Raw genomic sequence first — 204,604 nt, 5'->3', positions numbered from 1 at the left:
GTGCAGCAATGGGACTGCAGACGGAAGAGGCCGAAGACTGAGCCGGTCTGGCCGCCGCGATAGCTGCCGACCCGATCCGGCGTTTGCAAGAGGCCATTGGATCGGGCCGGCATGTCCCACGAGAGGACAAGGGCCTACTTGCGGCACGGCCCATGCTGCATCGTGATGCGAACTAATTGACCGGCAGTTACCTGAAACCCGGCCCAAGACGGCTTGGCCTTCGAGGTACGCAGGCCGCCGACCCGATCTGTTGAACGGGGGGCCATTCGACCGGGCCGGCGTGTCCCTCGGGAGGACCGCCACAGGGTAGGCCGATGCGCGACGACGGTGAAGGGGATGCCCCTTACAGATCGTCCTGACGTGCGACTGCCCAATAGGCGAGGGCGCCGACTGCGAACACGGCCAGGGGAACCGAAAGCTGTAGCCAGTGGAAGCCGTCAGAGGCCACAGTCGTTCATGGCGTCGCGCCGATCCTGCCAAGCCGTGATCCAGTAGACCAAGGCGCCGGCTGCGACGAACGACCCCGGCCCGAGAAGTAGGGCCATGAAAAGCCCGATCTCTGCCCCGCAGTTCGTCACGAGCGGGTGCCGCTCTCACGCCGGTTGAGCCACAAGGCCCATAACGCCAACGCGCCGCCGCCGAACGGGACGGCGAGGAGCAAGGCAAGCTGTTCCGTCGTCACGGTGCTATGCCGCCCGGCGCGCCCAAAGCGCGACGCCCCAGCCGAAGGCAACCGCCATCACGGGGGCGACGATGAAAGCGACAATCTGAACGTCCGTCATGGCTTGAGCCCTTTCAGGACCGTGCGGGCCGCGAGGTGTAGGGAACCGCTCGCCGCTAGAAAGATCGCGATGCCCAGCACGAGAGTCAACGCCGACAGGTGCGGGCCGGTGCCAAGGCCGAACACAGCCGCCACGAGAGGCGCGACGACACCAGCCGTAAAGAGACCGCCGGCCGCCGTGTTCAGATAGGTTGCCGTCAGCTTCGTTCGCTCATTCGTGACGAGCCTGCGAGCCGTGTCGTCGGCGTCGCTCACCCTTCGGCCTTCCAGATCGCAGAACCGAACCGTGGGCGGATCACGTCGCACCCGTCCGTAGCGGGCTCGACGGTGTAAGGGGCTACCGCCGGCCGAACCGCCCGCGCCATGTCGGCAGCCTCTTGCGACCGTGCCGCGTTCCCCGGCCTCGGCAGGTATAGGTCAACCCGCTTTCGTCCCCTCACGACAACCCCCGTTCCGACAGCCTCTTGAGATGATTGGTGAGGCGTGGCGGGGTAGCGCTTGAGCGGAGGCACGATCACGTCCGGGGTATCGACCGGGTGCCGATATCGGCCTTCAATCAGATCGATCCCATTTTCCGTGACGACGTAGGCGCCGCTTTCGATCTGCCGCACGAGCCCCTTGTCTACCAGCCTACGCATGGTGTCCCGCCTGCCGGCATAGCCATAGGGGCCCAGGCACCGCTTCAGTTCCTCGAACGCATACAGGCTGATCCTGCCCCTCGCCCAAGGCGGCAGAGGCTCCGGGGTCGGGGAAGTCTTCGTGCTCCAAGCCATGGCTTTCCCCTTGCGCGTGCGCCACCGACCGAAGGGAGGCGATGGTGATAGTGAGGGGATCTACCTAGTAGTTGATCCCGAGTTGAAATCGAGTTGATCTAGATTGGATATTGAGTTGATGTTGCAAAGCGCTGAGACGATTGCGCTTTTTCGGCCAATTCCTCGAATTTTCGGGCTTCCTCAGCCCATTGGGAGCGGCGCTCGCCCCACTCGGCATTGGCCGCTGTATCGGCCTGATATCGGAGGCGTAGCAGCCCTACCATCACCGCGTTGCCCTGGTGGGGAAGGAGCGGGAACAGGTGCTCATAGGAGCCGTCCGCCAGCTTCTCTTGCCAGTCGGTAATCATGGCAAGCCCTGCTGTATGGGCCGCGTCTCCGAGCGCCCGTTCCTCGCGAACCGCCATGGCGCCGCCGACCGGGAACAGCACGGCCGCTTCATCGGTGTCCGCCTCGATGAGATGCGGGGTGTAGGCGACGAGACCCAGGCGGATGAGGAACGCCAAGGCATCGAAGAAGCGTTGCGCCGGCTGCTCGCTGGATTGATCCAGGAAGGGCTTCACGAGCGGGCAGTTCGGCCACGCCTCCGACCTCGCGCGGGAGAAGCCCCAGACAGTGTGCGCTCCATAAGTGCCGATGGCCTCCTTCGTGTAGTTCAGTCGAACGGTGCGCCAGTGGACGCCACTTGCCCGTGGCAGGCTCTGAGCGTGGTAGAGATCCACGAACAGGCGCAAGGCCGTCTGATCCTGCGCTTGCCGCAGCAACTCCACAGGTGGCCTCTCATCGGCCGCGCCGGTCACGATGGAGGCGGGGAGCCAGATCCAGTCCGGTTCCTCGGACATCGGCTGAGGAGCGAGCGCAAGGCCGAAGAATTGGCGTCCGTCGTTCGTCAGGTGCCCTTTGCGCACAAGGCCGCACGCAAGCTCGTATGGCGTCGTCACGGGCCAGTCGCTGTCCATCTTCGCGGTCTTAGGCACGAAGGTTGACCGTCCCGCATCCTCGATGATCCGCACCAGTTCGGCCTCTGTCGCTGTGATCCGTGCAGGGGTAGGGCCTGGAAGGTCATGCGCGGCGACGAGATAGTAGAGCGGCTTCGTCCCTCCCCGTGTCTGTCGGACTAGCCCTTCCGCGACGAGCCGCCTGATCGCGGCTTGGGCCAGATGCCGAGGCACGCCAGTATGCGTCTCAATGGTCTTCACCGACCATGCGGTGGTGCGCATGTCGCTCAGAGTGCCCCGCGCCAGGACGAGGTAGGCGACGGCCGCGTTCATGCTGCCGAGACCGCACAGCGCAGCCCATGCCCGCCGGTCCACCGCGAAGAAGTTCCCGCGAGCGGTCATGCGAGGGGGCTACCCTTCGGCCCGTAGGCGAACGCCGGGGCGCCCGTGGTTCAGGAACTCGACGCCGGCAGCCTCTAGCGCGGACTGAACCGAGCGCACCGTGTCGAGACCGCTGGTAAGCATATTGGCGCCCTTCGCTTCCATTGAGCGGATTGTGTTGGCGCTGACTTTTGACCGCTCCGCGAGCGTGACTTGATCCATAGCCACGAGCCCCCGCGCCGCACGGAGTTGGTTGCCGGTCGATAACATCACAGCCTCGGTTGGTTTTATACCATGTTTCCTATTGACTAAAACAAGGCATGGGTATTATAACAAGTCCATAGGCGGTAGCAACCGCCGCGAGATGGACTAACCCCGATGTCCCACTTCAGCCGCCGCTCTTTCTCCTGGTCCGCCGCCCTGCGGGACATCAAGTCCGACCGCGCTCCCGTCATCACCGGCCTGCTCGCCGCTCGTGGCTTCGCTTCGGCCTATGCCCGCTCGCGCAACCTCCCCCTCAACATCACCACCCGCTCCGGCCGCGGCGAGACGTTCGCCGTCTCTCACAAGTTCGACCGCGCCGCGATTATGACCGTCGCGACCCTCGCCGCCCGCGATCATCAGAAGCGCCACGGCGGCACCTGGGGCGCTGCCATGGCCGTCTGCCTCAAGGCCGCGTGGCAGACCGAGACCGCCGCCCCTTCGCTCCGCGACCGCGCCGCCGATCTGTCCGCCCGCCTTGCCGGCACGAGCCGCAGGCCAGAGCCTGCCGCAACCGCCGAGGGCACCTTCGCACCCGCTCCGGCCGCTCTTGCCGACGCCTGCCGCTGGGCGGTTCAGCATCGCGCGTGGGTCGATTTCGCCTTGAAGGTCACGGACTGGTCCGAAGAGAAGTTTGACACCGAGACCGGCAAGACGAGCGCCGTCATCACCCGCGCGATCAACGAGCCATCCACGCATCTGGCCGAGATCGTCGCCAAGGCCGCGCTCGCGTTAGACGACTTCGAGCGGTTCCGCATCACGCCACATCACGACATCGATGACGGGACGCGCATCGTGCACACGGTCCTGCGCGAGGTCGCGGCTTTTCAGGTCGAGGCAGACGCTGCCCCGGTCGCCGGTATCGACTTCGGGCCCGACGCACACATTGCCGAATTAGCCGCCGAGTTCTGCGAAGCCTACGCCGCCAACATGAAGGCCGACCGCGAAAACATGGCTGAACGCATGTCGGAGGCGGAATGGCTGCCGTTCTACCGCCGCGCCACGGATCTGATGGCGCGGCTTGAGGCGACCGAGCCCAAGACGATGCTCGGCATGGCCCTCAAGTGTCTCGGTCCCATCGGCGCTGCCGGCTACAACGCTCCGGCGGATCGTGACGAGCATCAAGAAGACGCTTGGGACCGAGTAGGGACGCAGCTTGCTGACGCCATGCTGGGCGGCACCCTAACGCCATTGCTGGCCAGCAGGCAGCCCGACCGTGACCTGTGCCGGGAGGCGTTCACCTACGCTCACGGCTTGGACCTGTCGGCCGTCCCCTCGGACTGCCTGCTTCGACTGATCGACGTGTTCCACCGCGAGGCCGAGGTTCTGAGCGACGTGTCGCAGGAAGTCCGGTTCTATGCCGACGCCAATATCCGCCTTCAAAACGACGGCGGGGAGATCATCGAGGCCGAAAGTAATCGTCTCGGCTGTCTCCGTGATGCGTGCGTTCAGGAAGTAGCTCGCCGCACTCCCAAGACCGAGGCCGACCGCGACGCCATCCTCGTGTCCCGCGTCCATCACGAAATGCTCTGCGAAATGAAGATCCGCAACAAGGCGCTGATTGCAGAGATCCGCTAGGCATGGGGCGGGGAATAGCCCTGCCCCGCCATCAAACCGCCCCTCAACGTTTCACCCTTGCAGAGTGCCCCCATGCCCAACGTCGTCGCTTTCATGCCCCGCCCCCGCCCGTCTGAACCGGCGGCCCCGGCGCCGCTCGCCGGCCTCGCCCTTCGCGCCCACCTTGAGCAAGCGGCACAGACGGCCCTTGATGCAGCAGACAAGATCATCGCCGCCCTGGACCGGATCAAGGACGACGCCGAGACCGCCACGGAGCCCGTTTTCAAGGCCATTGTGGCGCACGCGGGGCAGGTGATCCACCTGCACGAGCCCGCCCAGCCCATGCCGGCCCCGGAGCCTGCCCCCGAGGCGCCGCAGGACGAGACCCAGGACGAGCCCGCCCCCGTTGCGACGGCAGATGTCCGCCAACTGTTCCCGCCGCTGCCGTGGGGTGGCGCTGGCAATGTCGTGGCCGCCGCCGGCTGCGCGGTCCTGGCCCTCGTCGGGATGCGCGCGTGATGCCGACCACACTCCCCGCTGTCTAGCCTGTCGCCCACCCTTCCGCCACTTGTCGCCGCGCTAGACCGTCCGGTCCTTCTACCTGCTCGCCTTGTCGTGCTGGCTGCTCCGGCGGCTAAATGTGGTCCATGTCCGCCTAGCCCGTGAACAGACCGACGCGGGGAGCCTCGCCTTGTTCGAGGCGGCCCACTGCTGGCTCGTTTGTCACGAGGAAATTGGTCATCTGCTCGACCTCCCGAATGAGTAGATCGACTTCGACCAACCCTTGGACCGCCAACGCCTCCAGGCTAGCCACCAATGGACCGAAGCGCGCGTGTGTCGCGAGAGATGGACGGCGCAAGCCTTCGATCACCGCCAGAAGCTCGTCACGCCGTCGCCATAACTCTAACAATGCGGCGCCGAGGTTGGGTGATGGCAGCTCTTCCAGTTCAGAGATCGCAGTCAACTGAGGTTGCTGAGCCTTCAAGAAAATTATGGTTGCAGTCATGTCCCTGCATTTCGGCTTGCCGACACTCGATTGCGGTGAGGATCTACTCGGCGACGGTCACTTCTCGCCGCATCTCAGGGACGCGGGCCCAGGGTTCGATGCCCCGCACGAACGCGGCCGACGCGCCCCCGCTCCTGGCCGAGTGAACGGCGAGAACCTCGTCCCAAGCCGATACGAAGGCCTCGACACATGCCGGGTCGAAGTGCTTGCCCCTCTCCGCTTCAAGGCAAAGGATGGCCTCCTCGAAGCCCATCGCCCCCTTGTAGGGACGCACCGTCGTCAACGCGTCGAACACGTCCGCCACCGCGACGATCCGTGCCGCCAGGGGAATGTCCAGGCCCGCAAGCCCGTGCGGATAGCCGCTACCATCCCAGCGCTCGTGATGCGCCTCTGCGATCTCCGCCGCGAGGCGGATCAGCTCCGACGTGCTCCCATCGAGGATACGCTTGCCGACCAACGGGTGCATGCGGATCACCGCGAACTCCGCCTCGTCCAGCGGGCCCTTCTTCAGCAGGATCCCGTCTGGTACGGCGACTTTGCCGACATCGTGAAGCGGAGCCGCGAGCTTGAGGCGCCAGCAGTACTCCGGTTCGAGGCCTAGCGCTTTCGCGATGATCTGACTGTAGCGTGCGACCCGCCACGTGTGGTCGCCGGTGTCGTTGTCGCGGTACTCTACAGCCAGGGCGAGGCGGAAGATGACCTCGGCCTCCCTCTCGACCAAATGGCGCGTCGCCCGCTCGATCTCACCCGCCATCGACGACGCCGCCTCGTCGAGGTGGCGCACAGCGTTGGCCAAGCGCACCAGGTTGCGCAGGCGCGCGCTCATTTCGATCCCCTTGATGCGCTTGTCGAGGAAGTCGGTTGCCCCGGCCTCCAGCGCCGCCATACGTACCTCCTCAGTCGTGTCGGCGGTGATCATCGCGATTGGCACTTGGGCATAGTGCGCGATTGTCCGCAGCTCCCGAATGAGAGTGATCCCGTCCATCTCGGGCATGTTCTGGTCGACGAGTACGAGATCGAAGGCTCGCGTGCGGCCCTCAACCAAGGCGGCGAGCGGGTCGTCGTGAGCGACGACCTCGGCGCCATGCTCGCTCTCCAGCAACCGCTGCAGGCGCATCAGCACCGTCGTGCTGTCGTCGACGAGGAGAACGTCCATGGCGGCAATCTCCAATCGAAGGAATGTCACGTATTTGAGGAGATAGTAGATCGGTCCGATGACGCTTCAGCGCGTGGCGTCAACGAGCTTCATCGCCTCATGCTGCGCGCACGGTGGCGAGGAAGCGGGCGACCTCGGCCGCGAGATGCTCCGACTGGCGCGACAGCTCCGAAGCTGCCCCCAGAACTTGCGTCGCCGCGGCGCCAGTCTCCTCCGCCGCCCCCGCTACGCCGGCGATGTTTCCCGTCACCTCCCCCGTACCAGCCGCCGCTTGGGCGACGTTGCGCACGATCTCCTGGGTCGCCGCGCCCTGCTGCTCCACCGCGATCGCGATCGAGGTCGCCACCGTGTTGATCTCACGGATGCGCCCGGTGATGCCGCCGATCGACGCCACGGCCTGCCCCGTGGAAGCCTGGATCTGCGCGATCTGACTCGAGATCTCCTGCGTGGCCCGTGCCGTTTGACCGGCCAGCTCCTTCACCTCCGCCGCAACCACGGCGAAGCCCTTGCCGGCTTCACCCGCGCGCGCCGCCTCGATCGTCGCGTTGAGGGCCAGCAGGTTGGTCTGCCCGGCGATCGACGAGATCAACCCGACTACGTCGTCGATCCGCGAGACGGTGGTGCTGAGGTGCTGGACTAGAGCACCGGCCTGATCGGCCTCGTGCACGGCGAGCCGCGCCAGTTCGGCCGAGCCATCGACCTGCCGGCCGATCTCCTGAACCGACGAGCCCAGCTGCTCCGCAGCGGCGGCTACGGTGTTGACGTTCGAAGCCGCCTCCTCGGCCGCGGCGGCCACGGCGGAGGACTGCGCTGCGGTCTCGGCCGCCGTGCCGCTCATCGTCCCGGCGGTGGCCTGTAACTCGGTCGCCGAGGACGAGACCATGCCGATGACGCCGCCGACCGCAGCTTCGAAGCCGTCCGCCATCTGGCGCATGCCGGCCTTGCGCTGCTCCTCGGCGGCAAGACGTGCTTGGACGGTTTCCTCCTCCAAAGCTCGAGAGCGGATGAGGTTGTCCTTGAACACCTGTACAGTCGCCGCCATCGCGCCAATCTCATCCTGCCGTGAGCGGAAGGGTATTTCGGATGCAGCATCACCCCCAGCCAGGATCTGCATCGCGGCCGTCATCCGAGTGATCGGGCGAGATACACGGAGAAAACCGAAGGCCGCAGCGGCGAGCGCGGTGATCAGCGCCAGAAAGGCTGCGATGTAGGCCAGCGACGTAGCGCTACCGACATCGCCCATCGCCGTCTCGGCGTCCCGACGTGCGCTGACCTCGTTCAGCTTAACGTCACGCTGCAGCATCGCCCGTGCTTCATCGTAGAACCGGACAGCCTCGGGACCGCTCAGAAGGGCGACCGCTTCCGCCCTCTGGCCCGCCTCCATGAGACGGCGAGTCTCAGTATCGGCGTGAGCGAAGCTCGCCCAAGCGGCGCCGAAGGCATCGTAGAGCGCCCTTTCCTCGACCGAGAAGATCAGCGGTTCGTAGGTCCGACGCGCAGCCGCGAGCGCCTCGTGTGTCGCAGCGAGTGCCGCCTCGTTCTCGGCGAGCCGAGCGGCGGTATCCGACAGAGCGAGCAGGCGTAGCTGCTTGATGCGCACCTCAGAACTGGCGGCCCTGATCTCGTTCACGGCGATGACGGAGGGCAGCCAATTGGTAGCCACTTCGGTGACACCGCGCTTGATGCCTCCAAGTTTAAGGACAGAGACACCACCCTGGCCGACGCAGATCAAAGCGAGGAGCCCGAAGGCACCGGCGAGGGATGTCTTGAGAGACAAGTGAAGGCGCATAGTTCGACCGCTCAGGTAGGCGAGCCCATAGGTCTACCGATCCACAATCCCAAAGGATTGACGGTCAGACTTAGCCGCATGGGCAAGTGGAACGCGATGCGAGCAAAGCGAGGACAATCGCTGCGTCCCGCTCTACCAGTATCTCCATCATCATCTTAACTGATGAATCAGATATTAATTTGAGCGCAAGTTATATATGAAGGAATAGTAATGCATGTTAGGTTGAACGATGCATTGATTGGATATCATTCACAGCACGTCTTTTTCTATGACCTCTTCGAACACACGCATTGTCCGCAAAGCGGCGGTCACGGGAGTGTTACTTATGTTGGTGGGAGTGTAGCGACCTGCCTGACCGACGGAAGGTCGTCCGACACGGCGCATCACCTCACGCTGGAACGCGATGAACGCGAATATTTGGCCGTCGGGCCCGCGGCACGGTCGGCAGTCGATCTCGACCCGGTACTTCGTGCCGTCAGGACGGTAATTCGTAAGGAAGCCGTGGAAGCGCCCACCATACTTAAGGGTATGATGAAATGCGTCGAGACTGGTCCGGCGGGTGTCCTTGCCCTGCATAAAGCGAGGGCTCGTCCCGACAAGGGATGTATGATCCCGGCCGGTCAAGAAACCAAATGCAGCGTTGACGTACAGGATCGTCGGACCTGGGCGATTAAGCTCGGCATCGGTGACGACGACCGCGATTGCAGCCTCATCAAGAAAGGCACCCACAAACTCGACGAAGGTCATCCTTCATTAGTACGGGAAGTACCGAAGCGTTCCAGAACGGCGTAACTCGTCACGGCATGATGGGATGCGCCGCCATGATCGCGGCCGCGACCTTCGTCCGGAAGGTCTTCTCCTGCAGCACAGTCCGCGACGTAAGGGTCTCTCCCGGCATCTCGGTTGCCAGGATCCCCGCGACGTCGAGCGTATGCCCGCTGGCGAAGCGATAGGGCGGCCCAGCGGGATCGCGCACGAAGTGATCGATCGCCGACACAATCTCTGTGCTGGTGACGATCCCAGCGTTGCGGAGGTCAGCGAGGGTCGAGGGCTTGGCCTGCATGGTCGAGTGGATCATTCCTCAACGTTGACTTAACCACCGCCCGCAGCCGACATGGGCGGTCACGGCCTCGCTCGCCTTCGCGAGTCGTGAGCCGGATCAGGAGACCATCGCCGCGAGATAGACCCTGAAAAGCCAACAGCCCCTTCCCGGCAAGGAAGAGGCTGCTGAAAACCTGAGGCGCTGTGAGGCGCGAGTGACTTCCCCTCACAAGCCATGATCTCCCCTCGGGAGTCAAGCTGAAACGTCAGTTTCGGCAACAGGAAAGGCTTGCCTGGACCCTGGATCGCGGCCCGTGAGGGACCGTGGATGAACACCTATGCCGATGCGATCCGCCGACAGGCGGAGGACGCGCCGCGCGCCGCGCTGCCCGTGGTGACGGGCGCGATGTGGCGCGCCTATGCCGAGGGACAGATCACCGAGGCCGAGGCCGAGACGCTGGCCGCCTTGATCGAGGCGCGGCGATTGTCGAGCGCCGCACACAGCGGTGGACAGAGCCCGAACCCAACGGGAACCCCTGCCGCTCGCGTGGCAGACGCCCCGCAGGATCGTCAGAACAGCCCCAGGACGGGCGCAGGCTCCCGGCCGCGCACGGATGCCAGCCTTGAGCGCCGCCGCCGCTGGGCGGCCTCTGGACGGCTTCCTCCAGCCCTTGCGGCCCGGTTCACCCTGGCCGAGCAAGCCGCCCTTGCCTTGATCGCCGCCGAGACCGCCCGCCGGGGCGATTGCCGGTTGTCCGTCCCGCACCTCGCCGCTCTGGTAGGGGTCGCCGAGACGACGGTGCGCAACGCGATCCGCGAGGCCCGCAAGCTCGGCCTGCTCACCGTCGAGGAACGGCGGCTAACCGGCTATCGCAACGACACGAATGTGGTGCGGATCGTTTCGCCGGAATGGGTCGCGTGGCTACGGCTGGCCAGGAAGGCGAAACCATCACGGTACTCCCATGGTGGCGGCACCTCACGCATGGGGGGTGGGTGCAAATCCCCGAACCGCATGTCTACTAAGATCTTTAAACCCAGAAAAACGGGGACAGCCAGACCCCAGCGAGAATGGATCGCAGCCCATGGCAGGGCATCGTGAGCACGGTCGCGGATGGCAGGCGCGTGGCCCCGTCGCTGCGCTGTGGAAGGCCACGCGCCGGGGCCACACTCAGGGATAGAAGAAGGGCTGCCAAGGACAGAGGCTACCCTCGACTATGACTACTTGCCGCCGCCGCTTCCCGTCGAACCCATTCGGGAGGGCTGCCCTTCATTGCCAGAAGCGGCCGAGTCGTTCGAAATGCCGTCCGCAGCACGTCCGGTCGGCGAGTAGCTGGCAGAGCCCTCTTCACCCGTCGAGCCCGGCCGACGGGTGACGACACCTGGCGCACCACGGGGGACAATAACGGTTGTAGTGGTCGGGCTTTCTAAAACCTGGGCGAAGGCAGGAGTAGTGAGCGCTGCGACAAACGCCGCAACGAGAATACGCTTATTCATAGAAGTCTTTCGCTGAGAGACTGAAGAACGGTCGATCGTGCGCAATGTGTCCCAGCGTCAGTGTCACAGGTGCGGGCATACCTTGGGTGACCAGCATACGGCCTGATTGAGGTGCTTAGCGAGCGCTCTGGGGACAGGTCCAAGCGTGCCTGATAAAGTGAAGCCTTCCCTGCACGCGTGCCCGAGGCGTTCGCGACACCGCACGGCCCGCAGCAGGCGAGCACGCGACGACAGGCGGATGCGAGCCAGTTCCTCCCATCCCGCCCGTGATGCCTTGGCCGGGCGGTTGCGTGAGGGTCGGCGTGGCGGGGGAACTGGACACCGCAAGCGCCGGCTCACGGCCCTTTCTCAGCATCGAGCGGGCCAGCCGCTTTCGACCCATGTCGGTCGTCCGGACCACCGTAGGCGCTTCCCGGAAGCGGACACTCGTCGGCCGCCCGGCAATTTCGGCTTGGGGTGGGGAGCGGACCCTGATCCTGCTTCCTGAAGCGGACGTTCTGGCCACGTCCCTCAGCGGACACGAAAGAGGGTTCTGCTGGCCCCTCCTCGCATCTACCTCCCCGGGACGGGGGGCGGATCAGTAGCCAACGGTGAACCGTTCGCGGGAGTGGGCGGGCCGCTCCAGCTCGTCCACTAGAGCGATGGCATAGTCCTCGAACGAAATGCTACTGCCTTGGTCGTTGGCGAGCAGCTCATCCTTGCCGAGGCGGAACGTGCCGGTACGCTCGCCCGGGATGAACAGCGCGGACGGCGACAGAAACGTCCAGTCTAGCTCCCGTTCGCCCCGCAGGATGTCGAGGTACACGCCGCCGGCCGCCGCTTCGGCCTTATACTGAGGAGGGAAGTTGGGGGTGTCGATGACCTTGACGCCCGGCGCGACCTCCAGACTTCCTGCACCACCAACGACAAGGTAGCGCGCGACCCCCGAGGCCTTGACCGCTGCGAGCAGCTTGTGCGGGTCGCTCGCCGTAAAGTGCACCGAACTGATGACCACGTCATGGCCCTTGATCAGGGCGGCTAGACCGTCCTGGTCGTACACATCGCCGGCCTTGGCGCTGACCCTCGGCAGGGATGGGACTTTTGCGGGGTTGCGGACGATAGCAGTGACGCTGTGCCCACGTTGGGACAGTTCGCCGAGGATGCGAGCGCCTGCGTTGCCGGTGGCGCCGATGAGAGCAACGTTCATAGTGGTCTGTCCGTTAGGTTCCTGATAGGTACCAGGTGAATGAGAATTACACAGGTGTAAAGAAGGCACCTACAACTCACTTGGTCACCTGGAGGAAACCACCATGCCTACCTCGAACCCCTATGCCGCCACTTGTCCAACCCGGCTGGTGCTGGATCGCGTTGCCGACAAATGGGCGGTGCTGGTGCTCGGCTTGCTGGGCGAAGGCCCCGTCCGGTTTAATCAGCTGCGGCGCACGATCGAGGGCTTGTCGCAAAAGATGCTCTCGCAGACCTTGAAGAACCTGGAGCGAGATGGGTTGGTCCACCGCAAGGCCATCCCGACCGTGCCGGTGACGGTCGAGTACAGCATCACGCCGCTTGGGCAGACGCTATCTGCAACTGTTGATGCTCTGCGCGTATGGGCGGAGAGCCACATTGAGGACGTGTTGGCCGCACAGGCGCGCTACGACGCGGGCTCATCCACAGTTGCCAACTAGGTCGGCTGTCCACCCACACCAGTCGCTTGGACCGCCTCACCGACAAGCCTGAAAGCAGACGTATATTCCGCCCTTACTCTGGCAGTCATGCGCCATTCGCTTTTGTCGATAGGGCTGAAGGTAACGTCCTCGGCCGCGTCGCGCGTCATGACGTCCATGGACCGAGCGAAGATGCTGTGCGCCACGGCCAGGACCAGCATCGCGAGTATCCCGTCGCGTTGTAGGTAGGGCTGCTCGCAACCCGCGGTAAGGAGCTCTGGTAGGTCGAGCGCGCGATGGAAGTGGGAACGCCAGATGCGCTTGGTGTCGCCCAAAGACCGCCCACTTATCGGCACAACAGACGAATGCATTAGATGAAGTGGGGATTAGAAGCAATTCTGATACGTGTGTAGCGATCAAGGCTATCTGCGGCAAGTTATCGAGGATTGGGAACTAGCCGATTGTACACGCGTCATCGCTCGACCGTGGAGAGCGAGCTTGTCAATGACTGAGCAGTCGGTTGTCATTCTGGACGGTACCCGGTGCCACCTCGGCGAAGGGCCGAGCTACGATCCCGCGACCGATACCGTGTGGTGGGTCGATATCCTCGAATCCCGGCTGTTCGAACGATCCCTTGATCCGGCAACGACGCGGGCAAAGATCCATGCGCTGCCGGTCATGGCGAGCGACGTCGCCGCCATTGATGCAGACCGTCATCTCCTCTCCGCCGACGATGGACTGTACGTTCGGACAATCTCGACCGGCGATCTGGGCTTGCTTTGCCCCCTTGAAGGAGACATTCCCGGCAACCGCTCCAATGACGGCCGGGTACATCCGAGCGGTGCCCTTTGGATCGGCACCATGGGGCGGAAGGCTGAGCCAGGACGTGGATCGATCTACCACGTAGCCGGATCGCAGATCACGCGCCTCTATCGCGGGTTGACCACACCCAACGGCATCGCCTTCTCCCCCGACGGGGCCACGGGTTACTTCGTCGATACCGCCGAAGGCGTGCTTCGGCGCGTGGCCCTGGATCCAGCCACCGGCCTGCCGCGGGGCGAGCCCGAGACGCACTACGATCACAGCGACGGAGACGGTGGCATCGACGGAGCAGCCACCGACGTGGAAGGTCTGATCTGGACGGCGCGTTTCGGGGCGAGTTGCCTCGACGCTTACAGCCCGTCCGGCGAGCGCGTCCGCACGATCCCCGTCCCCGTGCGGCAACCGACCTGCCCCACCTTCGCCGGACGCGCCCTCGACCGGTTGCTGGTGACCGCCGGCTACGAAGGCATGGACGAGGCAGCGCGAACTGCCGATCCCCATCACGGCCGGACACTGCTGGTCGATGTCGGTGTCCGAGGACTGCTCGAACCGGCGTTTCGCCTCGCCGTCTGACCTCCGGCGATCCCTCTCATTCCCAAACCGAACGAGCGCCGCGAGAGCGCCGCCGAGGAGCCGCCATGCCTGTGCCCGAAGACCGTGCCTATCAACCGATCGAAGCCTACGCGCTGCTCGGCAATTGCGAAGGCTGTGCCCTGGTGGCCCGGGATGGATCCCTGGATTGGGCTTGCCTGGAGCGGTTCGATTCCGACCCGACCTTCTCGCGGCTGCTCGACCGCCGGCGGGGCGGGTACTTCGTCGTTCGCCCCGAGGGTGACTACGAGACGGCGCGGCAATACCTCAGCCGCACCAACATCCTGCAAACGACCTTCACCACGGCGGACGGCTTCGTCCACCTCTACGACTTCATGGTCGGTCCGGAGGGCGGCCAGGGGCGCCCGCGGCTTGTGCGCCTCATCGTGGGACTATCGGGATCTGTCCCCATGATCGCGGCCTACCGCCCCCTGGCCGGCTTCGCGGAGACCTTCGCGCCGCTGACGGTGCGTGACGGCCGCATCACCGCCGAGGGATGCCCCAGCCTCTCCACCGACGCCCGGTTCGAGACCGAGGACGGGGTGGGGGTCGCGCGCTTCACCCTGTCGGGTGGCGAGAGCCGGTCCTTCGCCCTGTATCTCGGCGAGCCGCCCGCGACGCCGCCGGACGCCTACGCCTTGATGGAGGACGTGCGCCGGACCTGGGCCCTGTGGACGCGGGACTCCGCCTATGTCGGCCCGCTGGCCGACGAGTTGATGCGGTCGGCCCTCGTGCTCAAGACCCTGACGTACGGGCCCACCGGGGCGATCGTGGCGGCGGCCACGACGTCCCTCCCGGAGGAGGTCGGCGGGATCCGCAACTGGGATTACCGCTTCTGCTGGATCCGGGACGCCTGCCTGTCCTTCTACGTCCTCAAGAAGTTCGGCATGTCCCGCGAGGCGGAAAGGTTCTTCGAGTTCGTCTGCGCCCTGTGCGACCGGGAGGAGGGACAGCTTAAGCCGCTCTACAGCATCTCCGGGGAGGCCGACCTGGAAGAGACCGTGGTCGAGCACTTCGAGGGCTGGCGCGGATCGGGGCCCGTCCACCACGGCAACGGCGCGGCCGACCAGCATCAGGCCGACGCCTACGGCCAAGTGCTCGACCTGTTTTATCTCTACGAGCGCCTCGGCGGCACCCTGCCCGAGGGCCTGCATGGGCATGGGGCGCGGCTGGCGGACATCTCCGCCGCCCACTGGCATGAGCCCGATGCGGGGCTGTGGGAGCCGAGGAAGCCGGAGCAGCGCTACCTGCACGCGGCGATCATGAACTGGGTGGCCCTGGATCGGGCGATCCGCCTGTTCGGCCCCCGGGAGAGCTGGTGCGCCGAGCGGGATCGCATCGTCGCCTTCGTCAACGGCGAGGCGGTGCATGCGGACGGCTACTACCCGCAATATGCCGGGGGCGGGGATGTCGACGCGGCCCTGCTCATCGCACCGATGGTGGGCTTCCCCGTCGACGAGGCCGTCTTCGCCCGCACGGTCGATGTCATCATCGAGCGCCTGGGCCATGGCCAGCTCGTCTACCGGTACAAGAACGACGACGGCCTTCCCGGCAAGGAGGGGACCTTCGTCCTCTGCGCCTTCTGGCTGGTGGATGCGCTCCTGTGGCTCGGCCGGGAGGTCGAGGCCCGGACCCGCTTCGCCGCCCTGCGGGTGCTTCAGAACGATGTCGGGCTGATCGCGGAGCAGACCGGGGAGGACGGCGCATTCCTCGGCAACTTCCCGCAGGCGTTCAGCCATCTCGGGTTGATCCACTCCGCGCTGATGCTCGACCTCTACGAGCACGGGGGACGTGCCGCCGTGCAGGGCACCTACGCCGACCGGACCCTGCGGGAAACCGACACCCGGCGCGCGCCGACGATCGCAGCGTGAACGGTATCAAGGGAACAAGAGGGCAAACACTGTGACACGGATCGGCTATCACGTCTCGCACGAGCAGCATGCGCCCTCGGCGCTCTTGGGCTACGTCCAGGCCGCGGAGGCGGCGGGCTTTGCCTGCGCCATGTCCTCGGAGCACTTCCGCCCCTGGAGCCTCAAGCAGGGTCATTCGGGCCACGCGTGGTCGTGGCTCGGCGCGGCGCTGGCGACGACCCGCTTGCCGTTCGGGATCATCACGGCCCCCGGCTACCGCCACCATCCGGCGGTCCTGGCGCAGTCGGCCGCGACGCTGTCCGAGATGTTCCCGCAGAGGCTGTGGCTCGCGCTGGGCTCGGGCCAGCGCCTCAACGAGGACGTCACCGGGCTGCCCTGGCCGGAGAAGGCGGAGCGGACCGCCCGGCTGGCCGAGTGCGCCGCCGTCATCCGTGCCCTCTTCGCCGGAGAGACCGTGACCCATCGCGGGCGGGTGACCGTGGTCGATGCCAAGCTGTATTCCCGGCCCGAGCGCGCGCCGCTGCTGATCGCCGGCGCGGTGACCCCAGAGACCGCCCGACAGGTCGCACGCTGGGCCGACGGCCTCGCGACGGTGGGGATCGACCCGGCCAAGCTGCGCAAGGTCTTCGACGCGTTCCGCGAGGGAGGAGGCGCGGGCAAGCCGATCTTCCTGCAGACGAAGGTCTGCTGGGATCCCGATCCGTCCCGGGCCCTAGCCCTGGCCCATGACCAATGGGCGAGCAACATGCTGGAGGGCGACGTGAACTGGGACCTGCGCCTGCCGGAGGATTTCGACACCGCCTCGCGCTTTGTGCGGGCGGAGGATGTACCGGGCTACGTGCGCATCTCCGAGGATCTCGGCCGCCAGACGGCGTGGCTCGCCGAACTCGCCGAGCTAGGCCCCGCCGAGATCATTGTGCATCAGGTCGCGGGCGATCAGGCTGCGTTCATCGAGGCCTTCGGACGGAAGGTTGTACCGGCCTTTGCTCATTGATTGAGAGGCCGTTCTGCTGATGCGTGCCTCAGGTAGTATCGAGCAGCTAACGATAGTCCGCTTCGCGGCTGTGTGGTGCTCAAAGCGGCAAGACTGCTTTCCACCCCAAGCAGGCATTCGGCTTGCGACCCAACTCGGCCGCTCAAACCTCTGGCGGCGCTTCTCCAAAGCAGCCATTCGCTATCCGGCAATATCACATGAGCAGGGGCGTACTTCGGCCCCATGATCTTAATCGGACGCTGAATGCGATAGCGATTAGCTCCATTTGAATGCACCGTACGCAGGCCATACTGTATATCTGTCTATGCGTATTGGTAAATTCAATGAGTGACCGCGATTAGTGAAATGTTAATTATAATAGAGTAGTCTTCGGCATCATTTGGGGGGCTGGTCTCGCCGTGAACTTCCGTGTCAAACATACCATCATTGGTCTCGTCGTAGGCCTCGCGCTTGCAATTCTAGGGCAGGGTGCGCTCGGGCTGTGGCAACTCGCCTCGGCAAATGAAAGAGCACTCGAACTTTCCAGCAATTGGCTTCCAAGCGTCCGCGAGCTGGGCGAGCTCAAGTACAGGGTTGTCCGCTTGCGGATCGTCGACTCCCGCTACATGATCGGCGTCGACACGATCGCCGATCTGGAGCGCCAAACCGCGAGCCGTCTCGCCGACGTCGAGGCGACGGCGAGACGGTACGAAGGCATGATTTCTAGCGTGCAAGAGCGTGCGCTTTGGGACGCTTATCGTGAGGCTTGGGCCAAGTATCTCGATATTCGTGGGACGTTCACAGCTGCAGTGAAGGCTGGCGATCTGGTTCATCGCAATGAACTCTTTATCGCGAGCCGCGATGCATATGATGCCGGGCTCAAGATCCTCGATCAGGATACGGCCCTCAATACGCAGGGTGGCGATGACGCGACGGCGGCGGCGGCCAGCACCTATCGTCAAGCACGGTGGCTGACAGGACTACTCTGCGGTCTCGCCATGGCCGTCGGCTTGAGCGGTCTTGCCTACGTGCTCGCCGGTCTGACGCACCCACTTGATCGACTGGTACAGCGGATGCGCGTGCTATCCGCAGGCGATGCGTCAGCCGAGGTTCCCTATCTCGCCCGCACGAACGAAATTGGAGCCATCGCCACCGCCGTCGAGGCGTCTCGACAAAACTTGATCCGAACCCGTAACCTCGAAGAGGCTACCGCCCTGGCGCGAGCTTCAGCCGAGGAGCAGCGCAAGGCCGGCATGCGACACATGGCTGACGGCTTCGAAGCCGCTGTGGGCGGCATCATCAGTATGGTGTCATCCTCCGCAACTGAATTGCAGGCCACCGCGCAGACGATGACGGCGACTGCAACTGAGACGGCCAGCCAGTCGACGACCGTGGCTGCGGCAGCCGAGGAAGCGGCGTCGAACGTCAACACGGTGGCAGCCGCCGCTGAAGAACTCGGCTCGTCGGTTCAGGAGATTGGGCGTCAGGTTGCTGGCTCGGCTGAACTGGCACAACGTACGGTCGACGAGGCCGATCAAACCGGTACCTTGGTGCAGGAACTCAGCGCGGCCGTTTCTCGGATTGGCGATGTCGTCGGCTTGATCTCGAACATCGCGGGGCAAACGAACCTCCTTGCGCTCAACGCAACTATTGAGGCAGCGCGCGCGGGAGCGGCGGGCAAAGGCTTCGCGGTCGTGGCCGCAGAGGTTAAGGCTTTGGCCGAGCAAACTGCCAAGGCGACGAACGAAATTTCCTCACAGATCGCGCGTATTCAGGCTTCCACGAGCCAAGCCGTGACCTCCATAGACGGCATCACGGGACGGATCCGCGAGATTAGCGGCGTGGCCACCTCGATCGCGGCGGCGGTGGAGGAACAAGGAGCGGCGACGCAGGAGATCGTAAGGAACGTCAGCCAGGCTGCAATGGGGACGAGTGAGGTAACCAGCAACATCGCGGGAGTGGCGAGCGCTGCGGAAGAGACTGGTGCGGCGGCGAGCCAAGTCCTTGGGGCAGCCTCGGAGCTGTCGCGTCAGTCCGAGCAGTTGGCTGCCGAGGTCGGGCGGTTCCTCGCCACGGTTCGCGCAGCGTAGCCATACGGCCGCAGTTTGCGCAATGAAGCGTCCGCTTCTCGGTCTGTTGGGCCTTGAAGCGGACAGGCAAAAAACCACCCACAGCGGTCCTACCGCATCAGACCCAACTCAGCCACCTAAGCCGTTACAGGAACACCCCAAAAGCAGTCACGCATTAATCGTTCGGCAAAGTGCGCCATAGAGTCGGTCGGATCAAACCTTCCGATCCTCGTGCTTTTCAAGGCCCAAGAAATCGTCCGTTTCTGTGAAAGGCGACGCATGCGGCGTCGAATGTTAACAGCTTGGCAAGATTTTTTCGCCTTCTCTAAATGTGGGAAAATTTCTCACATATATAAGATCGCGTGGTCTAAAGGTGGCCCCGGACGTGTACCGCTTCCGACCTGATCTGGGCATCCATCGCGATCGAAGTGGCGTCACAGCCATCGAGTTCGGCTTGCTTGCGCCTGTTTTCCTGTTGATCCTATGTGCGTGGATCGAAGTCGGGCTCTGCTTGATGATGGAGAGCACACTCGACAACGCCGTGCGCGATGCCAGCCGCCTGATCCGAACCGGCTCGGCAACTGAAGCGACTTTCAAAGCTGCAATCTGCGCCAAAATGCCGGTCATTCCGTGCGCTAGCATCACCTACAACGTCCAATCGGGGTCAAGCTTCTCTGCTCTCAGCGTCATCGCCGTATCGAGCACTAGCACGTTAGCTAGCACCGGCTTCAACACTGGTAGTTCCGGTTCGGACATGCTGGTGCAAGTCGCCTACAGTAAACCCGCCTTTTTCTCCTCGCTTCTTAAAGCAGCAGGTTTTGGCGGAAATATTCTGATCATGACGACGCTTGCCTTCCAAAACGAGAGCTACTGATGCGTGCGTTACTCAGCCGTTTTACGGCCGACCGCCGCGGGTTGGGCGCGGTTGAGTTTGCCCTGGTCCTGCCGTTCATGCTCACGGCCTGCTTCGGCAGCGTGCAATGCTATCTGCTGGCGCGTGCCAAGATGCTCACCGTCGCCGCGGCCCGCAATCTCGCCGACCTTGTCTCTCAGCAGGACAGCGTCAGCGCCAGTGTCATGGCTGATTTCTGTACAGCGGGGAAGCTATCGATACAGCCGCTCCCCAGCACAACACTCAAAATTTCGGTGGCTAGCGTCAACTACTCCAGCACAACTTCCGCGCCGGCGATCGCCTGGACCGATACAACCTGTGGAAGCGTCGCGGCCATAACTACCGCGGCAACGCTCGCCAAGAGTGTAGTCACCGCTAGCGGCGACAGCGCCATCGTGGTTTGTGCCACCTACACCCTGAGCCTCCCGATCTCCTTCCCGGTGGGTTCGAGTTTCGCTTTGACCGGTACCGCGTTGGCGCGCCCGCGCAACGGCGTGGCCGTCACATACAGCACCTGAACCCCCTCAAAGTTTGGATCAACTGTATGCGCTTCCCGCAGCTCGACCTTATCTTGACCTTTCGGCGTGACCGCCGTGGCATCTTTGCTCTCTGGCTAGCCGTCGCCTTGATTCCCCTGACGCTGTTTGCAGGCGCCGGCCTCGATATGATGCGGGCGGTGGATCTACGCGCTCAGCTCCAGGCTGCCGTGGACTTTGCAGCTCTGGCGGGGGCGAGTGCTTACACATCGTCGTCGTCGAGTTCGACCGCAACGACAGTGGCGCAGAACTATATGGCAGGTGCCGTCGCCAAACTCACTGCGAATAGCGGGGTGACTTACACGGCGACGCCGGGCACGACAACGAGTGGCAACGCGACACTCTACACCATGACGGTGGCTGCTACGTCGGCCATGCCGACCACCTTGATGAAATTGGTGACCAGCTCGACAACGGTCAAGGTGACGGCCACGGCGCAGAACGCAACTTACACGATTTCCTCGACGCTTTCGGGCTTCGCCAGCAGTGCGGCAGATGCGAATTACATCTATTGGTATGTTGTGCCAAGCGATGGAAGCGTGCCAACTAGCTCAGCTCTCACGTTGCTTTATTCAAACGTCAGCTCGAATAACACCAAAACCGTGACGACTACCATCACCGCCGGTCAGAAAATGGGCTTTGCGCTCAAAAACGTAACGGGTGGCATTTCCAGTTATGGCCGCAACGGCTACAGCGCCGCCCAGGGCACAACACATTGGTTTTACTCGCATTTGATGCCGCCTAGTTCACAGGCATACTCGTCGGTGACCAAGGATTGTAGTCTTCAAGTCCTCGTCTCTGGCTCGTCCAGTTCCCTAAAAAGCGGGGCCTGCCTGACGGCGCTGCCGACTTATGCTGCCGTCAACTGCAGCGAAGCGGCCGGGAAGACACTGACCTTCTATTGGAATGACATGGGCGGTAGTTCGGACGATTATGACTATAACGATGCCGTTTATAAAGTTGTATGCTCGTCTAATTCGGCTACGACACAGACTGGAGTTATATTAAAGAAATAAGCCATTTTGCGCCGGATCGGCATGGTGGGATACGCAATGACTGGAAGCGTGACGGATTAGCAAGCCATTCAAGCCGGCACGGGGCTTGCGGACTGATCCGTATGCCTTGAACTTTCAAGAGCGCGTCGTTGAGGATGTTGGATGCAAATGCGCCGCCTGGGGGCGATCACTGTCCTGGCTGCTGTCGCCTGGCTGAGCTTTGAAATGAAGTTCCAAAATGGTCAGCTTACCGTGCCGACTCCTGCTATGGCCCAAGGCTCTCTGACACCACCTGCAGGTCAACCGCGTGTGACTGCACCCGGTGGATTACGTAAACGAGGCATCCGCTCACACCGAAAGTTCCGCATACATCATAAGCGTTCCCACGGCCATCACTGAGATCGAATAAAGGCGTTGCAAATTTCAATGTCGATAACGCTCCGCGAGCATCATTAACTTTTGAGCGAGCTCGGTTATGTTGGCCGAAGCGGTCTCGACCTGACGCGTCCCCGCCGCCGTCTGCTGGCTCGCCTCACGAATGTTGTGCAGTGCCCCCATCACCTGCTCGATCCCGAGCTGCTGCTGGTTCGTCGAGGCGATGACCTGCTGGAATGCCTGCGCGCCTTCCTCGACTCTGCCAGCAATTTCCTCAATGGCGCGTTGGGTCGTATCCGAGCGCGTCTTGCCCGCCGCTGAGCGCTTCACCGCCTCCTCGGTGAGCATCACCGACGTGTTGATGCCCCGCTGGATCTCCCCGAGGATCGCCCGCACCTGGCCCGTGGCCGCCTTCGCCTGGTCGGCCAGCAGCTTCATCTCCGAGGCCACCACCGCGAAGCTGCGCCCGCTCTCGCCCGCCGCCGCCGCCTCGATGGCCGCGTTCAGCGCCAGGAGATGCGTGCGCTCCGAGATGTCGTTGACGCTCTCGATGATCTCGCCGATCGCCTGGGTCTTCTCCGAGACCCCGACGATGTTGCCGGCCACGGCCTCGGCCTGCTCGCGGATCGCATCCATCGCCTGGGCGGTGTCGGAGACCGCGCGCAGGCCCTGCCGCGAGGTCCTGGCCGTGGCCTGCGCGGTGGCGATGACCTCGCTGGCGCGCTTCGAGATCTGCGCGCCGGAATGGGTGATCTCGTCCACCGTGGCGGCGGTCTCCTGCACGGCGGCGAACTGCTCCTCGACGGAGGCCGCCTGCTCCTGTGCCGAGGCGCGGATCTCGGCCGCCGCCGCGTTGAGGTCGGCGGTCGCCGCCCGGTTCGTGCGGGCGAAATCCGACAGGCCCGTCACCGTCGCGTGCAGCGTGGCGGCGAGCCGGCCGACCTCCCCGTCCGCCTGACCCTCGATCCGCCCGGTCAGGTCGCCCTCCCCGACCCGCTCGACATAGGCCATCACCCGCAGCAGCGGACGCACCACGAGGCGGTTGATGGCGATGCCGAGGCCGATGCAGATCAGCAGGGTGAGCAGCGTGCCGCCCCAGACCGCGAAATCCTCGTCGCGCTGGGTTTGCGCCACCCGCCGGGAGAGGTCGGCGCGGGCCGCCTCCTCCAGGCCCTCGATGGCGGCGAGCTCCGCGCGCAGGCGGTCGAAGAGCTGCTTGCCGCGCCCGTCCGCCTCCAGGCCGATCGCCTCCGCCCGCTGGGCCGGGTCGGCGCCCTTGCGGAGGGCCGCCTCCGCGATGTCGGCCTGCCAGCCGCGCGCCGCCGTCACCGCATCCGCGAGCATCCGGGTGCGGTCGCCGTCGCCGCCGACGAGGCTCCGCAGGCGGCCGACCGCGTCGTCCAGGCTCCGGCGTCCGGCCTGATACGGCTCCAGGCTGCTCGGGCGCCCGGTGATCAGGTAGCCGCGCAGCCCGGTCTCCTGGTTGAGCATCGCCGCGCGGAAGGCATCGAGCCCCCGGATCACCTGATCCGAATGCTCGCGGGCGTCCGTCGCCGTCTGCAGCCGGCTGCGCGTGATCAGGACCGCGCTGCTGCTCAGGATCGACACCAGCGCGATGACGCCGATCGCGCCTCCCAGCAGGCCATTGAGACCCAACGACGTCCGCATCACGGTTTGCCCTGCCCGATCCCGGGCGGTGCCCGACGGGAACGTGATAGCCCGCAACCTCGGCGGTTGCGAGATCGGTCCTCGTCTTGCATCGCATTCCGCCGAGGTGTGCGCCCACACAGAGGACGCCCCCTCATCCGGTTCAGGTCGAACCCACCGCGAGGCGGCGCTTTGTGGTGCGAACGTCGTGGCGGGACCGCACATGGAGAGAACCCTCGCCCCCCTCCTGCTCTGCCTCGGCGGCTGGGCCGCCTTCGGCTCCTGGGCGGAGGCGCATCGCGCCGCCCTGCAGAGCGACCCGCCGGCCCTGCGCGCCGGGATCGAGGCCGACATGGCCTCGCGCCACTGCCCCGACCTGCGGGTCGACACCGAAGGCTTCCGCGCCTTCTCCCATGCCAACCACCTGAACCACGCCGACTTCTTCACCCTGAAGCGCTCGGTCGGCCTGCAGCGGGTCCTCGACGCCGAGACGCGGGCGTTCCGCGACCGGCCTTCGGAGACCTGCGCACAGCTGTGGGACCGCTACGGCGGCGACGGTGCCGAGGAGCACCTCCTCGCGAGACGGTGAGCGCCGCCTGAGGAACCGAAGGGTCCGGCCCGGCTTGGCTGCCCGGATGCCGAGGGGCTTCTGTCGTGAATCGTTTCTGGACCGCGATGCTGCGCTTCACCATCGTGCGGTCGGGGACCGTCACGTGGATGAGCGCGGGTTTCGCCGCCCTGATCCTGATGACCGCCTTCGCCGTCGCCGGCTTCCTGTACCAGCAGCACGGCAGCGACGCGGTGCGCCACACGATCGAGGTGGACGGGCGCCTCGCCCGCGCCCTGTCGGCGCTCCAGGACGCCGAGACCGGGCAGCGCGGCTACGTGATCAGCGGGGACGAGGCGTTCCTCGCGCCGTTCCTGGCGGGCCGCGCCGCCTTCCACCGCGACCTCGACCGCCTGCGCGACCTCGTCCGGGACAATCCCGAACAACTCGCCCAGCTCGACCGCCTGCGGGACCTCGCGGCCCGGTTCGACGGGGATCTCGACGCGAGCGTCGCCCTGCGCCGGAGCGGCGACGCGGCGGGCAGCGCCCGTCTCGTGCGCGAGGGCCAGGGCAAGCGCACCATGGATGCGATCCGCGCCCTGATCCGCGAGATGGAGGCCCACGAGGCCGCCCTGCTCGATGCCCGGCAGGCGCTGGTCTCCCGGATCGCCCTCGCCATCTGGATCACCGTGGCGGCCCTCGTCGTGCTCCTCGTGGTGCTGGCGGCCTCCGCGATCCGCGAGGCCGGGCGCCGGGCCAACCTCGCCCGCTTCCTGCCGGAGGAACTGTCCGACCGCCTCGCCGACGAGGACGACAGCCTGCGCGCCGGGCGGCGGCAGAACGCCGCCGTGGCCTTCGTGGACATGCGCGGCTCCACCGCCCTCGCCGAGACCCTGGATCCGCACGCCCTCTCGCAGTTCCTGACGGCGTTCCGGCGCCGGGTGATGCGCGTCGCCCGCCTGCGCGGCGGGGTGGTCGACAAGTTCATCGGGGACGGCGCCCTGATCGTGTTCGGCCTGCCCGAGCCGCGTCCGGACGACGCAGCCCGGGCGCTCGCCTTCGCCCGGGACCTCGTCGCGGTGATCGAGCGCTGGAACGCCCGGAGCGAGGACCGGGCGCCGATCCGGATCGGCGTCGGCATCCATTACGGCGACCTGTTCTGCGGCATCATCGGCGAGGACATGCGCCTGGAATTCACCGTGCTCGGCGACACGGTGAACGTCGCCGCCCGCCTGGAGCAGGCGACGAAGACGCATGGCGTCCCGATCCTCGTCTCGGAGGCCGTCCTCGCGGCCGCCGGCGACGGCGAGGGCGTCGGGCCTTGGCGGGAGGTGAGCCGGGCGCCCCTGCGGGGGCGGACGGAGGCCATGGCCTATCTCACCCCGGCCGAGGCTGGGGAGCCGGCGCGAGCGACAAGCTTGTCAATTGAACCGGGCGGCGGCAGGCTCTACCCCGTGGGGACTTAGGCCGGCAGGCCGCACACGGGACGACGACGACCATGATCCTGGATTGGCGGAGGGGCAGCGCCCCCGCACGCGGCGGCGCCGCATCGCACGGGCGGCTCGACCGCCGGTCGTTCCTGGCCGGCTCGGCCATGGGCCTCGGCACCCTGGCGCTCGGCGGCTGCAAGACCTCCGACTCGACGAGCCTCGCCGAGGCGGCGAGCCTCTACGGGCCGCTGCCGCAGGAGAAGTTCCCGATCCCGGCGGTCGACATCGCCAAGGTCGATCCGAAATACTACCGCAAGACGGTCGCCTACGAGACGAAGGAGGCGCCCGGCACGATCATCGTCGATCCGAAGAACTACTACGTCTACCGGGTCGAGGACGGCGGCGCGGCGACCCGCTACGGCGCCAATGTCGGGCGCGACGGCTTCCTGTGGAGCGGCGACGCCTATGTCGGCCGCAAGTCCGAATGGGCGGTCTGGACGCCGCCGAAGGAGATGATCAAGCGTCAGCCGGAGGCCGCGAAATACGCCCGCGGCATGCCGGGCGGCCTCGACAATCCACTGGGCGCCCGCACCTTGCACCTCTACCAGAACGGCGCCTACACGCTCTATACGATCTACGCCACGAGCGACCCGGAGACGATCGGCAGCGGCATCACCAGCGGCTGCGTCGGCCTGCTCAGCCAGGACATGATCCACCTCTACGCCCGCACCCCGGTGAAGACGAAAGTGGTGGTCCTGCCGGCCTGAACATGGGCGCGTGACGCTTCCTTAACCGCATCGAGGGCGCGTCTGAACTCGCTCACAAGTTGTATGTTGACCGGCACGACGTCGTTTGCCGGTGACAGACATGCCGCACTCGATCTTCATCCAGGAACGGAAGGGCGACATCCGGCGCCCTCCGGAATTGATCGCCTACGACATCGACAGCGTGGCCCTGGCCAATCGCCTGGTCAGGTCCATCGCCAAGTCCGGCCGCATCAACGGATTCGACCGGATGACGGGCCAGCGCTGGTTCCGGTGGCGGGATACGGTCTTCGAGGTCTACCGCCTGGAGACCGGCCCGTCCTGAGGCCGCCGACGCCCCAGAAACATCCCGGACACCGAACTGTGACAAGTCTGCGATTGCATGCAGAATACTTGCAGTTCGCGGGGCGGACGGATCAACGGGCGGAAACCGGCGGATGCTGAGTGAAGACGGGCATGAGCGCGACGCCCCTCGACCGGACGCGGCGACGGCGCATCGGGGCGACGGCGACGCGCGCGCTCCGGCGACGGGCCCCGCACCGAAACGATCCCGTGCGGGCTGGCTGATCCTGCTCCTGCTCGTCGGGGCGGGCGGCGGCGCCTACGGCTACACCCGCTGGTCCCAGCCCCCGGCGAAGGCCAAGACGAACGTCGCGCTGCCCGTGCCCGTCACCCTCGGGATGGTCGAGCGGGGGCCCTTCGCCCTGGTGACGAACGGGCTGGGCACCGTGCAGGCCTACAACACCGTCCAGGTGCGCACCCGCGTCGACGGCGAGATCCAGCAGGTCGCCTTCCGCGAGGGCCAGACGGTCCACAAGGGCGACCTCCTGGTGCAGGTCGATCCGCGCCCCTATCAGGCGGCGCTGGATCAGGCGAAGGCCAAGAAGGACCAGGACACGGCCAATCTCGGCAACGCCAAGGCCGACCAGACGCGCTATGCCGGCCTCGGCGCCTACGCCTCCCGGCAGCAATTGGAGACGCAGACCGCCCTGGTCGCCCAATTGACCGCGCAGGTGGCCTCCGATCAGGCCGCCATCGACAACGCCACGACGCAGGTTGGCTACGCCTCGATCCGCGCGCCCATCGACGGCGTCACGGGCTTCCGGCAGGTCGATATCGGCAACATCGTCACGGCGGCGGGGCAGACCCCGATCGTGACGATCACACAGGTGGAGCCGATCTTCGTCGTCTTCACGGCGCCGGAGGACCAGTTGCCCGCGATCACGGCGGCCCTGAAGGCCGGCGACGTGCCGGTGGAGGCATGGTCGTCGGACGGGCTCACCAAGCTCGCGGACGGCAAGCTCGCCCTGTTCAACAATCAGGTCGACACCGCGACCGGCACGATCCGCCTCAAGGCCGTGTACGAGAACAAGACCCACGCCCTGTGGCCGGGCCTGTCGGTCTCGACCAAGATGCGCGTCGGCACGGTGGCTCAGGCCACGACCGTCCCCGACAACGCGATCCAGCACGGGCCGGACGGCCTGTTCGCCTTCGTCGTGGACGACGCGAGCCGGGCGCACCCGCGTCCGCTGAAGGCGGGGCGCTCGGATTCGGGCCGGACCCGGATCCTCAGCGGGGATTTCCAGCCCGGCGAGCAGGTGATCGTCGCCGGCCAGTACAAGGTGCAGGAGGGCAGCCTCGTGGCCGATCCGCACGGCGCCGCCCACACCGCGCAGGCGCTGACGCCGACGGAGACGATCCGGTGACGAAGGGCGGGATCTCGGCGCCGTTCATCCGGTTCCCGGTCGCGACCACGCTCATCATGGTCGGCAACCTGTTCCTCGGGGTGGTGGCCTATCCGCTGCTCGGCGTCGCGCCCCTGCCGCAGGTGGATTTCCCGACCATCCAGGTGACGGCCCAGCTCCCCGGCGCGAGCCCGGAGACGATGGCCTCGTCCGTCGCGCAGCCCCTGGAGCGGCAGTTCTCGCAGATCCCCGGCGTCTCGCAGATGACCTCGACGAGTTCGCTCGGCATCTCGACGGTCACGGTGCAGTTCGACCTGAACCGCAACATCGACGGCGCGGCGAGCGACATCCAGGCGGCGATCAACGCCGCCAGCGGCCAGCTCCCGAAGAACCTGCCGACCCCGCCGACCTACCGCAAGGTGAACCCGGCCGATTCGCCGATCCTGCTGCTGTCGGCGACCTCCGACACCATGCCGCTGATCGACGTGGACGACGCGGTGGACGTGCAACTCGCCCAGCGCATCAGCCAGATCTCCGGCGTCGCGCAGGTGTTCATCGGCGGCCAGCAGAAGCCGGCCGTGCGCATCCAGATCGACCCCGCCAAGCTCGTCGCCAAGGGATTGTCCCTGGAGGACGTGCGCGCGCAGCTGACGCTCACCACCGTCAACAACCCGAAGGGCAGCATCGACGGCGGCAGCCACAGTTACACGATCTACGCCAACGACCAGCTCACCGCCGCGCAGAACTGGAACGACGTTATCATCGCCTATCGCGACGGCGCCCCCCTGCGCGTGCGCGACATCGGCCAGTCGGTCGCCGGCCCGGAGGACACGAAGCAGGCGGGCTGGACCAACGGCAAGCGCGGCATCTTCCTCGTGGTGTTCAAGCAGCCCGGCGCCAACGTCATCGACACGGTGGACAGCATCAAGGAGCAGCTGCCGCGCCTGACCGCCACCCTGCCGACGGCCATCACGATCGGCGTCCTCAGCGACCGGACCCAGACGATCCGCGCCTCGGTGGAGGACGTGCAGTTCACCCTGATCCTGACCATCGCGCTGGTCGTCGGCGTGATCTTCGTCTTCCTGCGCAGCTTCTGGGCGACGGTGATCCCGAGCGTGACCGTGCCGCTGGCCCTGCTCGGCGCCTGCGCGCTGATGTGGATGGCGGGCTACACCCTCGACAACCTCTCCCTGATGGCCCTGACCATCTCGGTCGGCTTCGTGGTGGACGACGCCATCGTCGTCTTGGAAAACATCAGCCGCTACATCGAGGAGGGGATGCGGCCCATGGAGGCCGCGTTCAAGGGCGCGGGCGAGATCGGCTTCACCATCGTCTCGATCTCGGTCTCGCTGATCGCGGTGCTGATCCCCCTCCTCCTGATGGGCGGGATCATCGGCCGCCTGTTCCGGGAATTCGCCGTCGTCCTGTCGATGACCATCGCGGTCTCGGCCTTCGTCTCGCTGACGCTCACGCCGATGATGGCCTCGCGGCTCCTCAAGCCGCATTCGGCCGAGCGCCACGGCCGCCTCTACCGGATGAGCGAAGCCGCGTTCGACGGGCTGCTCGCGGCCTATGCCGACGCGCTGGACGTCGCCCTGCGCTTCCGCCGCGTCACGCTCCTCGTCTTCTTCGCCACGCTGGGGCTGACCGGCTACCTGTTCGTGGCGATCCCGAAGGGCTTCTTCCCGCAGCAGGACACCGGCTTCATGATCGGCGTCACCGAGGCGGGGCAGGACATCTCGTTCTCGGCGATGAAGGCGCTGCAGGAGAAGGTCGGCGCCATCGTCCAGGCCGATCCGGCGGTGGCCGGGCTCGGCATGTCGCTCGGCGGCAACGGGCAGGCGCTCAATTCCGGGCGCATGTACATCGCCCTCAAGCCCCGCGACGAGCGCGACGCCAACGCGTTCCAGGTGATCAGCCGGCTGCGGCCGCAGCTGGAGCGGGTGGAGGGCATCCGCACCTTCATCCAGGCGACCCAGGACGTGCGCACCGGCGGCCGGACCTCGCGGACGCAGTTCGAATACACGCTGCAGGACCCGGACCTCGCCGAGCTGAACACTTGGGCACCGCGCATCCTCGACGCGATGAAGACCCTGCCCGAACTGCGCGACGTCGCCACCGACCAGCAGACACGCGGCACGACGCTCACGCTGTCGATCGACCGCGACGCCGCCTCGCGCTACGGCATCACGCCCCAGCTCATCGACGACACGCTCTACGACGCGTTCGGCCAGCGCCAGATCGCGCAGTACTTCACCCAGCTGAACAGCTACCACGTGGTGATGGAGGTGCTGCCGGCCCTGCAGGGCAGCGTCGAGAGCCTCGACAAGATCTACATCAAGGCGCCGGTCGGCGGCGGGCAGGTGCCGCTGGCGGCCTTCGCCCGCTGGACGACCGATCCAGTGGCGCCGCTCGCCGTGAACCACCAGGGCCAGTTCCCGGCGGTGACGATTAGCTTCAACCTCGCCCCCGACGTGGCGCTGGGACAGGCCACGGAGGCGATCGGCCGGGCGATGCGGGACCTGCAGGTGCCGGCCACCGTGACGAGCGGCTTCCAGGGCACCGCGCAGGCGTTCCAGCAATCGCTCTCGACGGTGCCGCTGCTGATCCTGGCGGCGCTGTTCGTGGTCTACCTGATCCTCGGCATCCTCTACGAGAGCTTCATCCACCCGATCACCATCCTCTCGACCCTGCCCTCCGCGGGCGTCGGCGCCCTGGCAGTGCTGATGGCGGCGGGGTTCGACTTCAGCCTGATCGCCTTGATCGGCATCATCCTCCTCATCGGCATCGTGAAGAAGAACGGCATCATGCTGGTCGACTTCGCCATCGTGGCCGAGCGCGAGGAGGGCCTGACCCCGGAGGTGGCCATCCGGCAGGCGGCGTTGATGCGCTTCCGCCCCATCCTGATGACCACGATGGCGGCCCTGCTCGGCGGCATCCCGCTGATGTTCGCCACCGGCACCGGCTCGGAGATCCGGCAGCCGCTCGGCTACGCCATGGTCGGCGGCCTCGCGGTGAGCCAGATCCTGACGCTCTTCACGACCCCGGTGATCTACATCTACCTCGACCGGCTGGCGCACCGCCTGTCCTTCCGGGACAAGCCGGACGATGTCGACGCGGCCCTCGACGATCCGACGCCGGCGGACCCGCAGGCGCCCCCCGCCCTGCGCGCGGCGGAGTGACCGGCCCTCCCGGCCGTGAACAAAACCCGTCCATCCTCGTTAAGCGGGAAACGCGGAACAGGAGGACCCGGCATGACCAGCAAGTGGATGACCCTCGCGGAGGTGGCGATGTCACGGCAGCTCACGCTCGCCGAGGCGCAGAGGCTCGTCGATGGCAGCAACTGCCCCAAGGCCTTCAAGGCCGCCGGCACCGTCTATCTGATCTGACGCACGCGGCCTGAGCCCAGGCCCGTATCCTCGCAGCCCGCCCGGCCCCCGCCGCGGCGGGCTTTGTCGTTTCCGCGGCCCGCGCGCCAGTATTGGTGCCGCGATTCCATCTCAGGACTCGCCAAAGCTCGGCCATTCGTGTGTTGCGCCGCGATCGTCCGTTAAACTTACCTGTGACTCATCATCGTTAACGACGCTTAAGGGTTGCGACTGATTTCACTTCGGAAGATTAGTGTCATCATGACATTTTATCTGAGTTTTTGTCATGAACTACGTAGGTACGTGCTTTTTCAATGAAGTTGGGCTGTGCCTGTGCAGTCCCGTGACTGCCGGAAGCGGCAATCCTTCATCGAGCCTGTCGGTCGATCATGCCGTCGGCGCCGACCCGCGTCTGTTCCTCTCCGGTTCGCCCCTCGCCGTCACGCGTGCCCTTGCCGCCCCGGCGTCCGGCGGTTTTCAGGATGGGGCTGCGGTGAACCGGACGCCGAGCCGGTCCTTCGGGGCGGTCCTGCTCGAAGTGAGTTCCGGCGGCGGCGGCGGGGCGAGCCTCGGCGGAGGCGGCTCCGGCGGAGCCCCCTCGCCCGAGGTGAATGCCGGCCTCGCCCTGCTCTTGGTCGGGGCGACCGTCGCGATCCTGCGGCGGCGGCGTGATCGCGCAACCCCGCGTGTGGCGTGAGGGTCGCGGCCCTGCGCGGCGGGAGCGCCGCCGCACGGCTCGGAGCGGGCGGCAGCGCCCTGCTGGTCTTCGCCTGCGGCACCGTCCTGTCCGCCGTCGCGCAACGGCACCTGCTCGAAGCCGCGCAGACCGCACAGCGTCTCGTCGAATTCAACATCGGTGAAGCGTTCGGGCTGGCGGCCTGCGTGTCGCTGGTCCTCGCCGGCCCCCGCGCCGTCCTCGGCCGCGGCGACCTCGTGGTCCTGCTTGTGGCCGCGCTGGCGTGGTTCGTGCCGGAGCATCACGGCGTCTACCTGGCCACGACCCTCGCCGGGATGTGGTTCCTCCTCGCGAGACGGTCCGACCGGCTCCTGCGCGACCTCAGCCACATGTGGCTCGCGCTGTCGGTCTACGAACTGTGGGGCAAGTTGCTCTTCAAGCTCGCCTACCAGCTGATCGAGGTGTTCGAGGTCGCCGTCATCCAGCGGTTCGGACGCCTGCTCTTCGACGGCATCGCCGTCGACGGCGCCCGGATCTCCGTGCGCGGCGATTGGTCGGTCGTCCTCCTGGAAGGGTGCTCCTCGTTCCACAACCTGTCGCTGACGGTGCTGATCTGGCTCTCGATCCTGAAGATCGCCCGGCACCCGGCGGATGCGGCGGCCGCCCGCGCCCTCGGCGTGAGCGCCTGCCTCGTGGTCGCCGTCAACGTCACGCGCATCCTGGCGATGCTGCCCTCGCGGGAGGCCTACCTGTTCTGGCACGACGGATCGGGCGCGACCGTGGTGGCGCTGGGCTCCGTCGCGGCCGCCATCGTTCCCATCCTGCTCTGCGTGGAGAGAGGCGCATGCCGGCCCATGCCGCACCGCTGACCCCCTGGGCGCGGGGCGGCCTCGCGCTGCTCTGCGCCCTCGTCGTCGCGTCGGTGGTGGTCCGGGTCGAGGTCTCCCGGCGCCAGGCGCCGCCCGCCCATCGGGACGGCTGGGAAGCCTCCGGCGGCCCCGTCGACCTCGGCATGGGAGGGCTGTGGCCGCGCGCTGCCGCCGGACCCCTCACGATGCGCGTCGCGGAGTGCGCCGCGCCGATCGCGGTCGATTTCGTTGAGGCCAGTCCCTACCAGCCGGATCCGTCCCTCGTCGGCCGTCCCGGGCCGACGGACCATGTCGCCTACGTCTATCGGGGCCGCGTCCTCGACAGCCGGTTCATCACGATCCGCCTCAACGCGATCTATCTCGCGCGGCTGGCCTCGGCGCGGCTGACGGGGGACCGGATGCCGGCCATCGATGAATTGGCCGTGAAGGTCATCGTGCCGGCCGGCTGCCCAATCTCACCGGAGGCGGTGATGGCGATTCTGAGGGCTTCGGCGCCGCCGGGCTCACTTATGCCCTGAGCGTGGACGGATGGTGGAGACGACAGGGATCGAACCTGTGACCTTTCCCATGTCAAGGGAATGCACTACCGCTGTGCTACGTCTCCATCTCGACCGTTCGGATACGAGGAATCCAAACGCTTCGAAACAGTCCAGCCGGATCGAAAGCGTCTCGAAGATTGGCCCGACCCTGTCAAGGGTCTGCCCTTCCACCGAGCGACGAGTCCGGGCCGGCAACCGTTGGGTGCCGGTGGGCGGGGGCTATAGCCGCTGGCGGCGGGGGGCGCAAGCCGGTTTTCCCGATTGCCCGCTGGGGGCGTCTCGTATTGTGGAGACCCGCCCGCTCCTGTAATCCGTCGCCGAGCACCGGCCGAGGCCCGGACCCGGTTCCGGTGGGCTGAGTTTCGGAGCATGCGCTTCCACATCGATTGCGATACGGGCAACCTGATCCAGGGCTGGATCGTGCCGGACAATCCCCTCGCCGTCAGCCGGGTCGCCGTCTCGGCCGGGGGGCGGCGCATCGCGGACGTGCCCGCCGCCCTGGTGGACGAGAACTTCAAGCAGTTCGGCTGGCACTCCACCGGCCAGTGTACCTTCCGCCTCACCGAGGAGGAGGTGCCCGGCATCACGGGGATGGCCGACCTCGAACTCTACGATTCCGACACCAACGTCCGGGTCTACCGCCGCCTGCCCGACGAGGGGATGGTGCAGCAGCGCTTCCTGCTCATCAACACCGGGATCGAGCCCGAGACCACGTTCCAGACGGCCCTGTTCCCGTTCTTCCGGCACAGCCATTTCGGCCTGCACCGGCTGACCGACGAGGTGCTGACCAGCATTCTCGGCAGCCAGATCATGCCCTCGCTGTTCCTGTCCGGGGCGCTGATCGTACCCCGCTACGAGCATTTCATGATGCCGGACATGATGCTCACCAGCATCCTGGTCCAGGATCCCTATGTCGAGATGGCGATGCGGATGCTGTGGCTGCGCAGCCGGGCGGCCGAGGGGGCGGACCCGTCCCGGCGCTGGCGCCTTGGCCCCCTCGCGGAGGCCGCGCTGTTCTCGGCGGATTACGACCTGACCGACCTGCGCAGCCTGAAGCGCTACTTCCGCATGCTGCCCGAGCCGGCCTACCGGCTGCTCTACAACCCGCTGATCCGCCAGCTCGCCACCCGCATGCCGGAGGACCGGCTGTTCCCCGGCCACTCGATCGCCGCCATCGAGGTGATCGCTCGCGTGGGCATCGTCGGCCACCGGGAGCGGTTCGAGGCCTTCGCCTCGACCCTCATCGACCGGCTGGGCCTGGACATCCCCGTCCCCGCCGCCACCCCCCTGCCGGCCGAGACCGTCGCCCTCGCGGAACGGCTCCGCTCGGTGAAGGCGGTGCACGAGATGCTGGTCTATGACGTCGCCCTCACCGATGCGGTGAAGGACACGGTCGACAAGATCTGGAAGGCGTGAGGATGGCCCTCGCCGAGGGGCCGGACGGCCTGCGCCTGCCGGTCGCGTCCCTGCGTGGCCGCTGGGTCGACCTGCGCTTCGCGGACGATCCGGCCGCCGAGGCGGTGGGCTTCGCCCTGGCCTTCATCGGCCCGCACGGGCGTCCCGGCACGCTGCTGCACGAGGAATCCCTCGGCGGCGGCGCCTACCTCTGGACCGGGCGGGTGCCGCCGGAGGCGGTGGAACTGAGGATCAGCACCCGTCTCGGCCGGATGCCCGCCTCCCTGCGGGATGCGCGCCTGCGCCGCCTCGCCCGGCCGTTCCTGATGCTGCGCGCCCTCCGGCGGGCCCCCGGCCTCTCGCTCACGGCGCTGAAATGGCGCCTCCTCGGCAAGAAGGTCCGCGCCCGGGGCCTGATGGAGCGCGCCCTGAACGGCCGCCGGGAGACCGGCTATCCCCGCTGGATCGCGGCCCATCGGCGGCGCGGGCCGGAATGGGCCGCCCTCGCCGCCGAGATCGCCACATGGCGCGAGCCGCCCCTCGTGTCGGTGCTGATGCCGGTCCACAACCCCGCCCCCAAGGTGCTGCGGGCCGCCCTCGCCTCCCTGCGCGCGCAGATCTACCCCCATTGGGAGCTCTGCGCCGTCGACGACGCCTCGACCGATCCGGCGGTCGCGCGCCTCCTCGCCCGCGCCGCCGCCGCCGATCCGCGCATCCGCGTCCATCGGCGGGGGGAGAACGGCCACATCGCGCGGGCCACCAACGACGCGCTGGCCATGGCCGGCGGCGCGTGGTGCGCCTTCATGGACCACGACGACGTCCTCGCCGCCGACGCCCTCTACGAAGTCGTCCGCGCGGCCCGCGAGGATCCCGGCCTCGTCCTCGTCTACAGCGACGAAGACAAGATCGACGGGCGGGGGCGCCGGTTCGAGCCGCATTTCAAGGCGGATTTCGACCGGGAACTGCTCTACGGCCAGAACTACATCAACCACCTCACGGCGATGCGCACCGACGCCCTGCGGGCGACGGGGGGCCTGCGCCCCGGCTTCGAGGGCAGCCAGGACCACGACTTGCTCCTGCGCCTGACGGCGGGGCTCGACCCGGCGCGCATCCGCCACGTGCCGCGGGTGCTCTACCATTGGCGCGCGGCGGGGGGCTCCGGCACCTTCTCCGACCGGGCGCTGGCCAGAAGCGAGGCGGCGCGGCTGCGCGCCCTGGAGGAGGCGGCCGCCCCCCTCGGCGCCCGCGCCGAGCGCGGGCCGGAGGGGTTCAACCGCCTCGTCCACCCCCTGCCCTCGCCCCCGCCGAAGGTCTCGGTGATCATCCCGACCCGCGACCGGGCGGACCTGCTGGCGGTGACCCTCGACGGGCTGCTCGGCGCCACCGACTACCCGGACATCGAGGTGGTGATCGTCGACAACGACAGCTGCGAACCCGCCACGGCGGCCCTGTTCGCGGGCCTCTCGGCCGAGCCCCGGGTGCGGGTGGTGCCCGTGCCCGGCCCGTTCAACTTCTCCGACCTGTCGAACCGGGGCGCGGCGGCGGCGACCGGCCCGGTCCTGCTGTTCCTTAACAACGACATCGAGGTGATCGAGCCGGGCTGGCTCACCGAGATGGTGCGGCAGGCGGCGCGGCCGAAGATCGGGGCGGTGGGCGCCAAGCTGCTCTACCCCGACCGGACGATCCAGCACGGGGGCATCGTACTCGGCATCGACGGCGTCGCCGGCCACAGCCATCTCGCCATGCCGGATGCCGATCCCGGCTATTTCGCGCGCATGGTGCTGGCCCACGAGGTCTCGGCGGTGACGGGCGCCTGCCTCGCGCTGCGCGCCACGGTGTTTGCGGAGGTCGGGGGGTTCGACGCGCAGGCGCTCAAGGTCGCCTTCAACGACGTCGATCTCTGCCTGCGGATCCGCGAGGCCGGCTACCGGATCGTCTGGACGCCCTTCGCCAAGCTGATCCACCACGAATCGAAGAGCCGCGGCCCCGAGGACACCCCCGAGAAGAAGGCGCGGTTTGAGGCCGAGACACGGGTGATGCTCGGCCGCTGGGGCGCGCAGCTGCGCGCCGATCCCTATTACAACGTCAACCTGTCCCGGAACTCGGCCCATTACCGGGTGTGATGCCGCGACCCCAACCGAAGAGCGCAGGATGGTCACGAGGCCGCTGAAGCGATGGCTGCGCAGGCTGCTCGGGACCGCCAAGCCCCCGCCGGGCGTGGTCGGCCATGTCGACATCGCCTGCGAGACCTTCGTGAAGGGCTGGGCCCTCGACACCGCCGACCGTGACCGGGCCATCGGGATCGAGATCCTCCATCACGGCGCCGTGGTGGCGCGCGGTGCCACAGACATCGCCCGCGACGACGTCGCCAAGGCGGGGCACGGCAAGCTCCTCACCGGCTTCCGCCTCGACCTGCCGGCCGGGATCGCCTTCGCGGCCGGGGACACGGTGGAGATCCGCGACGCGGCGACGGGCCGGCCGATCCTCGGAAGCCCCGTGCGGATCGACGTCAACCCGAACTTCGTCCGCTTCCGCGACCGCCTGAGATCCGTGCCGGCGGCGACGGCGGCGCGGTTCATGCGCCGCCACGGCCGGGCCGACGCCCCCGCCATCAGCGTGATCATGCCGGTCTACAACACGCCGACCACGTGGCTCGAACAGGCCATCGCCAGCGTCACCGCCCAGTGGTACGGGCGCTGGGAACTGGTCTGCGTCGACGATTGCTCCACGGCGCCGGACACGGCCGCGATCCTCGCCCGCCACGCGGCGGCCGATCCCCGCATCACGATCGTCAGGACCGCCACGAACGGTGGGATCGCCAAGGCCACGAATGCCGGCGTCGCGGCGGCCTCGCATGACATCGTCGCCTTCATGGACCACGACGACGTGCTGGAGCCCTCGGCCCTCCATGCGATGGCGATGGCCTTCCTGCGGGAGGAGGTCGATCTCGCCTACAGCGACGAGGTCGTGACCGACGAGAACATCGACCATTTCCTCGAATTCTCAGGCCGCCCCGCCCTCTCCTTCGATTATTACCTCTGCCACCCCTACTTCGTGCACTTCGTGGCTTGCCGGAAGGCCCTCGTCCACGCGGCCGGCGGCTTCGACGAGAGCCTGCCGGTCTCGCAGGACGTGGATTTCGTCCTGCGCGCGCTGGAGCGGGCCCGGGCGGTCGCGCATATGCCGCTGTTCCTCTACCGCTGGCGGACGCACCGCACGAGCACCGGCCACGGCAAGGCGGACCAGGTCACGGCCAACACCTGCCAAGCGCTGGCGCGATCCCTCGCGCGGGTCCATCCCGGCTGCGCGGTGGTGCCGGGCCACACCTTCAACACCTACCGGGTGATCTGGCCCGACGTGCCGGGCCGGACGCTCATCGTCGTCCCGACCAAGAATGCCCTGGCCTTCCTCAAGACGACCGTCGAGTCGATCGAGCGGCACACCCCGAGGGCCGAGTACGACCTCGTGATCGTCGATCACGAGTCGGACGATCCGGCGACGCGGCGCTATCTCGCGCGGCTGGAGGCCGAGGGGCGGGCGCGCCTCCACCCCTACCGGGGCCGGTTCAACTTCTCGCGCATGAACAACGAGGCCGTGCGGGCCCATGGGGCGCAGGCCCCCTTCGTGCTGTTCCTCAACAACGACGTCGAGATCGTCTCTGACGGCTGGCTCGGGCGGCTGCGGTCCCTTGCCGGGCGGCGGGATGTCGGCGCCGTCGGGCCGATGCTCGTCTACGGCAACGACCTCGTGCAGCATGCCGGCGTCATCGTCGGCTTCAGCGGGCCGGCCGAGCATGCCCTAAAGCTGGTCCCGGCCTATCTCGACCGGGTGCGCAACGCGGGCCCCAACGCCGCCCTCACCTCCACCCGCGACGTCTCCGCCGTCACGGGGGCCTGCCTGATGACGCGGCGCGAGGTCTTCGCGGAGGTGGGCGGCTTCGACGAGACCCTCGACATCGGCTTCAACGACACCGACCTGTGCCTGCGGATCGGCGCGCGCGGATACCGGGTGCTCTACGACGGCGACGTGGTGATCCGGCACTACGAATCCGCCACGCGCAACGCCGCCGAGGCGCTGCTGAAGCACCCCGAGAACACCGCCGCGTTCAAGGCGCGCTGGAAGGAGGCCATCGCCGCGGGCGATCCCTTCTACAACCCGCACTTCGCATCGGAGGGGGCGGACCACGTGCTGCGCCGCAACAGGGCGGACCCGCGGCAGGTTGCACTGCGGGTGACACGGACGGAAGCACCGAACAGAAACGCGACTGCCGACAAAAGCTTGGCCGGATCCGGCGGGCCCGTGCCGGGCTGAGCACATTGTCGCGCGCGAGGCAGCCTCCCCAGGGGGTGAGGTCCAAGCGGAGCCGCTATGCTTGCAATGAAGGTTGCAGTGCGGGCGGACATGCAGCAAGACGCAAGCCCGGTCGGAATCGCAACGGGCGACGGGGGCGGACAGCCGGCGAATGAGCGCGAACACATCCATCTCTTCGACTTCGAGCAGCGGTCTCGAGCGCGACGCACAGCGCGCCATGGGCGACCACCGGGTCGCGCCCAGCGAAATCGCCATGGGCGTCGTCATCGGGCGCGCCTCCGAGTATTTCGACTTCTTCGTGTTCGGCATCGCCTGCGTGCTGGTGTTCCCGAAGGTGTTCTTCCCCTTCGTGAACGCCCATACCGGCACGCTCTACGCCTTCGGCATCTTCGCCCTGGCCTTCGTCGCCCGCCCCTTCGGCACCGCCCTGTTCATGGCGATCGACCGGCGGCACGGACGCGGCGTGAAGCTCACCACCGCCCTCTTCCTCCTCGGCGGCTCCACCGCCGCGATCAGCTTCCTGCCCCGCTACGACTCGATCGGCATTTCCTCGGTCTACCTGCTGGCGGCCCTGCGGGTGATGCAGGGTCTCGCGCTCGGCGGCGCCTGGGACGGCCTCGCCTCGCTGCTGGCCCTCAACGCCCCTAAGGAGCGGCGCGGCTGGTACGCCATGATCCCCCAGCTCGGCGCGCCGATCGGCTTCATGGTGGCCAGCGCCCTGTTCTCGTTCTTCCTGGTGAACCTCTCGGCGGAGGACTTCATCGACTGGGGCTGGCGCTTCCCGTTCTACTGCGCCTTCACCATCAACGTCGTGGCGCTGTTCGCCCGCCTGCGCCTCGTGGCGACGGACGAGTTCGCCCGCATGATGGACAGTGACCGGCTGCAGCCGGTGCCGGTGCTGGACCTGTTCCGCCACCACCTGAAGGACGTGCTGCTCGGCGCCTTCGTGCCGCTGGCCGCCTTCGCCCTGTTCCACCTCGTGACGATCTTCCCGATCGCGTGGCTCACCCTCAACAACACCGACCGGTCGCCGGGCGAGTTCCTGATGGTGCAGTTCTCCGGGGCGATCATCTGCGCGGGCGCCGTCGCTGCCTCCGGGCTGATCGCCGACCAGATCGGCCGTCGCTCCGCCCTCATCATGAGCGCCGGGCTGATCGCCCTGTTCGCCTTCGGCTCGATCCTCGCGCCGCTGCTGTTCGGCGAGAGCGCCATCGGCCAGACCATCTATGTGACCACCGGCTTCATGCTGCTGGGCCTCGCCTACGGGCAATCCTCCGGCGCGGTCACCGCCCGCCTCGGCAAGCGCTACCGCTACACCGGCGCGGCGCTGACTTCGGATTTCGCGTGGCTGTTCGGCGCGGGCTTCGCCCCGCTGGTCGCCCTCTACCTGTCGGAGCAGTTCGGCCTCGCCGTCGTCGGCGTGTACCTGCTCTCCGGCGCGGTCTGCTCCCTGGCCGCGCTGTTCATCGACCGGTCCGAGTTGCGCCAAATGTGAGACCCGGCCGCGCCTTCCGGGTGCGGCCGTGCCGCCAAATTGTGTGAGGGGCCGGGTCCGCCGGCCGGCGATGCCGCGCCTGCGGCACGGGATGACGAGACGAGAGCAGTGAGTTCTTCGACCCTTCGACCGGACCGGACGACCCTGGCCGACACCCGGCGGCGCAGCCTCCTGCGCCGCTGCGTGCCCCTGATCGCGCTGCCGCCGCTGATGACCCTGCTCGGCGGCTGCAACCTCGTGGTGATGCAGCCGGCGGGCTTCATCGCCGAGCAGCAGCGCAACCTCGTCCTGGCCTCCACCGGCCTGATGCTGCTCATCATCGTGCCGGTGATCGCCTGCACCCTGTTCTTCGCGTGGCACTTCCGGGCGACGAACGAGGACGCGGTCTACGATCCTGAGTGGCACCACTCGACCCAGCTCGAGGTGTTGATCTGGACGGCGCCGCTCCTCATCATCATCGCGCTGGGCGCCCTGACCTGGATCGGCACCCACACCCTCGATCCGTTCCGGCCCCTGACCCGCCTGGACGCCAAGCGCGAGCTGCCGGCCAATGTCGAGCCGCTGCAGGTCGAGGCGATCGCCATGGATTGGAAGTGGCTGTTCCTCTACCCGCAATACGGGATCGCCACGGTCAACGAGCTGGCTATCCCGGTGGACCGGCCGGTGACCTTCAAGATCACCGCGACCGACGTGATGAACACGTTCTACGTGCCGACGCTGGCCGGCATGATCTACGCCATGCCCGGCATGGAGACGAAGCTCCACGCGGTGGTCAACAAGGCCGTCGATTCGGAGGGCCGCTCGGCGCATTACAGCGGCGCCGGCTTCTCCAACATGTTCTTCAAGTTCCGCGGCGTGGCGGACAAGGACTTCGACGCCTGGGTCGCCAAGACCAAGGCCGAGGGGTCCGACCTCAACCAGGACGCCTATCTGAAGCTCTCCGAGCCGACGGAGTCCGAGCCGGCCCGCTACTACAAGTCCTATGCCGAGGGCCTCTACGGCAAGATCGTCGGCCTGTGCACGCGGCCCGGCCAGATGTGCATGTCGGAGATGATGGCCATCGACGCCCGGGGCGGCCAGTCCGGCCCGGAGGGCGAGGAGAACTACAAGCGGCTGCAATACGACAACCATTTCGCCCGGGAAGGCCACGAGGCGCCGGGCGCGACGGGGCCGGCCTCCGGGACCGGGCCGCATGGACAGACACAGCCGGAGGGCATGAAGCCGCGCCCCGACATGGGCAACCCCGACTCGCGTGCCCCCGAGCCTGATAAAGCAAAGCCTGAGACCGGAAGCGGTTCGCCCGACGGCGGGCAGATCGCTCCCAAGCAAATCAGTCAGTGACGCCACTCAGCCAGTGACGAAGTGAACCAGTGAGGCGGGCCGGCGCGAAGGATATCTTAGATCCAACGCGACGGTCGCCTTCGAACCTTCTGAACGGTCGGATTCAATGTTCGATAACGTCAATCTCCAGCAGCTAATCTTCGGTCGGTTTACGCTCGACCAGATTCCGTATCACGAGCCGATCCTCATCGGCACCTTCGCCGGCGTGGCGGTGGTGGGCTTGGCCGTGCTCGCCACGATCACCTATTTCCGCTTCTGGGGACCCCTGTGGCGGGATTGGGTGACGTCGATCGACCACAAGAAGATCGGCATCATGTACTGCATCTTCGCGCTGATCATGCTGCTGCGTGGCTTCGCCGACGCGCTCATGATGCGCGCGCAGCAATCCATCGCCTTCGGCGACCAGCAGGGCTTCCTGCCGCCCCACCACTACGATCAGATCTTCACCGCCCACGGGATGATCATGATCTTCTTCGTGGCGATGCCGTTCGTCACGGGGCTCATGAACTTCGCCGTGCCGCTGCAGATCGGCGCCCGCGACGTGGCCTTCCCGTTCCTGAACAACTTCAGCTTCTGGATGACCGTGTCCGGCGGCATGCTGGTGATGGTCTCGCTCTTCATCGGCGAGTTCTCCCGTGCCACCTGGCTCGCCTACCCGCCCCTGTCGGGGGCGGCGATGAGCCCCGGTGTCGGCGTCGACTACTACATCTGGGCGTTGCAGATCGCCGGTGTGGGCACGACGCTCTCGGGCATCAACCTGATCGCGACCATCGTGAAGATGCGCGCGCCGGGCCTGACCATGATGAAGCTGCCGATCTTCGTGTGGTCGTCGCTCTGCACGAACATCCTGATCGTGGCCGCCTTCCCGATCCTCACCGCCGTTCTCGTGCTCCTGTCCCTCGACCGCTACCTGGGGTTCCACTTCTTCACGAACGACCTCGGCGGCAACTCGATGCTGTACTTCAACCTCATCTGGATTTGGGGTCACCCGGAAGTCTACATCCTGATCCTGCCGGCCTTCGGCGTGTTCTCGGAGATCACCTCGACCTTCTGCGGCAAGCGGCTGTTCGGCTACACCTCGATGGTCTACGCGCTGGTGGTCATCACCATCCTCGCCTACCTCGTGTGGCTGCACCACTTCTTCACCATGGGCTCGGGCGCCGACGTGAACTCGTTCTTCGGGATCACGACGATGATCATCTCGATCCCGACGGGCGCGAAGATCTTCAACTGGATGTTCACGATGTACCGTGGCCGCATCCGGTTCGAGGTGCCGATGATGTGGGTGGTGGCGTTCATCGTCACCTTCGTCATCGGCGGCATGACGGGCGTGCTGCTCGCCGTGCCCCCGGCCGACTTCGTGCTCCACAACTCGCTGTTCCTGATCGCCCACTTCCACAACGTGATCATCGGCGGCGTGCTGTTCGGCATGTTCGCGGGCGTCACCTTCTGGTTCCCGAAGGCGTTCGGCTTCAAGCTGGACGAGTTCTGGGGGAAGATGTCCCTGGGCTTCTGGGTCACCGGCTTCTACGTCGCCTTCATGCCGCTCTACGTGCTCGGCCTGATGGGCGTGACCCGCCGGATGCAGCATTTCGACGACCCGTCGCTGCAGCCCTGGTTCATGGTCGCGGCCTTCGGCGCGGTGCTCATCGCCTGCGGCATCGGCAGCCAGATCATGATGTTCGTGGTCTCGATCCGCCGCCGCGAGGAGCTGCGCGATCTGACGGGCGACCCGTGGGGTGGCCGGACGCTCGAATGGTCGACCTCGTCGCCGCCGCCGGACTACAACTTCGCCTTCACGCCGGTGGTGCACGATTCCGACGCGTGGTGGGACATGAAGGCCCGCGGCTTCAGCCGGCCGACCGGCGGCTACCAGCCGATCCACATGCCCAAGAACACGGCGACGGGGGCGATCCTGGCGGCGCTGAGCTTCATCTGCGGCTTCGCCATGGTCTGGTACATCTGGTGGCTCGCCGCCCTGTCCTTCGTGGCCCTGATCGTCACGGCCATCGTCCACACCTTCAACTACGACCGCGAGTACTACATCCCCGCCGAGACGGTCTCGCGGGAAGAGGCCAAGCGGATGCGCGAACTGGAGCTGGCGTAATCCGATGATGCACACCGACACCGCACCGCCCGGTACGGCTGCGCCGGTCTTCTACGTCACCGACGAGGAAGGCCACCACAGCGAAGGCTCGACGATGCTCGGGTTCTGGCTGTACCTGATGAGCGACTGCCTGATCTTCGCGACCCTGTTCGCGACGTATGGCGTGCTCGGGCGCAACTACGCGGCGGGGCCTTCGCAGAAGGACCTGTTCGACCTTACGGGCATCGCGGTGAACACCGCGATGCTGCTGTTCTCCTCCATCACCTATGGCTTCGCCATGCTGGAGATGGACAAGGACAACCAGCGCCGGACGCAGCTGTGGCTGGCCGTCACCGGCCTGTTCGGCGTCGCCTTCGTGGCGCTGGAAATCCGTGAGTTCGTCCACCTGTTCCACGAGGGCGCGCCCCCGTGGCGCAGTGCCTTCCTCTCCTCGTTCTACACCCTGGTCTCGACCCACGGGCTGCACGTCTCGTTCGGCATCCTCTGGCTCGTCACCCTGATGATCCAGGTCCAGAAGTACGGGCTGGTGGCGGCCAACAAGCGCCGCCTGATGTGCCTGTCGATGTTCTGGCACTTCCTCGACCTGATCTGGATCGGGGTGTTCACCGTCGTCTACCTGATAGGAGTGCTCGAATGAGCGCGGATGCCACCCACGCTCACGGGTCCCACGAGCACGACCACGTCCACACCGAGGGCGGCCACGGCAGCGTGAAGGCCTACGTGACGGGCTTCGTCCTGTCCGTGATCCTGACGGTGATCCCGTTCTGGCTGGTGATGGGCAACACCCTCGACAACAGCCTCGTCACGACGCTGGTGGTGCTGGTCCTCGGCGGCGTGCAGATGGTCGTGCACCTCGTCTACTTCCTGCACATGAACACGAAGTCCGAGGGCGGCTGGACCTTCATGGCGATGATTTTCACCGTCACGCTGGTCGCCATCATGCTCTCCGGCTCGGTGTGGGTCATGTACCACATGAACCGGAACATGATGCCGGCGGCCCACCACGAGCTGCTGCAAAAGATGCGGTGACGGGCTCCGTGCCACGTCCCGGGGGCGGCCGTGCCGCTCCCACGCCGCTCCGCCGGGTCGTCTTCGGCCTCGGGGCGGCGTTCGTGTTCCTGACCCTCCTCGGCCTCGGGACGTGGCAGGTCCAGCGCCGCGCCTGGAAGCTCGACCTGATCGCCCGGACGGAGGCGCGGGTCCACGCGCCCGCCGTACCGGCGCCCTCCCCCGCCGCGTGGGCCCAGGTCGGCCCCGACGACGCCTACCGGCACGTCACCCTCTCCGGCCAGCTCCTCAACGACCGGGAAACCCTGGTCCAGGCGGTGACCGAGTACGGCGCCGGCTTCTGGGTGCTCACGCCCCTGCGGCGGGAGGACGGGAGCCTCGTCCTCGTGAACCGCGGCTTCGTGCCGGGGGATCGGAAGGATCCGGCGAGCCGGCCCGACGGGCAGGTCGCGGGGCCGGTGACGGTCACGGGCCTCCTGCGCCTCACCGAACCCGGCGGCGCCTTCCTCCGCGCGAACGATCCGGCGGCGAATCGCTGGTACTCGCGGGACGTCGCCGCCATCGCCGCCGCCCGGGGGCTCTCCGATGTCGCCCCCTATTTCGTGGATGCCGACGCCGCGCCGAATCCCGGCGGGCTTCCCATCGGCGGCCTGACCGTGGTGTCCTTCCCGAACAACCACCTCGTCTATGCGGTCACATGGTACGGGCTGGCGCTGATGCTCGGCGGGTTCTTTGTCTATCGCCGTGTCACGCGGCGCCAGAGCCCGTCTTTCGGGGAGTAGCCCGCGCCGAAGGCGGGGCTATAATGGCCTGACAAGAACGGACACGAGTCACGCCATGACCTCCCGCATCCCGGATTTCGCCACGTTGCCCTTGTCCGGCGATCCGCTGGCCGTCGCGGCTCCCCCCATGGGCGAGCCGTGGATGACGCCCGAGGGCATCCCGGTGAAGGGCCATTACGGGCCGCAGGACCGGGAGGGCATCGAGTTCCTAAACACCTGGCCGGGCCTCGCGCCGTTCCTGCGCGGCCCCTACCCGGCCATGTTCGTGACCCAGCCCTGGACGATCCGGCAATATGCCGGCTTCTCCACGGCCGAGGATTCGAACGCCTTCTACCGGCGCAACCTTGCGGCGGGGCAGAAGGGCCTGTCCGTCGCCTTCGACCTCGCGACCCACCGGGGCTACGATTCCGACCATCCTCGCGTCTCCGGCGATGTCGGCATGGCGGGCGTGGCGATCGATTCGATCTACGACATGCGCACGCTCTTCTCGGGCATCCCGCTCGACGAGATGACCGTGTCGATGACGATGAACGGCGCGGTGCTGCCGATCCTCGCCCTCTACATCGTCGCCGCCGAGGAGCAGGGCGTGCCGCCGAGCAAGCTCGCGGGCACGATCCAGAACGACATCCTCAAGGAGTTCATGGTCCGCAACACCTACATCTATCCCCCCAAGGGATCGATGCGGATCATTTCGGACATCTTCGCCTACACGTCGAAGAACATGCCCAAGTTCAATTCGATCTCGATTTCCGGCTACCACATGCAGGAAGCCGGGGCGACGAACGACCTCGAACTCGCCTACACGCTGGCGGACGGCGTCGAGTACATCAAGGCGGGCCTCGCGGCCGGGCTGACCATCGACCAGTTCGCCCCGCGCCTGTCGTTCTTCTGGGCGATCTCGACCAACTTCTTCATGGAGGTCGCCAAGATGCGGGCGGCCCGGCTGATCTGGGCGAAGCTCGTCAAGGAATTCGATCCGAAGTCGGACAAGTCCCTGGCGCTTCGCACCCATTCGCAGACGTCGGGCTGGTCGCTCACCGCGCAGGACGTGTTCACCAACGTCACCCGCACCAACATCGAGGCGATGGCGGCGACGCAGGGCGGCACCCAGTCGCTGCACACCAACGCGCTGGACGAGGCGCTGGCCCTGCCGACCGACTTCTCGGCCCGCATCGCCCGCAACACCCAGCTGTTCCTGCAGCAGGAGAGCGGCACCACCCGGATCGTCGATCCGTGGGGCGGCTCCTACTACGTCGAGAAGCTCACCGCCGACATGGTGGCCCGCGCCTGGGAGCATATCCGCGAGGTCGATTCGCTGGGCGGCATGGCCAAGGCGATCGAGGCCGGCATCCCCAAGCTGCGCATCGAGGAGGCCGCCGCCCGCGCCCAGGCGCGGATCGATTCCGGCCGCCAGACCATCGTCGGCGTGAACAAGTTCCGGGCCGACGACGAGATGGCGATCGAGCTGCTGCGGGTCGACAACGGCAATGTCCGCCGGCTGCAGATTGACAAGCTGAAGCGCCTGCGCTCCGAGCGCGACGAGGCCGAGGTCTCGGCCCGCCTCGACGCCCTGACGAAGGCCGCCGAGGGCAGCGGCAACCTGCTCGAACTTGCCGTGGACGCGGCCCGCGCCAAGGCGACGGTGGGCGAGATTTCCGAGGCTTTGGAGAAGGCCTGGGGCCGCCACCGGGCGGAAATCCGCTCGATCTCCGGGGTCTACAAGCGCGAGGTGGGACACATGTCGCCGGTGGTCGAGGAAGTGCGCACCCTGGTCGAGGCCTTCGAGGAATCGGATGGGCGCCGCCCCCGCATCCTCGTCGCCAAGATGGGCCAGGACGGGCATGATCGCGGCCAGAAGGTGATCGCCTCGGCCTTCGCCGATCTGGGCTTCGACGTGGATATCGGGCCGCTCTTCGCCACCCCGGCCGAGGCCGCGCGGCAGGCGGTGGAGAACGACGTGCACATCGTCGGCGTCTCGTCGCTGGCGGCGGGCCACCTCACCCTGGTGCCGGAGCTGAAGGCGGCGCTGGCCGAGCAGGGCCGGGACGACGTGATGATCGCGGTGGGCGGCGTCATCCCGCCGGGGGATTACGATGCGCTGCGCGCGGCCGGCGCCTCCGCGATCTTCCCGCCGGGCACGGTCATCGCCGAGGCGGCGGTGCACCTGATCCGCGAGCTGAACGCGCGGCTTGGCTACGAGACGCGGGAAGCGGCGGAGTGAGGGACGCGCCCCGCCCGCCGAAGCGGGCGGGGCGTGGCCGGCTCAGTTCAGCGCCTGCGGGTCGCTCTCGGTGAGGAAGGCGGCGATCTCGCGGAGAAACTGCATGCGGTTCTTCTCCATCATCACCGTGTGCGTGCCCTCGCCGAGTTCCACGAACCGCTTGTAGGGGGCGTGGGTCAGCTTCGCGAAGTATTCCTGCGCCTGATAGCTCGGTAGGTCCGCGTCCCACTCGGCGTGGATGATCAGCACCGGGACCGTGATCGCGCCCGGATCGTACAGGGCCTTGCCCGCCGCCCAGTAATCCTCCTTGTCGGCCACCGTGCCGTTCGGCGCGCGCAGCACCGGCGGCGATTGCTTGGCCCCGACCGCGTCGGTGGCGAAGGTGGCGTCCGCCCATTGCTCGAACCAGCCCGGCGGGATCAGGTCGGCCTTCTTGTCCTCGGGCACGCCGGTCAGCCAGCGGGTCTTGGCGCTGTCGCGGCTGACGCTGCGATAGGCGGGGATCTTGCCATCGCCCGCCGCCATCAGGGAGGGCGTGCGCGCCAGCCATTGCGGGGCGTAGAGCACGAGGCGATTCACCTTGTCGTTGTGGGTGCTCGTGTAGAGGCCCATGGTCGAGGTGCCCCAGGACCAGCCCATCAGGTCGATCTTGTCGACGCCGCGCCGCTTGCGGATGAAATCCACCACCTGCCCGACCACGGCCGCCGCGTCCGGGGTGCGCATGAAGGCCGGGTTGTCGGCGGCCGGGGCGCTCATCTGCTTGGGCCGCCCGGATTGGCCGTAGCCGGGCAGGTCGACGAGATAGACGTCGAAGCCCTGCGCGGCGAGGTAATCCATGGCCGACATCCCCGCCAGCGGCAGGTCGAAGGCCGTGGAGGCGGGGTAGGTCGAGCCGTGGACGAAGAGCAGGATGCGCTCGCCGGGGAAGGTGTTCTGCCCCGCCGGGTGCTTGTTGCGCACGTAGATGTCGACGCCCGCCTCGCCCGCCCATGGCAGGCGGAACTCCTCCCGGTCGAGGCGCCCGGCCGGCGCCGCGCCCGCGGCCGGGGCGATCGTCGCGGCGAGGCCGGCGGCCGCCAGGGTTCCGAACAGGCGGCGGCGCGGCATCGCCGGCCCCTGGCCGTCATGTGATCGATCCATCGAATCCTCCCATCCGCCTCTGCGGGCGGATACGGGGATCGAAGCCCTTTGGCGCCGGTAGCGCAAGAAGAAGCCGGGGCGATACTTCGGCAGGAATGACCGCCTGTCACCGCCGGAATCGGGTGACAGCCGCCCCTCCGGGCTGGCACAAGCGCCATACTTGAGCAGGCAGAACGACCCGGAGGCCCGCAGCGATGACGCCGACGACGATTGAGACGATGCCGTACGCGGACCAGAAGCCCGGCACGTCCGGCCTGCGCAAGAAGGTGCCGGTCTTCCGGCAGCGGCACTACGTCGAGAACTTCGTCCAGGCGATCTTCGACTCGATCCCCGACAAGGCCGGCCAGACCCTGGTGCTGGGCGGCGACGGGCGCTTCCTCAACCGCGAGGTGGTGCAGACCATCCTGAAGCTCGCCGCCGGCAACGGGTTCGGGCGGGTGCTGGTCGGGCGCGGCGGCCTGCTCTCGACGCCCGCCGCCTCCTGCGTCATCCGCAAGCACAAGGCGATCGGCGGCATCATCCTCTCGGCGAGCCACAATCCCGGCGGGCCGGAGGGCGATTTCGGCATCAAGTTCAACGCCGCGAACGGCGGCCCCGCCCCGGAATCCCTGACCGACGCGATCTTCGCGCGGGCCAAGGCGATCACCCGCTTCACCCTGGTCGAGGCCCCCGACCTCGACCTCGACACGCTCGGCGAGACACGTCTCGGCGCCATGGCGGTGGAGGTGATCGACCCGGTCGCCGACTATGCCGAACTGATGCGCGAGCTGATCGACTTCGAGGCGGTCTCCCGGATGTTCGCCTCGGGCTTCCGCATGCGCTTCGACGCGATGAGCGCGGTGACCGGCCCCTACGCGACGGCGATCCTCGAAGGGATGCTCGGCGCGCCGAAGGGCACCGTCGTCAACGCGGAGCCGAAGGAGGATTTCGGCGGCCACCACCCGGACCCGAACCCGGTCCATTGCCACGACCTCTACGACCTGATGCAGGGGCCGGACGCTCCCGATTTCGGCGCCGCCTCGGACGGCGACGGTGATCGCAACATGATCGTGGCCCCCGGCCTGTTCGTGACCCCGAGCGACAGCCTCGCCCTGCTCACCGCCCATGCCCACCGGGCGCCGGGCTATGCGGAGGGCCTCAAGGGCGTCGCCCGCTCGATGCCGACGAGCCGCGCCGCCGACCGGGTCGCCGCGTCCCTCGGCATCCCCGCCTACGAGACGCCCACCGGCTGGAAGTTCTTCGGCAACCTCCTCGATGCCGGGCTCATCACCCTGTGCGGCGAGGAGAGCGCGGGCACCGGCTCGAACCATGTCCGCGAGAAGGACGGGCTCTGGGCCGTGCTGCTCTGGCTCAACATCCTCGCCGCCACGGGCGAACGGGCCGACGCCCTGGTGCGCGCCCACTGGCAGGCCTTCGGCCGCGACTACTACGCCCGCCACGATTACGAGGAGGTCGATGCGGACGCCGCCAACGGCCTGATGCAGGCGCTGCGCGACAAACTCGCGAGCCTGCCCGGCACGCGGATCGGCGACCTCACGGTCTCCACGGCCGACGAGTTCGCCTATCGCGATCCGGTCGACGGTTCGCTGACCGAGCGCCAGGGCCTCCGCATCGCCTTCTCCGAGGACGCGCGGGTGGTGTTCCGCCTCTCCGGCACCGGCACCGCCGGGGCGACGCTGCGGGTCTATCTGGAGCGTTACGAGAACGACCCCGCCCGCCTCGACCGCCCCGTCGCGGAGGTGCTGGCCCCCGTCGTCGCCGCCGCGCGGGCCCTCGCCGCGATCGAACCGCGCACCGGCCGGGCCGAGCCGAGCGTCGTGACCTGAGGCGCCTGCGTCCTTTTAATCCCATCGCTGACAGGAAATTTAATGTCGCCGTCTAGGTTGAGTCCTACATGACGAAACCATGACACCCGCGCCCGATGCGGGTGTCGGGCACGGGGTGCAGGCGAGCGATGAACGTCCATGTCCGGCCGATCGAGGGGCGCGAGGCGGAGCTCCTGCGGACGCGGCGTCTGTGCAAGATCGCCGCGTCGCCCCTCTCCTACGTGAGGGGATCGACCGCCCGCTTCTACGAATGGCTCGCGGATTTCCCGCCCGACGCCCTCCCCGAGGGCCCGCCGGTCTGGATCTGCGGCGACTGCCACCTCGGCAATATCGGCGCCCTGGCCGACACCGAGGGCAAGGTGCGGATGCAGATTCGCGACCTCGACCAGACCGTCGTCAGCAACCCCGCCTACGACCTCGTGCGGCTCACCCTCTCGCTGGTGACCGCCGGCCTCACCGCGCCGCTCTCCGGCATCGCCGTCGCGCGGATGATCGAGGCGATCGCCATGGGCTACAGCGCGGGCCTCGAGGATCCCGAGGGGGAGGACGAGGGGGACGAGGATTCCGCCATCGTCGAGACGACCCGGAACCGGGCCCTCGGCCGGCGCTGGCGCCACCTCTCGGACGAGCGCCTGCGGGGTAAGTCCGCGCGCCTGCCCCGGGGCAAGCGGTTCCTCGACCTGTCGCCCGACGAGGAGGCGGCCTTCGAGGCCCTCCTGAGCGAGCCCGGCTTCCGCACGCGGGTCCTCGGCCTGGAGCGCGGCGGCGACGAGGCCGTGTCGCTCATCGACGCCGCCTACTGGATCAAGGGCTGCTCGTCGCTGGGCAAGATGCGGCTCGCGGGCCTCGTGCGGATCGCCGGGGCGAAGGGCCGCTCCAAGGTGGCGCTGATCGACGTGAAGGAGGGCGTGCCCTTCCTCGCCCCGGCCGCCCCCGGCGTGACGATCCCCGAGGACCACGCCCGGCGCGTCGTCGAGGGCGCGCGCGCCCTGTCGCCGGCTCTGGGCGAGCGGATGATCGCCGCCCGGATCGGCGAGACCCCGGTGATCGTGCGCGAGTTGCTGCCGCAGGATCTCAAGATCGTCGCCGAGCAATTCTCGAAGGACGAGGGCGTGCGCGTGGCCCGCAGCCTCGCGGCGGTGGTCGGGCGGGCGCATGGGCGGCAATTGTCCCCGGAGGCGCGGCGGGCGTGGCGCGGCCGCGTCGAGGCCGATGGCTGGCACGAGCGCGCGCCGCACTGGCTCTGGACCTCCGTGACCGAGCTGATGGGGCTGCACCAGAGCGGCTACCTCGCCCATTGCCGGGACGTCGCCCGCGACAAGAGCCTCGCCGCCTACCTCTGAGCGCCCCGCGCGGCGGCGGGCGGTTGACCGCGCCCGCCGTCTCCCGTATGGAACCGACCGTCGACGGGGCTCCTCAACGGGGCCCCGCGGCGTTTTACGCGCACCCGTGGGCCGGCTCCGGCCGCCCTGTCGTCCCGAACCTTCGGTGTCGGGAAGAGGAGGGCGCGTTCCTCAATTCTCATTACGAGAGGACGCGAAGTCATGTCGAAGCGGATTCAGGCGAAGCATAAGCTCGACCGCCGCATGGGCCAGAACATCTGGGGCCGCCCGAAGAGCCCCGTGAACCGCCGCGAATACGGCCCCGGCCAACACGGCCAGCGCCGTAAGGGCAAGATGAGCGATTTCGGCACGCAGCTGCGCGCCAAGCAGAAGCTCAAGGGCTATTACGGCAACATTACCGAGAAGCAGTTCCGCCGTTACTACGCCGAGGCGATCCGCCAGCGCGGCGATTCCGGCGAGAACCTGATCGGCCTGCTCGAGCGTCGCCTGGACGCGGTGGTGTACCGCTCGAAGTTCGTCGCCACCCCCTTCGCCGCCCGCCAGTTCGTGAACCACGGGCACATCAAGGTGAACGGCGTGCGCGTGAACATCCCGAGCTACCAGGTGAAGGCCGGCGACCTGATCGAGGTCAAGGAAGCCTCCCGCCAGCTCGAGATCGTCATCGTGGCGAGCCAGCTCGCCGAGCGCGACGTGCCGGACTACATCGAGGTGGACCACGCCAAGATGACCGCCCGCGTCACCCGCGTGCCGGGCCTCTCCGAGGTGCCCTACCCGGTGCAGATGGAGCCGAACCTCGTGATCGAGTTCTACTCGCGCTGAGGTCCACCCGGATCGGACGGAACAGGGGGCTGCCTTCGGGCGGCCCCTTTTTCGTTGGGACCGGCCCCCTCAGCATCCGTGGCAGATGGAACCCATCGTCCGGTGCATCTTGGTGTCCCAGGCCTTGGAGCGGGTTTCGGCGGCCTTCTGGGCCTTCAGCATCTCGGCCTCGCTCGCGGTGGGCTTGGCGGCGGCCTCCGTCGGGGCGTTGCGCGGCCTCGGCATGGTGCGGCCCGTCGCGGAGACGGAGCGGCCGGGCGCCGGGACGGCGGCGCTCATGTCCGGCTTGGCGGCTTGGGCCTGCGCCAGGACCGGGCCGGCGGCGAGGAGCGCGGCGAGGGCGAGGCTGGACGAGACGAACGTGCGCATGAGACCGTACCCTTGGCGGATCACCGTCTGTGATCGAGCCTGCGTCCGATGTTATCTGATCGCGCTGTGAAGGTCATGGCATGACGTGGACAAACCCACCCCCGGCGGAGGGGCCCCCGAACCGGCGCTCGGCCGTGGCGGGCGCCCTCCTCCGCCTCGCCCCGCGCTTGCCGTCCTTCGAATCCGGCGTCGTGATCGACCGGGCGCTGGCGAGCCCCGGCCTGCGTGGGGCCGCGCCGGAGACGGCCGCCCGCCTCGCCCTGATCGCCTATGCCCGCCACGTCTTCACCGAGTACGATGACCTCCTCGCGGAGGGCTACGACCGCGACAGCGCCCGGCACTTCGTGCTCGACGACCTCAACGCGGCGCTGACCGGCTGGGGCGCGGCGCCCGTGCCGGAGGATGCGGAGGACGCAGCCGAGGGCGACCCATGAGCCGGTCGCCACCCGGCCCGCGATGGGGTAGGAGCCCGCAGCGCCACGCGGCGCGCCCGCAGGAGAATTCGACTTCATGAAGATCAGCGCACGCAACGTCCTCAAGGGCACCGTCGTCTCGATCGACAAGGGGGCCACCACCGCGCATGTGAAGATCGAGATCAGCCCCGGTCAGGTCGTCACGGCCTCGATCACCAACGAGTCCGTCGAGAGCCTGAAGCTCGTGACCGGCGGCCCGGCTTATGCCGTCGTCAAGGCGTCCGACGTCATGGTCGCCGTCGACTGAGCCGCATGACGGCGCAACCGATCCCGAACCCGTCGGGGGCGGTTCGCCCCCGACGGGTTCGGGATCGCAGGGAGTCCGCTACGTGAAGACCGTACTCGGCATCGAGACCACCTGCGACGAGACCGCCGCCGCCGTGGTCTCGCTCGATCCCGATGGGGCGCCGGTGATCCGCGCCAACGAGGTGCTGAGCCAGATCGCCGAGCACGCGGCCTATGGCGGCGTCGTGCCGGAGATCGCCGCCCGCGCCCATGTGGAGGTGCTGGACCGGCTGATCGCCCGCGCCCTCGAACGGGCCGGGACGCGCCTTTCCGACCTCGACGGCATCGCCGTCGCGGCGGGGCCGGGGCTGATCGGCGGCGTGCTGGTCGGCCTCGTCACCGCCAAGACCCTGGCGCTGGTGGCGAACAAGCCGCTGCTCGCGGTCAACCATCTCGAAGCCCACGCCCTCACCGCCCGGCTGACGGACGGGCTCGACTTCCCCTACCTGCTGCTGCTCGCCTCCGGCGGGCACACGCAGCTCGTGGCCGTGCGCGGCGTCGGCGATTACGTGCGCCTCGGCGGCACCATCGACGACGCCATCGGCGAGGCCTTCGACAAGGCCGCCAAGCTCCTCGGCCTCGGCTATCCCGGCGGGCCGGAGGTGGAGCGCATGGCCGAGGCCGGCGATCCCGAACGCTTCGCCCTCCCTCGGCCGATGCTCGGGCGGCGGGAGGCCGACTTCTCCCTCTCCGGCCTCAAGACCGCCCTGCGGATCGAGGCCGAGCGCACCGCGCCGCTGGCCGAGCGCGACGTGGCCGACCTCTGCGCCGGCTTCCAGGCGGCGGTGGTCGATGTGGTGATCGACCGCACCCGCGTGGCCCTGCGCGGCTTCTCCGACCGGGCCGGGCGGCCGACCGCCCTGGTCGCGGCGGGGGGCGTCGCCGCCAACGGCGCGATTCGGCGGGCGCTGGCTGCGCTGGCGGGGGAAGCCGGACTCGCCTTCGTCGCCCCGCCCCTGCACCTGTGCGGCGACAACGGCGCGATGATCGCCTGGGCCGGGCTGGAGCGCCTGCGGCTCGGCCTCGTGGACGACATCACCGCCCCGGCCCGCCCGCGCTGGCCGCTGGCGGCCGAGCCCTCGCCGGTCACGGCGGCATGAATGCCCCCGACCGGCGCGCCGCGTGGCGCGACCTCGTGGAGCGCCGCCTGCCGGAGGCGGCGCTGATTCACCCGGATTGGCCGGTGCGCCTCGACCATTGCTTCGCCCGCATCCTCCTCGACCATGCCTGCGGCGGCCCCTGGCGCGAGAGCGTGAAGCCGCCGGCCTACGCGAACATGGCCGCCGACCGGCTGGAAGCGGCGATCGCGCTGGGCGAAACGGTGCTCGCAGGCGAGGCCGACCTCCACGCCCTCAACCGGCGCTCGCTGGCGTGGCGGGGCAAGCTGAGGCAGACCGCATGAGCGCATCCGTGAACGTCGTCGGCGGCGGAGCCTGGGGCACGGCGCTCGCCAACGCCGCCGCCGCCGCCGGCCATCCGGTGACCCTCTGGCTGCGCGATCCGCAGGCCGCCGCGCGGCTCGAGGCCGAGCGCGAGAACCCGCGCTACCTGCCCGGCGTCCCCCTGCATCCGGCGGTGCGCGCCACGGCCGAGGCGGACGCGCTCGCGGGGGCGCGGGCGACCCTCCTCGTGGTGCCGGCGCAGACGGTGCGCGGGGTGCTCGGGCAACTCGCCGCGCCGCTGGCGGCGGCGGGGCCGGTGATCCTCTGCGCGAAGGGCATCGAGCGGGGCAGCGACAGCTTCATGAGCGCGGTCGCGGCCGAGGTGCTTCCCGCCGGGACGCCCGTCGCCGTGCTCTCCGGCCCGAGCTTCGCGGCGGATGTGGCCCGCGGCCTGCCGACCGCCGTGACGCTGGCCAGCGCCGATGCCGGCCTCGCGGCCTCGCTCTCGGCGCTGATCTCGGGGCCGACCTTCCGGCTCTACCACACCGACGACGTGCGCGGCGTCGAGGTCGGCGGGGCGGGCAAGAACGTGCTGGCCATCGCCTGCGGGATCGTCGCGGGACGAGGGCTCGGCGAGAGTGCCCGCGCCGCCCTCATCGCCCGCGCCTTCGCGGAGCTGATGCGCTTCGCGCGTGCCTTCGGCGGGCGGCCGGAGACGCTGATGGGGCTGTCGGGCCTCGGCGACCTCGTGCTCACGGCAGGCTCGCCGCAATCGCGCAACTTCGCCTTCGGCCAGCGCCTCGGCGCCGGGGCGAGCCCGGAGGCGGCGGCGGGCGGCAAGCTCGCGGAGGGCGCCTTCACCGCCGCCGCGCTGACCGGCCTCGCCCGGGCGCGGGGCATCGAGATGCCGGTGGCCGAGGCGGTCGCCGCGCTGGTGGCGGGTGAGACCGAGGTGGATACGGTCGCCGCCAAGCTTCTCTCCCGGCCCCTGCGGGGCGAGATGGATTGAGGCGTCAGGAATCCCGACGAGACGACGATGGCGTATTGGTTGTTCAAGTCCGAGCCCGCGACCTGGTCGTGGGCGCAACAGGTCGCGGCCGGCGCGGAGGGCACGTTCTGGAACGGCGTGCGCAACCACCTCGCCAAGCAGCAGCTGATGGCGATGCGGGTGGGCGAGCGCGGGTTCTTCTACCACTCGAACGAGGGCAAGGCCGTGGTCGGCGTGGTGGAGGTGATCCGCCCCTATTATCCCGACCACACCGACGAGACCGGCCGCTTCGGCATGGTCGACGTCCGCGCCGTCGAGCCGATGCGCGTGCCCGTCACCCTCGAGGCGATCAAGGCCGAGGCGGCCCTGAAGGACATGGTCCTCGTCAACAACTCCCGGCTGTCGGTACAGCCGGTCAGCGACGCGGAATGGGCGCTGGTGCGGGCGATGGGCGGATTGCCCTAGGGCGCGACCAGTTCCGGGTGCTATGGAAGGCACGAACGGGAGCCCCTGTCATGCCCCATGCCGTCCACGCCGCGACCGTCGCCAGCATCTCCGATCTGAAGAAGAACCCGATGGGCACCGTCGCCGCCGGCGAGGGGTTTCCCGTCGCGATCCTCAACCGCAACGAGCCGGCGTTCTACTGCATCCCCGCCAGGGCTTACGAGGAGCTTCTGGAGCGTCTTGAGGATCTCGAACTGAACGCCCTCGCCGACGCGCGGGAGGGGCAGGCGATCCACCGCGTCTCCCTCGATGAGCTATGAGCTCGCCTTCCTCGACGCGGCGCTGAAGGAGTGGCGCAAGCTCGATGCGAGCGTGCGGGATCACTTCAAGGCCAAGCTGGTGGAGCGGCTTCAGGCGCCGAAGGTCCTGTCCGCACGGCTGCATGGCGCCAAGGAGCGCTACAAGATCAAGCTGCGGAGTGCCGGCTACCGGCTGGTCTACGAGGTGCGTGACCGCGAACTAATGGTGCTGGTCGTCGCGGTCGGCAAGCGCGAGCGCGACGAGGTCTACAAGAACGCGGCACGGCGGACGGGCGATTGAGCCCGTCCGGCACGTCCCTTACCCGCGACGCTGGGCCTTGGCCTTGCGGGCGAGGTAGCGGGCGTCGCGCTGGGCCTTCAGCTCGGCCTGCCGGGCGATGGCGCGCTCCTCGGCGGCGAGGCGCTCGGCTTCGACGCGCTCGGCTTCCGCCAGACGGGCGGCTTCCGCTGCGGCGGCGGCGCGGGCGACCTCGACCAGGCGCTCGGCTTCACGGGCGGCGGCGCGGGTCTCGCGGGCGTCGATGATGGCGCGGCGGGCCGAATGGCGCGCCAGCACGGCCGGATCGTCGGCCGGCGGCCGCGCCCGGAAGCGGGCCAGGGTCTCCGAACGCGCCTTCGAGGAGGCGGCGAGGCGGTCGGTCAGGGCTTGGCTGTTCTGGAAGCTCACGCAATCTCCGGATCGGGCGGCACGCACACGCGCGGCCCCTTAGGGGTCGACATAAGGAAGCCGCCCCGGTGGGGGCGGCTCGGTCGTGAATCCTGGATAGGATCAGGCGGCGCGGAGCTGGCCGGCGGCCTTCTTGCCGCTGCGACGGTCGGTCTCCAGCTCGTAGGAAACGCGCTGACCTTCGTTTAGCGTGCCGAGGCCGGCGCGCTCGACGGCGGAGATGTGCACGAACACGTCCTGGCCCCCGTCCTCAGGCTGGATGAAGCCGAAGCCCTTGGTCGCGTTGAACCACTTCACGGTACCGGTAGACATGGATACGTCTCGATCTTCGCAGGGTCAGGAATAAACAACGCCCGTGTTGGGACACGGAACATCGGGTCGAACGATAACGATAGGAGTGAGAGAACCGCCCTGCGAAGGAAATACGGCCCAAAACATCCAAGAACGTACCGACAAATCGAGCCTATGCCCGTGAGCTAGCTTTTGCAAGGCCAAAGAAATTCTGAATAAACACTCTGAAAATTCAGTCGCTTCGACCTGTCTCAGGCTGCGCGGCTCACCGGCCGCGACGATTTCGCCTTGGGCTTCGGTTCCGGCTCGGGTTCCGGCTCGTCGAACGATTCGGCGGCGAGGGTGTCCATCACCCGCGCGGCGGGAAGCGTCACGATCACCTCGGTACCCTGCCGGGGGCGCGATTCCAATTGGAACTGGCCACCGTGCAGTTCCACGAGGCCCTTCACGATGGGCAGGCCAAGACCGGAGCCCTGCTCGGCGGTCTTGATCGCCAGGGCGCCCCGGCCGAACGAGGACATGACCGTACCGAGTTCGTCCTCGGGGATGCCCGGGCCGCTGTCGCGCACGGAGAGGTACTGCCCGCCCCGCGCCGTCCAGCCGACCTTGAGCCAGATCTCCCCGCCCGGCGGCGTGAACTTCACGGCGTTGGACAGGAGGTTCAGCACGATCTGGCGCAGCGCCCGCTCGTCGGCCCAGAGGCGCGGCAGGGTCATGTCGACCATGTCGTGCACGGTCTGGCCCTTCGCCTTGGCCCGGAGCGCCATCATGTGGCGGCACTCCTCCACGATGCTGGAGAGCAACACCGGCTCCTCGTTCAACTCGTAGCGCCCGGCCTCAATGCGCGAGAGGTCGAGGATTTCGTTGATGAGGTTGAGCAGGTGCATCCCGCTGTCGTGGATGTCGTTCGAATATTCGCGGTAGGCCGGCGCCGCGTGCTGGCCGAACACCTCGTTCTTCATCACCTCCGAGAAGCCGAGGATGGCGTTGAGCGGCGTGCGCAGCTCGTGGCTCATCGTGGCGAGGAAGCGCGACTTGGCGAGGTTCGCCTCCTCGGCCCGGCGGCGGGCCTCGTCGGAATTAGCCTTGGCCTGTTCCAGTTCGCCGAACACCGCGTCCTTCTCGGCCCGGGAATGCAGGGCGCCCACCGTCGAGGCGTAGAGGCGCCGCGACAGGCCGAGGAAGAAGATCTGCGTGCCCCCGGCCATGGCCACCAGCGCCAGCGCATCCATGCCGCTGGAGAAGGCCGTGAGCGAGACGGTGGCGATCGAGAGCGGCAGCAGGGCCGCCACCGCCGCCACCGGCACGGTCGCCGCGAGCATGGTCGTGACCGCCGAGGCGATGACGAGGGCGAACAGGGCGAAGGTCCAGCCCCCCGTGCCGCCGAGCGCCACCATCCCCGACCAGCACAGGCTCTGCAGCACCTCGCCGATCACGAAGCGGCGGCGCCAGCGGCCGAGGTCGATGTGCTCCGGCTCCGTCGCGAGGAAGGCGCGACTTATCATGGAGTTGAGCGTGATCATCATGAACACGCACAGCGCCCAGGCGGCGGCGATCACCAGGGGCACCCAGAAGGTCGCCGCGCCCGCCAGGGCGACGGCGAACAAGCCGAGCGCGATGCCGGATCCGGCCCGGTACTGGGCGTAGTGGCGCAGCAATTCCTGGTCGAAGGCGCGCTCCAGCCCGGTGCGCGAGGTCAGCCGCTCCCGCGCCGAGCGGATATCGCGGGCGACACCGAGGCGCCGGGCGGCCTCCTCCGTCGAGGGACCACGCCCGCGCTGGACCATCTCGACGGTGAGATCGGACATGCGCTGCAGGTTAACCGGGCTATTCGGGATTTATTGACGAGAGACAGCCAGGATGTCGCCAAACTCTTAAGAAGGGACTGCCGAGAACCGTCCAATCGATTGCATTCGGGGGGCTGTCCCATTTACCGGGGGTTTGTGTGCGCTGGCGCACAGCCCGAGGGGCGTTCCCGCGCGCTATGCTGGCGTCTCGGGCCGGATTCGGTCCCCCCGCATTCCGAAGTCCGTCATGCCCCAGATCACGATCAACGGCGTGCCGCATGCGGTCGATGCCGATCCGGACACGCCGCTCCTGTGGGTGCTGCGCGACCACCTGACGATGACCGGCACCAAGTACGGATGCGGCATCGGCCAGTGTGGCGCCTGCACCGTGCATCTCGACGGGCAGCCCGTCCGCGCCTGCCAGACCCGCCTCGGCGATGTCGGCGCGGGGCAGCAGGTCGCCACGATCGAGGGCGTTTCGGGCCGCGTCGCGCAGGCCGTGCAGACCGCGTGGCGCAAGCTCGACGTGGTCCAGTGCGGCTATTGCCAGTCCGGACAGATCATGTCCGCCATCGGGCTCCTGTCGAGCAACGCCCGCCCGACCGACGCCGACATCGACGGCGCCATGGACGGCAACATCTGCCGCTGCGGCACCTACCAGCGCATCCGCGCGGCGATCCACGAGGCCGCGCGCTCCCTCGCCTGACCGCTCCGCCGCCCTGCGAAGCCGCCTCCTTTCACGGTCCTGACCGGAGCATCGCCGCCATGCTGAACGTCCGTCGGCCGATTCAGACACCGCCCTCCCCCCGTCCGAACCGGCGGGGCTTCCTCGTCGGGGCGGGGGCCATCGTCGTGGCCTTCCGGCTCGATGCCGGCCCGGCCCGCGCCGCCGGGCTCGACCCCGCCGGCATCAAGGCCGACCCGAACGCCTTCGTGCGCATCGGCGCCGACGACACCGTGACCGTGGTGATCAAGCACCTCGACATGGGCCAGGGGAACACGACCGGGCTCGCCACCATCCTGGCGGACGAGCTCGGCGCCGACTGGTCGCGGGTGCGCACCGAATTCGCCCCGGCCGACGCCTCGCGCTACGCCAACCTGCTGATGGGCCCGATCCAGGGCACCGGCGGCTCGACGGCGGTGGCCAATTCCTGGGTGCAATTGCGCAAGGCCGGCGCCGCCGCCCGCGAGATGCTGGTGGCCGCCGCCTCCTTCCAGTGGCGGGTGCCGGTGGCCGAGATCACCGTGGCGGACGGCATCGTGCGCCACGCCGCCTCGAACCGGCAGGCGCGGTTCGGCGAGCTGGCGGCCTCCGCCGCCACCCTCCCCGTCCCGGCCGAGCCCCGGCTCAAGGATCCGAGCGAGTGGACACTCATCGGGAAGCCGCTGGCGCGCCTTGATTCCAAGGCCAAGACCGACGGCTCGGCCGTCTACGCCCTCGACATCCGCCGGCCGGGCCAGGTGACGGCGGTGATCGCCCGCGCGCCCTGCTTCGGCGGCACCGTGGAGAGCTTCGACGCCGCCGACGCCCGCAAGGTGCCGGGCGTGATCGACGTGGTGCAGGTCCCCTCCGGCGTCGCGGTGATCGCGAAGGACACGTGGTCCGCGATGCAGGGCCGCAAGGCGCTGAAGGTGACGTGGGACGAGTCCGCCGCCGAGACGCGCTCCTCGGAGGCGATTCTCGCCGAGTACCGGGAGAAGGCCGGCAAGCCCGGTCTCACCGCCTCGAAGCGCGGCGAGCCGGAGGCGGCGCTGAAGGGCGCGGCCAAGGTGATCGAGGCCGAGTTCACCTTCCCCTATCTCGCCCACGCGGCGATGGAGCCCCTGAACGCCACGATCGAGAAGGCGGGTGACGGCGGCTACGACGTCTATGCCGGCTTCCAGTTCCAGACCGTGGAACAGGCGACCATGGCCGCCCTGCTCGGCGTGACGCCGGACAAGGTCCGCCTGCACACGACCTGGGCCGGCGGCTCGTTCGGGCGCCGGGCGACCCCCACGGCGGATTACGCCGCCGAGACCGCCGCCGTGTTCAAGGCGAGCGGCGAGACGGCGCCGGTCCACCTCGTCTGGACCCGCGAGGACGACATGACCGGCGGCTATTACCGCCCGAGCGTGTTCCACAAGGTCCGCGCCGGCCTCGACGCCAAGGGCGCCATCGTCGGGTGGGACCATGTGATGGTCGGCAAGTCGATCATGATCGGCTCGCCCTTCGAGGCGATGATCGTCAAGGACGGCATCGACGCCACCACCGTCGAGGGCGCCTCGGACACGCCCTACGCGCTCGCCGCCTACCGCTTCGGCGTCCATAACGGCCGCGAGGGCGTGCCGGTCCTGTGGTGGCGCTCGGTCGGCCACAGCCACACCGCCCATGTGATGGAGGTGATGATCGACGACCTCGCCCATGCGGCGGGCGCCGATCCCGTCGCCTACCGGCTGGGGCTGCTCGCTGGCGCGCCGCGCCTCGCCGGCGTCCTGCGGCTCGCCGCCGACAAGGCCGGCTGGGGCGCCGCGCAGCCGAAGGGCAGCGGGCTCGGCGTCGCCGTGCACGAATCCTTCGGCTCCTACGTCGCCATGGTGGCGCAGGTGAGCGCCGCCGAGGGCCACGTGAAGGTCGAGCGCATCGTCGCCGCCGTCGATGTCGGCGTCGCCGTCAACCCGGACGTGATCCGCGCGCAGGTCGAGGGCGCCGTGGGCTTCGCCCTGTCCTCGGTGCTGCGCAACCGCATCACCCTGAAGGACGGACAGGTGCAGGAGGCGAATTTCGACGCCTACGAGCCGACCCGGATCAGCGAGATGCCCAAGGTCGAGGTTCACATCGTCTCGAGCGCCGTGGCGCCGACCGGCATCGGCGAGCCTGGCGTTCCGGTCCTCGCGCCGGCCATCGCCAACGCCGTCTTCGCGGCGACAGGGCAGCGGCTGCGCTCGCTGCCGCTCGACTTGTCCGGCACGAAGGGCGCGTGAGGAAACGCACAATATTTCCGCGTGGGGGAGCGTAGACCGGAGAGGCCTTCCCCCAAGGCACGAGACTCCACTCAAACGGCGCGGCGCGACCCGCGCCGTTTCTTTATGAGCGGTCGCCGGGGGCCCTATATCCGCCGGATGCCGCCCTTCGAAGACACCGCCGCGCGGTTGCGCGCCTGCCGCCTCTGTCGAGACAGCCCCCTCTATGGGCCGCCCCTGCCGCAGGAACCTCGGCCGATCATCCAGGGCTCGACCGGCGCGCGCCTCGGCGTGGCGAGTCAGGCGCCGGGCACGCGGGCTCACCGCACCGGCATGCCGTTCATGGACCCGTCGGGCGTGCGGCTGCGCTCCTGGCTCGGTTTGGACGAGGCGCAGTTCTACAACCCGGAAAAAATCGCCATCGTGCCGATGGGCTCGTGCTTTCCCGGCCTCGACGCCAAGGGTGGCGACAAGCCGCCCCGCCGGGAATGCGCCGAGCGCTGGCGGGAGGAGCTGTTCACCGGCCTGCCGAACCTCGACCTGATCCTCGTGATCGGCTCCTACGCGCAGGCGTGGCATCTCGGGAAGCTGGAGGGCGGCCTCACCGGCACCGTCCGCCGCTGGCGCGCGATCCTCGACGAGCCCCGCCGCCCCCGCGTCCTGCCCCTGCCCCACCCGTCCTGGCGCAACAACGGCTGGCTCAAGCGCGAGCCGTGGTTCGAGGCCGAATTGCTGCCGGTCCTGCGGGACGAGGTGGCGCGGGTGCTGGCCGTGTGAGCACGGCGCGTCATCTATCCCGCGCGAACCCGGAGACGCCCATGCTGCTCTACGAGCACCCGCTCTCGTCCTATGCGCAGAAGGTCAAGATCGCGCTGCGCGAGAAGGGCGTGGCCTTCACCGCCGAACTGCCGGAAAGCTTCGGCACCGGGAGCCAGGACGGCCCCTTCGCCGCAGCCAACCCACGCACCGAGGTGCCGGTGCTGATCGACGGCGACGTGACGCTCTTCGAATCGACCGTCATCCTCGAATACGTCGAGGACCGCTTTCCCGATCCGCCCCTCCTGCCCCGCGAGCCGGCCGGGCGTGCCTTCGCCCGGATCACCGAGGAGGTCTGCGACACGCAGTACGAGGCCGTGAACTGGGGGTTCGGCGAGATCCTGTGGTTCCGCCGGGCGGACGGCGAGCTCGCCGCGCATCTGCGCGCCCAGGCCGCCGCGCAGACCCGGGTGCTCCAGGACTGGCTCACCGGGCGCCTCGGGACGGCCGAATGGTTCGGCGGACGGGACTTCGGCTGGGCGGACACGGCCGTGGCGCCGATGGTCAACCGCTCGGTCCATTACGGCCTCGGCCCGGAGGCCGGCAGCCCGCTCGCCCTGTGGCACGCGCGGGTGCGGGACCGCCCCTCGGTCGCGAAAACCTTCGCGGAGTTCGACGCGGCCGCCGCGAAGATGGCCGCCGCCTCCGACCTCTACACGACCGGCGGGCGCCGCCGGGAATACCGCGACCACCGGCTCGAATGGATGGTGAAGTCCGGCGGGGTCGAGGTGGTGCTGGCGGGGCTGCGGAACGGGAACATCCGTTTCCCCTGGCCCGGCGGCGCGCATTGACAGCCCGCCCGCCCCCGTGATCGGTGCCCGCATGACCGTGACCCCGAAGACCGTGACCGACCCGCGAGACCGCCTCATCGTCGCCCTGGACGTGCCGGGCGTGCCCGACGCCGAGGCGCTGATCGACCGCCTGGGCGACGCGGCGACCTTCTACAAGATCGGCTACCGGCTGGCCTATGCCGGCGGGCTGGCGCTGGCCGAGCGCCTCGTCGCGCGGGGCAACAAGGTCTTCCTCGACCTCAAGCTGCACGACATCGGCAACACCATCGAGGAGGGGGTGCGCGCGGTCTCCGGCCTCGGCGCGACCTTCCTGACGGTCCACGCCTACCCGCAGACCATGCGGGCGGCGGTGAAGGGCCGGGGTGAGAGCCTGAAGATCCTCGCCGTCACGGTGCTCACCTCCTACGACGATGCGGACGCGGCGGAGGCGGGCTACGCCCTGCCCGTGGCGGAACTCGTCGCCCAGCGCGCCGCCCAGGCCGCCGCGATCGGCATCGACGGGCTCGTCTGCTCGGCGGCGGAGGCGGCCGGCGTGCGCGCCATCGTCGGGCCGGACCGCCTGATCGTCACCCCCGGCATCCGCCCGGCGGGCGCCGCGGCGGGCGACCAGAAGCGGGTGATGACGCCGGGCGACGCGCGCCGGGCGGGAATCGACCATGTGGTCGTCGGGCGGCCGATCACCGGCGCCGCCGACCCCAGGGCGGTGGCTCAGGCCATCGTCGCCGAGATGGCATGAGAGGATCAGGGATGACCAAGGGCTATTGGATCGCGCGGGTCGATGTCCGCGATGCCGAGGCGTACAAGGCGTACGTGGCGGCCAACGGCGCGGCCTTCGCCAAGTTCGGCGGGCGCTTCCTGATCCGGGGCGGTCGCTACGAGGCGGTGATGGGGCAGGCCCGCAGCCGCAACGTCGTCATCGAGTTCCCGACCTACGAGGACGCCCTCGCCTGCTGGAACTCGGACCTCTACCAGGAGGCCAAGGCCAAGCAGCGCGGCGGCGTCGAGGCCGAGATCCTCGTGATCGAGGGCTACGAGGGCGCGCAGCCCTCGGCCTCGGAGCCGGCCCCGCCCTCGACACCCGCCTCGGAATAGGCGCGGGCCGGCGCCAGCCCCCGCAGGAGGAAGCCGATCATCGCGTCGAGCGGCGGCACCGGCGGCAGGATCGGCTGGCAGACGAGGAGGGGGTGGGTGTAGCGCGCAATGGCGACGTGGATGCACCCGGCCGCGATGGCAGGGTCGGGGGTCTCGAACTCCCCGGTCCGCACCCCCTCGCGGATGATGCGCTCCAAGACGCCGGTGACGCCGGCCAGGTGGTGCCGGCAGACCTCCCAGCTCTCGCCCATCGCCGCCTCCACCATCTCGTGGATGCGGGGATAGCGCTCGTAGCGATCCATGCTGTAGCGGTGCAGGGCTTCGATGGCGGTAACGAGCCGCGTCGTGGGCGAGAGGCCGGGCCGGTTCGCGATGCCCGCGAGCAGGGCCTCGACCTCGCCGATCAGTCGCTCCAGCACCGCCTCGTTGATCGCCTTCTTCGAATCGAAGAACCGATAGACGTTCGCCGGGCTCATCTTCAGGGCCCGCGCGATGTCCGCGACGGTGGTCTTCTGGTAGCCGATCTCGTGGAAGAACGTGCTGGCGGTCGCCATGATGCGGCAGCGCGTGGTCGGCGCGCTGTCCTCCGCCACGATCTGCAGGGGCTCGTCGGGTTGCATGACCCCTAGTAGGGCGGGCCGGGGAGACCGTCAAAGCCGGTCATCGCATCCCCGCGCCGCGCCCTCGGTTTGCCTCAGGAGCCGAACTGCGAGCCCAGCCGCTCCAGGTACTCGGCGAGGTCCACGCCGCCGATCCGCTTGCCGTAATCGAAGCGCATGCCCTGGCGGATGTCGACGCTGGCGTTCGGCGTGGTGAGGGTGAACGGCCTCACGCACACCCAGGCGCCGTCGCGGCGGTGCTCGAAGAAACCCAGGATATCGTGCTTGGCCATGATCCCCTCCCCTCGCCCCTCCGGAGCGCTCTCGGGCGCGGCGGAGGTTACGATTCCGTTGTCTCACAAAAACAACTGTCTCGCTTTTAATTGGTTCTCCACATGCGACGCATTGTTGCGGATGTTTGTCGGAGTCAGGCGTCGGGGCGGGCGGCGTTCACCATTTCCGGCGGCTCGACCGCCGGCAGGTCCGTCGCCTGCGACGGCTCGGGCCGCCGGCTGCGGGTCATCGGGTCGAGGCTCTGCGTCCGGCCGGTGGCCAGCGCCCGCTCCACGGCTTCGAGCACCCGCAGGTCGCACAGGCCCTCCTCGCCGTCCGGCTCGGGCGCCCGGTCGTTCAGGATGCAATCCGAGAAGTAGTGGGTCTGCCCGCCGAACTGGTCGACGCTCGGATAGGTCAGGCGTTCCGTCTCCCCGCCCCGCGTCAGGGTGGCTTCGAGGCCGGTGCCGAACAGGAAGCCCGGCTGCATGTGGAGGTCACCCTCCGTGCCGGTGATCCGGTAGGCATCGACGCCCTCGGTCTCGTAGGAGACGGTGAACTGCGCGAGCCGTCCGCTGGGAAAGCGCAGGGTGACGGCGACGGTGCCGTCGAAGGCGTAGGGGCTGTCCGGCCGGCGGCTGCCGAGGGCCGAGACCTCCACCGGCTCCTCGCCGAACAGGTTGCGCGCGGCGTTGATCGGGTAGGTGCCCATGTCGGGCACCGGCCCGGCCCAGAAGCCCTGCTTCGCCCGGTGGTTGCCGGCGCTGACCGTCTGGCCGAAGGTCGCGGTGAACATGGTTGGCTCGCCGATGGCGCCGGCCCGCACGCGGGCGATGGCATCCAGCGTCCCCGGCTCGAAATGCAGGCGGTAGGCGAGCATCAGCTTGGCGCCCGAGGCCTGCGCCGCCGCGTTGATCGCCTCGCATTCCGCGACGCTCACCGCCATCGGCTTTTCAAGGAGCACGTGGCACCCGGCCTCCAGCGCCGGCACGGCGTACTCGCGGTGCATCCCGTTGGGCAGGGCGAGGTAGACCGCGTCGAACAGGTCGGAGGCCAGGGCGTCCGGGTACTGATCGTAGGTGAAGGCGGTGAGGCCGTAGCTTTTCGCCAGGGCGTCCGCCTTCTGCGGATCGCCCGTGACGATGGCCGTCATCTCGGAATTGCCGGTCTGCGCCACCCCCGGCATGAAGGCGGCCTGCGAGATCCAGCCGCCGCCCACCACCGCGTAGCGCACCTTGCGCCCGACCACCCGCTTCGCCTGCATACCCGTCTCCGCTGCGTTGCGAAGGCGGAACGCGGAACGGGGGCGGTTGATCCTGAAAGTTCCGCCCTGCCACCGCCGCTATCGGTCGCGTCCCCGACCGCAGGTGCGAGCCTATGTGTGCGGCGCAACGGACGATCTGTCCGACCGCCCCTCGCACGAAAGCACGTCATGGCTCTGTTTCACTGGATCGGTCGCGTCATCGCCGGCGCATGGCGTCTCGCCATGGCGGCGTTCATCGGGGTCGTGACCCTGTTCGGCGCGACCCTCGACTTCGCCCTCGGCCTCGTCAGCCGCCTGTACGACAGGTTCGACGCAGGCTTCTCCGACCTCGCGGCGGAATCGCGCCAGCGCAGGGCGGCCAAGGCTCGGGTGGCCGCCCCCGCCGAGTAACGGACGCGCCTACTTCAGCGCGCCGATCCGTTCGTGGAAGTCCGGCCCGTTGGTCGTCTTCGCCACGTGGCCGGCGCGGATCAGGTAATCGCCGAAATGCTCCCCGGCCTGCTTGGCCGTGGCGTATTCGGCGAAGAGCGGATCCAGCGTCGAGACCACCTCGGACGGCGAGGCGTCCTCGCGGTAGAGCTTGCTCAGCCGCGAGCCGTCGAAGGCCGCGCCGAGATAGAGGTGGTAGCGCTCGGGGCCGCGACCCACGAGGCCGATCTCGGCGATGAAGGGCCGGGCGCAGCCGTTGGGGCAGCCGGTCGAGCGGATGGTGATCTCCTCGTCCTGCAGCCCGTGCTTGGCGAGGCTCGCCTCCAGGTCGTCCATCAGGCTCGGCAGGAAGCGCTCGCTCTCGGCCAGCGCCAGCCCGCAGGTCGGCATGGCGACGCAGGCGATGGAGTTGCGCCGGAGCGCCCCCGCGCCCTTCGTCAGCCCGTACTCGTCGACCAGCGCCTCGATGGCCGCGCGCTGGGCCTCCGGCACGTTGGCGATGATGACGTTCTGGTTGGCCGTCAGGCGGAAGTCGCCCTTGTGCACCTCGGCGATGCGGCGCAGGCCGGAGAGGAACTGCGCCCCGTTCTCGATGTCCTTGATCCGGCCGGAGGGGACGTAGAGCGTCAGGTGGTGGCGCCCGTCGTCGCCCTCGGTCCAGCCGAAGCGGTCGCCGTTGCTTGTGAAGGTGAACGGCTTGGCGGCCTCGAGCGGCTTGCCCGCCCGCGCCTCGACCTCGGCCCGGAAGGCGTCGAGGCCGTAGCGCTCGATCGTGTACTTCAGGCGGGCGTTCTTGCGGTTCTTGCGGTTGCCCCAGTCCCGCTGGACGGTCATCACCGCCTCGGCGTAGCGCAGGGCGTCCTGCGCCTTGCAGAAGCCCATCACGTCGGCGGTGCGGGGGAAGGTGTCCGGCTCGCCATGGGTCATGCCCATGCCGCCGCCCACCGTGATGTTCCAGCCGGTGACGGCGTTCTTCTTGTCGAGGATCGCGATGAAGCCGAGATCGTGGGCGAAGACGTCGACCTCGTTCGAGGGCGGCACGGCGATCACGGTCTTGAACTTCCGGGGCAGGTAGGTCTTGCCGTAGATCGGCTCGACCTCCTGCACCTCGTCCTCGCCGCCGACCACGCGCTCGCCGTCGAGCCAGATCTCCCGCCACGCCCGGGTGCGCGGCAGCAGGGAGTTCGAGATGTCCTTGGCGAGCTGGTAGGCGGCGGCATGCGCCTTCGCCTGGGCCGGGTTGGTCGAGGCCATGACGTTGCGGTTCACGTCGCCGCAGGCGGCGATCGTGTCGAGCAGGGCCGCATCGATGGCGGCCATGGTCCGCTTCAGGTTCGACTTGATGATGCCGTGGAACTGGAAGGTCTGCCGCGTCGTCGCGCGCATCGCGTCGCCGCCATAGGTGCGGGCGATGTCGTCGAGCACCAGCCATTGCTGGGGCGTCACCACGCCGCCCGAGATGCGCAGGCGGATCATGAAGCCGTAGGCCTTCTCGAGCTTCTTCTTGGTCCGCTCGGGGCGCAGGTCGCGGTCGTCCTGCAGGTACATCCCGTGGAACTTCACGAGCTGCCCGTCATCCTCGGAGATGGCCCCCGTGGCGTGCGCCAGGAGCCCGTCCGCGAGGGTGCCGCGCAGGTAGCCGCTGGCGATCTTGATGTGCTCGTTGGCGGCGAGCTTCGCCTCCCGCGCGGCCTCGGCCTCCGTGATCGGACGCGAGGTCGGCGGGGTCTCGTAGACGCGCTTGGCGGCGGGGGACGGGGCGTCGGTCATGGTGGTCTCGGTTGCTTTGTCGGACGACGGTCGCGGGGGGACGGTCGGTCCTGCTCAGTAAACGTCCTGCTGGTACTTCCTGGCCCGCTCCAGCCCGGCGACATGCGCCTCGGCATCGGCGGTGGACAGGCCCTTCACGGTCTCGAAGGCCCGCACCACCGCGGCGCGGACATCCTTGGCCATCTGCTTGGCATCGCCGCAGACGTAGAAGTGGGCGCCCCCGTCCAGCCATTCCACCAGTTCGGCGGCGTGCTGGTCGATCCGGTTCTGGACGTAGATCTTCTCCGGCTGGTCCCGCGAGAAGGCCACGTCGATCTTGGTGAGCGACTTGTCCTCCAGGGCCTCCTGCCATTCGAGCTGGTAGAGGAAGTCGTGGGTGAAGTGCCGGTCGCCGAAGAACAGCCAGGAGCGGCCGGGGGCCTCGGTGGCGCGGCGCTCCTGCACGAAGGCGCGGAACGGGGCGACGCCGGTGCCGGGGCCGACCATGATGATGTCGGTGGCCGGGTCGGCGGGCAGGCGGAAATGCTTGTTCGGCTTCAGCCGCACCCGCAGCTTGGCGCCGTCGCGGATCCGGTCGGCGACATGGACCGAGGCCACGCCGGAGCGCTTGCGGCCGAAGGTCTGGTAGCGCACGGCGGCGATGGCGAGGTGGACCTCGTCGCCGACCTCCTTGCGGGAGGAGGCGATGGAATAGGCCCGCGGCGGCAGCGGCCGGGTGATGCTGCCGAGATGCTCGGCGGTGAGCTTGGCCGGGAAGCGCTCGATCAGGTCGATGAGGTTGCGGCCCTCGAGCCAGGCGCGGACCTCGCCGCTCTCCACGAACGCCTTGGCGTCCTCCGAGCCCGTCGCCTTGGCGAAGCGCTCGATCGTCGCGGCGGACAGCGTGGTGATGTCGCGCTCGGCGAGCAGCGCCTTGCGCAGGGCCTCGTCCCCCGAGAGGCCCGTGGCGGCCAGGATCTCGTCCACCAGCTGCGGGTCGTTCTCCGGGTAGATCTCCAGGGAATCGCCCGGCTCGTAGGCCGGCGCCCCGTCCTCGAAGGCGAGCGCGAGGTGGATCGTCTCCTTGTCGGAGCGCGAGGAGTTGAGGTTCACGTGCTCGACCACCTCGACCACGGCGGGGTCGCGGCTCGGCTCGGACTCCTCATCCCCGTCCCCGCCCGCGCGGGCGAAATCCACCGCGACGACGTTGTCGGGGACGGCGGCCGGGGCCAGCGCCTTGAGGGTGCCCTTGATCCAGTCGGCGGCCGGCGTCTCGAAATCGAGGTCGAGGTCGGCCCGCTCGGCGGCGCGCTTGCCGCCCAGGGCCTCGAACCGCGCGTCGAGCGCCTTCCCGATGGCGCAGAACTCCGCGTAGGAGGTGTCGCCCAGGGAGAGCACGGCAAACTCGACGCCATCCAGGCGCGGGGCGCCCTCCCCCATCAGTTCGCCATAGGCCCGCACCGCGCGGGCCGGGGGCTCACCCTCGCCCCAGGTGGCGGCGATGGCCACCAGCTTGCCGGCCTTCGGCAGGGTCGCGAGGTCGAGGTCGGCGAAATCCACCACCTTCGGCTTGAAGCCCTGCTTGCGGGCGAGCTTGGCCACGTCGCCCGCGAGCTTTTCGGAATTGCCCGACTCGCTCGCGTAGATGACCGTCAGCGGCTCGCTGGCCTTGGGGGCCTGGGCGGGCGCCGCCTGGGCCTGACCCCCGGCGGCGTCGAGCCCGGCGAGGAAGCCCGCCAGCCATGCGCGTTGGACCGGACTCGCGTTGACGAGGACGGCATCGAGGCTGGCGCGCTCGCCGTCCCCAAAGGGAGCGGTGCGCGGGAGGAGAGCAGAGCGAGACATTACCGGACCATGTCGTAGGGCGCGGGGCCCATGTCAACCAGAAACGTTCTTTTTGCAGAACGGCACGAAAGGAGGAGATCGCCGTCGTCGTGCGCGTCAGGAGGAGAAGATCATTCTCCCACCGCCGCGAGGGCCGGTGCCAGCTCCGGCAGATGCCGGCTCGCCTTGGGCGGTGCCGGCAACGGCAGGGCCGTGGTGGACTTCACCTTCTCCATGGCGAAACGCGACGTGACGTTCTTCAGCGGAAGCACCGAGATCAGGCGCTTATAGAACGCATCGTAGGCCTGCATGTCTGCGACCACGACGCGCAGCATGTAGTCCACGTCCCCGGCCATCCGGTAGAATTCCAGCACTTCCGGCATCGCGGAGACGGTGTCGGCGAAGCGCTGCAGCCAATCCTGCGAGTGGTCGGCGGTCTCGATCGAGACGAAGACCGTCAGGCCGAGCCCGAGCTTCACGGGGTCGAGCACCGCCACGCGGCGGTCGATCACCCCGTCCGCCTCCAGGCGCTGAATGCGCTTCCAGCACGGCGTCTGCGACAGGCCGACCTTCTCGCCGATGGCGGCGATGGAGAGGGTGGCGTCCCGCTGCAGCAGGGCCAGGATCTTCAGGTCGATGGCGTCCAACAGGGACCTCCGCCGTTTCGGCACCCCTTCGCAGGAAGAAGGAACTTCCCGTCCTATAGGGGCTCTATCAGGTTTTTGAGAATAATTTTTTACAAACGGCGGGCTGCTCCCCTCGTTCCATGTGCGTTGACACACGCGAGGGCAGCCTTATCCGGGGTGCGAATCGGCCCCGTCGCCTTGACTTCGTTCGGTATAGCGAACATTTCGACCCCTCGACAACCGGCGCGGCCCGACACGTCCACAGGGCCGGCGCAGGAGCAGACCATCATGTCCCTTACGGATTCCAGGGAGGCCGAGGTGCGGGCCGGCGCACTCGCCACCCGCCTCGCCGCCCTCGATCTTCCCGCCCGCCTCGACCTGATCGCCCGCGAGGTGCCCGGTCGGCTGGTCTTCACCACGAGCCTCGGCATCGAGGATCAGGTTCTGACCCACGCCATCGCCATGGCGAAGCTCGCGGGCACGCGGATCGAGATCGCGACCCTCGATACCGGCCGGCTGTTTCCCGAGACCTACGAGACCTGGGTCGAGACCGAGGCCGCCTACGGAATCCGCATCCTCGCCTACGTGCCCGAGCGAGTGGCCGAGGAGGCCTTCGTGCGCGACGAGGGCATCAATGGCTTCCGCCGCTCGGTCGCCGCACGGCAGGCCTGCTGCGGCTTCCGGAAGGTCGAGCCGCTGGGCCGGGCGCTCGACGGCGCCGCCGGCTGGCTGACCGGCCTGCGCGCCGGGCAATCGGCCAACCGCGCCGCGACGCCGCTCGCCGCCTGGGACGCCGAGCGCGGCCTCATGAAGCTGAACCCACTGGCCGACTGGACGCGGGAGCGGATCGACCTGTTCGTGCGCGAGAACTTCGTTCCCTACAACACCCTGCACGACCGGGGCTTCCCCTCGATCGGCTGCGCCCCCTGCACCCGCGCCGTGAAGGTCGGCGAGCCGGAGCGTGCCGGCCGCTGGTGGTGGGAACAGGAAGACAAGAAGGAATGCGGGCTGCATGTCGGCCGCCCCGGCGCCTCGGTGCAGCCGGGTCAGGAGCCTGCCGCATTCGAGCCCAACCCCGAAACCCGTGAGCCGGAGTTCGCCCGATGAGCGCCGCAACGGCCGCCCTGCGGCCTGAAACCGCCCCCTCCCCCGCCCGCCTGAGCCACCTCAAGCGCCTGGAGGCCGAGGCCATCCACATCTTCCGGGAGACGGTCGCCGAGACCGAGAACCCGGTGATGCTCTATTCCATCGGCAAGGACTCGTCCGTCCTGCTGCATCTGGCGCTGAAGGCCTTCGCGCCGGGCAAGCTGCCCTTCCCCCTGCTCCATGTCGACACGACGTGGAAGTTTCGGGAGATGATCGCCTTCCGCGATGCCCGGGCGAAGGAGCTCGGCCTCGACCTGCTGGTTCACACCAACCAGGACGGGCTGGCGCGCGGCGTCGGGCCGGTGAGCCACGGCTCCGAGGTCCATACCGACGTGATGAAGACGCAGGCCCTGCGTCAGGCCCTCGACCTGCACAAGTTCGATGCGGCCTTCGGCGGCGCCCGCCGCGACGAGGAGGCGAGCCGCGCCAAGGAGCGCATCGTCTCCCTGCGCACGGCCCAGCACCGCTGGGATCCGAAGCGCCAGCGGGCCGAGCCCTGGCACCTGTACAATCTCCGCAAGAAGCGCGGCGAGTCGCTGCGGGTCTTCCCGCTGTCCAATTGGACCGAACTCGATATCTGGCTCTACATCGAGCAGGAGAACATCCCGATCGTGCCGCTCTACTTCGCGGCGCCGCGCCCCGTCGTGGAGCGCGAGGGCCAGCTCATCATGGTCGATGACGAGCGCCTGCCCCTCAACCCCGGCGAGACCCCGCAGGAGCGGATCGTCCGCTTCCGCACGCTCGGTTGCTACCCGCTGACCGGGGCGGTCGAGAGCGAGGCCGCGAGCCTGCCCGAGATCATCGCCGAGACGCTCGCCGCCCGCACCTCGGAGCGGCAGGGCCGCGTGATCGACAAGGACGGCGCCGGCGCCATGGAACGCAAGAAGCAGGAGGGCTACTTCTGATGACCATCCACCCGCCCAAGACTGCGTTCCAGGCGTCCTCGGTCGCGCAGGATTACGCCGCCTTCCTCGAGACGCACCGCGACAAGGAAGTGCTGCGCTTCATCGCCTGCGGCTCGGTGGACGACGGCAAGTCGACCCTGATCGGCCGCTTGCTGCACGACACCAAGCAGATCTTCGACGACCAGATCACCGCGCTTCGCCGGGATTCCCGCAAGCACGGCACGCAAGGCCAGGAGATGGACCTCGCGCTGCTGGTCGATGGCCTGCAGGCCGAGCGCGAGCAGGGCATCACCATCGACGTCGCCTACCGCTTCTTCTCCACGGACAAGCGCTCGTTCATCGTGGCCGACACCCCCGGCCACGAGCAGTACACCCGCAACATGGCGACCGGCGCCTCCACCGCCGACGTGGCGGTGATCCTGGTCGATGCCCGCCAGGGCCTCACCCGCCAGACCCGCCGCCACGCCCTGCTGGTGTCGAACCTCGGCATCCGCCGCGTGGTCCTGGCCGTCAACAAGATGGACATGATCGGCTGGGCCCAGGACCGCTTCGCCGAGATCGTGAAGGGGTTTTCGGACTTCGCCGCGGGCCTGAACTTCGCTGAGATCCGGGCGATCCCCCTCTCGGCCAAGAACGGCGACAACGTCGTGGACCCGGGCGTGAACGCCCCCTGGTACAATGGCGGCACGCTGCTCACCTTCCTGGAAACCGTGCCCGTGCGCGAGGAGGCCCTGAACGCCCCGTTCCGCATGGCCGTCCAGTGGGTGAACCGGCCGAACTCGGAGTTCCGGGGCTATAGCGGGCGCATCGCCAGCGGCACCGTGCGGCCGGGCGACCGGGTGAGCGTGCAGCCGGGCGGCCGCACCGCCACCGTCGAGCGCATCTACACCGCCGACGGGGACCTCCCCGAGGCGGGGGCCGACCTCTCGGTGACCCTCGTGCTCGCCGAGCAGATCGACGCCTCGCGCGGTCAGGTGATCGCCGCCGAGGGCGCGCCGCTCCTGGCCCTCGACACCCTCGACGCCCGCCTGTTCTGGGCCGCCGAGACCGACCTCGCCCCGGGCGCGAGCCTTTTCGCCAAGGTCGGCACCGCCACGGTGACGGCGACGGTGCAGGCCATCGTCTCGCGCATCGATCCCGAGACCGGCAAGCCCGGCCCGGCCGAGCGCCTGTCCGCCAACGACATCGCCGACGTGCGCCTCACCCTCGACCGGCCGGTCGCGGTGGATGCCTATGCCGACAACCGCGAGACCGGAAGCTTCATCCTGATCGACCGCGAGACCACGGACACGGCCGCCCTCGGCCTCATCCTGGCCCCGCGCAAGGCGGCGGTCTCCGCGCCCCCGCGGCAGGACGCCGAAGCCTCCTCGGGCGGCATCCTCGGCAGCCTGAAGCGCCTGTTCGGCCGCTGACTCGTTCTCGGCCGCCTGCAACGGTCCGGCCGACACTCCGCCGAAGGGCGTTACGCCCTTCGGAATCCCCGGATCAGGCCGCCAGCAGGCGATACGAGTCGTGCCTCGCCGTCTGGTCGGGGATGGCCGTGACGATCATCAGCTCGTCGGCCTGGACCGACTCCGCCAGCGCCGTGAGGTGCGGGCGCAGGGTGGCCGGCGAGCCGACATGCAGCCGGTCGCGGCCCCGCTCGATCCTCGCCTGCTCCGAGGGGGAGTAGGGATACTCCAGCGCCTCCGCGAGGCTCGGCAGGGGCCGGTACTCGCCCCGCTCCCGTCGCAGGGTCGAGAGGCGGGCGCTCGAGGCCAGCCGCTCGGCCTCCGCGTCCGTCTCCGCGCAGATCGCCGCCACCGCGAGGATCGCATGGGGCTCGGCCCCGAGCCGCGACGGCTTGAACATCTGCCGGTAGGCGCGCATCGGCCCCTCGGCGGGAATACCGGAAAAATGCTGCGCGAAGGCGAAGCCGGCGCCGATCTGCGCGGCGAGCTGCGCGCTGTAATCCGACGAGCCGAGCAGGAAGAGCGGCGGCAGCGCCACGCCCGCCGGGGTCGCCTGGATCTGGCCGAACGGGTGTCCCTCGGGAAAGCCGCCGTCCCAGAACAGCAATTCCTGCAGCCGGTCGAGGAAGTCGTCGCCGCCGTTGCCCGAGGGCGCCTCCCGCCGCCGCAGGGCGCGGGCGGTGACGCCGTCGGTGCCGGGCGCCCGGCCGATGCCGAGGTCGATCCGGTCGGGGAACAGGGCCTCCAGCACCCGGAAGCGCTCGGCGACCATCAGCGGCGCGTGGTTCGGCAGCATGATCCCGCCCGATCCGACCCGGAGGGTCCGGGTCGCGGCGGCGATCTGGCCGATCATAATCTCCGGCGCCGGGCTCGCGACGTTCGGCAGGGCGTGGTGCTCGGCGAGCCAGTAGCGCCGGTAGCCGAGGGTATCGACATGCCGGGCCAGCGCCAGCGTGTCGTGCAGCGCCTGCGCCGGGGTCGAATCGGACGAGACGAAGGAGAGGTCGAGGACGGAGAGTGGGATCATGCCCTTAGAGATGGGGGTTCGGGCGGTGATGTGGGAGGGCGGGGCTTCAGTGCTGCTTCGCGAGGGCGATCCTTTGTTCGCCAGCGAGGTAGAACGCTTCGATGTCGCGTCCACCATAGAAGATGTTCGTAATCCTCACGCAGTCGGGTTCGACCCGATAGGCGATCACGGCGCTACCCTCGAACGGAACCGTTCTCAGATTGGGGATCAGATCGTCTCGCAGTCGACCGCCGAAGGGAGCGTCGCCGATACGTCGGCACCGCGCGATGATCCGGCGGGTGAACCGCTCTGCGGTGATATCGTCCCGGCTCGCCCGCAAGACGACATCGAAGATATCGGCGAGATCGGCTCTGGCCTCGCGCCGGAATCTGACGGGAAGCCTACGCACGACGTGCTGCACGCGCCTGCGCGAACAGCACCTCCATATCCGCTTCGACCTCTTCGATGGTCAGCTCCGGCCGGGGATCGTCCAACGAGCGCTGGATCCGCGCGCGGAGCGATTCGAGATGGTCCGCCTTCTCCCGGCGCTGGCGCTGGAGGGCGCGCACCGCCTCGTCCAGGGCTGCATCGACCGATTCGTATTCCCCCGCTTCGACGCTCTCGCGCACGGCGCGCAAGGTCTCCGGCGCCATGGTCACGCTGATCGTCTCGCCGCTGCGCATGTCCGTCTCCCGATCACCCGGCCATCTTATCAAGAATCCCGTGAGTCGCACGATGCTTGCCGGCTCACGGCCGCGGGACTAGGGTCCGCGCCGTTTTCCACCGGAGCACGCGACCCCATGGCCTTCCTCGCCGACGTCCTTTCGCGGGTGAAGCCCTCCGCGACCATCCTGATGACGCAGAAGGCCCGCGAGCTGAAGGCGTCGGGCGTCGACGTCATCTCCCTCTCGGTCGGCGAGCCGGATTTCGACACGCCCGCCCACATCAAGCAGGCCGGCATCGACGCGATCAACCGCAACGAGACCCGCTACCCGCCGGTCTCCGGCATCGTGCCCCTGCGCGAGGCCATCGCGAAGAAGTTCAAGCGCGAGAACGGGCTCGACTACAAGCCGTCGCAGACCATCGTCGCCACGGGCGGCAAGCACATCCTCTACAACGCGCTGCTCGCCACCCTGAACCCCGGCGACGAGGTGGTGATCCCCCGCCCCTACTGGGTCTCCTACCCGGAGATGGTCGGCCTGTGCGGCGGCACGGCGGTGTTCGCCGAGACGCGGATGGAGGACGGGTTCAAGCTCCAGGCGGCCGAGCTGGAGCGCGTGCTCACCCCCAAGACCAAGTGGATCATCCTCAACTCGCCCTCGAACCCCTCCGGCGCCGCCTATTCGCGCACCGAGATGAAGGCGCTCACCGACGTGCTGCTCCGCTATCCGGACGTGCACGTCCTGACCGACGACATCTACGAGCACCTGACCTACGGCGATTTCGAGTTCGTCACGCCGGCCCAGGTCGAGCCCGCCCTCTACGAGCGGACGCTGACCATGAACGGCGTCTCGAAGGGCTACGCCATGACCGGATGGCGCATCGGCTACGCCGCCGGCCCCGAGAAGCTTATCAAGGCCATGGACTTCGTGCAGGGCCAGCAGACCTCCGGCGCCACCACCATCGCCCAATGGGCGGCGGTGGCCGCGCTCGAGGGGCCGCAGGACCACCTCGGCACCTTCCGGGCCGCCTTCCAGAAGCGCCGGGACCTCGTGGTCTCGATGCTGAACCAGACCCGGGGCCTGACCTGCCCGACGCCGGAGGGCGCCTTCTACGTCTACCCGTCCTGCGCGGAGACGATCGGGAAGCGCACCGAGGGCGGCAAGGTGATCGAGACGGACGAGGACTTCGTCACCGAGCTGCTGATGGCCGAGGGCGTGGCGGCGGTGCACGGCTCGGCCTTCGGGCTCGGCCCGAACCTGCGCATCTCCTACGCCACCTCGGACGCGGTGCTGGAAGAGGCCTGCCGCCGCATCCAGCGCTTCTGCGGCTCGCTCCGCTGAGGTCGAAGTCCCGGCGCCCCATGCGGCGCCGGGTCACCGCCCGGCTTCGGTTGCCGGCTCGCTTGCGACCCCTTACACGGGCCTTCCCCGTGGCCGATGCGCCTGACGGTTTCGCGAGCCCTCTCGGGCCTGCATGGTAGCGGGGTCGGCAGTGACGGGGCGGTCCGGACCAGTTCTCTGGGCCGCGCCTGTGAGGCTTAGTGGGCCGAGCGGCTGCAGGGGTGTCGGAGGCGCGGGGAACAGGAACCGCGGATCAGGCGCAAGGCCCACTCACTTTCTCTCCCCGGTCGAGACGCCCGTGTCCCGAAGCGGAGCAGGGGGCACCCCTCCGTCTTCCCGCTTTCTTCACGCTCCGGTGCGAAGGTCGCGATGGGCCGGGATCCGGTCCATCGTTCGGGCGTTCATTCGGGTTTCGATTGCATGCGTTCCCTGCTCACAAGCGGGATCAAGGCCATCCTGGCCGTTGCCGCCCTCTCCACCGGGATCCACTGGGCCCTGCGCCTGCAGCGGGATTCGGACGGGCTGACCACCCCCGCCATCGCCAGCATCGCCGATCCCGAGACGACGGGCTCGATCTCGCCCCGCGCCAGCGCACCGCCGCCGGCCGTCGAGATGCGGCAGGCCGTGGCGCCGGCCCCCGCCGCGCCGCGCCCGGCCGTGGCCCGCGCGCCGCAGCCCTCCGAACTCGACCAGTCGCACCTCGCCGCCCTGATGGCGAACGCCAGCGCGCCGGCTCCGAAGAAGGCCGCGAAGCGCTGACGCGCCGAAGCGTTAACGAACGGTAAGCGGCGCCTGCGCGTCCCGCGACCTCGCCGCATGGTTCGGTTGCGCCGCCGCGCCTACCTGTGCCGTGGCACGCATGGCATCGTGCCGCCAGCGTCGCGGTTTCCCGCGCCCCTCGCGATTCGCATCCATGGCCAGTTCCGCCTCCACCGTCCCGGCCCCGGCCGGGATCGCCACCGCCAGTGAGGCCGAGGCCGCCCGGCGTCGCCGGATGGTGGGCATCGCGCTCATGTGCGGCGCGGTCGCCTTCTTCGCGAGCCTGGATGCCTGCGGCAAGACCCTGGCGCGGGCGGGGGTCGATCCCCTGGTCACCACCTTCATGCGCTACGCGGCCAGCGTCGCGATGATCTCGCTCTTCGTGAACCCGGTGCGCACGCCGAGCGTGGTGCGCAGCCGCCGGCTCGGCCTGCAGGTGGTGCGCTCCCTGCTGCTCTTCGCCTCCACGGCCCTGAACTTCATGGCCCTGCGCTACCTGCAGATGGCCGAGACGATCTCGATCCAGTTCGCCGCGCCGCTCACCGTCGCCCTGCTCGCGGGGCCGCTGCTGGGGGAATGGTCGTCCCGCGCCCGGCTCACCGCCATCGGCATCGGCTTCCTCGGCGTGCTGGTGATCGTGCGCCCCGGCGTCGGCACCATGCATCCGGCCGCCCTGCTCAGCGTGGCGAACGTGCTGGTCTACGCCCTCTACGCCATCGTGACGCGCAAGCTCGCGTCCTACGATTCCACCGCCACGACCATGTTCTACACCGGGCTCGCGGGCGTCGCCCTGATGGCGCCGCTGCTGCCCTGGATCTGGTCGAACCCCACGCAGTGGAGCCATTGGGCGCTGCTGCTGGCGGTGGCCCTGTTCGGTACGATCGGCCACTGGCTGCTCGTGCTGGCCCATGCCCGGGCGCCGGCCAACGTCCTCGCGCCGTTCATCTACACGCAGCTGCTCTGGTCGGTGACCCTCGGCTTCCTGCTATTCGGGGACCTGCCGGGGCGCTGGACCATCGTCGGCGCGATGATCGTCATCGGCTCGGGGCTGTATCTCCTGGCGCAGGACACCCTTCGCCGGACGGCGTGAGCGGCCGGGGCGCCCTGCCCCGGCCCTCCCCGCTCTCAGCGGTGATGACGGCGGTGATGGGCGCGGCGGTAGGCCCGGCGCGAGCGCATGTCGGTGCGGTAGGCGCGCCGGCCCGGATCGATGCCGAGCGCCCCGTTCACGGTGCCGACCGCGCCGCCCACGGCGCCACCGACCACGCCGCCGATGGGTCCGCCGACGCGATCACCCTCGGCCGCGCCGCGCTGCACGCCACCGACCAGACCCTGGGCCTGCGCCGGCATCGCGGCGGTGAGGGAGCCGGCGGCGAGCGCGGCCGCGACGAGGGCGGTTCTGAGGGAGAGTCTCACGGGCATTCCTCCTGAAGCGTGGCCGGACATCGGCACTCCCTCCGAACGGCCGGAGCCGCGAATCGTTGCAGGGCCGCTCCGCCCTCCCGCTGGCATCCGCCGGGGCCGGCTGCTAGAGAGGCGGGATGGTCCCTCCCCGCGCATCGCGCCCCGCTCCCGGCGGACGGCGAATTACGAGCCCGGCCGCCGCCTGAGGGCCCGCGCGCGTGGTGCGGCAGGGCTTTCGCGGACGGCCGGGATCCGCCGCCTGTCCCCAGCGCCCCCTTATGGCCGCCCGATCGGCCCGACCTTGCGAGACCCGATGACCACCCCCGACACGAACGCGCCCGCCGCGCCGGCCCGCGACTATTCCAAGACCCTGTTTCTGCCGAGCACCGAGTTCCCGATGCGCGCCGGGCTGCCGACCCGCGAGCCGCTGCTGCTGGAGCGCTGGGCGCGGATCAGCCTCTACGAGAAGATCCGGCAGGCGGCGGCGGGGCGGCCGAAATTCGTGCTGCACGACGGCCCCCCCTACGCCAACGGCAACATCCACATCGGCACGGCGCTGAACAAGATCCTGAAGGACGTGATCGTCCGCAGCCAGGGGACGCTGGGCAAGGACGCCAACTACGTCCCCGGCTGGGACTGCCACGGCCTGCCGATCGAGTGGAAGATCGAGGAGCAATACCGCGCCAAGGGCCGCAACAAGGACGACGTGCCGGTGATCGAGTTCCGGCAGGAATGCCGGACCTTTGCCGCGCATTGGCTCGACGTGCAGCGCGAGGAGTTCAAGCGGCTCGGCGTCACCGGCGACTGGGACCATCCCTACGCGACCATGGCCTTCCCGGCCGAGGCCGCCATCGCCGACGAGCTGATGAAGTTCGCCGTCACCGGCCAGCTCTATCGCGGATCGAAGCCGGTGATGTGGTCGGTGGTTGAGAAGACCGCGCTCGCCGAGGCCGAGGTCGAGTACGAGGAACACGTCTCCGATACGATCTTCGCGGCCTTCCCGATCACCCAGGGCGGCGAAGCCTTTTCCGAGGCGCGGGTCGTGATCTGGACGACGACCCCCTGGACGATGCCGGGCAACCGCGCCGTCGCCTATTCGAAGAAGATCGCCTACGGGCTCTACAAGGTCACGGCGGCGCCGGAGGAGAACTGGGCCAAGCCCGGCGAGACCTACGTGCTCGCGGATTCCCTGGCGGCGACGGTGTTCAAGGCCGCCCGCGTCGAGGCGTTCGAGCGGGTCTCGGACGTCCCCGCCGACGCGCTTGCGGGCCTCACCCTCGCCCATCCCCTGGCGGGCCTCGGCTACGGCTTCGACGTGCCGCTCCTCGACGGCGACCACGTCACCGACGAATCCGGCACGGGCTTCGTCCACACCGCGCCGAGCCATGGCCGCGAGGATTTCGAGATCTGGATGGCCTCCGGCCGCCGCCTCGCCGAGCGGGGCATCGACACCACGATCCCCTACACGGTCGATGCCGACGGCACGCTCACCAAGGCGGCGCCGGGCTTCGAGGGCCGTCGCGTCTACACCGAGAAGGGCGAGAAGGGCGACGCCAACAAGGCGGTGATCGCGGCGCTGACCGAGGCCGGTGCGCTGGTCGCGCGCGGGGTGCTGCGCCACCAGTATCCGCATTCCTGGCGCTCGAAGAAGCCGGTCATCTTCCGCAACACGCCGCAATGGTTCATCGCCATGGACCGGCCGGTCGATGCCCTCGGCAACCGGACGCTGCGCGAGGTCGCCGTGCAGGCGATCAACGACACGCAGTGGGTGCCGCCGCAGGGTAAGAACCGCATCGACGGCATGGTCGGCAACCGGCCGGATTGGGTGGTCTCGCGCCAGCGTGCCTGGGGCGTGCCGATCACCGTCTTCGTCCACAAGGAGAGCGGTGAGGTTCTAAAGGACGAGGCCGTCAACGCCCGCATCCACGCGGCCTTCGCTGCTGAGGGCGCCGACGCGTGGTTCGCCCCCGGCGCCGCCGCCCGCTTCCTCGCCCCCGAGCACGATCCGGCCGCCTACGAGCAGGTGATGGACGTGCTCGACGTGTGGTTCGATTCCGGCTCGACCCACGCCTTCGTGCTGGACGATCCCGAGGCCTTCCCCGGCCTCTCCGGCGTCACGCGGATCCGCGACGGCGGGCAGGACAAGGTGATGTACCTCGAAGGGTCGGACCAGCATCGCGGCTGGTTCCAGTCCTCGCTGCTCGAATCCTCCGGCACCCGCGGCCGGGCGCCCTACGACGTGGTGCTGACCCACGGCTTCGTCCTCGACGGCAAGGGCCTGAAGATGTCGAAGTCGAAGGGCAACGTCGTCGCGCCGCAGAGCGTCATCAAGGATTCGGGCGCCGACATCCTGCGCCTGTGGGTGGCGGCCTCCGACTACACCGACGACCTGCGCATCGGCCCGGAGATCATCAAGACCTTCGCGGAAACCTACCGCAAGCTGCGCAACTCGCTCCGCTGGATGCTGGGCTCGCTGGCGCACCGCGTCCCCGGCGACGACGTTCCGTTCGAGCAAATGCCCGAATTGGAGCGGCTGATCCTGCACCGGCTCGCCGAACTCGATGGCGAGATCCGCGAGGCCTACGCCACCTACGACACCAAGCGGATCGTGGCCCTGCTCAACGGGTTCATGACCGGCGACCTGTCGTCCTTCTACTTCGACGTGCGCAAGGATGCGCTCTACTGCGATCCGATCTCCTCGCCGACGCGGCGGGCGGCGTTGCAGGTGATCGACGAAACCTTCAAGCGGGTCGTGGTGTGGCTCGCGCCCGTCCTGGCCTTCACCGCGGAGGAGGCGTGGCTCGACCGCACCCCGTCCGAGGAGGGTTCGGTCCACCTCCAGACCCTGCCGGAGACGCCCGCCTCCTGGCGGGACGACACCCTGGCGGCCAAGTGGCAGAAGATTCGCCGGGTGCGCCGGGTGGTGACGGGGGCCCTTGAGATCGAGCGGGCGGCCAAGCGCATCGGCGCGAGCCTGGAGGCCGCGCCCAAGGTCTTCATCGCGGATGCGGACCTGCGCGCGGCGGTGGAATCCCTGGGCCTGACCGCCTTCGCGGACACCTGCATCACCTCCGCCATCGCGGTGGAGGCGGGCGAGGGTCCGGCCGAGGCCTTCCGCCTCGACGAGGTGAAGGGCGTCGCCGTGGTCCCGGCCCCGGCGCAGGGCCGCAAATGCGCCCGCTCCTGGCGGGTCAGCCCCGAAGTCGGCACCGACGCGGAGTTCCCCGAGGTGACGCCGCGCGATGCCCAGGCCCTGCGGGAATGGGATGCGGCGCATCCGGAGGCCAGCGCGGCGTGAGGCTTACCCCTCCCCGCGCGGGCCTCCTGGCCCTCGTCCTCACACTCGTCGCCGACCAGGCGACGAAGCTCGGGCTGTATTTCGGCACGGACCTCGTGCTCACCCAGCCCTGGCGCTACGGGCCCTATACGGACCTCGTGGTGGTGTGGAACAGGGGCGTCTCCTACGGGATGTTCCAGCAGGACGGCGCCTTCGGCCGCTGGCTGCTGGTGGCGCTCTCCCTGGTCGCCGCCCTGGGGCTCGGCCTCTGGATGATGCGGGCCGGCTCCCGGCTGCTGGCCGTGGCGCTCGGCCTCATCGTCGGCGGGGCGCTGGGCAACGCCGTCGACCGGGCCGTCTACGGGGCGGTGTTCGATTTCGTCCACCTCCATGCGGGCGGGTGGTCGTGGTACGTGTTCAACGTCGCCGACGCGGCCATCGTGGCGGGCGTGATCGGGCTGATCCTCGACAGCCTCATCCCGGCCACCGCCGGGCGGGCGCGCGACAACGCCGCGCCGCGGCCGTGATACGCAGAACACACAGGGCCTCCCAGTACGTCTGGACTGGTCGGGCGTGGTCAAGGCGCCATACGATCGCCGGAAACCGGTTTCACCCCGGTCTTCGTCGGATCAGGCCGCGCGGCGGCCGTCCCCGCGCCGAATCCTCGGCCGGCACCCGTGAGGTAGCATGAGCGCGCAACGCAGGCTTCGACTCCTCCTCTCCGTGGCGGCCCTCGTTCCGGTCGTCGCGGCGGGCTCGGCCCAGGCGCAGCAGAGCGGCGAGCTGATGCGCGACGCCCTCTCCGGCATCGGCCTCCTCGAAAAGCCGCAGGCGCCGATCGACTATCACGAGCGCGCGCCGCTGGTGATGCCGCCGAAGCTCGACGGCAACGCCCTGCCCGCGCCCCGCGCCCGCGCCAAGAACGCGGCCTGGCCGAAGGATCCCGAGATCGTCGCCCGCGAGCGCGAGGTCGAGGAGCGGCGGGTGCCCAAGGGCAACCAGACCGCCGGCCGCTACAACGACAACAACGCGACCATGTCGGTCGATGAGATGCGCGCCGGCCGCCGCGCCGGGGCGAACCTCACCACCGAGGCCGAGGACAAGCCCGGCGACAACGCCCGCCGCGCCTCGTGGCTCGACCCGCTCGAACTGTTCAAGGGCAAGAGCGAGGACAAGCAGGCCTCGGATGTCGAGCCGACCCGCGAGACGCTGGTCGAGCCGCCGAAGGGCTACCGGCAGGCGCCGAAGAAGCTCGTGCGCACCGAGGGCGAGCCGGTGAAGAACGCCAGCGCCGAGCGCGAGGAGGCCGATCCGGGCGCCTACCTCCGGTCGCAGCAGCGGCGCTGACGCCGGCCGCGTCCGTGCGGGATACCGTGGCGCAGTTGCGACATGGGCCGACGACGGCAACATAGGGACTTTCCCGGTACGGCTCTTGCCGCCGGGAATCGCAAAGGCTCCGCGTTCCGGCCCGCCTGTCAGGGAGGGGTCGCCGAGGGCGGAGCCGGGTAAGGACAAGCTTGATGCACCTCTTCAGGACGGGCACGCCGACCCTCTTCCCCTCGATGCGGGGCTCCCGCTTCGCGGCCACCGCCGGGCGGGGGGAGGCCGCCGCCTTCGGGGGCTCCGAGGCCGGCGGGCCGGAGGTTTCGTCCTTCACCCTCGACAACAACCTCGACGTGGTGGTGGTGCCCGATCACCGGGCGCCCGTGGCGACCCACATGATCTGGTACCGCAACGGGTCGGCGGACGATCCGCTCGGCCAGTCCGGCATCGCCCACTTCCTCGAGCACCTGATGTTCAAGGGCACCGAGAAGCACCCCGTGGGCGCCTTCTCGAAGGCCGTCTCTGGCCTCGGCGGCCAGGAGAACGCCTTCACCAGCTACGATTACACCGCCTATTTCCAGCGGGTCGCCCGTGACCATCTCGGCACGATGATGGCCTTCGAGGCGGACCGGATGCACGGCCTCGTCCTCGACGACGCGGTGGTGGCGCCCGAGCGCGACGTGGTGCTTGAGGAGCGCCGGATGCGGGTCGAGACCGACCCCTCCGCCCAGCTCTCCGAGGCGATGGCGGCCTCGCTCTTCGTGCACCACCCCTACGGCATCCCGATCATCGGCTGGATGCACGAGATCGAGGGGCTGAACCGCGAGCACGCCCTCGACTATTACAACCGCTTCTACACGCCCGAGAACGCGATCCTGATCGTGGCCGGCGACGTGACCCCGGACGAGGTGCGACGGCTGGCCGACGACACCTATGGCCGCGTCGCCCCGCGCGGCGCCCGGCCGGAGCGCCGCCGCCCCCGCGAGCCGGAGCCCCGCGCCCTGCGCCGGGTCTCGGTGGCGGATCCGAAGGTCGAGCAGCCGACGCTGCAGCGGCTCTATCTGGCCCCGTCCTGCATCACCGCCACCGATGGCGGCTGTCACGACCTCGAATTGCTGGCCGAGGTGCTGGGCGGCGGCTCGACCTCCTACCTCTACCGCAAGCTGGTGCTGGAGCAGGGCATCGCGGTGAATGCCGGCGCCTGGTACATGGGCTCGGCCATCGACGACACCCGCTTCTCCGTCTACGCCGTGCCCGCCGAGGGCGTGAGCCTGGAGCAGTTGGAAGCCGCCCTCGACCGGGTGCTGGCCCGCGCCCCGGCGGATGCCCTCGCCCCCGACGCGATCGAGCGGGCCAAGACCCGCCTCGTGGCGGAGACCGTCTACTCGTCGGACAGCCAATCCTCCCTCGCCCGCATCTACGGCTCGGCGCTGGCCATCGGCGAATCCATCGAGGACGTCCGCCGCTGGCCGACGGACATCGAGGCGGTGTCGCGGGAGCGCCTTCAGGCGGCCTGCGAGCGCTGGCTCTCCCCCGCCCGTTCCGTGACCGGCTACCTCACCAAGGCCCGGGACCCCGACGCCCCGGTTGCGCTGGCCGCCGAGTAGGTTCGTCCGAACCGCCTCCCGCCCGCGACCGCAACGAGAACATACGAGGCTGCCATGAACCTGGCCGACACAGACACGCAGAACGCCACGAGCCCCACGACGGCCTTGCCGGTCGTGGCCGTTCCCGGCGTCGAGGCGTGGCACGTCGAGTCCAACGTCGTGCCGATGATCGCCCTGTCCTTCACCTTCGAGGGCGGCGCCGCCCAGGACCCCGAGGGCAAGGCCGGCTGCGCGCAGATGCTTGCCCGTCTCCTCGATGAGGGCGCGGGCGACCTGACCTCCGACGCCTTCCAGGAGCGGCTGGCCGCGCGGGCCATCGAGCTCTCCTTCCATGCCGGCCCCGACGCGCTCGGCGGCTCGCTGAAGATGCTGCTCAAGCACGCGGACGAGGCCATCGACCTCCTCGCCCTGGCGCTGGCCAAGCCCCGCCTCGACCCGGACGCCATCGAGCGTGTGCGGGCGCAGGTGATGGCGGGTCTGCGCTACCAGCAGAACGATCCGGGCGTGATGGCCTCCCGCCGGTTCTTCAAGGAGGCCTTCGACGGGCATCCCTATGCCCGGCCCTCGTCGGGCACGATCGAGAGCGTCGCGGCGATCACCCGCGAGGACATCCTCGCCATGCATGCGCGGCTGATCGGGCGCGGGCGGATCAAGGTCGCGGCGGTGGGCGCCATCGGGGCCGAGGCCCTGGCGGAAGCTCTCACCCGCGCCTTCGGCACCCTGCCCGAGGCCGGCGCCCTGACCGCCGTGCCACGCACGCAGATCAAGGAGCTCGACCGCAAGATCGTGGTCGATCTCGACGTGCCGCAATCGGTCATCCGCTTCGGCATGGCCGGCATCCCGTGGCGCGACCCGGACTTCATCCCGGCCTACGTGCTGAACCACGTGCTCGGCGGCGGGGCCTTCACCTCGCGCCTGTTCCAAGAGGTGCGCGAGAAGCGCGGCCTCGCCTATTCGGTCGGCACGTCGCTGGTCAGCCACCGTTCGGCGGCGATGATCTGGGGCTACACCGCCACCAAGAACGAGCGCGTCGGCGAGGCCCTGTCGGTGATCGGCGACGAGATCGGCCGGCTCATCACGGAAGGCCCCTCCGACGAGGAGCTGCAGAAGGCCAAGGACTACCTCACCGGGTCCTACGCGCTGGGCTTCGACACCTCGACCAAGATCGCGCACCAGCTGGTGCAGATCGCCTTCGAGGATCTGGGCATGGACTACATCGCCCGCCGCAACGCGATGGTGGAGGCCGTGACCCAGGCCGACATCCGCCGCGCCGCCGCCCGCACCTTCGCCGACGGCAAGATGCTCGTCGTTGCCGCCGGCCGCCCCGTGGGGCTCTAAGGCCGGGTCAGGCCAGCCGGCGCACCGCCGCCACCGCCTCGTCGTCGACCCGGTCGACGTCGGGGGCGTCGATGTGGCGGTAGCGGGCCTGGATGAGGCCGAAGGCGCCGAAGGCCATATGGCCGGCGGCGACCAGGGCGAGGAGCACCGTGCCGTAGGGCTGGCGCCGCAGCAGCACGAAGGCGTCGCCGAGGCCCTTCGCCTCGGCCGAACTCTGGTACCACGCGGCGGCGGCGACGAAGCCGCCGATGATCAGGAACGCCACCCCCCGCGCCGCGTAGCCGAAGCGGCCGGTCGGCTCGGCCCAGCGCCGCCGCGCCTCCCCGTCGAGGGCGAGGCGGGCCGTCGTGTCGCCCTTCCAGGCGCGGGCGAGGTAGCCGACCGCCGTCCCCGCCACGGCGAGGCCGACCAGCGCCACCAGCCACCGGCCCATCGGCTTGGCCAGCAGCCACGCCGTGCCGTCATGCACGCCGTCGCCCCCGCCGAAGCCGAGCCCCAGGCAGAGCGAGGCCGACGTGCCGGCCAACCCGAGATAGAGCAGCGCGCTCACGAGGTGGGCGCCGCGCGTCACGAGGCCCTTCAGGGAGGTGCCGCGCCGGTCGGCATCCGTCACCCCCTCCACCGCGCGCCACAGGGCGAAGGCGAGGAGCCCCAGCGCGATCAGCCCGACGAGCACGGCGCCGAACGGCCCGACGAGGACGGTGCGCAGGGCGTCGTGGCTGTCCCCCGGCCGCCCGCCGCCGAAGGCCGCCAGGAGGGCGAGGCCACCCACGAGGACGTAGACGGTGCCCCGCGCGCCGTAGCCGTAGCGGGCGAGGCGTTCGAGGGCGTTGCGCCCGCCGGGGATGGTCTTCGCAGACGGGACGCTGGGCATGGGACCGGGGCTGTGTGGACCCCGCTCAACGCGCGAGCGGCGCCATCCGTTCAGGCTCCCGCCTTCTCGGCCCGGCCGGTGAGGGCGACGTAGAAGCCGAGCCCGTCCTGGGCCGGCAAGGTCTGCAGGCGCTCCACGAGGCCCCGGCGCTTGGCGTCGAGGAGAAGCCGTCCGGCCGGCTGGAACAGGGTCTCGCCGCCGCCCTCCGGCGGGGGATCGAGCCGCACGGCGACGGTCTTGCCCTTCGCGAAGCGGCTGCGCTCGATCATCTCCCGCAGGGACGCCTCGGCCGTCGCCTTGTTGGCCCCGCGCAGGTCGAGCACCGATTCGGCGTCCGTGACGCCCAGCGAGCCGCGCAGCTTGGCGGCGTAGAAGTCATCGAAGTGGGGCAAGGGCACTGCGCTCGCGCGTTGGAGAATCCGCTATCCCGCCAGATGTCGCGCAAAGGCGTGCCGCCGTCGAGTTCTCCGTGGCCGGAGGGGCGATCAGCCGCCGCCCAGGCGCAGGCCGTCGAGGGAGCGGCCGGCTTCCAGGAAGCGCTGCGGATCCACCGGCTCGCCGTCGATCCGGGTCTCGTAATGCAGGTGCGCGCCCGTGGAGCGGCCGGTGGAGCCAACATAGCCGATCACGTCGCCCGCCGCGACGCGCTGGCCCGGCCGCACCACGATGCGGGCGAGGTGGCCGAAGCGCGTGGCGAGGCCGTGGCCATGGGTGAGCTCGACCATGTTGCCGTAGCCGCCGGCCCATTCGGCCTCGGTGACGACGCCCGGCGCCGTGGCCCGCGCCGGCTCGCCGTACTCGGCCTTGAAGTCGAGGCCGGTATGCAGGGCGAGGCCCCTCGTGAACGGGTCGAGCCGGGGTCCGAACGGGCTCGACAGGCTGGATTCGCCGGAGAGCGGCTTGCGCAGGGGCAGGTCCCCGACGGCCTGCCGCAGGCGCTGGCCGTTGCCGATCAGCCGGCCGACGAGGCTCAGGCCGCCGTCGAAGCCCTGCTGCTCGATGGCCGTCGCGTCGAGGGGCACGAGGGGGCCGCCGACCCGCTCGCCCGGCGCGGGCGGCAGCAGGCGCGACGGATCGATCCCGGCGCGGGCGACGACGGCACGCAGGCGCGCGATGCCGGTCTCGGCGCCCCGCGCGAGGCGCCCGAGATGGGCCCCCTGCGCCTCCTCCAGCCCGCCGAGGCGGGCTTCGAGGCGGATCAGACCATCCTCGGTCTCCAGGGCGCTGCGGCGGTCGGGCGAAGGGGCGGACCAGGATGCTGGAGTAGCCTCGGCGGGGGAGTCCTGCCGCAACTCGAACCCGGTCAGGGGGGCGGCGTAGGCCCTTGCCGAGGCGGGAAGAGAGCCGGTGGCGGCGGTGTCGATCAGGCCCGAGAGGGCGGCCTGCCGGCGCTCCAGCTCGGCCTGCCGGTCCAGGGCGCCCTGCACCCGCGCGGCGAGGCTCGCCCGGGCCTCGGCACCCTCCTGCCGGGCACCGTCGACGCGCTCCTGCAGCCCGGCGATCCGCGCCTCGTAGGCGTTGCGCATCGCCACCTGCCCGGCCACGATCCGGCCGAGCGCCTCGTCCCGGAACAGGACGAGGTAGGTCGCGGTGCCCGACCAGAGCAGGCTCACCGCGAGTCCCGCGCCGAGCCACGGCCTGAGGCGCCGGGGCGCCCCATCCTGTATGTGGGCGGAAGTCGTTCGAATCATTCGGGAGGCTCGAAGGCGTTCCCCGTATTCAGACCCGATCAGGGTTAAGGATCCGTGCGGACCCTATTCCTCTACGGCAGGGCGCGGGCGGCCTCGAGCACCTCCTCCGCATGGCCCGGCACCTTCACCTTCGGCCAGATGCGGGCGACCGTGCCCTCCCGGTCGATCAGGACCGTGGTCCGCTCCACGCCCATGTACTTGCGGCCGTACATGCTCTTCTCGACCCAGACGCCATAGGCGCCGAGCACCGCCTTGTCCTCGTCCGAGGCGAGGGGGAAGGCGAGCCCGTACTTGCCGCAGAACCTGTCGTGGCTCTTCACCGGATCGGGCGACATTCCAATGATTCGCGCTCCAGCCGTCTCGAAAGCCGGCAGAAGGGCGTTGAATCCCTGCGCTTCCAGAGTACAACCGCTCGTGTCGTCCTTTGGATAGAAGTACAACACGATCTTGTGTCCCTTGAGCGCAGCCAGTGCGATGCGCCCTCCTCCCGAGGCGGGCAGGTCGAAATCCGGGGCGGCAGCCCCCTCGCTCAAGGCCATCGTGCCTTCCTTTCGGCCGATTGATGGTGTGGGTGAACGCCAGTTCCGGCGCCCCGCCCGGACAGCCAAGCCCGGCGCGCCGCCGCTGTAAAGGCCGCATGCGCACCGATTCACCGCAAGCGGGAATCCCGTCCCGCCCTGCGATCACCGAACGAGAACACCCGGACCAAGGGGCTCGATGGCGGATCTGAAGATCACGAGTCGCCCGACGAGGCAGGGACAACGGCATTGGGGCTGGCGTTGCCTTCTGGGCATGGTCGGCACCGTGACGCTGCTCGGCCTCGTGATCGGGGTCGCGGCGATCCGCCTGTCCAACGGCCCGATGCGGATCGACGGCCTGTCGGCCGCCGTGGCCAAGGCGGTGGCCGAGCGGATCGGCCCCGGCTGGTCGATCGCGCTCCGCGGCAGCAGCCTCGAACTCGACCGCGAGAACGCGCTGGCCCTGCGCTTCACCGGGCTCGACATCCGCAACCCGCAGGGGGCGCTGGTGGTGCGGGCGCCGCTGGCCCTGGTCAGCCTCGACCCCTGGGGCCTGCTGACGCTGAGCCTGAAGCCGCGCTCCATCGAGTTCCGCGACACCCAGACCACGGCCCTCGTCCACAAGGACGGCTCCATCGCCTTCGCCGCCTCCGAGGCGGCCCAGCCCGTCGACATAGAGCCGCACACGCCCCCGAGCGTCGATGCGGCCCGGGGCAACGTCTCGCCCCTCTCGGCGGCCCTGGCCTCGATCTTCGGCGTGGTGCTCGATCCCGGCGGCGTGGTCGGCGCCCTCGACCGGGCGCGGATCACCGACGCGCGGATGCGCCTCATCGACGACGACGGCCGGGAGCGGGCGGTCTTCGCCCGGGTCAACGGCCTGTTCGGGCGCGACCCGGTGAACGGCACCCGCAGCTTCGAACTGCGCCTCGACGGCCCGCACGGCGAGTGGCGCTTCGGCGGCAGCCTGCACGAGAACGGCGAGGGCGCCCGCTCCGGCCGCATCAGCCTGGACGACCTACCCGTCACCGATCTCCTGCTGCTCGCGGGCCAATCCGGCCTGCCGCTCACCACGGACCTGAAGCTCTCGGCCCGCGCCGACGTGGCCCTGAAGAACGGCGCCATCACCACGATGAGCGCCAAGGTCCATACCGGCGAGGGCACGTTCCTCATCGAGGAGAAGGACTTCAACCCGGTCACGATCGACGACCTGAGCGCCACCCTCGATTGGGACGAGGCCGCCCGGACCATGGCCCTCAGCGCCCTCGACTACGTGGGCGGCGGCAACACGCTCCATCTCACCGGTAACTGGGCCCAGAGCCCGCCCGGCGCCGACTCCGCCTGGACGGCCTCGCTCTCCGGCCGCGACGGCACCCTGCGCGGGGCGACGTCGAAGGACGTGCCGGTGCGGATCGACAGCCTCGACACCCGCCTCACGGGCCGCAACGGCGGCATCGTCATCGACGATTTCGCTCTCTCCGGCCCCGGCGTGAAAGGGCACATCACCGGCACGGTCGGCACCGAGGCCGACGACGGCGGCATCAACCTGCACATCCTCGCCAGCGAAGGCGAGGTGCGGACCTTCCTGCGCCTCTGGCCCGAACACATCGCCCCGGCCGTGCGCTACTACCTCGCGGACCAGCTCCGCGGCGGCCATGTCGACAATGCCGACATGAAGGTCGTGATGACCGGCACGGAGATCGCGGAGGCGACCAAGGGCGCGCCACTGCCCGACAAGGGGCTGAACATCGCCTTCCGGGTCTCGGACGCGGCGATCGACGTCTCGTCAGATGCGCCGCCCATCGTGAAGGGCTCGGTCATCGGCCTGATCACCGGCCGTTCCACTACGATCCGCAACGTGACCGCCGAGGTGCGCGGCCCCGACGGACGCTCCGTCTCCCTCTCGGACGGCAGCTTCGTGATCGCGGACGCGAACCCCGACCACGTGGTGGCGCAGATCGGCCTGCGGCTCTCCGGCGGCGCGGACGGCCTCGCCAGCGTTATCGAATCGAAGCTGTTCAAGAGCGTGCTCAGCGCCGAGGTCGATCCGGCCACCGTGAAGGGCAATGTCGACCTGCGCGTCGACTTCCCCCTCGACCTCAAGCACATCCCCGAGCTCGCGGACATGCCGATCACCCTGTCGGGCGCGCTCACCGACCTGTCGGTGGACAAGGTCGTCGGCAAGGACCGGCTGGAAGCGGGCCGCTTCGCGGTGAGCTACGACAAGGGCGCCGTCGCCGTGAAGGGCGAGGGCCGGGTCGGCGGCGCGCCGATCACCGTCGAGATGCATCAGGCCAAGATCGGGGCGCCGGGCGAGGCGGTGGTGAGCCTCGCCCTCGACGACGCCCTGCGCGTGAAGAAGGGCCTGCCGGCCGCGCCGCAGCTCACCGGCACCGTGCCGGTGAAGGCGGTGATCGCCTTCGGTAAGCCGGGCGCGACCAAGACCCCCGTGCGGATCGAGGCCGACCTCACCAAGGCGGGGATCGACGGGATCCTGCCGGGCTTCGCCAAGCCGTCGGGCCGGGCGGGCAAGATGGCCATGACCCTCACCGAGCGCGAGGGCGGCTACGACCTGCGCGACATCGCCGTCGATGCCGGGCAGGCCTCGGTGCGGGGCAGCGCCACGCTCTCCACCGAGGGGGGCCTGGAGCGGGCCGAACTCACCAGCGTGAAGCTCTCGCCGGGGGACGACCTGCGCGTCGTGGTGGACCGCAGCGGCAGCACCTACAAGGTGGTGGTCCGTGGCGCGGTGCTGGATGCACGGCCCTTCCTGAAGTCCCTCTCCGGGCCGGACGGCAAGGGCGGCAAGGAGGCAGCGCCGAAGGATATCGAGGCCGACATCCAGGTTCCGATCGTCACCGGCTTCAACGACGAGGCGATCACCAGCGCCAACTTCAAGCTTTCCTTACGCGGCCACGACCTGCGCTCGGGGACGATCTCCGGCCGCTTCCGCTCGGCGCCCCTGGTGGCGAACGTGACGCGCGGGGAGCGCGGCGCGCCGACGCTCGCGGTGGAATCGGCCGATGCGGGGGCGACGCTGCGCTTCCTCGACATCTACAAGAAGATGTATGGCGGGCGCCTCGCCGCCGGAATCGGCCTGAACGACGGGCCGCAGACGGGCGTGGTGCAGATCCGCGACTTCTCCCTGCGCAACGAGCCGGCCCTGTCGAGCATCATGGCCCAGGGGCCGGACCCGGCCGAGGCCGAGCCGGCGCCGACCCCGCGCGGGCGCAAGGCGGCGCCGGCCCCGGCGCCCTCCACCGGCTCCGTCACCTTCGACCGGATGCGGGCGAACTTCGTGCGCACGGGGACGCGGGTCGACTTCACCGATGCGGCGATCTCGAACGCGGCGCTGGGCTTCACCCTGTCCGGCTGGCTCGACACGGGCCGGGAGCGCACGGACATCAACGGCACCTTCGTGCCGCTCTACGGGCTGAACAACGTCGCCGCGCAGCTGCCGATCGTCGGGCCACTCCTCGGAGGCGGAAACAACGAGGGACTGTTCGCCGTGAATTTCCGCGTGTCCGGCCGGCTGTCGAGCCCGGACGTGACCGTGAACCCCCTCTCGGCCATCGCGCCGGGCTTCCTGCGCAAGCTGTTCAGCGCGGGCGGCGGACCCTTCGCCGAGGGCGTGCCGGGGGCTCCGGTCGGGGACCGCTGACGAAAAAGCCCGGCGCGATCCCTCGCACCGGGCCCGGTTCCGTCAGCGCGGGACGCTTACTTCTCGACGAAGGCCTTCTCGATCACGAAGTGACCGGCCTCGCCGTGGTTGCCTTCCTCGTAGCCGCCATCGGCCAGGAGCTGGCGCGTGTCGCGGATCATGTCCGGCGAGCCGCAGAGCATGAAGCGGTCGGCGTCCTTCGACATCGGCGGCAGGCCGATATCCTCGAACAGCTTGCCCGACACCATCAGGTCGGTGATCCGGCCGCGGTTGCGGAACGGCTCGCGGGTCACGGTGGGGTAGTAGATCAGTTGGCTCGCGATCATCTCGCCCAGGAACTCGTGCTGCGGCAGGTCCTGCGTGATCGTCTCGCCATAGGCGAGTTCCTGCACCTGACGGCAGCCATGGACCAGCACGACCTTCTCGAACCGGTCGTAGGTCTCGGGGTCCTTGATGATCGACAGGAAGGGCGCGAGGCCGGTGCCGGTGCCGAGGAGGTAGAGGTGCCGGCCGGGCATCAGGTTGTCGAGCACCAGGGTGCCGGTGGGCTTCTTGCCGACGATGATCGGATCGCCGACCTTGAGATGCTGGAGCTTCGAGGTGAGCGGGCCGTTCGCCACCTTGATGGAGAAGAACTCCAGCTCGTCCTCGTAATTGGCCGAGACGACCGAGTAGGCGCGCAGGAGCGGCCGCCCCTCGACCTCCATGCCGATCATCGTGAATTCGCCATTGCGGAAGCGGAAAGCGGGATCCCGCGTGGTGCGGAACGAGAACAGTGTGTCGGTCCAGTGGTGCACCGACAGCACCCGCTCTTCGTAATACTTGCTCATCGCGGCATCAGTCCCCACAGCCTGGCATGGTCTGGCGATTTCGGATTTGGCTGGCTTTTCCCGCGCTGCGACACGCGCGTCAAGGCACGCGACGCCACACCGCGCGCAGAAGTGAACCCCCTGGAATCGTTCGAAATTCTTAACGACGCAGGGGCTTGAGACCTGCTTCGATGGCTGCCCGGCGCGGTTCGAGGAACGGCGGCAGGGCGAGGCGTTCGCCGAGCGTCTCCAGGGGCTCGTCGGCAGCGAAGCCCGGCCCATCGGTGGCGATCTCGAACAGGATGCCGTTCGGCTCGCGAAAATACAGGCTGCGGAAGTAGTAACGGTCCACCGGCCCGCTCGACGGGACGCGGTTCGCCCGCAGCCGGTCGGCCCAGGCCTCGTGCTCCGCATCGGGGATGCGGAAGGCGACGTGGTGGACGCCGCCCGCTCCCGCCCGCGCCGGAGCGGAGGTGTCGCGCAGAAGCTGGATCTCCGCCGCCGGACCGCCGGGACCCATGGCGAAGACCTCAACCCACCCTTCCGGCGCATCGAAGCCCCGCTCCCGGCGCATGCCCAGAACGTCGGTCAGGACGGCACCCGTGCGCTCCGGCTGGGCCACCGCGAGGCGGATCGGCCCGAGGCCGCGAATCTGTTCGGGGGCCGGGACCGGCGAGCGGTCCCAGGGATGGGCCTCGCCCGCGCCGCTATCGTCCACGAGGGCGAGGCGCTGGCCTTCCGGATCGTCGAAATCGAGGGTGAGGCGTCCGTCGCGGGTCTCGGGCGCGCCGCGCGTCACGCCGGCCCGGTCGAGGCGTTCGCACCAGCCGTCGAGGCCGCCCGCCACCCGCAGGTGCGTGCGGACGATGCTGTTCGCGCCCCGGCGCTCAGGGGGCGCCGGCCAGTCGAAGAAGGTGATGTCGCTGCCGGGGCTCGCGAGCCCGTCCGCGTAGAACAGGTGGTAGGCGGAGACGTCGTCCTGGTTCACCGTCTGCTTCACGAGCCGCAGGCCGAGCACCTCCGTGTAGAAGGCGAGGTTGTCCGCCGCGCGGGCGGTGACGGCCGTCAGATGGTGGATGCCGGTGAGGTTCATGGTCTCTCGGGGTCGTGCCGAACGTCCGCCACACATGGCGGCCCGATGCGACCTTTGCGAGTCCGCCCTACAGGTCCCCGAAGACGAGCTGCCCCTGGTTGCGGCGTCCCGGCGGGGCGGATTTGTCCTTGGCCTTGACCGGCGCCTTGGTCGAGGCGGGCTTGCGTGGCTTCGGATCGCCGCGCAGGCGGGCGACGGCCCTGTCGCGGGCTACGGCCTCGGGGGCGTGCGGATCGTCGGTGAGCCACTTGCCGCGCTTGATGACCTCGTTCACCCGGCCCTGGTTCACGCCGACCTTGAACGCGATCTCCTGCTGGGTCATCCCCGTGCTGGCATGAAGCTCCAGGATCGAGCGGGCGAGCTCCGGGGTCATCTTCTGCCCCGTGAGGCGCCGGGCGGGCTTCACCGTGCGGGTCGCGCGGTCGCGCTCCCGCAGGCGCTCCAGCAGCGCCAGCGCCATGTTCATGCCGTGCTCGCGCAGGGCTTCCTCGAATTCCTTGAGCGTCGCCATGGGCGCCGTCCTCCGTCGGCCCAGCCTCGTCTCAGGGAGAGAACGTGCCGGGAACGGCGAAGTTGCGCAAGGACGCCGGTCATTCATCCACCGGAAACGGCCCTGGCCCGGCGGCGCCGGCCGGGCTACAGCCCCGCGACAGCATGACCTTCGCCTGGATTCCCCTCCTCGCCGCGCCGCTGGCCGCCGCCCTCTCGGCGGGGCTGATCCTGCGGCTGATGCCCCTGCTGCGCCGCTACGCGCTGGCCCGGCCGAACGCCCGGTCGAGCCACGTCGTGCCGACGCCGCAGGGCGGGGGCATCGCGGTGGTGACGGCCCTCGTCACCGTCTCGGGGCTCTTCGCCGGGGCACCGGAGGTCGGCCCGCGCGAGGCCTGGACCTGGCTCGCGGGCTGCACTCTGGCCCTCGCCGTGCTCGGGGCGGTGGACGACCTGCGCCCACTCCCTGCCCTGCCCCGGCTCGCGGTGCAGATCCTCGTCGTCGGGCTGCTGGTCTCCCATCTCGACGGGCGGCTCGTGCCGGAGATCCCCCTGTGGCTGGAACGCGCCCTCGCGACGCTCGCCGGCCTGTGGTTCGTGAACCTCACGAACTTCATGGACGGGCTCGACTGGATGACGGTCGCCGAGATCGTCCCCGTCGCGGCGACCCTCGTGCTGTTCGGCCTCGCCGGAATCCTGCCCCTGTTGCCGACCCTGGTGGCGGCCTCCCTGCTCGGGGCGATGCTCGGCTTCGCGCCGTTCAACCGGCCGGTGGCGGGCCTCTTCCTCGGGGATGTCGGCTCCCTGCCCGTGGGCCTCGTGACCGCGTGGCTGCTCTGGCACCTCGCGGCGACCGGCGGCTTTGCGGCGGCGCTCCTGCTGCCGCTCGTCTACCTCGCGGATGCGAGCCTCACCCTCGCCGCCCGCGCGAGACGGCGGGAGCGCGTGTGGGAGGCGCACCGCTCCCATTTCTACCAGCGGGCGACGGTGAACGGCCTCACCGTCCGGGGCGTGGTGGGGCGGGTGTTCCTGGCGAATCTCGCGCTCGCGGGCCTCGCCGCCGCGAGCGTGGTATGGCCGTCCTGGCCGGTCTCGCTCGCCGCCCTGGCGGCGGGGGGCGGGATCGTCGCCCTCCTGCTGCGCCGCTTCGCGGGGATTGCCTCATGACCGGTCTCGTGGCGCTCACCGGGGCGACGGGCTTCATCGGCCGCCACCTCCTCGCGGCGCTGACGGCGCGGGGCTACCGGGTGCGGGTGCTGCTGCGCCGGCCGGTCGAGGTGCCGCCGGGGGCGGCGAGCGCGGTGGTGGGCGATCTCACCCGGCCGATCAACATGGCCGCCGCCCTGTCGGACGTGGACGCGGTGGTCCATTCCGCCGGCCTCGCCCACGCCATGTCCGGCGCGCCGGAGGACGATTACCGCACCCTCAACACCGAGGCGACGGCCCGCCTCGCCCAGGCCGCCGAGCGGGCGAAGGTGCGCCGCTTCGTGTTCCTCTCCTCGATCCGCGCCCAGACGGGGGCGACCGCATCCGGCATCGTCACGGAGGCGGACGAGCCCCGCCCCACCGACCCCTATGGCCGCTCGAAGCGCGAGGCCGAGAAGGCGCTCGCCGCCACCGGGCTCGACTGGGCAGCCCTGCGGCCGGTCCTCGTCTACGGCCCCGGCGCGAAGGGCAATCTGGAGACCCTGCTGCGGCTCGCCCGCTCGCCCTATCCCTTGCCGGTGGGAGGCTTGGGGGCCGAGCGCTCGCTGATCTCGGTGGAGAGCCTTGCGGCGGCGGTGGACACGCTGCTGCGGGCGTCGGAGCCCCTGCGGGCGCCGTTCATCGCCGCCGACCCGGACCCGCTGACCCTGCCGGAGATGATCGCCGCCCTGCGCGACGGGCTCGGCCGCCGGCCGGGGCTGCTGCCGGTGCCGGAATCGCTCCTCGGCCTCGCCTGCCGGCTCACCGGGCGTGGCGAGCTGTTCGAGCGGGTGGCGGGCGGTCTCGTCGCGCGCGGCGACGGCCTCGCGCGCCTCGGCTGGCAGCCGGCCATGCCGACGCGAGAGGGGTTGGCGCGGCTCTCGCGCTCAGCCTAGGGCCACGGGCTCGGCGGCGGCGGGGACCATCGGCGCGGCCGGCAGCGCGGCGGCCTCCGCCTTCGCCGCCCCGCGCTCGCGGAAATGCGGCACCGCCTCCTCGAACACCGCATCCGCCGCCGCCCGGTCGCCGCTCTCCACGGCGGCGCGCAGGCGGGCGATCCAGGCGTCGAGGCGCGGCCGGTCGGCGAAGATCGGCTGGGCCGCCATCACCCCCTCGATGCCGGGCAGGCCGATGCGCGGCTCCTCGCGGGCGAACAGGATCTCGTTCAGCCGCTCGCCGGGCCGGGCGCCGGTATAGGCGATCTCGATCTCGGTGCCGGGCTCGAACCCCGCGAGCCGGATCATCCGCTCGGCGAGTTCGGCGATCCGCACCGGCTGGCCCATCTTCAGCACGTAGACGGCGGCCTGCTCGCCCCCGTCCGCCCGCGCCTCGCCGTCGGCATGGGAGGCGGCGGTGAGCACGAGGTCGCAGGCCTCGCGCACGGTCATGAAGTAGCGGACCATGTCCGGGTGGGTCACGGTCAACGGGCCGCCCCGGGCGATCTGCGCCTTGAACACCGGCACCACCGAGCCCGCCGAGCCGAGCACGTTGCCGAAGCGCACGGCGATCAGCCGGGTCGGGTGGCCCGGCAGGCGAGCCTGCGCCGCGTCGAGGGACTGGGCGATCATCTCCGCGAAGCGCTTGGTGACGCCGAGTTGCGAGACCGGCTCGATGGCCTTGTCGGTGGAGATCATCACCAGGGCCCGGGCGCGGGCGGCCACGGCGGCCTCGGCCACGTTGAGGGAGCCGAAGACGTTGGTCTTGATGCCCTCCTGCCAGTCCCGTTCGAGGAATGGCACCTGCTTCAGGGCGGCGGCGTGCATCACGTAATCCGGCCGGAAGGCCGCGATCACCGCGAAGGTCCGCTCGCGGTCGCGGATGTCGGCGATGACGCCCGTCACCTCGGCCGGCGCGTCGATGATCGCCGGGTGGCTGAGGATGCCGTGCAGCGCCGGCTCGGAGGATTCGAGCACCAGCACGGCGGCGGCGCCGAAGGCCACGGCGCGCAGGCAGATCTCCGAGCCGATGGAGCCGCCGCCCCCCGTCACCACCACCCGGCGGCCGGTGAGGAAGCCCTCCAGCCGGGGCCGGTCGATCGCCACGGTCGGGCGTAGCAGCAGGTCCTCGATCTCCAGCGGCGCCAGCTCCGGCCCCTGCGTGCCCTCCCCCAGCCCGACCACGCGGGCGAGGGGCAGGCCGAGGCGCCGCGCGCGGGCGATGAGGTCGTCGGGGGCGGATTCCGGGGCCAGCGCGCTCGGCGCCGCCACCAGCCGGCGGATCGGCTCGCCCCGCGCGCCGCAATCCATCACCACCCGCTCCAGCTCGGTGAAATCGCCGAGCACGGGCACGCCGCGCATGTACTGCCCGGCCTCGTCCCGGCGGGGGGACAGGATGCCCCGCGGCGCGAGCTTCTTCACCGCGCCGGATTCGATGGCCCGCAGGAGCACGTCGATGTCGGAGCCGCGCCCGAGGAGCAGCGTCGGCACCGTGGCGGCCTTGGCGTTCGATTGCCGCGAGCGCGTGTATTTCAGGTAGCGGAACGCCGCCCGCGTCCCGCCGAGCAGGAAGATCTGCAACACCCAGTAGAGGGGGATGGCGATCTTGCCGAAGAAGTAGAAGCCGTAGAGATCGGCCGAGACTAGCACCCAGTCGACGACGAGGAGCACCAGGGCGAGCACGCTCGCCGCGCGGACGATGCCCGCGAGGTCCGGCAGGGAGGCGAAGCGCCACTTGGTCCGGTAGAGCCGGAACCGGGCGTAGACGATCCCCGCGACGACGAGGAACGGCGGCAGCAGCAGCGGCAGGGCGTGCAGCCGCTCGGCGAGCATCGCCCCCTGGAAGCGGAACAGGAAGGTCAGCACCACGGCCGCGGCGGTCGCCGCGAGATCGTGGGCCACCATCACCGCGGTCTTGGCGAGGCGCTGCTGCATCGGATCGGCCGGGGGTATCCGCCTCGGGGCCGGGCCTGTCAACGGAGGCGGGCGCCGCAGCCGGGCTCAGGCCGGGGCGAAATGCCCCCTGTAGCGGGCGCCGATGCGCTCCACCGGTAGGGCGACGAACACGTCCGTGGTGCCGAACTGGCGGTCCACCACGGCGCCGTCGCCGAAGGTGGCGCCGAGCCGCAGGTAGCCCTTGATGAGCGGCGGCAGGGCCTGCAGCGCGGCCTTCGGGTCCACCGCCTCCTTCGAGAGCCGGTCCATGCGCACCGCCCGCTCCGGCAGGGCACAGGCGCGCCACGCTTCGGGGGCGCGGGCATGGTGGTGCAGGAAGGAGAGCGGCAGGGCGAGGCGATCCGGGTCCGTCCCCTCCAGGGAGGCGCAGCCGATCAGCGCGTCGATCCGGTGGTGCAGGACGTAGGCGTAGATGCCCTGCCACAGCAGTTCGACGGTGCGCTTGCCCCGGTAGGGCTTCAGCACGCAGGAGCGCCCGAGTTCGAGGAGGCGCCGCCCGCCCTGCGCGGCCAGCACGGGGGAGAGGTCGTACTCGCCCTCGGAGTAGAAGCCGTGATGGCGCTCGGCCACCTCGCCGCGCAGCAGCCGGTAGGTGCCCACCACCTTGGGCCGGGGGGCGCGGAACGGCGTCTTGGCCGGCTTCAGGATGTCGTGGTCGAGCACCAGGAGGTGATCGCACAGGGAATCGTAGGCATCCGCATCCCGCCGGGACAGGGAGGCGAGGCCGGTCGGCACCGCCGACATCTCCTCGTAGAACACCTTGAAGCGCAGGCGCTGCGCCCGGCGGATCTCCGAGCGGCGGGTGGCGAGGCGGACCTCGAGGTTTCCGATGCGCCCGAGGCTGCGGCCCTTGAGGCCGTCCGCGCCGGGCTCCGGTAGGCGGATCGCATCCGCCTCGGCCAGGACGTCGGCGATCTCGGCGGAGGTCGGCCGGCGCGTCAGCTTGGCGAGCGGCGCGGTGACGCCCCATTGCACGCCCCGGTGCAGCCCGGCACCCAGCGCGGCAACCGCCTCGCGGTGGAACAGATTCGCGGCCATCGCCCCCTCGCCCCGCGCGCCCGACCGGGCGCTGCGGGTTTCGACATCACCATGAGGTGAGCACGGCATTATGACAGTCCGGGCCGCATGAAAACGCCCCGGCCGGTGGCCGGGGCGCTCCCTCACGCGGAGGTTGCAGGCGCGCTTACGCGGCCTGACGGTCGCCCTCGGAGACCTGACCCTCGATCACCGGCGCGGTGGGGCGACGGCCCGAGGCGATCTCGATGCGGCGGGGCTTCTTGGCCTCCGGCACCTCACGGACGAGGTCGACGTGGAGCAGGCCGTTCTCGAGGACGGCGCCCGTCACCTGCACGTGGTCCGCGAGCTGGAAGCGGCGCTCGAACGCCCGGGCGGCGATGCCCTGGTGCAGGAACTCGGCGCGCTTCTCGGCCTCGCCCTTGCGCTCGCCGCGCAGGGTCAGGGCATTCTCCCGAACCTCGATCGACAGGTCCTCATCGGTGAAGCCGGCCACCGCGACGGTGATGCGGTAGGCGTTCTCGCCCGTGCGCTCGATATTGTAGGGCGGATAGCTCGGAGCGGTTTCGGTGCTCGCGAACTGATCGAGGGCGGAGAACAGGCGGTCGAAACCGACGGTGGAGCGATAAAGGGGAGCAAGATCGAACTGACGCATGACATATCCTCTTGAAGAGCAACATGTTCGGTGGTCCGCCCAATGGGCCGGACCGGTCTCTCGTGCCGCCTAAGGGCCGGCACAGACGGGATATCGGGGCGCCGGATCGGGGTCGCAAGACCCTCCGGCGGGCCGGGAAAACGGATTTTTTCCGGGGCACGGATCAGGCTGCCCCGGGGGCAGTGACGGGGAGGCGGCGCGGGTGACACGGTTCGACGGCAAGGACGGGCCCAAGCCCGCGATGCTCAGCCTGCGCGACACGCCGGGCAACCCGGCCCCGCCGGGCGGCACCATCGTGGCCGTTGGCACGGGGGACGATTGCACCCTGCGCGCGGCGACGTGGCGGCCGACCACGCGCAGTTGCCGGGGCACGGTCACGCTGCTCCAGGGGCGGGCCGAGTTCATCGAGAAGTATTACGAGACGATCCGCGACCTGCGCGGGCGCGGCTTCGCGGTGGTGGCCTTCGACTGGCGCGGCCAGGGCGATTCCGACCGGCGGGTGGACGACCCGCACAAGGGCCATGTCGACCGCTTCGACGATTACCGCCTCGACATCCTGGCCGTCGCGGATTCGGTGCTGCCGACGATGCCCGCCCCGCATCTCTGCCTCGCCCATTCCATGGGCGGCTGCGTCGCCCTGACCGGCGCCCTCGACGGCTGGCTGCCGTTCCGGCGGCTCGTGACCGTGGCGCCGATGCTGTCGATCCGCATGATCCGCCTGCCGCTCGCGGCCTCGATCCTGGCGCGGGGGCTGCACCGCCTCGGCTTCGGCCGCCGCTACATCCCCTTCGGCAAGCCGGTCTCGATCGCCACGAAGCCCTTCGCCGGCAATCGCCTGTGCCGCGATCCCGAGCGCTACGCCCGCAACGCCGAGGCCGCACGGCAGGTGGGCGCCGGGGCGGTGGGCGATCCGACCATCGCGTGGCTCGCGGGGGCGTTCCGGGCCATGGCCCGCCTGCGCCATCCCCGCGCCGCGCCGCGCATCACCCTCCCGACGCTGATCGTCGCGGCGGGCGCCGACCCGGTCTGCGGCACGCCCATCACCGAGCGCTTCGCCGCGCGGCTGAAGGCGGGGCACATCCTCGTGCTGCCGGATGCCCGCCACGAGATCCTGAGCGAGCGCGAGGCGATCCGGCAGGATTTCTGGGCGGCCTTCGACGCCTTCATGCCGGGCACCGACCTCCCCACCCACGCGGAGGTCGCACAGCACGCGGCGCCCGTGCCGGTCTAGCCCGCGAGGGCGGGGTCGATGTCGCGGGGGCGGACGAAATGCTCAAGCCGGCCCCGGCTCGGCGCGACCCCGGCCCAGGTCTCGGCATCGAAGTCGATCACCGCGAAGGCGGCGGTGGGGAATTCGCTCGCCAGCAGGGCGCGCAGGCCCCGGGGCCCCTGCCCCGCCAGCATCACCGCGAGGTCGCCGAGGCCGGGATTGTGGCCGACGACGATGAGCGTGCCCGCCTCGTCCGGCGCGGTGCGGATCGCGGCGAGGATGTCCTCGGCGGCGGCTTCGTAGATTTCCGGCACGGTCTCGTCGCGCGGGTCGCCGAGGGCGCCCTTCACGGCGGCCCAGGTCTCGCGCGTGCGCTGTGCCGGCGAGACGAGGGCGAGGTCCGGGCGCAGGCCCTCCGCCGCGATCCGCTCGCCGACGACGGGCGCCGCCCGCTTGCCGCGCTTGTTCAGCGGCCGTTCGAGGTCCCGCACGCCCGCCGGCCGGTCGGACTTGGCATGGCGGAGGAGGATGAGGCGGCGCATGGCGATGGGATCCGTCATCCCTTCCGCCCCTCGCGCCGGGTCATGAAGGCGAGCTTCTCGAACAGGCTCACGTCCTGCTCGTTCTTGAGAAGCGCCCCGTGCAGCGGCGGGATGAGCTTGCGGCCGTCCTGCTCGCGCAGGGTCTCGGGGGCGATGTCCTCGGAGACGAGGAGCTTCAGCCAGTCGAGCAGTTCGGAGGTCGAGGGCTTCTTCTTGAGGCCCGGCACCTCGCGGGTCTCCAGGAACACCCGCAGCGCCTCCTCCACGAGACGGTGCTTGATGCCGGGGTAATGCACCTCGACGATGGCGCGCAGCGTGTCCGCGTCGGGGAAGCGGATGTAGTGGAAGAAGCAGCGGCGCAGGAACGCGTCCGGCAATTCCTTCTCGTTGTTCGAGGTGATGATCACCACCGGCCGGCGGATGGCCTTCACCGTCTCACCGGTCTCGTAGACGTGAAACTCCATCCGGTCGAGTTCGGTGAGGAGGTCGTTCGGGAACTCGATGTCGGCCTTGTCGACCTCGTCGATCAGCAGCACCGGCCGCTCGGGGGCGGTGAAGGCCTCCCACAGCTTGCCCCGGCGGATGTAGTTGGCGATGTCCGAGACCTTCGGGTCGCCGAGCTGCGAGTCCCGCAGGCGCGAGACCGCGTCGTATTCGTACAGCCCCTGCTGCGCCTTCGTCGTGGACTTCACGTTCCACACGATGAGCGGCGCGTTCAGCCCCTTGGCGATCTCCTCGGCCAGCACGGTCTTGCCGGTGCCGGGCTCGCCCTTCACGAGGAGCGGGCGCTCCAGGGTGACGGCCGCGTTCACCGCCGCCGTCAGGTCGGGGGTGGCGACGTAGGTGTCGGTGCCGGAAAATCGCATCGCGGTCTCGAAGGCTGGCCTCGTTCCGGAGTTACGCGGCGCCCGCCGCCCCCGCAAGCGCTCAGCCCTTCTCGTGCCACACGCAGTTGCGGGACAGGATCTCGAGATTCACGTCCGACTTCTGCGGCTGCGGCAGGGTCTTGCCGTCCATCGCGAGGTCGATCTTCAGCTCGACCTGTCCCTTGCTCTCGTTGGAGCGGCGGGAGAAGTAGCAATATTGCTGGTAGGGCTGCTCGGCACCGTCCTTGAAGTTCCAGCCGGTGACGATCTGGCCGTCGAGATAGGGCACCTGCTTGAACACCGTGAAGGTGGTGTTCACCTGCGCCTTGGAAGCCGGGCTCGCCTGCTCGCCGAGCTGCGCCTTGGTCGGCGTCGGCGGGCCGCCGGCGAGCTTGGGCAGGCCCTCCAGCTTCAAGGTGTTGTCGGTGAGCGTCACCTCGCCCTTGGTCTTCAGGGTCACGTCGGCCAGGGCGGCCTGCATCGCGGCGGCGATCTTCTCGGCGGCGGTGTCGAACTGGTTCATCGTCGCCCAGCCATAGGCCGCCGCGCCGATCCCCGCCCCGGTCAGGCACAGGAAGGCGCCGAGGCCCAGCGCCCGGAACAGGAAGGCGCGGGCGGCGACGTAGCTCGCATCCGCGCGCAGCCGGGTGTTCACCTGCTGCGCGAGGGCGATGTTCTCAGGCGTGCCGGAGGCGACGTAGTTCATGCGCCGGCTCCAGCGGCAGGAAGGGTCGGGCCGGGCAGGCCTTGGTTCGCCGCAGCCTGGCCGGGAAGGGTCTGGCCCGGCAGCGCCTGCGCCGCCGGTCGGTTCATCGGGATGACCGACGCCTGGGACGCGGGCGCGGCCCGTACCACCGACGGGTTGGAGCGCAGGGCGTCGGCGATGGCGTCGAGCATGTACGGTGCCGCCTCCGGGTTCACCGCCGCGCCGAGGTCGTCCTCATCCATGAAGGTCCGGCGGGTCGAGACCGCGCACAGCGCCAGGATGGTCGAGGCGAAGGCGGCACAGAGCGCCGGCAGGAACACGAAGATGCGCAGGAAGGCGTGGACCTGCTGCTCGGTCACGTCGATGGGATCGACGCCGTAAACCATGGCCGTGAAGGAGTGCAGCTGCGAGCGGTTCACCGCGTTCCGGTATGCCTGCTCGGTGTCGGCGACCTTGCGGTCGGCGGCGCCCCGGTCGAGGGCGGCGCGGTCCTTGCGGGCCACCTCGAGGTCCTTCACCAGCGCGGTGCGGTCGGCGCTGGCTTTCGTCACGCCCGCCGAGAGGGCGGCGACGCGCGGATCGGTCACGCATTTCAGGTTCTGGTAGCGCATGCCCTTCGAGTTGGTGCCGAACACCCGCTCGCAGCGCTGGGCCGGCAGGCCCGCGAGCTGCTGGGCGTTGTCGGCGGCGCGCTTCTCGATCTGGTCGAGTTCGGCGGTGTACGAGGCCACCCGGTCGTCGGCCGCCTTGATGCGGTCCTCGATCGTGGCGCGGTCGGCCTGGGCGTCCTTCAGGGCGGTCTTGGTGCGGGCCGCCTCCATCAGGCGGGGGTGGAACATCATCTCGCCGAGCTGCGAGACGGACTTCGTCGTGACGCCCGCCGCGAAGATGATGCCGAGGATCGCGAGCCCCCGGATGAAATACGAGCGCTGGGTGCGCGCCAGGATGCCCAGCGGCACCCGGCACAGCTCCACCGCCGCGTAGACCAGCGGCGCCAGCAGCATGAAGTAGAAGGCGTGCCAGTCCCCGTCGCTATAGACCCCCGCGAAGAGCCATGCGCCGGCGAGCGAGGCGCCGATCACCATGAACTCCACCAGATAGGCGATGGCGACGTAGCCCCACTTGATGCGGTAGCCCTTCTCGACGTGCCGCTGGTGCGTCCACCGGTCGGATTCGAGCCGCCATTCCCGGCGCTCGCGGGCGACCTCGCGGCTCGGCGGCCCGTTCGGGGACCGCCCGGCCCGTGAGAAGATCGACTTCAGCGAATTCATCGGCCTCGTCACTGTCAGGGCTCGGTCCGGGTCGAGCGTAAGGCTCTCTTAAATGTTTCCGTATCCCGGCATTGTGCCCATTTTACGCCGCCGCGCGGCTCTCCACCGGAACCTCGGGCGAGCGGGCGCAAATGTCTCAGGCGATGGCGCATCGGCCCCCGGTCCGGGTACGATTCAACCGGTATGACGGTTGCCGTATCGCGCCCGTGCCCTCATGATCGCGGCTCAGCCGATCCCAAGATAGCGCGAGGTTAGAGCCGCCGCCGATGCCAGATGTCCATGCCGGCTCCTACAAGGAAGCGATCCTGTTCCTCGTGACGGCGGGGATCGTGGTCCCGCTCTTCCACCGGCTGCGAATCTCCCCGGTGCTCGGCTTCATCGGGGCGGGGGCCCTGCTCGGCCCGTTCGGACTGGGGCGCCTCGCCAACCAATGGCCGGCCGTCCACCTCTTCACCATCGGCAACCGCACGGAGATCTCGCACCTCGCCGAGTTCGGCGTGATCTTCCTGATGTTCATGATCGGCATCGAATTGTCGTGGGAGCGGCTGCGGACCCTGCGGCGCCTCGTCTTCGGCCTCGGCTCCCTGCAGGTCGGGTGTTCGACCCTGATCCTCGGCGTCATCCTCTACGGGCTCGACGTGCCCTTGACCGGCGCGGTGATCGTCGGGATCGGCCTCGCCCTCTCCTCGACGGCGGTGGTGCTGCCGGTGCTCGCCGAGCAAAGGCGGCTTAACACGCCGACCGGGCGCGCGAGCTTCGCCGTGCTGCTGTTCCAGGACCTCGCGGTGGCCCCGGCCCTGTTCGCCATCGCCGTGCTCGGCCAGGATACCGGGGGCGACAAGGGCCTCGCCCTGGCGCTGGCCCTCGGGCAGGCAGCGGTGGCGCTGGTGCTGATCGTGGTGGCGGGGCGCCTCGCCCTGCGCCCGCTGTTCCAGCTCGTGGCGCGCACCCGCTCCACCGAACTCTTCATGGCGGCCTGCCTCCTCGTGATCGTCGGCACGGCGCTGACGGCGGCGGCGAGCGGCCTCTCGATGACGCTCGGCGCCTTCGTCGCCGGGCTGCTCCTGGCCGAGACCGAGTATCGCCGGGCGATCGAGGCGACGATCGACCCGTTCAAGGGTCTCCTGCTCGGGGTGTTCTTCGTCTCGGTGGGAATGAACCTCGATCCGGCGCAGCTCATGGCCTCGCCCGGCGCGATCCTCGGCCTGTCGCTGGCCCTCGTCCTCATCAAGGCGGGCGTGGTGGTGATGGCCGGGCCGGTGCTCGGCCTGTCGCGGGCGGTGGCCCTGGAGGCCGCGCTCCTCCTCGGGCCGGGGGGCGAGTTCGCCTTCGTGCTCATCGGCGGCGCCATGGTCACCGGGCTCGTGCCGGAGGAGGTCGGGGCCGCCGCGCTGATCGTCACCACGGTGACGATGATCCTCATCCCGGCGCTGGCCTCCCTCGGCCGCCGGATCGGTCGGCACGCGGCCACCACCGCCCGGGGGACGGTCACGGCCGAGCCCCTGCCGGAGAAGGTCGAGAACCGGGTCATCATCGCGGGCTACGGCCGGGTCGGGCGGCAGGTGGGCGAGATGCTCGCCCGCCACCGCATCCCCTATCTCGCCCTCGATTCCGATGCGGCCCGCGTCGCCGAGCAGCGCCGCACGGGGGCGCCGGTCTATTTCGGCGATTCCGGCAACGTCGAGATCCTGCGCCGCAGCGGCATCGACACCGCCCGCGCCCTGGTCGTGACCCTCGACACGCCGCGCTCCGTCGAGGAGGCGGTGATGGCGGCGCGCAGCGAGCGGCCGGACCTCACCATCGTCGCCCGCGCCCGCGACGCGCGACACGCCACCGCGCTCTACGAACTCGGCGTGGACGATGCCGTGCCGGAGACGATCGAGGCCTCGCTGCAATTGTCGGAGGCCGTGCTGGTGGATGTCGGGGTGCCGATGGGCCTCGTGATCGCCTCGATCCACGAGCGGCGGGACGAGTACCGGACGCTGCTCAAGAAGCGCGAGAACGACGCGAAGCCGGTGTTCCGCGCCCGGCGGACCGTGGGGAAGGCCCCGCGATCCGAGCCGGAGAAGGCCCCCGCGCCGGCTCAACCGCAGGCGAGGGTCGGGAGCGCCTGAGGCGCCCCGGTCAGGGCGGCGGAGGGGCCGCCTCCTCGCGGGGGGCGGCGCTCCGGCGGGGCGCCCGCGCTCGGGCGACGGGCTCGTAGCCCTCCGCGAAGCTGCAGCGGTAGGTGATCTCATCCGGGGCGCCGAGCCCCGTCACCAGGGGCACGGTGACGGTGTCCCCCTGGAAGCGCCAGCCGCGCGCGCCCTTGTCCCAGTAGAGCCAGACGGTGCCCGGAAAGCCGCGCAGGCTGAACACCGCCGCCTTCTTCGACAGCGCCTGCACCGCCCGTGGCGCGTACATCCCCCGGTCCCGGTAGGCCGCCCGCGTCGCCTCAGGCTGCCGGTCCATGAAGGTGTTGCGCACCACTTGAATCGTCGCACCCGGCTTCGCGAGAAACCGCTTGAACTCGGGTAAACTACGCAGGATGACCGCCACGGCAGGTCTCCTCGACACCGGCTCTCGCCCGCAGGATCGCGGACGCGCCACCGTTCGGGATGAGTTGGGGTGATTCCCGTGACGGTTTAAGTGACTGCGCGAGTCTCGCGAGGCAGGATATCAACAGGATTCGGGACTTATACCCAGATTCAGGCCTTATGAGCCGAGTCCAGCGCCGCGAAGCCCCCGCCGAAGTCTTCCGCAGCGCCGCATTCCACTTAACGCCAAGCCGTCAAGACTCTGGCGCGATTCGCTCCGATTCGGCGATTGCGGCGCGGCGCGTCGTGCGGCACCGCGGGATCGACGGTCGCACTTGACCCCGGCGCGGGGCTCGCGCGTTGTCGCTCCATGCTGCTCCAGTTCTTCACGGCCCTGCGCGACGCGAAGGTGCCCGTCACCCTCAAGGAGTACCTCGTCCTGCTGGGCGCGCTCGAACGCGACCTGCCGGACAAGAGCGTCGAGGAATTCTATTTCCTGTCGCGCACCGCGCTCGTGAAGGACGAGGCCCATCTCGACCGGTTCGACCGGGTGTTCGGCACCGTGTTCAAGGGGCTGGAGACCGTCGGCGAGGCGGTGGAGGCGGTGCCGATTCCCGAGGAATGGCTGCGCAAGCTCGCGGAGAAGTACCTCACCGACGAGGAGAAGGCGCAGCTCCAGGCGCTGGGCTGGGACAAGCTGTTCGAGACCCTGAAGCAGCGGCTCGCCGAGCAGAAGGGCCGCCACCAGGGCGGCTCGAAATGGATCGGCACGGGAGGCACCTCCCCGTTCGGCGCCTACGGCTACAACCCGGAGGGGATCCGCATCGGGCAGGACGGCAACCGCAACTTCCGGGCGGTGAAGGTGTGGGACCGCCGCGAGTTCCGCGATTTCGACGACGACGCCGAGATCGGCGCCCGCACCATGCGCCTCGCCCTGCGGCGCCTGCGCCGCTTCGCCCGCACCGGGGCGGCGGACGAGCTCGACCTCGACGGCACGATCCGGGAGAGCGCCCGCCAGGGCTATATCGACGTGCGGATGCGGCCGGAGCGGCGCAACGCGGTGAAGGTGCTGCTCTTCCTCGATGTCGGCGGCTCGATGGACTGGCACGTGGAGCAGGCGCAGGCGCTGTTCTCCGCCGCCCGGTCGGAGTTCAAGCACCTCGTCCACTTCTACTTCCACAATTGCGTCTACGAGGGCGTCTGGACGGAGAACGCGCGGCGCCACGACGGGCGCACGCCGCTCACCGAGGTGATCCGCACCTACGGCAGCGACTACCGCGTCGTCTTCGTGGGGGACGCCTCCATGAGCCCCTACGAGATCGCCGCGCCGGGGGGCTCGGTGGAGCACTGGAACGAGGAGGCCGGCGCCGTGTGGCTCGGGCGGCTCCTCGACCATTTCCACAAGGCGGCGTGGCTCAACCCCGTGCCGGAGACCCATTGGGCCTACACGCCATCGATCGGGATGGTGCAGCGCCTGATGGCGGGGCGGATGTTCCCGATGACCCTCGACGGGCTCGATGCCGCCGCCCGCGCGCTGGTGCGCTGAGGGGCGGCCTCAGCCCTGCTGGGCGGGGGTCGCGACCTTCAGGCCGTCGAGGTCCGGCGTGATCTTGATCTGGCAGGACAGCCGGGAATTCTCGCGCACGTCGGTGGCGAAATCGAGCATGTCCTGCTCCATGTCCTGGGCCTTGCCCACGACGGCGATCCAGGCATCGTCGACATAGACGTGGCAGGTGGCGCAGGCGCAGGCGCCGCCGCATTCCGCGTCGATGCCGGGCACGTTGTTGCGCAGAGCCGTCTCCATCACGGTGGCGCCGACGCTGCCCTCGACGGTGCGTTCCGTCCCGGCGTGATCGACGTAGGTGATCTTGGGCATGCTCACAGGCTCCTCGTGCGCGCCGAGCCGCGTGGGGGCGGCTCGGCGGACGGCGGTGTCTGCTTGGCGGCTCGCCGACCGGAAAGCAAGCGGATCGAGGCCCCGGACGGCGACGCCGAGGGGCGACCTTTCGAAGCCTCAGGCTCCCTCGATCTCGGCCACGGCGTCCCGGATCGCCGCCGCCAGGACGGTCACGCTCTCCCCGGCCCCGGCCGTCCCTGCGCGGAGCGCCTGCTCCGCCTCCCCGGCGAGGCGCTGCACGCGGGCCGCGCCGAGCCCGGCCGCCGCGCCCCGCAGGGTGTGCGCGATATCGGCCCGGTGGATGGCCGGACGGGCCGGGTCGGTGAGCGCGGGAAGCAGGCGGCGGCACTCGCCCGCGAACAGGGCCAGCACCTCGCGGGCGAGGTCGGCATCCCCGCCGGTCTGGGCATCCAGGGCCGCGCGGTCGATTTCTGCCATCGGAGACCCCGCAATCCACATGGTATCGGCCGGGTGCCCCCACCCATCGCCTCGCGATTCCGCTCCGTCCCTGGCACGATGGCGTCGCCCCTCGGGCCGGTCGCGGTAACCATTCGGTTAATGTTACCTGGGGGCGGTCTCCCCCGCTCCTATCGAAGCAGGGTGCCGGACTTTAGGCTCGGGTGGTAAACGGGAAGTTGCGTCTTCGGCATGCAAGTGCCGGACCCGTGCGTGCGAGGCGTTTCATGGCGACGGACAAGAAGCTGAAGGACCCGGCCGAGGCCGCTCTCTCAGCCATTGAGCAGGCACTGAGCCTGGACGCCCTGATGCGCGACGGCGGCGCCCGTTCGGAGCCCCGGCTCCCGGATGTCGGCGACACCGAACCGCTGCTCGAGGGCGGGCGCGACGCCTCCGGCCGCCTGCCTCCGCCCCGCCTCGACATCGAGCGCCCGCCGGGCGGCCCGATGCCGCTGACACAGGATCCGCCCCTCGCCTCGGACCTGCCCTCCCCCGATCTCGACCGGCCCCGCCGGGAGGGTGGCCTGCTGCCGCCCGACCGCTCCCTGGTGGCCAACGACGACCGGCGCAACATCGGCATCCTGCAGCAGACCCTGCGGGTGCGCCCCTCGCGCAAGCCCTACATCGTCGCCTCGCTCGCCGGCCTCGCCTGGGTCGGGGCGCTCGGCGGCATCGTCTGGTCGCAATCGGGCGGCGACCTCGCCGGCTTCGTCGCCGGCCTGCCGCCGCTCCAGGCCATGGGCGCCGTCTCGGCGCTGCTCGGGCCGGTGATCCTGTTCGTCGTCGCGGCGATGCTCGCCATGCGCGCCCAGGAGATGCGCCTCGTCGCCCGCGCCGTGGGCGAGGTCGCGGTGCGCCTCGCGGAGCCGGAGGGCTTCTCGACGGACGCCGTGCTGACCATGTCGCAGACCGTCCGCCGCGAGGTCGCGGCGGTGGGCGACGGCGTCGAGCGCGCCCTGGCCCGGGCGGGCGAACTCGAAACTTTGGTACGCGGCGAGATCGCCACCCTGGAGCGCGCCTATTCCGACAACGAGATCCGCATCCGCTCCCTGGTCGATGAACTGGTCGCGCAGCGCGAGGCCATCGTCACCAATGCCGAGCGGGTGCGCGGCGCCATCGCCGGCTCGCACACCAACCTCACCCAGGAACTCGACGGGGCGGCCCAGCGGATCGTCTCGGCCCTCGACGGGGCCGGCGAGCGCGTGACAGGCGCCCTCGACCAGCGGGGCCTCGCCATCACCGCCTCGCTGGGCGAGGTGGGCGAGCGCGTCACCGGCCTGATGAGCGAGCGCGGCGACACGCTGATCGAGCGCCTGTCGCAGACGGGCTCCGGCGTGCGCGAGAGCCTGGAAGGCGTCGGCGCCGACCTCGTCCGCACCTTCGAGGAGCGCACATCCGCCCTCACCGGCTCGTTCGAGGCGACGGGGCAGGCCCTCACCGGGCGGCTCGCCGAGAGCGCGGGCCAGGTCGCGGTATCCCTGGCGGAGACCGGGGCCGGTGTCGGCGCGGCCATCGCGCGGCAGGGCGAGGCGGTGCGGGAGAGCTTCGAGCGCTCCGCGTCGAGCCTGGAGAGCGCCTTCCTGAACCGGGGCACCGAACTCACCGAGCGCTTCGCCGCCACGGGCGCCGAGATCACCGGCCGCTTCTCCGAGGTCGGCGCGGCCTTCACGCAGGACCTGTCGGGCCGGGGCACGGCCCTGCGCACCGAGATCGAGACGGCCGGCCGCGACATCGTCGGCGCCATCGCGCAGAGCGGCCGGACGGCGCAGGACACCCTCGCCCAGGCGGCGGACGGCGCGGCGGCGACGCTGGCCGCCCGCGCCGACGCCGTGCGCGACGACATCGTCGCGGCCGCCGACCGGATCGGGGATGCCGTCAGCGGACGCGGCGGCGAACTCGCCGAGCGGATGGAGGGCATCGTCACCCGCCTGCACGAGACCATCGCCGTCGAGGGGGCGGGCCTGGAGAGCCGCCTCGACGCAGCGGCCGAGCGGGCCAGCGGCCTCGTCGCCGGGCGGGCGCGGGAAGCCGCCGAGGGCCTGGAAGCGGCCTTCACGACCCTCGGCCGGGGCTTCGAGACCGGCGCGGGCGATGCCGTGCGCAGCCTGCGCACCAGCGTCGAGCACCTCTCGGGCGAGATCGACGGCCGCGCCAGCGAGGCGGCGGAGATCATCCGCGCGGCCGCCGCCAATGCGGGCGAGGCGGCGCAGACCCGCGTCGCCGAGGCCGCGACGCGCCTCACCGAGAGCCTGGGCCTGCTGCGCACCGCCTCGGCCGAGGTGACGGGGGCCATCGAGGCGGAATCCGCCATCCTGCTCACCCGCTTCCGCGAAGCCGCCGAGCGGGCGACCGAGGAGCTGGGCGCGCGGGGCGGCGCCGCCGTCACGGAACTGCGGGTCGCCCTCGAAGGGCTCGACCGGGAGCTCGCCGCCCGCACCAGCGCCACGACCGGCGCCCTGGAGCGCGCCGCCGCGCAGGTCGCGTCCGACCTGTCGAACCGCCTCGGGGAGATCGAGGCCACCTTCGGCGCCCATGGCCGTGACGTGGCCGACCTGCTCTCCACCCACGCGGAGGAGACCCACGCCCGCATCGCCGGCACCGGCCGCGACATCGTGCTCGCCGTGGCCAGCCAGGGCGCGCGCATCGCCGACAGCCTCGGCCGCAGCGGCGACACCTTCGCCGAGACCGCCGACGGGCGGGTCAAGGTCATCGAGGAGGTGCTGGGCAGCCGCCTCGCCGCCCTGCAGGAGACCATCGCCCGGGGCGACATCCTCGCCGACCGGATCGGCCGCGACACCGCCGCCCTCGGCGAGACCGTGGGCCACCAGCTGGACGAGGTCACGCGCCTCCTCTCCGACCGGGGCCAGGCCGTGGCCGAGACCATCGCGGGCCAGGCCCGCGAGGCCGGCAGCCTGATCGAGACCCATCTCGGCTCCCTGGAGGAGCGCTCCGCCCGGCACACGGCCGAGGTCGCCAAGCGCACCGCCGAGGTAGCCGAGGCCATGGCCACCCTGGTCGGCCAGCTCGACGGGCAGATTGGCACCAGCGCCGCCGCCCTCACCGAGACCCTGACCGCGCGCACCGCCGCCCTCACAGAGGCGCTGGCCACCCGCGCCGCCGCCCTGGACGAGACCTTCGCCACCCGCGCCTCGACGCTGGACGAGTCCCTCGGCGCCCGCACCGCCGCCCTGGACGAGGCCCTGTCGGCCCGCACGGGCGAGATGGCCCGGATCGTCGAGGAAGGCGGTCGCGGCCTCGTGGAATCCGTGGATTCCCACCTCGCCGCCGCCGCCCGCGACTTCGAGACCCGCTCCGTCGATTTCGGGGCCGAGGTCGAGCGCCGCACCGGCGAGATCGCCCGCGCCCTCGATACCGGCGCCGAGCGGTTCGACGGCACGGTCCTGCGCCGCCTGGAGGAGATTGGCGCGACGCTGGAAGAGCGCGCCCGCCTCGTGGACGAGAGCTTCGGCTCGCAGGCCTTCGAGGCGATCCGCCTGATCGAGGCGCGCACCCGCGCCGTCGATGCGGAGCTGACCCAGCGCACCCGCGACCTCGTGGAGGCGATCGAGACCCGCACGGGCGGGCTCGATGCGGCCATGGCCGAGCGCATCGCCGCCCTGACCGGCGCCGTCGAGGAGCGCACCCGCGCCCTCGACACCTCCCTCGCCGCCCGCGCGGAGGAGATCGCGGCCCTCGTGGACGAGCGCGCCACCGCCGCCGACACCGCCCTGTCGGCCCGCACCGACGAAGTGCGCGCCGCCTTCGCCGAACGCTCCGACCTGCTCGGGCGCCTCATCGACGAGCGCACCGAGGCGATGTCCAAGGAGCTGGACGAGAAGGGCCGGGCGGTGTTCGGCGTCATCGGCAACCGCATCACCGAGCTCGCCCGCCTGTTCGACAGCGGCAGCACCTCGCTCGCCGAACTCATCGACAACCGGGGCGAGGGCGTCCTCGCCAAGCTGCAGCAGACCATCGCCGACGCCGAGCGGATGCTCGAGGAGGGCGAGGGCCGCCTCGGCCACACGCTGGCGAGCCGCACGGGCGACATCAGCGGCCTGCTGGACGAGGGCGTGCGCACCGTGCACGGCCTGCTCGACGACCGCACCAACCAGATCCGCACCATGCTGGACGGGCATGCCCGCACCCTGGTCGAGACCCTGGACGGGCGCACGGGCCCCCTCAGCGAGGCCCTGGACGGCCGTGGCCGCGAACTCGTCACGGCGCTGGAAGGCGCGCTGACGGGCGCCGCCGGGGCGCTGGAGAGCCGCACCGAGGCCCTGGGCAACCTGTTCGACGCCCGCCTCGGGCGCCTGGAGGATCTGGTCGAGGGCCGGGGCAACCGCCTCGCCGAGACCCTGGACGCCCGCGCCGAGGGCCTTCGCAACCTGTTCGAGGAGGCCCAGTCCACCCTCGACGCGGCGGTCGAAGGCGGCAGCGGTCGCTTCGCCGCCTCCGTGGACGAGCGCCTGCAGACCCTGCGCAGCCTGCTCGAGGAGGCCCCCGCCGCCGTGGCGGCCCTGGTCGAGACCCGCGAGCGCCAGCTCGCTGCGACCCTCGACAGCCGTACCCAGCGCCTGCGCGCCCTGTTCGAGGAGGCCCAGGACGGCCTGCGCGACCTCGTGGAGACCCGTGGCGGCGACATCGCCCAGGCGATCGCCACCCAGACCGACGAGATCCGCAGCGTCCTCAACACGGCGCCCGCCGGCATGGCCGACCTGTTCGACGCCCGCCTCGCGGCCCTGCGGACCACCTTCGACGAGGCTCGCACGGCCATCGACGGGCTCCTCGACAGCCGCAGCCGCGGCCTGATCGAGGCCGCCGACGACCGGGTCGGCGCCCTCACCGAGGTGTTCGAGACCCGTCTGCGCGACCTCGACGGGGTCGTGGAAGGCCGCACGCAGGACCTCACCCGCGAGGTCGACGCCCGCGCGGATGCCTTCACCCAGCGGATCGACAGCCGCATCCAGCGCTTCGCGCATCTCGTCGGCCAGCGCGCCGACGCCCTCGCCACGGCCTTCGACGAGCGGCACGACGCCTTCGCCGGCCTCATGGACGAGCGCACCGCCGGCCTGGGCGCCGCCCTGGACGCACGGGCGCAGGCCCATGCGGAACAGGTCGAGGCCCACACGGCGGCCCTGGCCGCGACGCTCGCCGCCCGCGAGGCGGCGCTGGCCGCCCTCATCGACCAGCGCGCCGAAGCGATGGGCATGGGCTTCGAGCGGCGGGCCAACGCCCTCGGCTCCCTGGTGGACGCCCGTGGCGAAGCCCTCGCCCGCCGCCTCGCCGAGAGTGCCGAGACCCTGGTCCGGGCCATCGAGGAGCGGGGCGGCGCCCTGCTCGACAGCCTCAACGCCAGCGGCGACAGCGTCGGCTCCGAACTCGAAGGCCACGTCTCGCGGTTCCGCGCGGCGGTGGACGGCCCGATGCGCGACCTCGCCGACGCCCTGTCCGACCGGGCCGGGACCATCGAGCGCGTGCTGGAGGAGACCGGCCTGCCGCTGGCCGAGACCCTGCGCACCAGCACCGAACGCCTCGCGATCCAGACCCGCGCCTCGGCCGACATCCTCCGCGCGGCGGTGGACGAGGGCGCGGCCCGGACGCTCGCCGACCTCGCGGAGACCAACGACCGGCTCACCCGCGAGCTGGGCGGCGTGATCGTCCGCGTCGAGAGCGCCAACGCGGCCCTGACCGGCCTCGTGGCGGGGGCGGATTCGAACCTCGGCGCCATCGAGCGCAACCTCTCCGGCCGGCTCTCGCAGATCCGCACCGAACTGGAGCGGGTCGCCGCCGAGACCAACCGGGCCGGGGCCGACGTCTCGACCCAGGTCGCGGCGCTGCGCGAGGCCTCGGAAGGGGCCCTGCGCGAGGCGAACGACCTCGCCCGCAACCTCGACGGGGCGGCGACCTCCCTCGACGCGGTCGAGACCCGTCTCTCCTCCGCCCTCACCGAGCGGGAGCGGGCGCTCGCCACCGCCATGGCCGAGTTCGAGGCCCGGGCCGAGACCCTGGAATCGCGCGGTTCGGCCTTCGCCGGCCAGATCGACAAGGTCCTGCGCGAGGCCGAGAACCGGGCGCGCGCGCTCACCGACGCCCTCGCCCGCTCCGCCGAGAGCGCGGGCGAGCAGGTGACGGGGGCCTTCGCCGGCCTGAAGGACGATGCCGGGGCGGAGGCCGAGAAGGCCGCCGCCGGGGTGCGCGAAGCCCTCGACGCCGCCTCCCGCGAGATGCGGGAGGGCCTGGAGGAGGCGCAGAGCCGGTTCGGGGAATCGGTGACGAACCTGCGCGAGATGGCCTCGTCCATCCGCAGCGAGCTCGAATCCACCCGCGCCGACCTCGCCCGCGGCGTCCTCGAACTGCCCCGCGAGACCCAGGACGCGGCCGGCGAGATGCGCCGGGTCGTGGCCGACCAGATCAAGGCCCTCAACGAGCTGTCGGCCCTGGTCGCCCGCACCGGCCGCTCGGTGGACGTCGCGCAGCCCATCGCCCAGACGCAGCGTCGCGTCGCGGAGGGGGGAAGCCGCTCCCTCGCGGCGCCCGCCTCGTCTCCGGCGGCCTCGGCCGCGCCGGCGCCCAGCGCCTCGGCGCCGACCCCGGCCCCCGCCCCGGTGCAGGCGCCCGCCCCGGCGCCCCGCCCGGCCCCGGTGCGCAGCGAGACCCGTCCGGTCACGCCGCGTCCGGTCAACCCGGCCCCCGCCACGGGGGCGGGCGCCAACAAGAAGGGCTGGCTCTCCGACCTCCTCACCCGCGCCTCGCTGGATGACGACGAGGAGAACCCGGCCGCGACCGCTCCGGCCACCCCGGCCCGGACGGCACCGGCTCCGACCCCGGCGCCGGCCGCCTCCCCTGCCCCGCGCAATGGGAAGCCCGCCGCCGAGACCGGCCGGATCGCCCTCGACACGATCTCCACCGACATCGCGCGGATGATCGAGCACCGCACCGCCGTCGACCTGTGGGAGCGGTACCGCCGGGGCGAGCCGAACCTGTTCACGCCGCGCATCTACACGGCGCAGGGACAGACGACCTTCACCGAGATCCAGCGGCGCTACCGCTCGGATCAGGAGTTCCGGCGCAGCGTGGACCGCTACGTGAGCGAGTTCGAACGCCTGCTCGGCGACGTGGTGAAGAACGACCCCGACGCCAAGCGGACCGACGCCTACCTCACTTCCGAGACGGGCAAGGTCTACACGATGCTGGCCCATGCCAGCGGGCGCTTCGAGGGGGCCTGAGCGAGACGGGATCGCGCGCCTTCACGGGGGGCGCGGTCCTAGAGGAGGCCGAGGGCGGCGAGTTCCCGGCGGAGCTTTTCCGGCATCTCGGCGACGTCGCCGCCGAGCCCCGCGCCGAGATCGGCCGGGGCGTCCCCCGGCGCGAGGTATCGCCAGCCCTGGAACGGGCGGCAGGGCCGGGGCACCACCGGCACCAGGGGCGGCGCGAGCACGATGCGGCAGCGGGGAATCCCGTCCTCGCCGGTCAGGGGCTCGAGGGCGACGATCGCTTGGCGGCAGCACAGGCTGCCCCGGATCACCCAGTAGATCGAGCCCTTGCCCGCAATCTCCCGATGCCGCTTGGGCAGGGTGCGCGTGACGTGGACCGGCTGGGCCGGCTGGCTCGCCTGTCGCGCGGCGAGATCGGCCATGGAGGCCGGGCCCACGCTGAGCTTGATGAGGTGCAGGGCCAAGGAACGATGGGGGCTGACGCGGTCGGGCGCCCCCTATATCGGCTCGGACGGCCTCAAGCGAAGAGGGCGAGGCGCTTCTCGGCCGGCTCGGCATCGAGCCCGTCGAGGCTCATCGCCTCCGGCTCGGCGAGGGAGAATTCGAACAGGGCGTCGGCGGGCTCCTCTTCCGTCCAGTGCGGCGGCGAAAGCTCCGACCTGGGCTCCGGCGCGGGCTCGGACTTAAGCTCCGGCTCCGGCTTGGGTTCGGACTTGGGCTCCGCCCTGAGTTCCGGCGGCGTCGAGACCGGGACGAACACGATGTCCTCGTGCAGGGCCGGGCTGCCCGGCTGGGCGACGATGGCCGCCGCCGTCATGGCCGGCACCGACATGGCGATGTAGCGGTCCACGTCGATCTGGCAGAGATCCTCGTCGATGGGCAGGGCGCCCTCGGTCGCGCCCGGAGCAGGCGGGACCCGCGCGATCTCGTCGCCCCAGATCGCGATCATTGAGGCGATCCGGTCCTCCAGGTAGCGGAGGGTGTAGATGATCCGCGCGGTGCGCTGCGCGGTGAGGTCCTGGAAGGAGCAGGCCGTGTAGATCGCGGTCGCGTGGCGGTCGAGGGCCTCGCAGGTCTCCGGCTCGACGTTGCGCTCGCGCAGGGTCCAGGCCGCCTCCTGCACCGCCTCGGCGGCGCCGAGGATGTCGGAGGTCGCCTGCTCGGTGGCCCGCACGATGGCGTCGAGGGCCTGCGAGGCCGAGGTGAGGCGGGTCTGGTCGCCGTCCGGAACGCTGATCGCCGAGATCTCGGCCTTGGTCCGGCTGATCGCCTCGGCCATCTCCGCGAGGCCGCCACGCAGGCTGCCCACCGCATCGACGGGACGCTCGGCGGTGACGCTGCGCTCCAGCCGCTCGATGGCGGTCAGCACCGTCGCCATCTCCTCGGCGCGGGCCCGGCGGGCATGCTCGGCGAGGAAGTGCTGGCCGCGCTCGCTGGCGCCGATCGTCGCCTCGATCGCCGCGTATTCCGCAGCATCGATCGCGTGGGCGCTGGGCAGACCGGACATCGACGGCGCTTCCGACAGGGGCGTCCGGCGGAGCGAAGACCCCGCGCCCGGCGCGTCCCGAACCCCTCAAGATTGACAGAAGCGGTTTAACGGGCGCTTACGACACCCTCCGTCCCACAGCCCCTTTCCCCCGTGCCCGCTTCCTCCGGCGCGCTGCGCCTGTCGCTGCTCTACGCCGTCGTCTTCACCGAGATCGGCATCGCCATGCCGTTCCTGCCCGTCTGGCTCGCCACGCTCGGGCTCGATGCCGGGGTGATCGGCCTGCTGCTGGCGCTGCCCATCGCCACGCGGATCGTCGCCACGGCGCCGCTGATGGGGCTGATCGACCGGGGGCTCGGGGCGCGGCGGCTGATCGTGGCGGGCAGCTTCGGCGTCGCGGCGACTTACGCCGCCATGGCCCCGGCCTCCGGGTTCGGCTGGCCCGCGCTCGCGGTGCTGACCGTGCTGAACGCGGTCGCCGCCGCGCCTCTCGTGCCCTCCATCGACTATCTGACGCTCGCCGCCGCCCGGCGGGATCCCCGCCTCGCCTATTCGCGGATCCGCATGGCGGGCTCGATCGCGTTCCTCCTCGCCAACCTCGCGGGCGGGGCGCTGCTCGCGGCGCTCGGCGGGCGGCTCGCCGTGCCGATCCTGCTCACCGGCCTCGCCCTGATCGCCGGCTTCACCGCGCTCCTCGACCGCACCCCGGCCCTTGCCCCCCGCCGCGCGGCCGGGGGCAAGGGCCCGCCCCTGCCTCGGCGGCTGTGGCTGTGCATCGGCGCCGCCGCCGCGATCCAGGCGGGGCACGCGGCGATCTACGGCTTCGGCAGCATCCACTGGACCGCGCACGGCCTCTCCGCGACACAGGTCGGCGCCCTGTGGGCGACGGGGGTGCTCGCCGAGATCGTCCTGTTCGCGGCGGCCCCTCGCCTGCCCGCCTCCTGGCGTGGGCCGGTGCCGCTCCTCGTCCTCGGCGGGGCGGCGGGCATCCTGCGGGCGGTGGGGCTCTATCTGGTCGGGGACCGGATGGAGACGCTGGTGCCGCTGCAGGTCCTGCACGGCCTCACCTTCGGCGCGACGCAGCTCGGGGCGATGGAGGCGGTCTCGTCCCTGTCGCCCGAGGGCGCGCGGGGCCGGGCGCAGGGTACCCTCTCGGCGGTGAACGCGGGAATCGCCGTCACGGCGACGCTGGCGAGCGGGCTCATCTACCGCGAGGCGGGGCCGCTGGTCTTCCTCGCCATGGCGCCGCTCTCGGCCTGCGGCGTCATTCTGGCGCTGGCCGCTGCACAAGAGAGAAAGCGTCAACCGTAATCTCGTCATAACCGTGGCGCAGCATGGCGTCTCGCGATGGCGTGTCCTCCCGCACGGACGGGGCGGGGCAAGCCTGGCCTTACGATCCGCTCCCGGCGCGGGAGCGGCAACGATCGTGCGACGCGCGCCGGTGAAGGAGTACCCCCTGTTGCTGACCGAAGGGCTCGCGCCCGGCACCGCATCGCTGACGGAGGCGGCTGATGGGCGGTTGCGGCTCGGCGGTCGCTGGACCGCCGACCAGGCGCCGGCCGTGGAGGCCGCGGCCGCCCGGATCGCGGCGGGCGGACCCGCGCGCCTCGCGGTCGACCTCGGGGAGATCGAGCGGCTCGACACCCTCGGCGCCTGGGTGCTGGAACGGACCCGCGCGGAGGTCGAGGCGTCGGGGGGCACCCTCGCCTATCTCGGCACGCGGCCCGAGCACCAGACGCTCCTCGGAGAGGTGGTGATAAGGGGTGAGCCGCCGGCCCCCGCCCCGCGCCTGCGCTTCCCCCTGTCGCTCCTCGACGGGACCGGCCGGCAGGTCGTGCGGGGGAGCAAGGAATTCGGCACCGGCATCGCCTTCCTCGGCGAGGTCGTGGCGGCCTGCGCCCGCGTCGCCCTGCGCCCGCGCAGCTTCCGGGGCACCGCCCTGGTCAACCAAGTCCAGCAGATGGCGCTGAACGGCGCGCCGATCATCGTGCTGATCTCGTTCCTCGTCGGCGGCATCGTCGCGCAGCAGGGCATCTTCCAGCTCCAGCGGTTCGGGGCGCAGACCTTCGTCGTCAACCTGATCGGCCTGCTGATCCTGCGCGAACTCGGGGTGCTGCTCACCGCGATCATGGTGGCGGGCCGCTCCGGCTCGGCCATCACCGCCGAGATCGGCTCGATGCGGATGCGCGAGGAGGTCGACGCCCTGCGCGTCATGGGCCTCGACGCCACCGAGATCCTCATCGTCCCGCGCGTCCTGGCGCTGATGATCAGCCTGCCGATGCTGACCCTGCTCGGCGACCTCGCGGCGCTCGCCGGCGGCGGCCTCACGGCGATGCTCTACGGCGGGCTGACCCTCGATCAGTTCCTCGCCCGGCTGCAGGCGGCGGTGGGCGTGCACCACGTCGTCGTCGGCCTCGTCAAGGCGCCGTTCATGGCGCTCACCATCGGGCTCATCGCCACCATCGAGGGCTTCGCCGTCGAGGGCTCGGCCGAGTCCCTCGGGCGCCGCGTCACCGCCTCGGTGGTGAAGTCTATCTTCATGGTCATCGTCCTCGATGGCCTGTTCGCGGTGTTCTTCGCCGCCATCGACTTTTGAGTTCCGCCCGGTGAGCGACAGCCCCATCATCCGCGTGCGCGACCTCGTGGTCGGCTTCCGCGACAAGACCATCCTGAAGGGCCTCAACCTGGACATCCGCCGGGGGGAGATCCTGGGCTTCGTCGGCCCGTCCGGGCAGGGCAAGTCCGTGCTCACCCGCACGATCCTCGGCCTCGTGCCGAAGCGCTCGGGCACGATCGAGGTGTTCGGCCAGGACGTGGACGGCCTCACCTATGCCGAGCGGCGGCGGATGGAGACCCGCTGGGGCGTGCTGTTCCAGCAGGGCGCCCTGTTCTCCGCCCTCACCGTGAAGCAGAACATCCAGGTGCCGATGCGCGAGCACCTGAAGCTCTCCGGCCGGCTCCTCGACGAGTTCGCCCGGCTCAAGATCGAGATGGTCGGCCTCAAGCCCGACGCCGCCGACAAGCTCCCCTCCGAACTCTCGGGCGGCATGATCAAGCGCGCCGCGCTGGCGCGCTCCCTGGCGCTGGACCCGGAGATCCTGTTCCTCGACGAGCCGACCTCGGGCCTCGACCCGATTGGCGCGGGCGAGTTCGACGACCTCGTCTCCACCCTCAAGGAGACGCTGGGCCTGACCGTGTTCATGGTCACGCACGACCTCGACAGCCTCTACACCGCCTGCGACCGCATCGCGGCGCTGGGCGACGGCCAGATCATCGCCGCCGGTACGGTGGAGGAGATGCTGGAAAACCCCCATCCCTGGTTGCGCTCGTATTTCCACGGCAAGCGCGCCCGCGCCGTCGCGGGCGGGCCCTCGGCCGTGCGCGCGCCGCACCAGGACCCCCTCGTCGCAGCGACCGGAGGCTGACCTCATGGAAACCCGCGCGAACTACGCCCTCATCGGGGCCTTCACCCTCGCCGTCATCCTGGCGGGCTTCGGCTTCACCCTGTGGATCGCGGGCGGCTCGTCCCGGCAGGTGAGCGAGCAGGTCCGCATCGTCTTCTCCGGCTCGGTCGGCGGCCTGTCGCGCGGATCGAGCGTGACCTTCAACGGCATCAAGGTCGGCGAGGTGACGGACATCCACCTCGCCCCGCAGGACCCGCGCCGGGTGCTCGCCATGGTCAAGGTCGAGCCCTCGACGCCGCTCAAGTCCGACACCCGCGCCCGCCTCGATTCGGCGATGCTGACCGGCGTCTCGGTGATCGCGCTGACCGGCGGCGACGCCGACGCGCCGCCCCTGAAGCCCGGCGCCAACGGCGAGCCGGCGACGATCTTCGCCCAGACCTCCGACATGCAGGACATGATGGCGCTGGCCCGGCAGGTGGCGCAGCGGGCGGACGACATGCTCGCGCACCTCGACCGGCTGGTCGCGGGCAACGAGGGCGCGATCTCCCGCTCCCTCGCCAACGTCGAGACCTTCTCGAAGACCCTGGCCGACGCGGCGCCGGCCATGTCGTCCCTGGTAAAGGCGGTGGACGGCAACCGCGTCGTCCGGGTGATCGACAACGCCGACAAGTTCTCCACGGCGCTGGCCAATTCCGCCCCCGACATCCAGGCGGGCCTCCACGACGCCCGCTCGCTCGCGGCCAAGCTTGACGCCTCGGCCGACCGGATCGACGCGGTGCTGAAGGGCGCGGAGGGCTTCCTCGGCTCGGCCGCCGGCAAGGAGGGGACGAGCACCTTCGTGGAGATCCGCGAGGCGGCGATCTCGGTGCGCGACGCGGGCCGGGCCTTCCGCACCATGTCGGAGAACCTCGACAAGCGCACCGCCAGCATCTCCACGAGCTTCGGCCGCCTCTCGGGGACCAGCCGCCGGGAGGTCGAGGCCCTGTCCGGCGACGGGCAGCGCACCCTTGGCACCCTCAACCGCACCGTACGCAGCCTGGAGAAGGACCCTTCGCAGGTCATATTCGGCGGCAAGCCGTCGTTGCCCGAATACAACGGTGGTCGTTGACTTAGGCCCCAAGGCCACGTTTGTGCTGAGCCGCACCGCAGCCTTTCCCGTACGGCATAGTTTCGGTTGAATGGCTTTGGTGACCTGCCGGCTCTCGTCGGCAGGCTCGATTAGGTTGTGTGCATGATCCGTTCGGTCCTTCCGACCGCGACCCTGCTGGTGGCCGCCCTGCTCGGCGGCTGCGCCGGCGGCGCGGCGCCCCTCACCTTCGACCTCGCCGCCCTCCCGGCGGGCGGGCGGCCCGTGGCGTCGGGGCGGGCGATCGTGGTGTCGGAACCCGTGGGGATTCAGCCCTTCGAGGCGGACCGGATCATCGTGCGCGAGGGCGGCGGCTCCCTGTCCTTCCTCGGCGGCGGCCAGTGGGCCGACCGCCTGCCGCGCCTGATCCAGACGCGGATCATTCAGAGCCTGGAGAATGCCGGCCGCCTTCGCTCGGTGAGCCGTCCGGGCGACAAGGTCACGGCCGATTACCAGCTCATCAGCGAGATCCGCGCCTTCGACATCCAGACCGCCACGGGTGAGGCAGTGGTGGACCTGTCGCTCAAGCTGGTGGCGGACGGCACGGGCCGCGTCGCGGCGGCGCGGATCTTCACGGCGCGCGTACCGGTGGGCTCGGTCGATGCGGGCTCCGGTGCCCGCGCCCTCGATCAGGCGCTGGTCATGGTCCTGGCCGACATCGTGAGCTGGGTGAACACCGGGCGGTAAGTCACGGATCCCAAAGGGCGGCGCCCTTTGGCGGGGTGCCGGGGCGGCGCCCCGGCTATTCCATCACGGCGGCCTTCATGATCACCACCATGGTGGCCCGCCCCGGCCCCTCCGCGCAGCGCACGAGGTGCGGCCGGTCGCAGCGGTAGCGCAGGGTCTCGCCGGGCCGCGCCCGCTGGAGGGCACCGCCGACCTCAACCTCGAACACGCCTTCCGTCACCGACAGCGATTCCACCGAGCCGCGCTGGTGCGGGTCGGAATCGAGGACGCCGCCGGGATCGGCGCTGACCTCGTACCATTGCAGCCATTCGACCGTCTTGATCCAGCCGACGATGGCGAGCCGCACCTTGCCGTCCTCGGAGAGGAGGATCGGCGTGTCGGCGCGGGAGGTCTTCTCGATGAAGGGCTCCTCGTCGCCCGCCGCGAGCACCCGCTCGATGGACACGTCGAGCGCCTGGGACAGGCGCCAGATGGTGGCGAGCGTCGGGTTGGTCTCGTTGCGCTCGATCTGGCTGATGATCGACTTGGCGACGCCGGATTGCTCGGCGAGGTCCGACAGGGACAGGTTGTAGGCCTTGCGCAGGCGCTGGATCGTCTTGCCGAGCTGCCCCGACAGGACCTGTGCTCCGGTCAGCAGATCGCGCGTCCTGCCGGCCTTCTCCGGGCGGTCTGCTTGCCGTTCCACCTGATCCCGCATGGTCCTTCGATCCGCCCGGCCGTTCCGTTCATCGAACGATCGTACGCTTCTTCAAACGCAAACGGATGACGGGCGCAAGGTTTCGGCGGGGGCGATGCACATCAGCCGCGCTCGCCCCACCAGGCATGGAAGTGGTGGACCGGCCCATGGCCGTTGCCGATGGTGAGCTCGTCGGCGGCCAGGATCGCGGCGGTGAGGTAATCCTTGGCGGCGGCGACGGCCTCCGGCAGGGGCAGGCCCCGGGCGAGGAGCGCGGCGATGGCGGCCGAGAGGGTGCAGCCCGTGCCGTGGGTGTTGCGGGTCTCGACGCGCGGCGCGGCGAGGCGCCGTTCGAGGCCCTCGGCGGTGGCGAGGAAATCCACGCTTTCCGGGCCGGTCCCGTGCCCGCCCTTCACCAGCACCGCCCGCGCCCCGAGGGCGACGAGCCGCTGCGCCAGGACGGCGCCGTCCTCCTCGCTGTCGTCGCCGAGGAGCACGGCGGCCTCGGGGAGGTTCGGCGTCACGAGATCGACCTGCGGCAGCAGGCGCTCGCGCAGCACGGCGACCGCCTCGTCGGCGATCAGCCGGTCGCCGCTGGTGGCGATCATCACCGGATCGAGCACCACCGGAATCCCGGTCGCGTGGCGGGCGAGGCCGTCGGCGACGGCGAGGATGACCTCCGGCCGGGACAGCATCCCGATCTTCACCGCGCCGATGGTCAGGTCGGAGAACACGCTCTCGATCTGCCGGGTAACGAACTCCGCCGGCACCTCGTGGATGGCCTGGACGCCGCGGGTGTTCTGCGCCGTCAAGGCGGTGACGACGCTGGCGCCGTAGACGCCGAGCGCCGAGAAGGTCTTGAGGTCGGCCTGGATGCCGGCGCCGCCGCCGGAATCCGAGCCTGCCAGGGTGACCGCGATGGCCGTCATCGGTGCGCTCCGCGCTCGGCGAGGGCGGCGTCGATCAGCCCGCGCAGGTGGCGGGCATTCTGGCGCACCGGCTCGACGCCGAACAGGGACGAGATGACGGCGACCCCGTCCGCCCCCGCCGCGATCACCTGCGCCGCGTTGTCGGCGTTGATGCCGGCGATGGCCCCGACCGGCAGGCCCGGCCCCCGCGCCAGCCGCGCCCGGAACAGGATGCGCGATAGCCCGTCGAGCCCGACCGGCGGGTCCGGGTTGTCCTTGCTCGTCGTGGCGAAGACCCCGCCGATGCAGGCGTAATCCACCGGGAGCCGGTAGAGCTCGTCCGCCTGGGCGGCCGTCTTTACGGTGAGGCCGATGATCGCCTGCGGCCCCAGCAGCCGCCGCGCGTCGGCCGGATGCAGGTCCGATTGGCCGAGATGAACCCCGTCCGCCCCCGCCGCCAGGGCGAGGTCGACGCGGTCGTTCACGAGGAGCGGCACCTGCCCGCCGATCGCGGCGCGGATCGCCCGCAGGCGCTCCACCGCCGCGCGGGCATCGGCGATGTCCTTCTCGCGGTACTGGAGCAGGGTGCAGCCGCCCGCCACCGCCTCGGCGCCGAGGCGGCCGAGCGCCGCGCCGTCGAAGCTGCTCACGCCGGTATCGAGGAGCCCGTAGAGCCGCAGGTCCACCGCCCGCACCCCGGCCTGTGCCCTGCCCGTCATCCCGCCCGGTTCCATCCCCGCCTCCGCCAGCCCGGCCCCTGCCCCACGCGGGTGCCCTGCGGCCCGACGGTGTTTGGGTGCCCGAAGCCGGCTTGGCAAGCGGCCTGCGCCAACGGATCGGAAAGGTCGATTGCGCGCGACCGATTGCGCTCTATCATAGGTTGCGCACCGCCAATCCGGCGGGCGTCCCGCACGCCATGCGGGCGATGACAGGAGGAAGCATGGACACGCATGCGACCGGGGATCCCGGAGGCGGCGGCGCCCTCGGCCCCCACAACACGGTGACGGTGGTCGATCCGTCGCCGGTGAACTGGCTCGCCATCACCTGGAACACGATGGAGGAGGCCAACCGGGTCGATCACGAGGGGATCGGCCAGCCGAGCCTCGCCGAATCCTGGCGCTGGCTCGATGGGGAGACCCTCGAACTCACGATGCGCGAGGCCATCTACCAGGATGGCGAGCGCTTCGATGCCGGCATGTTCAAGCTCGGCTTCGACAAGGTGCAGGAATGGACCAACCCGCATCCGCCGGGGGCCTTCCTGAACTTCGCCCGCGACGTGACCTGCGAGGCGGTGGACGACCGCACGATCCGCATGCGCTTCCCCGGCGGCGATTCCGCCGCTTTGATGAAGCTGCGGGGCATGCACCTGCCCTCGACGCGGTTCTGGAACGAGTGGGGCTTCATCGACCCGAAGACGGGATCGGCCGAAGGCCATTGGTGAGTGATCGACGCGCCCGGTCCGTGGGGGACTGGCCCGTTCGTGCTCACCGAGGGTGTCTCGCTGATCGATTCCCGCTCCGACAGGGTCGTGATGGAGCCCAACCCGACCTACTGGAACCCGGCCCGCAGGCCGAGCGTCCGCATCGTCTACGACAACGTCATCGGCAAGGCGGAGGGCATCAAGTCGGTGGCGGCCGGTGACGGCCGGGTCGACGTGGTGTTCGACCTGACGCCGGACGAGGCGAAGGCCTTCCCGGCGAGCGACAAGGGGAAGATCCAGACCAAGAAGGCCAAGACGATCCTGACGGGCGTCTTCAACGAGAACCGGCCGGATTCGCCCTGGCGCGACCCGGCGGTGCGAAGGGCGCTCAACCTCGCCATCGACCGGCAGGCGGTGCTCGACCAGGGGGCGCACGGCTACGGCACGGTGATCCCGGCCTTCATCCAGCCCGGCCGCTACGGCGCGGATCCCGGCCTGAAACCGTTCCCGCACGATCCCCAGGCCGCGAAAGCGGTGCTGGAGAAGGCGGGGCTCGGCGGCCGGGCGCTCGTGTTCGTCGCGTCGCCCGCCTGGACGGGCGTGGTCGAGGCGATCGGCCGGAACCTCGCGGAGATCGGCCTCTCGGCGCGGTTCGTCAGCGACCGGGGCGACCTGCCGGAGGATTTCGACGTCAAGCTCGAATGGTACTTCGACTGGACGCCGCAATATCCGGTCGCCTGCGTCCACCGGGAGTTCTTCGGGAAGGACGCGACCCTGCGCCAGGGCCCGGAGGATCCCGCCTTCGACGCCCTCTACGACAAGCTCCTGCACACCGCAGAGCCGGAGGCGCAGGAGGGCGTGGTGCGGGAGGTGGAGCGCTACCTGCAGGACGAGGCCAAGGCCCTGTTCCTGTATTCGCCCTTCACCCTGTTCGCGGTGTCGGACAGGGTGGCGTTCACGCCCTACGACACCTGCATGTCGGAACTGGCCGAGACCCGGATCAAGGGCTGATACGAGGCGGCGCGGAGTGGATCCGCGCCGCCCCTCCCATCCACGACGCGAAGTCCAAAGAAGAATGATCGTCGCGACGGCGGGGCATATCGACCACGGCAAGACGGCGCTGGTGAAGGCGCTGACCGGAATCGATGCCGACCGGCTGCCGGAGGAGAAGGCCCGGGGCATCACCCTCGATCTCGGCTTCGCCTATGCCCGGCGGGGCGCCCTCTCCCTCGGCTTCGTGGACGTGCCCGGCCACGAGCGGCTGGTGCGCACCATGGTGGCGGGGGCGACGGGGGTCGATTGCGCCATCCTCGTGGTGGCCGCCGACGACGGCGTGATGCCCCAGACCCGCGAGCACGCCGCCATCCTCGACCTGCTGGGCCTCTCCCGCGGGATCGTCGCCCTCACCAAGGCCGACCGGGCCGGGCCGGAGCGGATCGCCGCCGTCACCGAGGACGTGCGCGCCCTCCTCGCCGGCACCGGCCTCGCCGGGGCGCCGATCCTGCCCTGCTCCGCCCTGACCGGCGCCGGCATTCCCGAGGTGCTGGCGCGGCTGGAAAAGGCCGGCGACGGGGTGGCCCCGCGCGGGGCCGGATCCGAGCGGGGCTTCCGCCTCGCCATCGACCGCTGCTTCACCCTGCCGGGCGCAGGCCTCGTGGTGACGGGGGCCGTCCATGCCGGTACGGTGCGGGTCGGCGACCGGGTGCTGGTGTCGGCAAAGGGCATCGAGGCGCGGGTGCGCGGCATCCATGCCCAGGGCGAGGTCGCGGCGGAGGGCCGGGCCGGCGAGCGCTGCGCCCTCAACCTCACCGGCCCCCGCCTGTCGCGCGACGACATCCACCGGGGCGAGTGGGTGCTCGCCCCCGCCCTGTCCGGCACGGCGACGCGCCTCGACGCGCGGATCCGCCTGCTGCCGGGGGAGGCCCGGCCCCTGCGCCACCGGGCGGCGGTGCAGGTCCATTGCGGCGCGGCCGGCGTGACCGGCCGGGTGCTCCTCGCCCCCGAGGCGCCCGCGATCCCGCCGGGGGGCGAGGCCTTTGCGCGGATCGCCCTCGACGCGCCCCTCCATGCCCTCACCGGCGACCGCCTCGTCCTGCGCGATGCCGTCGCCGCGCGCACGATCGGCGGCGGCCGGGTGATCGACGCCGACGGGCCGCGCCGGGGGGCGTGGCTCCCCGCCCGCCGGGCCGTCCTCGCCGCCCTGGCCGAGCCCAAGGACGGGGCCGCCCTCGCCGCGCTGCTCGATGCGGAGCCGGCGGGGCTCGAGGTCGGGCGCTTCGCGCGCCTGCGCAACATCCCGCCGCCGGCCCTCGACGGGCTGCTTGCCGGGCACGCCGCGCGGGTCGTGGATACGGAAGGCCGGCGCCTCGCCTTCCCGGCCGCGCGGGTCGCGGATCTGGAGGCGCGGCTCGTCGCTCTGTTCGAGGCGCGCCACGCCGCCGAGCCCGACAATCCCGGCCTCTCGGCGGACGAGGTCGCGGCCGACCTGTCCGCCGCCGACCGGCCCCTCGCCCGCCTCGTCCTCGACGGTCTCACCCGCGCCGGGGCGCTCGCCCGGCGGGGTGCCCTGCATCACCGGCCCGGCCACGAGGCGCGCCTCGCCCCCGCCGACGCGGCGCTCTACGCGGAGATCCGCGCGGTGGTGGAGGCGGCCGGGCGCGACCAGCCGCGCCTGCATCTGCTGGCCGAGCGCCTCGGGCGGGAACCGGAGGCCGTGCGCCCCCTCCTCGACAAGGTCGGGCGCATCGGCTGGCTGCGGCGGGTCTCGAAGGCCTATTACCTCCCGCCGCCGCTGCTGGCCGACCTCGCCCGGATCGCCGAGGCGGTGGCCGGCGAGCATCCGGAGGGGTTGCTCACCGTGGGGCGGTTTCGCGAGGCGGCCGGGATCGGCCGCAACATGACGATGCCGGTGCTCGAACATTTCGACGCGGTCGGCTTCACCGCGCGGATCGCGGACGGGCGGCGCGTGCGGACGGGCTGGCGCGACCTGTTCGGCGCGGATGCGCCCTGACGCGCACTGGATACCGCCGGCCGGCAGGCGTATCTCACGGGGTATCCTTGTGAACGGAAAGGTTTGGGACTCATGTCCGGCACCACCCGTACGAGCGCCGACCTCGACCCCCGCCGGCGCCGCACCCTGTTCCGGGCGTGGCACCGGGGCATCCGCGAGATGGACCTGATCATGGGCCGCTTCGCCGATGCGGAGATCGGCGACCTGTCCGAGAGCGAACTCGACGAGTTCGAGGCGCTGATCGAGGTGCCCGACCGCGACCTGTTCAAGTGGCTGACCGGCGAGGCCGAGACGCCCTCGAACTACGACACGGCGGTGTGGCGGCGCCTGCGCGACTTCCACCGCCACGACGCGCCGATCCATTCGTGAGGGAGCCCGCGATGAGCGAGGAGAGCACCGTGCCGAAGGCCCCCTACGACCACCCGGCCCGCTCCATCGCCACCGAACTGGTGGTGCGCGTGATGTTGGAGATGCTGGAGCGCTCCGACCCGACGCTGCGCGCCGAGATCCTGCGCCAAGCCGGCAGCCGCGCCGCCGCCATGACGGAGGGCATGCCCAACGCGGAGTTCTTCCGCGGCCGGGTGGAGATGGCCCTGCAGGAGATCATGGCGAAGGAGTGAGGACGCTCAGCCCGCGTTCTCGTTGGCCCGCATGTAATGCCGGAGGACGGCGTTGATGCGGGTCTGGTAGCCGCGCCCGTCCCGGCGGAAGAAGCGCAGCACGTCGCTGTCGAGCTTGATCGAGATCGCCTCCTTCGCCGGCACCGGCGCCAGCGCCCCGTCCCAGAAATCGTCGTCCAGGGCGGGGTGGTCGGGATCCGAGGCCGCCAGGGCTTCGATCTCCGCCTCGGTTAGCGCGGCGAGCTTGGCGTGATCGCTCCGGCCCTCCGTGGGCCGATAGGACCCGTCCGGCTGGCGACGCAGCAGCGTGCCGTCCGACAGGCGGGTGAAGAGGATCTCAGAGGCGTTCGCCATAGCGTGCCCGCTCCTTCCGGTTGGCCGGCCAGGCGGTGACGAGCCACGTCACCGGCCCGCGCATCGTGTAGACGACCGTATAGACGCCGCCCAACGCCGCGCCGACCGTGACCCTTCGGACCTCGCCGTAATCCCGCCGGGCATCGACCACGTCGAGCCGATCGGGATCGGAAAACACTTCGGCCATGTCGAGCAGGTCGAGATGCCGCTCGCTCAGCAGAAGGTGGCGTTTGCCGGGATCGCAGCCGAACAGCCGTTCCATGAACGCATCGTCTATACCCGAATCTATACCCGCGCCAGCGATGTGGCCGCTGCGGCCCGCAGGCGCATCCGGAACCCTGGATCGATGCAGCGCGATGGGCTAACGCCCGCCTGACCCGTGGACGCCGCCCTGGCGGACGAACATCCCGCGAACGAGCCCCGATGGCCAAGCCTCAACCGAAGCCGCAGCCGGCTGCCCCCAAACAGCAGACCGCCCGCTTCGCCCTGCCGAAATCCTCCGCCCTGGCCAAGGCCATGGACGCGCTCAAGCGCGGCGACAGCCCGACGCTCGCGGGCGTGCCGGAGGGGTTCGACGCCGTCGTGGCCGCCGACCTCGCCCGCGCCCTCGCGCCGGACGCCAAGGGGCCGGCGGTGCTGGTCCACGTGGCGCGTGATTCGGGGCGCTCGGCCTCGTTCCAGGCGGCGCTCGGCTTCGCCGCCCCCGAACTCGACATCATGTCCCTGCCCGCCTGGGACTGCCAGCCCTACGACCGGGTCTCGCCGACGACCGGCGTCGCCGCCCAGCGGGTGACGGCGCTCGCCCGCCTCGCACGGACGCGCTCCTCCGAGGAGCGCCCGCGCATCCTCTGCACCACCATCAACGCCCTGGTGCAGCGGGTGCCGCCCCAGGCGCACATCGCCCGCGAGACCTTCTCGGCGGCCATCGGCAACGTCGTGAAGATGGACGACATCGTCGCCTGGGTGGAGGCGAACGGCTTCCTGCGCACCGGCACCGTCCGCGATACCGGCGAATACGCGGTGCGCGGCGGTATCCTCGACCTGTCGCCGCCGGGCCTGGCCGCCCCGATCCGTCTCGACTTCTTCGGCGACACGCTGGAATCGATCCGCGCCTTCGACCCCGAGACGCAGCGCACCACCGGGCAGCTCCGCTCCCTCGACCTCGTGCCGATGAGCGAGGTGCAGCTCACCACCGAGACGATCCGGCGCTTCCGGCAGAACTACATCCAGAGCTTTGGTGCCGCGACCCGCGACGACCGGCTCTACGAGACCGTGAGCGAGGGCCGCCGCTATGCCGGCCTCGAACACTGGATGCCGCTGTTCTACGACCGGCTCGACACCCTGTTCGACTACCTCGCCGGGGTGCCGCTCCTCCTCGATCCGCAGGTGGAGGAGGCGGCGGCCGAGCGCATCGCCCTGGTGCAGGATTACTTCCAGGCCCGCGAGACCGCCCTCAAGCAGCCGCAGGCGGGCGTGGCGCCCTACAAGCCGCTGCCGCCCCGCGCCCTCTACCTGATGCAGAACGAACTGAAGGAGCGTTTCGCCACCGCCACGGTGGCGCGGATGACGCCCTTCGATCAGCCGGATTCGGAGGCGCGCACGGTCATCGATTGCGGCGCCAAGCCCGGCCGGAGCTTCGCCCCCGAGCGGGCGGACGAACATGCCGCCGTCTTCGACGCGGCGGTCGCCCATATCCGCGACCTGCAGGGATCCGGTCATCACGTGATCCTGGGATCCTGGTCCGACGGCTCCCGCGACCGGCTCTGCGGCGTGCTCGCCGACCACGGCCTCAGGAAGCCCGTGGCGATCACCCGGCTCGCGGACGTCTACGCCCTCAAGCGCGGCACCGACACGGCGGTGGCGGTGTGGGGGCTGGAGGCCGGCTTCACCGTGGGCGAGCTGGCGGTCGTGTCCGAGGGCGACATCCTCGGCGACCGGCTGGTGCGCCAGAAGCGCAAGGCCAAGCGCCCGCAGGACGTGATCCTGGAGGTCCAGGCCCTCCAGCCCGGCGATCTCGTCGTCCATGCCGACCACGGCATCGGCCGGTTCATCGGCCTCAAGACGATCCACGCGGCGGGCGCCCCGCACGATTGTTTGGAGTTGCAATACAACGGCGGCCAATTGCTGCTGCCGGTGGAGAACATCGAGCTCCTGACCCGCTACGGCTCGGAGGACTCGGAAGTCGCCCTCGACCGGCTCGGCGGCGGCGCGTGGCAGGCCCGCAAGGCCAAGATGAAGCGCCGCATCCTCGAGATGGCGGGCGAGCTCATCAAGGTCGCGGCGCAGCGCTTCGTGAAGAAGGCCCCCGTCCTCCACGCGCCGGAGGGGCTCTACGGCGAGTTCGCCGCGCGCTTCCCCTTCGAGGAGACCGAGGACCAGGCGAACGCCATCGAGGCGGTGCTCGACGACCTCAATGCCGGCCGCCCGATGGACCGGCTGGTCTGCGGCGATGTCGGCTTCGGCAAGACCGAGGTGGCCCTGCGCGCCGCCTTCGCCTGCGCCATCGCCGGCAAGCAGGTGGCGGTGATCGTGCCGACGACGCTGCTCGCCCGCCAGCATTACCGGACCTTCGCCGAGCGCTTCAAAGGCCTGCCGGTGCAGGTGGCGCAGCTCTCGCGTTTCGTCTCGACGGCCGACATGAAGCAGACCCGCGCCGGGCTCGCGGCGGGCACGGTCGACATCGTCGTCGGCACGCACGCGCTGCTTGCCAAGAACATCGCCTTCAAGGATCTCGGCCTGCTGATCGTGGACGAGGAGCAGCATTTCGGCGTCTCCCACAAGGAGCGGCTGAAGGCGCTGCAGGCGGACGTGCACGTCCTCACCCTCTCGGCGACGCCGATCCCGCGCACCTTGCAACTCGCCATGACCGGCGTGCGCGAACTGTCGATCATCGCGACCCCGCCGGTGGACCGGCTGGTGGTCCGCACCTTCATCACGCCCTTCGACCCGCTCTCGATCCGCGAGGCGCTGCTGCGCGAGCGCTATCGCGGCGGGCAATCGTTCTACGTGGTGCCGAGGATCGAGGACCTCGCGGAAGTCAAAAAATTCCTCGACGCGGAGATGCCGGAGATCAAGGTCGCGGTGGCCCACGGCCAGATGGCGGCGGGGCAGCTCGAAGACGTGATGACCGCCTTCTACGAGGGCAAGTTCGACGTGCTGCTCTCGACGACCATCGTCGAATCGGGCCTCGACATCCCGACCGCCAACACGCTGATCGTCCACCGGGCGGACATGTTCGGCCTCGCCCAGCTCTACCAGCTGCGCGGGCGCGTCGGCCGCTCCAAGGCGCGGGCCTACGCCCTGTTCACGACGCCGGCCGGGCGGCAATTGACCCCGCAGGCCGAGCAGCGGCTGAAGGTGCTTCAGGGCCTCGACACGCTGGGCGCGGGCTTCCAGCTGGCGAGCCACGACCTCGACATCCGCGGCGCCGGCAACCTCTTGGGCGACGCGCAGTCCGGCCACATCAAGGAGGTCGGCTACGAGCTCTACCAGCAGATGCTGGAGGATGCGGTCACGGCCCTCAAGGCGGGCATCGAGGACGTGCCGGAGGAGGCGTGGTCCCCGACCATCGCGCTGGGCGTCCCGGTCACGATCCCGGAGGAATACGTCGAGGACCTGTCGGTGCGCCTCGGCCTCTACCGGCGGCTCGCCACCATCCAGGACGATGCCGAGATGGAGGCTTTCGGCGCCGAGATGATCGACCGGTTCGGGCCGCTGCCGCCGGAGGTGGAGCAGCTGCTCAAGATCGGCACGATCAAGATCCTGTGCCTCAAGGCCAACGTGGAGAAGGTCGAGGCCGGGCCGAAGGGCGTGGTCGTCCACTTCCGCGACCGGTCCTACGCGAATCCGCAGGGTCTCGTGGCCTTCGTCGCGGAGCAGGCCTCCTTCGCGAAGGTGCGGCCGGACATGAGCGTGGTGTTCGTGCGCGAGTTGCCGTCGATCCCGTCGCGGCTGAAGATCGCCACCGACGTCCTGCGCAACCTCGTGAAGATCGCCGGGCGGGGGAAGAAGGCGGCGTAGGGGGCTTCGCGCCGACCTGCCTGCTCATTCCCTCTCCCCGCGAGCGGGGAGAGGGCCGCGACGACCCCGTCATCGGCGCGGCGAGGCGGCAGCCGGGGGTGAGGGGGCGAGCCGAACGAGACTCCTCCGGCAACCCCCCTCACCGCCGCTACGGCTTCGCCTCCGCTCCCCGTTTGCACGACGAGGTGCAAACGGGCCTCTCCCCGCAAGACGGGGAGAGGGGAAAGACCCGCCCCCCTTCTTTTCTCCCCGGCGCGACCGAACCTTCCCGGATCCGCGAGGTTCAACCCCTGAGATCGGACGATACTCCCCCTGAGTATCGTCCGGGTCCGCTGCGCTTTCGCAGGGAGGAACCTCCATGTTCTATTTCGACAAGCGCCTTCAGTATCCCGTGAAGGTCGAAAACCCCGATCCGATCTACGCGCGCATGCTCCAGCAGGCGATCGGCGGGATCGAGGGTGAGATCCGGGTCTGCATGCAGTACTTCTTCCAGGGCTGGGGCGCCCGGGGGCCGACGACCAAGTACCGCGACATGCTCCTCAACACCGCCACCGAGGAGATGGGCCATATCGAGATGCTGGCGACCGCCGTCGCCCTGAACCTCGAGAACGCCCCGACCGCCCTGCAGGAAGAGGGCGCGGCGGATGGCGTCGTCGGCGCCGTCATGGGCGGGGGCAACGCCCGCCACACCATCGAAGGCATGCTGCACCGGCACGTCCTCTCGACGGGCATGGCCGCCTTCCCCGCCAATTGCGAGGGCGTGCCCTTCGACATGAGCCACATCTACGCCAGCGGGAACCTCGCGGCGGACATGTACTGCAACGTCGCCGCCGAGAGCACCGGCCGCGTCCTCGCCGTGCGCCTCTACAACGCCGCCCACGATGCCGGCATGAAGGACATGCTGCATTACATGATCGCCCGGGACACGATGCACCAGCAGCAGTGGCTGGCGGTGATCGAGGAACTCGGCGGCCATCAGGGTGCCCTGCCGATCCCGAACTCCTTCCCGCAGGAGAAGGAGGACAGCGAGAACGCCTACAATTTCTACGTCAGTTCCATCGACGGCACGACGCCGGAAGGACGCTGGACGCAGGGCCCGTCGCTGGACGGCAAGAGCACCTACAGCGTGTTCAAGAACAAGCCCCTGGGCGAAGAGCCCGTCCTCGGCCCGGCCCGGCCCGACAGCGGCGCCCAGACCGAGCAGATGTAAGCCCGACCCCGCCGCCCGGTGCGTGCCGGGCGGCGGCTCCGCGTCTCGTTTCAACCTATGATACGGAGGCTCGAACTTTCCGAACGGGGCGGGGATGTCGCGCGAGACCGTAGACGAGACTGTAGACGAGACCGAGGATGACATCCGGGGAGATGTGGTCGGCGACCGGATCCTGCTGAAGCGGGGCGCGGCGGCCAAGCGTCCCCTCATCCAGCGGTTGAACCGGATCGAGGGCCAGGTCCGGGGCCTGCGCAAGATGATCGAGGAGGACCGCTACTGCCTCGATGAGGTGCAGCAGATCAACGCCATGACGGCGGCGCTGCGTGAGGTCGCCATGGCGATCATCGCCCAGCATGTCACGGCCGGCGTGAAGATCGCCGCCGACCCCGAGACCTCCGAGGACGTGGCGCTCGCCGACGTCACCCGTGTCCTGCGGGCGGCGATGCGGCTCGACACCTAGCCTGACCGTTGCAACCGGAGCCTGAGTCTGGCTCTCTCCGCCCGGCGGGGGATGGTGCGATGGCGGATACGATGCGGGCCGGGACGGCGCCGGCGGACAAGCCGGGCCTGTTCGCGCCGCTCTTCACCGATATTCGCGTGGCGGCGGTGCTGGGCCTCGGCTTCGCGCAGGGGATGCCGTTCCTCCTCGTCTACGCGACGCAATCGGCATGGCTCAGCGAGGCGAAGGTGCCCCTGGCGACCATCGGCCTGATGAGCGAACTGACCATCGCCTACAAGTTCAAGTTCCTCTGGGCCCCCTTCCTCGACCGCTACGATCCGCCCCTCCTCGGGCGCCTCCTCGGGCGGCGGCGGGGCTGGATCGTCGCCGCGCAGATCGCCGTGGCGGCGGCGCTCGCGGGCGTCGCCTTCGGGGACCCCGCCCATTGGCTTGCCTGGACGGTGGCGTTCTCGCTGGCGCTCGGCGTCGCGGGGGCGACGCAGGACATCGTGGTCGATGGCTGGCGCATCGCCGTGGCGCCGCTGGAGCGGCAGGCGCTGATGTCGTCCTGGGCCGAGATCGGCTTCCGCTGCGGCAACCTCGCGGCGGGCGCCGGGGCGCTCTACCTCGCCGACGCCTATGGCTGGCGCGTCGCCTATCTCTGCATGGCCGCGCTGATGGCGCCCGGCACCATCGCCGCGCTCCTGGCCCCCGAACCCTCGACGGAGGGGCAGCCCACCCGCGCGGGCCTCGTGGAGACGATCTGGGCGCCGATCCGCGACCTCCTCGCCCGGCTCGGGCCGCTCGCCGTGCCGGTCCTGCTGCTGGTGGCCGGGTTCCGGATGCCCGGCTACGTCTCGAACGCCATGGCGATCCCGCTGTTCAAGCAGCTCGGCTACTCGAACACCGACATCGCCACCGTGACGAAGCTGTTCGGCTTCTGGATCGCGCTGGCCGGCACCTTCCTCGCCAGCGCGATCATCCAGCGGGTCGGCATGATGGCGAGCCTGTTGATCGGGACGGTGGCGGCCTCGGCCTCGCACCTCGCGCTGGCCTATCTCGCGTGGCACGGCGGCCATGGCGGCGCGGCCTTCTGGACCTTCGCGATGAGCGTCGGCATCGACGGGTTCGCCTACGCCTTCGCCTCCATCGTGCTCATCACCTACATGTCGCGCCTGTCGGATTCGCAGCACGCGGCGAGCCAATACGCCCTGCTCACCTCGCTCTGCGCCCTGCCCGGCAGCGTGCTCGCGGGCTTCTCGGGCTTCGTCATCGAGGAGACCGGCTTCCCGCTGTTCTTCGCGGGCACCTCGCTCATCGGCCTGCCGGTGGCCGCCCTTTGCGTGTACGTGGCGCGCAAGCACGGCCCGATGGAGGCCTGAGCGGATTCCGGCCCGGTCTTAGCCGGAGATTAACCCTGATCCCCGCTTAATCGCCACGGTTGAGTTTTCCCGAACGGGTGTTCCGGCCTGCCCGGCCGACGTGCGCGGATGCGTTCCGCGGCGACGGACGGCGGCTGCCCGACGGGGCGAGCAGGGCCCAGTCACGTCATGTCCAGCATCGCGTATGCCCGCCGCCCGCGTCATCGGCGCTCGAAGCTGCCGGCGCTCGCCTGCCTCGCCGCCGTCGCGGCGGCGGGCTGGACGGTCCTGAACCGGTCGGAGGGCGAGACCCGCCTCACCGTTCCGGCGCAGGAGGAAGCCCAGGCCCAGGCGCCGACGCCCGCCCCGGCTTTGCGGCTCCGGTCGGACCTCGCCTGGGTCTTCGCCCCGGCGCCGATCCTCGGGGCCGAGGCCGCCGCCGGCTTCGTCCGCGACCTGCCGATTCTGGCCCTGAACACGAGCGCCCCGGCGAACCTGCGCCCATCGCTGGTCGCGGAGGCCGCGCCCGCCCGCGTCCCGACCCCCGCCGCCGTGACGCCGGTCCGCCGGGTCGCCTCGGCCGAACCGACCCTGGTGCCGCTGCCCGTCCGCCGCCCCGCCGCCCTGCCGGGCCCGGTGCAGGCCCAGGCTCCAGTGCAGGCCCAGGCCCAGGCTCCGGTGCAGGCGACCCCCCAGGCGCCGGTGCGGATCGCCGCCCGCCGCGCCCTGCCCCGCACCCGCGACGTGTTCCGCGCCGCCATCGCCGAGGAGCCCTCGTTCCTCGAACGCCTGTTCGGCGGCGGCAACGCGACTTCCTCCGGCCAGGGCGCGCCGCAGGCCCTCGCCTATGCCAACCCGGACGCGGTCGCACCGTCGCGCGGCCGCCTCATCCCGAGCCCCTCGGTCGGCGCTTCGGAGGGTACGGCGGTCTACGACATCAGCGCCAGCACCGTGACGCTGCCCAGCGGCGAGGTGCTGGAGGCCCATTCCGGCTACGGCAACCTGATGGACGACCCGCGCTACGTGCACGTGCGGATGCGCGGCGCCACCCCGCCCGGCACCTACGACATGCGGGAGCGCGAGACGCCGTTCCACGGCGTCCGGGCGATCCGCCTGACGCCGGTCGGCGGCAGCGGTGCGATCCACGGCCGCGACGGCATCCTCGCCCACACCTACATGCTGCGCGCCCAGCCCGGCGCCTCGAACGGCTGCGTCGTGTTCCGCGATTACGACCGCTTCCTGCGCGCCTACCTGCGCGGCGAGGTGCGCCGCCTCGTCGTCGTGGCCGGCAACCGCTCGCCCCGGATCGATCTCGCCGATCGGAGCCGTTAAGCTGTCTGAACGGCGCGAATGCTTAATGAATTGCGGAAACAATCAATAAAAATTCATTTCGTGCTGTGGATAGAGTTGATTTCTCACGTCACAGCATGATCTGAGCGAAAAAGTGGTGGCCAATGTTGCCGTCACGTTGCAGGAATGTTTCCGACGAACGCGGAAACGTGCCGTGAAGAAGATCATCCTCGCCACCGCCCTCTTCTCGCTTGCCGCCGCCGGGGCTTATGCCGAAGCGCGGATCTACGAGGACGGGCGCACCCTCACGAGCACGGCCATCCGGCCGCAGGCCGCCACGTTCCAGCCTTCGCCGATCCCGACGCAGTGGGTCGTGGCCGGCAACCCCGTCGCCGAGGCGGCGGAGGTGTCGCGCACCGAGGATGACGGCGCGCAGGTCTTCCTGTGGCGGGTGAGCGCCGGCACCTTCAACTGGACCCACAGGTCCGATGAGATCATCACGATCCTGAAGGGCGAGGTCTTCGTGACCGACGCGGACGGCACCCGCCATCACCTGACCGTGGGGGACGTGGCGCATTTCCCGCAAGGCGCGGTGCAGACCTGGGAGGTGCCGCAGGAATTGCTGAAGTCGGCGATCCTCAAGCACCGCGCGCCCTCGACGGTCGAGGCGCCCATGCGCTGGCTGCGGCAGGTCCGCGCCCTGGTCCTTGGCTGAGGGACCGGGACTCCCCGAAGACGTGACCATTTGTAACGGCTTCGCGTCTCCGCAGGGAGATTCGGAGCCGTTTCCGCGTGGGCGGCGCCGTTCATGCCGTTGCTTTCGGGAGGTCGCTGGCTATAGTCCGGCCGCTTTTCGCCGGGCCTCCCCCCTGCTCAGACGACCCCACGTTCGGGGGCGGGCCGGCCTTCCAGACGCAGGAGATGCACGTTGATCACCCCCGCTTTCGCGCAAGGGGCCGGCGCGACCGCCGCCGGTGGAGCGGAGATCGCCTTCCAGGTGATCCCCTTCGTCCTGATCTTCGTGATCATGTACTTCCTGATCCTCCGGCCGCAGCAGAAGCGGGTCAAGGACCATCAGGCGCTGATCAAGGCCGTGCGCCGGGACGACACCGTCGTCACCAATGGCGGCCTCGTCGGCCGGGTGGTGAAGGCCCAGGACGACCAGCCAGAGATCGAGGTCGAGATCGCTCCGAACGTCCGCGTCCGGGTCGTGCGCTCGATGATCTCCGAGGTCCGCGCCAAGGGCGGCCCCGCCAAAGCTGCGTGAGGATGGCTGCGTGAGACGGGCCGCCTGAGGCGGCCGTTCCGTTCGGGCATCACATGAGGAGGCCGGTGCAAGCCGCCGGCCAATCAAGAGAAACGATTCGCCGATGTTGCGCTTCTCCCGTGCGAAGATCGCCGCGACCCTCGCGATCATCCTGGTGGGGCTGGCGCTCGCCGTGCCGAGCTTCTTCTCGCCGGAGCAGCGGAAGGGCTTCCTCGCGAGCCTGCCGCCATGGTTCCCGCACTGGATCGTGCCGACCCGGGCCATCGTGCTCGGCCTCGACCTCCAGGGCGGTTCGCAATTGCTCCTCGAGGTCGATCAGAACGATCTGATCGCCTCCCAGGCCAAGTCCCTGCGCGATGACGTGCGCCGCGTCCTCCAGCAGGAGAGCGTCCGCGCCGACGGCGGCATCCAGCTGCTCCAGCGCGGCGTGCAGGTGAAGGTCACGGACGACGCGGCGCGGGCCAAGGTCCTGCCGAAGCTGCGCGACCTCGCCGCGCCCATCGCCACCTCCATCGGCCAGACCGGGGCCCGCACCCTCGACGTCACCGAGCAGCCGGGCGGCGTGGTGCGCCTGACCCTCACCGATGCCGGCATCGTCGACCGCACCCGCCGGGCGGTGAGCCAGGGCATCGAGGTCATCCGCCGCCGCCTCGATTCGACGGGCACGACCGAGCCCTCGATCCAGCAGCAGGGCGCCGAGCGCATCCTGATCCAGGTGCCGGGCGAGCAGAACCCCGAGCGGCTGGAGAAGCTCCTCGGCTCCACCGCCAAGCTCGAGTTCCGCATGCTCGCCGACAGCCCCTCGGGCGACGTCGATATGCTGCCCTCCAAGGACGGCAAGGGTGCCAAGGTGCCGGTGGAGCGCCGGGTGATGGCCGACGGCAGCGAGCTGACCGACGCGCAGCCCGCCTTCGACCAGCAGAGCCACGAGCCGATGGTGAGCTTCAAGTTCAACCTGCGCGGCGCCCAGCGCTTCGGGCAGGCGACGAGCGAGAACATCGGCCGCCCGATGGCCATCGTCCTCGACAACGAGGTGGTTTCGGCCCCCGTCATCCGCTCGGCGATCACCGGCGGTTCCGGCCAGATCACTGGCAACTTCACCGTGCAGCAGGCCAACGACCTCGCGGTCCTGCTCCGGGCCGGCGCCCTGCCCGCCAAGTTCACCGTGGTGGAGCGCCGCGTCGTCGGGCCGGGGCTGGGCCGCGACTCGATCGAAGCGGGCAAGCTCGCAACGCTGGTCGCCGCCGGCCTCGTCGTCTGCTTCATGTTCGCGACCTACGGGACGTTCGGCTTCATCGCCAACATCGCCCTGATGGTCCACGTCGGGCTGATCCTCGGCCTGATGTCGGTGCTGGAGGCCACGATGACCCTGCCGGGCATCGCGGGCATCGTGCTCACCATCGGCACGGCGGTCGATTCGAACGTGCTGATCTACGAGCGCATGCGCGAGGAATCCCGTGCCGGCCGCTCGCTGATCTCGGCCCTCCAGGCCGGCTTCGACCGCGCCTTCGCGACGATCATCGACTCGAACTCGACCATGGCCATCGCGGCCCTGATTCTGTTCTTCATGGGCTCCGGCCCGGTGAAGGGCTTCGCCGTGGTGTTCATCCTCGGCATCCTCACCACCGTCATCACCGCCGTGACCCTCACGCGGATGATGATCGCCGTGTGGTACAAGTCCTTCCGGCCCAAGGCCCTGCCGTTCTGATTCTCGGGAAGAGGTCGCCCCGCGCCGGCTCGACCAGCCGGCGCCGCTGACATCCTCCGCACGTTAGGTCCGACACCATGCGCCTGCTTCGCCTCTGGCCCGACCAATCGCATTTCGACTTCATGCGGTTCCGGCGCTTCACCTTCCCGCTCTCGGCGCTGCTGTCGCTGGCGACGGTGGTGCTGTTCCTGACCGTCGGGCTGAACTTCGGCATCGACTTCAAGGGCGGCACCCTGGTCGAGCTGCAGGCGAAGTCGGGCAAGGCGGATGTCGCCGCCATCCGCCACACGGCGGCGGCCTTCGGCTACGGCGAGCCCGAGGTGCAGGAACTGGGCAACCAGGGCACCGTGCTGGTGCGCCTGCCGCTGCAGAGCGGCGAGCAGGGCCAGACGGCGGTGATGAACAAGGCGCACGCCGCCTTCGACCAGGATTACGATTTCCGCCGCACCGAGACGGTCGGCCCCCGCGTCTCGGGCGAGCTCGTCCAGTCGGGCACCATCGGCGTCGTGCTCTCGGTCATCGCGGTGCTGCTCTACCTGTGGTTCCGGTTCGAGCGGGAGCTGGCGCTCGGCGCCATCGTCGGCACCCTGCACGACATCGTGCTGACCGTCGGCGTGTTCATCATCACCCGGATCGAGTTCAACATGACCTCGATCGCGGCGATCCTCACCATCGTCGGCTACTCCCTGAACGAGACGGTGGTGGTGTTCGACCGGACCCGCGAACTCATGCGGCGCTACAAGACCATCCCCACCGTCGAACTGCTCAACCTGTCGATCAACTCGACCATGTCGCGCACGGTGATGACCTCGATCTCCTCGGCCCTGTCGCTGCTGGCGCTGGTGCTGTTCGGCGGCGAGGCGATCAACGGCTTCGCGGTGGTGATGCTCTGCGGCGTTCTGATCTGCACCTACTCGGCGATCTTCATCTCGACTCCGGTGTTGATCTATCTCGGGTTGATGCTGTCGGGCGCCCGGGCGGCTTCCGAGCGGTCCGGCCTCCCGCAACCGGCGGAGTAGTCCTCAAGGGCATGGCAGAGCAGGCGCCTCCGGCAAACTTCGATTCCGGCTTCGTGCCGGGGCGGCACATCATCGACACCTACGGCAATGGCGGCTTCCGCTTCGCCGGGATGTCGCATCGCGGCTCGATCCTGCTCCTGCCCTCCGGCGTGCGGGCGTGGCCCGTCGAGGCGCCCCGCGAGATCGACCGGACTTCGCTCCGTCCGGTCCAGGCCGAGGCCGGGGACGTCGAACTGCTGCTCGTCGGCACGGGGCTCGACATCGCGGCGATCGACCCCGCCCTGCGCGGCTGGCTGAAGGATGCCGGGGTCGGCCTCGACGTGATGCAGACGGGGGCCGCCGCGCGGACCTACAACATCCTGGTGGCCGAGAACCGCAAGGTTGCCGCCGCGCTGATCGCGGTCGCCTGATGGCGGAGGCGGCGCGGGATCAGGCAACGACGGCCGAGACCGGGCTGCCCTTCGCGCAGAGCCATTGCGAGGCGCTGGTACGCGAGGGCGACCCGGACCGCTACCTCGCCACCCTCTTCGCGCCGGCCGCCGCCCGGCCGCACCTGTTCGCCCTCTACGCCTTCAGCCTCACCGTCGCGCGGGTCCGCGAGGCCGCGTCGAACCCGATGGCGGGGGAGATCCGCCTGCAATGGTGGCGCGACGCCCTGCAGGGCGAGGCGCGGGGCGACGTGAAGGCCAACCCCGTCGCGGCGGCTTTGGAGGAGGCGATCAAGGCCAACCGCCTGAGCCGCCAGCCCTTCGTCGACCTGATCGACGCCCGCGTCTTCGACCTCTACGAGGATCCGATGCCCCGGGTGAACGACCTGGAGGGCTATTGCGGCGAGACCGCCTCCGCCCTGTTCCGCATCGCGAGCCTGATCATCGGCGGCGGCGCCGAGCCCGGCGGCGCGGCGGCGGCGGGACATGCCGGCGTCGCCTACGGCATCACCGGCCTGCTGCGCGCCCTGCCCTGGCATTCCCGCGCGGGGCAGGTCTACCTCCCCGCCGACGTCCTCGGCCGCCACGGCGTGACCCGCGAGGACATCGTGACCGGACGCGGCGGCCCCGGCCTGCGCGGCGCCTGCGCCGACCTGCGCGACCTCGCCCGCCGTCATCTCGCGGCCTACGAGGCCGGTCGCCCGACCATCGCCCCCGCCGCCCGCACGGCCTTCCTGCCCATGGCGCTGGTGGAGCCCTACCTCACGGCGATGGACCGGACCTCCTACGACCCGCTCAACACCGCCGTGGACCTGCCGCGCTGGCGCCGGGTGTGGCGTTTGTGGCGGGCCTCGCGGGCGATCCGGTAGGGGGGCCGCAGGGCGCTGCCCTGTACCCGCCAAAGGGCGCGGCCCTTTGGGAGCCCCGACAAGGCTCACCGCGGGAGGGGGACGGCCGTCACGAAGCGGGCCGCGCCGCTCTCGTCCAGGCGCCAAACGGTGCGGATGCGCGGTGTCCGGCCGTCAGGAGCCTGAATCGGGCCTTCGAAGATGAGCTTGACGTCGCCCCGGTCGGAGACCGTCTTGGCCACGAACCTATCCCAGGTCGGGTGCGCTACCACGGCCGAGGCCAGGACGAAGGGTGCCGCGGGGTCATAGCCGAACCGCAGGAAGAAGCGGGCTTTGGCGCCGCCCTCGACGTGTGATTCGTCGAGGAGGTAATGGACGACCTTGCGCGGATCGAGCGAGAAGCTCGACGGCCATGGCAGGTCGCTCAAGCGGGTCCGTGCTCCACGAGCCGCAAATGGCCGGCCTCGACCGTCGCCAACGCGCCGGGCGGGTCGGCGAATTCGACCTCGTAGGCCGCGCCTTCGCGCCAGACCCCCACGATGGTGCCCTGCCGCCCGGCCTCGATCCGGTCACCGTCATCCGTGACAGCCGCAGCCGTCAGCGCGACGCGGTCGAGGTCGCGCAGGGGCAGGTCAGGCTCGGCCTGCCTGACGAGGGTGAGCGTATCCACCGGCATGGGAAATAAGATGCCGCCAAGCCCCTGTCCGCGCAAGGGCTTTCGCGCTCACAACACCCGCGCCAGCCCCGGCACCAGGGCGGCGAGGCGGATCGGCGGGCCAATGTCCGGGGTACCGTCCGCCGCGACGGCGGCGAGGCGGCAGTGGCCGTCCACGGTCAGCCCGGTGACGAGGCGTCCGCCCGGTTCCAGGGCCGCGAGCCAGTGCTCCGGCACCGCCTCCACGCAGCCGTTCACGAGGATGCGGTCGAACCCGCCATCCGGCAGGGCGGGCGCCAGGGCGTCGGCCTGGACGACATGGACCCCGGGCAGATCCGCGAGGCGCGCGGCGGCGTCCTCCGCGAGGGTGCGGTAGCGCTCCAGGCTCAGCACCGCCCCCGCGCCCAGGCGGTCGAGGAGCGCCGTGACGTAGCCGGAGCCCGCGCCGATCTCCATCACCCGCTGGCCGGGTTCGAGCTTGAGCCGCGTCAGCATCGCCGCCACCGACGAGGGGGCCGTCATGGTGGCGCCGCAGGGCAGCGGCAGGGCGATGTCCCACCGCGCCTGCTCCCGGTGCGCCGCCGGGGCGAAGGTCCCGCGCGGCACCCGCTCCATCGCCCGCAACACGGCGATGTCCCGGAGGCCCTTCTCGCGCAGCGCGAGGACGAAGGCGGCGTCGCCGATGGAGCCCGCCTCGTCCCGCGCGGTGGTCATTCCGCGAAGGCCTGGGCGAAGCGGGTGAGCGTCGGCTCGTCGGTGAGGTCGAGGCGCAGCGGCGTCACCGAGATGCGCTTCTCCGCGATGGCTTTCAAATCCGAGCCGTGGCCCGGCTCGAACCGCGCCTTGGCGAAGGCGAGCCAGAAATACGGGTTGCCGCGCCCGTCGACGCGGGCGTCGATGGAGAGCAGCGCCTGATTGCGGAAGCCCTGCGCGGCCACGGCGATGCCCTTGACCTCGTCCGGCTCGCAATCGGGGAAGTTGACGTTGACGAGGATGCCCGGCTCGATCCCCGTGTCGAGGATCTTGCGCACCACCTTCGCCCCGTGGGTGCGGGCGCAATCCCATTTCAGGGCCTGCCGCCCGCCCGCGCCGTAGGCCTGGCTCAGGGCGATGGAGCGCACGCCGAGGATGGTGCCCTCCATCGCCGCCGCGATGGTGCCGGAATAGGTGACGTCCTCGGCGACGTTCTGGCCTCGGTTCACGCCCGAGAGCACGAGGTCCGGCCCCTTCTCCGCCAGGATGTGGCGGATGCCGAGGATCACGCAATCGGAGGGCGTGCCCTTCACCGCGAAGCGCTGTTCCCCCGCCTGCCGCAGGCGGAGCGGGTCGTTCAGCGAGAGCGAGTGCGAGACGCCGGATTGGTCGCTCTCCGGCGCCACCACCCAGACGTCGTCCGAGAGCTCGCGGGCGATCTCTTCCAGGGTGGCGAGCCCCGGGGCGTGGATGCCGTCGTCGTTGGTGACGAGGATGCGCATCAGCGGGGTCCTTCGATCCGGTGGAGGCCGCCCATATAGGGCTCGAGCACGGACGGGACCGTGACGCTCCCGTCGGGGTTCTGGTAGTTCTCGAGGACGGCGATCAGCGCGCGGCCGACCGCCACGCCCGAGCCGTTGAGGGTGTGCACGAAGGCGGGCTTGCCGTCCTTGCCCCGGTAGCGGGCCTGCATCCGGCGGGCCTGGAAATCGCCGCAGACCGAGCAGGACGAGATCTCCCGGTAGGTCCGCTGGCCCGGCACCCAGACCTCGATGTCGTAGGTCTTCTGCGACGCGAAGCCCATGTCGCCGGTGCAGAGGGTCATCACCCGGTACGGCAGGTCGAGTTTTTTGAGGACCGCCTCGGCGGAGGTGAGCATGCGCTCATGCTCGTCGGCGGAGTTTTCGGGGGTCGTGATCGAGACCAGCTCGACCTTGTTGAACTGGTGCTGGCGCAGCATCCCGCGCGTGTCCCGCCCCGCCGCCCCGGCCTCGGCCCGGAAGCACGGGGTGAGCGCGGTGAAGCGGAGCGGCAGTTCCTCCTCGCGCAGGATCGACTCCCGGACGAGGTTCGTCAGCGGCACTTCCGCCGTGGGGACGAGCCAGCGGCGGGGCTGCTCGCCGGAAGCGGCCCCGCGCAGGGCCTCGCCATCGAGCACCGCGAACTGGTCGTCCTCGAACTTCGGCAGTTGCGCCGTGCCGAACATCGCCTCGTCGCGGACCATGATCGGCGGGGCGACCTCGGTGTAGCCGTGCTCCTGCGTATGCAGATCGAGCATGAACTGGCCGAGCGCCCGCTCCAGCCGGGCGAGCAAGCCCTTGAGCACCACGAAGCGCGAGCCGGAGAGCTTGGCGGCGGTCTCGAAATCCATGAGGCCCATGGCCTCGCCGAGTTCGAAGTGCTCCTTGCCCTCGCCCAGCCGCTCGCGGGTCGAGGCGTGGCTGCGGTACTCGACGTTGCCGTGCTCGTCGGCGCCCTCCGGCACGTCCGCCTTGGGGCGGTTGGGGATGGCGGCGAGGCGCGCGTCCAGCGCCTTGGCCGCCTCGCCTTGCGCGGCGTCGAGGCCCGGCCCGGCCTCCTTGAGGGCGGCGACCTCGGCCATCAGCGCGGCGGCGCGCGCCTCGTCCTTGGCCTTCTTGGCGGCGCCGATCTCCTTGGCGAGCGCGTTGCGGCGCTCCTGGTTCGCCTGGGCGGCCGAGACGGCGCCCTTGCGCGCCTCGTCGAGGGCGATCAGCTCGGCCGAAAGGGGGCTAAGGCCCCGGCGGGCGAGGTCGCGGTCGAAGGCGTCCGGGTTCTCCCGGATGGCGCGGATGTCGTGCATCGGATCGGCTCGGGTGGGGTCACTGGAATGTGGCCCGCGCTGGCCCCGCTTTGCCGCATCGCGCCGGGCGGGACAAGCGGGCGTGCCTTTCGGGGCCCGCCGCCTTATGGAGGCGGGACCTCCGCACGATCCCGACCGACATCATGACAAGCCCCACCTCGCTCGACGCCCTGATGCCCCTGCTGGAGCGCATCGCCACCGCCCTGGAGCGCGCGGCGCCCCCTGCCCCGCCGGTCTTCGATCCCGACGCGGCGGACGCCTTCCTCTGGGGGCCGGAGCGGCGGCTGGTGCCGGTGCCGCAGGTGGCGCATGTCGAGATGGCGTTGCTGACCGGCATCGACCGGGCGCGGGAGATCCTGGTCGAGAACACCGAGCGCTTCGCCCGGGGCCTGCCGGCCAACAACGCCCTCCTCTGGGGGGCGCGCGGCATGGGCAAGTCCTCGCTGGTGAAGGCGGCGCACGCCGACATCAACGCCCGCCGCCCGGCAGGCGCGCGGCCGATGAAGCTCGTGGAGATCCACCGGGAGGACATCGAGGCCCTGCCGGACCTGATGGCCCTGCTCCGGCCCGATCCGCACCGCTGGCTGGTCTATTGCGACGACCTGTCGTTCGATGCCGACGACACCTCGTACAAGTCCCTGAAGACGGCGCTTGACGGCGGCATCGAGGGCCGCCCCGCCAACGTGCTGTTCTACGCCACCTCGAACCGCCGCCACCTGCTGGCGCGGGACATGATGGAGAACGAGCGCTCGACGGCGATCAACCCCGGCGAGGCGGTGGAGGAGAAGGTCTCCCTCTCCGACCGGTTCGGCCTCTGGCTCGGCTTCCACAAGTGCAGCCAGGACGAGTACCTCGCGATGATCGACGCCTACGTCGCCCGCTACGGTTTGGAGGTCGCCCCCGAGCGCCTGCGCGCCGAGGCGCTGGAATGGGCCACCACCCGGGGCCACCGTTCCGGCCGGACGGCGTTCCAGTACATCCAGGATCTGGCGGGGCGCCTCGGCCGGACGCTGGACTGAGACGGGGCCGGAGGGCGAGCCCTCCGGCGGGTGCGGGGCTCAAGCCCTGCGTCTTCCAGGGGCTTTGCCCCTGGACCCCACCAAAGGACGTGGTCCTTTGGGATCCTCCTATCGGCCGCTCGAGCCGAAACCGCCGGCGCCGCGCCCGGAGCCCGACGTCTCGTCGCCGTCGAGCATCGTGAGGGCGGGGCGGGCGATGCGGGTGAAGACGAGCTGGGCGATGCGCTCGCTCGGTTCGATCCGCACCGGCGCGCCCGCGCGGTTCCAGGCCGAGATCATCAGCGGCCCCTCGTAATCGGCGTCGATCACCCCCGTGCCGTTGCCGAGGATCAGCCCGTCGCGGTGGCCCCGGCCGGAGCGGGGGAGCACGAGGCCGCACCAATCGGGGTCGCGGATCAGCACGGCGAAGCCCGCCGGGATCAGCGTGGCGGGGGCGCCGGGGTCGAGGGTGAGCGGCGCGTCGAGGCAGGCGTGCAGATCGAGGCCGGCGGCGCTCGCCGAGCCCCATCGCGGAAAGCCCCAGCCGGAGAGCCTGTCGTCGAGGAGGCGGATCCCGACGGAGGGCAGATCCCCCATCGGCTCAGGCGCCGAGCCGGTCGATGGCCTCGGCCATGGCGAGGAGCCGCCGTGCCGCCTCGACATGCAGCCGCTCGACCATCCGCCCCTCGATGGCGACGACGCCGAGCCCGTGGTTCTCCGGCGCGTCGAACACGGTGGCGATGCGGCGGGCCAGGGCCAACTCCTCCAGATCGGGGGCGAAGGCGGCGTTGGCCGGGCCGATCTGGCTCGGGTGGATCAGCATCTTGCCGTCGAAGCCCAGCTCCCGGCCCTGGCGGCACTCGGCTTCGAAGCCGGCCTCGTCCTTGAAGTTCGTGTAGACGCCGTCGATCGCCTCGATCTCGTAGGCGCGGGCGGCGGCGAGCACCTGCATCAGCCACGGCACCAGGGCGGCGCGGCCCGGCGGCGGAATGCGCCCGGCCTTCAGGAGGTCGTTCGGGCCCACCACCAGCGCCGAGAGCCGCGCATCCACGTCGCGGGCGGCGCTGGCGATCTCGGCGGCGTTCACCACCGCCATCGGCGTCTCGATCATCGCCCAGACGCGGGTCGAGGCCGGCGCCCCGAGACGGCGCAGGCGCGAGCCCACCGCGATCAGCGCATCGGAGGTCTTCACCTTGGGCACCAGCACCGCGTCGGGCGCGGCGGCGGCGAGCGCGGCGAGGTCGGCCTCGCCGTCCTCCGTCTCGGGCGGGTTGATCCGCACCACCACCTCGCGGGCGCCGAAGCCCCGGGCGGCGACCGCCGCCGCCGCCGATTCGCGCGCGGCCGCCTTCGCGGCGGGGGCGGTGCCGTCCTCCAGGTCGATCAGGATGACGTCGGCGGGGAGGGAGCGGGCCTTCTCCAGGGCCCGTGCGTTGGCGCCGGGCATGGCGAGGACGCTGCGGCGCGGACGGATCTCGCTCATGATGGATCTCCCCCGACGGACGGCCCCGTCCAATCGGGCGCATAGCGGGCGCGTTCGCTTCGGGCAAGGAGGGGGTACCGTAATGGCGCGGTGGATCGCGGGTCTCGACGGCTGCCGGGGGGCCTGGGCGGGGGCGCTGATCGATTGCGACGACCCGGAGCGCTTCCGCTGCGGGCTGTTCGACTCGGTCGCGGCGCTCCTCGACGGGCCGGAGGCGCCCTGCATCGCCGGGATCGACGTGCCCATCGGCCTGCCGGAGCGCATCCTCGGCGGCGGGCGGGGCGCCGACCGCGCGGCCCGCGCCCGCCTCGGGCCCGCCCGCGCCTCGGTGTTCCCGATGCTGCCGCGGGCGGCGGTCTATGCGCCGGATTACGAGACCGCCAAGGCCCTGTCGCGGGCGGGCAGCGAGCCGCCCTTCGCCCCCTCGATCCAGGGCTGGAACATTTTCCGCTATGTCCGCGAGGTGGATACGCTCCTGCGCGACCGGCCGGACCTGCGGGAGCGGCTGCACGAGGTCCACCCGGAGGTGGCCTTCCACGCGCTCAACGGCTTGCGCCCCCTCGGCCTGCCGAAGAAGGGGCCGCGCCGGCACGAGGGCCTCGCGCTCCGCCGCAGGCTCCTCACGGAAGCCGGCCTGCCGGAGGCGCTGATCGCGGCGCGTCCGCCGGGCGTGCCCGCCGACGACCATCTCGATGCCCTCGCCGGCCTCGTCACCGCCCGCGACATCCTCCTCGGCCGGGCGCAGCCCCTCCCCGATCCGCCGGAGCGCGATGCGTTCGGCCTGCCGGTGGTCATCTGGGCGCCGGCTCCGGTGACGGGGGCAAGCGTCGCCCTAGATCGTCCCGCATGAGCTTGCCCATCCGCCACATCGCCCGCGCCATCGTCCTCGATCCCGCCGACCGGGTGCTGCTGATCGAGTACGTCTCCGTCCACGCCAAGGGGCCGGACGGGGGCCCGCTCCATTTCTGGTTCATGCCCGGCGGCGGGCTGGAGCCGGGGGAGGACCACGTCACCGCCTGCGCCCGTGAACTCGGCGAGGAGATCGGCCGGGAGGACGTCACGATCGGGCCGCAGGTCGCCTCCTGCGACGGGCCGTTCCACCTGTTCAAGCAATCCCGCGACGCCCGGGAGCGCTACTTCGTCGTGCGCCTGCCCGATGACCGGGTCGACACGAGCCGGCTCGCCGAGACCGAGGACAATCCTCTGATCGGCACCCGCTGGTGGACGCTCGCCGAACTCGAGGCTACCGACCAGCGGATCGAGCCGGCGGGCCTTGCGGGTGTCGTCGCACACCTGGTGTCCGGGATGACACCGCCGGTGCCGCGCGTTCTGAACTGGCACAACCGCTGATTTCGCAGTCGCAGCAAATTAACTCATGAGAAGAGGAGAGCCCATGTTCCCCCACAGCCTCACCGAAGGTTACCGCTCCTTCCTGTCGGGCCGTTTCCCGGAGGAGCGCCGCCGCTTCAAGGAGCTGGCCACGAGTCAGGCCCCGGAGGTTCTGGTGATCAGCTGCTGTGACAGCCGCGTCGCCCCGGAGGCGGTGTTCGACGCGGGGCCTGGCGAGTTGTTCGTCATCCGCAACGTGGCCAACATCGTACCCGTCTACGAGACCGGCGGCGATTACCACGGCACCTCGGCGGCCATCGAGTTCGCGGTGGTGGGGCTGAAGGTGAAGCACATCGTGGTGCTGGGCCACGCCACCTGTGGTGGCATCAAGGCCTACGCCACGAAGGCGGAGCCCCTGTCTAAGGGCAACTTCATCGGCAAGTGGACCTCCCTCGTCGCCCCGGCCGAGGCCAAGGCCGGCGATTCGAGCGCGCCCGACTACCTCACCCGCCTGGAGCACGCGATGGTGAGCCAGAGCATCGAGAACCTGCTGACCTTCCCCTTCGTGAAGGAGGCGGTGGAGACCGGCGAGCTGACCCTCCACGGGGCGCATTTCGGCATCGCCAACGGCGTGCTGCTGGTGCGCGATCCGGAGACCGGCGATTTCGGCCCGGCGACCGACGGGACGGGCCGGGCGCTGCGGCCCTCCGACACCATCGCCTGCAACTAAGAGTCATGAGAGGGGGGCGGCTTCGGCCGCTCCCGTTTTTTGTGTCACGACGCAAAAAAAGGGCGGCGGGTCCTTCGACCCACCGCCCTCTTCTGGTCAGCCCTGGGGCTGGATTACATGGCGCCCGGCATCCGCTGCAGCATGCCGTAATGCTCCTGGAGCGACGGCAGGACCTGCTGGGCGTAGGTGCGCAGCGCCGGGTTCGGGCCGCTCTGCGCGTAGGCCTGGGTCATGCCGATCGCCATCTGGTGTGACTGGACCTGCTGGCTGACGTAGAGGCGGTCGAAGCGCGGGCCGGCCGGGGTGGCCGAGAGCTCCGCGAGCATCGCCTGCTGCTGCTGGTTCGGGGGGACCATCGTCGAGGCGCCGGTGTTCTCCATCATCGCGCCGCCGCCGAGGCGGCTGCCGGTCGCCGCGCCCTGTGCCGCGCCGTTGCCCACGCCCTGGAGGCCGCCGACTGGGCCACCCGACAGGGTGCCGCCCACGGCGCCCGTCGCGGCACCGAGGCCCGCGCCGACCGCACCGCCGGCGACGGCGAGCGGAGCGCCGATCAGGCCGCCGATCGGGCCACCATTGGTCATCGCACCCATGGAGCCGGTCGCACCGCCCGAAAGGGCCACGTTGGCGGCGCGGTGGTCACGGAGCGCATCCTTGGCGTAGGTACGGATCCGCGCGTTGCGGGACTTCTGCAGGGCGATCTGCGCCGACTGCACCTCGAAGGCGTTCGACTGCATCGACTCCATGCGGAAGTCGTTCATCTGGGCGAAGGCGGGGGTGGCCAGGGCCAGGACCATCGCGGAGGCGACAACGGTATTCTTCAGCATCTAGGAACCTCGTAGCAAGAGAACACTGACGCATGACGAGGCTACCCGCGCCGGATCCTCACGGACCCCACGGCACTTGGCGGCCCATCGTGCGCCGATTCAGTGGGTCAACCGAGACTTTCGGAGATTGTTCCAGATGTCTTTGCCTGGAATCAGGGCAGTGAACAGGCGCCGCGCGGGCTTTCCGTGGGAAAGACTGCTCTGATGCTGGTCTTCATCCAAGTCCTGCGGGCTGTCGCAGCGACGATGGTGGTCTGGCATCATGCCCGGCACGAGGCCGGACTGCTGGCCGCGCGCGGCGGCGGGGCGGCCCTGGCGCCGGGGACGCTGCTGCCGTGGTGGGCCGGCGTCGACCTGTTCTTCGTGATCTCGGGCCTCGTCATCGTGCTGGCGAGCCGCTCGCTCGCTGGCGCTCCGGGCGGGCGGGGGCGCTTCCTCGCGCACCGGATCGCGCGGGTGGTTCCGCTCTACTGGCTCACCACCGCGCTCTACCTCGCCCTGGCACTGGCGGCGCCGGGGCTGCTCGGCGAGGCGGGGTCGCTCGGGCGCGATCCGGCCTTTGTCGCCGCCTCCTTCCTGTTCTGGCCGATGGCCCGGCCGGACGGGAGCCTCCAGCCCCTCTACGGGCTCGGCTGGACGCTCAATTACGAAATGGCCTTCTACGCCCTCTTCGCCCTCGGGCTCGGCTTCGGCCTGCGGGGGGCGGTGGCGTGGCTCGGCGGCGTGCTCGTCGCCCTGGTGGCCCTCGGTGCCCTCCTCGCGCCGCCCCCGCCGCTGGCCTTCTGGGCGGACCCGATCGTCCTCGAATTCGCCCTCGGCGCTGGGCTCGGCCTCGCCCGCCTCGCGGGCCTGCGCCTGCCCTCCGGCGCGCGGATCGCCCTCGCGCTCCTCGGGCTCGCCGGGATGCTCGGCGCGGCGTGGCATCTCGGCGGCGAGGGCGAGGTGCCGGGCTTCGCGCGGCCCCTCCTCGTCGGGCTGCCGGCGGGGCTCCTCGTGGCGGCGGCCGCCCTCGGCCCCGGCCTCGGCCGGGGCGGGATCGCCGCCCTGCCGACCCCTCTGCGCGCCCTCGCCGTCCTCGGGGATGCGTCCTACGCGCTCTATCTCACCCATCCCTTCGCGCTGCGCGCCGGGCGGGAGGCGCTGCTGCGTCTCGGCCTCGCGTCGGCCCTCTCGCCCTGGGGCGCCATGGCCGCGATGACCGGCCTCGCCCTCCTCGCGGCGGTGGCCGTGCATCGCCTCGTGGAGCGTCCCCTCACCCGGAGCGTGCGCGGGTTCCTCGAAAACCGTGTGGGGCCGTCGCGCCGCCCGGTTTTCATAGGCCGAGAGGATCGCTAGCCTCCGCCCGATCCGAGACGTCAGCCCCGAGGACGGCACGATGAAGACCCTGCTCGTACCTGTGGCGATGCACGACGCCCTGCCCTCCGTGTTCGAGACGACGCGGCTGGCCGCCTCGCGCTTCGGCAGCCTGATCGAGGGCGTCTCCCTGCGCCCGGCGCTGGCCGAATACGTCCCCGTCGACATGGTCGGCGGCATGACGTGGCTGCGCGACGAGGAGGCCGACATCGCGGAGGCGGAGGAGGCGGGCTCGCGCTTCGTCGCCGCGATGGACGCCGCCGGCATCCCCCGCCACCCGCGCGACGGCCAGTGCAACCCCGCCAAGGTGATGGAGGCCGGGCCGCGCTACCGATGGCGACAGGACGTGCCGACCGGCGACGCCTTCCTCGGCCAATATGCCCGCCTGTTCTCGGCCACCGTGGTCGGACGGCCGGGGACCGGCGACAACGCCCCGCGCATGACCACCTTCGAGACCGCCCTGTTCGAGAGCGGCCGCCCGATCCTGCTGGCGCCGCCCGCCCCGCCCGCGAGCATCGGCGAGGCGGTGCTGATCGCCTGGAACGGCTCCACCGAGACCGCCCGCGCGGTGGCCTTCGCCATGCCCTTCCTGCGCCGGGCGGCGCGGGTTCTGGTGCTGAGCGTCGAGGGCGGCATGGTGCCGGGGCCGAGCGCGCAGGATCTCGCCCAGGCGCTGGCCTGCGAAGGCGTCGAGGCCACCCACCGCGCCCTGCCCACCGGCCGGCGCACCCCCGGCGAGACTTTCCTGGCCGAGGCCAAGGAGTTCGGCTGCGACCTGCTCATCAAGGGCGCCTACACCCAGAGCCGCCTGCGCCAGATGATCTTCGGAGGTGTCACGAGTCACGTCCTCGCCCAGGCCGACATGCCAGTGTTGATGGCCCATTGATGGGAACCCCCGCCCCACGGCCACGTTCGGCCTGGGCCTTGTCTGTTTCGGCCGGAGGTATGCCTTGGTCCGCACCCTGACCGCCCTCGCGGTGCTGCTCGCCGCCGCGCCCGCCCTCGCGCAGCCGGGCAAGCCCGACCCCTCGACCCACAGCTTCCGCGGCACGGTCGAGGCCCGCCACGGCGACGACCTGACGATCGTGCGGTCGGGCGGCAGCACCGTGACGGTGCGGATGGACGCGAAGACCCAGGTCTACACCGCGATCGGTGCTCGCCTGCGCGACATCAAGCCGGAGAGCTACATCACCGTCACCGCCGCCCCCGATTCGTCGAAGGCCACGGCGGTGACGATCTATTCCCCCTCCGAGCGCGGCTTCGCCGCCGGCAGCCGCCCCTGGGACACGCAGCCCGGCGCGACCCTCACGGGAGGGTGGATCGCCGACGTGAGCGGGACGGACACGCGGCAGGTCACCCTCACCCACGGCGATGGGCGCAGCGACTTCACGATTCCCCCCGACACGCGGGTGACGCAGGTCGCGCCGGGGGAGAAGGCCCTGCTCGTGCCCGGCGCCGCCGTCACGGTGCTCACCCAGGCGGGACCGGACGGGGCGCACGATGCCGGCACGGTCATCGTCGGCCGCGCCGGGGCCGTGCCCACCCTGTGAACCGCCGACGGCGCGGAGACGCACGCGCCTGTTCGGCCCCGACGGCCGCGCTATAGAGACGGGATGACCGCGCCCGATTTCGTCCCCGATCCGCGCCTTTCGGCCGACACCGTGCATCTCGGCGACCTCGCCCTGTCGCGGGTCCTGCTGATGGACGATGCCCGCTTCCCCTGGCTGATCCTCGTGCCGAGGCGGGAGGGGGTGAGCGAGATCACCGACCTCGACGAGGCCGACGCGCAGGCGCTCTGGCAGGAGATCCGCCTCGCCACCGGGGTGATGCGGGACCTCGCCAAGCCGGACAAGATCAACGTCGCGGCGCTCGGCAACGTCGTCGCGCAGCTCCATGTCCACGTGGTCGGGCGGTTCCGCTCCGATCCGGCCTGGCCCGGCCCCGTCTGGGGCTTCGGTACCCGCTCCCCCTACCCGCTCCATGCCCGCGCCCAGCTCGCCGAGCGGGCCGGCGCCCTGTTCGCGGCGGCCTGACCCGATGCACGATCCGATCTCGACCCTGGGCTTCGTCCGCAGCCGCCTGGACCGGCACTCCGCCGAGCAGCCGGAGGAGGCGGTGCCGCCCCTCGACGCGCCGGACACGCGCCTGCTCATCCTCGGCGGCGACCGCTTCCTCCTGCGGGAGGGCACGGCGATCCATGTCGCCACCACCGCCCTGCTGCACGCGGTGGAGCGCACCGAGACGGTGTTCCTCGGCCGCTGGGACGGACGCCCGGTCTTCGCCGCCTCGATCCCGACCGACGAGTTGCCGACCCTGGAGGGCACCGAGAACCGCAGCCTCGACCTGCGCAGCATCGCTACGGACGGCGTCGTCGCGCCGGAGGAACTGGGCCTCCTCGCGGTGGCGAAGTCGATGCTCGACTGGCACGGGCGGAACCGCTTCTGCGCCAATTGCGGCGCGCCGAGCTTCACGGCGGCGGGGGGCTTCCGGCGGGAATGCCGGGCCTGCAACGCGCACCATTTCCCCCGGGTCGATCCGGTGGTGATCATGCTGGTGCGCCGGGGCGAGACCTGCCTCCTCGGCCGGGGCCCGCATTTCCGGCCGCACATGTTCTCCTGCCTCGCGGGCTTCCTCGAACCCGGCGAGACCATCGAGGACGCCGTGCGCCGGGAGGTCTACGAGGAGACGAAGATCCGCGTCGGGGCGGTCTCCTACCGGACCTCGCAGCCCTGGCCCTTCCCCTCCTCGCTGATGCTCGGCTGCGTCGCCGAGGCGCTCGACGGGGAGATCGTCACCGATCCGGCCGAGATCGAGGATGCCCGCTGGTTCGACCGGGAGGCGGTGTCCGCCATGCTCGCGGGCACCCATCCCGACGGCATCCTCTCGCCGCCGCCCATGGCCATCGCGCACTTCCTGATGCGGCAGTTCGTGGAGGGCTGAGCCCCCTTACGCCGCCGCCTCGGCCGGCTGCGGGTCCGCCAGCGACCGCAGGGCGGCGAGCCCGTAGGCGGCGACGCAGGCGTAGCAGAGGATCGGCGCCGCGAGGGCCACCTGCAGGCCGAATCGGTCGGCGAGCGCTCCCGTGACGACCGGCACCACCGCTCCGCCGACGATGGCGACGCAGACGATGCCCGCCCCCTGCGCCGTGCGCGGGCCCAGCCCCTCGATCGCCATGGCGAAGATCGTCGGGAACATGATCGAGTTGGCGAGGCCCACCGCCAGCAGGCTCCAGCCGGAGACCGTCCCGCCGGTCAGCGCGGAAAGGGTCGCGAGGCCCCCCGCCGCCAGGGCGCAGACGGCCAGCGCCGCCCCGCCTTTCACCCGCCGCAGCACGAAGCTGCCGACGACGCGGCCCGCCAGCGCGCCGCCCCAGTAGAAACTGAGGAGATGGCCGGCGGTCTCGGGGCTCGCCGCCAGGACCTGCTTCTGTTCGAGGTAGCTCACCATCAGCGTGCCGATGGCGACCTCCGCGCCGACATAGAGGAAGATCGCCAGCGCCCCGAAGGCGAGGCGCGGCCGGGCCAGGAGATCGAGCCCGACCCCCTTGCCCCCGGCCGCCCCGCCCTCCTCCGGCAGCCAGCGCCGCAGGGTCCAGAACAGGGCGGCCAGCAGGGCGAGCCCGCCCGCGATGACCAGGAACGGCGTCTGCAGCACGGCGGCCTCGGCCTGCCGCGCGGCCGCCATCGCGGTGGGCGAGAGGGTGGCGGGATCGGCCGGCGCCGGCCCGCGCGACAGGATCGCCCAGGCGCCGATGGCCGGGCCGACCGTGGTGCCGAGGGAATTGAAGGTCTGGGCCAGGGTCAGGCGGCTCGGCGCACTCTCCGGCGCCCCGAGGCCCGTCACCAGCGGGTTGGCGGCGACCTGAAGCACGGCGATGCCGGAGGCCATCACGAAGAGCGCCGCCAGGAAAAGGGGATAGACGCCGATCTTCGCGGCCGGCGTGAACAGCAAGCCCCCCGCCGCCATCACCAGCAACCCCAGCACGAGGCCACGGATGTAGCCGATCCGCGCCACCACAGCCCCGGCGGGCAGGGAGATGACTGCGTAGGCCAGGAAGAAGCAGAACTGGGTGAGCGTCGCCTCGGCGTAGCTGAGGGCGAACAGCGCCTTGAGCTTGGGGGTGATGATGTCGACGAAGACCGTCACCAGCCCCCAGGTGAAGAACAGGGCCAGCATGAAGGGGAACAGCCACCCGGCCTTCGCCCCCGCCGGCCCGCCCCCGGCCCGCGCGGCGCCGTCGGCCGGATTGCCCCCGAGCGCGACCATCTTACAGCCCGGCGAGGGGGAAGATCGCCAGGGCGCCGAGGAAGACGAAGCCGGAAAGCAGCGTCGTCCAGATCGCCTTCTCCCGCAGGCGCGGCGCGGCGGGCGCGCCGAGATCCTGGCCCGGCACGATGTGCTCCGGCCGCATCTCCGCATGGTTGCGGATCGGCAGGATGGCGAAGAGCAGGGTCCACCAGATGACGAAGTAGAGGGCGATCCCGCCCCCCACCGTCAGCTTGAACAGCCCCACCCCCGCCGCGACGAAGCAGGCGACGAGGAGGGCGACCGCCGCGAGGGTCGCGGGCGTGGACCGCCCGAACACCCGCATCAGCCCGCTCATACCTGCTCCAGCTCCACAAGGGTGCCGAGGAAGTCCTTGGGGTGCAGGAACAGGACCGGCTTGCCGTGGGCGCCGATCTTCGGCTCGCCGGTGCCGAGCACCCGCGCGCCCTGCGCCCTCAGCTTGTCGCGGGCGGCGATAATGTCATCGACCTCGTAGCAGACGTGGTGGACGCCCCCGTTCGGGTTGCGCTCCACGAAGGCCTCGATCGGCGAGCCCTCGCCGAGCGGCGCCATGAGCTCGACCTTGCTGTTCGGCAGCTCCACGAAGACGACGGTGACGCCGTGATCCGGCTGCGGCAGCGCCTCGGACACCGTGGCGCCCAGCGTGTCGCGGTAGGTCGCGGTGGCGGCGTCGAGGTCGCGCACCGCGATGGCCACGTGATTGAGCCGGCCGATCATTTCTCTTCTCTCCCTCTCTCGGACCTTCAGCGGGCCCTGTCTCCCACCTCTTGCCCTCATCCTGAGGTGCTGCGGAGCAGCCTCGAAGGAGACCTCCAGCCGGCCGCGCGGCCCCTGGAGCCCTCCTTCGAGGCCCGCCGGAGCGGGCACCTCAGGATGAGGGAGGCGGATGGGAAAAGCCGTGGCCGCCTTTCGCGAACAGTAGCTTACACCTCCACCACCTGCACGTGGCAGGCCGGCTTCTTGCCCCACACCTCGTTGACCGCCTGCCGCACGGCGCGGTCGACGCTCTTCTCGACGCCCTCGGAATCCTTGAGCTTGCCCCGCGACAGGCTGCCGAGCGTCTGCGAGACGGCATCGACCACCGTGTCGATCAGCGCCTCGCCGCCCCGGCCCCGGTTCGGCAGGCCGATGATGTCCACCGCCGGCTCGCCCAGCACCACGCCGTCGTCGTCGATGGCGATGGCCACCGAGACGAGGCCCGCCTGCATCAGCTTGCGCCGCTCGGGGATCGCCCGGTCCTTGTCGTCGATCAGGACGTGGCCGTCCTTGTAGAGGCGCCCGGCCTTGACGTGCTCCACCACCTCCGGCTTGCCGGGGGCGAGGCGGACCATCGCGCCGTTGCGGGCCTTCACCACGTGGCCGACACCCTGGGCGCGGGCGAAACGGGCATGCTCGTCGAGGTGCAGCGCCTCGCCGTGGACGGGAATCGCCGTCTGCGGCCGGGTCCACTTGTACATCTCGACCATCTCGTCCCGGCGCGGGTGGCCGGAGACGTGGACCAGGGCGGTGCGGTCGGTGATGACCTCCACGCCCTGCTCGATCAGGTCGTTGATGATGGCGCCGACATCCCGCTCGTTGCCGGGGATGGCGCGCGAGGAGAAGATCACCCGATCACCCTCAGCCAGGCTGATGTCCGGGTGGTCGCGGCGGGAGACGCGGGACATGGCCGCGCGGGGCTCGCCCTGCGAGCCGGTGAGCAGCGCCACGACCTTGTCGCGGGGGATGCTCTTCCACGAATCCGCCCGGCGGAAGTCCGGCAGGCCGTCGAGGTAGCCGCATTCGCGGGCGACATCGATCACCCGGTCCATGGCCCGGCCGACCGCGATCACCTCGCGCCCGCAGGCCTGGGCCGCCTCGGCCACCGCGCGGATGCGGGCGACGTTCGAGGCGAAGGTCGTCACCGCCACCCGGTGGGGAGCGTCGGCGATGATGGTCTTCAGGGTCGCGGCGACCTCGGTCTCGCTCGGCGAGAAGCCCTCGCGGACCACGTTGGTCGAATCGCAGATCAGGGCGATGATGCCCTCGTCGCCGAGCGCCGTGAACTGCTCCGGCGAGGTGACGTTGCCGGCCACCGGGGTCGGATCGAGCTTCCAGTCGCCGGTATGGACCACGAGGCCCGCCGCCGTGCGGATGGCCACCGCGTTCGATTCGGGGATCGAGTGGGCCACCGGCACGAATTCGAGCTCGAACGGGCCGACGTTCAGCCGCTTGCCCGGCTTCACCTCACGCAGCTCGACCTTCGGCGCGCCCGGCTCCGAGAGGCGGCGCGTCTCCAGCAGGTTCTTGGCGAAGCGCGTCGCGTAGACCGGCACGCGCAGCTTCGTCCACAATTCCGAGATCGCGCCGATATGGTCCTCGTGCGCGTGCGTGATGAAGATGCCGAGCAGGTCCTTCCGGCGTTCCTCGATATAGGTGAGGTCCGGGAACATGAGGTCGATGCCGGGCATCGCCTCCTCGCCCGCGAAACCCATTCCGCAATCGACCATGATCCATTTGCGGCTCTTCGGCGGCCCGTAGCCGTAGAGAGCCGCATTCATCCCGATCTCGCCCACGCCGCCGAGCGGCAGGAAGACGAGCTCCTCCTGTCCCATTGCCATCTGTCGTCGTCCAAACTCAGGCCGCCGTCGCGGCCGTTCCAAAATGCACCTCCCCGGCAGTCACGACATGCCGGGCCTCGTCGGGGCCGAGGATCACGAGCCGCCCCCCCTCGTCGATCGTGTCGAACCGGCCCCGCAGGACCCGTTCCCCGCTGGCCACCGCGATCTCGCTTCCGAGACCGGCGGCCCGCGCGAGCCAGCGCTCGCGGATGCGGGTGAATGCCTTGCCTCCGGCCCAGGCGCGCGCGTGCGCGGCCATCTCGTCGGAGAGATGTTCCAGTAACGCTTCCGGCCCGCCGACGTAACCCGCCGCCGCGAGGCTTGTCGCGGGCAGGTCCGCCGGCGCGGCGGCGACGTTGACGCCGAAACCGATCACCACCGCCCGCCGGCCGCCCGGCAGAACCTCCGCTTCCAGAAGGAGCCCCGCCAGCTTGCCGGACCCGAGCAGCAGGTCGTTCGGCCATTTCAGGCGAACAGATCGTGTCGGATCGCGCCGATCCCAGCCCGGCAGGGTGCCGCAGGTGGCCTCGACCGCATCGGCCAGCGCCACACCGGCCACGAAGCCGAGTTCGGCGAGATGGTCCGGCGCGACGCCGGAGACCGGCCAGAGCACGCTCGCCGTGAGGTTGCCCGGCAGCGAGGACCACGCATTGCCCCGCCGGCCGCGCCCCGCCTCCTGCCGGTGCGCGACCACCCAGAGAGGCCCGAGCTCCCCGGCCCGGGCCCGTTCCAGGGCCTCCGTGTTGGTGGAACCGAGGCGGTCGTGGACATGGAGCCTGTGCCCCGCGTTCCGCGCCGCCTGACCGAGTCGGTAGGCCAATCCTAGAAGAGGGACTTGGCCGCGTTCGCCGCAGCGGCCCGCAGCGGATCCGGCATCACGACGAACAGGATCACCACCACGCTCGACAGGGCGAGCACCACCCGCAGGCCCGGCGCCATGGGCTCGTAGCGCTCCTTCGGCTCGTCGAAGTACATGATCTTCACGATGCGCAGGTAGTAGTAGGCGCCGACCACGCTGGTCACGACGCCGATCACCGCCAGCGTCACGAGGCCCGCCTTGATGGCCGCCGCGAAGACGTAGAACTTCGCGAAGAACCCGGCGAGCGGCGGGATGCCGGCCAGCGAGAACATCATCGCCGCAAGGCAGAAGGCGAGCCACGGGTGGGTCCGCGACAGGCCCGACAGGTCCTCGATGGACTCGAACATCACGTCGCGACGGCGCAGGCTGAGGACGATCGCGAAGGTGCCCAGCGTCATCGCGAGGTAGATGATCATGTAGAGGACGAGGCCCTCGATCCCCTCCTGCGAGCCCGAGGCGAGGCCGATCAGCGCGTAGCCGATATTGGCGATGGACGAGTAGGCCATCAGGCGCTTGATCGAGCGCTGACCGATGGCGGCGAAGGAGCCGAGCGCCATCGAGACGATGGAGACGAACACGAAGATCTGCTGCCAGACCGCCGTGACGTCCGGCAGGGCGCCGATGAACACCCGCACCGTCATCGACACCGCCGCCATCTTCGGCGCGGCGGCGAAGAAGGCCGTCACCGGTGTTGGGGAGCCCTCGTACACGTCGGGCGTCCACATGTGGAACGGCACCGCCGACATCTTGAAGCAGACGCCCGCCGCCACGAACACGATGCCGAGCACGATGCCCGCGCCCGCCTGATCGTTCAGGGCCGTGACGATGCCGGGGAACGAGACCGTGCCGGTGAAGCCGTAGATCAGCGAGGCGCCGTAGAGCAGCATGCCCGACGAGAGCGCGCCGAGCACGAAGTACTTCAGCCCGGCCTCCGTGGAGCGCACGTCGTCCCGATGGAAGGCGGCGATGACGTAGGCAGCCAGCGACTGCAACTCCAGGCCGAGATAGAGGGCGATCAGGTCGTTGGCCGAGACCATCACCATCATGCCGATGGTGCAGAGCACGATCAGCACCGGAAACTCGAACCGGTCGATCTTCTCGCGCCGGAAGAAGTCGTGCGACAGGACGATCGCCGCCGCCGAGCCGAGCAGCACCAGCGACTTCATCACCTTCGAGAAGGCGTCCGACACGAAGGCGCCGGAGAGGGTCGTCACCCGGCCGTGGGCCGGCTGCGAGATCACGACGAAGAGGGCGAAGAGCAGCAGCACCAGGGCGCCGACGCTCACGGTCTCGGCGGAGCGCTCACCCCGCCACGCGCCGTAGAGGATCAGCACCAGGACCCCGATACCGAGGATCAACTCGGGCAGGAGCGGTGCGAGGGACGGGAGGGCGGCGTGGACGGGCGGCATCGGGACGGCCTCAGCGCGGGACCGGCAGCGCAGCCGCCGCGGTCTGGGTGTTGGCGAGCGCGGCCTTCATGCCCGTCATCAACGCCTCGGTGGAGGGCGCGAACACGTCGAGCACGGGCGCGGGATGCACGCCGTAATAGATGGTCAGGACGACGAGGGGGGCGATGATCAACTTCTCGCGCAGGTCTAGGTCGAGGATGCCCTGCAGGTTGGGCTTCTCCAGCTTCCCGTAGATCACCCTCGCGTAGAGCCACAGGGCGTAGCCCGCCGAGAGGATGATGCCGAAGGTCGAGAAGAAGGCGACCATCGGGTTCGCCTTGAAGGCGCCCATCATCGACAGGAACTCGCCCACGAAGCCCGAGGTACCCGGCAGGCCGACATTAGCCATGGTGAACACCATCATCGCCGCCGCGTAGAGCGGCATCCGCTTCACGAGGCCGCCATAGGCCGCGATCTCGCGGGTGTGCATCCGGTCGTAGACCACGCCGACGCAGAGGAAGAGCGCGCCGGACACGATGCCGTGGGAGATCATCAGGAACAGGGCGCCCTGGATGCCCTGCTCGTTGAGGGTGAACAGGCCGAGCGTCACGAAGCCCATATGCGCCACCGACGAGTAGGCGATGAGCTTCTTGATGTCGGTCTGCATCATCGCGGTGAGCGACGTGAAGATGATCGCGACCACCGAGAGGGCGAAGACCAGCGGCGCGAATTCCTGGCTCGCCACCGGCAGCATCGGCAGCGAGATCCGGATGAAGCCGTAGCCGCCCATCTTGAGCAGGATTCCGGCCAGGATCACCGAGCCCGCCGTCGGCGCCTCGACGTGCGCGTCGGGGAGCCAGGTATGGACCGGCCACATCGGCATCTTCACCGCGAACGAGGCGAAGAAGGCCAGCCACAGCCACCATTGCATCTCCGCCGGGAAGCGGTGCTGCAGCAGGGTCGGGATGTCGGTGGTGCCGGCCTCCCAGTACATCGCCATCACGGCGAGCAGCATCAGCACCGAGCCGAGCAGGGTGTAGAGGAAGAACTTGAAGCTCGCGTAGACCCGCCGCTGCCCCCCCCAGATGCCGATGATGAGGAACATCGGGATCAGGCCGGCCTCGAAGAACAGGTAGAACAGCACGAGGTCGAGGGCCTGGAACACGCCGATCATCGTGGTCTCGAGGACCAGGAAGGCGACGAAGTATTCCTTCACGCGGAAATGGATCGAGTGCCACGAGGCGCCGATGCAGAACGGCATCAGGAACGTCGTCAGCAGCACGAGCGGCATGGAGAAGCCGTCGACGCCGAGCTTGAAGCGGATGCCCTGGGCGAGCCACGCATGGCTCTCCACAAGCTGGAAGCTCGACGAGGTGGCATCGTAGCGCGACCACGCCACCAGGGAGAGGGCGAAGGTGACGATCGTGGTCGCCAGGGCGGCCCAGCGGCTGTTGCGCGCGACCGCCGCCTCATCGCCGTTCAGCGTGAGGATGAAGGCCGCCCCGCACAGGGGCACGATCAGCAGACCGGAGAGGATGCCGAGGCCGAGCATTTACTTCGTATTCCCCTCTGCCTGCCGCAACGATGACCGTCGCATCAGTGAGTGCCCTTGGGCAGGCCGGACATCAGGTACCAGCTGATCAAGCCGGCGACGCCGATGAGCATGACGAACGCGTAGTGGTAGAGGTAGCCGGTCTGGAGGCGGACCACCCCGCGGGTGACGTCCACCACCCGGGCGGCGATGCCGTTCGGGCCGAGCCCGTCGATGATCCGGCCGTCACCCTCCTTCCAGAGGAACAGGCCGAACTTCTTCGCCGGGCGCACGAAGATCGCGTCATAGATCTCGTCGAAGTACCACTTGTTGAGCAGGAAGCGGTACAGGGTCGGCTGCTGCGCGGCGAGCTCGCCCGGCAGCTTCGGCTGGCGGATGTACATCCAGAAGGCCAGGACGAAGCCCCCCACCAGCATGATGAACGGCGAGTAGGAGACCAGCGCCGGGACCTCGTGGATCTCGTGCATGATGTGGTTGTCCGGGCCGTGCGCCAGGGCGTGGCCCCAGAAGGCGTCCATGCCCTCGCCGATGAACTTGTTCTTGAAGATCAGGCCGGCGAACAGCGCGCCGAAGGCCAGCACCGCCAGCGGGATCGTCATCACCAGCGGGCTCTCGTGCGGCGTGTGATCGCCGTGGTGCCCATGGCCGTGGTGGTCGTCCGCCACGACGTCGCTGTGGTGGGCCGGCTCGATGTCGTGGCCCTTGTCGTCGTGGGCGGCGCCCTCGGTGTGGCCCGGCGCGCCGTCGGCCTCGTGGGCCATGGCGGAATGGGCGACGGCCGGCGCGGCGTGGTGATCGTGCGCCGCATGGGCGCCCCAGCGCGCCGGACCCTCGAAGGTCATGAAGAACAGGCGCCAGGAATAGAACGAGGTGAAGAAGGCGGCGATCACCGTGCAGAGGAAGGCCAGCGTATGGCCCGGCCGGGTCGAGGCATAGGCCGCCTCGATGATCGCGTCCTTCGAGTAGTAGCCGGAGGTGAACGGGAAGCCGATCAGCGCGAGGGTGCCGATCGCCATCATCGCGCAGGTGAAGGGGATGTAGCGGCGCAGGTCGCCCATGTTCCGCATATCCTGCTCGTGGTGCATCGCGTGGATGACCGAGCCGGCCCCGAGGAACAGCAGCGCCTTGAAGAAGGCGTGGGTGAAGAGGTGGAACACGCCGGCCGAGTAGGCGCCGACGCCGAGCGCCACGAACATGTAGCCGAGCTGCGAGCAGGTCGAGTACGCGATCACGCGCTTGATGTCGTTCTGCACGAGGCCGATCGTGGCCGCGAAGAACGAGGTGATGCCGCCGATCACCGTCACGACGATCAGCGCGTCGGGGGCGACCTCGAAGAGCGGCGACAGCCGGGCCACCATGAACACGCCCGCCGTCACCATCGTCGCGGCATGGATCAGCGCCGAGACCGGGGTCGGGCCCTCCATCGCGTCCGGCAGCCACGTGTGGAGCAGGAACTGCGCCGACTTGCCCATGGCGCCCATGAACAGGAGCAGGCAGGCGAGCGTCAGGGCGTTCCAGTCGTGGCCGAGGAAGTGGAAGCTCATCTCCTTCACGGCGTCGATCTTCGGGAAGATCCCGTCGAAGGCCACCGAGCCGAACAGCACGAAGACGAGGAAGATGCCGAGCGAGAAGCCAAAATCGCCGACGCGGTTGACGATGAAGGCCTTCATCGCGGCGGCGTTGGCCGAGGGCTTCTCGTACCAGAAGCCGATCAGCAGGTAGGAGGCGAGGCCGACGCCCTCCCAGCCGAAGAACATCTGCACGAGGTTGTCCGCCGTCACCAGCATCAGCATGGCGAAGGTGAACAGCGACAGGTACGCGAAGAAGCGCGGCCGGTGCGGATCCTCCTCCATGTAGCCGATGGAGTAGAGGTGCACGAGAGTCGAGACCGAGGTCACGACCACCAGCATCACCCGCGTCAGCGTGTCGATGCGGAAGGCCCAGTCGACCGTCAGGTCCCCGGCGGTGAACCACGAGGCCACCTGCACCCGCACCTCCGGCCCGCCGTCGATGAAGACGCCCCAGGCGATCAGCGCGGCGAAGGCCAGGCAGGACGTGGTGATCAGCTCGCAGGCCCGCGCGCCGAGGTAGCGCCCGAACAGGCCGGCGGTGAGGGCGCCGATGAGCGGGAAGAAGACGATCGCGTGGTACATCGGGGGAAGGCTGTCCGTCTTCGCGTCGGGCGGGGCGGGTTGGGAGCGACGAAGGGCTGACTCAGCCCTTCATCATGCTCACGTCCTCGACCGCGATCGATCCGCGGTTGCGGAAGAACACCACCAGGATGGCGAGGCCGATGGCCGACTCGGCCGCCGCGACCGTCAGCACGAACAGGGCGAAGACCTGTCCGGTGATGTCGTTCAGCTGGGTCGAGAAGGCGACGAGGTTGATGTTGACCGCGAGCAGGATCAACTCGACCGACATCAGGATGACGATGATGTTCTTGCGGTTGATGAAGATGCCGAGCACGCCGAGCGTGAACAGGATCGCCGCGACGGTGAGGTAGTGGCTGAGGCCGATCATCGTGCAATCCCTCCAGCGGGCATCAGACTTCCACGCCCTGGCGCGAAGGCACCTTGCGGGTCTCCACGGCGGTGGCCTGGGTGCGGGCGTTCTGCACCGCGATATTCTGGCGCTTCACGCCCGGCCGGTCCCGCAGCGTCAGCACGATCGCGCCAATCATCGCCACGAGGAGGATGAGGCCGGCGATCTGGAAGAAATACGCGTAGTCCGTGTAGATCACGCGGCCCAGCGCCTGGGCGTTGGTCATGTTCTCCGCGTTCGCGACGTTGCCCAGCGGCGCCTGCACGAGGCCCGGATCGATGCTCCAGGAGCCGACCACCAGCAGGATCTCAATCAGGAAGATCGCGCCGATCAGCGCGCCGACCGGAAGGTATTGCTGGAAGCCCTGGCGCAGCTCGGCGAAATCCACGTCGAGCATCATCACCACGAACAGGAACAGCACGGCGACCGCGCCCACGTAGACGACCACGAGGATCATCGCGAGGAATTCCGCGCCCATCAGCACGAACAGACCCGCCGCGTTCACGAAGGCGAGAATCAGGAACAACACCGACGCGACGGGATTGCGGGAGGCGATCACCATGAAGCCCGACGCGACGGCGAGGCTCGCGAACAGGTAGAAGAAGGCGGCTGCTGCGGTCATGCGCTTCGTGCGTCCGGCCGCTCGCGCGGCCCCTTCTGCCTCGGTGGCGTCAGGCCGCCGCAGGCGGCCCGTCTATAGAACCCGGCCAGGGCCGGCACAACGGTCTTGCCGCAATGCGGCAGCCGACAGGCGCATGCCTGTCAGCGGTAGGGCGCGTCCATCGCGATGTTGCGCGCGATCTCGCGCTCCCAACGGTCGCCGTTCAGGAGCAGCTTCTGCTTGTCGTAGAGCAGCTCCTCGCGGGTCTCCGTCGAGAACTCGAAGTTCGGCCCCTCGACGATGGCGTCCACCGGGCAGGCCTCCTGGCACATGCCGCAATAGATGCACTTCACCATGTCGATGTCGTAGCGGGTCGTGCGGCGCGTGCCGTCGTTCCGGCGGGGGCCCGCCTCGATGGTGATGGCCTGCGCCGGACAGATCGCCTCGCAGAGCTTGCAGGCGATGCAGCGCTCCTCGCCGTTGGGATAGCGGCGCAGGGCATGCTCGCCCCGGAAGCGCGGCCCGCGATGGCCCATCTCGAACGGGTAGTTGATCGTCGCCTTCGGCTTGAAGAAGTAGCGCATGCCGAGGACCATCCCCGACACGAACTCCTTCAAGAGGAGGCTCTTGGCAACCTGATCCAGCTTCATGCCGTGATCTCCGGGTGTCTGGGGGTCACGCGCCGGGCGCCAGGCCTGTGATCTTCAGGACGAAGGCCACGACCACGACGGAGACGAGCGAAAGGGGGAGGAAGACCTTCCAGCCGAGCCGCATCAGCTGGTCGTAGCGGTAGCGCGGCACGATGGACTTCACCATCGCGAAGCCGAAGAACAGGAAGCTCGCCTTCAGCACGAACCAGATCACGCCGGGCACCCAGGTGAAGGGCGCGAACGGGATCGGCGAGAGCCAGCCGCCGAGGAACAGCACGGTGCCCAGCGCGCACATGCTCATGATCGCGACGTACTCGCCCAGCATGAACAGCAGGTAGGGGGTCGAGGAATACTCGACCATGTAGCCGGCCACGAGCTCCGATTCGGCCTCCGGCAGATCGAAGGGCGGGCGGTTCGTCTCGGCCAGCGCCGAGATGAAAAACACCACGAACATCGGGAACAGCCACAGCCAGTACCAGCCGAACAGGCCGAGGCTGGTGTCCTGCGCCGTCACGATCCGCGTGAGGTTCAGCGAGCCCGCGCACATCAGCACGCAGATGATCACGAAACCGAGGGACACCTCGTAGGAGATCATCTGCGCCGCCGAGCGCAGCGCGCCGAGGAAGGCGTATTTCGAGTTCGACGCCCAGCCGCCCATGATGACGCCGTACACGCCGAGCGACGAGATCGCGAAGATGTAGGTGACGCCGACATTGATGTCGGCGATGGCCCAGCCGTCGGCGATCGGCATCACCGCCCAGCTCGACAGGGCGAGCATGGCGAAGACCAGCGGCGCCAGCAGGTAGATCGCCTTGTTGGCGCCCGCCGGGATGACGGGCTCCTTCAGTACGAACTTCAGCAGGTCGGCGAAGGACTGGAACAGCCCGTAGGGGCCGACCACGTTCGGCCCCCGGCGCAGCTGCACCGCCGCCCAGATCTTCCGGTCGGCGAGGAGTGCGTAGGCGATGAAGACGAGGAGCGCGGCGAGGAGCACGAAGCTCTTCAGCGCGATCAGGAGCACGGTCCCGATCAGTTCCAGGGGCGTCATCGGGCTCTCCTACTCGGCCGCCGCGAGGGGGGCCGGCTCCGCCGCGCGCTCGCGGGCCAGCCGCGAGCATTCGGCCAGCACGCGCGACGCGCGGGCGATCGGGTTCGTCAGGTAGAAATCACCGACCGGCGACACGAAGGCCCCGGTTCCGGTCTCGCCGCCGCGCTGCGCCAGGGCCGCCACGGCGCCAGCCACGTCACCGGCCTCCACCGTATCGACGCCGGCGAAATGCGGGTGCGCCGCGTAGAGCGCCTTGCGGAGCGCGATCAGCGAATCGAATGGCAGGCGATGGCCCAGCACGTCCGACAGGGCGCGAAGGATCGCCCAATCTTCGCGGGCATCGCCCGGCGGGAAGCCGGCGCGGTTGGCGACCTGCACCCGGCCTTCGAGATTCACGAAGGTCGCGTTCTTCTCGGTGTAGGCGGCGCCCGGCAGGATCACGTCGGCGCGGGAGGCGCCCCGGTCGCCGTGGGTGCCCTGGTAGATCACGAAGGCGCCGGGGGCGACCTCGCACTCGTCGGCGCCGAGGTTGAACAGCACGTCCACCCCGCCGGCGGCAATCATCTGCGCGAAGGTCAGGCCGCCCTCCCCCGGCACGAAGCCGAGATCGAGCGCGCCGACCCGCGCCGCCGCATGGTGCAGCACGCCGAAGCCGGGCTTGCCCTCGGCGGTCGCGCCGATCTCCTGGGCGAGCGTGGCGGCGGCGGCCATCACGCCGGGGGCGACGTTCGCACCGACGACGATGAGCGGAGCCTTGGCTTCCTTGAGCACGTCGAGGAAGCTGTGCTCGCCCCGCGCCAGGGCGGCCAGCGACTCGGAGCCGGCGCCGAGATAGTGGCTCGGGTAGGTCAAGTCGATCTGTTCGCCGATCACGCCCACCGCCAGCGGGGCCATGCGCCAGCGCTTGCGGATGCGGACGTTCAGCATCGACGCTTCGGTGCGCGGGTTGGCGCCGACGATCAGGATCGCGTCCGCCGCCTCGATGCCCGGAATCGTCGGGTTGAACAGGTAGCTCGCCCGCCCGAGCGACGGATCGAGCCCCGCGCCGGTCTGGCGGCAATCGAGGTTGGCCGAACCGAGGCTGCGGATCAGTTCACGCAACGCGAAGGTCTCCTCCACCGCCGCGAGGTCGCCGACGATGGCGCCGATGCGCTTCGGGTCCGCGCCCTTCACCTTGGCGGCGATGGCCTGGAACGCCTCGCCCCAGGAGGCCGGGCGCAGGCGGCCGTTCTCGCGCAGATACGGCCGGTCGAGGCGCTGCATCCGCAGCCCGTCCACGACGTGGCGGGTCTTGTCGGAGATCCACTCCTCGTTGATGTCCTCGTTGATCCGCGGCTCGATCTGCATGACCTCGCGGCCACGGGTGTCGACGCGGATCGCCGAGCCCACGGCATCCATCACGTCGACCGATTCGGTCTTGGACAGCTCCCACGGGCGGACGTTGTAGCTCTGCGGCTTGTGGACCAGCGCGCCCACCGGGCACAGGTCGGCGACGTTGCCCTGAAGCTCCGAGGCCATCGACTGTTCGAGGTAGCTCGTGATCTCCATGTCCTCGCCGCGCCCGATGGCGCCGAGGTCCGGCACGCCGGCCACCTCCGCGAGGAAGCGCACGCAGCGGGTGCAATGGATGCAGCGGTTCATCGCCGTCCGCACCAGCGGGCCGATATGCTTCTCTTCGACCGCCCGCTTGTTCTCCTGATAGCGGGTCGAGTCGACACCGTAGGCCATCGCCTGATCCTGCAGGTCGCAATGGCCGCCCTGGTCGCAGATCGGGCAATCGAGCGGGTGGTTGATGAGGAGGAACTCCATCACCCCCTCGCGGGCCTTCTTGGTGAGGCCAGAGCGCGTCAGCACCTCCGGCGGCTCGCCGTTCGGGCCGGGCCGGCAATCCTTCACCGCGTAGGCGCAGGAGGCCACCGGCTTCGGGGCGCCCTTCAGCTCCACGAGGCACATCCGGCAATTGCCGGCGATGGACAGCCGCTCATGGAAGCAGAAGCGCGGGATCTCGGCCCCCGCGATCTCGCACGCCTGAAGCAGCGTGTAGTCGGCCGGGACATCGACCTCGGTGCCGTCGACGAGGATTTTGGTCATCGGAACGTCTCGAAATCTGGCACGAACGCGGAAGGGGCCGTTCTTGCAGCCCGCGCGGGGCAAGGATGCAGGCGGGACGGCCCCATGGCGATCACTCCGCTGCCATCGGCACCGGATCGGAATGGGGGTTGGCCGAGTAGCGGTCGATCCGCTTCTCGATCTCGGGGCGGAAGTGGCGGATGAGGCCCTGGATCGGCCAGGCCGCCGCGTCGCCGAGCGCGCAGATCGTGTGGCCCTCGATCTGCTTCGTCACCTCGAACAGCATGTCGATCTCGCGCTTCTGCGCCCGGCCTTCGGCCATGCGCGTCAGCACCCGCCACATCCAGCCCGTGCCCTCGCGGCAGGGCGTGCACTGGCCGCAGGATTCGTGCTTGTAAAAGTACGAGATGCGGGCAATGGCGCCGACGATGTCGGTGGACTTGTCGAGCACGATCACCGCCGCCGTGCCGAGGCCCGAGCCGAGGTTACGCAGCGTGTCGAAGTCCATCTTCGCGTCGATGATCTGCTCGGCCGGCACCAGCGGCACCGAGGAGCCGCCGGGGATGGAACACAGGAGGTTGTCCCAGCCGCCGCGCATGCCGCCGCAATGCTTGTCGATCAGCTCGCGGAAGGTGATGCCCAGCTCCTCCTCGACGTTGCACGGCGTGTTGACGTGCCCCGAGATGCAAAAGAGCTTCGTGCCGGTGTTGTTCTTGCCGCCGAGCCCGGCGAACCACGCCGCGCCGCGCCGCAGGATCGTGCCCGCCACCGCGATGGATTCGACGTTGTTCACGGTCGTGGGGCAGCCGTAGAGGCCCATATTGGCCGGGAACGGCGGCTTCAGCCGCGGCATCCCCTTCTTGCCCTCAAGGCTCTCGATGAGGGCCGTCTCCTCGCCGCAGATATACGCACCCGCGCCGTGGTGGACGTAGATGTCGAACGGGTAATCGTGGACGTTGTTCGGCCCGACGAGGCGCGCCTCGTAAGCCTCGTCCACGGCCTTCTGCAGGGCGTGCTTCTCCGCGACGTACTCGCCGCGAATGTAGACGTAGCAGGCATGCGCGCCCATGGCGAAGCAGGCCAGCATGCAGCCTTCGATCAGGAGATGCGGATCGTGCCGCATAATCTCCCGGTCCTTGCAGGTGCCCGGCTCCGACTCGTCGGCGTTGACCACGAGGTAATGCGGTCGCCCGTCCGACTTCTTGGGCATGAACGACCATTTCAGCCCGGTCGGGAAGCCGGCGCCGCCACGGCCGCGAAGCCCTGAAGCCTTCATCTCCTCGATGATCCAGTCGCGGCCCTGCTCCAGGAGGAACTTGGTTCCGTCCCAGGCGCCGCGCTTCTTCGCGACGTCGAGCCCCGGTGAATGCAGCCCGTAGAGGTTGGTGAAGATGCGATCCTGATCGGCGAGCATGTCAGGCCCTCACTTCTTCTCTGGCGCGGAGTCGAGCTTCTCCTCCACCGCCTCGCTGGCGCCCGTGGCTTCCGGCGGCGGCGGGGGGATGTCGCGACCCGGCAATTCCTGGCGGCTCTCCTCGCCGGCGGCGGGCTCGCCCTCGGCGACGCGTTTGGCCGGCGAATCGAGGGCGTCCGCATCGCCCGGACGGGCGCTGCCATGCTTGGCGATGGATTGGCCGCGCTCGGCGGCGTCGGCCCGGTCCTCGGGCTTCACCGGCTCCTCGCCGTCGGCGGCGCGCTGGGCCGGGGCGTCGGAGGCGGTCCGCTCCACCGGGCGGCCGGCATCGGGCTTGGCGGGCCGAGGCGCGGTGGCCGCCTGCTGCGTCGCCGATTCGGCCTCGCCGGTCTTGGCGGGGGGCGTCGTCGCTTCGGCGCCCTCGCCCTCCTTCGCCTGCTCGAAGCGCTTGCGCCACGCGCCGACCCGCGACCCGTCGAACAGGGTCTCGTCGGTGAGCGTGTTGGCGCCACCCTGCGGCTCGGAGGAGGTGCGCCCGGTCTGCGAGCCGATCTTCACCGGCCGTCCGGCCGCGAGGTCGTCCATCAGCTGCGACAGCGATTCGGGGGTCAGGTCCTCGTAATAGTCTTGGTTGATCTGGACCATCGGCGCGTTGCAGCAGGCGCCCAGGCACTCGACCTCCAGCCACGAGAAGTTGCCGTCCGCCGAGACGTGGCCGGGCGGGCCGAGGCGCTTCTCCAGCATGCCCTTCAGCTCGCGGGCGCCGCAGGAATCGCACGGAACCGTGCCACAGAGCTGGATCCAGAACCGGCCCACCGGCTCAAGGGCGAACATCGTGTAGAAGGTCGCGACTTCGAGCACGCGGATCTTCGGCATGCCGAGTTCGGCCGCCACCGCCTCGATCGCCTTCTGCGGCAGCCAGCCGCCATTCTGCTCCTGCGCCTTCCACAGGAGCGGGATCACCGCGGAGGCCTGACGACCCTCCGGGTACTTGGCGATCTGGTGCTTCGCCCATTCCGCGTTCTCTTGCGTGAAGGCGAAGCTCTCGGGCTGCTCGGAAGCCGGGGCGAGTCTGCGGTTTGCCATCGTCCTACCGTCTCAGCGGTCCACTTCGCCGAACACGATGTCCAGCGTGCCGAGCACGCAGGACACGTCGGCCAGAAGGTGCCCGCGGCACATCCAATCCATCGCCTGAAGGTGGGCGAAGCCCGGAGCGCGGATCTTGCAACGGTACGGCTTGTTGGTGCCGTCCGACACGAGATACACGCCGAACTCGCCCTTGGGCGCCTCGACCGCGGCGTAGACCTCGCCCTCGGGGACGTGGAAGCCCTCGGTGTAGAGCTTGAAGTGGTGGATGAGCGCTTCCATCGAGCGCTTCATCTCCCGGCGCGGCGGCGGTGCGAACTTGCCGTCGACGGAGGCGATCGGCCCCTGCCCGCCGGGCTCGCGCAGCTTGGCGCAGCACTGTTTCATAATCTTGGCCGATTCCCGCATCTCTTCCATGCGGATCACCTGCCGGTCGTAGGTGTCGCCGTTCTTGCCCACGGGGATGTCGAAATCCATCTCCTCGTAGCACTCGTAGGGCTGGCTCTTGCGCAGGTCCCACGGGATGCCCGAGCCGCGCACCATCACGCCCGAGAAGCCCCAGGCCATGCACTCGTCGACCGACACGATGCCGATGTCGACGTTGCGCTGCTTGAAGATGCGGCTTTCCATCACGAGGGCGTCGAGGTCGTCCACCACCTGCAGGAACGGGTCGCAGAAGGCGTCGATGTCCTCGATCAGCTTCGGCGGCAGGTCCTGGTGGACGCCGCCCGGCCGGAAGTAGTTGGCGTGGAGCCGGGCGCCGGAGGCCCGCTCGTAGAAGATCATCAGCTTCTCGCGCTCCTCGAAGCCCCAGAGCGGGGGCGTGAGGGCGCCGACATCCATCGCCTGCGTCGTGACGTTGAGGAGGTGCGACAGCAGACGGCCGATCTCACAGTAGAGCGTGCGGATCAGCTTCGCCCGGCGCGGCACCTCGATGCCCGCGAGCTTCTCGATCGCGAGGCAGAAGGCGTGCTCCTGGTTCATCGGCGACACGTAGTCGAGCCGGTCGAAATAGGGCGTCGCCTGGACGTAGGTCTTGTGCTCGATCAGCTTCTCGGTACCCCGGTGGAGCAGCCCGATATGCGGATCGACGCGCTCCACGACCTCGCCGTCGAGTTCGAGGACCAGCCGGAGAACCCCGTGCGCCGCAGGATGTTGCGGGCCGAAGTTGATGGCGAAGTTGCGGATGTTGTGTTCCGTCACGAAGACCTCCGCGCGTCAGGCCGACTTCTTCTCATCGCCCGGGAGCACGTAGTCGGTGCCCTCCCACGGCGAGAGGAAGTCGAAGTTCCGGAATTCCTGCGTCAGCTGGACCGGCTCGTAGACGACGCGGCCCTCGTCCTGGTCGTAACGGACCTCAACGAAGCCGGTGAGCGGGAAGTCCTTGCGCAGGGGGTGACCCTCGAACCCGTAATCGGTCAGCAGCCGGCGCAGGTCCGGGTGACCCGAGAACAGGATCCCGTAGAGGTCGTAGGTCTCGCGCTCGTACCAGTTGGCGGCGGGGAAGACCTCGATGATCGAGGGGACCGGCGTCACCTCGTCGGTCTGCACCTTCACCCGGATGCGGCTGTTATGGCGCAGCGACAGCAGGTGGTAGACCACCTCGAACCGCTTCTCCCGCTGCGGGTAGTCGGCCCCGCACAGGTCGATGAAGCAGCGGAAGCCGCAGGCCGGGTCGTCGCGCAGGTAGGTCAGCGCGTAGACGATGTCGGAGGCCTGCACGACCAGCGTCAGCTCGCCGAAGGCGATGGCCTTCGACACGATGGCCGGACCCAGCGCTCCGGAGACGCGCTCGGCCAGGGTGGCGACGGCGTCGGCGCCGCCCTCGGCCGGGGTGTGGCTCAGGATCGAGATGCCGTTCGTCATGTCAGCGCTCGATCGTCCCGATGCGGCGGATCTTCTTCTGCAGGAGCAGCACCCCGTAGAGCAGCGCCTCCGCGGTAGGCGGGCAGCCGGGCACGTAGATGTCCACCGGCACCACCCGGTCGCAGCCGCGCACCACCGAGTAGGAGTAGTGGTAGTAGCCGCCGCCGTTGGCGCAGGAGCCCATCGAGATGACGTAGCGCGGCTCCGGCATCTGGTCGTAGACCTTGCGCAAGGCCGGGGCCATCTTGTTGGTGAGCGTGCCGGCCACGATCATCACGTCGGACTGGCGTGGCGAGGCGCGCGGGGCGAAGCCGAAGCGCTCGCAATCGTAGCGCGGCATCGACATCTGCATCATCTCGACCGCGCAGCAGGCGAGCCCGAAGGTCATCCACATCAGCGAGCCGGTGCGGGCCCAGTTGATGAGCTCGTCGGCGCTGGTGAGCAGGAAGCCCCGGTCGGCCAGCTCGTCGCTGATCGACAGGAAGGTCGGGTCGTCGGCGCCGATCGGGCGGCCGGTGTTCGGATCGATGATCCCCTTCGGCTGCGGCGCGATGGCCGGGGTCCGGGGTGAGGTCTCGGTGATCAGGGCCATGCAGCGCCTCGGAATCTCAACGGTCTCGGCGGATCGCGGGGGTTAGTCCCACTCGAGGGCGCCCTTGCGCCACTCGTAGACGAACCCGACGGTCAGCACGCCGAGGAAGATCATCATCGACCAGAAGCCGTACCACCCGAGCTCCCCGAAGGTGATCGCCCAGGGGAACAGGAAGGCGACCTCGAGGTCGAAGATGATGAATAGGATGGCGACGAGATAGAAGCGCACGTCGAACTTCATGCGCGCGTCGTCGAAGGCGTTGAAGCCGCACTCGTAGGCCGACAGCTTCTCGGGATCCGGCGCCTTGAAGGCCACCAGGAAGGGCACCACCAACAGGGCGGAGGCGATGAAGAGCGCCACCCCGATGAACACGATGAGCGGAAGGTAGTCCGCCAGCAATCCGGTCATGCCCGAGCCTCACGAGACGAGGGACGGAGCGGCGCGAGGCCGGACCGGCTCCCCCGGTGGAATTGTTCTTATGCCAGGATGCGTTCGCGGGTGGCTTAGTCGAGGCGCCGTCGCATGACAATGGGCGTTCCGCGTCGCACAAACCGCGTCTCCTCATCCAAGATGGGGAACGAGGCGGCTCTGCGCAGACGGCACATGCGCACACGTGGCAGAGCGACGCCCGCGACAACCGCGATTCCGGGCCTGCCAAGCTTTCTCGCCTGACGTGAGAATTCGGGCGCGACTCGCGCTTGACAGGGGGGGCTCTCACCCATACACCCCCCGTCGTCGCGCAGCACTGAGGTGCTCAGCAGCGGCCGCCCGCGCGGGCGTAGCTCAGTTGGTTAGAGTGCCGGCCTGTCACGCCGGAGGTCGCGGGTTCGAGCCCCGTCGCCCGCGCCACTTCAAGCTTCCCCTCCCCCATCGCCAGTTCGCCCATGCGGCGTTGTGTGCACGGTCCTCCGCCCTGCGGCGCGACTGGTATGCGCTTACCGGTTAACGCATGTTGCGGCGTCCGCTCGCGTGACAGGTAACACTTCAGGCCCTGACGCGAGTCTCCGTCTCGCGCCGTCTTCCAGCGGACCTGATGACCGAATCCGACGTCTCTCTCCTGGACGGCGACGCCGCCCCCTTTCTTCCCGATTCCGTGCGCCGGCATCTGGGCGTGCTCCTGCAGGGCGCCTACGCGGATGCGCCGAGCGAGCCCGACGGGTTCGCGGACCTGCTCGCGCGCCTGGACAAGGCGCTGGGGCAGGCCGGGCGCCTGGGCGCGGCGGATGAGGACACGTTCCGCACGGGACTGCTCGCGAGCGTGCCGGCGCTGCGCCGGTTCGCCCTGTCGCTGGCCCGTGAGCCGGCCGCCGCCGACGACCTCGTGCAGGACGCGCTCCTGCGCGCGTGGCGCGGGCGTGGCGGCTTCGCGCCGGGCACGAACCTCGAAGCGTGGCTGTTCACGATCCTGCGGAACGTCTTCTACAGCCGGCACCGCCGCCAGACCCGCGAGGTGCCCGACAGCGATGGCGATTATGCCGGCCGCCTCGCCGCCGCCCCCGAACAGGGCGGCCATCTCGACCTGCAGGACGTGCGCGCGGCCCTCGACCGCCTCGCCCCGGTGATGCGCGAGGCCCTCGTCCTCGTGGGCATCGAGAACCTCAGCTACGAGGAGGCGGCTGCCGTGATGGAATGCCAGATCGGCACGGCCAAGAGCCGGGTCTGGCGGGCGCGGGCCCAGCTCGCCCGGATGCTCGGCTATGGCGGCGCCGACATCGGCAGCGACGGCGTCACCCTCTCGGCGCTCGGCACGACGAGCGACGCCTCCGTCTGATTTAGCCCGGCAGGGTGAGGGTCGCGCGCAGGCCCCCGCTCGCCGCGCGCCCGAGGTTCAGCGCGCCGCCGTACAATTCCGCCAGTTCGAGGGTGATCGGCAGGCCGAACCCGTCGCCGGGGACGGCCTCGTCCAGGCGCCGGCCGCGCGCCATCACCGCCGTCGCCGCCTCCGGCGTCAGGCCGGGGCCGTCATCCTCGATGCGGATCTCGATCTGCGCCCCGACGCGCTGCGCGGTGACGGCAACGCGTCCGGCGCACCACCGGCAGGCGTTGTCGAGGAGGTTGCCCAGCATCTCGTCGCAATCCTGCTCCTCGCAGGCCAGGGCGAAGCCGTCCGGCACGGCGAGCGTGATCTCCGGCGCCTTGTCCGCGTGGATGCGCACCAGCACCGACCGCAGGTCCGCCAGGCGCGGCAGCAGGGGAGTGCGCGCCCGGCCCGGTCCCGCGAGGGCGGCGGCCCGGGCGCGGCGCAGGTGGTGGCGCACCCGCCGGTCCATGTCGTCCACCTGCGCAGCGAGAATCCCCTCGGGATCGCGGGCGGGGTCGCGCAGGGCCAGGGCGAGGGTCGCGAGCGGCGTTTTGAGGGCGTGGGCGAGGTTGGCGACATGGCCCCGGGCGCGGTCGAGGTTGCGCTCATTCTCGTCGAGCAGGGCGTTCAACTCGGTGACGAGGGGGCGGACCTCCTCCGGTTGGCGGGAGGGGATGCGCGCCTGCCGGCCGTTGCGGACAGCGGCGAGATGGTCCCGCAGGCGCCGGAGGGGGGCGAGGCCGAGGCGCACCTGGGCCACCGCCCCGAAGGCGAGGACGAGGCCGAGGCCGCCGAGCGCCACGGCGAGGCTTACCAGCACGTCGCGCAGGGGGCCGTAGAGCGCCACCTGCGGCGCGCCGACGAAGATCCGCGCAGGCGGCTCCCCCGGCAGGTCGAGTTCGCGCAGCATCAGGTTCGCGGGCGGGCGGCGCTCATCGAAGGAGTCCGAGCGGACGAGTTCGTCGCCCCGGCGCACCTCCCAGATCCAGCCGCCCGGCCGGTCGAAGGGCGGGCCGTCGAACCGCTCCGGGCGGGCGGTCAGCGTCCCCGCCTCCAGGCCGGCGCGCAGTGCCGTGATCTGCGCATCGAGCCGCCCGTCGATCTGCGCGCGCAGGAAGCGGGTGAGGATCACGCCGATGGCGAGGCCAGCGACGACCAGCGCCACGGTCACGGCGGCGAGGGCGGCGGCGACGAGGCGCGTGCGCAGGGAGCCGAAGCGCAGGTGCATCAGGCCGCCTCGGCCGTGAGGCGGTAGCCGTGGCCGCGGATCGCCTCGATCCGCGCCGGGGCGATCTTCTTGCGCAGCCGCGCGACGATCACCTCCACCGAATTCGAATCGACCTCGGCATCGCCGTCGTACACGCGCTCGATCAGGTAGGTGCGCGGCACCACCGAATCCCGGTTGAGCATCAGGCAGGACAGGACCCGCCATTCGAGGCCGGTGAGGCGCAGGGGCAGCCCGTCCCGCTCGAAGGCGCCGAGGCCGGGATCGAAGCTCAGGGGGCCGCAACTGAGGCGGCTCGCACCGTGCCCCTGGCTCCGGCGCACCAGGGCGCGCAGGCGGATCACCAGTTCCTCCACCCGCACCGGTTTCACAAGGTAATCGTCGGCGCCCGCCTTGAACGCGGCGACCTTATCGCTCCACCCGTCGCGCGCCGTGAGCACCAGCACGGGGAGCGTCCGCCCCGCCGCCCGCCACGCATTCAGGACGGAGACGCCGTCGCCACGCGGCAGACCGAGATCGAGGATGCAGGCGTCGTAGCCCTCCGTCTCCCCGAGATGGCGGGCGTCCTCGCCCGTCGCCGCCCGGTCGAGGACGAAGTTCTCCGCGCGCAAGGCGCGGTCGATCTCCGCCGCCAGCGCCGCATCGTCCTCAACCAGCAGAATCTTCACGCCCGTCCCTCCTCGGCTCCGGGTAGGTCAGGCCGTTTAACCGGAACTGAACCGCCCGGTTCAGTTCCGGTCGCCCCCCCACCCCTAGACCTGCCGCCACGGATCGAACGGGTCCGATCAGGAAAGGCAGACACGATGAGTGACAACAAGACGATCGACGGCACCGCCACCGAAATTCCGGCGGCGCGGCCGGAGACGGGCAAGCGCATCCCGAAGCGGACCTGGGTGGTGGGGGCGCTCGCCCTGCCCCTCGCCTTCGGGGCGATGGGCCTGTCGCTGTCCAAGAACCGCGCCGTGGCGCAAACGCCGGTCGCGCCGGTGGCGATCCAGGCCCTGGCGCCCTCCGGCGCGACGGCGATCAAGGGCGACGTCGCCGAGATCTACGGCAACAAGTTCGTGGTGCAGGACCCGACCGGCCGGGCGCTGGTGGAGACCGGCCCGGCGGGCGAAAGCGGGACCCTCGTCGCCAGGGGCGAGAGTGTCACCGTGCAGGGCCGGTTCGAGAACGGCTTCCTCCACGCCCGGCTGCTGACCCATGGCGATGGCAAGCAGGTGGTGCTCGGCCCGGCGGGCGGCCCGCCCTTCGGCACCCTCGATTGGGCGAAGGACCGGGTCGGCCTCTCCCCCGCCCCCGATGTCCCGGCCCTGACGGCGGCGGTGCAGTCCGCCGGCTACAGCGACGTGCGCGTCACCGGACGCGGGCCGCGCCACCTCGAGGTCGCGGCCAAGGACGCGGACGGACGCGAGCGCGAGCTGCATGTCGGCTTCGACGGGCAGGTCCGCGAGCGGCCGCAGCCCTGATCCTGCGGTCGGCGTGCAACCGATCGCCGTCCGGCGCGTCCTCCGCACTCTCACTGCGAGGCGGAGGACGCACCATGGAACCGATGAAGCCGATGGAACCCATGAAGCCGATGGAGCCGATGAAGCCCATGGAAGGCACCAAGCCCTGGTGGCCGGAGGATCTCGGCTCGCCCGCCACGAGCGGCGCCCAGAACGGGATGAAGTACGCCTTCTTCCCCGACAAGAAGCGGCTCCTCATCGAGTCCGACGGGACGGTCTCGACCTACGACAGCGGCGACCACCGGATCGGCGGCGTCTCGCAGGCCGATGGCGGCTCGCGCTCGCTCACCTTCACGAGCCAGAACGGCGAGGTCGACCTCGGTTCGCTGAAGAAGCTCGACTGAGGCCCTTGCACCCTCCCGCCGGTCCGTTAACTCCTGAACGGACTGGAGAGGGAGCGGGCCTTGGGCAAGCGGATCGACCTCATCGCGCCGGACGGCACCACGGCGACCGTCTCGACCCACGGGGCCGAGCCGGTCTCGTGGCGGGTCGGCGGGCGCGAGTATCTGTGGAGCGGCGACCCCGCCCACTGGAACCGGCACGCCCCCTGGCTCTTCCCGGTGGTCGGCGCCTCGGCCGGCGCGGCGGTGCGGGTCGATGGGCACGCCTATCCGATGGGCCAGCACGGCTTCGCCCGCGACCTGACCTTCGCCGTCATCGAGCGCAGCGACGATTCTGTGCGGCTGCGCCTGGCCGACAGCGACGCGACGCGGGCTCATTATCCTTATGCGTTCCGCCTGGACGTGACCGCGCGCCTGCGCCCGGCCGGCCTCGATTTCGAGGTGATCGTCGCCAACCCGGGCGACGGCCCCCTGCCCTACGCGCTGGGCTTCCACCCTGCCTTCCCCTGGCCCTTCGCCGGGGGCGAACGCGCGAAGGACGGCGGCTACGCGGTGGAGTTCGAGACGGCGGAACGGCCCTTCGCCCCCAAGGTCGGCGACGGGGGGCTCCTCCTGCGGGACGAGCAGCCGGTGCCCCTCGACGGGCGCCTCCTGCCCCTCGATCCCGCGATCTTCACCGAGGCCTTCGTGTTCCGGAACGCGGCGAGCCGGGTGATGCGCTTCACCGGGGCGGGCGGGGCGGCGATCCGCATGGAGGCGGAGGACTTCCCGCATCTCGCCGTATGGACCAAGCCCACCGCGCCGTTCCTCTCCCTCGAATGCTGGACTGGCCATGCCGACTGGGCGGGCTTCGACGGCGATCTCGCGGAGCGCGATTCGCAGCGCCTCCTCGCTCCGGGCGCGCAGGCGCGCCACGGGGTGCGCCTGAGCCTGGAGGGCTGAGGATCATGCGCGTCTGGGTGGCGCGGCCGGAGCCGGGGGCCTCGCGCACGGGCGCGGCCTTGGCCGGGCTCGGCCATGCCCCGGTTGTCGCGCCGGTCCTCGCCGTCCGCGCCGTGGGGACGCCCCTGCCGGCGGGGCCGTTCGACGGAATCATCCTGACCAGCGCCAACGCCGTCGCGGCCCTGGAAACCCGCCTCCGGGACGTGCCGGTCTTCGCGGTCGGCGCCCGCACCGCCGAGCGGGCGCGGGAGGCCGGGTTCGGGCCCGTGACCGAGGGGCCGGGCGACGGGGCGGGCCTCGCCGCCCTGGTGGCGCGCCATCTCCCGGCCGGCGGGCGCCTGCTCCACGTCGCCGGGGAAGACCGCAAGCCGGAGCCCGCCGCCGCGCTGGCGCAGGCGGGCTTTCGCCTTGCGATCCACATCGCCTACCAAGCGCAGGCCGTCGCCGATCTGCCCACGCCGGTCGGGGACGCCCTGATGGCGGGAACGCTGGAGGCCGCGTTGCACTATTCCAGCCGAAGCGCCGAAACCGCCGTGTCGCTCTGCGAGGCGGCGGGGCATGGTGGAGCCTTCCGCGCTCTGAATCATTACTGCCTGTCCGCCGATGTTGCGCGGACGCTGGAACAGGCGGGCATTCGGGTCCATTTCGTCGCGGCGCAGCCGCGCGAGACGGCGCTGCTCGACGGGTTGGCCCGGTGACGGGCGGCCCGACAAAGCCAACAGGCCGCCCTCGCCGGAACCGGCAGCGCGGTGATAGGGGAACGGGCCGCCGCGACACCGCAGCGGCCGTGACGCCGAGAGTGGAGGACCTGCCCGTGACGTCAGCGCCCAGCGACGCAGACAAGCCCGCCTCCGGGCCGTCCGGCGCGAAGCCGGAGACGAAGCCCGACGTCAAGCCGGAGGTGAAGCCCGGTGCGGCGCCGCTTTCCGCGACGAAGCCCGTCACCCCCTCCCCGGCCGGCACTCCGCCTAAGGTCGCCGAGCCCGCGAAGCCCACGGAGCCGGTGAAGCCCGAGGCGACCAGGACCGAACCTCCGAAGCCCGGCGATACCAAGCCCGGCGACACCAAGCCCGGCGAGCCGAAGAAGCCCGATCCCGTGAACACGGCCGGCCCGAGCGCCCGCCCCGGCGGTCCGGCCGGGCCGGTCGCCGGCGCGGCGGTGACGGCGGGCCCGATCCTCGATCTGAAGGCGACCCGCGTCCCCGAGGCCGCGAAGGACGCGCCCAAGGATGCCGCGAAGGTGCCCCCGAAGCCCGGTGAGCCGGCCAAGCCCTCCGATCCGGTGAAGCCCTCGCCGGCATCCGCCTCGGCGAAGCCCGGCCCCACGCCCACCGCCTCGCCAGCTCCTGCCGCCTCCCCGAAGCCGGCCGTCTCGCCGGCGCCGTCCCTGTCATCCGCCTCCACCGTGCCCCCGGCCGCGAAGGCGCGGGGCGGGTTCGGCTCCCTGGCCGCCGCCGGCCTGATCGGCGGCGTCATCGGCGCGGGCCTGCTCTTCGCCGCCGAGAAGGCGGGCGTCGGCGGCGAGGCCGGGCGTGTCGCCGCCCTCGACCAGAAGATCGCCGGCATCGATCAGCGCCTCGGCACCTTCGTGCCGAAGGACGCCCTCGCGCCCCTCGACAAGCGCGTCGCCACCGCCGAGGCGAGCGCCAAGCAGGCCCTCGACAAGGCCTCCGCCCCGCCGCCGGCCTCGGGCGAGGCCGCCGTCCCGCAGGATGTCGCCGCCCGCCTCGACAACCTCGATCAGCGCCTCTCGGCGCTGACCGAGGAGCCGGGCCGCGACGCGGGCGCCACTGCCGGCATGGGCGTCGCCCAGGCCGACAGCACCAAGCAGCTCGCCGAGCTCGATTCCCGCGTGAAGGCCCTCGAAGGTGCGGCCCCGGCTGCGGGCGCGGACGACGCCAAGGCCAAGGAAACGGCCGACGCCATCGCCGCCCTCAAGAGCGAGATGGAGACCCGCACCAAGCAGAACGCCGATGCCGACACGGCCCTCGGCCAGAAGCTCGCGTCGCTGCAGCAGAGCCTCGACGCCAAGGTGCAGGCCGCCACCGAGTCGGTGCAGGCGGCGACCGAGGCGAGCCGCAAGGCGGCCGAGGCCGGGCAGAGCCAGGCGGCCGAAGCCGCCAAGTCCGTCGACCGCAAGCTCGCCGAGCAGGGCGACAAGATCGCCGCCCTCGACAAGGGCCTCGCCGACCGCGCCCCCACCACCACCGTCCAGGCGGCCCTGCGGGTCGTGGTGGCCGACCGCGTCGCCTCGGCGCTCGCCAGCGGCACGCCCTATGCCGAGCCGCTCGCCACCCTGCGCAAGCTCGATCCGTCCGCGCAGGATCAGGCGGAGGCCCTCGCCCCCTTCGCGGAGAAGGGCGCGCCGACCACGGCACAGCTCGCCGGCACGTTCCGGGGCATCGCGGACAAGATCGCCCAGGCGCGGCAGGCGGCCAAGGTGAAGGCGGCCTCCGAGAGCGGCGATTTCCGCACGAAGCTCCTCAGCATGGCCGACGGCCTCGTGCAGGTGCGCAAGGTCGAGGCCGGCGCGGCCGAGGCCAACGGGGCGACGGCGGCCCCCGAGGAGGCGGTCCAGGCCGCCCTCGACCGGGGCGACCTGGCGGGCGCGGCCAAGGCGTTCGACGCCCTGCCGCCCGAGGCGAAGGCCCAGGCCGGGGATTTCGGGCAGACGCTCGCCGCGCGGGCTAAGGCGGCCGGCGCCTCGCAGACGCTCACCGCCGCCGCGTTCCAGGCCCTGCCCGCCCCCGCCGCGCAGAAATGACGGCGGCGGCCGCCCGCCACCGCCAGCCATCGGCGCAGGGTGCCAGACACCCCGCGCCATCCCGCATTCGTGCCGGCCGCCCCACGGCCGGCGCCTGGAGAGACTGACCCCATGTGGCGCGCCCTCGCCTACCTCGTCCTGCTGGCCGTGGCCGCCTTCGGGGCGGTCTGGATCGCCGACAGGCCCGGCACCGTCACGGTGGTGTGGAACGGCTACCAGATCGGCACCAGCCTCGCCCTCGCCATCGTCGGCGTGATCGCGGCGGCGGTGGTCCTCGGCATCGTCTGGGCAATCATCCGCGGCTTCATCGGCCTGCCCGAGGCGCTGGTGCGCGGCTCCTCCGAGCGGCGGCGGACCAAGGGGCTCTCGGCCCTCTCGCGGGGGATGATCGCTGTGGGCTCGGGCGATCCCCTGGCGGCCAAGCGCTACGCGGGTGATGCGGAGCGGCTTCTCGGCACCGAGCCGCTGACCCTGCTGCTGAAGGCCCAGGCCGCGCAGATCTCCGGGGACCGGGAGGGCGCCGAGCGCGCCTTCCAGGCCATGGCCGACGACTCCGAGACGCGGGTGCTCGGCCTGCGCGGCCTGTTCGTCGAGGCCCGCCGCCGGGACGACGAGATCGCTGCCCGCGCCTACGCTGCCGAGGCCTCGCGCCTCGCGCCGAGCGTCACCTGGGCCAACGACGCGATGCTGGAGGCGCATTGCGCCGACACCGACTGGACCGGCGCCCTGGAGACGGTGGAGCGCCGCGCCTCCCTCGGCCTGATCGACAAGCAGGCGGCCAAGCGCCAGCGCGCCGTGCTGCTGACCGCCATCGCCCGCGACCGGGAGGCCGGCGAGCCCGAATCCGCCGCCGAGCGGGCGCTTCAGGCGGTGAAGCTGAGCCCTGGCCTCGTGCCCGCCGCCTGCATCGCGGGCCGGCTGCTCGCCCGCCGTGGCGACCTCAAGAAGGCCGCCCGCGTGATCGAGGGCGCGTGGAGAATCAACCCGCATCCCGACCTCGCCCAGGTCTATCTCGGCCTGCGCACGGGCGATTCCGTGCGCGACCGGCTCGCCCGCGCCGAGACGCTGGCCAAGATCTCGTCCTGGGATCCCGAGGCACGCCTCGCCGTGGCCCAGGCGGCGCTGGACGCCCGCGAGTTCGGCCGCGCCCGCGAGGCGCTTCAGCCCCTCACCCTCGAAGGGCCGACCGCCCGCACCTGCCTGATGATGGCCTCCATCGAGGAGGCCGAGCACGGCGCCCAGTCCGGCCGGGCCCGGGAATGGCTCTCCCGCGCCGCCCGCGCCCCGCGCGACCCGCTCTGGATCGCCGACGGCATCGCCTCCCAAACCTGGGAGCCGGTCTCGCCGGTCACTGGCCAGCTCGACGCCTTCACATGGCAGGCCCCGCCGAACGCCCTCGGCGCCCCGGCCGAACCCATGGATCCGGAGGAGGACGAGCCGCAGCCGCAGCTGAAGCCGCATTCCGAGCCCGCCCTCGCGGCGCCCAAGCCCGTCCCAGCAGAGCCGAAGCCTCCGGCGCAGACGGCGGATCCCATCTCGGCTGGCATGGCGGCGGCGGCCCTGCCGGCGCAGGCCAGCGCGGGTATGGGTATCAAACCTGTCGTGCGCGACATTCCTGCGCGTGGCAGTGAACTTGTTTCGCAATCGGAACGTAGCAATATCTAGACAACGGCTCATTCGGGGGCCGTGCGGGGCCACCGTCGAGGAGAGAGTCCGATCACCGCACAGCTTGCCAAGTCGTCCGCACGCCGGCCGAAGCCATCGGACCTGTCGCTCGACGAGGCGGACGAGCCCCGGCGCCAAGTGGGTGTCCTGCCGATCCGCCGTGGGCGTGACGGCGGGATGAAGGTGCTGCTGGTGACGTCGCGAGAGAGTCGCCGCTGGGTGATCCCGAAGGGCTGGCCGATGAAGGGCCGCAAGCCCTTCGAGGCGGCGGCGCAGGAGGCCTACGAGGAGGCGGGCCTGCGCGGCTCGGTCGGCAAGCGCCCGTTGGGCTATTACCTCTACGAGAAGCGCCTCAAGAACCTGGAGGCCGTCACCTGCCAGGTGAAGGTGTTCCCGCTGCGCGTGCGCAAGCAGCTTAAGCATTTCCCGGAGGAGCACCAGCGGGAGCTGCGCTGGTTCACGCCGGACGAGGCGGCGGAGGCGGTGACGGAGCCCGGTCTCGCGGCGATCATCCGTGCTGTCCTGCAACGTCCGGTTCTGCCCGAGATGCTGCCGGACGCATAACTGGCGTTGCCAAGCCCGTTTCGATCCGGTATGGCCCCTCTCGCGCGGACGTCACGGCCCAACGGCCCCCGACCCGCCCCGTATCCCCGAGGGGATGCCAGATGCTGCGGTAGCTCAGTGGTAGAGCACTTCATTGGTAATGAAGAGGTCGACAGTTCAATCCTGTCTCGCAGCACCAGTTACTTAGCTCGGATTTCGAGTTTCTAAAAAGTCTCCTGGGTAACGCCTTGGGTAACGCCGGGCGCTCGCGGTCGTGTGCTGTGGGATCCGCAAGGCGCCCGGTGACCGCAACTGCCTCACCCAATCGAGACGCTAGTCAGCACGTCCACTGCCCGCTTCACCTCGGCGGCAATCAGCTCTTCGCTCGGCCCATCGATTGGAAGATCGCCGAGGATCACGGCGACGTCGCGCTTCACGTCCTCCCGAATTTCAGGGTTCTCCTCAGACAAGCGGCCGATCAGGACGCCCAGCACGATCTCCAATGCCGACATTTTCGCGTGCAGGCGGGTGAAGTCGTCCACGGGTTCGGGATCGTTCGCGTTCATTGCTCGCTCCGCTGCGTAGGTGAGGCTATCGACGGCCAACGCGCGCCCTTCCCCTAAGTCGCAAGCCCGAGCAACCTGTGGTCCCAGAAATGCTAGCCGCTTTTCGCCACCGGATGCGCTAGCGACGTTCGTGCGGTGCAGTTGCATAGGTTAGAGATCGCCAATGCACCGGAGCGTAGGTTCGAACAGTCGACTTCGGTCGGCCTCCACGCCTACCTATCCTTCTTGGTCGATTGCTGGGCGGGCGTGGATGCCCTTCTCGATTATGGCGCTACCGCTGCCCGAACCCTGCTCGCCGGACGAGATCGTTGGCGAGATCCACCCGACGCCTGGATCGGGCGAAGGCTTCATCTGCGTCCCGCAACAGCAGGTCGGATCGCATAAGGTCGTGCCGGGCGAGCCGGATCTGCGCGACAGCAAGGACGGAGAGGATCAGGCGCATAGCGTGCCCTCCATCAAGTGATGCAATTCGAGCAGCAGCCCGTTGGACATATCGTTCAAATAAACGTGCTCCGATTTCGACTTAAGGTCTACTTCTGCTTGCAAGTCCTCTACAGGCCGCAAGCGGAGCACGCACGCCGCTTTCGCCAGAATGTCCGATAGGTTACGCGATGGAAACGCGAGCACCTTCACCCTCATCGCGCCAGCAGTACCTACATACTCAGCGTGGACGAGGTACTCACAGTTTTCGTCGTCCAAGTAGGCGTTGAGCAAGGCGTTCGTCCGGTCATGCTCAGCGATGAGAGCAGTAAGCTCGGGCGAGACGTCGGGCGGCAAGCGGATGCCAACACCCTTCAACGGAAGTCCGGCAAGCGGTGCCGCAGCGAGTGCGCCGAGGGCGGTGCGACGGGTCGAGGCACCCATTAGCGCCTCCCCCGCGGCTGCACGTTGTAGAACGCGTTGTCGCCATCCAGCACGTCGAGCAAGGCGATGTCGGCCTCGATCCGCTCGGCGATCCGGCGGCGCAACTCGCCAATGCGCTGGCGGTCGGGATCGGCGGCTTGCATGGCCGCGAGGGCGATGGTGACGGGGCCACGCTGTGCGGAAGGCAAGCGCGGGCGTTCACCGCCGCGAACGGGCGGTGTAAGGTGGTGGATAGCCATGAACAGCACTCCGAGTGCGGTTGGTGGTCAGAGCTGAGGTTAGGTTGCAGCCTTGCCTCAGCTCGTATTTTATGGTTGCATCAAATTATGCGGCCGTCAATTCCTGCATCCAAAAAATCTCGCGGCCGACCGGCTACCGGTGTCGGCATACCTGTGCAGGTTAGATTGCAACCGGCGCAGGTTGTGCCGCTCGACGCGTGGATCGCTGCTCAGCCCGATCCGAAGCCTTCGCGTCCGGAAGCAATCCGCTACGCCCTCACGGATTGGCTGACAGGCCAAGGTTATGTTCGGCGCAGCGAGGATCCGGAGAGAGCGAACTAACCTTCGCGTCGAATATGGGTCAGGCAAAATTCAACCGGCAAATGCATTCTGCCCTCAGGTCGGGGGAAATGACGTGCATCTATTGCGGCGTGGCGCCCGCCCTCACGGTGGATCACATGCCGCCGCGCATGGTCTTTGAGAACAAGCAAAGACCCGATGGGCTCGTTTTTCCTGCTTGCAAGGAATGCAACGAGCTTACGCGGGATAACGATGCCATAATCTCATGGTTCTCACGGCTCTACTACGGCGGCTTTCAAGAGAGCGTGTCGCCCGAATTCGAACGCTTGTCGCGAGCGATGGCGCGCTATCCCGAGCTAACCAGGGAATTCAAATTCAAAGAACGGCTGCGATATATTCGCAATGCACAGGGACTAATAGTTCCGACCGACATGGTTACGGTAAACGTTGGACCAATTACTAGGGCAGTACTTGAACAGTTCGCGTTAAAATTTGCGCTCGCAATGCATTGGCACGTCAGCGGTGAGATTGTCCCAGCAGATGTTCCCATATGGGTCATGGGCACAACAAACTATCATCAGATGACGAACCGGCATGTGCGCAGAATGTTAGCTACTTTCCAAGCGAAAGAAGTTATGCGTCAAGGTATTATGACTAGCGCAGGTCAGTTCGCCTATCAAAGCATCTACGTTGCCGATACCGGGGAGAGTATACATTACGGTGGGTTTCGAGAAAGCTTTGCTGTTTGTTGCCAAGTGCGGCCAGCAATGCTCAGCGTACTACCTCCGTCGTCGATCCGCTTTCGGCGCGATCTTCGGCGTCCTTTCCCATATTTAGACCCTATCGCGCAGCTGGAAGGCTGAATTGAGGACGTTGGGGCAAGCCCGAACTGTCCCGGAGAGACATGCAAGGTCAGCTCATGCGATGCGCGTTGCCACTAGCCACTCAGGATGCGGCAGTGAGCCGCATCGTAAAGATAAGAGCCTATTTGAGGTGCGGGCATCTCGGTTTCGTTTTGCAAATCTATAATGATGCAATGCGTATCGTGAAATCCGATCACATCCCCGAGTAAAATCTTTCTCTTGCTTATTACTCTCATGGCGTATTGACCTGACAGTACCGGATCAATTCTAAATGCACTTACTCTTCCTATTATCTTTTCATCATCATAAATCTTATCAGTCTTCATTTTAAAAGCGGCCGGTTGCTTGGGATAAATCCATGCCAGCGATGAAATAATCAGAGCTGCTGGAGCCGTTGCCGCCGCAATGGCTGAGCACCAATCGTTGAAGGACTGTGGTCGCATAACGGCAGATTGTAGGAACACCCCGCGCCCGGCAAGGCAGTGCGGCTTTCATGCGTGTACCATCTCGACATCACACACTCGGCACTTATCCTGTCGCGATGCGCTACGCCATCGCCGCCCTCGGTCTCATCGTCGCTGCCGTGGCGGCGAAGGCTCAGAGTCCAGCGGACATCGCTGCCTGCCGGGACGTGACGGACTCGTTGCTCCGCCTGCGATGCTTCGATGACGTGTCTAAACCTGCGGCGAAGAAGCCCCCCGTGGCTCCGCCTGTCACGGCGAAGGTGAAGGCTCCTGACTTCAAAGCCTACGCCGTTGAGCCGTACCGTGGCACCATTGGCCTACCTGACTTCCGAGGGCGCGACCGTCAGCACGCGAACTATAGAACCCGCATATTGGCCGGTACGAAAGCAGGTCCGAATTTCGCGGGCTACTTGGCGCTTGTGCCGATTGGTTGCGGAGGCGGATGCGTCTTCGTGCCAGTGGTTGACGTGCGAACGGGACGGGTATTCGACTCCCCACTTGGGGGAGAGGATCAGATGTCGCTTGATCTCAAGTATCAGGTAGATAGCCGTCTCATCTCCACGCGCTACATCTCAAACGAACGCTGCAAGTCAGAAGAAATCGTATGGACCGGAAGCGCCTTCCAAAGGGGCACTGTTCGGGATCTTGGCGAGCAGGATGTGTGCTGGTCGTCGAATTAGTCATCGGCCACACGAGTAGCCTCTCTATATCGGATCCCTATCTGCCCAATCCGGTGCAACATCAACAAAACGTCCGAAGCCGCTCACGGGTAACTCATAGCTAGTCCCAGTCGATATCCAGGGATCGCTCAAAGGCCGGAGCCGACAACTCCTTACCCTTGGGGTCCAAGACTACGACCTCTCGGAAGCCGCGTCGTTGCAGCTCCCATGTCTTCTCCATCGCCTGCTCGTCCGTCCCGCAGGCAAAGGTCATAGCCCGGCCTTTCGGATCGATCCCCTTCACCGTGAACACGACACGCTCCCCGTCGTTGGCAGAAATGTAGGGCTGCTGAACGAGGGTTCGCCCCCCGCTCAGGTCTTAGATGGGTAGGGCATTCGAGTCCGTCACCGCACCGCCGCCGAGACATTCCGCAGCGACATCGCGTTGACATCGCCATCCGCCCGGCAAACCAACGCTCGGTCACGATAACGCTACCAAGCTCCCTTTACCCCTGTCAGCGAGCAGTTCGTTGACGTTCTGTTAACCGTAAAAATTAAGCGTGCGTTCACACATCACAACGTCCTCCACCCGGCCCGAACAATGTCAGCAATGGACCCCCTGAAGTCAGCATCGGGACTGCTAGCAGCAGGACGACGAATGCAGACCGGGCATATGCGTGTTCTTTCCGAGAATATCGCCAATGCCAACTCTACTGCGAAGACGCCGGGCGGTGATCCCTATGGCCGAAAGATAGCTATCTTCAACCCCATCTTGCCTGACAGTGATGAAAATCCGGTCGGCCGCGTAGCTAGAGATACCGCTGAGTTTCGCAGCGTTTACGATCCAAGCAATGCCGTTGCAGACTCTAAAGGCATTGTGAAGCTTCCGAACATAGATATGACCGTTGAGTCCTCAAAGCTTCAGGAAATGATCCGGTCGTACGAATTGAATTTGAATGCATCCTCATCGATAGACAAAGTAAATCAAGCGACTCTCGATCTGCTACGATGAACCAGTATGGCCTAAGGCCTGCTATCGGATCGTGGTCTGGACGTTTCACAAGCTCATGTCGTGCGCCTAACCGATGCCGCGCGTCACGGCCGAGACGGAGCCTACAGATCGGCGGCCCTTTTTATTAGACCACCGCACTCTGAGCGTTCGCCAGAGCAAGGCTATGGACTCGGCCGAGCGTCCCTTCCATCAAGCGTGAAGCAGTTCGGGGATCGCCCGCCGTCTGCACATTCACGTTGTTGGTGATGTTCTGGGACACCGACCGGCTGTTCGTATTGTTGTTCGTGGTTGGGCTAGCGGCCGAGGGAGCCGGCTGCATCAGGTTCGCAGGGTCGATGTGGTTCGGGTCGAAGTTGCCGGGCGTGCGGAGCGAGGTCGGAGCGGGTACCGGCGGGGGGGTATGGACCGGCCTGTATCCTGAGTTGCCCCAGCGCGGATCTGCATCGGCATCGCCGCGATAGCCCATCCAGTTACTAAGCCAGCGGCGCCCGTTCTTCTTCAACCCTTCCGCCACCCAACGAACCTGCGCGGGGATCGTGCGCGGATCACGGACATCGAGGCCAGTTTCCTTCTCGAACTGAACGCCGAGGCCGCGCCTTCGGTTAAGCTGGAATGGCCCCCACGACGACTCGCGGGCATTGTCTACCACGTCGTAATTGTTGCGGTGTCCGCTCTCGCCCCGGCGGATGCCATGCATGATGCGGACATCAATTCCGGCTCGACGGGCCTCTCGCTCGTACAGAGCGGTCAGACTGTTTGCATCGCTGGTCGGAGGTACGCCCGAAAAGGTTTGAGGCGCGGTGTCGTTCCCGCCTTGCGCGGCCGCCGCTGAGCCTCCTCCAAACGCTCGTCTCACCGCATTGACGCCACGGCGAAACAAGCCGGGACTTTCGGCTTCACCGGCATAGCGTTGTGCGGTCATGTCGTTCAGGATCACGGCTGTCCTGCTGGCATCGCCGTGGACGCCCCCATATTCTCGCACACCACTGTTGCCGAGCAGAAACCCCGCAACCTTCGAAATTGTCTCAATACCTTTCGCGACACGCTCGACGCGTTTCGCGAAGTCGTCCCATCGCTTGATAAGCTCGTTGCCACCTTCACCCACCATCCAGTCGGTGAACTCGGCGAATTTAGTTGCGATCAGGACGAGGCCCTTCGTGATGTCGTCTAGGATCTTCTGGACCTGCTCCGGGTGTGCGGCCACCCAATCGTTGAACCGCCTCACGATAGCTTCCAGGGCGGGCGCAAGGCTCACCATCAGCTTGTCGCTGAGTGCCGACGCGGTGGCCTGCAACTTCGTCAATGAACGCCAGAATGATTGCGACGCTTCCGTTGCCTTCTGGGAGTCCACGCCGAGCGATTGAGTGGTACGATTGTACTCGGTGCGATACTCGCGGATTTGCTGAAGGTGATCCGAGACGAGCTTAAAATCTTCCTCGCTAATGCCGAGCATTCCGGCATGCTGGTGCCCCACGACATAGGGCTCGCGGGCCAACGCGGCCACGGTGTCGAGGTACTGGTCGCCCATATCCTTGGACGTATTGACCCCAAGCTGCTGCACGAAGCCTTTCAGGCCGGGATTGGTCCGCATAGCCTGCGCGAACTTTTCAACAGCGCCGATGGCCTGCTGGGCCGAGCCGCCCGTCTGCTTGAAGGCATAGCCAAGGGAATTGAGGCTCTGAACCGAAGCCCCCGTCCGCTGCGACACGAAGCCAAGGTTGTCGAAGGCGCTTGCGACACGGCCGACTGCATAACTAATCGCTGTAGCTGCCGCAGTCGCGGCGAGAGCCGCCTTGTTCCATCCAGCGATGAACTCCTTGTGCCGCTCCTCGCGCTTGCGGGCTGTCTCTTTCTCAGACTTCTCGCGCTCCTGCGCTTCGGCGAGGGAGGCGCGAGCCTCCTTGAGGCGCGTCTCGCGCGTCAGCTTCGCGATCTCCTCCTCTGTCTTAGCGCCTTCCCAACGGGCATCTTCGATCCGCTTTTCCGCCTCGCGGACGGCGCGCTCATAATCGGCGACGGACTTCTTCGCGGCCGTCTCAGACGCCTTGTTGACCTCAAAGCCCAAGGCGACGGCGAAGGATGCGATCCATTCGTTGGCCACGGCGATCCTCTCAGTGCAGTCGTTGGATGACGGTGCGGACCTCCGGCGGCACCGTATCGCCACCGCCATCCACCCATTGCTTGACGACGAAGCCCAGCACGCGACCCATCAGGATCTGCATGCTGGCACCGTCGATGTCCGTGAAGGCGGGCTCAGCACCGCCCGCAGGCCACACCGCGTGCCACTCGCTGCCGACCGCTCGCGACAAGGCTCCGAGGGTTGCGCGCTCGATGTAGTCGAGATTGTCGTCGGAGAGCGTGCCCCACCCCGACAGGGCGGTCTTAGCGATTTTCACCACGTCGAGGTCTGAGCGGATCGCGATCCGAGATCCGGGCGCCAACACCAAAGGGATGGCCTCAGAAAGAAGTGGGGCAAGGCGGCGCGTGATCCGAGTCTCAACCTGGGCGGGCATACCCTCAAAGCGATAGCGGTTGCCCTGGATCTCGAATTCATTCGCCATCGTTGGCCTCGTCTCAGTAACCGCTGCCGGCCAATGGGCGCGGCTGGATCGTGTAGGTGAACGACCGCCGGTACGCGCCCGTGTCGATCAGAGGCTTGGTGCCGGTGCGGCCGCGCCGAAGACGGCCCTTGATGGTGCGCTCGGCCAGCGGGGCGAATGCGCCGTCCGTGATCTTCGCCTGCACCGCGCTCGTGCCGATCAGGCCGACCTCGTGCAGAGCCCTCTCGGGTGCGGACAAGTCCCCCTGGAATGCCGCCGTCGCTCCGGCCGCGAGCAACTGAACCGCCTGCTCCCGAATGCTTTCCACACCAGGGACGAGATGCGGGCGCGCCGGCATGTTGATGGAAGGCTCGCCTCCCTCAAACAGGTAGCCGAGCACAGCATTGCTGATTGGCGGCTCGCCCTTCTCGCCAGGATGCATGCTCTCGGCGGGGATGCCGATCAGGACGCGCTTCTCCAACTCGCGGATCAGGGTCCGCGAAAAGGGATCAAGCCGAGTCGTGGGCTTCCTATGAATGCGGGTCGTCATCGGCATCGGAGGGATCTCTTCAGTGCCCCCGGCACGAACTGCGCCGGGGGGCTATGATCAGGACGCCGACCCGATAGGAGGCGGGCCGCGTCCTGTGCTGCCGGTTACTTGGAGAGCGCCACCCGGTAGCTGGGCGCCGCGCGGGGTGAAGCCCTGAAGCCCCCGCACTCGCTGCACGGCCGACCCGCTTACCGCTGAGAACGGGGCGGTGATCGCGCGGCATTAGGCAGCCGAGCGCGACGGCGCTTCGGCGAACACATCCTCCGGCATGGGGAGCAGGGCATCCGGGTCGGAACCCAAGCGGTCCCGCGCGGCCTGCCAAGGGCACGGCGGCAAGGTCGGAAGGCCTCGAACAACATGATGCTCGGCCATCGAAGTGCCCCCGCCGGGAAACCGGACGTTCAGGGCACCTTCAATGGCGCGGTCCAGCATCCGCACACGGGTCGTCAGCTTGGCGTACTCGGCGACCGCTGCCGAAGCGGCCGGCTCGGCGACGATGACAGCTCCGGCCGCCTCCCGCACCGTATCCGCCGCCATGCTGTGCGCGCTCTCCAACAGCCGGAGGTCGGTATCGATTATGGCTTCCTGCTCGCGCAGGCGCTCGACCTCCGCGTTCACCTTGGCAAGCTCGGCCTGCATCGCCTCGACGGGATCAGCCGTGGGCGGCTCCTCGCCATTGAGCAGCGCGTGCAACCGCTCGACATCATTCGTCCGGCGGTGGTGGGAGAGCTTGAGATCGTCCTCCAATGCGTACCGGCGCGACCAAAGCGGCTGATACTGCTCCATCAGGGCGGCCTTCTCGGCGCTCCTGGCCTGGACCAGTGCGGCACGACGGTCGCGCTCAAGGATGGCGTCGGCGAGCCGCTGCCGTTCAGGCGTGCGGGCTGGCGAGATAAGGGACAGGGAAGCCTTCGCCACGACGTCAGTCCCCCTTAAACATGTGGGGGAACATCTTGGCGCTCTCAGCCTGCTCGGCCTTCGTCATCGGGCGGGAGGGAGCCCGATTGAGGATCACCTTGCCGGGCGGCACGGCGCCGATGCGATTGCCGTCACCGAGTCGGAACATGTCCGGGTGCAGCGCCTCGATGGCCGCGCGATCCTGCACGATGTCATGCATGACCCGCTTGCGCGTGACGGCGTAGCCCCGCGCCTGACAATCCATCGCCAGCAGTTCGCGGCGCTTGATGGCAGCGTCGGCGGCCATGTCCTTAGCGGGCACGCCCTTCGCCAGCATGTCTTCCAAGGTCAGCAGATCGTCATCGGGGATCTTGCCCAGGCAAAATTCGAGGATGCGTTCCATGGTCTGTGGGGTCATCGGTTCTACTCCTGCAATCAGTGAATTGAATTTCCTCAGTACAGAACCGTAACGGTCGCACCGGGAGCGGCACTGATGTCGGCATCAACGACGGAGAAGTTGTTGAACAACTGACCAGTGCCAGCGCTGGGATCGAAGACAGGCACCGTCCCGCCCTGCGCCAGCTTGAGCAGAATGGGGCCTTGGCCACCCGATCTCACGAACGCGCCGCGACCGGGCGCAACTGGCGTTCCCGGCGTGAGCGTCACCGCGCGGACGTAGTTCGGTACGGTCGGCGCCGTCTGGCTAGCAGAGGTCGGGCTCTGACCCGGTGCGCCCAGCGTCGTTCCTGCGCCGATGGCCGCGAAGCCGCTGATGAGAGCAAGGGCGGCAGCGCGGGCCTGTCGAGGACTGTCGCTCAGATCATCCAGCACCATCACGTCGAAGCTGTTGATACCGTTCGACAGGGTGGTGGTGATGGCGGATGGGCCATTCACGCCGTCGCCTCCGATGGCGGCACGGCGGTTTACGGTGACGGTGTAGCCGGCGACGGTGCCGATGGTGCTGATGACGGGCATGGGGTGTCTCCGCGCGGGCAGGTCAGGATTTGCGGGGGCTGGTGCGCGGGCGTGCGCAGCGAGGGGCGGAAGCCATCAAAGCGTGCTCCCGTAGCGGTGGCGGCTTCGAGAAACCCCGAAGCGCGTGTGGTGATGAACCGGGCCAAAGGCAGCGGCTTGCTCGGCTGTGACGACGATGGGTTTGCGGCCAGTACCAACCAGCACCACCGCGCCCGCCGCTGCGTTGGCCACGTCGTCGTGGGCGCCCTTCACCTGCGGGTGGTCGATGATGTCCCGGCCGGTGCCGCGCGTGGTGCGGCGCTCAAGCGAGACGATCTGCGTCTCAAGCTTCGGCGCCTCGATCAGGCGGGCACTCTGTGAGTTCAGGATCGGCAGGAAGGCAGCATAGATCTCGGTCTTGCTCTTGTCCGAGATCTCGTAGGTCACGCCGTGCTTGGCGAACTGCTCGCGCGGCCACTCGCCCGCGTACTTGTCGCCCGTGACCTTCCGAACGCCGTAGGCCTTCAGCGTCTCTGCGAACCGCTCCACCACCAGCGCGGGGGATGTGCCGACCGTCTCCTCGCGGATCACGTCGAGGATCGTCAGATCACCCTGCCGGTGCGCGATGCCGAGCGTCATGCTGTCCGCACCGCCGCCGGCCGGATCCACGAAGGCGACGTAGCGAGTGCCTTGGACCGGAGGCCGCTCGCGGACCCCCACGTCCATGCAGGCCTGCACCGCCTCCAACGTGATGAAGGCTTCCACGTCGGCGCGGAACTCGGCGCCGTACTCAGCCGAGGCTGCCGCCGGATCGCGGGTGTAGGCCCGCTTCACCACCGCCGGGTCGAGGCTCGGGTTCATGGTCTGCGAGGGCGCCCGCAGCACCAGCACCGCCGGGTCGCCGTTCGGCCCGAAGTCCCGCTGATGGGTCCGGTACAACTCGCCCTTGCGCGCGTAGGGGCTCGACAGGACGCAGAGCGGGCCGCCCGTCGTCGCCAAGCCAGGGCGAACCGCGTCGAGGATCAGCGTGTCCGGGTTGGCGCTGTTCTCCAAGTGCCAGAACGCCACCTCGTCCGCGAGGCAGCCTGCCAGCGTCTCGCCCCGGATCGTTTTGAAGTTCGCCGGGCGGACCTCGATGTCCACGCCAGCATTCAACCGGATCGTGTCGGCGGTCGGATCACCGTCCACCATGTCCCGCATCTCGGTCGAGTGCTCGAACACCCCCAGCATGTATGAGAAGATCTTGGCGGCCTGGACCGTGGTCGAGGCCATGATCGGCAGCTTGATCCGCTCGCCGGGGGCCTGCACGCCGCTGTAGTCCACCAGCCCAGCGAGGTAGGCGCCCAGCACACTGAACGCGCGGGACTTGCCGCCGCGACGGCCGACGATGCCCCAAAGCTCGTCCACCGGGCGCTCAGGCTCGCGATCACGACTGGTCAGGGCGGCGTAGATCACCCGCTCGTCATCGGTCAGCGGCTCGCCCCGCGACGCGATCAGGATGGCCCGCCACGGCGCCCAGGTCTCACCGGGCAGGATCTCCGCGAAGATGGCGGGATCGGCCAAGGCCTCGCGCATGGTGCAGAGGGGGCGGCAAGCAGGGTTCACGGGCGGCGCCTCGCATAGCGCTCACGGACACCCTCCCGCTCAGGGGCCTTCGGAGACCCCATGCGGCGGGCCTGACGGTCCATGCGGTCGCCGATCTGGCCGAGGGCTTCCAAGTCCACGTTCTGACCACCCGCCATGGCCGCATGCAGCTTAGCGAGTTCCACCGCGAGTCCAGCATAGGCGCGGGCCGCCTCGCGCTGAGTGACCGACATGGCGGCCCGGCCACCGCGCTCGGCCTCGACCTCGTCAAGCACAGACTTGTAGTGGCGCGCTGCCTCTGTGCTGCCGGGCACAGTCACAAGGAAGGGCCGACTGCCGTTGGCAAGCGCTGAGCGTTGCTTGGCCGAACGAGGACTGACATTTAGTGGCTGGATCGACATCCGATCACCTAAATCCGATCTCACGAATATAGGTCGCAATCGAATATTTGTCCAATAAACCGCGATATTGTTCGTGCTAGTTCGTAGACGTTCGTAGCAGTTCTATTTGATGCACTTTCGCGAAGGGCCGAGGTCACAAAGTCCGGCTTTTGTTGGGTGTCTGTATCGAGAGTAAGCCAGAGGCAACCATGTCTTTGGATCGTATTTGCCTAGGCCCGGTGGCGCACGTAATTTTGAATACGGTCATGAAACCCGAGGCATCTCCAATTCGTAGCTTGTGCCATGACCAAGCTTCCGAACGCCTACAATCCGCTGCTCGACGCCATCGCTGCCGCACTCGGTGTGCCCGTGGAGGACTTCTTCGCCAATTCCACGGGGTCTGAGAGTGAGAACGTGCTCAACCTGCTTAAGGCATGGGTTGCCATCGGAAATGCTCAAGGCCAACGCCGGGTGCTGAGCCTCGCGCAGCATGAGGCGGAGAGGTCTACTGCGAGCGCGGCAACGCCCCGTCCAGACGTCGTGCCGTTCAGACGAGGCGACAACTGACACGCTCGGCTCGCACGAAACGCGAGCGGCGCAACGCTAAGAACAGCGTCAATCGTGGGCGAGAACGTGGGTAGCACCCGAGCGCATAAACCAACGCACTGTCACTAGTCAGCTTTTCCGCCTGCGTGGCGGAGAACATATCCGCCGCTAGGGTTTCCGGTGGGTCGTGCTGCCTGAGCTAGATTTTTCGGCTGGGGCGGTTCGGACACGCCGCGCTCTACAAACCCTATCTCGTGACCGTGCCGCACAGCGGATTACCGCCTATCGGGTCAACCGACTGAGCCTAGCGCCCTCACTTCATAGCAATAGCTATACTCGACCTACCCGACCTCTATGCGGCGGCTACCCCGGTACGATCTCGTTTGCCCCTTACCGAGCGTGACAACCGTGACAACCGTGACATCTGTCACGGACGTCCGGGGCCCGGAGCGTGACGGACGTGACAGTGACACTAAGGAGTGTCACGTCCGTCCGGCCGGGTGTCACGCTAGTCCGCATTCAGCACCAGCCAGAGGTGATCGACACCTTGGAGCTCGATTGAGGCGACGAGAGAGCGTCCAAGGGCTGCCTTGAGCGCTCGGCCAAATGCTTGCCGCTTGGCGTCGGCACGCTTCACCCCGTCCTCTCCATCTGCTGGGTACGTGAGATAGAAGGCATCGCGCACGCGCTCGACGGGGACGGCACGATGCTCAGCCCCCGTTGATCCGAACGGCCAGGATCTGATGCCGTTCTCGTCCATGGCGGCGGTAAGCGCCTGCCGAAATACCTTCAGCGAAGTTGGCCAGCGCTCCTTGCCTGCCGCAACGACGGCACCGGACGTCCGATCTGTCTGCCAATTGACAATGCAGGTCGTGATCGGCTCGCGGTCGTAGGTCTCGCCAACGGTCACGACGTCCAGAGAGTAGGGTATCTCGTAGCCACAGCGCCCGCCGCGAACCTTGCGGATCGCCATGCGGGTGTTG

198 protein-coding genes, 3 tRNA genes and 2 pseudogenes are annotated in these 204,604 nt (G+C 69.6%); 111 read left to right on the top strand and 92 right to left on the bottom strand.

The window, feature by feature from the left end:
• Positions 1-778 precede the first annotated feature (778 nt).
• Entirely contained in the window at positions 779-1,036 is a 258-nt protein-coding gene (locus MKK52_RS06455; RefSeq protein ID WP_243952987.1) for a hypothetical protein, read from the bottom strand.
• Between the two features lie 616 nt (positions 1,037-1,652).
• Positions 1,653-2,891, bottom strand: a complete 1,239-nt coding sequence (locus tag MKK52_RS06450; protein ID WP_243952986.1) for a MarR family transcriptional regulator — start codon at positions 2,889-2,891, stop codon at positions 1,653-1,655.
• A 357-nt stretch (positions 2,892-3,248) separates the two neighbouring features.
• On the opposite strand from MKK52_RS06450, the gene MKK52_RS06440 reads away from it, so the two are divergent.
• Positions 3,249-4,709: a hypothetical protein gene (locus tag MKK52_RS06440; RefSeq protein ID WP_243952984.1), complete on the top strand. Its 1,461-nt coding sequence runs from the start codon at positions 3,249-3,251 to the stop codon at positions 4,707-4,709.
• 72 nt (positions 4,710-4,781) lie between these two features.
• Positions 4,782-5,207: a hypothetical protein gene (locus tag MKK52_RS06435; RefSeq protein ID WP_243952983.1), complete on the top strand. Its 426-nt coding sequence runs from the start codon at positions 4,782-4,784 to the stop codon at positions 5,205-5,207.
• 136 nt (positions 5,208-5,343) lie between these two features.
• Here MKK52_RS06435 and MKK52_RS06430 read toward each other — a convergent pair whose 3' ends face one another.
• The 5 genes from MKK52_RS06430 to MKK52_RS06410 form a co-directional block, all read right to left on the bottom strand.
• Positions 5,344-5,694 carry a hypothetical protein gene (locus MKK52_RS06430; RefSeq protein ID WP_243952982.1) on the bottom strand — a complete coding sequence of 117 codons (351 nt, stop codon included), beginning with the start codon at positions 5,692-5,694 and terminating at the stop codon, positions 5,344-5,346.
• Between the two features lie 43 nt (positions 5,695-5,737).
• Positions 5,738-6,850 carry an HD-GYP domain-containing protein gene (locus MKK52_RS06425; RefSeq protein ID WP_243952981.1) on the bottom strand — a complete coding sequence of 371 codons (1,113 nt, stop codon included), beginning with the start codon at positions 6,848-6,850 and terminating at the stop codon, positions 5,738-5,740.
• Between the two features lie 97 nt (positions 6,851-6,947).
• The gene (locus MKK52_RS06420; RefSeq protein WP_243952980.1) at positions 6,948-8,639 is read right to left on the bottom strand and encodes a methyl-accepting chemotaxis protein; all 1,692 of its coding nucleotides are present in this window, start codon (positions 8,637-8,639) and stop codon (positions 6,948-6,950) included.
• 249 nt (positions 8,640-8,888) lie between these two features.
• Positions 8,889-9,386, bottom strand: coding sequence for a PAS domain-containing protein (locus MKK52_RS06415; RefSeq protein WP_243952979.1), 498 nt, complete (start codon positions 9,384-9,386; stop codon positions 8,889-8,891).
• A 49-nt stretch (positions 9,387-9,435) separates the two neighbouring features.
• Positions 9,436-9,702: a hypothetical protein gene (locus MKK52_RS06410; protein WP_243952978.1), complete on the bottom strand. Its 267-nt coding sequence runs from the start codon at positions 9,700-9,702 to the stop codon at positions 9,436-9,438.
• Positions 9,703-10,008: 306 nt separating this feature from the next.
• Between MKK52_RS06410 and MKK52_RS06405 the strand changes: the two genes are divergently transcribed.
• Positions 10,009-10,779 carry a helix-turn-helix domain-containing protein gene (locus MKK52_RS06405; protein WP_243952977.1) on the top strand — a complete coding sequence of 257 codons (771 nt, stop codon included), beginning with the start codon at positions 10,009-10,011 and terminating at the stop codon, positions 10,777-10,779.
• A gap of 972 nt (positions 10,780-11,751) precedes the next feature.
• Here the strand turns inward: MKK52_RS06405 and MKK52_RS06400 are convergent.
• Positions 11,752-12,360: an NAD(P)-dependent oxidoreductase gene (locus MKK52_RS06400; protein ID WP_243952976.1), complete on the bottom strand. Its 609-nt coding sequence runs from the start codon at positions 12,358-12,360 to the stop codon at positions 11,752-11,754.
• Between the two features lie 103 nt (positions 12,361-12,463).
• On the opposite strand from MKK52_RS06400, the gene MKK52_RS06395 reads away from it, so the two are divergent.
• The 8 genes from MKK52_RS06395 (at position 12,464) to MKK52_RS06360 (ending at position 21,587) form a co-directional block, all read left to right on the top strand.
• Complete coding sequence (locus tag MKK52_RS06395; RefSeq protein ID WP_243952975.1) at positions 12,464-12,838, top strand: winged helix-turn-helix transcriptional regulator; 375 nt, start codon at positions 12,464-12,466, stop codon at positions 12,836-12,838.
• Between the two features lie 483 nt (positions 12,839-13,321).
• The gene (locus MKK52_RS06390) at positions 13,322-14,212 is read left to right on the top strand and encodes an SMP-30/gluconolactonase/LRE family protein (RefSeq protein WP_243928149.1); all 891 of its coding nucleotides are present in this window, start codon (positions 13,322-13,324) and stop codon (positions 14,210-14,212) included.
• A gap of 65 nt (positions 14,213-14,277) precedes the next feature.
• Positions 14,278-16,101: a glycoside hydrolase family 15 protein gene (locus MKK52_RS06385; protein ID WP_243952974.1), complete on the top strand. Its 1,824-nt coding sequence runs from the start codon at positions 14,278-14,280 to the stop codon at positions 16,099-16,101.
• A 31-nt stretch (positions 16,102-16,132) separates the two neighbouring features.
• Positions 16,133-17,095 (top strand): TIGR03885 family FMN-dependent LLM class oxidoreductase, encoded by a 963-nt coding sequence (locus MKK52_RS06380; RefSeq protein ID WP_243928151.1) that lies wholly within the window; start codon positions 16,133-16,135, stop codon positions 17,093-17,095.
• A gap of 398 nt (positions 17,096-17,493) precedes the next feature.
• The gene (locus MKK52_RS06375; RefSeq protein WP_243952973.1) at positions 17,494-19,164 is read left to right on the top strand and encodes a methyl-accepting chemotaxis protein; all 1,671 of its coding nucleotides are present in this window, start codon (positions 17,494-17,496) and stop codon (positions 19,162-19,164) included.
• A gap of 364 nt (positions 19,165-19,528) precedes the next feature.
• The gene (locus MKK52_RS06370) at positions 19,529-20,017 is read left to right on the top strand and encodes a TadE/TadG family type IV pilus assembly protein (RefSeq protein WP_243952972.1); all 489 of its coding nucleotides are present in this window, start codon (positions 19,529-19,531) and stop codon (positions 20,015-20,017) included.
• Positions 20,017-20,553, top strand: coding sequence for a TadE/TadG family type IV pilus assembly protein (locus tag MKK52_RS06365; RefSeq protein WP_243952971.1), 537 nt, complete (start codon positions 20,017-20,019; stop codon positions 20,551-20,553). Before MKK52_RS06370 ends, MKK52_RS06365 begins: the two co-directional genes overlap by 1 nt.
• Positions 20,554-20,579: 26 nt before the next feature.
• Positions 20,580-21,587: a TadE/TadG family type IV pilus assembly protein gene (locus MKK52_RS06360; RefSeq protein WP_243952970.1), complete on the top strand. Its 1,008-nt coding sequence runs from the start codon at positions 20,580-20,582 to the stop codon at positions 21,585-21,587.
• A 402-nt stretch (positions 21,588-21,989) separates the two neighbouring features.
• Here MKK52_RS06360 and MKK52_RS06355 read toward each other — a convergent pair whose 3' ends face one another.
• Complete coding sequence (locus tag MKK52_RS06355; protein WP_243952969.1) at positions 21,990-23,609, bottom strand: methyl-accepting chemotaxis protein; 1,620 nt, start codon at positions 23,607-23,609, stop codon at positions 21,990-21,992.
• 202 nt (positions 23,610-23,811) lie between these two features.
• Between MKK52_RS06355 and MKK52_RS06350 the strand changes: the two genes are divergently transcribed.
• The 10 genes from MKK52_RS06350 to MKK52_RS06310 all read left to right on the top strand — a co-directional run bounded on the left by MKK52_RS06350 (position 23,812) and on the right by MKK52_RS06310 (position 33,445).
• Complete coding sequence (locus tag MKK52_RS06350) at positions 23,812-24,177, top strand: hypothetical protein (RefSeq protein ID WP_243952968.1); 366 nt, start codon at positions 23,812-23,814, stop codon at positions 24,175-24,177.
• 65 nt (positions 24,178-24,242) lie between these two features.
• Positions 24,243-25,601: a CHASE3 domain-containing protein gene (locus MKK52_RS06345; RefSeq protein WP_243952967.1), complete on the top strand. Its 1,359-nt coding sequence runs from the start codon at positions 24,243-24,245 to the stop codon at positions 25,599-25,601.
• 32 nt (positions 25,602-25,633) lie between these two features.
• Positions 25,634-26,332: a L,D-transpeptidase gene (locus MKK52_RS06340; protein WP_243952966.1), complete on the top strand. Its 699-nt coding sequence runs from the start codon at positions 25,634-25,636 to the stop codon at positions 26,330-26,332.
• 100 nt (positions 26,333-26,432) lie between these two features.
• A complete protein-coding gene (locus MKK52_RS06335) occupies positions 26,433-26,654 on the top strand; it encodes a hypothetical protein (RefSeq protein ID WP_243952965.1) in 222 nt (73 codons plus the stop codon).
• Between the two features lie 112 nt (positions 26,655-26,766).
• Positions 26,767-28,035, top strand: a complete 1,269-nt coding sequence (locus MKK52_RS06330; protein WP_243952964.1) for an efflux RND transporter periplasmic adaptor subunit — start codon at positions 26,767-26,769, stop codon at positions 28,033-28,035.
• Positions 28,036-28,091: 56 nt separating this feature from the next.
• On the top strand, positions 28,092-31,196 hold the full coding sequence (locus MKK52_RS06325; protein ID WP_243953001.1) for an efflux RND transporter permease subunit: 3,105 nt from the start codon (positions 28,092-28,094) through the stop codon (positions 31,194-31,196).
• A gap of 72 nt (positions 31,197-31,268) precedes the next feature.
• The gene (locus MKK52_RS26875; RefSeq protein ID WP_279597657.1) at positions 31,269-31,403 is read left to right on the top strand and encodes a hypothetical protein; all 135 of its coding nucleotides are present in this window, start codon (positions 31,269-31,271) and stop codon (positions 31,401-31,403) included.
• A 322-nt stretch (positions 31,404-31,725) separates the two neighbouring features.
• On the top strand, positions 31,726-32,079 hold the full coding sequence (locus MKK52_RS06320; protein WP_243952963.1) for a hypothetical protein: 354 nt from the start codon (positions 31,726-31,728) through the stop codon (positions 32,077-32,079).
• On the top strand, positions 32,076-32,927 hold the full coding sequence (locus MKK52_RS06315; RefSeq protein WP_243952962.1) for a hypothetical protein: 852 nt from the start codon (positions 32,076-32,078) through the stop codon (positions 32,925-32,927). The genes MKK52_RS06320 and MKK52_RS06315 overlap by 4 nt, the downstream gene beginning before the upstream one ends.
• A complete protein-coding gene (locus MKK52_RS06310) occupies positions 32,903-33,445 on the top strand; it encodes a hypothetical protein (protein ID WP_243952961.1) in 543 nt (180 codons plus the stop codon). The genes MKK52_RS06315 and MKK52_RS06310 overlap by 25 nt, the downstream gene beginning before the upstream one ends.
• An 11-nt stretch (positions 33,446-33,456) precedes the next feature.
• On the opposite strand, the gene MKK52_RS06305 is transcribed toward MKK52_RS06310, so the two are convergent.
• Positions 33,457-33,531 (bottom strand) — tRNA-Val (locus MKK52_RS06305).
• Positions 33,532-33,835: 304 nt separating this feature from the next.
• Between MKK52_RS06305 and MKK52_RS06300 the strand changes: the two genes are divergently transcribed.
• The 10 genes from MKK52_RS06300 (at position 33,836) to scpA (ending at position 48,126) form a co-directional block, all read left to right on the top strand.
• Positions 33,836-34,882: a hypothetical protein gene (locus MKK52_RS06300; RefSeq protein WP_243952960.1), complete on the top strand. Its 1,047-nt coding sequence runs from the start codon at positions 33,836-33,838 to the stop codon at positions 34,880-34,882.
• A 2-nt stretch (positions 34,883-34,884) separates the two neighbouring features.
• Positions 34,885-36,984, top strand: a complete 2,100-nt coding sequence (locus MKK52_RS06295) for a glycosyltransferase family 2 protein (RefSeq protein WP_243952959.1) — start codon at positions 34,885-34,887, stop codon at positions 36,982-36,984.
• 28 nt (positions 36,985-37,012) lie between these two features.
• Positions 37,013-39,172, top strand: a complete 2,160-nt coding sequence (locus MKK52_RS06290) for a glycosyltransferase family 2 protein (protein ID WP_243952958.1) — start codon at positions 37,013-37,015, stop codon at positions 39,170-39,172.
• 151 nt (positions 39,173-39,323) lie between these two features.
• Positions 39,324-40,667 (top strand): MFS transporter, encoded by a 1,344-nt coding sequence (locus MKK52_RS06285; protein WP_243952957.1) that lies wholly within the window; start codon positions 39,324-39,326, stop codon positions 40,665-40,667.
• Positions 40,668-40,877: 210 nt separating this feature from the next.
• Positions 40,878-42,008, top strand: coding sequence for a ubiquinol oxidase subunit II (gene cyoA, locus MKK52_RS06280; RefSeq protein WP_279597667.1), 1,131 nt, complete (start codon positions 40,878-40,880; stop codon positions 42,006-42,008).
• A 106-nt stretch (positions 42,009-42,114) separates the two neighbouring features.
• Positions 42,115-44,115, top strand: coding sequence for a cytochrome o ubiquinol oxidase subunit I (gene cyoB / locus MKK52_RS06275; protein WP_243952955.1), 2,001 nt, complete (start codon positions 42,115-42,117; stop codon positions 44,113-44,115).
• Positions 44,116-44,119: 4 nt separating this feature from the next.
• Positions 44,120-44,752, top strand: coding sequence for a cytochrome o ubiquinol oxidase subunit III (cyoC, locus tag MKK52_RS06270; RefSeq protein ID WP_243952954.1), 633 nt, complete (start codon positions 44,120-44,122; stop codon positions 44,750-44,752).
• Positions 44,749-45,144 (top strand): cytochrome o ubiquinol oxidase subunit IV, encoded by a 396-nt coding sequence (gene cyoD, locus MKK52_RS06265; RefSeq protein ID WP_243952953.1) that lies wholly within the window; start codon positions 44,749-44,751, stop codon positions 45,142-45,144. Before cyoC ends, cyoD begins: the two co-directional genes overlap by 4 nt.
• Positions 45,145-45,152: 8 nt before the next feature.
• Positions 45,153-45,905: an SURF1 family protein gene (locus MKK52_RS06260; protein WP_243952952.1), complete on the top strand. Its 753-nt coding sequence runs from the start codon at positions 45,153-45,155 to the stop codon at positions 45,903-45,905.
• Positions 45,906-45,960: 55 nt separating this feature from the next.
• Positions 45,961-48,126, top strand: a complete 2,166-nt coding sequence (gene scpA, locus MKK52_RS06255) for a methylmalonyl-CoA mutase (RefSeq protein WP_243952951.1) — start codon at positions 45,961-45,963, stop codon at positions 48,124-48,126.
• Positions 48,127-48,168: 42 nt separating this feature from the next.
• On the opposite strand, the gene MKK52_RS06250 is transcribed toward scpA, so the two are convergent.
• Positions 48,169-49,266, bottom strand: coding sequence for an alpha/beta hydrolase (locus MKK52_RS06250; protein WP_243952950.1), 1,098 nt, complete (start codon positions 49,264-49,266; stop codon positions 48,169-48,171).
• Between the two features lie 194 nt (positions 49,267-49,460).
• Between MKK52_RS06250 and MKK52_RS06245 the strand changes: the two genes are divergently transcribed.
• The 3 genes from MKK52_RS06245 (at position 49,461) to rpsD (ending at position 53,254) form a co-directional block, all read left to right on the top strand.
• On the top strand, positions 49,461-51,092 hold the full coding sequence (locus MKK52_RS06245; RefSeq protein WP_243952949.1) for an alpha-D-glucose phosphate-specific phosphoglucomutase: 1,632 nt from the start codon (positions 49,461-49,463) through the stop codon (positions 51,090-51,092).
• A gap of 128 nt (positions 51,093-51,220) precedes the next feature.
• On the top strand, positions 51,221-52,435 hold the full coding sequence (locus MKK52_RS06240; protein ID WP_243952948.1) for a DUF2252 family protein: 1,215 nt from the start codon (positions 51,221-51,223) through the stop codon (positions 52,433-52,435).
• Between the two features lie 201 nt (positions 52,436-52,636).
• Complete coding sequence (rpsD, locus tag MKK52_RS06235; protein ID WP_243952947.1) at positions 52,637-53,254, top strand: 30S ribosomal protein S4; 618 nt, start codon at positions 52,637-52,639, stop codon at positions 53,252-53,254.
• Between the two features lie 69 nt (positions 53,255-53,323).
• Here rpsD and MKK52_RS06230 read toward each other — a convergent pair whose 3' ends face one another.
• Positions 53,324-53,623, bottom strand: a complete 300-nt coding sequence (locus MKK52_RS06230) for a hypothetical protein (protein ID WP_243952946.1) — start codon at positions 53,621-53,623, stop codon at positions 53,324-53,326.
• An 80-nt stretch (positions 53,624-53,703) separates the two neighbouring features.
• Between MKK52_RS06230 and MKK52_RS06225 the strand changes: the two genes are divergently transcribed.
• The 8 genes and pseudogenes from MKK52_RS06225 (at position 53,704) to MKK52_RS06190 (ending at position 57,795) form a co-directional block, all read left to right on the top strand.
• Complete coding sequence (locus MKK52_RS06225) at positions 53,704-54,057, top strand: DUF2293 domain-containing protein (RefSeq protein ID WP_243952945.1); 354 nt, start codon at positions 53,704-53,706, stop codon at positions 54,055-54,057.
• Positions 54,058-54,133: 76 nt separating this feature from the next.
• Positions 54,134-54,343, top strand: coding sequence for a molybdopterin-binding protein (locus tag MKK52_RS06220; protein ID WP_243952944.1), 210 nt, complete (start codon positions 54,134-54,136; stop codon positions 54,341-54,343).
• Positions 54,344-54,425: 82 nt separating this feature from the next.
• The gene (gene tsaD / locus MKK52_RS06215) at positions 54,426-55,481 is read left to right on the top strand and encodes a tRNA (adenosine(37)-N6)-threonylcarbamoyltransferase complex transferase subunit TsaD (RefSeq protein ID WP_243952943.1); all 1,056 of its coding nucleotides are present in this window, start codon (positions 54,426-54,428) and stop codon (positions 55,479-55,481) included.
• Positions 55,478-55,768 (top strand): annotated as a pseudogene (locus tag MKK52_RS06210) (N-acetyltransferase); the annotation flags it as partial. The gene tsaD and the pseudogene MKK52_RS06210, both read left to right, overlap by 4 nt.
• Before the next feature lie 11 nt (positions 55,769-55,779).
• The gene (locus MKK52_RS06205; protein ID WP_243952942.1) at positions 55,780-56,772 is read left to right on the top strand and encodes an NAD(P)H-dependent glycerol-3-phosphate dehydrogenase; all 993 of its coding nucleotides are present in this window, start codon (positions 55,780-55,782) and stop codon (positions 56,770-56,772) included.
• Positions 56,773-56,799: 27 nt separating this feature from the next.
• On the top strand, positions 56,800-57,216 hold the full coding sequence (locus tag MKK52_RS06200) for an EVE domain-containing protein (protein WP_243952941.1): 417 nt from the start codon (positions 56,800-56,802) through the stop codon (positions 57,214-57,216).
• 50 nt (positions 57,217-57,266) lie between these two features.
• A complete protein-coding gene (locus MKK52_RS06195) occupies positions 57,267-57,515 on the top strand; it encodes a type II toxin-antitoxin system Phd/YefM family antitoxin (protein ID WP_243952940.1) in 249 nt (82 codons plus the stop codon).
• On the top strand, positions 57,505-57,795 hold the full coding sequence (locus tag MKK52_RS06190) for a type II toxin-antitoxin system RelE family toxin (RefSeq protein ID WP_243952939.1): 291 nt from the start codon (positions 57,505-57,507) through the stop codon (positions 57,793-57,795). The genes MKK52_RS06195 and MKK52_RS06190 overlap by 11 nt, the downstream gene beginning before the upstream one ends.
• Positions 57,796-57,813: 18 nt before the next feature.
• Here MKK52_RS06190 and MKK52_RS06185 read toward each other — a convergent pair whose 3' ends face one another.
• The 3 genes from MKK52_RS06185 to MKK52_RS06175 all read right to left on the bottom strand — a co-directional run bounded on the left by MKK52_RS06185 (position 57,814) and on the right by MKK52_RS06175 (position 60,281).
• Positions 57,814-58,182: a DUF6481 family protein gene (locus MKK52_RS06185; RefSeq protein ID WP_243952938.1), complete on the bottom strand. Its 369-nt coding sequence runs from the start codon at positions 58,180-58,182 to the stop codon at positions 57,814-57,816.
• 102 nt (positions 58,183-58,284) lie between these two features.
• On the bottom strand, positions 58,285-58,494 hold the full coding sequence (locus MKK52_RS06180) for a cold-shock protein (RefSeq protein ID WP_243952937.1): 210 nt from the start codon (positions 58,492-58,494) through the stop codon (positions 58,285-58,287).
• Positions 58,495-58,724: 230 nt separating this feature from the next.
• Positions 58,725-60,281, bottom strand: coding sequence for a sensor histidine kinase (locus tag MKK52_RS06175; RefSeq protein WP_243952936.1), 1,557 nt, complete (start codon positions 60,279-60,281; stop codon positions 58,725-58,727).
• 226 nt (positions 60,282-60,507) lie between these two features.
• Here MKK52_RS06175 and MKK52_RS06170 point away from each other — a divergent pair, with 226 nt between their 5' ends.
• The 6 genes from MKK52_RS06170 to MKK52_RS06145 all read left to right on the top strand — a co-directional run bounded on the left by MKK52_RS06170 (position 60,508) and on the right by MKK52_RS06145 (position 65,899).
• A complete protein-coding gene (locus tag MKK52_RS06170; RefSeq protein ID WP_243952935.1) occupies positions 60,508-60,966 on the top strand; it encodes a (2Fe-2S)-binding protein in 459 nt (152 codons plus the stop codon).
• A gap of 59 nt (positions 60,967-61,025) precedes the next feature.
• On the top strand, positions 61,026-63,221 hold the full coding sequence (locus tag MKK52_RS06165; RefSeq protein ID WP_243952934.1) for a xanthine dehydrogenase family protein molybdopterin-binding subunit: 2,196 nt from the start codon (positions 61,026-61,028) through the stop codon (positions 63,219-63,221).
• Between the two features lie 138 nt (positions 63,222-63,359).
• Positions 63,360-63,977, top strand: a complete 618-nt coding sequence (locus tag MKK52_RS06160) for a uracil-DNA glycosylase family protein (protein WP_243953000.1) — start codon at positions 63,360-63,362, stop codon at positions 63,975-63,977.
• A 41-nt stretch (positions 63,978-64,018) separates the two neighbouring features.
• Positions 64,019-64,807 carry a glutathione S-transferase family protein gene (locus MKK52_RS06155; RefSeq protein WP_243952933.1) on the top strand — a complete coding sequence of 263 codons (789 nt, stop codon included), beginning with the start codon at positions 64,019-64,021 and terminating at the stop codon, positions 64,805-64,807.
• Between the two features lie 31 nt (positions 64,808-64,838).
• Positions 64,839-65,543 carry an orotidine-5'-phosphate decarboxylase gene (gene pyrF / locus MKK52_RS06150; RefSeq protein ID WP_243952932.1) on the top strand — a complete coding sequence of 235 codons (705 nt, stop codon included), beginning with the start codon at positions 64,839-64,841 and terminating at the stop codon, positions 65,541-65,543.
• A gap of 11 nt (positions 65,544-65,554) precedes the next feature.
• Positions 65,555-65,899 (top strand): DUF1330 domain-containing protein, encoded by a 345-nt coding sequence (locus MKK52_RS06145; protein WP_243952931.1) that lies wholly within the window; start codon positions 65,555-65,557, stop codon positions 65,897-65,899.
• On the opposite strand, the gene MKK52_RS06140 is transcribed toward MKK52_RS06145, so the two are convergent.
• The 3 genes from MKK52_RS06140 to MKK52_RS06130 form a co-directional block, all read right to left on the bottom strand.
• Positions 65,836-66,519, bottom strand: coding sequence for a TetR/AcrR family transcriptional regulator (locus tag MKK52_RS06140; protein WP_243952930.1), 684 nt, complete (start codon positions 66,517-66,519; stop codon positions 65,836-65,838). The two genes, MKK52_RS06145 and MKK52_RS06140, sit on opposite strands and share 64 nt — an antisense overlap.
• Positions 66,520-66,593: 74 nt before the next feature.
• Positions 66,594-66,791, bottom strand: a complete 198-nt coding sequence (locus MKK52_RS06135; protein ID WP_243952929.1) for a hypothetical protein — start codon at positions 66,789-66,791, stop codon at positions 66,594-66,596.
• Positions 66,792-66,925: 134 nt separating this feature from the next.
• On the bottom strand, positions 66,926-68,035 hold the full coding sequence (locus MKK52_RS06130) for a Gfo/Idh/MocA family protein (RefSeq protein ID WP_243952928.1): 1,110 nt from the start codon (positions 68,033-68,035) through the stop codon (positions 66,926-66,928).
• A gap of 168 nt (positions 68,036-68,203) precedes the next feature.
• Between MKK52_RS06130 and MKK52_RS06125 the strand changes: the two genes are divergently transcribed.
• Positions 68,204-68,425, top strand: coding sequence for a hypothetical protein (locus MKK52_RS06125; protein ID WP_243952927.1), 222 nt, complete (start codon positions 68,204-68,206; stop codon positions 68,423-68,425).
• A gap of 9 nt (positions 68,426-68,434) precedes the next feature.
• Here MKK52_RS06125 and MKK52_RS06120 read toward each other — a convergent pair whose 3' ends face one another.
• The 3 genes from MKK52_RS06120 to MKK52_RS06110 form a co-directional block, all read right to left on the bottom strand.
• Positions 68,435-70,234, bottom strand: coding sequence for an NADPH-dependent assimilatory sulfite reductase hemoprotein subunit (locus MKK52_RS06120; RefSeq protein WP_243952926.1), 1,800 nt, complete (start codon positions 70,232-70,234; stop codon positions 68,435-68,437).
• 54 nt (positions 70,235-70,288) lie between these two features.
• Positions 70,289-72,058, bottom strand: a complete 1,770-nt coding sequence (locus MKK52_RS06115) for a sulfite reductase flavoprotein subunit alpha (RefSeq protein WP_243952925.1) — start codon at positions 72,056-72,058, stop codon at positions 70,289-70,291.
• Positions 72,059-72,168: 110 nt separating this feature from the next.
• Positions 72,169-72,684: an Lrp/AsnC family transcriptional regulator gene (locus MKK52_RS06110; protein WP_279597656.1), complete on the bottom strand. Its 516-nt coding sequence runs from the start codon at positions 72,682-72,684 to the stop codon at positions 72,169-72,171.
• A gap of 267 nt (positions 72,685-72,951) precedes the next feature.
• Between MKK52_RS06110 and MKK52_RS06105 the strand changes: the two genes are divergently transcribed.
• The 3 genes from MKK52_RS06105 to cysN are packed head-to-tail and all read left to right on the top strand — an operon-like array spanning position 72,952 to position 76,126.
• On the top strand, positions 72,952-73,770 hold the full coding sequence (locus tag MKK52_RS06105; protein WP_243952924.1) for a phosphoadenylyl-sulfate reductase: 819 nt from the start codon (positions 72,952-72,954) through the stop codon (positions 73,768-73,770).
• A complete protein-coding gene (cysD, locus tag MKK52_RS06100) occupies positions 73,767-74,714 on the top strand; it encodes a sulfate adenylyltransferase subunit CysD (RefSeq protein WP_243952923.1) in 948 nt (315 codons plus the stop codon). Before MKK52_RS06105 ends, cysD begins: the two co-directional genes overlap by 4 nt.
• Positions 74,714-76,126 carry a sulfate adenylyltransferase subunit CysN gene (cysN, locus tag MKK52_RS06095; protein ID WP_243952922.1) on the top strand — a complete coding sequence of 471 codons (1,413 nt, stop codon included), beginning with the start codon at positions 74,714-74,716 and terminating at the stop codon, positions 76,124-76,126. Before cysD ends, cysN begins: the two co-directional genes overlap by 1 nt.
• Before the next feature lie 73 nt (positions 76,127-76,199).
• Here the strand turns inward: cysN and MKK52_RS06090 are convergent, their stop codons facing one another.
• Genes MKK52_RS06090 through MKK52_RS06080 form a run of 3 tightly spaced genes read right to left on the bottom strand, consistent with a single transcriptional unit; the run spans position 76,200 to position 77,854 of the window.
• Positions 76,200-77,192 (bottom strand): LLM class flavin-dependent oxidoreductase, encoded by a 993-nt coding sequence (locus tag MKK52_RS06090; protein WP_243952921.1) that lies wholly within the window; start codon positions 77,190-77,192, stop codon positions 76,200-76,202.
• 46 nt (positions 77,193-77,238) lie between these two features.
• Positions 77,239-77,580: a type II toxin-antitoxin system RelE/ParE family toxin gene (locus MKK52_RS06085; RefSeq protein ID WP_243952998.1), complete on the bottom strand. Its 342-nt coding sequence runs from the start codon at positions 77,578-77,580 to the stop codon at positions 77,239-77,241.
• On the bottom strand, positions 77,573-77,854 hold the full coding sequence (locus MKK52_RS06080; protein ID WP_243952920.1) for a type II toxin-antitoxin system ParD family antitoxin: 282 nt from the start codon (positions 77,852-77,854) through the stop codon (positions 77,573-77,575). Before MKK52_RS06080 ends, MKK52_RS06085 begins: the two co-directional genes overlap by 8 nt.
• Before the next feature lie 117 nt (positions 77,855-77,971).
• On the opposite strand from MKK52_RS06080, the gene MKK52_RS06075 reads away from it, so the two are divergent.
• The 3 genes from MKK52_RS06075 to MKK52_RS06065 all read left to right on the top strand — a co-directional run bounded on the left by MKK52_RS06075 (position 77,972) and on the right by MKK52_RS06065 (position 81,023).
• The gene (locus MKK52_RS06075) at positions 77,972-79,174 is read left to right on the top strand and encodes a pyridoxal phosphate-dependent aminotransferase (protein WP_243952919.1); all 1,203 of its coding nucleotides are present in this window, start codon (positions 77,972-77,974) and stop codon (positions 79,172-79,174) included.
• A gap of 420 nt (positions 79,175-79,594) precedes the next feature.
• Entirely contained in the window at positions 79,595-79,933 is a 339-nt protein-coding gene (locus MKK52_RS06070) for a hypothetical protein (RefSeq protein ID WP_243952918.1), read from the top strand.
• Positions 79,934-80,087: 154 nt separating this feature from the next.
• Complete coding sequence (locus MKK52_RS06065) at positions 80,088-81,023, top strand: DMT family transporter (protein ID WP_409564625.1); 936 nt, start codon at positions 80,088-80,090, stop codon at positions 81,021-81,023.
• Positions 81,024-81,058: 35 nt separating this feature from the next.
• On the opposite strand, the gene MKK52_RS06060 is transcribed toward MKK52_RS06065, so the two are convergent.
• Entirely contained in the window at positions 81,059-81,355 is a 297-nt protein-coding gene (locus MKK52_RS06060) for a hypothetical protein (protein ID WP_409564624.1), read from the bottom strand.
• A 295-nt stretch (positions 81,356-81,650) separates the two neighbouring features.
• Here MKK52_RS06060 and ileS point away from each other — a divergent pair, with 295 nt between their 5' ends.
• The 5 genes from ileS to MKK52_RS06035 all read left to right on the top strand — a co-directional run bounded on the left by ileS (position 81,651) and on the right by MKK52_RS06035 (position 88,882).
• The gene (gene ileS / locus MKK52_RS06055; protein WP_243952917.1) at positions 81,651-84,635 is read left to right on the top strand and encodes an isoleucine--tRNA ligase; all 2,985 of its coding nucleotides are present in this window, start codon (positions 81,651-81,653) and stop codon (positions 84,633-84,635) included.
• Positions 84,599-85,141, top strand: coding sequence for a signal peptidase II (gene lspA / locus MKK52_RS06050; RefSeq protein ID WP_243952916.1), 543 nt, complete (start codon positions 84,599-84,601; stop codon positions 85,139-85,141). Before ileS ends, lspA begins: the two co-directional genes overlap by 37 nt.
• Positions 85,142-85,301: 160 nt before the next feature.
• On the top strand, positions 85,302-85,961 hold the full coding sequence (locus MKK52_RS06045) for a hypothetical protein (protein WP_243952915.1): 660 nt from the start codon (positions 85,302-85,304) through the stop codon (positions 85,959-85,961).
• Between the two features lie 215 nt (positions 85,962-86,176).
• Entirely contained in the window at positions 86,177-87,544 is a 1,368-nt protein-coding gene (locus MKK52_RS06040; protein ID WP_243952995.1) for a M16 family metallopeptidase, read from the top strand.
• A gap of 54 nt (positions 87,545-87,598) precedes the next feature.
• A complete protein-coding gene (locus tag MKK52_RS06035; protein ID WP_243952914.1) occupies positions 87,599-88,882 on the top strand; it encodes a M16 family metallopeptidase in 1,284 nt (427 codons plus the stop codon).
• Positions 88,883-88,889: 7 nt separating this feature from the next.
• On the opposite strand, the gene MKK52_RS06030 is transcribed toward MKK52_RS06035, so the two are convergent.
• From MKK52_RS06030 to MKK52_RS06015, 4 genes are all read right to left on the bottom strand, one after another.
• Positions 88,890-89,756, bottom strand: a complete 867-nt coding sequence (locus MKK52_RS06030) for a DUF1206 domain-containing protein (protein ID WP_243952913.1) — start codon at positions 89,754-89,756, stop codon at positions 88,890-88,892.
• 50 nt (positions 89,757-89,806) lie between these two features.
• On the bottom strand, positions 89,807-90,148 hold the full coding sequence (locus MKK52_RS06025) for a hypothetical protein (protein WP_243952912.1): 342 nt from the start codon (positions 90,146-90,148) through the stop codon (positions 89,807-89,809).
• Positions 90,149-90,241: 93 nt separating this feature from the next.
• A complete protein-coding gene (locus tag MKK52_RS06020) occupies positions 90,242-91,447 on the bottom strand; it encodes a M23 family metallopeptidase (RefSeq protein WP_243952911.1) in 1,206 nt (401 codons plus the stop codon).
• A 71-nt stretch (positions 91,448-91,518) separates the two neighbouring features.
• Complete coding sequence (locus tag MKK52_RS06015) at positions 91,519-91,986, bottom strand: peroxiredoxin (protein WP_243952910.1); 468 nt, start codon at positions 91,984-91,986, stop codon at positions 91,519-91,521.
• Between the two features lie 253 nt (positions 91,987-92,239).
• Between MKK52_RS06015 and MKK52_RS06010 the strand changes: the two genes are divergently transcribed.
• Positions 92,240-95,623 (top strand): DUF3971 domain-containing protein, encoded by a 3,384-nt coding sequence (locus MKK52_RS06010; RefSeq protein WP_243952909.1) that lies wholly within the window; start codon positions 92,240-92,242, stop codon positions 95,621-95,623.
• Between the two features lie 56 nt (positions 95,624-95,679).
• On the opposite strand, the gene MKK52_RS06005 is transcribed toward MKK52_RS06010, so the two are convergent.
• From MKK52_RS06005 to MKK52_RS05995, 3 genes are all read right to left on the bottom strand, one after another.
• The gene (locus tag MKK52_RS06005; RefSeq protein ID WP_243952908.1) at positions 95,680-96,453 is read right to left on the bottom strand and encodes a ferredoxin--NADP reductase; all 774 of its coding nucleotides are present in this window, start codon (positions 96,451-96,453) and stop codon (positions 95,680-95,682) included.
• 139 nt (positions 96,454-96,592) lie between these two features.
• The gene (locus MKK52_RS06000; RefSeq protein ID WP_243952907.1) at positions 96,593-97,525 is read right to left on the bottom strand and encodes a ring-cleaving dioxygenase; all 933 of its coding nucleotides are present in this window, start codon (positions 97,523-97,525) and stop codon (positions 96,593-96,595) included.
• Positions 97,526-97,592: 67 nt separating this feature from the next.
• Entirely contained in the window at positions 97,593-98,036 is a 444-nt protein-coding gene (locus MKK52_RS05995; protein ID WP_243952906.1) for an RNA polymerase subunit sigma-70, read from the bottom strand.
• A gap of 143 nt (positions 98,037-98,179) precedes the next feature.
• Between MKK52_RS05995 and MKK52_RS05990 the strand changes: the two genes are divergently transcribed.
• Entirely contained in the window at positions 98,180-99,181 is a 1,002-nt protein-coding gene (locus MKK52_RS05990; protein ID WP_243952905.1) for an MraY family glycosyltransferase, read from the top strand.
• The gene (locus MKK52_RS05985; protein ID WP_243952904.1) at positions 99,178-100,095 is read left to right on the top strand and encodes an NAD-dependent epimerase/dehydratase family protein; all 918 of its coding nucleotides are present in this window, start codon (positions 99,178-99,180) and stop codon (positions 100,093-100,095) included. Before MKK52_RS05990 ends, MKK52_RS05985 begins: the two co-directional genes overlap by 4 nt.
• Here MKK52_RS05985 and MKK52_RS05980 read toward each other — a convergent pair.
• From MKK52_RS05980 to MKK52_RS05970, 3 genes are all read right to left on the bottom strand, one after another.
• On the bottom strand, positions 100,087-102,069 hold the full coding sequence (locus tag MKK52_RS05980; RefSeq protein WP_243952903.1) for an SDR family NAD(P)-dependent oxidoreductase: 1,983 nt from the start codon (positions 102,067-102,069) through the stop codon (positions 100,087-100,089). The two genes, MKK52_RS05985 and MKK52_RS05980, sit on opposite strands and share 9 nt — an antisense overlap.
• 66 nt (positions 102,070-102,135) lie before the next feature.
• Positions 102,136-103,128 (bottom strand): GNAT family N-acetyltransferase, encoded by a 993-nt coding sequence (locus tag MKK52_RS05975; RefSeq protein WP_243952902.1) that lies wholly within the window; start codon positions 103,126-103,128, stop codon positions 102,136-102,138.
• Between the two features lie 145 nt (positions 103,129-103,273).
• Positions 103,274-103,759, bottom strand: coding sequence for an Hsp20 family protein (locus tag MKK52_RS05970; protein WP_243952901.1), 486 nt, complete (start codon positions 103,757-103,759; stop codon positions 103,274-103,276).
• Positions 103,760-104,000: 241 nt separating this feature from the next.
• Between MKK52_RS05970 and MKK52_RS05965 the strand changes: the two genes are divergently transcribed.
• On the top strand, positions 104,001-104,990 hold the full coding sequence (locus MKK52_RS05965) for an alpha/beta fold hydrolase (protein WP_243952994.1): 990 nt from the start codon (positions 104,001-104,003) through the stop codon (positions 104,988-104,990).
• Here the strand turns inward: MKK52_RS05965 and MKK52_RS05960 are convergent.
• The 4 genes from MKK52_RS05960 to MKK52_RS05945 all read right to left on the bottom strand — a co-directional run bounded on the left by MKK52_RS05960 (position 104,987) and on the right by MKK52_RS05945 (position 108,354).
• Entirely contained in the window at positions 104,987-105,511 is a 525-nt protein-coding gene (locus MKK52_RS05960) for a SixA phosphatase family protein (RefSeq protein ID WP_243952993.1), read from the bottom strand. The genes MKK52_RS05965 and MKK52_RS05960 overlap by 4 nt on opposite strands.
• A 14-nt stretch (positions 105,512-105,525) precedes the next feature.
• Positions 105,526-106,377 carry an AAA family ATPase gene (locus tag MKK52_RS05955; protein ID WP_243952900.1) on the bottom strand — a complete coding sequence of 284 codons (852 nt, stop codon included), beginning with the start codon at positions 106,375-106,377 and terminating at the stop codon, positions 105,526-105,528.
• A 61-nt stretch (positions 106,378-106,438) separates the two neighbouring features.
• The gene (locus tag MKK52_RS05950) at positions 106,439-107,083 is read right to left on the bottom strand and encodes a hypothetical protein (protein WP_243952899.1); all 645 of its coding nucleotides are present in this window, start codon (positions 107,081-107,083) and stop codon (positions 106,439-106,441) included.
• A complete protein-coding gene (locus tag MKK52_RS05945) occupies positions 107,080-108,354 on the bottom strand; it encodes an ATPase (RefSeq protein ID WP_243952898.1) in 1,275 nt (424 codons plus the stop codon). Before MKK52_RS05945 ends, MKK52_RS05950 begins: the two co-directional genes overlap by 4 nt.
• 266 nt (positions 108,355-108,620) lie before the next feature.
• Here MKK52_RS05945 and MKK52_RS05940 point away from each other — a divergent pair, with 266 nt between their 5' ends.
• Positions 108,621-110,468: a cation:proton antiporter gene (locus MKK52_RS05940; protein ID WP_243952897.1), complete on the top strand. Its 1,848-nt coding sequence runs from the start codon at positions 108,621-108,623 to the stop codon at positions 110,466-110,468.
• Positions 110,469-110,478: 10 nt separating this feature from the next.
• Here the strand turns inward: MKK52_RS05940 and MKK52_RS05935 are convergent, their stop codons facing one another.
• Positions 110,479-110,892 carry a hypothetical protein gene (locus tag MKK52_RS05935; protein ID WP_243952896.1) on the bottom strand — a complete coding sequence of 138 codons (414 nt, stop codon included), beginning with the start codon at positions 110,890-110,892 and terminating at the stop codon, positions 110,479-110,481.
• A 348-nt stretch (positions 110,893-111,240) separates the two neighbouring features.
• On the opposite strand from MKK52_RS05935, the gene MKK52_RS05930 reads away from it, so the two are divergent.
• Positions 111,241-112,416 (top strand): vWA domain-containing protein, encoded by a 1,176-nt coding sequence (locus tag MKK52_RS05930; protein WP_243952895.1) that lies wholly within the window; start codon positions 111,241-111,243, stop codon positions 112,414-112,416.
• A 9-nt stretch (positions 112,417-112,425) separates the two neighbouring features.
• Here MKK52_RS05930 and MKK52_RS05925 read toward each other — a convergent pair whose 3' ends face one another.
• Complete coding sequence (locus tag MKK52_RS05925; protein WP_243952894.1) at positions 112,426-112,746, bottom strand: 2Fe-2S iron-sulfur cluster-binding protein; 321 nt, start codon at positions 112,744-112,746, stop codon at positions 112,426-112,428.
• 138 nt (positions 112,747-112,884) lie between these two features.
• Complete coding sequence (locus MKK52_RS05920; protein WP_243952893.1) at positions 112,885-113,205, bottom strand: Hpt domain-containing protein; 321 nt, start codon at positions 113,203-113,205, stop codon at positions 112,885-112,887.
• Between the two features lie 245 nt (positions 113,206-113,450).
• Between MKK52_RS05920 and MKK52_RS05915 the strand changes: the two genes are divergently transcribed.
• Positions 113,451-120,449 (top strand): hypothetical protein, encoded by a 6,999-nt coding sequence (locus tag MKK52_RS05915; protein ID WP_243952892.1) that lies wholly within the window; start codon positions 113,451-113,453, stop codon positions 120,447-120,449.
• Positions 120,450-120,487: 38 nt separating this feature from the next.
• On the opposite strand, the gene MKK52_RS05910 is transcribed toward MKK52_RS05915, so the two are convergent.
• Both MKK52_RS05910 and MKK52_RS05905 read right to left on the bottom strand, forming a co-directional pair.
• Positions 120,488-120,901 carry a DUF1489 family protein gene (locus MKK52_RS05910; protein WP_243952891.1) on the bottom strand — a complete coding sequence of 138 codons (414 nt, stop codon included), beginning with the start codon at positions 120,899-120,901 and terminating at the stop codon, positions 120,488-120,490.
• 53 nt (positions 120,902-120,954) lie between these two features.
• Positions 120,955-121,944, bottom strand: a complete 990-nt coding sequence (locus MKK52_RS05905; protein ID WP_243952890.1) for a hypothetical protein — start codon at positions 121,942-121,944, stop codon at positions 120,955-120,957.
• Positions 121,945-122,076: 132 nt separating this feature from the next.
• Here MKK52_RS05905 and MKK52_RS05900 point away from each other — a divergent pair, with 132 nt between their 5' ends.
• From MKK52_RS05900 to MKK52_RS05880, 5 genes are all read left to right on the top strand, one after another.
• On the top strand, positions 122,077-123,234 hold the full coding sequence (locus MKK52_RS05900) for an MFS transporter (RefSeq protein WP_243952889.1): 1,158 nt from the start codon (positions 122,077-122,079) through the stop codon (positions 123,232-123,234).
• Between the two features lie 145 nt (positions 123,235-123,379).
• On the top strand, positions 123,380-124,519 hold the full coding sequence (locus tag MKK52_RS05895; RefSeq protein ID WP_243952992.1) for an MlaE family ABC transporter permease: 1,140 nt from the start codon (positions 123,380-123,382) through the stop codon (positions 124,517-124,519).
• 34 nt (positions 124,520-124,553) lie between these two features.
• Positions 124,554-125,348 carry an ABC transporter ATP-binding protein gene (locus MKK52_RS05890; protein ID WP_243952991.1) on the top strand — a complete coding sequence of 265 codons (795 nt, stop codon included), beginning with the start codon at positions 124,554-124,556 and terminating at the stop codon, positions 125,346-125,348.
• A 4-nt stretch (positions 125,349-125,352) separates the two neighbouring features.
• Positions 125,353-126,435: an MlaD family protein gene (locus MKK52_RS05885; protein WP_243952888.1), complete on the top strand. Its 1,083-nt coding sequence runs from the start codon at positions 125,353-125,355 to the stop codon at positions 126,433-126,435.
• Positions 126,436-126,558: 123 nt separating this feature from the next.
• Positions 126,559-127,140, top strand: coding sequence for an ABC-type transport auxiliary lipoprotein family protein (locus MKK52_RS05880; RefSeq protein ID WP_243952887.1), 582 nt, complete (start codon positions 126,559-126,561; stop codon positions 127,138-127,140).
• 55 nt (positions 127,141-127,195) lie between these two features.
• Here MKK52_RS05880 and MKK52_RS05875 read toward each other — a convergent pair whose 3' ends face one another.
• The 3 genes from MKK52_RS05875 to thiE all read right to left on the bottom strand — a co-directional run bounded on the left by MKK52_RS05875 (position 127,196) and on the right by thiE (position 129,443).
• Positions 127,196-127,837, bottom strand: a complete 642-nt coding sequence (locus MKK52_RS05875) for a helix-turn-helix domain-containing protein (protein ID WP_243952886.1) — start codon at positions 127,835-127,837, stop codon at positions 127,196-127,198.
• Positions 127,838-127,938: 101 nt separating this feature from the next.
• Positions 127,939-128,745: a bifunctional hydroxymethylpyrimidine kinase/phosphomethylpyrimidine kinase gene (thiD, locus tag MKK52_RS05870; RefSeq protein WP_243952885.1), complete on the bottom strand. Its 807-nt coding sequence runs from the start codon at positions 128,743-128,745 to the stop codon at positions 127,939-127,941.
• On the bottom strand, positions 128,742-129,443 hold the full coding sequence (gene thiE / locus MKK52_RS05865) for a thiamine phosphate synthase (protein ID WP_243952884.1): 702 nt from the start codon (positions 129,441-129,443) through the stop codon (positions 128,742-128,744). The genes thiD and thiE overlap by 4 nt, the downstream gene beginning before the upstream one ends.
• 221 nt (positions 129,444-129,664) lie before the next feature.
• Here thiE and MKK52_RS05860 point away from each other — a divergent pair, with 221 nt between their 5' ends.
• The 5 genes from MKK52_RS05860 (at position 129,665) to MKK52_RS05840 (ending at position 133,774) form a co-directional block, all read left to right on the top strand.
• A complete protein-coding gene (locus MKK52_RS05860; RefSeq protein ID WP_243952883.1) occupies positions 129,665-130,165 on the top strand; it encodes an ABC transporter substrate-binding protein in 501 nt (166 codons plus the stop codon).
• Positions 130,166-131,155 carry an ABC transporter substrate-binding protein gene (locus MKK52_RS05855; RefSeq protein ID WP_313898728.1) on the top strand — a complete coding sequence of 330 codons (990 nt, stop codon included), beginning with the start codon at positions 130,166-130,168 and terminating at the stop codon, positions 131,153-131,155. It begins immediately after the preceding gene.
• Between the two features lie 64 nt (positions 131,156-131,219).
• Positions 131,220-133,154 (top strand): selenocysteine-specific translation elongation factor, encoded by a 1,935-nt coding sequence (gene selB, locus MKK52_RS05850; protein ID WP_243952881.1) that lies wholly within the window; start codon positions 131,220-131,222, stop codon positions 133,152-133,154.
• A gap of 72 nt (positions 133,155-133,226) precedes the next feature.
• A complete protein-coding gene (locus MKK52_RS05845; RefSeq protein WP_243952880.1) occupies positions 133,227-133,523 on the top strand; it encodes a succinate dehydrogenase assembly factor 2 in 297 nt (98 codons plus the stop codon).
• Between the two features lie 11 nt (positions 133,524-133,534).
• The gene (locus tag MKK52_RS05840) at positions 133,535-133,774 is read left to right on the top strand and encodes a hypothetical protein (RefSeq protein WP_243952879.1); all 240 of its coding nucleotides are present in this window, start codon (positions 133,535-133,537) and stop codon (positions 133,772-133,774) included.
• A gap of 6 nt (positions 133,775-133,780) precedes the next feature.
• Here the strand turns inward: MKK52_RS05840 and MKK52_RS05835 are convergent, their stop codons facing one another.
• A complete protein-coding gene (locus MKK52_RS05835; RefSeq protein ID WP_243952878.1) occupies positions 133,781-134,128 on the bottom strand; it encodes a BrnA antitoxin family protein in 348 nt (115 codons plus the stop codon).
• A complete protein-coding gene (locus tag MKK52_RS05830; protein ID WP_243952877.1) occupies positions 134,112-134,390 on the bottom strand; it encodes a BrnT family toxin in 279 nt (92 codons plus the stop codon). The genes MKK52_RS05835 and MKK52_RS05830 overlap by 17 nt, the downstream gene beginning before the upstream one ends.
• Before the next feature lie 161 nt (positions 134,391-134,551).
• Between MKK52_RS05830 and mfd the strand changes: the two genes are divergently transcribed.
• From mfd to MKK52_RS05775, 11 genes are all read left to right on the top strand, one after another.
• Positions 134,552-138,148: a transcription-repair coupling factor gene (gene mfd, locus MKK52_RS05825; protein ID WP_243952876.1), complete on the top strand. Its 3,597-nt coding sequence runs from the start codon at positions 134,552-134,554 to the stop codon at positions 138,146-138,148.
• Between the two features lie 358 nt (positions 138,149-138,506).
• Positions 138,507-139,358, top strand: a complete 852-nt coding sequence (locus MKK52_RS05820; protein ID WP_243952875.1) for a manganese catalase family protein — start codon at positions 138,507-138,509, stop codon at positions 139,356-139,358.
• A 94-nt stretch (positions 139,359-139,452) separates the two neighbouring features.
• A complete protein-coding gene (locus MKK52_RS26870; RefSeq protein ID WP_279597654.1) occupies positions 139,453-139,818 on the top strand; it encodes a metal-sensitive transcriptional regulator in 366 nt (121 codons plus the stop codon).
• A 59-nt stretch (positions 139,819-139,877) separates the two neighbouring features.
• Positions 139,878-141,179 carry an AmpG family muropeptide MFS transporter gene (locus tag MKK52_RS05810; protein ID WP_243952874.1) on the top strand — a complete coding sequence of 434 codons (1,302 nt, stop codon included), beginning with the start codon at positions 139,878-139,880 and terminating at the stop codon, positions 141,177-141,179.
• Between the two features lie 168 nt (positions 141,180-141,347).
• Complete coding sequence (locus MKK52_RS05805) at positions 141,348-142,490, top strand: DUF2778 domain-containing protein (protein ID WP_243952873.1); 1,143 nt, start codon at positions 141,348-141,350, stop codon at positions 142,488-142,490.
• Between the two features lie 172 nt (positions 142,491-142,662).
• Positions 142,663-143,163 carry a cupin domain-containing protein gene (locus MKK52_RS05800; protein ID WP_243952872.1) on the top strand — a complete coding sequence of 167 codons (501 nt, stop codon included), beginning with the start codon at positions 142,663-142,665 and terminating at the stop codon, positions 143,161-143,163.
• Positions 143,164-143,376: 213 nt separating this feature from the next.
• Positions 143,377-143,715: a preprotein translocase subunit YajC gene (gene yajC, locus MKK52_RS05795; protein WP_243952871.1), complete on the top strand. Its 339-nt coding sequence runs from the start codon at positions 143,377-143,379 to the stop codon at positions 143,713-143,715.
• Positions 143,716-143,818: 103 nt separating this feature from the next.
• Positions 143,819-145,423: a protein translocase subunit SecD gene (gene secD / locus MKK52_RS05790; RefSeq protein ID WP_243952870.1), complete on the top strand. Its 1,605-nt coding sequence runs from the start codon at positions 143,819-143,821 to the stop codon at positions 145,421-145,423.
• A gap of 77 nt (positions 145,424-145,500) precedes the next feature.
• Positions 145,501-146,442 carry a protein translocase subunit SecF gene (secF, locus tag MKK52_RS05785; protein WP_243952869.1) on the top strand — a complete coding sequence of 314 codons (942 nt, stop codon included), beginning with the start codon at positions 145,501-145,503 and terminating at the stop codon, positions 146,440-146,442.
• 11 nt (positions 146,443-146,453) lie between these two features.
• Complete coding sequence (locus tag MKK52_RS05780) at positions 146,454-146,852, top strand: Mth938-like domain-containing protein (RefSeq protein ID WP_243952868.1); 399 nt, start codon at positions 146,454-146,456, stop codon at positions 146,850-146,852.
• The gene (locus tag MKK52_RS05775) at positions 146,852-147,739 is read left to right on the top strand and encodes a phytoene/squalene synthase family protein (RefSeq protein WP_243952867.1); all 888 of its coding nucleotides are present in this window, start codon (positions 146,852-146,854) and stop codon (positions 147,737-147,739) included. Before MKK52_RS05780 ends, MKK52_RS05775 begins: the two co-directional genes overlap by 1 nt.
• A 65-nt stretch (positions 147,740-147,804) precedes the next feature.
• Here the strand turns inward: MKK52_RS05775 and MKK52_RS05770 are convergent, their stop codons facing one another.
• The 5 genes from MKK52_RS05770 to serS are packed head-to-tail and all read right to left on the bottom strand — an operon-like array spanning position 147,805 to position 151,167.
• Positions 147,805-148,146 carry a DUF6883 domain-containing protein gene (locus MKK52_RS05770; protein WP_243952866.1) on the bottom strand — a complete coding sequence of 114 codons (342 nt, stop codon included), beginning with the start codon at positions 148,144-148,146 and terminating at the stop codon, positions 147,805-147,807.
• Positions 148,143-148,394 (bottom strand): DUF4926 domain-containing protein, encoded by a 252-nt coding sequence (locus tag MKK52_RS05765; RefSeq protein WP_243952865.1) that lies wholly within the window; start codon positions 148,392-148,394, stop codon positions 148,143-148,145. Before MKK52_RS05765 ends, MKK52_RS05770 begins: the two co-directional genes overlap by 4 nt.
• 48 nt (positions 148,395-148,442) lie before the next feature.
• A complete protein-coding gene (locus tag MKK52_RS05760) occupies positions 148,443-149,087 on the bottom strand; it encodes a protein-L-isoaspartate O-methyltransferase family protein (protein WP_243952864.1) in 645 nt (214 codons plus the stop codon).
• The gene (surE, locus tag MKK52_RS05755) at positions 149,084-149,848 is read right to left on the bottom strand and encodes a 5'/3'-nucleotidase SurE (RefSeq protein WP_243952863.1); all 765 of its coding nucleotides are present in this window, start codon (positions 149,846-149,848) and stop codon (positions 149,084-149,086) included. Before surE ends, MKK52_RS05760 begins: the two co-directional genes overlap by 4 nt.
• Positions 149,848-151,167 (bottom strand): serine--tRNA ligase, encoded by a 1,320-nt coding sequence (gene serS / locus MKK52_RS05750; RefSeq protein ID WP_243952862.1) that lies wholly within the window; start codon positions 151,165-151,167, stop codon positions 149,848-149,850. Before serS ends, surE begins: the two co-directional genes overlap by 1 nt.
• Before the next feature lie 143 nt (positions 151,168-151,310).
• Here serS and MKK52_RS05745 point away from each other — a divergent pair, with 143 nt between their 5' ends.
• A complete protein-coding gene (locus MKK52_RS05745; protein WP_243952861.1) occupies positions 151,311-152,186 on the top strand; it encodes an ATP-binding protein in 876 nt (291 codons plus the stop codon).
• Positions 152,187-152,294: 108 nt separating this feature from the next.
• On the opposite strand, the gene dut is transcribed toward MKK52_RS05745, so the two are convergent.
• Positions 152,295-152,762, bottom strand: coding sequence for a dUTP diphosphatase (gene dut, locus MKK52_RS05740; protein WP_243952860.1), 468 nt, complete (start codon positions 152,760-152,762; stop codon positions 152,295-152,297).
• A 4-nt stretch (positions 152,763-152,766) separates the two neighbouring features.
• The gene (locus MKK52_RS05735; RefSeq protein ID WP_243952859.1) at positions 152,767-153,648 is read right to left on the bottom strand and encodes an HpcH/HpaI aldolase/citrate lyase family protein; all 882 of its coding nucleotides are present in this window, start codon (positions 153,646-153,648) and stop codon (positions 152,767-152,769) included.
• An 82-nt stretch (positions 153,649-153,730) separates the two neighbouring features.
• On the opposite strand from MKK52_RS05735, the gene MKK52_RS05730 reads away from it, so the two are divergent.
• The 3 genes from MKK52_RS05730 to MKK52_RS05720 are packed head-to-tail and all read left to right on the top strand — an operon-like array spanning position 153,731 to position 155,707.
• The gene (locus MKK52_RS05730) at positions 153,731-154,498 is read left to right on the top strand and encodes a DUF429 domain-containing protein (protein WP_243952858.1); all 768 of its coding nucleotides are present in this window, start codon (positions 153,731-153,733) and stop codon (positions 154,496-154,498) included.
• A complete protein-coding gene (locus MKK52_RS05725; RefSeq protein WP_243952857.1) occupies positions 154,495-154,998 on the top strand; it encodes an NUDIX hydrolase in 504 nt (167 codons plus the stop codon). The genes MKK52_RS05730 and MKK52_RS05725 overlap by 4 nt, the downstream gene beginning before the upstream one ends.
• A gap of 43 nt (positions 154,999-155,041) precedes the next feature.
• Positions 155,042-155,707 carry a carbonic anhydrase gene (locus MKK52_RS05720; RefSeq protein WP_243952856.1) on the top strand — a complete coding sequence of 222 codons (666 nt, stop codon included), beginning with the start codon at positions 155,042-155,044 and terminating at the stop codon, positions 155,705-155,707.
• Positions 155,708-155,820: 113 nt separating this feature from the next.
• Here MKK52_RS05720 and MKK52_RS05715 read toward each other — a convergent pair whose 3' ends face one another.
• On the bottom strand, positions 155,821-156,531 hold the full coding sequence (locus MKK52_RS05715) for a DUF4142 domain-containing protein (protein ID WP_279597653.1): 711 nt from the start codon (positions 156,529-156,531) through the stop codon (positions 155,821-155,823).
• Positions 156,532-156,735: 204 nt separating this feature from the next.
• On the opposite strand from MKK52_RS05715, the gene MKK52_RS05705 reads away from it, so the two are divergent.
• From MKK52_RS05705 to nudC, 5 genes are all read left to right on the top strand, one after another.
• Positions 156,736-157,866 carry an acyltransferase family protein gene (locus tag MKK52_RS05705; RefSeq protein WP_243952855.1) on the top strand — a complete coding sequence of 377 codons (1,131 nt, stop codon included), beginning with the start codon at positions 156,736-156,738 and terminating at the stop codon, positions 157,864-157,866.
• A gap of 40 nt (positions 157,867-157,906) precedes the next feature.
• Positions 157,907-158,770: a universal stress protein gene (locus MKK52_RS05700; protein ID WP_243952854.1), complete on the top strand. Its 864-nt coding sequence runs from the start codon at positions 157,907-157,909 to the stop codon at positions 158,768-158,770.
• Positions 158,771-158,834: 64 nt separating this feature from the next.
• On the top strand, positions 158,835-159,434 hold the full coding sequence (locus tag MKK52_RS05695; RefSeq protein ID WP_243952853.1) for a hypothetical protein: 600 nt from the start codon (positions 158,835-158,837) through the stop codon (positions 159,432-159,434).
• A 63-nt stretch (positions 159,435-159,497) separates the two neighbouring features.
• Positions 159,498-159,917 carry an HIT domain-containing protein gene (locus MKK52_RS05690; protein ID WP_243952852.1) on the top strand — a complete coding sequence of 140 codons (420 nt, stop codon included), beginning with the start codon at positions 159,498-159,500 and terminating at the stop codon, positions 159,915-159,917.
• Positions 159,918-159,921: 4 nt separating this feature from the next.
• The gene (gene nudC / locus MKK52_RS05685) at positions 159,922-160,824 is read left to right on the top strand and encodes an NAD(+) diphosphatase (RefSeq protein ID WP_243952851.1); all 903 of its coding nucleotides are present in this window, start codon (positions 159,922-159,924) and stop codon (positions 160,822-160,824) included.
• 6 nt (positions 160,825-160,830) lie between these two features.
• On the opposite strand, the gene MKK52_RS05680 is transcribed toward nudC, so the two are convergent.
• The 19 genes from MKK52_RS05680 to MKK52_RS05590 all read right to left on the bottom strand — a co-directional run bounded on the left by MKK52_RS05680 (position 160,831) and on the right by MKK52_RS05590 (position 180,843).
• Entirely contained in the window at positions 160,831-162,150 is a 1,320-nt protein-coding gene (locus MKK52_RS05680; RefSeq protein ID WP_243952850.1) for a sugar MFS transporter, read from the bottom strand.
• Position 162,151: 1 nt separating this feature from the next.
• Positions 162,152-162,487: a DUF1467 family protein gene (locus MKK52_RS05675; protein ID WP_243952849.1), complete on the bottom strand. Its 336-nt coding sequence runs from the start codon at positions 162,485-162,487 to the stop codon at positions 162,152-162,154.
• Positions 162,484-162,888 (bottom strand): methylmalonyl-CoA epimerase, encoded by a 405-nt coding sequence (gene mce / locus MKK52_RS05670; protein ID WP_243952848.1) that lies wholly within the window; start codon positions 162,886-162,888, stop codon positions 162,484-162,486. Before mce ends, MKK52_RS05675 begins: the two co-directional genes overlap by 4 nt.
• Positions 162,889-163,094: 206 nt before the next feature.
• Entirely contained in the window at positions 163,095-164,768 is a 1,674-nt protein-coding gene (locus MKK52_RS05665; protein WP_243952847.1) for a ribonuclease J, read from the bottom strand.
• Positions 164,769-164,784: 16 nt separating this feature from the next.
• On the bottom strand, positions 164,785-165,588 hold the full coding sequence (locus tag MKK52_RS05660) for a biotin--[acetyl-CoA-carboxylase] ligase (RefSeq protein WP_243952846.1): 804 nt from the start codon (positions 165,586-165,588) through the stop codon (positions 164,785-164,787).
• Between the two features lie 2 nt (positions 165,589-165,590).
• Entirely contained in the window at positions 165,591-167,036 is a 1,446-nt protein-coding gene (gene nuoN, locus MKK52_RS05655; RefSeq protein ID WP_243952845.1) for an NADH-quinone oxidoreductase subunit NuoN, read from the bottom strand.
• A gap of 10 nt (positions 167,037-167,046) precedes the next feature.
• Positions 167,047-168,567: an NADH-quinone oxidoreductase subunit M gene (locus tag MKK52_RS05650; protein WP_243952844.1), complete on the bottom strand. Its 1,521-nt coding sequence runs from the start codon at positions 168,565-168,567 to the stop codon at positions 167,047-167,049.
• Positions 168,568-168,611: 44 nt separating this feature from the next.
• A complete protein-coding gene (nuoL, locus tag MKK52_RS05645; RefSeq protein WP_243952843.1) occupies positions 168,612-170,720 on the bottom strand; it encodes an NADH-quinone oxidoreductase subunit L in 2,109 nt (702 codons plus the stop codon).
• Positions 170,721-170,781: 61 nt separating this feature from the next.
• A complete protein-coding gene (gene nuoK / locus MKK52_RS05640; protein ID WP_243952842.1) occupies positions 170,782-171,087 on the bottom strand; it encodes an NADH-quinone oxidoreductase subunit NuoK in 306 nt (101 codons plus the stop codon).
• A 22-nt stretch (positions 171,088-171,109) separates the two neighbouring features.
• Entirely contained in the window at positions 171,110-171,730 is a 621-nt protein-coding gene (locus MKK52_RS05635) for an NADH-quinone oxidoreductase subunit J (protein ID WP_243952841.1), read from the bottom strand.
• A gap of 140 nt (positions 171,731-171,870) precedes the next feature.
• A complete protein-coding gene (gene nuoI, locus MKK52_RS05630) occupies positions 171,871-172,359 on the bottom strand; it encodes an NADH-quinone oxidoreductase subunit NuoI (RefSeq protein WP_243952840.1) in 489 nt (162 codons plus the stop codon).
• Positions 172,360-172,384: 25 nt separating this feature from the next.
• The gene (gene nuoH, locus MKK52_RS05625; RefSeq protein WP_243952839.1) at positions 172,385-173,407 is read right to left on the bottom strand and encodes an NADH-quinone oxidoreductase subunit NuoH; all 1,023 of its coding nucleotides are present in this window, start codon (positions 173,405-173,407) and stop codon (positions 172,385-172,387) included.
• A gap of 9 nt (positions 173,408-173,416) precedes the next feature.
• Positions 173,417-175,498 carry an NADH-quinone oxidoreductase subunit NuoG gene (nuoG, locus tag MKK52_RS05620; protein WP_243952838.1) on the bottom strand — a complete coding sequence of 694 codons (2,082 nt, stop codon included), beginning with the start codon at positions 175,496-175,498 and terminating at the stop codon, positions 173,417-173,419.
• A gap of 91 nt (positions 175,499-175,589) precedes the next feature.
• Entirely contained in the window at positions 175,590-176,891 is a 1,302-nt protein-coding gene (gene nuoF, locus MKK52_RS05615) for an NADH-quinone oxidoreductase subunit NuoF (protein WP_243952837.1), read from the bottom strand.
• Between the two features lie 9 nt (positions 176,892-176,900).
• Complete coding sequence (gene nuoE, locus MKK52_RS05610; RefSeq protein ID WP_243952836.1) at positions 176,901-177,977, bottom strand: NADH-quinone oxidoreductase subunit NuoE; 1,077 nt, start codon at positions 177,975-177,977, stop codon at positions 176,901-176,903.
• Between the two features lie 12 nt (positions 177,978-177,989).
• Complete coding sequence (locus MKK52_RS05605; RefSeq protein ID WP_243952835.1) at positions 177,990-179,180, bottom strand: NADH-quinone oxidoreductase subunit D; 1,191 nt, start codon at positions 179,178-179,180, stop codon at positions 177,990-177,992.
• A 15-nt stretch (positions 179,181-179,195) separates the two neighbouring features.
• A complete protein-coding gene (locus MKK52_RS05600) occupies positions 179,196-179,843 on the bottom strand; it encodes an NADH-quinone oxidoreductase subunit C (RefSeq protein ID WP_243952834.1) in 648 nt (215 codons plus the stop codon).
• Position 179,844: 1 nt separating this feature from the next.
• Positions 179,845-180,435 carry a NuoB/complex I 20 kDa subunit family protein gene (locus MKK52_RS05595; protein WP_243952833.1) on the bottom strand — a complete coding sequence of 197 codons (591 nt, stop codon included), beginning with the start codon at positions 180,433-180,435 and terminating at the stop codon, positions 179,845-179,847.
• Between the two features lie 42 nt (positions 180,436-180,477).
• Positions 180,478-180,843: an NADH-quinone oxidoreductase subunit A gene (locus tag MKK52_RS05590; RefSeq protein WP_243952832.1), complete on the bottom strand. Its 366-nt coding sequence runs from the start codon at positions 180,841-180,843 to the stop codon at positions 180,478-180,480.
• A 364-nt stretch (positions 180,844-181,207) separates the two neighbouring features.
• On the opposite strand from MKK52_RS05590, the gene MKK52_RS05585 reads away from it, so the two are divergent.
• Both MKK52_RS05585 and MKK52_RS05580 read left to right on the top strand, forming a co-directional pair.
• A tRNA-Asp gene (locus MKK52_RS05585) sits at positions 181,208-181,284 on the top strand.
• A 184-nt stretch (positions 181,285-181,468) separates the two neighbouring features.
• Positions 181,469-182,206, top strand: coding sequence for a sigma-70 family RNA polymerase sigma factor (locus MKK52_RS05580; RefSeq protein ID WP_243952831.1), 738 nt, complete (start codon positions 181,469-181,471; stop codon positions 182,204-182,206).
• A gap of 1 nt (position 182,207) precedes the next feature.
• Here the strand turns inward: MKK52_RS05580 and MKK52_RS05575 are convergent, their stop codons facing one another.
• Complete coding sequence (locus MKK52_RS05575; protein WP_243952830.1) at positions 182,208-183,464, bottom strand: sensor histidine kinase; 1,257 nt, start codon at positions 183,462-183,464, stop codon at positions 182,208-182,210.
• Positions 183,464-184,129, bottom strand: a complete 666-nt coding sequence (locus tag MKK52_RS05570) for a response regulator transcription factor (protein ID WP_243952829.1) — start codon at positions 184,127-184,129, stop codon at positions 183,464-183,466. The genes MKK52_RS05575 and MKK52_RS05570 overlap by 1 nt, the downstream gene beginning before the upstream one ends.
• A 135-nt stretch (positions 184,130-184,264) precedes the next feature.
• Between MKK52_RS05570 and MKK52_RS05565 the strand changes: the two genes are divergently transcribed.
• From MKK52_RS05565 to MKK52_RS05530, 8 genes are all read left to right on the top strand, one after another.
• Positions 184,265-184,930: a DNA-binding protein gene (locus tag MKK52_RS05565; protein WP_243952828.1), complete on the top strand. Its 666-nt coding sequence runs from the start codon at positions 184,265-184,267 to the stop codon at positions 184,928-184,930.
• Between the two features lie 74 nt (positions 184,931-185,004).
• Entirely contained in the window at positions 185,005-185,313 is a 309-nt protein-coding gene (locus MKK52_RS05560) for a hypothetical protein (protein WP_243952827.1), read from the top strand.
• Positions 185,314-185,373: 60 nt separating this feature from the next.
• Positions 185,374-186,252 (top strand): aldose 1-epimerase family protein, encoded by an 879-nt coding sequence (locus tag MKK52_RS05555; RefSeq protein ID WP_243952826.1) that lies wholly within the window; start codon positions 185,374-185,376, stop codon positions 186,250-186,252.
• 5 nt (positions 186,253-186,257) lie between these two features.
• A complete protein-coding gene (locus MKK52_RS05550; RefSeq protein ID WP_243952825.1) occupies positions 186,258-186,950 on the top strand; it encodes a uroporphyrinogen-III synthase in 693 nt (230 codons plus the stop codon).
• 116 nt (positions 186,951-187,066) lie between these two features.
• Complete coding sequence (locus MKK52_RS05545) at positions 187,067-189,016, top strand: translation initiation factor 2 (RefSeq protein ID WP_243952824.1); 1,950 nt, start codon at positions 187,067-187,069, stop codon at positions 189,014-189,016.
• 111 nt (positions 189,017-189,127) lie between these two features.
• A complete protein-coding gene (locus tag MKK52_RS05540) occupies positions 189,128-190,681 on the top strand; it encodes a heme biosynthesis protein HemY (RefSeq protein ID WP_243952823.1) in 1,554 nt (517 codons plus the stop codon).
• Between the two features lie 138 nt (positions 190,682-190,819).
• Positions 190,820-191,245, top strand: coding sequence for an NUDIX hydrolase (locus tag MKK52_RS05535; protein WP_313898727.1), 426 nt, complete (start codon positions 190,820-190,822; stop codon positions 191,243-191,245).
• Between the two features lie 103 nt (positions 191,246-191,348).
• Positions 191,349-191,423: transfer RNA gene (locus tag MKK52_RS05530), tRNA-Thr, on the top strand.
• A gap of 118 nt (positions 191,424-191,541) precedes the next feature.
• On the opposite strand, the gene MKK52_RS05525 is transcribed toward MKK52_RS05530, so the two are convergent.
• On the bottom strand, positions 191,542-191,790 hold the full coding sequence (locus MKK52_RS05525; protein ID WP_243952822.1) for a hypothetical protein: 249 nt from the start codon (positions 191,788-191,790) through the stop codon (positions 191,542-191,544).
• 250 nt (positions 191,791-192,040) lie between these two features.
• Here MKK52_RS05525 and MKK52_RS05520 point away from each other — a divergent pair, with 250 nt between their 5' ends.
• Positions 192,041-192,253 carry a hypothetical protein gene (locus MKK52_RS05520; RefSeq protein WP_243952821.1) on the top strand — a complete coding sequence of 71 codons (213 nt, stop codon included), beginning with the start codon at positions 192,041-192,043 and terminating at the stop codon, positions 192,251-192,253.
• Here MKK52_RS05520 and MKK52_RS05515 read toward each other — a convergent pair.
• Positions 192,223-192,654 (bottom strand): hypothetical protein, encoded by a 432-nt coding sequence (locus tag MKK52_RS05515; protein WP_243952820.1) that lies wholly within the window; start codon positions 192,652-192,654, stop codon positions 192,223-192,225. The genes MKK52_RS05520 and MKK52_RS05515 overlap by 31 nt on opposite strands.
• On the bottom strand, positions 192,654-192,893 hold the full coding sequence (locus MKK52_RS05510; protein ID WP_243952819.1) for a hypothetical protein: 240 nt from the start codon (positions 192,891-192,893) through the stop codon (positions 192,654-192,656). Before MKK52_RS05510 ends, MKK52_RS05515 begins: the two co-directional genes overlap by 1 nt.
• A gap of 389 nt (positions 192,894-193,282) precedes the next feature.
• On the opposite strand from MKK52_RS05510, the gene MKK52_RS05505 reads away from it, so the two are divergent.
• Complete coding sequence (locus MKK52_RS05505) at positions 193,283-194,035, top strand: hypothetical protein (RefSeq protein WP_243952818.1); 753 nt, start codon at positions 193,283-193,285, stop codon at positions 194,033-194,035.
• Between the two features lie 74 nt (positions 194,036-194,109).
• Here MKK52_RS05505 and MKK52_RS05500 read toward each other — a convergent pair whose 3' ends face one another.
• Both MKK52_RS05500 and MKK52_RS05495 read right to left on the bottom strand, forming a co-directional pair.
• Positions 194,110-194,478, bottom strand: a complete 369-nt coding sequence (locus MKK52_RS05500; protein WP_243952817.1) for a hypothetical protein — start codon at positions 194,476-194,478, stop codon at positions 194,110-194,112.
• Between the two features lie 801 nt (positions 194,479-195,279).
• On the bottom strand, positions 195,280-195,471 hold the full coding sequence (locus MKK52_RS05495) for a caspase family protein (protein ID WP_243952816.1): 192 nt from the start codon (positions 195,469-195,471) through the stop codon (positions 195,280-195,282).
• Between the two features lie 345 nt (positions 195,472-195,816).
• On the opposite strand from MKK52_RS05495, the gene MKK52_RS05490 reads away from it, so the two are divergent.
• Complete coding sequence (locus tag MKK52_RS05490) at positions 195,817-196,170, top strand: flagellar biosynthesis protein FlgC (protein WP_243952815.1); 354 nt, start codon at positions 195,817-195,819, stop codon at positions 196,168-196,170.
• 124 nt (positions 196,171-196,294) lie between these two features.
• Here the strand turns inward: MKK52_RS05490 and MKK52_RS05485 are convergent, their stop codons facing one another.
• The 8 genes from MKK52_RS05485 to MKK52_RS05450 form a co-directional block, all read right to left on the bottom strand.
• Positions 196,295-198,271 carry a hypothetical protein gene (locus MKK52_RS05485; RefSeq protein WP_243952814.1) on the bottom strand — a complete coding sequence of 659 codons (1,977 nt, stop codon included), beginning with the start codon at positions 198,269-198,271 and terminating at the stop codon, positions 196,295-196,297.
• A gap of 10 nt (positions 198,272-198,281) precedes the next feature.
• Positions 198,282-198,731: a phage tail assembly chaperone gene (locus MKK52_RS05480; protein ID WP_243952813.1), complete on the bottom strand. Its 450-nt coding sequence runs from the start codon at positions 198,729-198,731 to the stop codon at positions 198,282-198,284.
• Positions 198,732-198,744: 13 nt separating this feature from the next.
• On the bottom strand, positions 198,745-199,266 hold the full coding sequence (locus MKK52_RS05475) for a hypothetical protein (RefSeq protein ID WP_243952812.1): 522 nt from the start codon (positions 199,264-199,266) through the stop codon (positions 198,745-198,747).
• Positions 199,267-199,482: 216 nt separating this feature from the next.
• Entirely contained in the window at positions 199,483-200,178 is a 696-nt protein-coding gene (locus MKK52_RS05470; protein ID WP_243952811.1) for a hypothetical protein, read from the bottom strand.
• Positions 200,179-200,182: 4 nt separating this feature from the next.
• Entirely contained in the window at positions 200,183-200,575 is a 393-nt protein-coding gene (locus tag MKK52_RS05465) for a hypothetical protein (RefSeq protein WP_243952810.1), read from the bottom strand.
• 35 nt (positions 200,576-200,610) lie between these two features.
• Positions 200,611-201,132, bottom strand: coding sequence for a hypothetical protein (locus MKK52_RS05460; protein ID WP_243952809.1), 522 nt, complete (start codon positions 201,130-201,132; stop codon positions 200,611-200,613).
• 75 nt (positions 201,133-201,207) lie between these two features.
• Positions 201,208-202,716 (bottom strand): hypothetical protein, encoded by a 1,509-nt coding sequence (locus MKK52_RS05455; RefSeq protein WP_243952808.1) that lies wholly within the window; start codon positions 202,714-202,716, stop codon positions 201,208-201,210.
• Entirely contained in the window at positions 202,713-202,970 is a 258-nt protein-coding gene (locus MKK52_RS05450; protein ID WP_243952807.1) for a hypothetical protein, read from the bottom strand. Before MKK52_RS05450 ends, MKK52_RS05455 begins: the two co-directional genes overlap by 4 nt.
• A 408-nt stretch (positions 202,971-203,378) precedes the next feature.
• Between MKK52_RS05450 and MKK52_RS05445 the strand changes: the two genes are divergently transcribed.
• Positions 203,379-203,642 (top strand): hypothetical protein, encoded by a 264-nt coding sequence (locus MKK52_RS05445; protein WP_243952806.1) that lies wholly within the window; start codon positions 203,379-203,381, stop codon positions 203,640-203,642.
• Between the two features lie 487 nt (positions 203,643-204,129).
• Here the strand turns inward: MKK52_RS05445 and MKK52_RS05440 are convergent.
• A pseudogene (locus MKK52_RS05440) lies at positions 204,130-204,604 on the bottom strand (hypothetical protein); the annotation flags it as partial.

Origin of the sequence: Methylobacterium sp. J-067 (assembly GCF_022829465.1) — a bacterium.
Lineage (GTDB): Bacteria > Pseudomonadota > Alphaproteobacteria > Rhizobiales > Beijerinckiaceae > Methylobacterium > Methylobacterium litchii.
This window is presented reverse-complemented; position numbering and strand designations above follow the sequence as displayed.

Coding starts and splice junctions, on each gene's coding strand:
- cyoC (WP_243952954.1), top strand. CDS start 44,120: ATGATGCACACCGACACCGCACCGCCCGGTACGGCTGCGCCGGTCTTC.
- thiE (WP_243952884.1), bottom strand. CDS start 129,443: ATGACGGGCAGGGCACAGGCCGGGGTGCGGGCGGTGGACCTGCGGCTC.
- MKK52_RS05975 (WP_243952902.1), bottom strand. CDS start 103,128: ATGGCCGCGAATCTGTTCCACCGCGAGGCGGTTGCCGCGCTGGGTGCC.
- MKK52_RS06140 (WP_243952930.1), bottom strand. CDS start 66,519: ATGCAACCCGACGAGCCCCTGCAGATCGTGGCGGAGGACAGCGCGCCG.
- cysD (WP_243952923.1), top strand. CDS start 73,767: ATGAGCGCCGCAACGGCCGCCCTGCGGCCTGAAACCGCCCCCTCCCCC.
- MKK52_RS06175 (WP_243952936.1), bottom strand. CDS start 60,281: ATGTCCGATCTCACCGTCGAGATGGTCCAGCGCGGGCGTGGTCCCTCG.
- MKK52_RS06390 (WP_243928149.1), top strand. CDS start 13,322: ATGACTGAGCAGTCGGTTGTCATTCTGGACGGTACCCGGTGCCACCTC.
- MKK52_RS06090 (WP_243952921.1), bottom strand. CDS start 77,192: ATGATCCCACTCTCCGTCCTCGACCTCTCCTTCGTCTCGTCCGATTCG.
- MKK52_RS06355 (WP_243952969.1), bottom strand. CDS start 23,609: ATGCGGACGTCGTTGGGTCTCAATGGCCTGCTGGGAGGCGCGATCGGC.
- MKK52_RS05690 (WP_243952852.1), top strand. CDS start 159,498: ATGACCGCGCCCGATTTCGTCCCCGATCCGCGCCTTTCGGCCGACACC.
- cysN (WP_243952922.1), top strand. CDS start 74,714: ATGACCATCCACCCGCCCAAGACTGCGTTCCAGGCGTCCTCGGTCGCG.
- MKK52_RS06180 (WP_243952937.1), bottom strand. CDS start 58,494: ATGTCTACCGGTACCGTGAAGTGGTTCAACGCGACCAAGGGCTTCGGC.
- MKK52_RS06225 (WP_243952945.1), top strand. CDS start 53,704: ATGACGTGGACAAACCCACCCCCGGCGGAGGGGCCCCCGAACCGGCGC.
- MKK52_RS05980 (WP_243952903.1), bottom strand. CDS start 102,069: ATGCAGCAGCGCCTCGCCAAGACCGCGGTGATGGTGGCCCACGATCTC.
- MKK52_RS05480 (WP_243952813.1), bottom strand. CDS start 198,731: ATGGCGAATGAATTCGAGATCCAGGGCAACCGCTATCGCTTTGAGGGT.
- MKK52_RS05745 (WP_243952861.1), top strand. CDS start 151,311: ATGACAAGCCCCACCTCGCTCGACGCCCTGATGCCCCTGCTGGAGCGC.
- MKK52_RS06245 (WP_243952949.1), top strand. CDS start 49,461: ATGACGCCGACGACGATTGAGACGATGCCGTACGCGGACCAGAAGCCC.
- MKK52_RS05700 (WP_243952854.1), top strand. CDS start 157,907: ATGAAGACCCTGCTCGTACCTGTGGCGATGCACGACGCCCTGCCCTCC.
- thiD (WP_243952885.1), bottom strand. CDS start 128,745: ATGACGGCCATCGCGGTCACCCTGGCAGGCTCGGATTCCGGCGGCGGC.
- MKK52_RS06155 (WP_243952933.1), top strand. CDS start 64,019: ATGCTGCTCTACGAGCACCCGCTCTCGTCCTATGCGCAGAAGGTCAAG.
- cyoB (WP_243952955.1), top strand. CDS start 42,115: ATGTTCGATAACGTCAATCTCCAGCAGCTAATCTTCGGTCGGTTTACG.
- MKK52_RS06005 (WP_243952908.1), bottom strand. CDS start 96,453: ATGAGCAAGTATTACGAAGAGCGGGTGCTGTCGGTGCACCACTGGACC.
- MKK52_RS06230 (WP_243952946.1), bottom strand. CDS start 53,623: ATGCGCACGTTCGTCTCGTCCAGCCTCGCCCTCGCCGCGCTCCTCGCC.
- MKK52_RS05575 (WP_243952830.1), bottom strand. CDS start 183,464: ATGCACCTGCGCTTCGGCTCCCTGCGCACGCGCCTCGTCGCCGCCGCC.
- nuoL (WP_243952843.1), bottom strand. CDS start 170,720: ATGTACCACGCGATCGTCTTCTTCCCGCTCATCGGCGCCCTCACCGCC.
- MKK52_RS05725 (WP_243952857.1), top strand. CDS start 154,495: ATGAGCTTGCCCATCCGCCACATCGCCCGCGCCATCGTCCTCGATCCC.
- MKK52_RS06170 (WP_243952935.1), top strand. CDS start 60,508: ATGCCCCAGATCACGATCAACGGCGTGCCGCATGCGGTCGATGCCGAT.
- nuoF (WP_243952837.1), bottom strand. CDS start 176,891: ATGCTCGCCGATCAGGATCGCATCTTCACCAACCTCTACGGGCTGCAT.
- MKK52_RS05875 (WP_243952886.1), bottom strand. CDS start 127,837: ATGCGGGATCAGGTGGAACGGCAAGCAGACCGCCCGGAGAAGGCCGGC.
- MKK52_RS06295 (WP_243952959.1), top strand. CDS start 34,885: ATGGCCCTCGCCGAGGGGCCGGACGGCCTGCGCCTGCCGGTCGCGTCC.
- MKK52_RS05880 (WP_243952887.1), top strand. CDS start 126,559: ATGATCCGTTCGGTCCTTCCGACCGCGACCCTGCTGGTGGCCGCCCTG.
- MKK52_RS05675 (WP_243952849.1), bottom strand. CDS start 162,487: ATGAGCGGGCTGATGCGGGTGTTCGGGCGGTCCACGCCCGCGACCCTC.
- MKK52_RS06040 (WP_243952995.1), top strand. CDS start 86,177: ATGCGGGGCTCCCGCTTCGCGGCCACCGCCGGGCGGGGGGAGGCCGCC.
- MKK52_RS06195 (WP_243952940.1), top strand. CDS start 57,267: ATGCCCCATGCCGTCCACGCCGCGACCGTCGCCAGCATCTCCGATCTG.
- MKK52_RS05860 (WP_243952883.1), top strand. CDS start 129,665: ATGGACACGCATGCGACCGGGGATCCCGGAGGCGGCGGCGCCCTCGGC.
- nuoG (WP_243952838.1), bottom strand. CDS start 175,498: ATGACCAAAATCCTCGTCGACGGCACCGAGGTCGATGTCCCGGCCGAC.
- scpA (WP_243952951.1), top strand. CDS start 45,961: ATGACCTCCCGCATCCCGGATTTCGCCACGTTGCCCTTGTCCGGCGAT.
- MKK52_RS06190 (WP_243952939.1), top strand. CDS start 57,505: ATGAGCTATGAGCTCGCCTTCCTCGACGCGGCGCTGAAGGAGTGGCGC.
- MKK52_RS05445 (WP_243952806.1), top strand. CDS start 203,379: ATGACCAAGCTTCCGAACGCCTACAATCCGCTGCTCGACGCCATCGCT.
- MKK52_RS06030 (WP_243952913.1), bottom strand. CDS start 89,756: ATGCCCAGCGTCCCGTCTGCGAAGACCATCCCCGGCGGGCGCAACGCC.
- MKK52_RS05810 (WP_243952874.1), top strand. CDS start 139,878: ATGGCGGATACGATGCGGGCCGGGACGGCGCCGGCGGACAAGCCGGGC.
- MKK52_RS06010 (WP_243952909.1), top strand. CDS start 92,240: ATGGTCGGCACCGTGACGCTGCTCGGCCTCGTGATCGGGGTCGCGGCG.
- MKK52_RS05550 (WP_243952825.1), top strand. CDS start 186,258: ATGCGCGTCTGGGTGGCGCGGCCGGAGCCGGGGGCCTCGCGCACGGGC.
- MKK52_RS05845 (WP_243952880.1), top strand. CDS start 133,227: ATGTCCGGCACCACCCGTACGAGCGCCGACCTCGACCCCCGCCGGCGC.
- MKK52_RS06365 (WP_243952971.1), top strand. CDS start 20,017: ATGCGTGCGTTACTCAGCCGTTTTACGGCCGACCGCCGCGGGTTGGGC.
- nuoE (WP_243952836.1), bottom strand. CDS start 177,977: ATGGCAAACCGCAGACTCGCCCCGGCTTCCGAGCAGCCCGAGAGCTTC.
- MKK52_RS06015 (WP_243952910.1), bottom strand. CDS start 91,986: ATGGCCTTGAGCGAGGGGGCTGCCGCCCCGGATTTCGACCTGCCCGCC.
- MKK52_RS06335 (WP_243952965.1), top strand. CDS start 26,433: ATGCCGCACTCGATCTTCATCCAGGAACGGAAGGGCGACATCCGGCGC.
- nuoI (WP_243952840.1), bottom strand. CDS start 172,359: ATGAAGCTGGATCAGGTTGCCAAGAGCCTCCTCTTGAAGGAGTTCGTG.
- MKK52_RS05780 (WP_243952868.1), top strand. CDS start 146,454: ATGGCAGAGCAGGCGCCTCCGGCAAACTTCGATTCCGGCTTCGTGCCG.
- nuoH (WP_243952839.1), bottom strand. CDS start 173,407: ATGACGCCCCTGGAACTGATCGGGACCGTGCTCCTGATCGCGCTGAAG.
- mce (WP_243952848.1), bottom strand. CDS start 162,888: ATGATCGGCCGGCTCAATCACGTGGCCATCGCGGTGCGCGACCTCGAC.
- MKK52_RS06325 (WP_243953001.1), top strand. CDS start 28,092: ATGGTCGGCAACCTGTTCCTCGGGGTGGTGGCCTATCCGCTGCTCGGC.
- MKK52_RS05650 (WP_243952844.1), bottom strand. CDS start 168,567: ATGCTCGGCCTCGGCATCCTCTCCGGTCTGCTGATCGTGCCCCTGTGC.
- MKK52_RS06165 (WP_243952934.1), top strand. CDS start 61,026: ATGCTGAACGTCCGTCGGCCGATTCAGACACCGCCCTCCCCCCGTCCG.
- nuoN (WP_243952845.1), bottom strand. CDS start 167,036: ATGCCGCCCGTCCACGCCGCCCTCCCGTCCCTCGCACCGCTCCTGCCC.
- MKK52_RS05940 (WP_243952897.1), top strand. CDS start 108,621: ATGCCAGATGTCCATGCCGGCTCCTACAAGGAAGCGATCCTGTTCCTC.
- MKK52_RS05510 (WP_243952819.1), bottom strand. CDS start 192,893: ATGGCTATCCACCACCTTACACCGCCCGTTCGCGGCGGTGAACGCCCG.
- MKK52_RS06425 (WP_243952981.1), bottom strand. CDS start 6,850: ATGGACGTTCTCCTCGTCGACGACAGCACGACGGTGCTGATGCGCCTG.
- MKK52_RS06130 (WP_243952928.1), bottom strand. CDS start 68,035: ATGCAGGCGAAGCGGGTGGTCGGGCGCAAGGTGCGCTACGCGGTGGTG.
- serS (WP_243952862.1), bottom strand. CDS start 151,167: ATGCACGACATCCGCGCCATCCGGGAGAACCCGGACGCCTTCGACCGC.
- MKK52_RS05680 (WP_243952850.1), bottom strand. CDS start 162,150: ATGGTCGCGCTCGGGGGCAATCCGGCCGACGGCGCCGCGCGGGCCGGG.
- MKK52_RS06240 (WP_243952948.1), top strand. CDS start 51,221: ATGAACGTCCATGTCCGGCCGATCGAGGGGCGCGAGGCGGAGCTCCTG.
- MKK52_RS06440 (WP_243952984.1), top strand. CDS start 3,249: ATGTCCCACTTCAGCCGCCGCTCTTTCTCCTGGTCCGCCGCCCTGCGG.
- nuoK (WP_243952842.1), bottom strand. CDS start 171,087: ATGATCGGCCTCAGCCACTACCTCACCGTCGCGGCGATCCTGTTCACG.
- MKK52_RS05665 (WP_243952847.1), bottom strand. CDS start 164,768: ATGGCAATGGGACAGGAGGAGCTCGTCTTCCTGCCGCTCGGCGGCGTG.
- MKK52_RS05730 (WP_243952858.1), top strand. CDS start 153,731: ATGGCGCGGTGGATCGCGGGTCTCGACGGCTGCCGGGGGGCCTGGGCG.
- MKK52_RS05735 (WP_243952859.1), bottom strand. CDS start 153,648: ATGAGCGAGATCCGTCCGCGCCGCAGCGTCCTCGCCATGCCCGGCGCC.
- MKK52_RS05915 (WP_243952892.1), top strand. CDS start 113,451: ATGGCGACGGACAAGAAGCTGAAGGACCCGGCCGAGGCCGCTCTCTCA.
- rpsD (WP_243952947.1), top strand. CDS start 52,637: ATGTCGAAGCGGATTCAGGCGAAGCATAAGCTCGACCGCCGCATGGGC.
- MKK52_RS05560 (WP_243952827.1), top strand. CDS start 185,005: ATGGAACCGATGAAGCCGATGGAACCCATGAAGCCGATGGAGCCGATG.
- MKK52_RS06135 (WP_243952929.1), bottom strand. CDS start 66,791: ATGGCCAAGCACGATATCCTGGGTTTCTTCGAGCACCGCCGCGACGGC.
- dut (WP_243952860.1), bottom strand. CDS start 152,762: ATGGGGGATCTGCCCTCCGTCGGGATCCGCCTCCTCGACGACAGGCTC.
- MKK52_RS06045 (WP_243952915.1), top strand. CDS start 85,302: ATGAGCGCGCAACGCAGGCTTCGACTCCTCCTCTCCGTGGCGGCCCTC.
- MKK52_RS05920 (WP_243952893.1), bottom strand. CDS start 113,205: ATGGCAGAAATCGACCGCGCGGCCCTGGATGCCCAGACCGGCGGGGAT.
- MKK52_RS06310 (WP_243952961.1), top strand. CDS start 32,903: ATGCCGGCCCATGCCGCACCGCTGACCCCCTGGGCGCGGGGCGGCCTC.
- selB (WP_243952881.1), top strand. CDS start 131,220: ATGATCGTCGCGACGGCGGGGCATATCGACCACGGCAAGACGGCGCTG.
- MKK52_RS05500 (WP_243952817.1), bottom strand. CDS start 194,478: ATGCGACCACAGTCCTTCAACGATTGGTGCTCAGCCATTGCGGCGGCA.
- MKK52_RS06125 (WP_243952927.1), top strand. CDS start 68,204: ATGGCTCTGTTTCACTGGATCGGTCGCGTCATCGCCGGCGCATGGCGT.
- cyoD (WP_243952953.1), top strand. CDS start 44,749: ATGAGCGCGGATGCCACCCACGCTCACGGGTCCCACGAGCACGACCAC.
- MKK52_RS06420 (WP_243952980.1), bottom strand. CDS start 8,639: ATGCGCCTTCACTTGTCTCTCAAGACATCCCTCGCCGGTGCCTTCGGG.
- MKK52_RS05930 (WP_243952895.1), top strand. CDS start 111,241: ATGCTGCTCCAGTTCTTCACGGCCCTGCGCGACGCGAAGGTGCCCGTC.
- MKK52_RS05835 (WP_243952878.1), bottom strand. CDS start 134,128: ATGGCGAACGCCTCTGAGATCCTCTTCACCCGCCTGTCGGACGGCACG.
- MKK52_RS05840 (WP_243952879.1), top strand. CDS start 133,535: ATGAGCGAGGAGAGCACCGTGCCGAAGGCCCCCTACGACCACCCGGCC.
- secF (WP_243952869.1), top strand. CDS start 145,501: ATGCGCCTGCTTCGCCTCTGGCCCGACCAATCGCATTTCGACTTCATG.
- MKK52_RS05885 (WP_243952888.1), top strand. CDS start 125,353: ATGGAAACCCGCGCGAACTACGCCCTCATCGGGGCCTTCACCCTCGCC.
- MKK52_RS05490 (WP_243952815.1), top strand. CDS start 195,817: ATGCAGACCGGGCATATGCGTGTTCTTTCCGAGAATATCGCCAATGCC.
- MKK52_RS05985 (WP_243952904.1), top strand. CDS start 99,178: ATGACCGGTCTCGTGGCGCTCACCGGGGCGACGGGCTTCATCGGCCGC.
- MKK52_RS05715 (WP_279597653.1), bottom strand. CDS start 156,531: ATGCTGAAGAATACCGTTGTCGCCTCCGCGATGGTCCTGGCCCTGGCC.
- pyrF (WP_243952932.1), top strand. CDS start 64,839: ATGACCGTGACCCCGAAGACCGTGACCGACCCGCGAGACCGCCTCATC.
- MKK52_RS05635 (WP_243952841.1), bottom strand. CDS start 171,730: ATGACCGCAGCAGCCGCCTTCTTCTACCTGTTCGCGAGCCTCGCCGTC.
- MKK52_RS06395 (WP_243952975.1), top strand. CDS start 12,464: ATGCCTACCTCGAACCCCTATGCCGCCACTTGTCCAACCCGGCTGGTG.
- MKK52_RS06200 (WP_243952941.1), top strand. CDS start 56,800: ATGGCGTATTGGTTGTTCAAGTCCGAGCCCGCGACCTGGTCGTGGGCG.
- MKK52_RS05950 (WP_243952899.1), bottom strand. CDS start 107,083: ATGAACTACGTCGCCTCCGGCACGCCTGAGAACATCGCCCTCGCGCAG.
- MKK52_RS06360 (WP_243952970.1), top strand. CDS start 20,580: ATGCGCTTCCCGCAGCTCGACCTTATCTTGACCTTTCGGCGTGACCGC.
- MKK52_RS05775 (WP_243952867.1), top strand. CDS start 146,852: ATGGCGGAGGCGGCGCGGGATCAGGCAACGACGGCCGAGACCGGGCTG.
- mfd (WP_243952876.1), top strand. CDS start 134,552: ATGGCCAAGCCTCAACCGAAGCCGCAGCCGGCTGCCCCCAAACAGCAG.
- MKK52_RS05820 (WP_243952875.1), top strand. CDS start 138,507: ATGTTCTATTTCGACAAGCGCCTTCAGTATCCCGTGAAGGTCGAAAAC.
- MKK52_RS06075 (WP_243952919.1), top strand. CDS start 77,972: ATGGCCTTCCTCGCCGACGTCCTTTCGCGGGTGAAGCCCTCCGCGACC.
- cyoA (WP_279597667.1), top strand. CDS start 40,878: ATGACCCTGCTCGGCGGCTGCAACCTCGTGGTGATGCAGCCGGCGGGC.
- MKK52_RS06350 (WP_243952968.1), top strand. CDS start 23,812: ATGGAGAGAACCCTCGCCCCCCTCCTGCTCTGCCTCGGCGGCTGGGCC.
- MKK52_RS05465 (WP_243952810.1), bottom strand. CDS start 200,575: ATGACCCCACAGACCATGGAACGCATCCTCGAATTTTGCCTGGGCAAG.
- MKK52_RS06060 (WP_409564624.1), bottom strand. CDS start 81,355: ATGCCCGTGAGACTCTCCCTCAGAACCGCCCTCGTCGCGGCCGCGCTC.
- MKK52_RS06405 (WP_243952977.1), top strand. CDS start 10,009: ATGAACACCTATGCCGATGCGATCCGCCGACAGGCGGAGGACGCGCCG.
- MKK52_RS06105 (WP_243952924.1), top strand. CDS start 72,952: ATGTCCCTTACGGATTCCAGGGAGGCCGAGGTGCGGGCCGGCGCACTC.
- MKK52_RS06400 (WP_243952976.1), bottom strand. CDS start 12,360: ATGAACGTTGCTCTCATCGGCGCCACCGGCAACGCAGGCGCTCGCATC.
- MKK52_RS05830 (WP_243952877.1), bottom strand. CDS start 134,390: ATGGAACGGCTGTTCGGCTGCGATCCCGGCAAACGCCACCTTCTGCTG.
- MKK52_RS05580 (WP_243952831.1), top strand. CDS start 181,469: ATGACCGAATCCGACGTCTCTCTCCTGGACGGCGACGCCGCCCCCTTT.
- MKK52_RS05970 (WP_243952901.1), bottom strand. CDS start 103,759: ATGCGTCAGTTCGATCTTGCTCCCCTTTATCGCTCCACCGTCGGTTTC.
- MKK52_RS06285 (WP_243952957.1), top strand. CDS start 39,324: ATGAGCGCGAACACATCCATCTCTTCGACTTCGAGCAGCGGTCTCGAG.
- MKK52_RS05805 (WP_243952873.1), top strand. CDS start 141,348: ATGTCCAGCATCGCGTATGCCCGCCGCCCGCGTCATCGGCGCTCGAAG.
- MKK52_RS06065 (WP_409564625.1), top strand. CDS start 80,088: ATGGCCAGTTCCGCCTCCACCGTCCCGGCCCCGGCCGGGATCGCCACC.
- MKK52_RS06000 (WP_243952907.1), bottom strand. CDS start 97,525: ATGAACCTCACCGGCATCCACCATCTGACGGCCGTCACCGCCCGCGCG.
- lspA (WP_243952916.1), top strand. CDS start 84,599: ATGGGATGCGGCGCATCCGGAGGCCAGCGCGGCGTGAGGCTTACCCCT.
- MKK52_RS05905 (WP_243952890.1), bottom strand. CDS start 121,944: ATGTCCGGTCTGCCCAGCGCCCACGCGATCGATGCTGCGGAATACGCG.
- MKK52_RS06070 (WP_243952918.1), top strand. CDS start 79,595: ATGCGTTCCCTGCTCACAAGCGGGATCAAGGCCATCCTGGCCGTTGCC.
- MKK52_RS06330 (WP_243952964.1), top strand. CDS start 26,767: ATGCTGAGTGAAGACGGGCATGAGCGCGACGCCCCTCGACCGGACGCG.
- MKK52_RS06415 (WP_243952979.1), bottom strand. CDS start 9,386: ATGACCTTCGTCGAGTTTGTGGGTGCCTTTCTTGATGAGGCTGCAATC.
- MKK52_RS06290 (WP_243952958.1), top strand. CDS start 37,013: ATGGTCACGAGGCCGCTGAAGCGATGGCTGCGCAGGCTGCTCGGGACC.
- MKK52_RS06160 (WP_243953000.1), top strand. CDS start 63,360: ATGCCGCCCTTCGAAGACACCGCCGCGCGGTTGCGCGCCTGCCGCCTC.
- MKK52_RS05705 (WP_243952855.1), top strand. CDS start 156,736: ATGCTGGTCTTCATCCAAGTCCTGCGGGCTGTCGCAGCGACGATGGTG.
- MKK52_RS05595 (WP_243952833.1), bottom strand. CDS start 180,435: ATGGCCCTGATCACCGAGACCTCACCCCGGACCCCGGCCATCGCGCCG.
- MKK52_RS06385 (WP_243952974.1), top strand. CDS start 14,278: ATGCCTGTGCCCGAAGACCGTGCCTATCAACCGATCGAAGCCTACGCG.
- MKK52_RS06145 (WP_243952931.1), top strand. CDS start 65,555: ATGACCAAGGGCTATTGGATCGCGCGGGTCGATGTCCGCGATGCCGAG.
- surE (WP_243952863.1), bottom strand. CDS start 149,848: ATGCGCATCCTCGTCACCAACGACGACGGCATCCACGCCCCGGGGCTC.
- MKK52_RS06250 (WP_243952950.1), bottom strand. CDS start 49,266: ATGGATCGATCACATGACGGCCAGGGGCCGGCGATGCCGCGCCGCCGC.
- MKK52_RS06410 (WP_243952978.1), bottom strand. CDS start 9,702: ATGCAGGCCAAGCCCTCGACCCTCGCTGACCTCCGCAACGCTGGGATC.
- MKK52_RS05565 (WP_243952828.1), top strand. CDS start 184,265: ATGAGTGACAACAAGACGATCGACGGCACCGCCACCGAAATTCCGGCG.
- MKK52_RS05600 (WP_243952834.1), bottom strand. CDS start 179,843: ATGACGAACGGCATCTCGATCCTGAGCCACACCCCGGCCGAGGGCGGC.
- ileS (WP_243952917.1), top strand. CDS start 81,651: ATGACCACCCCCGACACGAACGCGCCCGCCGCGCCGGCCCGCGACTAT.
- MKK52_RS06220 (WP_243952944.1), top strand. CDS start 54,134: ATGAAGATCAGCGCACGCAACGTCCTCAAGGGCACCGTCGTCTCGATC.
- MKK52_RS05460 (WP_243952809.1), bottom strand. CDS start 201,132: ATGCCCGTCATCAGCACCATCGGCACCGTCGCCGGCTACACCGTCACC.
- MKK52_RS06205 (WP_243952942.1), top strand. CDS start 55,780: ATGAGCGCATCCGTGAACGTCGTCGGCGGCGGAGCCTGGGGCACGGCG.
- MKK52_RS05990 (WP_243952905.1), top strand. CDS start 98,180: ATGACCTTCGCCTGGATTCCCCTCCTCGCCGCGCCGCTGGCCGCCGCC.
- MKK52_RS06340 (WP_243952966.1), top strand. CDS start 25,634: ATGATCCTGGATTGGCGGAGGGGCAGCGCCCCCGCACGCGGCGGCGCC.
- MKK52_RS06035 (WP_243952914.1), top strand. CDS start 87,599: ATGAACCTGGCCGACACAGACACGCAGAACGCCACGAGCCCCACGACG.
- MKK52_RS26870 (WP_279597654.1), top strand. CDS start 139,453: ATGTCGCGCGAGACCGTAGACGAGACTGTAGACGAGACCGAGGATGAC.
- MKK52_RS06080 (WP_243952920.1), bottom strand. CDS start 77,854: ATGCGCAGCGGCGAGACGATCAGCGTGACCATGGCGCCGGAGACCTTG.
- MKK52_RS05475 (WP_243952812.1), bottom strand. CDS start 199,266: ATGCCGATGACGACCCGCATTCATAGGAAGCCCACGACTCGGCTTGAT.
- MKK52_RS05525 (WP_243952822.1), bottom strand. CDS start 191,790: ATGAACGCGAACGATCCCGAACCCGTGGACGACTTCACCCGCCTGCAC.
- MKK52_RS05995 (WP_243952906.1), bottom strand. CDS start 98,036: ATGGCGACGCTCAAGGAATTCGAGGAAGCCCTGCGCGAGCACGGCATG.
- MKK52_RS05540 (WP_243952823.1), top strand. CDS start 189,128: ATGTGGCGCGCCCTCGCCTACCTCGTCCTGCTGGCCGTGGCCGCCTTC.
- MKK52_RS05760 (WP_243952864.1), bottom strand. CDS start 149,087: ATGACCACCGCGCGGGACGAGGCGGGCTCCATCGGCGACGCCGCCTTC.
- MKK52_RS05590 (WP_243952832.1), bottom strand. CDS start 180,843: ATGACCGGATTGCTGGCGGACTACCTTCCGCTCATCGTGTTCATCGGG.
- MKK52_RS06115 (WP_243952925.1), bottom strand. CDS start 72,058: ATGTCTCGCTCTGCTCTCCTCCCGCGCACCGCTCCCTTTGGGGACGGC.
- MKK52_RS26875 (WP_279597657.1), top strand. CDS start 31,269: ATGACCAGCAAGTGGATGACCCTCGCGGAGGTGGCGATGTCACGGCAG.
- MKK52_RS05925 (WP_243952894.1), bottom strand. CDS start 112,746: ATGCCCAAGATCACCTACGTCGATCACGCCGGGACGGAACGCACCGTC.
- MKK52_RS06020 (WP_243952911.1), bottom strand. CDS start 91,447: ATGATTCGAACGACTTCCGCCCACATACAGGATGGGGCGCCCCGGCGC.
- MKK52_RS06430 (WP_243952982.1), bottom strand. CDS start 5,694: ATGACTGCAACCATAATTTTCTTGAAGGCTCAGCAACCTCAGTTGACT.
- MKK52_RS06120 (WP_243952926.1), bottom strand. CDS start 70,234: ATGACCGACGCCCCGTCCCCCGCCGCCAAGCGCGTCTACGAGACCCCG.
- MKK52_RS05955 (WP_243952900.1), bottom strand. CDS start 106,377: ATGCGATTTTCCGGCACCGACACCTACGTCGCCACCCCCGACCTGACG.
- MKK52_RS05515 (WP_243952820.1), bottom strand. CDS start 192,654: ATGGGTGCCTCGACCCGTCGCACCGCCCTCGGCGCACTCGCTGCGGCA.
- nudC (WP_243952851.1), top strand. CDS start 159,922: ATGCACGATCCGATCTCGACCCTGGGCTTCGTCCGCAGCCGCCTGGAC.
- MKK52_RS05960 (WP_243952993.1), bottom strand. CDS start 105,511: ATGCGCCGCCTCATCCTCCTCCGCCATGCCAAGTCCGACCGGCCGGCG.
- MKK52_RS05505 (WP_243952818.1), top strand. CDS start 193,283: ATGACGTGCATCTATTGCGGCGTGGCGCCCGCCCTCACGGTGGATCAC.
- MKK52_RS06300 (WP_243952960.1), top strand. CDS start 33,836: ATGCGCTTCCACATCGATTGCGATACGGGCAACCTGATCCAGGGCTGG.
- MKK52_RS05965 (WP_243952994.1), top strand. CDS start 104,001: ATGCTCAGCCTGCGCGACACGCCGGGCAACCCGGCCCCGCCGGGCGGC.
- MKK52_RS05765 (WP_243952865.1), bottom strand. CDS start 148,394: ATGCCGGTGGATACGCTCACCCTCGTCAGGCAGGCCGAGCCTGACCTG.
- MKK52_RS06435 (WP_243952983.1), top strand. CDS start 4,782: ATGCCCAACGTCGTCGCTTTCATGCCCCGCCCCCGCCCGTCTGAACCG.
- MKK52_RS05945 (WP_243952898.1), bottom strand. CDS start 108,354: ATGAATTCGCTGAAGTCGATCTTCTCACGGGCCGGGCGGTCCCCGAAC.
- secD (WP_243952870.1), top strand. CDS start 143,819: ATGTTGCGCTTCTCCCGTGCGAAGATCGCCGCGACCCTCGCGATCATC.
- MKK52_RS06450 (WP_243952986.1), bottom strand. CDS start 2,891: ATGACCGCTCGCGGGAACTTCTTCGCGGTGGACCGGCGGGCATGGGCT.
- MKK52_RS05520 (WP_243952821.1), top strand. CDS start 192,041: ATGCCCTTCTCGATTATGGCGCTACCGCTGCCCGAACCCTGCTCGCCG.
- MKK52_RS05720 (WP_243952856.1), top strand. CDS start 155,042: ATGTTCCCCCACAGCCTCACCGAAGGTTACCGCTCCTTCCTGTCGGGC.